Source organism: Streptomyces sp. NPDC060064 (genome assembly GCF_042736455.1).
Taxonomy (GTDB): Bacteria; Actinomycetota; Actinomycetes; order Streptomycetales; family Streptomycetaceae; genus Streptomyces.
Map to the genome: position 1 here is coordinate 17,298 of NZ_JBHWWF010000013.1, position 175,718 is coordinate 193,015.

The 175,718-nt window shown below is 70.2% G+C and carries 170 protein-coding genes, 5 pseudogenes and 1 riboswitch; of the genes and pseudogenes, 91 read left to right on the forward strand and 84 right to left on the reverse strand.

Annotation, left to right across the window (positions count from 1 at the left end; translation table 11 throughout):
* Positions 1-138 precede the first annotated feature (138 nt).
* The 4 genes from ACFWDI_RS17095 to ACFWDI_RS17110 form a co-directional block, all read right to left on the reverse strand.
* Positions 139-924: an electron transfer flavoprotein subunit beta/FixA family protein gene (locus ACFWDI_RS17095; protein WP_385304758.1), complete on the reverse strand. Its 786-nt coding sequence runs from the start codon at positions 922-924 to the stop codon at positions 139-141.
* A gap of 199 nt (positions 925-1,123) precedes the next feature.
* A complete protein-coding gene (locus tag ACFWDI_RS17100) occupies positions 1,124-1,630 on the reverse strand; it encodes a flavin reductase family protein (protein ID WP_385304759.1) in 507 nt (168 codons plus the stop codon).
* Positions 1,631-1,676: 46 nt separating this feature from the next.
* Positions 1,677-1,823 carry a putative leader peptide gene (locus ACFWDI_RS17105; RefSeq protein WP_385304761.1) on the reverse strand — a complete coding sequence of 49 codons (147 nt, stop codon included), beginning with the start codon at positions 1,821-1,823 and terminating at the stop codon, positions 1,677-1,679.
* Between the two features lie 6 nt (positions 1,824-1,829).
* The gene (locus tag ACFWDI_RS17110; protein WP_385304764.1) at positions 1,830-2,243 is read right to left on the reverse strand and encodes a TlpA family protein disulfide reductase; all 414 of its coding nucleotides are present in this window, start codon (positions 2,241-2,243) and stop codon (positions 1,830-1,832) included.
* Positions 2,244-2,319: 76 nt separating this feature from the next.
* On the opposite strand from ACFWDI_RS17110, the gene ACFWDI_RS17115 reads away from it, so the two are divergent.
* Together ACFWDI_RS17115 and ACFWDI_RS17120 are read left to right on the forward strand one after the other, a co-directional pair.
* Positions 2,320-2,736, forward strand: a complete 417-nt coding sequence (locus tag ACFWDI_RS17115) for a DUF4395 domain-containing protein (protein WP_385304765.1) — start codon at positions 2,320-2,322, stop codon at positions 2,734-2,736.
* 161 nt (positions 2,737-2,897) lie between these two features.
* On the forward strand, positions 2,898-3,620 hold the full coding sequence (locus tag ACFWDI_RS17120) for a lysophospholipid acyltransferase family protein (RefSeq protein WP_385304767.1): 723 nt from the start codon (positions 2,898-2,900) through the stop codon (positions 3,618-3,620).
* 14 nt (positions 3,621-3,634) lie between these two features.
* Here the strand turns inward: ACFWDI_RS17120 and ACFWDI_RS17125 are convergent, their stop codons facing one another.
* The 5 genes from ACFWDI_RS17125 to ACFWDI_RS17145 all read right to left on the reverse strand — a co-directional run bounded on the left by ACFWDI_RS17125 (position 3,635) and on the right by ACFWDI_RS17145 (position 8,244).
* Positions 3,635-4,327, reverse strand: a complete 693-nt coding sequence (locus ACFWDI_RS17125) for a B3/4 domain-containing protein (protein ID WP_385304768.1) — start codon at positions 4,325-4,327, stop codon at positions 3,635-3,637.
* A gap of 13 nt (positions 4,328-4,340) precedes the next feature.
* The gene (locus ACFWDI_RS17130) at positions 4,341-4,922 is read right to left on the reverse strand and encodes a transglutaminase family protein (protein ID WP_385304769.1); all 582 of its coding nucleotides are present in this window, start codon (positions 4,920-4,922) and stop codon (positions 4,341-4,343) included.
* Positions 4,923-4,997: 75 nt separating this feature from the next.
* Positions 4,998-6,086, reverse strand: a complete 1,089-nt coding sequence (locus tag ACFWDI_RS17135; protein ID WP_327321906.1) for a low specificity L-threonine aldolase — start codon at positions 6,084-6,086, stop codon at positions 4,998-5,000.
* Complete coding sequence (locus tag ACFWDI_RS17140; RefSeq protein WP_327328207.1) at positions 6,065-6,817, reverse strand: SDR family NAD(P)-dependent oxidoreductase; 753 nt, start codon at positions 6,815-6,817, stop codon at positions 6,065-6,067. Before ACFWDI_RS17140 ends, ACFWDI_RS17135 begins: the two co-directional genes overlap by 22 nt.
* A 29-nt stretch (positions 6,818-6,846) precedes the next feature.
* Positions 6,847-8,244: a DUF6421 family protein gene (locus ACFWDI_RS17145; RefSeq protein WP_385304770.1), complete on the reverse strand. Its 1,398-nt coding sequence runs from the start codon at positions 8,242-8,244 to the stop codon at positions 6,847-6,849.
* A 515-nt stretch (positions 8,245-8,759) separates the two neighbouring features.
* On the opposite strand from ACFWDI_RS17145, the gene ACFWDI_RS17150 reads away from it, so the two are divergent.
* Entirely contained in the window at positions 8,760-9,443 is a 684-nt protein-coding gene (locus tag ACFWDI_RS17150) for a glycerophosphodiester phosphodiesterase family protein (protein WP_327321909.1), read from the forward strand.
* Positions 9,444-9,473: 30 nt separating this feature from the next.
* On the opposite strand, the gene ACFWDI_RS17155 is transcribed toward ACFWDI_RS17150, so the two are convergent.
* Positions 9,474-10,025 carry a GNAT family N-acetyltransferase gene (locus ACFWDI_RS17155; protein ID WP_385304772.1) on the reverse strand — a complete coding sequence of 184 codons (552 nt, stop codon included), beginning with the start codon at positions 10,023-10,025 and terminating at the stop codon, positions 9,474-9,476.
* A gap of 75 nt (positions 10,026-10,100) precedes the next feature.
* On the opposite strand from ACFWDI_RS17155, the gene ACFWDI_RS17160 reads away from it, so the two are divergent.
* The 6 genes from ACFWDI_RS17160 to ACFWDI_RS17185 all read left to right on the forward strand — a co-directional run bounded on the left by ACFWDI_RS17160 (position 10,101) and on the right by ACFWDI_RS17185 (position 14,517).
* Positions 10,101-10,490: a VOC family protein gene (locus ACFWDI_RS17160; RefSeq protein WP_385304774.1), complete on the forward strand. Its 390-nt coding sequence runs from the start codon at positions 10,101-10,103 to the stop codon at positions 10,488-10,490.
* Between the two features lie 166 nt (positions 10,491-10,656).
* On the forward strand, positions 10,657-11,208 hold the full coding sequence (locus tag ACFWDI_RS17165; RefSeq protein ID WP_385304776.1) for a DUF5134 domain-containing protein: 552 nt from the start codon (positions 10,657-10,659) through the stop codon (positions 11,206-11,208).
* Between the two features lie 106 nt (positions 11,209-11,314).
* Positions 11,315-12,250: a M56 family metallopeptidase gene (locus ACFWDI_RS17170; RefSeq protein ID WP_385304779.1), complete on the forward strand. Its 936-nt coding sequence runs from the start codon at positions 11,315-11,317 to the stop codon at positions 12,248-12,250.
* 34 nt (positions 12,251-12,284) lie between these two features.
* Positions 12,285-12,971 (forward strand): phosphatase PAP2 family protein, encoded by a 687-nt coding sequence (locus ACFWDI_RS17175; RefSeq protein ID WP_385304781.1) that lies wholly within the window; start codon positions 12,285-12,287, stop codon positions 12,969-12,971.
* A gap of 19 nt (positions 12,972-12,990) precedes the next feature.
* On the forward strand, positions 12,991-13,686 hold the full coding sequence (locus ACFWDI_RS17180) for an HAD family hydrolase (RefSeq protein ID WP_385304784.1): 696 nt from the start codon (positions 12,991-12,993) through the stop codon (positions 13,684-13,686).
* Between the two features lie 177 nt (positions 13,687-13,863).
* Positions 13,864-14,517, forward strand: a complete 654-nt coding sequence (locus ACFWDI_RS17185) for a TetR/AcrR family transcriptional regulator (protein ID WP_385304786.1) — start codon at positions 13,864-13,866, stop codon at positions 14,515-14,517.
* Here ACFWDI_RS17185 and ACFWDI_RS17190 read toward each other — a convergent pair.
* On the reverse strand, positions 14,493-16,004 hold the full coding sequence (locus tag ACFWDI_RS17190; protein WP_385304789.1) for an LVIVD repeat-containing protein: 1,512 nt from the start codon (positions 16,002-16,004) through the stop codon (positions 14,493-14,495). The genes ACFWDI_RS17185 and ACFWDI_RS17190 overlap by 25 nt on opposite strands.
* Positions 16,005-16,181: 177 nt before the next feature.
* Between ACFWDI_RS17190 and ACFWDI_RS17195 the strand changes: the two genes are divergently transcribed.
* Positions 16,182-16,847 carry a DUF305 domain-containing protein gene (locus ACFWDI_RS17195; protein ID WP_385304791.1) on the forward strand — a complete coding sequence of 222 codons (666 nt, stop codon included), beginning with the start codon at positions 16,182-16,184 and terminating at the stop codon, positions 16,845-16,847.
* Here ACFWDI_RS17195 and ACFWDI_RS17200 read toward each other — a convergent pair.
* Positions 16,825-17,529, reverse strand: a complete 705-nt coding sequence (locus ACFWDI_RS17200) for a DUF6214 family protein (RefSeq protein ID WP_385304793.1) — start codon at positions 17,527-17,529, stop codon at positions 16,825-16,827. The two genes, ACFWDI_RS17195 and ACFWDI_RS17200, sit on opposite strands and share 23 nt — an antisense overlap.
* A 195-nt stretch (positions 17,530-17,724) precedes the next feature.
* On the opposite strand from ACFWDI_RS17200, the gene ACFWDI_RS17205 reads away from it, so the two are divergent.
* Positions 17,725-19,092, forward strand: coding sequence for an FAD-dependent oxidoreductase (locus ACFWDI_RS17205; RefSeq protein WP_385304795.1), 1,368 nt, complete (start codon positions 17,725-17,727; stop codon positions 19,090-19,092).
* A 239-nt stretch (positions 19,093-19,331) separates the two neighbouring features.
* Here ACFWDI_RS17205 and ACFWDI_RS17210 read toward each other — a convergent pair whose 3' ends face one another.
* On the reverse strand, positions 19,332-19,688 hold the full coding sequence (locus ACFWDI_RS17210; protein ID WP_385304796.1) for an ArsR/SmtB family transcription factor: 357 nt from the start codon (positions 19,686-19,688) through the stop codon (positions 19,332-19,334).
* A gap of 210 nt (positions 19,689-19,898) precedes the next feature.
* Between ACFWDI_RS17210 and ACFWDI_RS17215 the strand changes: the two genes are divergently transcribed.
* From ACFWDI_RS17215 to ACFWDI_RS17225, 3 genes are all read left to right on the forward strand, one after another.
* Positions 19,899-20,390 carry an Lrp/AsnC family transcriptional regulator gene (locus tag ACFWDI_RS17215; protein WP_327321921.1) on the forward strand — a complete coding sequence of 164 codons (492 nt, stop codon included), beginning with the start codon at positions 19,899-19,901 and terminating at the stop codon, positions 20,388-20,390.
* A gap of 130 nt (positions 20,391-20,520) precedes the next feature.
* Positions 20,521-21,333, forward strand: a complete 813-nt coding sequence (gene ddaH, locus ACFWDI_RS17220; RefSeq protein ID WP_385304798.1) for a dimethylargininase — start codon at positions 20,521-20,523, stop codon at positions 21,331-21,333.
* Positions 21,334-21,450: 117 nt separating this feature from the next.
* Positions 21,451-22,530, forward strand: a complete 1,080-nt coding sequence (locus tag ACFWDI_RS17225) for an NADH:flavin oxidoreductase/NADH oxidase (protein ID WP_385304801.1) — start codon at positions 21,451-21,453, stop codon at positions 22,528-22,530.
* Between the two features lie 26 nt (positions 22,531-22,556).
* Here the strand turns inward: ACFWDI_RS17225 and ACFWDI_RS17230 are convergent.
* Positions 22,557-22,698: pseudogene (locus ACFWDI_RS17230) on the reverse strand (NUDIX domain-containing protein); the annotation flags it as partial.
* A gap of 322 nt (positions 22,699-23,020) precedes the next feature.
* On the opposite strand from ACFWDI_RS17230, the gene ACFWDI_RS17235 reads away from it, so the two are divergent.
* From ACFWDI_RS17235 to ACFWDI_RS17250, 4 genes are all read left to right on the forward strand, one after another.
* Positions 23,021-24,106 carry a WD40/YVTN/BNR-like repeat-containing protein gene (locus ACFWDI_RS17235; RefSeq protein ID WP_385304802.1) on the forward strand — a complete coding sequence of 362 codons (1,086 nt, stop codon included), beginning with the start codon at positions 23,021-23,023 and terminating at the stop codon, positions 24,104-24,106.
* Between the two features lie 35 nt (positions 24,107-24,141).
* Positions 24,142-24,819, forward strand: coding sequence for a uracil-DNA glycosylase (locus ACFWDI_RS17240; RefSeq protein WP_385304804.1), 678 nt, complete (start codon positions 24,142-24,144; stop codon positions 24,817-24,819).
* Positions 24,816-25,808: an N-acetylglucosamine kinase gene (locus tag ACFWDI_RS17245; protein WP_385304806.1), complete on the forward strand. Its 993-nt coding sequence runs from the start codon at positions 24,816-24,818 to the stop codon at positions 25,806-25,808. Before ACFWDI_RS17240 ends, ACFWDI_RS17245 begins: the two co-directional genes overlap by 4 nt.
* A gap of 95 nt (positions 25,809-25,903) precedes the next feature.
* Positions 25,904-26,824 (forward strand): sirohydrochlorin chelatase, encoded by a 921-nt coding sequence (locus tag ACFWDI_RS17250; protein WP_385304807.1) that lies wholly within the window; start codon positions 25,904-25,906, stop codon positions 26,822-26,824.
* A gap of 76 nt (positions 26,825-26,900) precedes the next feature.
* Here ACFWDI_RS17250 and ACFWDI_RS17255 read toward each other — a convergent pair whose 3' ends face one another.
* From ACFWDI_RS17255 to ACFWDI_RS17280, 6 genes are all read right to left on the reverse strand, one after another.
* Positions 26,901-27,944, reverse strand: a complete 1,044-nt coding sequence (locus ACFWDI_RS17255) for a lactonase family protein (protein WP_385304810.1) — start codon at positions 27,942-27,944, stop codon at positions 26,901-26,903.
* A gap of 72 nt (positions 27,945-28,016) precedes the next feature.
* A complete protein-coding gene (locus ACFWDI_RS17260; RefSeq protein WP_385305036.1) occupies positions 28,017-29,168 on the reverse strand; it encodes a nitric oxide synthase oxygenase in 1,152 nt (383 codons plus the stop codon).
* A gap of 224 nt (positions 29,169-29,392) precedes the next feature.
* Positions 29,393-30,895, reverse strand: a complete 1,503-nt coding sequence (locus ACFWDI_RS17265) for an FUSC family protein (RefSeq protein WP_385305038.1) — start codon at positions 30,893-30,895, stop codon at positions 29,393-29,395.
* A gap of 485 nt (positions 30,896-31,380) precedes the next feature.
* Positions 31,381-31,854 carry an ATP-binding protein gene (locus tag ACFWDI_RS17270; RefSeq protein WP_385304811.1) on the reverse strand — a complete coding sequence of 158 codons (474 nt, stop codon included), beginning with the start codon at positions 31,852-31,854 and terminating at the stop codon, positions 31,381-31,383.
* A complete protein-coding gene (locus ACFWDI_RS17275) occupies positions 31,851-32,045 on the reverse strand; it encodes a DUF5999 family protein (RefSeq protein ID WP_385304812.1) in 195 nt (64 codons plus the stop codon). Before ACFWDI_RS17275 ends, ACFWDI_RS17270 begins: the two co-directional genes overlap by 4 nt.
* Before the next feature lie 228 nt (positions 32,046-32,273).
* Positions 32,274-34,427 carry an ATP-binding protein gene (locus tag ACFWDI_RS17280; RefSeq protein WP_385304814.1) on the reverse strand — a complete coding sequence of 718 codons (2,154 nt, stop codon included), beginning with the start codon at positions 34,425-34,427 and terminating at the stop codon, positions 32,274-32,276.
* Between the two features lie 251 nt (positions 34,428-34,678).
* Between ACFWDI_RS17280 and ACFWDI_RS17285 the strand changes: the two genes are divergently transcribed.
* Complete coding sequence (locus ACFWDI_RS17285; protein ID WP_385304815.1) at positions 34,679-36,982, forward strand: ATP-binding protein; 2,304 nt, start codon at positions 34,679-34,681, stop codon at positions 36,980-36,982.
* 131 nt (positions 36,983-37,113) lie between these two features.
* Here ACFWDI_RS17285 and ACFWDI_RS17290 read toward each other — a convergent pair whose 3' ends face one another.
* Entirely contained in the window at positions 37,114-37,848 is a 735-nt protein-coding gene (locus ACFWDI_RS17290; RefSeq protein ID WP_385304818.1) for a TetR/AcrR family transcriptional regulator, read from the reverse strand.
* A 153-nt stretch (positions 37,849-38,001) separates the two neighbouring features.
* On the opposite strand from ACFWDI_RS17290, the gene ACFWDI_RS17295 reads away from it, so the two are divergent.
* From ACFWDI_RS17295 to ACFWDI_RS17310, 4 genes are all read left to right on the forward strand, one after another.
* Positions 38,002-39,225, forward strand: a complete 1,224-nt coding sequence (locus tag ACFWDI_RS17295) for a saccharopine dehydrogenase family protein (RefSeq protein ID WP_385304821.1) — start codon at positions 38,002-38,004, stop codon at positions 39,223-39,225.
* 117 nt (positions 39,226-39,342) lie between these two features.
* Entirely contained in the window at positions 39,343-39,825 is a 483-nt protein-coding gene (locus ACFWDI_RS17300; RefSeq protein ID WP_327321968.1) for an Lrp/AsnC family transcriptional regulator, read from the forward strand.
* 67 nt (positions 39,826-39,892) lie between these two features.
* Entirely contained in the window at positions 39,893-40,588 is a 696-nt protein-coding gene (locus tag ACFWDI_RS17305; protein WP_385304823.1) for an HAD family hydrolase, read from the forward strand.
* A 125-nt stretch (positions 40,589-40,713) separates the two neighbouring features.
* Positions 40,714-40,977: a biotin carboxylase N-terminal domain-containing protein gene (locus tag ACFWDI_RS17310; protein ID WP_385304826.1), complete on the forward strand. Its 264-nt coding sequence runs from the start codon at positions 40,714-40,716 to the stop codon at positions 40,975-40,977.
* Here ACFWDI_RS17310 and ACFWDI_RS17315 read toward each other — a convergent pair.
* Complete coding sequence (locus tag ACFWDI_RS17315) at positions 40,955-41,794, reverse strand: SDR family oxidoreductase (RefSeq protein ID WP_385304827.1); 840 nt, start codon at positions 41,792-41,794, stop codon at positions 40,955-40,957. The two genes, ACFWDI_RS17310 and ACFWDI_RS17315, sit on opposite strands and share 23 nt — an antisense overlap.
* A gap of 96 nt (positions 41,795-41,890) precedes the next feature.
* Here ACFWDI_RS17315 and ACFWDI_RS17320 point away from each other — a divergent pair, with 96 nt between their 5' ends.
* Entirely contained in the window at positions 41,891-42,352 is a 462-nt protein-coding gene (locus ACFWDI_RS17320) for a MarR family winged helix-turn-helix transcriptional regulator (protein WP_385304828.1), read from the forward strand.
* A gap of 38 nt (positions 42,353-42,390) precedes the next feature.
* Here the strand turns inward: ACFWDI_RS17320 and ACFWDI_RS17325 are convergent, their stop codons facing one another.
* The 3 genes from ACFWDI_RS17325 to ACFWDI_RS17335 form a co-directional block, all read right to left on the reverse strand.
* Positions 42,391-42,906 (reverse strand): SixA phosphatase family protein, encoded by a 516-nt coding sequence (locus tag ACFWDI_RS17325; RefSeq protein ID WP_385304829.1) that lies wholly within the window; start codon positions 42,904-42,906, stop codon positions 42,391-42,393.
* 94 nt (positions 42,907-43,000) lie between these two features.
* A complete protein-coding gene (locus ACFWDI_RS17330) occupies positions 43,001-43,681 on the reverse strand; it encodes a class F sortase (protein ID WP_385304830.1) in 681 nt (226 codons plus the stop codon).
* Positions 43,682-43,826: 145 nt separating this feature from the next.
* On the reverse strand, positions 43,827-44,693 hold the full coding sequence (locus ACFWDI_RS17335) for a hypothetical protein (RefSeq protein WP_385304831.1): 867 nt from the start codon (positions 44,691-44,693) through the stop codon (positions 43,827-43,829).
* Between the two features lie 546 nt (positions 44,694-45,239).
* On the opposite strand from ACFWDI_RS17335, the gene ACFWDI_RS17340 reads away from it, so the two are divergent.
* From ACFWDI_RS17340 to ACFWDI_RS17350, 3 genes are all read left to right on the forward strand, one after another.
* On the forward strand, positions 45,240-46,940 hold the full coding sequence (locus tag ACFWDI_RS17340; protein WP_385304834.1) for a CocE/NonD family hydrolase: 1,701 nt from the start codon (positions 45,240-45,242) through the stop codon (positions 46,938-46,940).
* Positions 46,941-47,014: 74 nt separating this feature from the next.
* Positions 47,015-47,317, forward strand: coding sequence for a hypothetical protein (locus ACFWDI_RS17345; RefSeq protein ID WP_385304837.1), 303 nt, complete (start codon positions 47,015-47,017; stop codon positions 47,315-47,317).
* 313 nt (positions 47,318-47,630) lie between these two features.
* Positions 47,631-49,484 carry a protein kinase gene (locus ACFWDI_RS17350; protein WP_385304839.1) on the forward strand — a complete coding sequence of 618 codons (1,854 nt, stop codon included), beginning with the start codon at positions 47,631-47,633 and terminating at the stop codon, positions 49,482-49,484.
* An 83-nt stretch (positions 49,485-49,567) separates the two neighbouring features.
* Here ACFWDI_RS17350 and ACFWDI_RS17355 read toward each other — a convergent pair whose 3' ends face one another.
* Genes ACFWDI_RS17355 through ACFWDI_RS17365 form a run of 3 tightly spaced genes read right to left on the reverse strand, consistent with a single transcriptional unit; the run spans position 49,568 to position 54,293 of the window.
* Positions 49,568-50,914: an MFS transporter gene (locus ACFWDI_RS17355; protein WP_385304841.1), complete on the reverse strand. Its 1,347-nt coding sequence runs from the start codon at positions 50,912-50,914 to the stop codon at positions 49,568-49,570.
* Positions 50,911-52,923 (reverse strand): PEP/pyruvate-binding domain-containing protein, encoded by a 2,013-nt coding sequence (locus ACFWDI_RS17360; RefSeq protein ID WP_385304842.1) that lies wholly within the window; start codon positions 52,921-52,923, stop codon positions 50,911-50,913. Before ACFWDI_RS17360 ends, ACFWDI_RS17355 begins: the two co-directional genes overlap by 4 nt.
* Positions 52,920-54,293: an acetyl-CoA carboxylase biotin carboxylase subunit family protein gene (locus ACFWDI_RS17365; protein WP_385304843.1), complete on the reverse strand. Its 1,374-nt coding sequence runs from the start codon at positions 54,291-54,293 to the stop codon at positions 52,920-52,922. The genes ACFWDI_RS17360 and ACFWDI_RS17365 overlap by 4 nt, the downstream gene beginning before the upstream one ends.
* A 328-nt stretch (positions 54,294-54,621) precedes the next feature.
* On the opposite strand from ACFWDI_RS17365, the gene ACFWDI_RS17370 reads away from it, so the two are divergent.
* Positions 54,622-55,908 carry a PAS domain-containing protein gene (locus tag ACFWDI_RS17370; RefSeq protein WP_385304845.1) on the forward strand — a complete coding sequence of 429 codons (1,287 nt, stop codon included), beginning with the start codon at positions 54,622-54,624 and terminating at the stop codon, positions 55,906-55,908.
* A 158-nt stretch (positions 55,909-56,066) separates the two neighbouring features.
* Here the strand turns inward: ACFWDI_RS17370 and ACFWDI_RS17375 are convergent, their stop codons facing one another.
* The 6 genes and pseudogenes from ACFWDI_RS17375 to ACFWDI_RS17400 all read right to left on the reverse strand — a co-directional run bounded on the left by ACFWDI_RS17375 (position 56,067) and on the right by ACFWDI_RS17400 (position 59,971).
* Positions 56,067-56,333, reverse strand: a complete 267-nt coding sequence (locus ACFWDI_RS17375) for a phosphotransferase (RefSeq protein WP_385304847.1) — start codon at positions 56,331-56,333, stop codon at positions 56,067-56,069.
* Positions 56,326-56,598, reverse strand: coding sequence for an SDR family oxidoreductase (locus tag ACFWDI_RS17380; RefSeq protein ID WP_385305040.1), 273 nt, complete (start codon positions 56,596-56,598; stop codon positions 56,326-56,328). Before ACFWDI_RS17380 ends, ACFWDI_RS17375 begins: the two co-directional genes overlap by 8 nt.
* A gap of 67 nt (positions 56,599-56,665) precedes the next feature.
* Positions 56,666-56,869: pseudogene (locus ACFWDI_RS17385) on the reverse strand (hypothetical protein); the annotation flags it as partial.
* Positions 56,870-57,113: 244 nt separating this feature from the next.
* On the reverse strand, positions 57,114-57,806 hold the full coding sequence (locus tag ACFWDI_RS17390) for a TetR/AcrR family transcriptional regulator (RefSeq protein WP_385304848.1): 693 nt from the start codon (positions 57,804-57,806) through the stop codon (positions 57,114-57,116).
* 188 nt (positions 57,807-57,994) lie between these two features.
* Positions 57,995-58,714 carry an HAD family hydrolase gene (locus ACFWDI_RS17395; protein ID WP_385304849.1) on the reverse strand — a complete coding sequence of 240 codons (720 nt, stop codon included), beginning with the start codon at positions 58,712-58,714 and terminating at the stop codon, positions 57,995-57,997.
* Between the two features lie 57 nt (positions 58,715-58,771).
* Positions 58,772-59,971, reverse strand: coding sequence for an acetyl-CoA C-acyltransferase (locus tag ACFWDI_RS17400; protein ID WP_385304852.1), 1,200 nt, complete (start codon positions 59,969-59,971; stop codon positions 58,772-58,774).
* Positions 59,972-60,189: 218 nt separating this feature from the next.
* Between ACFWDI_RS17400 and ACFWDI_RS17405 the strand changes: the two genes are divergently transcribed.
* From ACFWDI_RS17405 to ACFWDI_RS17420, 4 genes are all read left to right on the forward strand, one after another.
* Positions 60,190-61,071: an alpha/beta fold hydrolase gene (locus tag ACFWDI_RS17405; RefSeq protein WP_385304854.1), complete on the forward strand. Its 882-nt coding sequence runs from the start codon at positions 60,190-60,192 to the stop codon at positions 61,069-61,071.
* A 4-nt stretch (positions 61,072-61,075) separates the two neighbouring features.
* The gene (locus ACFWDI_RS17410) at positions 61,076-61,897 is read left to right on the forward strand and encodes a hypothetical protein (RefSeq protein ID WP_385304856.1); all 822 of its coding nucleotides are present in this window, start codon (positions 61,076-61,078) and stop codon (positions 61,895-61,897) included.
* Positions 61,898-62,079: 182 nt separating this feature from the next.
* The gene (locus ACFWDI_RS17415) at positions 62,080-64,182 is read left to right on the forward strand and encodes a DUF4139 domain-containing protein (RefSeq protein ID WP_385304857.1); all 2,103 of its coding nucleotides are present in this window, start codon (positions 62,080-62,082) and stop codon (positions 64,180-64,182) included.
* Between the two features lie 8 nt (positions 64,183-64,190).
* Positions 64,191-65,753, forward strand: coding sequence for a DUF4139 domain-containing protein (locus tag ACFWDI_RS17420; RefSeq protein ID WP_385304859.1), 1,563 nt, complete (start codon positions 64,191-64,193; stop codon positions 65,751-65,753).
* A gap of 251 nt (positions 65,754-66,004) precedes the next feature.
* Here ACFWDI_RS17420 and dacB read toward each other — a convergent pair whose 3' ends face one another.
* From dacB to ACFWDI_RS17450, 6 genes are all read right to left on the reverse strand, one after another.
* Positions 66,005-67,624, reverse strand: a complete 1,620-nt coding sequence (dacB, locus tag ACFWDI_RS17425) for a D-alanyl-D-alanine carboxypeptidase/D-alanyl-D-alanine-endopeptidase (protein ID WP_385304860.1) — start codon at positions 67,622-67,624, stop codon at positions 66,005-66,007.
* Between the two features lie 218 nt (positions 67,625-67,842).
* Complete coding sequence (locus ACFWDI_RS17430; RefSeq protein WP_385304862.1) at positions 67,843-68,163, reverse strand: hypothetical protein; 321 nt, start codon at positions 68,161-68,163, stop codon at positions 67,843-67,845.
* 41 nt (positions 68,164-68,204) lie between these two features.
* Positions 68,205-69,200: a dihydroxyacetone kinase subunit DhaK gene (dhaK, locus tag ACFWDI_RS17435; RefSeq protein ID WP_385304864.1), complete on the reverse strand. Its 996-nt coding sequence runs from the start codon at positions 69,198-69,200 to the stop codon at positions 68,205-68,207.
* Between the two features lie 65 nt (positions 69,201-69,265).
* The gene (dhaL, locus tag ACFWDI_RS17440; protein ID WP_385304865.1) at positions 69,266-69,922 is read right to left on the reverse strand and encodes a dihydroxyacetone kinase subunit DhaL; all 657 of its coding nucleotides are present in this window, start codon (positions 69,920-69,922) and stop codon (positions 69,266-69,268) included.
* A gap of 22 nt (positions 69,923-69,944) precedes the next feature.
* Complete coding sequence (locus ACFWDI_RS17445) at positions 69,945-70,808, reverse strand: HAD-IA family hydrolase (protein WP_385304866.1); 864 nt, start codon at positions 70,806-70,808, stop codon at positions 69,945-69,947.
* 4 nt (positions 70,809-70,812) lie between these two features.
* Positions 70,813-71,673 (reverse strand): ketose-bisphosphate aldolase, encoded by an 861-nt coding sequence (locus ACFWDI_RS17450; protein ID WP_385304868.1) that lies wholly within the window; start codon positions 71,671-71,673, stop codon positions 70,813-70,815.
* Between the two features lie 914 nt (positions 71,674-72,587).
* On the opposite strand from ACFWDI_RS17450, the pseudogene ACFWDI_RS17455 reads away from it, so the two are divergent.
* Positions 72,588-72,758: pseudogene (locus tag ACFWDI_RS17455) on the forward strand (SDR family oxidoreductase); the annotation flags it as partial.
* A 7-nt stretch (positions 72,759-72,765) separates the two neighbouring features.
* Here ACFWDI_RS17455 and ACFWDI_RS17460 read toward each other — a convergent pair.
* From ACFWDI_RS17460 to ACFWDI_RS17470, 3 genes are all read right to left on the reverse strand, one after another.
* Positions 72,766-73,308, reverse strand: a complete 543-nt coding sequence (locus ACFWDI_RS17460; protein WP_351445970.1) for an FABP family protein — start codon at positions 73,306-73,308, stop codon at positions 72,766-72,768.
* A gap of 323 nt (positions 73,309-73,631) precedes the next feature.
* On the reverse strand, positions 73,632-74,282 hold the full coding sequence (locus tag ACFWDI_RS17465) for a hypothetical protein (protein ID WP_385304869.1): 651 nt from the start codon (positions 74,280-74,282) through the stop codon (positions 73,632-73,634).
* Positions 74,282-74,626 (reverse strand): hypothetical protein, encoded by a 345-nt coding sequence (locus ACFWDI_RS17470; RefSeq protein WP_385304871.1) that lies wholly within the window; start codon positions 74,624-74,626, stop codon positions 74,282-74,284. Before ACFWDI_RS17470 ends, ACFWDI_RS17465 begins: the two co-directional genes overlap by 1 nt.
* Before the next feature lie 478 nt (positions 74,627-75,104).
* Here ACFWDI_RS17470 and ACFWDI_RS17475 point away from each other — a divergent pair, with 478 nt between their 5' ends.
* From ACFWDI_RS17475 to ACFWDI_RS17485, 3 genes are read left to right on the forward strand one after another with little or no spacing between them, the layout of a single operon-like run.
* Positions 75,105-75,887, forward strand: coding sequence for a hypothetical protein (locus ACFWDI_RS17475; protein WP_385304873.1), 783 nt, complete (start codon positions 75,105-75,107; stop codon positions 75,885-75,887).
* Positions 75,887-78,163: a bifunctional serine/threonine-protein kinase/ABC transporter substrate-binding protein gene (locus ACFWDI_RS17480; RefSeq protein WP_385304875.1), complete on the forward strand. Its 2,277-nt coding sequence runs from the start codon at positions 75,887-75,889 to the stop codon at positions 78,161-78,163. Before ACFWDI_RS17475 ends, ACFWDI_RS17480 begins: the two co-directional genes overlap by 1 nt.
* 10 nt (positions 78,164-78,173) lie before the next feature.
* Positions 78,174-80,345: a bifunctional serine/threonine-protein kinase/ABC transporter substrate-binding protein gene (locus tag ACFWDI_RS17485; protein ID WP_385304877.1), complete on the forward strand. Its 2,172-nt coding sequence runs from the start codon at positions 78,174-78,176 to the stop codon at positions 80,343-80,345.
* A 33-nt stretch (positions 80,346-80,378) separates the two neighbouring features.
* On the opposite strand, the gene ACFWDI_RS17490 is transcribed toward ACFWDI_RS17485, so the two are convergent.
* Positions 80,379-83,279, reverse strand: coding sequence for an AAA family ATPase (locus ACFWDI_RS17490; RefSeq protein ID WP_385304879.1), 2,901 nt, complete (start codon positions 83,277-83,279; stop codon positions 80,379-80,381).
* A 384-nt stretch (positions 83,280-83,663) separates the two neighbouring features.
* On the opposite strand from ACFWDI_RS17490, the gene ACFWDI_RS17495 reads away from it, so the two are divergent.
* The 3 genes from ACFWDI_RS17495 (at position 83,664) to ACFWDI_RS17505 (ending at position 85,572) form a co-directional block, all read left to right on the forward strand.
* Entirely contained in the window at positions 83,664-83,942 is a 279-nt protein-coding gene (locus ACFWDI_RS17495; RefSeq protein ID WP_385305051.1) for a hypothetical protein, read from the forward strand.
* A gap of 111 nt (positions 83,943-84,053) precedes the next feature.
* Positions 84,054-84,692, forward strand: a complete 639-nt coding sequence (locus tag ACFWDI_RS17500) for a hypothetical protein (RefSeq protein WP_385304881.1) — start codon at positions 84,054-84,056, stop codon at positions 84,690-84,692.
* 460 nt (positions 84,693-85,152) lie between these two features.
* Complete coding sequence (locus ACFWDI_RS17505; protein WP_385304883.1) at positions 85,153-85,572, forward strand: hypothetical protein; 420 nt, start codon at positions 85,153-85,155, stop codon at positions 85,570-85,572.
* 262 nt (positions 85,573-85,834) lie between these two features.
* Here the strand turns inward: ACFWDI_RS17505 and ACFWDI_RS17510 are convergent.
* The 3 genes and pseudogenes from ACFWDI_RS17510 to ACFWDI_RS17520 all read right to left on the reverse strand — a co-directional run.
* Positions 85,835-86,095, reverse strand: a pseudogene (locus ACFWDI_RS17510) (transposase); the annotation flags it as partial.
* Positions 86,096-86,206: 111 nt separating this feature from the next.
* The gene (locus ACFWDI_RS17515) at positions 86,207-86,629 is read right to left on the reverse strand and encodes a secondary thiamine-phosphate synthase enzyme YjbQ (RefSeq protein ID WP_385304884.1); all 423 of its coding nucleotides are present in this window, start codon (positions 86,627-86,629) and stop codon (positions 86,207-86,209) included.
* A 123-nt stretch (positions 86,630-86,752) separates the two neighbouring features.
* Positions 86,753-87,658 (reverse strand): LysR family transcriptional regulator, encoded by a 906-nt coding sequence (locus tag ACFWDI_RS17520; RefSeq protein ID WP_385304885.1) that lies wholly within the window; start codon positions 87,656-87,658, stop codon positions 86,753-86,755.
* A gap of 142 nt (positions 87,659-87,800) precedes the next feature.
* On the opposite strand from ACFWDI_RS17520, the gene ACFWDI_RS17525 reads away from it, so the two are divergent.
* From ACFWDI_RS17525 to ACFWDI_RS17540, 4 genes are all read left to right on the forward strand, one after another.
* Complete coding sequence (locus ACFWDI_RS17525; RefSeq protein ID WP_385304886.1) at positions 87,801-88,955, forward strand: NAD(P)/FAD-dependent oxidoreductase; 1,155 nt, start codon at positions 87,801-87,803, stop codon at positions 88,953-88,955.
* Positions 88,956-88,988: 33 nt separating this feature from the next.
* A complete protein-coding gene (locus tag ACFWDI_RS17530) occupies positions 88,989-90,329 on the forward strand; it encodes a 2-oxoadipate dioxygenase/decarboxylase family protein (RefSeq protein WP_385304888.1) in 1,341 nt (446 codons plus the stop codon).
* A complete protein-coding gene (locus ACFWDI_RS17535; protein WP_385304890.1) occupies positions 90,326-91,864 on the forward strand; it encodes an aldehyde dehydrogenase family protein in 1,539 nt (512 codons plus the stop codon). The genes ACFWDI_RS17530 and ACFWDI_RS17535 overlap by 4 nt, the downstream gene beginning before the upstream one ends.
* A 76-nt stretch (positions 91,865-91,940) precedes the next feature.
* The gene (locus tag ACFWDI_RS17540) at positions 91,941-93,020 is read left to right on the forward strand and encodes an NAD(P)-binding domain-containing protein (RefSeq protein ID WP_385305042.1); all 1,080 of its coding nucleotides are present in this window, start codon (positions 91,941-91,943) and stop codon (positions 93,018-93,020) included.
* A 6-nt stretch (positions 93,021-93,026) separates the two neighbouring features.
* On the opposite strand, the gene mltG is transcribed toward ACFWDI_RS17540, so the two are convergent.
* The 3 genes from mltG to ACFWDI_RS17555 all read right to left on the reverse strand — a co-directional run bounded on the left by mltG (position 93,027) and on the right by ACFWDI_RS17555 (position 96,438).
* The gene (gene mltG, locus ACFWDI_RS17545) at positions 93,027-93,875 is read right to left on the reverse strand and encodes an endolytic transglycosylase MltG (RefSeq protein ID WP_385304892.1); all 849 of its coding nucleotides are present in this window, start codon (positions 93,873-93,875) and stop codon (positions 93,027-93,029) included.
* A 118-nt stretch (positions 93,876-93,993) separates the two neighbouring features.
* Positions 93,994-94,590 (reverse strand): hypothetical protein, encoded by a 597-nt coding sequence (locus ACFWDI_RS17550; protein ID WP_385304894.1) that lies wholly within the window; start codon positions 94,588-94,590, stop codon positions 93,994-93,996.
* A gap of 39 nt (positions 94,591-94,629) precedes the next feature.
* Positions 94,630-96,438 (reverse strand): ABC transporter ATP-binding protein, encoded by a 1,809-nt coding sequence (locus ACFWDI_RS17555; protein ID WP_385304897.1) that lies wholly within the window; start codon positions 96,436-96,438, stop codon positions 94,630-94,632.
* A gap of 119 nt (positions 96,439-96,557) precedes the next feature.
* On the opposite strand from ACFWDI_RS17555, the gene ACFWDI_RS17560 reads away from it, so the two are divergent.
* Positions 96,558-97,019 (forward strand): MarR family winged helix-turn-helix transcriptional regulator, encoded by a 462-nt coding sequence (locus ACFWDI_RS17560; protein ID WP_385304899.1) that lies wholly within the window; start codon positions 96,558-96,560, stop codon positions 97,017-97,019.
* Between the two features lie 153 nt (positions 97,020-97,172).
* On the opposite strand, the gene ACFWDI_RS17565 is transcribed toward ACFWDI_RS17560, so the two are convergent.
* On the reverse strand, positions 97,173-98,786 hold the full coding sequence (locus tag ACFWDI_RS17565) for a peptide-N4-asparagine amidase (protein WP_385304901.1): 1,614 nt from the start codon (positions 98,784-98,786) through the stop codon (positions 97,173-97,175).
* Between the two features lie 157 nt (positions 98,787-98,943).
* Here ACFWDI_RS17565 and ACFWDI_RS17570 point away from each other — a divergent pair, with 157 nt between their 5' ends.
* Positions 98,944-100,758, forward strand: coding sequence for an ABC transporter transmembrane domain-containing protein (locus tag ACFWDI_RS17570; protein WP_385305044.1), 1,815 nt, complete (start codon positions 98,944-98,946; stop codon positions 100,756-100,758).
* Complete coding sequence (locus tag ACFWDI_RS17575; RefSeq protein ID WP_385304904.1) at positions 100,755-102,536, forward strand: ABC transporter ATP-binding protein; 1,782 nt, start codon at positions 100,755-100,757, stop codon at positions 102,534-102,536. The genes ACFWDI_RS17570 and ACFWDI_RS17575 overlap by 4 nt, the downstream gene beginning before the upstream one ends.
* Before the next feature lie 139 nt (positions 102,537-102,675).
* On the opposite strand, the gene ACFWDI_RS17580 is transcribed toward ACFWDI_RS17575, so the two are convergent.
* Positions 102,676-103,467: a metal-dependent hydrolase gene (locus ACFWDI_RS17580; protein WP_385304906.1), complete on the reverse strand. Its 792-nt coding sequence runs from the start codon at positions 103,465-103,467 to the stop codon at positions 102,676-102,678.
* A 60-nt stretch (positions 103,468-103,527) separates the two neighbouring features.
* Here ACFWDI_RS17580 and ACFWDI_RS17585 point away from each other — a divergent pair, with 60 nt between their 5' ends.
* The 3 genes from ACFWDI_RS17585 to ACFWDI_RS17595 all read left to right on the forward strand — a co-directional run bounded on the left by ACFWDI_RS17585 (position 103,528) and on the right by ACFWDI_RS17595 (position 107,654).
* The gene (locus ACFWDI_RS17585; protein ID WP_385304908.1) at positions 103,528-106,101 is read left to right on the forward strand and encodes a DEAD/DEAH box helicase; all 2,574 of its coding nucleotides are present in this window, start codon (positions 103,528-103,530) and stop codon (positions 106,099-106,101) included.
* A gap of 25 nt (positions 106,102-106,126) precedes the next feature.
* Positions 106,127-106,999 carry an acyl-CoA thioesterase gene (locus tag ACFWDI_RS17590; RefSeq protein ID WP_385304910.1) on the forward strand — a complete coding sequence of 291 codons (873 nt, stop codon included), beginning with the start codon at positions 106,127-106,129 and terminating at the stop codon, positions 106,997-106,999.
* 166 nt (positions 107,000-107,165) lie between these two features.
* Positions 107,166-107,654, forward strand: coding sequence for a glutathione peroxidase (locus ACFWDI_RS17595; RefSeq protein ID WP_362685778.1), 489 nt, complete (start codon positions 107,166-107,168; stop codon positions 107,652-107,654).
* Between the two features lie 68 nt (positions 107,655-107,722).
* On the opposite strand, the gene ACFWDI_RS17600 is transcribed toward ACFWDI_RS17595, so the two are convergent.
* A complete protein-coding gene (locus ACFWDI_RS17600; protein ID WP_385305046.1) occupies positions 107,723-108,949 on the reverse strand; it encodes an acyl-CoA dehydrogenase family protein in 1,227 nt (408 codons plus the stop codon).
* A gap of 169 nt (positions 108,950-109,118) precedes the next feature.
* Here ACFWDI_RS17600 and ACFWDI_RS17605 point away from each other — a divergent pair, with 169 nt between their 5' ends.
* Entirely contained in the window at positions 109,119-109,766 is a 648-nt protein-coding gene (locus ACFWDI_RS17605) for a TetR family transcriptional regulator (protein ID WP_327322026.1), read from the forward strand.
* Positions 109,767-109,847: 81 nt separating this feature from the next.
* On the opposite strand, the gene def is transcribed toward ACFWDI_RS17605, so the two are convergent.
* Positions 109,848-110,393, reverse strand: a complete 546-nt coding sequence (gene def / locus ACFWDI_RS17610) for a peptide deformylase (protein ID WP_385304913.1) — start codon at positions 110,391-110,393, stop codon at positions 109,848-109,850.
* 115 nt (positions 110,394-110,508) lie between these two features.
* On the opposite strand from def, the gene ACFWDI_RS17615 reads away from it, so the two are divergent.
* From ACFWDI_RS17615 to ACFWDI_RS17635, 5 genes are all read left to right on the forward strand, one after another.
* Positions 110,509-111,747: a MurT ligase domain-containing protein gene (locus ACFWDI_RS17615; RefSeq protein ID WP_362685444.1), complete on the forward strand. Its 1,239-nt coding sequence runs from the start codon at positions 110,509-110,511 to the stop codon at positions 111,745-111,747.
* Positions 111,748-111,776: 29 nt separating this feature from the next.
* Positions 111,777-112,505 (forward strand): type 1 glutamine amidotransferase, encoded by a 729-nt coding sequence (locus ACFWDI_RS17620; protein ID WP_385304916.1) that lies wholly within the window; start codon positions 111,777-111,779, stop codon positions 112,503-112,505.
* Between the two features lie 138 nt (positions 112,506-112,643).
* A complete protein-coding gene (locus tag ACFWDI_RS17625) occupies positions 112,644-113,669 on the forward strand; it encodes a 6-phosphofructokinase (protein WP_327322030.1) in 1,026 nt (341 codons plus the stop codon).
* Positions 113,670-113,797: 128 nt separating this feature from the next.
* Positions 113,798-114,748, forward strand: coding sequence for a cytochrome c oxidase assembly protein (locus ACFWDI_RS17630; protein ID WP_385304919.1), 951 nt, complete (start codon positions 113,798-113,800; stop codon positions 114,746-114,748).
* A gap of 63 nt (positions 114,749-114,811) precedes the next feature.
* The gene (locus ACFWDI_RS17635) at positions 114,812-114,970 is read left to right on the forward strand and encodes a hypothetical protein (RefSeq protein WP_327322032.1); all 159 of its coding nucleotides are present in this window, start codon (positions 114,812-114,814) and stop codon (positions 114,968-114,970) included.
* A 10-nt stretch (positions 114,971-114,980) separates the two neighbouring features.
* Here the strand turns inward: ACFWDI_RS17635 and ACFWDI_RS17640 are convergent, their stop codons facing one another.
* A complete protein-coding gene (locus ACFWDI_RS17640; protein WP_385304921.1) occupies positions 114,981-115,388 on the reverse strand; it encodes an SSI family serine proteinase inhibitor in 408 nt (135 codons plus the stop codon).
* 491 nt (positions 115,389-115,879) lie between these two features.
* Between ACFWDI_RS17640 and ACFWDI_RS17645 the strand changes: the two genes are divergently transcribed.
* Positions 115,880-116,587, forward strand: coding sequence for a lysophospholipid acyltransferase family protein (locus tag ACFWDI_RS17645; RefSeq protein WP_385304923.1), 708 nt, complete (start codon positions 115,880-115,882; stop codon positions 116,585-116,587).
* Between the two features lie 65 nt (positions 116,588-116,652).
* Positions 116,653-117,684: an NAD-dependent epimerase/dehydratase family protein gene (locus ACFWDI_RS17650; RefSeq protein ID WP_385304926.1), complete on the forward strand. Its 1,032-nt coding sequence runs from the start codon at positions 116,653-116,655 to the stop codon at positions 117,682-117,684.
* Positions 117,685-117,732: 48 nt separating this feature from the next.
* On the opposite strand, the gene ACFWDI_RS17655 is transcribed toward ACFWDI_RS17650, so the two are convergent.
* From ACFWDI_RS17655 to ACFWDI_RS17695, 9 genes are all read right to left on the reverse strand, one after another.
* Positions 117,733-119,310: an alpha/beta hydrolase gene (locus ACFWDI_RS17655; protein WP_385304928.1), complete on the reverse strand. Its 1,578-nt coding sequence runs from the start codon at positions 119,308-119,310 to the stop codon at positions 117,733-117,735.
* A 158-nt stretch (positions 119,311-119,468) separates the two neighbouring features.
* Entirely contained in the window at positions 119,469-120,209 is a 741-nt protein-coding gene (locus tag ACFWDI_RS17660) for an urease accessory protein UreD (protein WP_385304930.1), read from the reverse strand.
* Positions 120,206-120,883: an urease accessory protein UreG gene (ureG, locus tag ACFWDI_RS17665; protein ID WP_385304932.1), complete on the reverse strand. Its 678-nt coding sequence runs from the start codon at positions 120,881-120,883 to the stop codon at positions 120,206-120,208. The genes ACFWDI_RS17660 and ureG overlap by 4 nt, the downstream gene beginning before the upstream one ends.
* Positions 120,884-120,902: 19 nt before the next feature.
* Positions 120,903-121,577 (reverse strand): urease accessory UreF family protein, encoded by a 675-nt coding sequence (locus tag ACFWDI_RS17670; protein ID WP_327322039.1) that lies wholly within the window; start codon positions 121,575-121,577, stop codon positions 120,903-120,905.
* A 10-nt stretch (positions 121,578-121,587) separates the two neighbouring features.
* Entirely contained in the window at positions 121,588-123,309 is a 1,722-nt protein-coding gene (locus ACFWDI_RS17675) for an urease subunit alpha (RefSeq protein ID WP_385304935.1), read from the reverse strand.
* Positions 123,302-123,613 (reverse strand): urease subunit beta, encoded by a 312-nt coding sequence (locus ACFWDI_RS17680; protein ID WP_385304938.1) that lies wholly within the window; start codon positions 123,611-123,613, stop codon positions 123,302-123,304. The genes ACFWDI_RS17675 and ACFWDI_RS17680 overlap by 8 nt, the downstream gene beginning before the upstream one ends.
* A 10-nt stretch (positions 123,614-123,623) precedes the next feature.
* On the reverse strand, positions 123,624-123,926 hold the full coding sequence (locus ACFWDI_RS17685) for an urease subunit gamma (RefSeq protein ID WP_385304940.1): 303 nt from the start codon (positions 123,924-123,926) through the stop codon (positions 123,624-123,626).
* A 131-nt stretch (positions 123,927-124,057) separates the two neighbouring features.
* Entirely contained in the window at positions 124,058-124,669 is a 612-nt protein-coding gene (locus tag ACFWDI_RS17690; RefSeq protein WP_385304943.1) for a TetR/AcrR family transcriptional regulator, read from the reverse strand.
* A 125-nt stretch (positions 124,670-124,794) separates the two neighbouring features.
* Entirely contained in the window at positions 124,795-125,076 is a 282-nt protein-coding gene (locus ACFWDI_RS17695) for a type II toxin-antitoxin system Phd/YefM family antitoxin (RefSeq protein WP_385304946.1), read from the reverse strand.
* Between the two features lie 70 nt (positions 125,077-125,146).
* On the opposite strand from ACFWDI_RS17695, the gene ACFWDI_RS17700 reads away from it, so the two are divergent.
* The 3 genes from ACFWDI_RS17700 to ACFWDI_RS17710 all read left to right on the forward strand — a co-directional run bounded on the left by ACFWDI_RS17700 (position 125,147) and on the right by ACFWDI_RS17710 (position 127,085).
* The gene (locus ACFWDI_RS17700) at positions 125,147-125,782 is read left to right on the forward strand and encodes an ATP-dependent Clp protease proteolytic subunit (protein ID WP_327322045.1); all 636 of its coding nucleotides are present in this window, start codon (positions 125,147-125,149) and stop codon (positions 125,780-125,782) included.
* Between the two features lie 7 nt (positions 125,783-125,789).
* Positions 125,790-126,098 (forward strand): hypothetical protein, encoded by a 309-nt coding sequence (locus ACFWDI_RS17705; RefSeq protein ID WP_327322046.1) that lies wholly within the window; start codon positions 125,790-125,792, stop codon positions 126,096-126,098.
* A 316-nt stretch (positions 126,099-126,414) separates the two neighbouring features.
* Positions 126,415-126,599: riboswitch (cyclic di-AMP (ydaO/yuaA leader) on the forward strand.
* A 3-nt stretch (positions 126,600-126,602) separates the two neighbouring features.
* On the forward strand, positions 126,603-127,085 hold the full coding sequence (locus ACFWDI_RS17710) for a C40 family peptidase (protein WP_327322047.1): 483 nt from the start codon (positions 126,603-126,605) through the stop codon (positions 127,083-127,085).
* Between the two features lie 119 nt (positions 127,086-127,204).
* On the opposite strand, the gene ACFWDI_RS17715 is transcribed toward ACFWDI_RS17710, so the two are convergent.
* A complete protein-coding gene (locus tag ACFWDI_RS17715) occupies positions 127,205-127,834 on the reverse strand; it encodes a LysE family translocator (RefSeq protein WP_385304950.1) in 630 nt (209 codons plus the stop codon).
* Positions 127,835-127,916: 82 nt separating this feature from the next.
* Here ACFWDI_RS17715 and ACFWDI_RS17720 point away from each other — a divergent pair, with 82 nt between their 5' ends.
* Entirely contained in the window at positions 127,917-128,828 is a 912-nt protein-coding gene (locus tag ACFWDI_RS17720) for a LysR family transcriptional regulator (RefSeq protein ID WP_385304953.1), read from the forward strand.
* A 17-nt stretch (positions 128,829-128,845) separates the two neighbouring features.
* Here ACFWDI_RS17720 and ACFWDI_RS17725 read toward each other — a convergent pair whose 3' ends face one another.
* Positions 128,846-129,277, reverse strand: a complete 432-nt coding sequence (locus ACFWDI_RS17725) for an ATP-binding protein (protein WP_327322050.1) — start codon at positions 129,275-129,277, stop codon at positions 128,846-128,848.
* A 278-nt stretch (positions 129,278-129,555) separates the two neighbouring features.
* Here ACFWDI_RS17725 and ACFWDI_RS17730 point away from each other — a divergent pair, with 278 nt between their 5' ends.
* Positions 129,556-130,413 carry a helix-turn-helix domain-containing protein gene (locus tag ACFWDI_RS17730; RefSeq protein WP_385304956.1) on the forward strand — a complete coding sequence of 286 codons (858 nt, stop codon included), beginning with the start codon at positions 129,556-129,558 and terminating at the stop codon, positions 130,411-130,413.
* A 13-nt stretch (positions 130,414-130,426) separates the two neighbouring features.
* Positions 130,427-130,633, forward strand: coding sequence for a DUF397 domain-containing protein (locus tag ACFWDI_RS17735; RefSeq protein ID WP_385304959.1), 207 nt, complete (start codon positions 130,427-130,429; stop codon positions 130,631-130,633).
* On the opposite strand, the gene ACFWDI_RS17740 is transcribed toward ACFWDI_RS17735, so the two are convergent.
* Positions 130,626-131,771, reverse strand: a complete 1,146-nt coding sequence (locus ACFWDI_RS17740; protein WP_327322053.1) for an 8-amino-7-oxononanoate synthase — start codon at positions 131,769-131,771, stop codon at positions 130,626-130,628. The genes ACFWDI_RS17735 and ACFWDI_RS17740 overlap by 8 nt on opposite strands.
* A gap of 145 nt (positions 131,772-131,916) precedes the next feature.
* Here ACFWDI_RS17740 and bioB point away from each other — a divergent pair, with 145 nt between their 5' ends.
* From bioB to ACFWDI_RS17765, 5 genes are all read left to right on the forward strand, one after another.
* Entirely contained in the window at positions 131,917-133,068 is a 1,152-nt protein-coding gene (gene bioB, locus ACFWDI_RS17745) for a biotin synthase BioB (protein WP_385304962.1), read from the forward strand.
* Entirely contained in the window at positions 133,061-134,356 is a 1,296-nt protein-coding gene (locus ACFWDI_RS17750) for an adenosylmethionine--8-amino-7-oxononanoate transaminase (protein WP_385304964.1), read from the forward strand. Before bioB ends, ACFWDI_RS17750 begins: the two co-directional genes overlap by 8 nt.
* A gap of 83 nt (positions 134,357-134,439) precedes the next feature.
* Positions 134,440-135,153, forward strand: coding sequence for a dethiobiotin synthase (bioD, locus tag ACFWDI_RS17755; RefSeq protein WP_385304966.1), 714 nt, complete (start codon positions 134,440-134,442; stop codon positions 135,151-135,153).
* 4 nt (positions 135,154-135,157) lie between these two features.
* Entirely contained in the window at positions 135,158-135,511 is a 354-nt protein-coding gene (locus ACFWDI_RS17760; RefSeq protein ID WP_385304970.1) for a VOC family protein, read from the forward strand.
* A gap of 62 nt (positions 135,512-135,573) precedes the next feature.
* Positions 135,574-136,248, forward strand: a complete 675-nt coding sequence (locus tag ACFWDI_RS17765; RefSeq protein WP_385304972.1) for a class I SAM-dependent methyltransferase — start codon at positions 135,574-135,576, stop codon at positions 136,246-136,248.
* A gap of 19 nt (positions 136,249-136,267) precedes the next feature.
* Here ACFWDI_RS17765 and ACFWDI_RS17770 read toward each other — a convergent pair whose 3' ends face one another.
* Positions 136,268-136,639 (reverse strand): fic family toxin-antitoxin system, toxin component, encoded by a 372-nt coding sequence (locus ACFWDI_RS17770; protein WP_385304974.1) that lies wholly within the window; start codon positions 136,637-136,639, stop codon positions 136,268-136,270.
* Positions 136,636-136,908 carry an antitoxin gene (locus tag ACFWDI_RS17775; RefSeq protein ID WP_385304976.1) on the reverse strand — a complete coding sequence of 91 codons (273 nt, stop codon included), beginning with the start codon at positions 136,906-136,908 and terminating at the stop codon, positions 136,636-136,638. The genes ACFWDI_RS17770 and ACFWDI_RS17775 overlap by 4 nt, the downstream gene beginning before the upstream one ends.
* 164 nt (positions 136,909-137,072) lie before the next feature.
* On the opposite strand from ACFWDI_RS17775, the gene ACFWDI_RS17780 reads away from it, so the two are divergent.
* The 5 genes from ACFWDI_RS17780 to ACFWDI_RS17800 all read left to right on the forward strand — a co-directional run bounded on the left by ACFWDI_RS17780 (position 137,073) and on the right by ACFWDI_RS17800 (position 143,497).
* Positions 137,073-137,885, forward strand: a complete 813-nt coding sequence (locus tag ACFWDI_RS17780) for an ABC transporter ATP-binding protein (RefSeq protein ID WP_385304978.1) — start codon at positions 137,073-137,075, stop codon at positions 137,883-137,885.
* 7 nt (positions 137,886-137,892) lie between these two features.
* Positions 137,893-140,457 (forward strand): ABC transporter permease, encoded by a 2,565-nt coding sequence (locus tag ACFWDI_RS17785; protein WP_385304980.1) that lies wholly within the window; start codon positions 137,893-137,895, stop codon positions 140,455-140,457.
* A 109-nt stretch (positions 140,458-140,566) separates the two neighbouring features.
* Positions 140,567-140,989 (forward strand): GNAT family N-acetyltransferase, encoded by a 423-nt coding sequence (locus ACFWDI_RS17790; RefSeq protein WP_385304981.1) that lies wholly within the window; start codon positions 140,567-140,569, stop codon positions 140,987-140,989.
* Between the two features lie 160 nt (positions 140,990-141,149).
* Positions 141,150-142,487, forward strand: a complete 1,338-nt coding sequence (locus tag ACFWDI_RS17795; protein WP_385304983.1) for a hemolysin family protein — start codon at positions 141,150-141,152, stop codon at positions 142,485-142,487.
* Positions 142,484-143,497 carry a hemolysin family protein gene (locus ACFWDI_RS17800; RefSeq protein ID WP_385304985.1) on the forward strand — a complete coding sequence of 338 codons (1,014 nt, stop codon included), beginning with the start codon at positions 142,484-142,486 and terminating at the stop codon, positions 143,495-143,497. Before ACFWDI_RS17795 ends, ACFWDI_RS17800 begins: the two co-directional genes overlap by 4 nt.
* Here ACFWDI_RS17800 and ACFWDI_RS17805 read toward each other — a convergent pair.
* Together ACFWDI_RS17805 and ACFWDI_RS17810 are read right to left on the reverse strand one after the other, a co-directional pair.
* Entirely contained in the window at positions 143,494-143,745 is a 252-nt protein-coding gene (locus ACFWDI_RS17805) for a holin (protein ID WP_385304987.1), read from the reverse strand. The two genes, ACFWDI_RS17800 and ACFWDI_RS17805, sit on opposite strands and share 4 nt — an antisense overlap.
* Positions 143,746-143,795: 50 nt before the next feature.
* Positions 143,796-144,800 carry a maleylpyruvate isomerase family mycothiol-dependent enzyme gene (locus tag ACFWDI_RS17810; protein ID WP_385304989.1) on the reverse strand — a complete coding sequence of 335 codons (1,005 nt, stop codon included), beginning with the start codon at positions 144,798-144,800 and terminating at the stop codon, positions 143,796-143,798.
* Positions 144,801-144,858: 58 nt separating this feature from the next.
* Here ACFWDI_RS17810 and ACFWDI_RS17815 point away from each other — a divergent pair, with 58 nt between their 5' ends.
* From ACFWDI_RS17815 to mug, 3 genes are read left to right on the forward strand one after another with little or no spacing between them, the layout of a single operon-like run.
* A complete protein-coding gene (locus ACFWDI_RS17815; protein WP_385304991.1) occupies positions 144,859-145,638 on the forward strand; it encodes an SGNH/GDSL hydrolase family protein in 780 nt (259 codons plus the stop codon).
* A 59-nt stretch (positions 145,639-145,697) separates the two neighbouring features.
* On the forward strand, positions 145,698-147,140 hold the full coding sequence (purB, locus tag ACFWDI_RS17820) for an adenylosuccinate lyase (protein ID WP_385304993.1): 1,443 nt from the start codon (positions 145,698-145,700) through the stop codon (positions 147,138-147,140).
* On the forward strand, positions 147,137-147,676 hold the full coding sequence (gene mug, locus ACFWDI_RS17825) for a G/U mismatch-specific DNA glycosylase (protein WP_385305048.1): 540 nt from the start codon (positions 147,137-147,139) through the stop codon (positions 147,674-147,676). The genes purB and mug overlap by 4 nt, the downstream gene beginning before the upstream one ends.
* Here mug and ACFWDI_RS17830 read toward each other — a convergent pair.
* Entirely contained in the window at positions 147,673-148,092 is a 420-nt protein-coding gene (locus tag ACFWDI_RS17830; protein WP_385304995.1) for a hypothetical protein, read from the reverse strand. The two genes, mug and ACFWDI_RS17830, sit on opposite strands and share 4 nt — an antisense overlap.
* 208 nt (positions 148,093-148,300) lie before the next feature.
* Between ACFWDI_RS17830 and ACFWDI_RS17835 the strand changes: the two genes are divergently transcribed.
* Both ACFWDI_RS17835 and ACFWDI_RS17840 read left to right on the forward strand, forming a co-directional pair.
* Positions 148,301-149,590 carry an ATP-binding protein gene (locus ACFWDI_RS17835; RefSeq protein WP_385304996.1) on the forward strand — a complete coding sequence of 430 codons (1,290 nt, stop codon included), beginning with the start codon at positions 148,301-148,303 and terminating at the stop codon, positions 149,588-149,590.
* 91 nt (positions 149,591-149,681) lie between these two features.
* Positions 149,682-150,839, forward strand: coding sequence for an ROK family transcriptional regulator (locus ACFWDI_RS17840; RefSeq protein WP_385304998.1), 1,158 nt, complete (start codon positions 149,682-149,684; stop codon positions 150,837-150,839).
* A gap of 39 nt (positions 150,840-150,878) precedes the next feature.
* Here ACFWDI_RS17840 and ACFWDI_RS17845 read toward each other — a convergent pair whose 3' ends face one another.
* The gene (locus ACFWDI_RS17845) at positions 150,879-151,643 is read right to left on the reverse strand and encodes a GntR family transcriptional regulator (protein WP_385305000.1); all 765 of its coding nucleotides are present in this window, start codon (positions 151,641-151,643) and stop codon (positions 150,879-150,881) included.
* A gap of 249 nt (positions 151,644-151,892) precedes the next feature.
* Positions 151,893-152,777, reverse strand: a complete 885-nt coding sequence (locus ACFWDI_RS17850) for an RNA polymerase sigma-70 factor (RefSeq protein ID WP_385305002.1) — start codon at positions 152,775-152,777, stop codon at positions 151,893-151,895.
* 171 nt (positions 152,778-152,948) lie between these two features.
* Between ACFWDI_RS17850 and ACFWDI_RS17855 the strand changes: the two genes are divergently transcribed.
* Entirely contained in the window at positions 152,949-153,779 is an 831-nt protein-coding gene (locus ACFWDI_RS17855; RefSeq protein WP_385305004.1) for an alpha/beta fold hydrolase, read from the forward strand.
* Between the two features lie 36 nt (positions 153,780-153,815).
* Here the strand turns inward: ACFWDI_RS17855 and ACFWDI_RS17860 are convergent.
* Positions 153,816-154,655: pseudogene (locus ACFWDI_RS17860) on the reverse strand (DMT family transporter); the annotation flags it as partial.
* A gap of 47 nt (positions 154,656-154,702) precedes the next feature.
* Between ACFWDI_RS17860 and ACFWDI_RS17865 the strand changes: the two are divergent.
* From ACFWDI_RS17865 to ACFWDI_RS17885, 5 genes are all read left to right on the forward strand, one after another.
* Positions 154,703-156,157: a PLP-dependent aminotransferase family protein gene (locus ACFWDI_RS17865; RefSeq protein ID WP_385305005.1), complete on the forward strand. Its 1,455-nt coding sequence runs from the start codon at positions 154,703-154,705 to the stop codon at positions 156,155-156,157.
* A 141-nt stretch (positions 156,158-156,298) separates the two neighbouring features.
* Positions 156,299-157,876, forward strand: coding sequence for an alkaline phosphatase D family protein (locus ACFWDI_RS17870; RefSeq protein ID WP_385305007.1), 1,578 nt, complete (start codon positions 156,299-156,301; stop codon positions 157,874-157,876).
* Positions 157,877-157,929: 53 nt separating this feature from the next.
* Complete coding sequence (locus ACFWDI_RS17875) at positions 157,930-158,352, forward strand: hypothetical protein (RefSeq protein ID WP_385305009.1); 423 nt, start codon at positions 157,930-157,932, stop codon at positions 158,350-158,352.
* Entirely contained in the window at positions 158,349-158,705 is a 357-nt protein-coding gene (locus tag ACFWDI_RS17880) for a winged helix-turn-helix domain-containing protein (protein WP_385305011.1), read from the forward strand. Before ACFWDI_RS17875 ends, ACFWDI_RS17880 begins: the two co-directional genes overlap by 4 nt.
* Positions 158,706-159,111: 406 nt before the next feature.
* Entirely contained in the window at positions 159,112-160,521 is a 1,410-nt protein-coding gene (locus ACFWDI_RS17885; RefSeq protein WP_385305012.1) for a GNAT family N-acetyltransferase, read from the forward strand.
* Here ACFWDI_RS17885 and ACFWDI_RS17890 read toward each other — a convergent pair.
* On the reverse strand, positions 160,457-161,656 hold the full coding sequence (locus tag ACFWDI_RS17890) for a trans-sulfuration enzyme family protein (protein ID WP_385305014.1): 1,200 nt from the start codon (positions 161,654-161,656) through the stop codon (positions 160,457-160,459). The genes ACFWDI_RS17885 and ACFWDI_RS17890 overlap by 65 nt on opposite strands.
* A 59-nt stretch (positions 161,657-161,715) precedes the next feature.
* On the opposite strand from ACFWDI_RS17890, the gene ACFWDI_RS17895 reads away from it, so the two are divergent.
* The 3 genes from ACFWDI_RS17895 (at position 161,716) to ACFWDI_RS17905 (ending at position 164,214) form a co-directional block, all read left to right on the forward strand.
* On the forward strand, positions 161,716-162,210 hold the full coding sequence (locus ACFWDI_RS17895) for an Lrp/AsnC family transcriptional regulator (RefSeq protein WP_385305015.1): 495 nt from the start codon (positions 161,716-161,718) through the stop codon (positions 162,208-162,210).
* Positions 162,211-162,280: 70 nt separating this feature from the next.
* Positions 162,281-163,963 carry a DUF885 domain-containing protein gene (locus ACFWDI_RS17900; protein ID WP_385305017.1) on the forward strand — a complete coding sequence of 561 codons (1,683 nt, stop codon included), beginning with the start codon at positions 162,281-162,283 and terminating at the stop codon, positions 163,961-163,963.
* A gap of 110 nt (positions 163,964-164,073) precedes the next feature.
* The gene (locus ACFWDI_RS17905; protein ID WP_385305019.1) at positions 164,074-164,214 is read left to right on the forward strand and encodes a hypothetical protein; all 141 of its coding nucleotides are present in this window, start codon (positions 164,074-164,076) and stop codon (positions 164,212-164,214) included.
* A 196-nt stretch (positions 164,215-164,410) separates the two neighbouring features.
* On the opposite strand, the gene ACFWDI_RS17910 is transcribed toward ACFWDI_RS17905, so the two are convergent.
* Positions 164,411-164,893, reverse strand: coding sequence for a rhodanese-like domain-containing protein (locus tag ACFWDI_RS17910; RefSeq protein ID WP_385305020.1), 483 nt, complete (start codon positions 164,891-164,893; stop codon positions 164,411-164,413).
* 94 nt (positions 164,894-164,987) lie between these two features.
* Here ACFWDI_RS17910 and ACFWDI_RS17915 point away from each other — a divergent pair, with 94 nt between their 5' ends.
* Positions 164,988-165,434, forward strand: coding sequence for an Lrp/AsnC family transcriptional regulator (locus ACFWDI_RS17915; protein WP_385305021.1), 447 nt, complete (start codon positions 164,988-164,990; stop codon positions 165,432-165,434).
* On the opposite strand, the gene ACFWDI_RS17920 is transcribed toward ACFWDI_RS17915, so the two are convergent.
* Genes ACFWDI_RS17920 through ACFWDI_RS17930 form a run of 3 tightly spaced genes read right to left on the reverse strand, consistent with a single transcriptional unit; the run spans position 165,424 to position 170,510 of the window.
* The gene (locus tag ACFWDI_RS17920; protein ID WP_385305023.1) at positions 165,424-168,678 is read right to left on the reverse strand and encodes an AAA family ATPase; all 3,255 of its coding nucleotides are present in this window, start codon (positions 168,676-168,678) and stop codon (positions 165,424-165,426) included. The genes ACFWDI_RS17915 and ACFWDI_RS17920 overlap by 11 nt on opposite strands.
* Entirely contained in the window at positions 168,675-169,841 is a 1,167-nt protein-coding gene (locus ACFWDI_RS17925) for an exonuclease SbcCD subunit D (protein ID WP_385305024.1), read from the reverse strand. The genes ACFWDI_RS17920 and ACFWDI_RS17925 overlap by 4 nt, the downstream gene beginning before the upstream one ends.
* A 42-nt stretch (positions 169,842-169,883) precedes the next feature.
* Complete coding sequence (locus ACFWDI_RS17930; RefSeq protein WP_385305025.1) at positions 169,884-170,510, reverse strand: YigZ family protein; 627 nt, start codon at positions 170,508-170,510, stop codon at positions 169,884-169,886.
* A gap of 62 nt (positions 170,511-170,572) precedes the next feature.
* On the opposite strand from ACFWDI_RS17930, the gene ACFWDI_RS17935 reads away from it, so the two are divergent.
* Complete coding sequence (locus ACFWDI_RS17935) at positions 170,573-170,980, forward strand: CoA-binding protein (RefSeq protein ID WP_327322087.1); 408 nt, start codon at positions 170,573-170,575, stop codon at positions 170,978-170,980.
* A 344-nt stretch (positions 170,981-171,324) separates the two neighbouring features.
* Here ACFWDI_RS17935 and ACFWDI_RS17940 read toward each other — a convergent pair whose 3' ends face one another.
* Positions 171,325-171,888 (reverse strand): YbaK/EbsC family protein, encoded by a 564-nt coding sequence (locus tag ACFWDI_RS17940; protein ID WP_385305027.1) that lies wholly within the window; start codon positions 171,886-171,888, stop codon positions 171,325-171,327.
* Between the two features lie 44 nt (positions 171,889-171,932).
* Complete coding sequence (locus ACFWDI_RS17945; RefSeq protein WP_385305028.1) at positions 171,933-172,505, reverse strand: helix-turn-helix domain-containing protein; 573 nt, start codon at positions 172,503-172,505, stop codon at positions 171,933-171,935.
* Positions 172,506-172,598: 93 nt separating this feature from the next.
* Here ACFWDI_RS17945 and ACFWDI_RS17950 point away from each other — a divergent pair, with 93 nt between their 5' ends.
* Positions 172,599-173,465 (forward strand): DMT family transporter, encoded by an 867-nt coding sequence (locus tag ACFWDI_RS17950; RefSeq protein WP_327322091.1) that lies wholly within the window; start codon positions 172,599-172,601, stop codon positions 173,463-173,465.
* A 7-nt stretch (positions 173,466-173,472) separates the two neighbouring features.
* Here the strand turns inward: ACFWDI_RS17950 and ACFWDI_RS17955 are convergent, their stop codons facing one another.
* Positions 173,473-174,213 carry an acyltransferase gene (locus tag ACFWDI_RS17955; RefSeq protein WP_385305029.1) on the reverse strand — a complete coding sequence of 247 codons (741 nt, stop codon included), beginning with the start codon at positions 174,211-174,213 and terminating at the stop codon, positions 173,473-173,475.
* Between the two features lie 221 nt (positions 174,214-174,434).
* Between ACFWDI_RS17955 and ACFWDI_RS17960 the strand changes: the two genes are divergently transcribed.
* Positions 174,435-174,965, forward strand: a complete 531-nt coding sequence (locus tag ACFWDI_RS17960) for a gamma carbonic anhydrase family protein (RefSeq protein WP_385305031.1) — start codon at positions 174,435-174,437, stop codon at positions 174,963-174,965.
* Between the two features lie 22 nt (positions 174,966-174,987).
* Here ACFWDI_RS17960 and ACFWDI_RS17965 read toward each other — a convergent pair whose 3' ends face one another.
* The gene (locus ACFWDI_RS17965; RefSeq protein WP_385305050.1) at positions 174,988-175,650 is read right to left on the reverse strand and encodes a DedA family protein; all 663 of its coding nucleotides are present in this window, start codon (positions 175,648-175,650) and stop codon (positions 174,988-174,990) included.
* Between the last annotated feature and the right edge of the window lie 68 nt (positions 175,651-175,718).

Consider the following 175,718-nt stretch of genomic DNA (forward strand, 5'->3'; position numbering starts at 1 on the left):
TTTGTGTTTTTCTCCTGTTGTTGCCTATTGGGGGGTTGTTGTCTCAAGATTTTTTGGGTGTGTGTCTGTTCGGTCACTCGCCTGTGTGCCTCCTGGGGGGGGGGGCCTTTTGTACCCCCCCCCCCCCGCCGCAGCTCCCTAGATGAACTTCTGGCTCGCAAGGAACTCGGCCAGCTGCTTGCCGCCCTCGCCCTCGTCCTTGACGATCGTGCCGGCGGTACGGGCCGGACGCTCGGCGGCCGAGTCGACCGCGGTCCAGGCGCCCTCGAGGCCGACCTCGTCGGCGTCGATCTCGAGGTCCTCCAGGTCCAGGGACTCCACCGGCTTCTTCTTGGCCGCCATGATGCCCTTGAAGGACGGGTAGCGGGCCTCGCCCGACTGGTCCGTCACGGAGACGACGGCCGGCAGGGACGCCTCGAGCTGCTCGCTCGCGGTGTCGCCGTCACGGCGGCCCTTGACGACGCCGTCCTCGACCGAGACCTCGGAGAGCAGCGTGACCTGCGGAACGCCCAGGCGCTCGGCGAGGATCGCCGGGAGCACGCCCATGGTGCCGTCCGTCGAGGCCATACCGGCGATGACCAGGTCGTAGCCGGTCTTCTCGATGGCCTTGGCGAGCACCAGCGAGGTGCCCATGACGTCGGTGCCGTGCAGATCGTCGTCCTCGACGTGGACGGCCTTGTCGGCGCCCATGGAGAGCGCCTTGCGCAGCGCGTCCTTGGCGTCCTCGGGGCCGACGGTCAGCACGGTGATCTCCGCGTCGTCCGCCTCGTCGGCGATCTGCAGCGCCTGCTCGACCGCGTACTCGTCGAGCTCCGACAGCAGGCCGTCGACGTCTTCGCGGTCCACGGTCAGGTCATCGGCGAAGTGCCGGTCGCCGGTGGCGTCGGGCACGTACTTCACACAGACAACGATCCTCAAGCTCACGCCGGCTCTCCTACTGCATCGTCTCTACTGAGCTGCCTTCTGTTGGCAGCATAGGCGCCTTACTGGGCGGATCCCGGTCGGGGCGGCCCGCGCTCCGAACGAAATATTACTCGTCAGTACACCCAGCTCTTTCCACATATGCAAGCGCTTAGAACTGTGACCTTGCCAACGCTCCGTAACCGGCAGGCTCCGGGAACTCTCAGTCCCGCAGAGTGTTGAAGCGTCCCTGGTGGTAGAGCAGCGGACGGCCGGCCCCCGCAGGGTCGCCGACGACGGCCTCGGCGATCACGATGCGATGGTCCCCGGCCTGGACGCGGCCGACGACACGGCACACCAGCCAGGCCAGTACGCCGTCGAGGACCGGGACACCCTCCGGACCGGTACTCCATCGGGTGGGCTGCCCGAAACGGTCGGCGCCGCTGCGCGCAAAAGTCGCGGCCAGCTCCTGCTGGTGCTCGCCGAGTATGTGTACGCCGATGTGCTCGGCCCTGGCGATGACCGGCCAGCTGGACGAGGACGTACCCACGCCGAACGAGATCAACGGAGGGTCGGCGGCCACGGAGTTGAGGGAGGTGGCGGTGAATCCGACGGGGTGGTCGCCCTGGGCGGTGATCACCGCGACGCCCGCGGCGTGCTGCCGGAAGACGGAGCGGAGCAGTTCGGGAGAGGCCAGCTGAGCGGTGCCGAGATCGGGCGAAGCCGTCATGGAGTTGTCCTTCTGCAGGGGATGCGAACGGGGCGGCCGTGGCTGCTCAGACAGCCGGACAGCGCGCACTCGCGTTTCGGACGAGGTCCACATGGGGCCGCCCGTAGAGAAGGAGTTCTTGAGGCACAGCGTCAGCGTGACGATGGATGGCGGGTGCAGTCAAGCGTGTTCCAGGATCTGCGACACGAGTCACGGGGCCTCACACCGCCTGTCCGAGCGCGGCGATCACATCCGCCTTGCGGGGCTGGCCGGAGGCCCTGGTGACGATGCGGCCGCTCGCGTCGAGCACCAGCACGGTGGGTGTCTTGAGGATGTTGAGGTCACGGACCAGAGCGAGCCGCTCCTCCGCGTCGATCTCCACATGCGACACGCCGTCAATCATGTCCGAGACTTCGGCGAGGGTGCGCCGCGTCGCCCGGCAGGGCTGGCAGAACGCGCTCGAGAACTGGACGAGTGTCGCCCGCCGGCCCAGCTCCACGCCCAACTCGGCCGCACCGAGCCGTCTCTCCGCGTCCCGCACGCGCACCTTCAGCCTCCCACCGCTCCGCCGCTGCCAGAGCCCAAAGACGCTCGCCGCCGCGAGCACCACCGCACACACCACGAGTCCTGTCATCCAACCGTGCAGCGTTCACAGGACCGCAAAGATTCCCGGCCCCGCACGGCGGATCTTCTGCGCGATGCTGTCGGGCATGGACATCGACGTCAGGGGCCCGCGCTTCGGGGCCGCCGTCACCACGCTCATACTCGCCGCGGTTCTCGTCACGGGCAGCGGCATCCTGCTCGCCTGGCAGGCTCTCTGCTTCGCCGCGGGAGCGGTGTTCGGCGTGCCGCGTTCTCCGTACGGATGGCTGTTCCGCACCGCGGTACGACCGCGCATCGGGCCGCCGGCCGAGTTCGAGTCGCCGGCTCCGCCGCGCTTCGCGCAGGCCGTAGGCCTGGCCTTCGCCCTGCTCGGCCTGGTCGGTTATTTCTGGGGTCCGTCGTGGCTCGCCCTCACCGCCACCGGATGCGCTCTGGCCGCGGCGTTCCTCAACGCCGTATTCGGGTACTGCTTGGGATGCGAGCTGTACCTGCTCTTCCGCCGCGCCACCACGGCACGGTCATGATGGGACAAGTAAGCACGTGACAAGAATCTCGCCCGCCCGAGCCGCCAGGACTGGTCAGTAGGCTGCGTATGGGGCACGATCTGCCCAATGCCGAAAACCTACGGCTGCGTAACTTCCGCTGGGAGAACCCTCCCCGGGCACAACAGAAGGGCCCTCTCCAGATGGCAGAGCTCGTCTATCGGCCGGTCGTCGGCGCCGCTCGAACCCTGTTCAAGGCGTGGGACCTGAAGATCGACACTCAGGGTTCGGAGAACATCCCGCGCTCGGGCGGCGCTGTGCTCGTCAGCAACCACATCAGCTACCTGGACTTCATCTTCACCGGACTCGCGGCGCTCCCCCAGAAGCGCCTGGTGCGCTTCATGGCGAAGGAATCCGTCTTCCGGCACAAGATCTCCGGCCCGCTGATGCGCGGAATGAAGCACATCCCGGTGGACCGCAAGCAGGGTGAGACGGCGTACGCGCACGCGCTCGAGTCGCTGCGCTCGGGCGAGATCATCGGGGTCTTCCCGGAGGCGACGATCTCGCAGTCGTTCACGCTCAAGAGCTTCAAGTCGGGTGCGGCCCGGCTGGCTCAGGAAGCCGGCGTGCCGCTGATCCCGATGGCCCTGTGGGGCACCCAGCGGATCTGGACCAAGGGCCGGCCGCGCAACTTCAGGCGCAGCCACATCCCCGTCACCATCCGCGTCGGCGAGCCGGTCGAGGCCCCCGCCGACCAGTACGCGGGCGCGATCACCCGGCGGCTGCGCGAGCGTTGCCAGGAGCTCCTGGAAGCGGCCCAGCGCGCCTATCCCGTACGCCCCAAGGACGCGAGCGACACCTGGTGGGTGCCCGCCCACCTCGGGGGTACGGCGCCGACTCCGGCCGAGGTCCGCGAGGCGGGCTGAGACCGCACGAGCCGTTATCGGGGCGGGCGGACGGTGATCCGCGCTCCGGGGCTCAGCTTCTCCAGTGACTCGGCGAGTTCGGCGGCTGCGGCCTCGAGCTCGCCGTTCGTCATGGGGGCCATGCCCTCCAGCAGGAAGAGCGCGTTCACCGACTCCTCGGTGAGCCGGGTGCGTACGCCCTGGCGCCAGTTCCAGCGCCGGCAGGTGACGCCTTCGTCGTCGCACCAGACGACCTCGCCGGCGTCCGGATGCTCGACCGTCTCCTCGCCCCCGGCGACGGTGACGAACGGCTCCTCGCCCGTGGCCCGTACGAGCCGCATCCCGCCCTGGATGTGGTCGGTGTCCTCACCGCCGACCGGTATCAGATGGGCCACGCTGATCGCGTTGTAGAGATCGACCAGCCGGTTGATGCGCGGCAGCCCGCCGTCGGCGAGCGCCCGCTTGGCCAGCGCCTCGGCGGAATTGCGCGTACGGGACGGCTTCGCACCGAAGGCGGAGTACGCCGCGCGCCAGGCCACCATGTGCGGGTCCTCGTGCGGGGCGCGCCCGTCCAGGCGCTCGGCGAGCCTCCGCGCGGCATCGTCCAGCAGGGCCGAACTGTCGGCATTGCTCTCTCCGTTGACCAGCCCGCGGGCCTCGACGGCCAGATGGATGAAGCCGGGCGTGAGGTCCAGGACCTCGTCGGAGACGGTGAGCGTGAGCGTCATGATTCGTCGTGCCTCACAGTTCGGCCGGGTACAGGGTCCAGAGGGTCTCCAGGTCGGGCGCCGCCCGGAGAGCGTCGAGCACGGCTGGATGAGGTACATCATAGAGCACTGGATAGTCCATCTCATTGGACTCCGGCCGCACCTCGTAAGCGAGGCGCTCCTTCGCGAGCGAGAACTGTGCGTTGATTCCGGACTTGTTGCCGCGCGGATCCAGCCGCGCCCACTCCCTGCTGCCACCGGGAAGCTTCAGCGCCGCCAGCCCATGGACGACATTGAGTCGCTGGTAACAGAAGGCGGCAGGGATGGATCCGGCGCGCAGCAGGGCGACAAGCGCGTGGGACTTGGCGCAGCAGATGCCGGTGCGCTGCGCGAGGACGTCGGAAGCACGCCAGGGGACCCGCACGTCCCCCGTGTCACTGGAGTGCGGGATGGTGTCGCGGACGAATTCAAAGGCCGCCTTGGCGTATGCGTATGCATCGACACCATCACTACGGAGACGAGCGGCCGTCTGCCGCACCAGCGGATGTTCATGGTCGATGACCTCGTCAGCGGCGAGATACGCAGACAGTTCAGGGTTCCGCTGGATCAGCTCCATGTCCGCCGACCCTAAGGAAGCGGCCGACCGGAAGTCAATCATTTTCCGGTCGGCCACATATTTATACAGCGATGTCTACTTCGCCATCTCTTCCTTCAGCGCCTGTACGAAGGCGTCGACGTCCTCTTCGGTGGTGTCGAAGGAGCACATCCAGCGGACGTCTCCCGCCGCCTCGTCCCAGAAGTAGAAGCGGAAACGCTTCTGCAGACGCGCGCTCACATCGTGCGGCAGACGCGCGAAGACCGCGTTGGCCTGTACGGGGTGGAGGATCTCCACCCCGTCGACCCCACCCACGCCCTGCGCCAGCCGCTGGGCCATGCTGTTGGCGTGCCTGGCGTTGCGCAGCCACAGATCGCGCGTCAGGAGCGCCTCCAACTGCACCGAAACGAAGCGCATCTTGGAGGCGAGCTGCATCGACAGCTTGCGCAGGTGCTTCATATGGCTGACGGCGTCCGGATTGAGGACGACGACGGCCTCGCCGAAGAGCATGCCGTTCTTGGTGCCACCGAAGGAGATGACATCGACGCCGACGGCGTTGGTGAACGTCCGCATCGGGACGTTCAGCGACGCGGCGGCGTTGGCTATCCGGGCCCCGTCGAGATAGACCTTCATCCCGCGCTCGTGCGAGTGCTCGCAGATGGCGCGGATCTCGTCGGGCGTGTAGACCGTGCCCAGCTCGGTGTTCTGAGTGATCGCGACGACCTGCGGCATCGCCCGGTGCTCGTCGTCCCAGCCGAACGCCTGGCGGTCGATGAGCTCGGGCGTCAGCTTGCCGTCCGGAGTCGGTACGGTCAGCAGCTTCAGCCCGCCCATCCGCTCCGGCGCGCCGCCCTCGTCGACGTTGATGTGCGCGGACTCGGCGCAGATCACCGCGCCCCAGCGGTCGGTGAGCGCCTGAAGAGCCGTCACATTGGCGCCGGTGCCGTTGAAGACCGGAAAGGCTTCCGCCGTCGGGCCGAAGTGACTGTGCATGACCCGCTGGAGGTGCTCGGTGTACTCGTCCTCGCCGTAGGCGATCTGGTGACCGCCGTTGGCGAGCGAGAGCGCCGCGAGGACCTCGGGGTGAGCGCCCGCGTAGTTGTCGCTCGCAAAGCCTCTTACGGACGGATCATGGTGGCGCCGAGCGTCGGTCTTCGTCGGTGTCACGGCTTGGGGGTCAGCCACAGGCGCTGTCCATTCGCTTCCCGGGCGGGCCGGTCCCAGACTCCGGCGATGGCTTCGGCCAGTTCCGTCACGTCCGTGAAGCCCGCGAATTTGGCATTCGGGCGCTCGGCACGCATGGCGTCGTGCACGAGTGCCTTGACCACCAGGATGGCAGCCGCGGTCTTCGGCCCCTCCTCGCCCCCTGCCTTGCGGAAGGCGTCGGCGAGCGCGAGTGTCCAGGCCTCGGCCGCGGCCTTGGAGGCGGCGTACGCGGCATTGCCCGCGGTCGGCTGGCTGGCGCCGGCCGCGCTGATCAGCACGTAGCGGCCGCGGTCGCTGCGCAGCAAGCCGTCGTGGAAGGCGAGCGAGGTGTGCTGGACGGTACGGATCAGCAGCTTCTCGAGAAGCTCCCAGTCGGCGAGGTTGGTCTCGGCGAAGGAGGCGCTGCCGCGCCAGCCGCCGACGAGATGGACCAGTCCGTCGATCCGGCCGAACTCCTTCTCGGTCCTGTCCGCCCACTCCCGCGTGGCGTTCAGGTCGAGGAGGTCGACGGTGTCCCCGGTGACCGTCGCACCGCCGTGCGCGTACCGGGCGGCATCGACCGCCTCGGCGAGACGCCCGGGGTCAGCGTCGGAGGCGACGACTGTCGCACCGGCCTCGGCCAGGCGCAGCAGGCAGGCCCGGCCGGCCGGGCCTGCCGCTCCGGCCACCGCGACCACAGCGCCTTCCAGCGAACCTCTGCCGTTTTCCATCATGGTCGTCGCCTCCTCCGTGCGAGCGTTCACGCGGCCACCCGCTCGGCGCTCGCGGCGGTGATCCCCTTGGTGGAGGCGATCACGGCCTTCAGCTTCTTCGACAGCGCCTCATAGAACATGCTGAGCGGAAACTCGTCCGGGAGCACGTCGTCGACAAGTTTACGGGGCGGCTGTGACAGATCGAGGGCATCGGGGCCCTTGGCCCAGCGGGAACCGGGGTGCGGTGCGAGATAGGTCGAGACCAGGTCGTACGCGGCGAACCAGTGGACCAGCTTGGGCCGGTCGATACCGTCGCGGTAGAGCTTCTCGATCTCGGCACAGAGATCATTGGTGACCTGCGGGGCCCGGTCCCAGTCGATCTTCAGAGTGTTGTCGGTCCAGCGCACCACATCGTGCTTGTGGAGGTACGAGAAGAGCAGCTGGCCGCCGAGCCCGTCGTAGTTGCGCACGCGGTCACCGCTGACCGGGAAGCGGAACATCCGGTCGAAGAGCACGGCGTACTGCACATCGCGGCCGTGCGCGTTGCCCTCGGCCTCGAGCTTCACGGCCTCCTTGAAGGCGGTGAGGTCGCAGCGCAGCTCCTCCAGGCCGTACATCCAGAACGGCTGGCGCTGCTTGATCATGAAGGGGTCGAAGGGCAGGTCGCCATGGCTGTGGGTGCGGTCGTGGACCATGTCCCAGAGCACGAAGGCCTGCTCGCAGCGGGCCTGGTCGCCGACCATCTCCTGGATGTCCTCGGGGAGTTCGAGGCCGAGGACGCGTACGGCCTCGTCGGTGACGCGGCGGAAGCGCGCGGCCTCGCGGTCGCAGAAGATGCCGCCCCAGGTGAAGCGCTCGGGAGCTTCACGCACGGCGATGGTCTCCGGGAAGAGCACCGCGGAGTTGGTGTCGTATCCGGCGGTGAAGTCCTCGAAGGTGATGCCGCAGAAGAGGGGGTTGTCGTAGCGGGTGCGCTCCAGCTCGGAGAGCCAGTCGGGCCAGACCATGCGCAGCACGACCGCTTCGAGATTGCGGTCCGGGTTGCCGTTCTGCGTGTACATCGGGAACACGACCAGGTGCTGCAGTCCGTCCATGCGGCCCGCGGCGGGCTGGAAGGCGAGCAGCGAGTCCAGGAAGTCGGGGACGTCGAAGGCGCTGTCGGCCCACTTGTGCAGATCGGCGACGAGCGCACGGTGGTACGCGGCGTCGTGCGGGAGGAGCGGCGAGAGCTCCTCCACGGCGTCGATCACCCGGTCGAGCGCGGCCTCGACGACAACACGGGTCGGGGCGCCCTCGGCGTCGAAATCGATCGAGCCGTCCTTGGACTGCCAGGGCCGGATCTGCTCGACGGCACTCTTGAGCGTCGGCCAGGCCGCGTGCTCGATCACCCGGGCAGCGGAGGATATGCCCCCTGCGGCAATGTCCTGCACAAGAATTTCCGTCATGTCACTTCCTCTACGGGAGAACCTCGCGTCAAGACACCGTATCCGTGCGAGGTTCCCCCGTACAAGTGGAGACTTGGGAAATTATCCTGCCCGACCCCATGGTCACCGAAAGTTTTGCGGTCTACCCAGGATTGATGCGATGGCTTCTATCAATCGCCTCGGAGCCTGCCGCGCCCCGGCCGGCTGGTCGCGCGCAGTACCGAGTCAAGCCACGGACAGACGCGCCCACGCGCGGGTGAAGCGGCTCGCGGCACACAGCCGGCTGCCGGCAGGACGGACGCCTCCGCCCGACCCGCCTCGCCCCCGGAGCCGTACCGCGTGAGCACCCGAGCCGTCCTTGTCGCAGCCCTCATCACCGGTTTCGTCCTGGGGATCGTTGAGCCCGGAGCGGCCCCTCCACTCCGCCGCGCGAGACCGGTTCCATCGCGCAGGCCGCCCGTTAGGCTGCGAACTTGCCGCGCCGGTGCCGGGATGCGTCGCGCGCGGGAGCCGCCGTCGACGGAAGCGAGAGAATCTTGACTTTCCTCACCATCGGTCATCGCGGGGTCATGGGCGTCGAGCCGGAGAACACCCTGCGCTCCTTCATCCGTGCCGAGCAGGCCGGTATGGACGCCATCGAACTGGATCTGCATCTCAGCAAGGACGGCGCCCTCGTCGTCATGCACGACGCCGACGTGGACCGTACGACCGGCGGAAACGGCCCGATCGCCGACAAGACCCTCGCCGAGCTGCGGGAGCTCGACGCGGGCGACGGCGAACGGGTACCGGTCTTCGAGGAGGTGCTCGACGCCGTACGGGCACCGCTCCAGGCGGAGATCAAGGACGTGGCCGCGGCCCGGGCACTCGCCGAGGTGATGCGCCGCCGCGATCTCGTCCAACGCGTCGAGGTGTCGTCCTTCCACGACGACGCGATCGCCGAGATCGCCACCCTGGTGCCGGGCGTACGGACCGTGCTCATCGCCAGCCGCTGGGGCGCCGACGTCGTGGACCGCGCGAAGGCGGTGGGCGCCGCCTCCCTCGCGCTGAACATCCGCAGGCTGACCCTGGAGACCGTCGAGCACGCCCACGGCGAAGGGCTTCAGGTGATCGGCTGGGTGGTGAACACCCAGGACCATCTGCGGCTGGTGCGCGCCCTCGAGCTGGACGGCGCGACCACCGACTTCCCCGAGATCCGGCGCACCGGCCGGTTCACGGCCTAGCGTTCCTGCGCCGGTCCCCCCAGGGCTGCCCTAGGACAGGTCCTTCACCAGCAGCTCGAACGCGAGATCGTCGCGCTGCGGGACGCCGACGTGCTCGTCGCCGTACGGGAAAGGGCTCAGCTTTCCCGTACGGCGGTAGCCCCGGCGCACGTACCAGTCGATCAGCTCGTGCCGGACCGAGATCACGGTCATCTGCATCTCGCGCACACTCCAGCGCTCGCGGGCGATGCGCTCCGCCTCGGCGATGATCTGGCGGCCGAGGCCCGCGCCCTGAAGCCCGGGACGGACCGCGAACATGCCGAAGTACGCGGCCTCACCGCGGTGTTCGAGCTGGCAGCAGGCGATCAGCTCGCCGTCGCGCTCCACAGCGAGGAGGGTGCCGCCAGGAGCGGTGACTATCTCGCGCACGGATTCCGGGTCGGTCCGCGGCCCGTCCAGGATGTCCGCCTCGGTGGTCCAGCCGCTCCGGCTCGAGTCGCCGCGGTAGGCGGACTCGATCAGTCGAACGAGTACCGGCACATCGGCCTCGACCGCGTCACGGTAGGTGAGCTCGCCCGAGTCCCGGGGTGGTGCGATGTCCATGGGCCGGCTGTTCCCTTCCGCTGCGTGCAGGTGTCCGACGAGACTAACCCGGCCGTTCGGCCTAGGGTCCGGGGCATGGTGCATGTGCTGAGCAGCCGGATCCTGCTTCGCCCGGCCGATCCCGAGCGGTCGCGCCGCTTCTACGGCGAGACGCTGGCCCTGCCGGTCTACCGGGAGTTCGGCACCGGCCCCGAGCGGGGCACGGTGTACTTCCTGGGCGGCGGCTATCTGGAGGTCTCGGGGCGTGCGGCGGCGGCGCCTTCTTCGCCCTCCGTACAGCTGTGGCTCCAGGTCGCGGACGTCACGGCGGCGTACGAAGAGCTGTCGGGGCGCGGTGTCGAGGTGCTGCGGCCGCCGCGGCGCGAGCCGTGGGGGCTGATCGAGATGTGGATCGCCGACCCGGACGGCCACCGCATCGCGCTGGTCGAGGTGCCGGCCGACCATCCGCTGCGGTACCGCCCGTGAGCGCGGTACCGCCCGTGAGCACCGCGGCCGGCAGTAGAGGCGTGTAGGGGCGCCGGAGGGGCGGGCGCGCTTTCCGGGTGTGCTCCCCGCGTACCCCCGTGCGCTCGCGTAGGTCACGCATGGCCGGGCATCGACCACTCGACACCGTCGAAGGGGGAGGTGCGCGGTGCACGGACCCGCGATGTCCGACTGGTTGCTCGTCGCGCTGTGCGGGGCGACCGGCGCGTACTGCCTTGCGCGGATGCGCAGTTGCTCCGGGGAGGCACGCAAGGCGGCCGGCGGCGAGGCCCTGATGGGCTTCGGGATGGCCGCGATGGCCGTGTCCGCCGCCGTGCTCACGGTGCCGGAGTGGGCCTGGACGGTGTACGCCGCGGTCTTCGGCGCGGCCGCGCTGCACGCCCTGTGGCCGGCCCGGCGCGGCACGCACCATCTGCACCATCGCGTCGGGTCGCTCGCGATGGTCTACATGGCGGTGGCGATGGCGCCGGGCGGCGGGCACACCGGTCATTCCTCCGCCGGTGTGCCGTTGCTGACCGGCGCGCTGCTCGTGTACTACACCGTGTACGTACTGCGCTCGGGCGTCCGGCTGATGCCCGTGCCGTCCCCTGCGGGCGGCGCGGCGACGGCGACCCTCACCTGGGGTGCCCGCCCCGAGCTGGCGCTCGCCTGCAGGCTCACCATGGGTATCGCCATGCTGGCGATGCTGCTCGCCCTCTGAACCGGCGGCGCGGTCCGCCGAACCGCGGGCGCCGAAACCGTGTCGTACATCACTTGGCTTGCGCGGCCATACCCGCAAGTAGCCGCTCGCTCATAGGCTGTCGCCCATGTTGGTCTCCCTCGTGCTGCTGCTGCTCGGCGCACTGGCCGCCGTCGTGGCCCCGCGACTTGTGTCGCGTGCCGACTGGCCGGAGCGCGAGCCCGTGGTGGCGCTGTGGGTGTGGCAGTGCGTGGTGGCGGCCGTGCTGCTGTGCTTCGCGCTCTCCATGACGTTCAGCGCGGCCGCGGCCTGGCAGTTCGTACGGGGTCAAGTCTTCGCGGGCGCACCGCACGGTGTGGTCGAGGCGTACGCCCTCGGCGCGAACGAACCGTGGTCCGCCCTGCTCGCCGTGGCCCTCGCCTGCGGTGGCCTCTGGACGGGCGCGATGCTCACCCGGGAGATCCACCGGACCCAGGTGCGGCGCAAGCGGCGGCGCATGGAACTTCTTGTGCGCTCCCCGCTGCTGCCGGGCGAGGAGCCGGGCAGTGAACCCCTGGTCGTCCTGGAGGGCGAACGGCCCGACGCCTGGTGGCTGCCCGGCACCGCGCCCCAACTGGTCATCACCACAGCGGCGTTGCGCCGACTGAAGGGCCGTCAGCTCGACGCCGTACTGGCGCACGAGCAGGGGCACGCGCAGGCGCGGCACGACTGGCTGCTGCACTGTTCGGCTGCGCTGGCCAACGGCTTTCCGCAGATCCCGGTGTTCGCGGCGTTCCGCGACGAGATGCACCGGCTGGTCGAACTGGCTGCCGACGATGTCGCGTCGAAGCGCTTCGGCCGTCTCACCATCGCGCTGGCCCTGGTCGAACTCAACGAGGACCGCGGAGTGTTCGGGCCCTGCCCCACGCCGGACGCCCAGCTGCCGCACCGCGTCAACCGGCTGCTGACGCCGGCGGCGCGGCTCACCGCCGGCCGCAAACTGCGGCTGACCGCGGCCGCCGCACTGGTGCCGCTGGTTCCGCTGCTGGTGGCATTCGTGCCGGCCCTCCGCGCGCTGGGTTAGCCCGAAGGGCCGGTCAGCCGCGAGGATCACCCCCATGTACTCCCGTCGCCCGGCGCCCTCGACTCCCCCGGCACACGACCCGGTCGCCGTACCGGCCCGTACGGGTGCAGTGCTCGCCGTCGTGTCCGTGGTGCTGGTGGTTCTGGTCGCGGTCTCCTGGGCGCCTCTCGTCTCCTTCGACCGCACCGTCGCCGACAGGCTGCACCACTGGGCGGTGACCGAGCCGGGGCTCACCAGGGTGAACCGGGTGCTCACCGACTGGGTGTGGGACCCGTGGGCGATGCGCGCCCTGATCGCCGCGGCCGCCGCGTGGCTGTGGTGGCGGGGAGAGCGGCTGTCGGCACTGTGGGTCGCGGTAACGAGCGCGGTGGGCACGTTCGTACAGCAGGGTCTGAAGTACGCCGTCGGACGGGAGCGGCCACAGTGGCCGGATCCGGTCGACTCGGCCCACTACGCGGCCTTCCCCTCCGGTCATGCGATGACGGCCATGGTCACCTGCGGTCTGCTGCTGTGGCTGCTCAGGCGGCACGGCGTGGACGGACCGCTGTGGCACTGGAGCGTCGCGGCCGCGGTCGTATCGGTCGCCGGAGTGGGCCTGACACGGCTCTATCTCGGCGTGCACTGGCCCTCGGACGTGCTGGGCGGCTGGCTGTTGGGGGCCTCTCTGGTAGCCCTCTCGGCCGCCGCGTACGAGCGTGTGGTCTTGTCCCGGAAGCGCTGAGGCGGAAAGGATCGCGGTCATGGCGATCAAAGGTGTGCTCTTCGACTTCTCCGGAACGCTCTTCCGTATCGAGTCCGCGCGGGACTGGCTGAGCGCGGTCCTCCAGGAGCGGGGCAGTACGGTCCCCGAGGCCGAACTCTCCCGGTACGCGGATGAGTTGGAGGCGGCCGGAGCACTCCCCGGCGGGTCCTTCCCAGAACGGCTGCCGCCGCATCTCACCAAGTTGTGGGCGACCCGCGACGAAAGCACGGAGCGGCACCGGGCCGCGTACACCGGTCTCGCCCGGCAGGTGGAGCTGCCGGACGCGGGCCTGTACGACGCGCTCTACGACCGCCATATGAAGCCCGCGGCCTGGCGCCCGTATCCGGACGCCGCCGAGGTGCTGCGCGCGCTGCGGGAGCGGGGCATGGGCGTCGCGGTGGTCAGCAATATCGGCTGGGACCTGCGACCGGTCTTCCGCGCCCACGGCCTGGACGTCTGGGTGGACGCCTACGTCCTGTCGTACGAGCACGGGGTGCAGAAGCCCGATGTGCGCCTGTTCCGCACCGCCTGCGAGGCGCTGGGCCAGGACCCGCGCGATGTACTGATGGTGGGCGACGACCCGGCAGCGGACGGCGGGGCCGCGGACCTGGGCTGCGCGGTCCACTTCGTGGACCACCTTCCGGTGGCGGAACGGCCGACGGGACTACGGCCGGTGATCGGGCTCATCGGCTGAGCCCTCGACTGAGCTTCACAGCGACGGAGGCACACTGAAAGCATGACAAAACCACCCGAACCGGACGATCCCCCGCGTCGCCCGGTTCGGGCAGCACCCTGCTGACCAGGCCCTGAGGCCTCGCAGTGGGACGCCCTGAGTATATTGGCTCGGAGCCAGTCAACGCAGGAGTCAAGCATGTCCCCGCGGAGCGCATCGGTCAATGAAGAGCTTCGTCGGCGTTCCCGGGAGCGGCTTCTGCAGGCGACGGTGGAGCTCGTCGGCGAGCGCGGATACGAGGCGACCAAGCTGGCCGACATCGCCGACCGGGCGGGCTCGGCTCGCGGACTGGTCTCGTACTACTTCCCCGGAAAGCGTCAGCTCCTGCAGGCGGCCGTGCACCGCTTGATGCACCTGACGCTCGAGGCTGCGCTCGAGCGCGAGCCGCGCACCGATGACGGGCGGGAGCGGCTGGCACGGGCGATCGACGCGATTCTGGGGCTGGCGGTCGACCATCCCCTTCTGATGCGGACCCATATGTCGGGGGTACTGCAGGCCGATGGTTTTGTGCAGGGCCCGGAGCAGCAACGCCTCGCGTTCCTGCTGCGGGACACGATGGAGAGGTACGGATCACCCGATGTCGACGCCGACTACCCGCTGCTGCGTGCCCTGCTGATGGGCGCGGTCTTCGCGGTGCTGCTGCCCGGCGCGCCGATGCCGCGGGCACGGCTGCGCGCGGAGCTGTTCCAGCGGTACGGGCTGGACTGGGAACTCGGCGTTCCGCCGGGCGGCAGGCCGCCCGGCGGAACGCGTCAGGAGACCCGGGATCAGTGGTCGAAGTCGTCGAAGTAGTCGGGCTGCGTCTGCACATTGAGCTCGTGCATCCGCACCCGCTTCGCCGGGTCCGTCCGCCGGTCGTCGAGCTTCAGCACATCGAAGCCCTTGGCGATGTCATTGGCGTAGATGTAGCCGTTGTAGTAGTACGCCGACCAGGCACCGCCGGTCGATATCGTGTCCGCGCTGAGCGGGCCGCGCTCGAAGTAGGCGATCTCCTTGGGCTTCGAGGAGTTGGTGAAGTCCCAGACCGAGACCCCGCCCTGGTACCAGGCCTGGACCATGATGTCGCGGCCCTTGACCGGGATGAGTGAGCCGTTGTGGGCCACGCAGTTCTCGGTGTCCGCCTGGTAGCGGCCGATCTTGTAGTAGCTGCGGAAGACCAGCTTGCGATGGTCGCCCCTGCCGACGATGTCGTAGATGCCGTCGGCGCCGCGGTTCGGCCCGATCTGGGCGTTGCAGGTGGCCGCGCCGCCGCCACCGAGCTCGTCGGTGAAGACGACCTTGTTGGCCCGCTGGTTGAAGGTCGCCGAGTGCCAGAACGCGAAGTTCACGTTGTCCTGGACGCGGTCGATGACCTTCGGGTGCTCCGGGTCCTCGATGTCGAACAGGATGCCGTCACCCATGCAGGCGCCGGCGGCCAGGTCCTTGGACGGCAGCACCGTGATGTCGTGGCAGCCGGTGGTCTTGGAGACGCCCGGGTTGGTGGGCGAGCCGGGGTTGCCGCCGCCGTCGGGGCCCTCGCCCGGGAAGAGCACCGGGAAGTTCACGATCGCCGACTTCTCGGGAGCCTTGCGCGGCACCTTGATGACGGAGATCCCGTCGTGCGGCGGCTGGCAGTCCGGGAAGGTCGCGCTCGGCGAGTACGAGGAGACGTAGATGTAGACGTTGCGACGCTCCGGCACGATGGTGTGCGTGTGCGATCCGCACGCGGTCTCGACGGCGGCGACGTACTTGGGGTTGGCCTTGTCGCTGATGTCGAAGATCTTCATGCCCTCCCAGGACGACTTCTCCGTCGCGGGCTGCGAAACGCTGTTGCAGGAGTTGTCGTTGCGCGAGGAGTCGGTGGAGAGGAAGAGCAGGTCACCGGAGACCGAGACGTCGTTCTGCGATCCGGGACACAGGACCTGCGCGACGGTCTTCGGGGCCCTGGGGTTGCTGATGTCGAAGATCCGGAAGCCGTCGTAGTTGCCCGCGAAGGCGTACTTGCCCTGGAAGGCCAGGTCTGAATTGGTGCCCTTGAGGGCGTCCTTGGGGATGTTGGTGAGGTGCTCGACATTGTCGCTGTGGACGACTGCGTCGACAGGGGGTATCTCGCCGCTTGCGATGGCCGATCTGGCTTCGGCGGCCTGCTCCGAGGAGACCTTCTCCTGGGCGGGTGCGTCCCCGGGGTCTGGTGTGGCGACCGCGGGTCCGGCCGCCAGCAGCGTGGCAAGCAGCCCGGCCGCGGCTGCCGCCACGCCCAGACGTCTGCACCGCACTCGGGTGGTGTGCAACAGGGTCACTGCGTCCTCCCTTGTATCCGTTCGCAGTTGAACGGTTCACGGACCCTCGGCAGTATCTTCCTTTCCATGTACATCTCAATAGATGGCAACAGAGACGTAATGAAAGTTCTTGATCAACGGCGTGCGGAAGCGTGCTAGGACGGTCCCCAAACACCCCAAGTGCCTCAGGAGGTCACCGTGTTGAACCGCCGCAGTACCGCGCGTGTCCGCAGGTCCGTCGTCGCGGCAGCGGTCACTGCCGCCGTACTCGCCCTGGGCGCCTGCGAGTCGGACTCCGACGCTCCCGCCAAGGCCAAGGGGGCAGCGGGGCCGTCCGTGGTGGCACCCGGGAAGCCGGGCGAGCCGGCCAGGACACTCTCGGCGGAGGAGGCCGCGAAGGCCGCCCCGGACGACACTCCCAACGCGGCGGACTTCTCCTACGCACAGATGATGATCACGCACCACGGCCAGGCACTGCAGATGACCGCAATGGCACCGGATCGCGCTGGATCGACGCAGGTCAAGCGGCTGGCGGAGCGCATAGCCGCCGCACAGAAGCCGGAACTGGCCGCGATGCAGGGGTGGCTCAAAAGCAACCCCGGGGCGAAGGGGAAGGGCGGTCATGACCACGGTCCGGGCGCAATGCCCGGAATGGCCACCCCGGCCCAACTGGCCCAGCTGCGCGCGGCGAAGGGCAAGGCGTTCGACGAACTCTTCCTGACGCTGATGATCACCCACCATCAGGGTGCGATCACGATGGCCACCGATGTCCTCTCGGGCGGGAACAACGTCCTCGTCGAGGAGATGGCGAACGATGTGATCGCGCAGCAGACGAGCGAGATCAACCGGATGCGTTCGATGTGAGGGGCACCTCGACCCCGTCGGGACCGTCCACCGCGTTGGGCCCGTCCACCGCGTCGGGCCCGTCCTCCGGGTCGGACACCCCCTGCGGGTCGGACACACGCACCGGGTCGGGCATGGGCGCCGGGTCGGCCCTGCGGCGGTTGTGGCGCGGCGCGAGATACCCCTCGTCCCGGGCGCCCGCGATGAGCCGGAGCGACCTACGGCGGCTTCGCCCGGTGGCGCCCATCACCGCGAGCACGGGGTCGCGCCCGTCCTGCTGCGCGGCGCGGTAGACGTCGGCCGCGATCCGTCGGAGGGCGCTGCCGCGCGGCACGGCGGAGCGGGCCCGACGGCGGTCGGGCGATGGCGCGTCAGCCCGCCCGGTGTCGCCGGGCGCGACCGGAGCCGCCTCCTCCGCCCCGGGTTGCTCCATGGCCACCCGACAGGCGTCCTCGAGTGGATCCCTGAGCCGGTCGGCGAGCACCGCGAAGCCCTCCAGCGGCAGGGGCGGGTCGGCCCGCCATTCTTCGATGGCGATCCGCCCGTCGGTGACGACGGCGAGAACATCGAGCCGGGCACCGTCGGCAAAGGTCAGCCGGACATTGAACCAGGGCGGGGCGACCTCGCACGCCTCGTGGAGCGAGTCCGTGCCACAGGTGACCGTGCCGCGCCCCTGCAGCTCCCACACCGGCGGGTACGGCAACGCCTCAATCGGTTCGCACCGATCACTAACGTTAAGAAACGTAGTTTCTTGCACAATTAGCACGCAACCAGGCAAATCATCACTCTTTGTGGCGGCACGCGCGCCACGGCGCCACAACACACCCCGTTAGCGCATCTCCCCCATCTCCGCCCACCGGTGCGATGCTGGAATCCCCCTGCGGGAAGGAGCGCAGCTGTGCTTCGCGTCGCCGTCGTCGGATCGGGACCCAGTGGGGTCTACGCCGCGCAGTCCCTTGTCCAGCAGAGTCGGGTGCCGGATGTGCGTGTGCACGTCCTGGACCGGCTCCCCTGCCCGTACGGACTCGTGCGCTACGGGGTCGCGCCCGACCACGAGAAGATCAAGTCCCTCCAGAAGAATCTGCGCACTGTGCTCGAACACGAGCGGATCGACTTCATCGGCAATGTGGAGGTGGGCACGCACGGACTGGACCCCGAGCGGCTGCTGGAGCTCTACCACGCTGTCGTGTACTGCGTCGGCGCCGCCAAGGACCGCCGGCTCGGCGTGCCGGGCGAGGATCTGCCCGGCAGCCACTCGGCCACCGAATTCGTCTCCTGGTACAGCGCACATCCCGATGCGTCGGGCAACGGCTTTGTGCTCGGTGCCCGTTCGGCCGTGGTGATCGGCGTCGGCAATGTGGCCGTCGACGTCGCCCGTATCCTCGCCCGGGGCGCGGAGGAGCTCCGCGCCACCGATGTGCCCCAGGCGGCGCTCGGCGCGCTCGCGGTCAGCCGGGTGCGCGAGGTGCACATGGTGGGCAGGCGCGGCCCCTCGCAGGCGAAGTTCACCACCAAGGAGCTGCGCGAGCTCGGCTCGCTGCCCGCTGCGGAAGTGGTGGTCGAGCCCGAGGACCTCGCGCTCGACCCGGCGTACGCCGATCCATCGGGCAGCGCACCCACCGCCCTGCCGGCGGTCAACCGCCGCAATCTCGACGTCGTACGCGGCTGGGCCGGGCAGCCGCCGCAAGGGCAGGACCGCCGGATCCATCTGCGGTTCTTCCTGCGTCCGGTGGAGCTGCTGGAGCACGGCGGGCGGGTGGCGGGCGTACGGTTCGAGCGCACCGTTCCGGACGGCGACGGAGGCGTTCGGGGCACCGGCAGGTACGAGGAGATCGAGGCGCAACTGGTGCTGCGGGCGGTCGGCTACCGCGGAGTGCCGCCGGCGGGTCTGCCGTTCGACGCCGAGCACGGCACGGTGCCGCACACCGGCGGACGGGTACTGCGGGACGGTGTGCCGTCGCCCGGGGAGTATGTGGCCGGGTGGATCAAACGCGGTCCGACCGGAGTGATCGGCACCAACCGGCCGTGCGCCAAGGAGACGGTGGCGTCACTGCTCGACGACGCCGCGATGCTCACGCTGCGCCCCGTCGCCGCCGACCCGCTGGCCGCACTGCGGGAGTCGGGGCACCAGCCGGTCCCATGGCCGGGCTGGATGGCGATCGAGGCGGCGGAGTCGGCACTGGGACTGACGCTCGGCCGGCGGTCCGTGAAAATCGCCGACTGGCCAGGTCTGTTGAGTGCGGCGGGTGGCGCCACGCACGTCTGAAGCCTGCCGCAGAAGGCTGTGTGCGGGGTCCCGCCCGGTCACCCGGTGCCCTTGGTCCAGCAGCTGCCGGGCTGTTGCCGCTCCATACCGCTGCCACCCCCCGTGATCAGAGTGACAGGAGAGTCGGAAGTGTCAGTCATGCCTACCCCCAGAGATCCGCGACCAGGGCCGCTGCCCTTGCCGTGGCGGGGAGTTCATCCCTTGGAGTGCGCTCGATGTCAACCCGCTCCGGACACGGCCTACTTGTCGCCGTCGCCGAGACGGTCCGCCTGGTGTGCCGCCGCGCCGAGGATGCAGTCGAGCAGTCCGGGGAAGAGCGCGTCCAGATCGTCGCGGCGCAGCTCGTTCATCTTTGAGGTGCCCTGGTAGGTCTGCTGGATCACGCCGCCCTCGCGCAGCACGCGGAAGTGGTGGGTGGTCGTGGACTTGGTGACGGGCAGATCGAAGTGCGAACACGACAGGCTCACCTCTGCCGTCGCAAGGTCACGTACCACGCGCATCCGCATCGGGTCGGAGAGCGCGTGGAGCACGTTCTCCAGGCGGATCTCCTCGCGCGTGGGGTGGGCGAGCACGCGGGGGCTTGTCGCGGTGGTCACGGCGGCTCCACTTCATCGAGGGAACTCCATTGTACGAGAACTCTCGTAGTTTGATACTCATCGTAATACGATGAATCTCGTACGAGTCGGGCGCAGGACGCCGCCCGACGCCGCGTCGAGCCACTCTCGCGCCCTGAGCTGCACCCACGGGTTACTGTGCGCTCTGCCGTGGCACGACGCGCGGTGCACCCCGAAGGAGGAGATGACTCCATGTCCCGGCGCGGAGCTGAGCTGGACGAACTCGACCGCAAGATCATCGCGGCGCTGATGGCGGATGCGCGGGCGAGCCTGAGGGAGATCGGCGTGTCGATCGGCCTGTCGGCGCCCGCCGTGAAGCGCCGCGTGGACCGGCTGCGGGAGCAAGAGGTGATCACGGGCTTCACCACGGTGGTGAAGCCCTCAGCGCTGGGCTGGCACACCGAGGCGTATGTGGAGGTGTTCTGCGACGACGCCGCCCCGCCGAGGAGGCTGGCGGAGGTCGTTCGCAACCATCCCGAGATCCAGTCGGCCGTGACCGTCACCGGGCGCGCCGACGCGATCCTGCACATCAGAGCACTCGATGTCGCGCACTTCGAAGACATCCTGGAGCGGATCCGCTCGGAGTCCTTCGTGAAGGCCACGAACAGCTTCATCGTGCTCAACCACCTCCTGCCGGGCAGCCCGGAGGCCGGATCGGGACGCCTCGCACCCGATACCGCTTAACAAGTGGTGGCTCAAAGCCTCGTACGCGCAACATAGTTGCGGATGCACGCAACTCATTCATCTTGTCACTGTCCGTCACAAATCAATAGCCTGGTCGGTGCCCCCGCAACACGGCGAAAGGAAATCGAGGATGCCGCCCATCCGTACAGCGACGAAGCGCCGATATCTTGTCTGCCCGCCGGAATACTTCGACGTCCGGTACGCCATCAACCCATGGATGACATCGGAGGAGCCGGTCGATGTCGGAATGGCCCGAAAGCAGTGGAACGCGCTGACATCCCTGTACCGCGAACTGGGCCACACCGTGGAGACGGTGGAACCGGTCGCCGACCTCCCCGACATGGTGTTCGCGGCCAATTCGGCACTCGTACTCGACGGCAAGGTGTTCGGCGCGCAGTTCCACGCACCCGAGCGGCAGCCGGAGGCCGCCCACTACCGGAAATGGTTCGAAAACGCCGGATTCGAGACGCGTGTCCCGTCCCACACCTGCGAAGGAGAAGGCGACTTCACCCCGGTCGGCGGATACATCCTCGCCGGCACCGGATTCCGCACCCTGCCTGCGTCCCATCACGAGGTACAGGAATTCTTCGGCACGCCGACGGTGAGTCTTCACCTTGTCGACCCGCATTTCTATCACCTGGACACAGCACTGTTCGCGCTTGACGCCGAGAATATCGCCTACTATCCGGCGGCTTTCTCGGAGGGAAGTCAGAAGGTACTCAAGGCTCTCTTCCCGCACGCGGTCATCTCCACGCGGGAGGACGCACTCGCCTTTGGGCTCAACTCCCTCTCCGACGGACGCAATGTGGTGATCGCCCAGGACGCGACGGGCCTGATGGAGAGCATCGCGGCGCGCGGCTACGTCCCCGTCCCGGTGGACCTCTCGGAGTTCCGCAAGGCGGGCGGTGGAGCGAAGTGCTGCACCCAGGAGATCCGCGAGTAGCGCCCCGTGCGCGACGGGACCGCACCTTGTACGACACCTCTCGTAGTTTGACACCCTCCGTACTACGATGGGTATCGTACGAGTCGTACACCGGTCCCGCCCCGAATGGAGTCCGCCGTGAGCGCGCTGTTCCAGCCCTACACCCTGCGATCGCTGACCATCCCCAACCGCGCCTGGATGGCGCCGATGTGCCAGTACTCGGCCGAGGTGTTCGGGCCGAACACCGGCGTGGCGAACGACTGGCACTTTGCCCACTACGCCGCCCGCGCCACCGGTGGCACGGGACTGATCCTGACCGAGGCGACCGCCGTCAGCCCCGAGGGCCGGATCAGCCCCGCCGACCTCGGCATCTGGAACGAGACCCAGGTCCACGCGTTCCGCCGGATCACCTCCTTCCTCAAGAGCCAGGGCACCGTTCCCGGAATCCAGTTGGCGCACGCCGGCCGCAAGGCGTCGACGGACCGCCCCTGGAAGGGCGGCGCGCCAGTGGGGGCCGATGAGCACGGCTGGCAGCCACTCGGACCCAGTCCGCTCCCGTTCGACGAGGGGCACCCCGTCCCCGACGAGCTGAGTATTGATCAGATACGCGAGATCTCCGGGCAGTTCGCTGACGCGGCCCGCCGCGCCCTGGACGCCGGGTTCGAGATCGCCGAGATCCATGGCGCACACGGCTATCTGATCGGCGAGTTCCTCTCCCCGCACAGCAATCACCGTGACGACGAGTACGGCGGCTCCTTCGAGAACCGAGTCCGCTTCGCGCTCGAGGTCGTCGACGCGGTGCGCGCCGTATGGCCCGAGGAGCTGCCGCTGTTCTTCCGTATCTCCGCCACCGACTGGCTGGAGGAGGCCGGCTGGACGGCAGACGACACGGTGCGCTTCGCCTCGCGGCTGAAAGAGCACGGCGTCGATCTGCTCGACGTCTCGACCGGCGGCAACGCCGCGCGGGTCCGCATCCCGACCGGCCCCGGTTACCAGGTGCCGTTCGCCGCGCGGGTCAAGAGGGAGGCCGGTCTCCCGGTCGCCGCCGTGGGCATGATCACCGAGGCCGAGCAGGCCGAGAAAATCCTGGCGAACGGCGAGGCGGACGCGGTCCTGCTCGGCCGCGAGCTGCTGCGCAACCCGTCCTGGGCCAGGCACGCCGCCCGGGAGCTCGGCGGCGACATCCGCGTCCCCGAGCAGTACCACCGGTCCGTCTGACGTGTGCACCCGAGAGCCGGCGGCCGCCCATTGGGGGCTTCGACCCCCCCAGGCGCCGTGGATGATGTGGGCGACCTTGAGGGACTCGGGCTTCACGGTGATGCCGGTCTCCTCGTAGAGCTCTCGGACTGCGGTCTCGGTAATCGGCTCGTTCGGTTGCCGGGAACCGGCTGACGGGCGCCGCGCTCAATGCCTCGCCGAAGGCGGGTCTGTCCGCGTTGCCCTGGCCGGCACTCCTCGCGCTCGGCCTCGCCTGCGCCGCCGCTCTGCGCGGACTGCACGGCTCCGGCAGATTCGCCCCGGCAGCACCGATGAGTTCCGGGGCCCCGGCCGGTCTGCACTGAGGACGTGAGTCGGTTCTGTCGTCGACCGAGCCGTCCCGAGCTTTCCCTCCGGGCCGACCTGCGCGAGAGCCGCCCACGGGCCACTGTCAGTGGGCGGGTGCAGACTGGCCCCTATCCGAGACAACGGCGTCCTGGAGGTATCGGCCATGACCGATGTACTTCTGACTGTAGGCACTCGAAAAGGGCTCTTCATCGGCCGCAGACGCGGTGGAACGTGGGAGTTCGACGGCCCGCACTTCAATGCGCAGGCCGTGTACTCGATCGGGATCGATACGCGACGATCCGTGCACCGGCTGCTGGTCGGCGGCGACAGCGCGCACTGGGGTCCTTCGGTGTTCCACTCCGACGACCTCGGCAAGACATGGATCGAGCCGACGAAGCCGGCGGTGAAGTTCCCCAAGGACACCGGAGCGTCCCTGGAACGGGTCTGGCAGCTGCATCCGGCCGGTCCCGCCACGCCTGACGTGGTGTACGCGGGGACGGAGCCCGCCGCGCTGTTCCGCTCGGACGACGCCGGCGAGACCTTCGAGCTCGTACGGCCCCTGTGGGAGCACCCGACCCGCTCGCAGTGGGTGCCGGGCGGCGGCGGTGAGGCGGTGCACACAGTGGTCACCGACCGCCGTGACCCGGAGGCCGTGACGGTCGCCGTGTCGACGGCCGGGGTGTTCCGCTCCAAGGACGGCGGTGGCAGCTGGGCGCCGTCCAACCAGGGAGTGTCGGCGGTCTTCCTGCCCGACCCCAATCCGGAGTTCGGGCAGTGCGTCCACAAGATCGCGCAGGACGCCGGCGATCTGGACCGCCTGTATCTGCAGAATCACTGGGGCGTGTACCGCAGCGACGACGCGGGTGCCAAGTGGACGGACATCGGCGCGGGTCTGCCGTCCGACTTCGGTTTCGCGGTCGCCGCGCATCCGCACCGTCCCGACACGGCCTATGTCTTCCCGATCACGGCGGACGCGGACCGGGTGCCTGCCGGGCGTCGCTGCCGCGTCTACCGTACGAACGACGCGGGCGGCAGCTGGGAGGCGCTGTCGGCCGGGCTGCCCGAAGGGGATCACTTCGGGACGGTGCTGCGGGACGCGCTGTGCACGGACGACGCGGATCCGGCGGGTGTCTACTTCGGCAATCGCAACGGCGAGGTGTACGCGAGCGCGGACGACGGCGACAGCTGGCAGCTGCTCGCCTCCCATCTGCCGGATGTGCTCTGTGTGCGGGCGGCGGCCATGGGGTGAAACGCACCGCCGCCGCACCAGTAGAGTGACGCCCCGTGGTAGCACGACCGTTGAAAGAAATCATCGAGCCCGGGTGGGCCGATGCGCTCGCTCCAGTGGCTGAACGCGTCGCCGCGATGGGCGACTTCCTGCGCGCGGAGATCGCCGCGGGGCGCACCTACTTGCCGGCCGGACCGAATGTGCTGCGCGCCTTCCAGCAGCCCTTCGACGAGGTGCGTGTCCTGATCGTGGGTCAGGATCCGTACCCCACGCCCGGGCATGCCGTGGGCCTGAGCTTCTCGGTGGCACCCGAGGTGCAGCCGGTGCCCGGCAGCCTGGACAACATCTTCCGGGAAATGCACGCGGACCTGGGGCACCCCCGTCCCTCCAACGGGGATCTCACACCGTGGACCCGGCAGGGGGTACTGCTGCTGAACCGGGCGCTCACCACCGCGCCCCGCAAGCCCGCCGCACACCGCGGCAAGGGCTGGGAGGAAGTGACCGAGCAGGCCATCCGGGCCCTTGCCGCACGCGGCAAGCCCCTGGTGTCCGTGCTGTGGGGGCGTGACGCCCGCAATCTGCGCCCGCTGCTCGGCGATCTTCCGGCGATCGAGTCCTCGCATCCCTCCCCGATGTCCGCGGACCGCGGCTTCTTCGGCTCGCGTCCGTTCAGCCGGACCAACGAGCTCCTTCAACGCCAGGGGGCGCAGCCGGTGGACTGGCAGCTTCCGTGAGCGTGAGCCGGGTACTCGGAGTCGACTCCGGGGGTTCCGGGCTGCGTGTCGCGCTGGCCGAAGCCGGGAACCCGGGGAAGGCCGAGACCGAGGTGTCGCGTGAGCCGGTGCGCACCGGTGCCGCGGGCATCGACGTGGAGCATCTGCTGGAGCAGCTGCTGCCGATGGCACGCACCCTGCTCGACCGTGCGGGGGGCTGCACCGTGTCCGCGGTCGCGATCGGCGCCGCCGGGATGGCGACGCTCGGTGACCGGCTGCGCGCCGAACTCCCGGCCGCACTGGCCGAGTCACTGGGTGTACGGCGCCTGGCGCTCGCGGCCGACGCGGTCACGGCCTACGCCGGTGCGCTCGGCCAGCGGCCCGGGGCGGTCGTCGCGGCGGGCACGGGCCTGATCGCGCTGGGCACCGACCTGTCCGACTGGCACCGGGCCGACGGCTGGGGTCATCTGCTGGGCGACTGCGGCGGCGGCGCATGGATCGGCCGGGCCGGGCTGGAGGCCGCGCTGCGCGCCCACGACGGACGGCGTGGCGGTTCCGCAGCCCTGCTGGCCAGGATGGAGTCGGTGTTCGGTCCGGCGCAGGAGCTGCCGGTTTCGCTGTACCCGCGCTCCGACCGTCCCGCGGTGCTCGCCTCCTTCGCGCCGGAGGTCGGCCGGTGCGCTGCGGACGGCGACGAGGTGTCGGCGGACATCCTCGCGGCGGCCGCCCGGCATATCGCCGAGTCGGCCGCAGCCGTCTGCCCGTCGGCCACCGATGTGCCCGGGGGATGCGAAGTCGCCCTCACCGGTGGGCTGTTCAGGATGGGTGCTCCTCTTCTCGTACCGCTGAGGGCGGAGCTTGCCGGACAACTGCCGTACGCACGGCCGCTGTCCGCGGCCGGCGATCCGCTCACCGGCTCGTTGCTCATCGCGTCCGCGCTCGCCACCGATTCGCTGCGGCTGCCGCGCCATCCGACTCTGCTGCACGTACCGACAGAGCAGGACAGCTGAGGCGTACACCATTCATCGGATAAATGGGGACAGATGACCCTTGACCGCCCCCTCCCCGAACAGTCGCGCCCCCAAAACCAGTAGCATGCGGCGCCATGAGCTCCCCCACTGGGCCTGCATCCGGCCTGCCTGTACGAATGCCGCGACCCCGACAGACCGGGCGGCACCGCCGCCCGGAGCCCGTAGCGGCTCCTGAGGGCGCGCCCGCGCTCGTGCTCGCCGTGCCCGGCGCTCCCGCGCCCGCCACGCGCAGCCTGGCCGAAGAGGTCATAAGCATCGCTCGCTCCGAGCTGCCCGGCCTCGAGGTCGGCATCGGTTATCTCGACGGGGACAACGCCGAGTACCCCACGCTCGAAGGCGTCCTCGCGCACACCGCCGCCCGGCGCACCGAGCGGTACGAGATCGCGCAGGCCGCCGGCCGTGAAGTGGCCGCGCCCGAGGGCCCCGCCGCCGTTGTGGTGCCCCTTCTCGCCGGCCCGGACAACGTCCTGATGCGCCGGATCCGCCAGGCCGTCATGGACAGCCGCGCGAGCGCCGAGCTGACCGATGTCCTCGGCCCGCACCCGCTGCTCGCCGAAGCCCTGCACGTCCGGCTCTCGGAGGCCGGTCTGGCGCGTGCCGACCGCGCCCGGCTGTTCACCGTGGCCACGGCGGCCGACGGCATCATCCTGGCCACGGTCGGCGGCGAGGAGGCCGTCCAGGCCGCCGGGATCACCGGCATGCTGCTGGCCGCGCGTCTCGCGGTACCGGTGATGGCCGCCGCGCTCGACCACGAGGGCGCGGTCGGCGCGATCGCCGAGCAGCTGCGCGGCTCCGGCTCGGTGCAGCTCGCCCTGGCGCCGTACCTCGTGGGCCCGGAGCTGCCCGAGGGCCTGCTCGACTCGGCCGTGAAGGAGGCGGGCTGCGCCGCCTCCGAGGCGCTCGGGGCCTACCCGGCGATCGGAAAGCTGGTGCTGTCGCAGTACGCGACCGCGTTGGGCATCGCGCCGCAGCCTCAGGGCTCGCCGAGTCTCTGACGGCTCCGCCGTACGTACGCAGAAGGGCCCGCACCATGCGAACGGTGCGGGCCCTTGCGCAACACCCCGGCGACGGTCAGGCGAAGATCACGCAGGAGGCGGCGGGGACGTCGAGGGAGCCCGACCTGCGCGGAACGCCCGTCTCCGGGTCGATGTCGAACCAGGTGACGTCTCCGGAACGCTCATTGGCGGCGTACAGCCTGCGTCCTGTGGGGTCCAGGGCCAGGTCGCGCGGCCAGTGCCCGCCGCACGGCACCGTCGTGATCAGCTCCGCCTTCTCGTGCGTCTCGTCGAGCGCGAGGACGGCGATGCTGTCATGGCCGCGGTTGGCCGCCCAGACATGGCGGCCGTCGTGCGAGACAACCACCGCGGACGGGTAGCTGGGCCCGGCCGCGCCGTCCGGCAGCACCGGTGTCTCTTCGAGCGGTTCGAGGACGCCCGAGTCCGCGTCCCAGCGGCAGACGGTGAGGGTCGGCTCGAGCTCGTTCAGCACATAGGCGTGGCCGCCGGCGGGGTGGAAGGCGAGATGGCGCGGTCCTGTGCCGGGGCGCAGCGCGGTTTCGCCGTGCTTCGTCAGCTCGCCCGACTCGGGGTCCAGCACGCATGTCCGTACGGAGTCGGTGCCGAGGTCGACGCTGAGCACCCAGCGCCCGGTCGGATCGGGCAGTACCTGGTGCGCGTGCGGGCCGCGTTGCCGGTCGGGGTGCGGCCCTGAGCCTTCGTGCTGCAGTACGCCGCTTGCGGCGACCGGTTCGCCGTCGGCCCCGACCGGGAGCACGCTGACGCTGCCGGAACCGTAGTTGGCGGTCACCAGATGGCCCGAGGCGATCGCGAGATGCGTGGGTCCCGCGCCGCACACCGGCACGCGCGCGCCGATCGGCCGCGGCGACGGCCCGTCCGCCTCGAAAGCCCCCACCGCGCCCTCGGCAGTCTCAGAGACGGCGTAGAGGACCGTACGGCCGGACGCGAGCGCGAGATACGACGGGTCCGCGACGGCGTCGCTCGCCCCCGTCTCCGTCAGGGCCCCGGTCTCCCCGTCCACGGCGGCCGTGATGATCCCGCGGCCCCCGGCCGAGGTGAACGACCCGATGAAAGCCCGTCCGGCGCTCTTGTCGCCCACAGCATTCCCCTCTCCGCCACTGATTCGCCTGCTGCCCGGCCGACGGTAGCAGGCGGTCTAGACCAACTCCGGCTACGCGTCCCCTTCGCCGCGGGCGCGCGCGGTCGCCTCCGGGTGGTGGACATAGGCGGGACGCCATTGGGTCGTGTCATACGTCCGGTGGAAGACGGGTGTCGCGGAGCCCGAGATCGGCGGCACGATCCACGACCAGTCCGCGCCCACAACACGGCCCCGGCTCTGCTCCCGGTCCAGGTGTGTGAGGAAGCGGCGCGACTCGGTGTGGTGGTCGGTGACCGTGACTCCCGCGAGGTCGAAGGAGTGCAGGACCGCGCGGTTCAGCTCGACCAGTGCGCGGTCCTTCCAGAGCGTGCGGTCGTTCGTCGTGTCCAGGCCCAACTGCTCGGCGATACGCGGCAGCAGGTCGTAGCGGTCGGTGTCCGCGAGGTTGCGGGCGCCGATCTCGGTGCCCATGTACCAGCCGTTGAAGGGAGCTGCGGGGTAGCAGATCCCGCCGATCTCCAGGCACATGTTCGCGATCGCGGGTACGGCGTGCCAGCGCAGGCCGAGGCCCGCGTACCAGCTCTGCTCCGGGTGGTGCAGCTCGACTTCGAGTACGGCGTCGCGCGGCAGCTCGAACCAGCGCGGTTTGCCGTCCCCGTCCTCGATCACCAGCGGCAGCAGATCGAAGTGTGTGCCCGGGCCTCCCTGCCAGCCGAGCCTGAGGGCGAGCTCGGTGATCCCGGCGTTGCGCGGGTCTCCGACGGCGGGCCCGTAGTCGCCGGCGTAGCCCGCGTACCGTACGAGCTGCTCGTTCCAGATCCGCGGTCCTGGACGGTCCGGCGCGTCCGGGGCGAAGACGGTGATGAGCGGGCGGATCCGGCCGCCGTTGTTGGCTTCGCGCAGATGGTCGGCCGCCTCGCGCGCCACGGAGTCGGCGTCGTCGATGTGCCGACGGTCGCGTATGCGCAGGGAGCGCCAGTAGAGCCGGCCGATGCAGCGGTTGCTGTTGCGCCAGGCGACGCGTGCGCCGTAGACGAGTTCGGCCGGGGTGTGGCGGTAGGTGCCGGTCGCCTCGATCTCCGCGCGTACGGCGGCGATCCGGCCCGCCGGGTCGCCGGCCGACGGCTCCTCGCGGTGATGGAGCCGGATGAACTCCTCGGCCTCTTCGACCAGCTCACCGCGGGTGGCGGGCGGGCCGCCCGCCGACTGCTCGGAGTGGCCCATCGGGCAGCGGACTTCCGGCGCCGGAGCGTCCGCCGATTCGTGCGCTGACACCCGTGCACCGGTCCGGCGCAGGGCTCTGAGCAGAGACTTCCGCATGGCGCGTACCCCCGGTCCTGGAGGGGACGTACGTGGATGCCGCTCTGGTTACCCCTTGAACAGACTGATCCACCCTGTGTGTGCCAGGTGAATTTGCCTCATTCCGCGGCTTGTGCCGTTGTGGCAGGTCAGGCAGGTACAAGGGGAGCGCGGGGAGAGGTGCGCAGGGGCGCGTCGAGCTCCGCGAGCGCCCGCTCCAGCCCGTGCAGATGGGTGAGGGCGGCCTCGGCCCCGGGGTGGTGCTGCGGCGCCCGCACGGAGTCGACGGAGGCCTTGGTCTGCCGGGTGGCAGGCGGCACCAGCGCGTGTACGGCGGCCTCGACGCGCCGGCAGGCGGCGGCCAGCCGGGCGTCGTGGGAGGCGTCCGGGTCGGCGGCGACGGTGGCGAGGCCGCGCACTTCGCGAGCGCAGTCGTCGAGCAGCGCGATCACCTGGCGGGCGCGCGCCTTGCGGGCACGCAACGGGCTGAGCGGATGGACGAGCGGGGCGAGCGAGAGCCGTACCCGGCCGAGCAGCAGCTCCAGTTCGGCGGCGAGCGGCGCCGGATCGGCCTCCTCCTCCCCGGCCAGTCGGCGCGCGGCCGCGGTGGTGCAGCCGTGGACGCAGTGCAGTGCGCGCCGGATCCACGCGTCGGTCGCGGCATGGGTGGTGACGGGCAGAATCAACGCGACACCGAGGGCGGCACCGAGCGCGCCGACCGCCGTCTCCTCGAAGCGCAGGAGCAGCAGCCCCGGGTGCAGGACGCCCAGCAGCCCGTACAGCAGACCGGCCATGACGGTGACGAAGAACATCATCCAGCTGTACGAGGGCGTGGCCGTGTAGAAGATGCCGAAGACGCAGACCGCGACCAGGGCGGCCGTCGGTGCCGGCGCGCCGCCGACCGGGACCGCGATCAGCAGTCCCGCGGCGATACCGGTGACGGTGCCGACGACGCGGCGGAAGCCACGGACCAGGGTCTCGCCGCGCGACGCGGTGTTGACGAAGATCCACCAGGCGGTGCCGACGGCCCAGTACCAGCGGTCCGGGGAGATCAGCAGCCCTGCAGCGAGCGCGACGCCGCAGGCGAAGGTCGCCTGGAAAGCCTGCCGGGTGGTGGGGCGGGCGAGCCCGCGGCCGGGGAGCGGCGCGGGCGCGGCGGGCGGCGGCGTACGCCGCTCGATGGACCACAGGCCGAAGCGGACGGCCGAGGAGGCGGTCAGGGCCAGCGCCACCGCCCCGTACAGCTCCGGCAGCTGTGCCGGTACCGCGTGCAGGAACTGGGTGACGAAGAACATCATGAACCCGAAGATGCCCAGCGCCTGCCCGCGCGGGCCCCAACGCCGGGCGTAGACGCCGCAGAAGACCACGCTGAGCCAGGCGGTGGCGCGCAGCAGCGGCAGCTCGTGCAGGGCGGTCGCGAGCGCGAGGATGGGGAAGCCGGCGGCGGGCAGCAGGGCAGTGGTGACGGCCTGGCGGCGCACGGTCGGGTCGCCGACGGTGAAGAGCCCGAGGAGCGCGGCGAGTCCGCCGGTGATGGAGGCGATCAGGGAGAGCCCGGCCAGCTCGGCTGCGGCGACGGCGAGGGCGACGCCGAGCACGGCGCGCGTCGAGACGCGCAGTCGCACGCGCCCCGGATCGGGGGCCACAAACATCCGCTGCAGGCCGGTCATGCTCTTCATGACGGTCGTCCCGCCCCCCTTGCTGTTCACACACCCTCTTCAGACATGGCAAAGGCGCTGCGGGTCCCGGTCCGGCTCCGTCACCGTTCCGGCGCTGCGCAGCGCCATCTCTCCGCAGAGGAAAGCATCACCGCACGCAGTGGCTCAACTCGACCGCGATGGACTGGTCCATTGGCACAGTCGAGGCCGGGAAGTGTGGGCCAGAGGGAGGCCAACGGACCGTGACGGTGAACACACTCGACACCCGCATCCTGCGGCTGCTGATCGAGCAGCCGCGCTCAGCCTCCGCGGGCAGAAGGCAGTCGGCCGCTCGGGGCGAGCGATCGTGAGGCCCAGGGGTGCGAGGCTGCGACGGAACTCGTCTCCCGGATCCCTGGGCCCGTTTCGATGACTATCGGGCTGTTTGCTTCTCTTTGGGTCGTCGACAGGTTCCTCCTTCCGCCGTAGGACGCGGCCCCCTATCCGGAGCCGACGCGGGTATGCAGCTCGAACCACACCACCTTCCCGGCGCTTGTCCGGTCGCTGCCCCAGGAGCGGGACAGCAGGGTCAGCATGTACAGCCCGCGCCCCTCCTCCTCGTGCTCGCGGGCCCGGCGCCTCGTGGGTCCGGAAGGATTCGCGTCCTCGATCTCGCAACGTATCCCGCGGTGCCGGGAAGGCCGGCAGAAGGTGAGCCGGACCGGACCCCACGCATGGCTCAGGGCGTTGGTGACCAGTTCGCTGACGAGCAGCTCCGTGTCGTCGATCTGCTCGTGGAGCGCCCATTGAGCCAGCTGGGTGCGGACGATTCGCCGTGCTTCTCGCACCGAGGACGGTTCGGGTGGCAGGAGCCAGGACCGTCTACGGGGGCTCTCGTCCGGAGGAACGCCGAGCCCGGCCTGCCGTGTCGGACCGGCCGCAAACTCAGGCATGGGCGCCGTGAACGGGTTCATGACGCCCCGATCTCCATGACCTGAGCGGTGGGAGCGGACCTGACGTCGGGCAGGAGCTCACCCATGTCCTCGAACACCGTCACACCGTTGCAGAGGAGGCCCCAACCCTGCTCAGGGTGGTGGGCCACGAGGCGGGCGGCGTCATGGTCGGGCGCGGTTGAGGATGGGCAGGATGGCTGGTGCTGGCACATTGCTCGGACCTTCGATTCTCCGCCCGACTGGGGCGGATCTCGGATGACGCGACCATCATGTGCCGACGACCAGCGTGTCGGAAGGGGATAAATCCCCGTATCGATACCTGAGCCGCCCGAAGCGGGCCTGGTGGGCATCGTAGGGTGACGGCGCAAACGCTCCGTGTGCGGCGCTACTGCGGTTCCCCGCGTTTCACCCGCCCCCTTCACTGACCGGCCGGCGCCTCTTCACTGGCCGGCCGCCACCTCCCGAGGGGGCCACGAAGCCGGGGCCGAGGAGCCGTACAGGGCCCATTCCGCCGCCCTGTCGCGTCCCATCCTCGCTCCGCGCCGGACTGCCGCGGTGTATCTGCGCTCGCCGAGCTCGGTGCGTAGACGGATTTCGGTCCTCTCGTGTCCCGCGGCCAGGTGCTGGAACCCCGATTGCGAGATCCCTACGGAACGCCCCACGACCTCCGCCGCGCCCAGCAGCCGGGCACCGTCTTCCGCCTCGCCGGCTGAGGCGGCGGCCCAGGCCAGCGCCTCCAGGCAGAGAGCGATCCCCCATCCGTCCCCTACGACCCGGCGGGTCTTGAGGGCGTCGCGCAGGAGTTCTGCCGCATGGCGTGGCTCACCCTGGCGCCAGCGGTAGAGGCCGAGCGCCCACAGGGCGTAGGAGCGGGACCAGGGCGCGTGTGCCTCATCGCACAGGGCAAGGCACTCCTTCCCGACATCCGCGGCACGAGGATCGCCGGACATGGCACATGCCACGGTGAGCTGATAGAGGGCGGTCATCAAGCCGTTGCGATCACCGGCCGCGCGGTGGCCTTCCACGGCTTTCTCCAGAAGGCCGATCGCCTGGCGGAAGTCGCCTTCGTAGAGCGCACAGCCGCCCAGGTACTGCTCGGCGTGGACCAGGGTGGTTGTATCGCGAAGCCGGAGCGCGAGGGCCCTGCACTCCTCCAGCTGCGGCAGCGCCGAGGACGTGTCGCCCCGGAGCACCGACAGCCAGCCGTCCACCCACAGCGCCTTGCCGCGGGCCACCGTGTCCTGGGGTGCGAGCGCCAGCGCCCTGCCGAGCCAGTGGCGGCCCTCGCTCAGGAACCCGCTGCACAGCCAGTGGAACCACAGCGAGGCGGCGATATCCAGCCCCTCCTGCACCTGGCCGGGCTCGCTGAGGCAGAACTCCAGGGCGGTGCGGAGGTTGGCGTGCTCACTCTGCAGCCGGGCGAGCCAGGTCTCCTGGCGCGGGCTCAGCCACTCCGCCTCCGCGCGGTCCACCAGCCGGTGGTACCAGTCCCGGTGGCGTTGCTGCAGGGCCGGCTTCTGCCCGGCCTCGGCCAGGCGCTCCGCGCCGTACTGCCGGATCGTTTCCAGCAGGCGGTAGCGCACCTGGGCACCCTGCTCCTCCCGGATCAGAACCGACTTGTCGACCAGCCCGGCCACCAGGTCGAGGATGCTCTCCTCGGGTATGCCGTCACCGGAGCAGACCGCTTCGACCGCGTCCAGCCCGCAGCTCCCGGCGAAGACCGATGTGCGCGCCCACAGCCACTGCTCACCGGGGGAACACAGATCAAAGCTCCAGTCGATCGAGGCGCGCAGCGTCTCGTGGCGGGGCAGGTCCGCCGCGGTGTTGTCCGGGGACAGTTCGAGGCGCTCGTCCAGCCGCCGGAGGATCTCTTGGGGCGTGAACGTCCTGAGTTGCGCCGCGGCCAGTTCGATGGCGAGCGGGATGCCGTCCAGACGCCGGCAGAGCCGGACGACCGTCTCCAGGTTTTCGGGGCCGAGGGTGAACTCCGGCGACGCCTCCGCCGCCCGCCGCTGGAACAGCCTGACCGCTGCATAGTGAGCGGCTGCCTCGGGGCGGAGCGTTCGATGGGGTTCCGGCACGGCCAGTGCGGGCACCGAGAGGACGGACTCGCCGTACACCCCCAGGGGCTGGCGGCTGGTGGCCAGCACGCGCAGCCGGGGAGCCGCGCGCAGCAGGCGGTCGGTGAGCGCCGCGCAGCCGTCCAGGATGTGCTCGCAGTTGTCCAGGACCAGCAGGGAACGCGTGTCACGAAGGCGGTCGCAGAGCAGGTCCGACGGGTGCCGGGCCGACTGGTCCCGCAGGCCGATCCCCGTCGCGACGGTCTGCGCGAGCAGCCCTTCGTCCTCCAGCGCGCCGAGCTCGACCAGCCAATCGCCGTCCGGGAACGCCCTTCGCACCTCGTCGGCAACTCCCGTTGCCAGCTTGGTCTTGCCCACGCCACCCACACCCGTGAGGGTCACCAGGCGGGAATGCCGCAGCATCTTTTTGGCCTCGGCGAGCTGCTGTCGGCGGCCGATCAGGGAGGACTCGTCGCCGAAGGAAGCGCCCCGCCGTAGGTGGGGACCGGTGCCATTGGCGCCGTGGGCGGACATAACACCATGGTTGCACCTGCGGCGGGAGGACCGGATTTCCTCTCCGGCCCTTCCGCCGGGCGGGGCGTCCGGAGCCGCCGGGCGGGGACGGCCGGAGCCGCAGAGGAATAGGCTGGATGACGTCGGCCCGGTTCACGAACGGCCTGTGGCGCCGTGGATCGGACCGATCCGAGGAATCGATGGCTGTCGTGGCACCAAGCGTCTCGACACGTCGGCAGGAGGGCAGGCTGCCTGCCGAGGTGACGAGCTTCGTGGGACGTCGGCACGAGGTGGCCGAGGTCCGCAACAGGCTGTCCGGATCGCGTCTGGTGACGCTCACGGGTGTGGGGGGAGTCGGCAAGACGCGGCTGGCGTCACATGTCGCAGCCGAGGTCCGGTCGGCGTTTGCGGACGGTGTGTGGCTCGTCGAACTCGCGGGCCTGGATAATTCCGAGCTGCTCGCCCAGACCGTCGCCGAAGCGCTGGAGATCCGTGACCATTCCTCCCGCGGGCCACTGGACATCCTCACCGAACATCTCCGGGACAAGCGCACACTGGTGATCCTGGACAACTGCGAGCACCTGCTGCCGCAGTGCGCGGTGCTGGCCGATTCTCTGCTTCGCTCCGCCCCCGATCTGAAGATCCTGGCCACCAGTCGGCAGGTGTTGGGCCTCCCTTACGAGCACACCCTTGCCGTGCCGACGCTGGGCCTGCCGAGCACCGGGAAACCCCGGCTGTCCCTCAAGTCGCTGGCCCGGTGCGACGCCGTACGGCTGTTCACCGAGAGGGCGGGCGCCGTCCTGCCCGGGTTCTCCGTCACCGAGGCCAACCGTGAAGCAGTGGAACGGATCTGCCGGCAGCTGGACGGCATCCCTCTGGGAATCGAGCTTGCCGTCGTCCGGCTGCGGGCCCTGTCCGTACAGCAGTTGCTGGAGCGGCTGGACGACCGGTTCCAGCTGCTGACCGCCGGTTCGCGGGCGGTGCTCCCGCGCCACCAGACACTGCGCGCGCTGATCGACTGGAGTCACGTTCTGTGCACCGGTCAAGAGCGGCTGCTCTGGGCTCGCGCCTCGGTGTTCACCGGCGGCTTCGATCTGGAGGCGGCCGAGGGGGTCTGCTCCGGCGACGGCATCCGCCGTGAAGAGATCCTCGATGTGGTGACCGGACTTGTCGACAAGTCGGTCCTTCTCAGGGAGGAGCCCCATTCGACGGTGCGCTACCGACTGCTGGACACACTGCGGCAGTACGGCCGGGAGCAGCTCGTCGCAGCCGGGCAGACGGCGCCTCTGCAACGGCGCCACCGTGACTACTACCGGCGGCTGGCGGCCGAAGCGCGTGCCGAGTTGTTCGGCCCGTCCCAAGTGGCCTGGTTCGCACGGCTCCACCTGGAGCACACCAATCTGCGCACTGCCCTGGAGTACAGCTTCGCCGAACACGGGGAGGCCGAGACCGGCCTGAGCATGGCCTCGGACCTGCTCTACCACTGGATCACCAGCTACTACCTCGGCGAGGGACGGCGCTGGCTGGACGAGGGGCTCGCCGTCTGCACCGAACCGAACCAGGTACGCGCCCGAGCGCTGTGGACCAACAGCTGGCTGGCCGTCATCCAGTCGGAGACCGCCGCTGCCGCGGCCATGCTCGAGGAGAGCGGGAAGCTCGGGAAACGGCTCGCGGACGATTCCGTTGTCGCCTACACCGCGCTGTACTCCGGCATGATCGCCATGTATCGGGGGGACGCCGAATCCGCGATCGGGCTCTACGAGGAGGCGGTGGCCCGGCACCAGGCCGTCAACGACCCCGTGGGACTCGCGCTGGCGCTGATCCGGCTCTCCCTCGTCCACTCGTTCCTCGGTGACTCGCCGCGCGCCATCGCCTTCGGCGAGGAGTCGCTGAGGGTGTGCGACACGTACGGAGAGGGCTGGCACAGGGCCTACACGACGATGGCGCTCGGAATCGAGGTCTGGCGCCAGGGCGACGCCCGTCGCGCCATCGAGCTCGAGAAGGCGAGCCTGATCTTCAACCGTTCGCTCGACGATCCGCTGGGGGTCGGCGTCAACCTTGAGGTGCTGGCCTGGATCGCCGCCACGGAGGAGCAGTACGAGCGCGCCGCCCGGCTCCTGGGCGTCCTGCAGACCGTCTGGCAGGCGATCGGCGCGCCGCTGTCCGGGTACGGACACCTCGTCAAATACCACGACGAGTGCGAGTCGCGCACCAGCCGGGCTCTTGGGGCCACGGCCTTCCGTGCTGCCGTCAGGAAGGGCTCCCGGCTCTCCTACGGCGAAGCGCTCGGCTACGCGCTCGAGGAGCACCTGGCGGCGGCGGAACCCGGCGGAGAGGATGAGCGGCCGTCACCGCTCACCCGTCGGGAGACCGAGATCGCCCATCTGGTCGCGCAGGGGCTGAGCAACAAGGAGATCGCGGCCACGCTGGTGATCGCCCAGCGCACGGCGGAGGGCCATATCGAGCACATACTGAGCAAACTCGGCTTCACCTCCCGTGCCCAGGTGGCTGTCTGGGTCTTCGAGCACGACCGCGCAGCCGACGGGGACGAGCGCGCTCCCCAGGGCGGGCCGTGACGGCCGAAGGCACGAAGGCACGAAGGCACGAAGGCACCGTGAACCGGCTCCGCGGCCAACTACCCTTTGAGCGCAGCGAGGTGAGCCCCTGGACGATGTGGCGGCCCGCGAAGGCGAAGAGCCGAGCAGGCTCAGCCGCTCCCGCTCCCGCCGCCGTCCCCGCGTTGTTCTTCGCGAAGCCGAGTTGATGCGCTGTCCAGCAGCATCTCCAGCGCGGTGGGATACGCACTGTGGTTCATCCGGGCGACCAGCAGATGCGCGGTCGCTGCGATGTGTGGATGAGTCGCGGCGGGCAGCCGGGCGTACGTGGCCTGCCAGACCTCCTCGTCCGCCGCGCGTGCTGCCGCCGGCAGCGCCAGCGAGGCCGCGTCCAGCGCGGCGAACGCCAGGCTCTGGTCGATGAACGCGTGATAGATCCGGACCGCCTCGGCGTCCGGGAAGCCGGCTGTGCGCAGCAGCCCCAGGATCGTCTCGTCAGCCGCCACTTCGTAACCCTTGCCCGTCACGCGGCTGGCGGTCAGCACTGCCGCCTGCGGATGCTCGAGATACGCGGCATGAATGCGCAGCCCCAGCTCCCGTAGGTCGGCGCGCCAGTCGCCGGTGCCCTCCCAGCACGCCAGGGCACGTCCGACGAGCATGTTCCCGATGGCCAGCGTCAGGTCGTCGATGCCGCTGAAGTACCGGTACAGCGTGCTGGGGTCCGCCCCCAGGGCGGTGCCGAGGCGGCGGACGGTCAGGCCCGCGCTCCCGTGCTCCCGCAGCATGCGCAGCGCCGTCTCCACGATCAGCTGCTCCGACAGCACCGCACCTTTCTTCGTGGGACGTCGCCGCCTCCGGGCCTCCTCCGGCACCACAGACTTGGGCACAGCACGCTCCCTCCATCACCAGCACCATGACCCGACCCACCTTATGCCAACACAGTTGACGTTAACAGCGGCGGGCGCGTTGGATCGGATCCGACAAGCGGCGCGCCCCACAATCGGCGCCTGCACACCGTGTCTGGGAAACGGAGTTTGGCCATGCGTGTTCTTCTCGTGGGAGCCGGCGGCGTCGGCACCGCCATTACCCGGATCGCCGCCCGCCGGTCCTTCTTCGACCACATGGTCGTTGCCGACTACGACCTCTCCCGCGCCCAGGCCGCGGTCGCGGCCCTGGAACCGGACGGCCGCTTCAGCGCCGAACGGATCGACGCGAGCGACGAGGCGGCCGTCACCTCGCTGCTGCACCGGCAGCGCTGCGACGTCCTGCTCAATGCCACCGACCCCCGCTTTGTGATGCCGCTGTTCCAGGCTGCCCTGGGCGCCGGGGCGCACTACCTGGACATGGCGATGTCGCTGTCCCGCCCGCACCCGGAGCGCCCCTACGAACTGACCGGCGTCAAGCTCGGCGACACCCAGTTCGAACGGGCCGCGGACTGGGAGAAGGCCGGACTGCTCGCCCTGGTCGGCATCGGTGTCGAGCCGGGACTGTCCGATGTCTTCGCCCGCCACGCCGCCGAGGAACTCTTCGACGAGATCGAGGAGATCGGCATCCGCGACGGAGCGAACCTCACGGTCGACGGCTACGATTTCGCACCCTCGTTCAGCATCTGGACCACCATCGAGGAATGCCTCAATGCGCCCGTCGTCTACGAGGCCGGCCGCGGCTGGTTCACCACCGCCCCCTTCAGCGAACCCGAGGTCTTCGACTTCCCCGAGGGGATCGGCCCCGTCGAGTGCGTCAACGTCGAGCACGAGGAGGTCCTGCTGGTCCCACGCTGGGTGGACGCGGGACGCGTCACCTTCAAGTACGGCCTCGGCGAGGACTTCATCCGTACGCTGCAGACGCTGCACCTGCTGGGCCTCGACCGCACCGATCCGGTGCCGGTGCCCGCGGCGGACGGATCGGGCACGGTCCACGTCTCCCCGCGGGACATGGTCGCCGCCTGTCTGCCGGACCCGGCGGCCCTCGGGGAGCGCATGCACGGCAAGACCTGCGCGGGCACCTGGGTCAAGGGCACCAAGGACGGCCGCCCGCGCGAGGTGTACCTGTACCACGTGGTCGACAATCAGTGGTCCATGCGTGAGTACGGCTGCCAGGCCGTCGTGTGGCAGACCGCCATCAACCCCGTCGTGGCCCTGGAACTGATCGCCGCCGACACCTGGTCCGGAAGTGGCGTCCTCGGCCCCGAAGCCCTACCGGCCCGGCCTTTCCTGGACCTGCTGACCGAGTACGGCTCACCGTGGGGCATGCGCGAGCAGTGACTCTCCTCTCCGCAGAGGAAGGCCTCACCGCACCCAGTGGCTCACCTCGATCGCGATAGACTGGGCCATTGGCGCTGTCCAGGGCGGAGCTCGGGCCGGAGGGAGGCCAACGGGCGCATGACGGTGGACACACTCGACACCCGCATCCTGCGGCTGCTGATCGAACAGCCGCGCACCAGCGTGCGTGAGTACGCCCGGATCCTCGGCATCGCGCGCGGCACCCTGCAGGCCAGGATCGACAGGCTGGAACGGGACGGCGTGATCACCGGCACGGGTCCGTACCTCTCCCCCGCCGCCCTTGGGCATCCGGTGCTCGCCTTCGTCCATATCGAGGTCACGCAGGGGCATCTGGACGAGGTCGGCGACGCGCTCGCGGCCGTGCCCGAGATCATCGAGGCGTTCTCGATCACCGGCGGCGGTGATCTGCTCACGCGCGTCGCAGCGCGGGACAACGGGCATCTCGAGGACGTCATCCAGCGGCTGATCCAGCTGCCGGGCGTGGTGCGTACGCGCACCGAGATGGCACTGCGCGAGCGCGTGCCGCACCGACTGCTGCCGCTGGTCGAGTCGGTGGGCCGGGCCGCCGGCACGTCACGCTGAGCATCGGCTCGGCAAGGACGAGCACCGGCTCGGCACGGTCGAACCGAGTCTTGGCATGCTGGTGCGCATGAGCACTTCGCACACCACTTCGGTCATCTTCGATCTCGACGGCACACTGGTGGACAGCGAACCGAACTACTACGAGGCGGGGCGCCGACTGCTCGCCCAGCACGGCGTGGCGGACTTCAGCTGGGAGCACCACACCCGGTTCATCGGGATCGGGACGCGGGAGACGCTGGAGATCCTGCGTGGGGAGTACGGGATCGAGGTGCCGGTCGAGGAGTTGCTCGCCGCGAAGAACCGCCACTATCTGGAGCTGGCGCGCGCTTCGACGGATGTCTTCCCGGAGATGTGGAAGTTCGTGGAGCGGCTCCACACGGAGGGTGTGCCGATGGCGGTGGCGTCCGGCTCGTCCCGCGCCGCCATCGAGGCGGTGCTCGCCGGCACCGGTCTCGACGCGTTCATCCCCACGATCGTCTCCGCCGAGGAGGTCGCACAGGGCAAGCCCGAGCCCGATGTCTTCCTGGAGGCCGCTCGCCGTCTCGGCGTCGGTCCTGCCGACTGTGTGGTGCTGGAGGACGCCGCGCCGGGTGCGGCGGCGGCGCACGCCGCAGGTATGCGCTGCATCGCCGTCCCCTATGTCCCGGCGACGGCCGGCGACCCGGCGTTCCAGTCCGCGGGGCTGCTCTTCGCGGGCGGACAGAGCGAGTTCACGGCGCAGGCCGCCTACAACTGGCTTGTTCCACAGGCTCCCTCTGTCTGATCTTGAACGTCGGGGACCTTGCGCCGGTGGAATCGGCCGATGAGCATGGCGGCGCCGCCTGCTCTGGAGGAACTCATGGGTTCTGCCGCCGTACTCGTCGCCAATCGCGGGGAGATCGCCGTACGGTGCTGCGCGCCGCCGCTGAGGCCGGAATGCGGACCGCGGCCGTGTACGCCGAGGACGACGCGGGATCACCGCATATCCAACTGGCCGACGAGGCGCTGCCGTTGCCCGGATCGGGACCTGCCCTCGCGGCGCTGGACGCCTGGCCGCCGGAGCCGGACGGCGCGGCGCGGCGCGGCGCGGCGGCCGTACGTCGACACACGGTAGCCTCCGCGTCCTGCGGTCGGCGTCCGTCGCGCAGGGTCAGCCCACCCAGCCGCCGGTGAGGCCGAGCACCGCCGAACCGTCCAGGTCGCTGAGCTTGGTGCCGGTGAAGGCGCGGGCCCAGTCGGACGTCTGGATACGGAACGCGGGCCGGTCCTCGGTCAGCGCCTGCAGTACCGACTCGGCAGCCTCGGCCGGGGTCTGTGCGCCGCTGAGGAACTGCGAGACGGTGCGTTCCACGTAGGACCGCAGCGCATCGGCGTACGGACCGGCCGTGGCAATCGCGGCCTCCGGGTCGACACCGATGTTGCTGACGAACTCGGTCGCCACAGCGCCGGGTTCGACGACGGAGACGGTCACACCGAGCTTGGCAGCCACCGGCGCCAGGCTCTCCATGTAGCCCTCGACGGCGAACTTCGCGGCGCAGTAAGCCTCATTGAACGGCTGCCCGATGACCCCACCGACGCTGGTGACGGTGATCAGACGGCCACCAGAGGCTCGAAGGTGGGGCAGGGCCGCCTTGGAGGCATGGAGCACTCCGAAGAAGTTGACCTCCATGACCTTGCGCACATCGCCAACCGTCTCGTTCTCGAGCGTCCCGAGGTGCCCGGCACCCGCATTGTTGATCACGGCGTCGAGGCGGCCGTGGTCACTGATGACGCCCTCGATCGCGGCGGCGACAGAGGCCTCGTCTGTGACGTCGAGCTGCCGGATGTCGAGCTCGACCCCGGCGTCCGCGGCCGCCTTGCGCAGCGCGTCGGCGCGGCTGGTGTCGCGCAGGGTCGCCACGGTCTGCCAGCCGGCCCGCGCGGCGGCGACGGCGGCGGCCAGGCCGATGCCCGAGGAGGTGCCGGTGATCAGAACAACCTTGGAAGACATGGTGTGCCTTTCGTGCATGGACACTGAGCAATTCAGTGCGTGTACACACACCATAACCATTCTGTGCGTGCACACGCAACAGGTAGGATCAGGGCCATGGCAAAAAGGAAGCTCACCCAGGCAGAGATGCCCGTGGCCGACCACGCCTTCTACGGACTGGTCTGGGCCGGAACCGTCCTGACCGAACGCGTGGACCGCGCCCTGAGCAAGGCCCACGACCTGCCGGTCTCCTGGTTCGAGGTAATGCTCTGGCTCGCCTCGAACCCGGATCCTGTTCCGGCCTCCGTACTCGGCAACAGCACCATGCTCAGCCGCAGCCAGGTGTCCCGCGTCATCGACGCCCTCCAGAGCCGAGGCCTTGTCACCCGCACCCCGTCCCCGCGTGACGCGCGCTCAGTCGAAGTGGCCCTGACGCCGGAGGGCCACCAGCTTTTCGAAGAGGCCGACGCCACGCGACGCTCCTGCCTGGCTCCGGTCTTCACCGACCTCCTCGACACGGAGGATCTCGAAGCGCTCAGCACGGTGTGGCACAAGCTCAAGACCGGCAAGGACGACTGACGCCTGCTCTCCGAGTGCCCAGCGGCTCCCCGTACCGGTCAAGTCCCCCGAGGGACAGCCATGTCGGTGAGCAGAGCCGCGCCGGGGGCGAGCTCGGACCAGTCGCCGTGCCAGGTGAGAACGGCGATGGCGCTGGTGGGGAACTTCTCGCGGGTACGCTTCAGGGCGTCGCCGAGCGCCTCGGCAGCCAGTGACAGCACCAGCTCCTGGACTCCAGGATTGTGACCGCACACCAGCAACGTGTCTACGGATGCGGGTGTTTCACGTACGACAGCGAGCAGTGTGTGGAGGTCCGCATCGTAGACGCGGGCCTCGTGCTGCACTGGTGGCTGGGTTTCAAGCTGTTCGGCCGCCAGTTCCCAGGTCTCTCGGGCACGGACAGCGGTCGAGCAGATCACAAGGTCCGGGGTGTAACGGGCGTCCCGCAGCCAGCGACCGGCAGCGGAGGCGTCCCTACGGCCCCGCCCGGTGAGCGGACGGTCGAAGTCCGCCATATCCGGTGGCCGGGCGGACTTGGCGTGCCGCAGGACGATCAGCCGACGCAGTGCTGTCACAAGAACTCCCGCCGTCGATGGTCCATGCCCGACCGCCAGTATCCTGCCGCTGCGCGTGCTGTGCGGCTGAGGTCTCGATTTTCCCGGCAGCGGTTCACGCGCGTTTGCTGGAATCGAGATGGGCGAACACGACCACGTTGTCCGTGTAGTCCTTCACCTTCCTGTCGTACTCGCCTCCGCAGGTGATCAGACGCAGCTGCGCGGAGGGGGTGTCGGCGTACACCCGCTCATTGGGGAAGTGCGCCTTGCTGAAGGTCTCGACGGAGTCGACCTTGAACGTGGCGACGGTGTCGTCTGCGCGGGTGATGTCGACCTTGCTTCCCGGTTTGAGGGAGCTGAGCTCCACAAATACGGCCGGGCCGGTCTTGGTGTCGACGTGGCCCGCGACGATTGAGGTGCCGCGCTCGCCGGGTGCGGGGCCCTCCTGGAACCAGCCGACCAGATTGTCGTCGTCTCCGGGTGGCGCGTTCAGTTGTCCCGAAGAACCGACGGACAGCGGCGTGAAGGGCGCGTCGACGGCGATCTCCGTGATCGAGAGCCGCTTCGGGGCGGAACGGGGCAGCGCCAGACCGGCACCAGGGGCCGCAGGGGCGGCAGGGGCAGGCCTGGAGGGAGCCGAAGCCACAGCGCGGGCCGGCGGAGCGACTTCTGCCGGGTTGGTGAAGGAGTTGTACACAAGGAGGAAGCCCAGCCCGACCGCCGCAGCGGGCCACATCAGGGCGCGGCCGAAGGGACGGGAGGCGGGGGCTGTGCCGGGCGGCTGCAGGGCGGCCATGCGAGCGGGCCTTTCGCGTACGGGGCCAGTGAGGCGCGGGCGGGCGACGGAAGAGTCCGGGGAGCGGAAAGGGCAATCGCCGCGGCCACCGCCCGGGAGGGACGGCGGCCGCGGCAGCCAGCGAACTACTAGTGGTTCGACCCCATCAGGCCGCAGCACCCGACGCGCTCCGGCGCAGCCGGTACGCCCCTGCGCCGAGACCAACGAGCATCAGCACCGAGCCGGCAGCCAGGCTGTTGCCGGACATGGCCAGAGCGCCACCACCGGCGTGGACACCACCGTTGGGCTTCTCCTTCTTCCAGGACCCGTGGTCGCCCTTGTCGTAGTCGCCCTTCTCGGACTTGTCGGAGTCGTCCTTGTCGCCCTTGTCCTGCCCCCAGTCCTCGGCCACGACCATGGCCAGAGCGCCACCACCGGTGTGAACGCCACCCTCCGGCTTGTCACCCTTCCCGTGGTCACCCTTGTCGTGGTCGCCCTTGTCGCCCTTGTCGTGGTCGCCCTTGTCGGAGTCGTCCTTGTCGCCCTTGTCGGAGTCGCCCTTCTCGGACTTGTCGGAGTCGTCCTTGTCGCCCTTGTCGGAGTCGCCCTTCTCGGACTTGTCGGAGTCGTCCTTGTCGGACTTGTCCTGCCCCCAGTCCTCGGCCACGACCATGGCCAGAGCGCCACCACCGGTGTGAACGCCACCCTCCGGCTTGTCACCCTTGTCGTGGTCACCCTTGTCGTGGTCACCCTTGTCGTGGTCACCCTTGTCGTGGTCACCCTTGCCGTGGTCACCCTTGTCGTAGTCGCCCTTGTCGGACTTCTCGTGGTCGCCCTTCTCGGACTTCTCGGAGTCACCCTTCTCGGACTTCTCGGAGTCACCCTTCTCAGACTTCTCCGAGTCACCCTTCTCGGACTTCTCGGAGTCACCCTTCTCAGACTTCTCCTGGCTGTCGCTACTGGAAGACGAGCCGCTGTCCTTGTCCCAGTCGTCGGCCGAGGTCACGGCAAACGCGGCAGGAACGGAGATCATGAGGACCGCAGTGGTAGCGGCTGACGCGAATAGTGTGCGGGCAGAGCGCATGGGGCACATTCCTTTCGCCGCGTCTGCGAAGACCGACACTTCATCGGTCACCGGATCGCAGGGGCGACTTGATTCACCGTCAGCCTCTTTTCCCCTCCGCACCAGCGGAGAGCGCCGCATTCGAGCTACACCATGGGCTCTTCGAGTGAGTGCAGGCCGATAATCACCCGTTGGACGGCACGCCACGCCGAGGTGAGGTTTCGCCCATCGCCGGCCCGCTCATCCACTGCCGGCGCCTCATTTCAGCTTGGTTCTCGGCCTCAACAGAGCCGCGAGCCGATCCACCGATTCCGACGGGGCGCCGCGCTGACTCAATGTCTCAGGTACCGCGCGTCGACGGCTGCGCACCTGGTCGGGCGTCGGCCCCCACCCTTACCCGTGGGTAATTTGGCTGATCATCGTCTCCCCGTGGCTGTTCCGCACCTCTACGCTCCGATCACCGTGCCGGTGGGCAGTGCCTCCGTGGCACAACGGTCCGAGCCAGATGGAGCACGAGTGAGACGAACGCAAGACCACGGCGGACACCGCGCCAGGGTCCGGACGACCAGTGCCGCCGTCGCCGCGGCACTCGCCCTCCTCGGCACAGTCGCCGCGGCACCCGCAGCACAGGCGGCATCCACCTCAGCGGTCCCGGGGCTGGCGCGCGCGGCAGCCCAAGCCACGGCGGGGCCCTCCTTCCGCCTCGCCGACATCCCGACGAAGGACGGTGTCGTCCTCAAGGCGAACGTGTTCACCCCCGCCCCCAGCACACCCGGCGCCGACGCACACGGCCGATACCCGGTGATCGTGCAGCCGGCCAGTTGGGGGCAGAACGACCTCGAGTACGTCCTCCAGGGCAGGAAACTCGCCGCGAGCGGCTATGTCGTGGTCACCTACACCGTCCGCGGCTTCTGGCTCTCCGGAGGCGAGGTCGATGTTGCGGGGCCCAAGGACGTGGCGGACATCTCGTCGGTCATCGACTGGGTCATCGCCCGGACTCCGGCCGATCCGCAGCGGATCGGGATGACCGGTCTGTCCCTGGGCGGCGGCCTGACCCTGATGGGAGCCGCCGCCGACCCGCGGATCAAAGCGGTGGCTGCGATGAGCGGTTGGGGGGACCTGGTCGACTCGCTCTACAGCGGCGAGACCCGGCACCTGCAGGCCGCCGCCGTGCTCGCCGCCGTTGGGGCGCCCGCCGGTCGCGAAAGCGCCGAGTTCCGGCGGATGCTGGCCAACCTCTTCGGCGACCGCAATACCCCCGAAGTCATCAAATGGGCGCGGACCAGGTCCCCGGGCGCTTATGTGGACCGCATCAATGCCAACGGCACAGCCGTCTTCCTCGCCAGTGCATGGGGGGAGAGCATCTTCAACTCCAGCCAGATCACTGCCTTCTATCAGAAGCTGACCGGCCCCAAGCGGATCGAGCTGCGCCCCGGCGACCATGCCACGCAGGAGGTCACCGGCCTGCTCGGGCTGGACAATGCCACCTGGGCGAGCGCGCTCAGCTGGTTCGACGAGCACCTCAAGGGCAGCGGCGGCACACCTCGGCCGCCGGTGGAGCTGGAAGTACGGCCCGGCGGCGCACACGAGACCTATCCGTCCTGGCAGGCCGTCAGTTCGCGGACCGAGCGGCTGCAGCTCGGCAGAGCGAACGTCTTCGGCACCGGCTCGCTCGACGGCGGCACGCCCGGGAGCAGCGGCACAGCTGGGACGGGATGGCGGACGACGGTCGTCGGCGGTACGAACTCGGGCGCCGACGGCGGCATCACCGAACTGTCCGGGCTGCTGGACCAGGTCCTCAAACTGCCTCCCGTCGTCGTGGTCCCGTTGCTGCCCCGCCGGGCCGGAGCCGTATGGCAGTCGGCGCCGTACACGGCCGCGCAGCACATCCGCGGAGCCGTCAAGCTGCACACGACCGTCACCGCCTCCGCGCCGGAGGGCACAGTGATCGGCTATCTCTACGACGTGAACGCCCTCGGCGTGGGGAAGCTGATCTCCCACGCCCCGCAGAGCTGGTCCGGCCGGATGCCGGGGCAGGCCTTCCCCCTCGACATCCCGCTCTTCGCCACCGCCTACGACCTGCCCGCAGGACACCGGCTGGCTCTGGTCCTCGATACCAAGGACCCGCTGTACGGCGGTCGCACACCGCTGAACAGCAAGGTGTCGTTCGGCTCGCCGGAGGACGACCCGTCCGAACTGGAGCTGCCCCTGCGCTGAGCGCCGACCCGTCCGACCGCGCCGGGTCGTGGAATCACCTTCCGTCAGGCGCCCTTGGCTGGCAGGATCTTCGAATGTCCAAGATCCCCAGGGATGTTCGAGCCTCGATCCGTCACTTCGCCTTCACTCTCGCCAACGGCACGTTGGACATCCCGCTCTTGGGAGACATCGATTACCGCCCGGACCTGGTCACCATGGGCTCGGAGCTGGAGATGGTCTTCACGATCTTCACCAACCTCCTCGAGGTGGACCAGGAGGGCAGGGTGACCAACTACGACCAGGCTGCGCATCGCGCCGCCGAGTGGATCCGGGGGTACTGCGACCCCAGCTACGAGGAGCAGCCGCCCTTCGCCGAATGGGAGACCGAACTCGCCTGACTGCGTGAAGTATGATCACCCCTCTGACGCACAGACGGGTGTGCGGACCGTCGATGACCATCAGTCATGGACTCGCCTGCTGACGAAGGCCGGTGCACCCGGGCAAACCAGCACCCCGGGGCGGGGGCCGCCCAGGGGGTGCCACCACTCGGCCGGGCGGAGTGGCACAGGCGACATGTGGCCTCTGCTGCTGAACTCCCGGAAGACCCGTGCGACTTCTGGGCTGCGGAGCTCAACACATCTGACATGGCCGGTCCTTGGCGGGTTCGGCGTCGCCGCGCGGGGGGTGCGCGGCCGGGGGAGGGCAAGGGCGATGGGCGTGGGGGAAAGCGGGCAGGCGTACGCGGGGGCGCCGATCCGTGCGGTGGGGCAGGGACGCTACGTTCTGCAGGCTCCGCTCGGCGAGGGCGGCATGGCATCCGTGCACCGCGCCCACGACTCTGTGCTGGGACGCACCGTCGCGGTGAAGACCCTGCATTCCGAACTGGCCCGTGATCCGTCCTTCCGCGAGCGGTTCCGCCGCGAGGCCCAGGCGGTCGCCGGGCTCAGTCACGCCAATATCGTGGCGGTCCACGACAGTGGTGAGGACGCGGGTGAAGCAGGCGTCGTGCAGTACATCGTCATGGAGTACGTTTCGGGCCGCTCGCTGCGCGAGCTGATCCGGGACAGTGCTGCCGCGGACGGTGCGATTCCGCTGACCACGGCACTGACGATGACCGCTGCCGTCCTGGACGCGCTGGCCAGCAGCCACGGGCGCGGACTGATTCACCGGGACATCAAGCCCGCCAACGTGATGGTGACCGACGACGGCACCGTCAAAGTGATGGACTTCGGTATTGCCCGCGCCCTGCAGTCGGATGCCACCTCGATGACCCGGACGGGCACCGTGCTGGGCACGCCGCAGTACCTCTCCCCCGAGCAGGCGCTGGGCAAGCCCGCCGACGCCCGGTCGGACCTCTACTCGGTCGGCTGCATGCTGTTCGAACTGGCCACCGGCACGCTGCCGTTCGACGGCGAGTCCACGATGAGCGTGCTCTACCAGCATGTGCAGCACCCCGCGCCGGTCCCGTCCTCGATCAATCCGTCACTGCCCCCGGCGGTGGACTCGGTCGTCGCCCGCGCCCTGAGCAAGGACCCCGAGCAGCGGTACCCGAGCGCCCGGGCCATGGCGGACGACATACGCAAGATCGCCGCCGGCGGGACACCCACTCGGCCGCTGCCCCCGCATGTGCCCCCCACCCTCACGGCCGACACCATCTCCGTGACCTTCCGGCAGGCCACGCACCTCCCCCGCATGTCACTGCGGACGAATGGCATGCGGAGGCTCATCTGGGTGACGGTAGCCATGGTCGTGGGTATGGGGCTCGCGGCCGCGTACGTCGCGCAGTACCTGATTTCAGGTATCTCACACACCGGGGATCCGGATCCCCGGGCCACCGGAGCATTCATTCTGTGCGACAGCCACTTCACGCCCCCTGACTTCACCGGTATGTCACCGGCGGAGGCGAAGAGGTGTGCCGAGATCGCCGGGCTGAAGCTTGAACAGAAAACCACCACGGGGAAGAAGTACGACAAGGACACCGTGGTGAAGCAGGAGCCCGCAACCAAGAAGGTGAAGTCCGGCAGCACCGTCACCATCTGGGTGTCGACGGGCGGTGATCCCCGGGCCAAGGGCGACCTCGCGGACTGCGAGGTGGAGGAGACCCATGGCAAGGTCTCCAACCCGTGGTTCAAGGGCAAGAGCCGGGCCAAGGCACGCGTCTGTGCGGACATTGCCCATCTGAAGCTGCAGGAAGCCGGGACCATCCAGGACAAGCTCACACCCGCCGGACAGGTCGCGAAGCAGGAGCCCGGATCGGAACAGATAACGACGGGCAGCACGGTCAAAATATGGATCTCGACCGGGGGAGATCCCCGCGCCACGGGAAAGCTGTCCAACTGCGACACGTACGCGACCAGCGACCAGCCCTACCCCCCGTCCCTCGAGCACATGACCACCGCCAACGCACGCGCTTGCGCGGCCATCGCCCATGTGAAGCTGGAAGAACACACCGTCCCCGACGAACTGTGGCCCGCAGGAGAAGTCGTCGAACAGGAACCGGGGAGCGGTACCCACATCGACCCGGGCAGCACCATCAAGATCTGGATCTCATCGGGCAAGCCGTGAACCGCATCGCAGACAACCCTGCGATGCGGCCGCCTGCCGACTGCCCGTCCCGCGCGGTCGTGCCGCCTCGGCGAGCGTGCGGATCAGCTCGCCGTCGTTGATCCGCGCCTGTTTCCCTGCGTGGCCACAGTCGGCGTCGAAGCGCGCCGTCCCACCGCATCGCTCCGCAAGACCAGTTGGACAGCGATCATCACCACGCAGGTCACGATCGCACTGTGCCACAGCAGCGCGTCCAGCCGGCCCGCCGACAGATAGGCTCCCGCAGCCACGGCTGCCAGCGCGCACACGCCTCGGTCCACAATGCTCTCGACCGAGAGGAGCGTGGCACGAGGGGCGTGCGCCGGGATGGCATCGTTGACCAACTTCCGCTGGATCGGGTAGGCGAAGCCGGTGACCGCGGCGAACAGGCACAGCAGTGCGACCACGGTCCAGGGCCCGCCGAGGGTGATGCTCGCCAGCGTGCCCGCCAGCGCCAGGCTGAGCAGGGACACCATGGCCACCGGTGACAGACGGCGGCCGAGCCATTGGGGACGCGCCGAGGCCACGGCCTCCGCCACGGTCATGGCCGCCAGCACCCCGCCGTGCGAGGTCTCGCCGATGCCGTGGGCCAACAGCATGGGCTGGAAAAGGTTGACCTGGCAGATACGGGAGAGGGTGAACACGGCCACGCCCTGCACCATGACCAGGGCAAGCCAAGGTGTGGCTCGTACGCAGCGCAGCGCGGCGCCCGCGTCGTGCAGGAACGCTCCACGGCTCCGGTTCGTCCCGCCTCTCCCTGGCGCCCGACCCGACCGGCCGTCCCCGCGGGGCGGGGCAAGTCGGGGCAGCGCGAGGGCACATGCCAGGGAGCCCGCCGCACTCGCGGCGCTCAGCACGTACGGCGCCGTGTGAGCGACGGCCATCAGGGGGCCGACCAGCGGCCAGCACATCACCTTCGCGGCCAGGCCGAGGGCGCGAGCCGTGCCCTCGGCCTTCAGATAGTGCTCGCCGCCCCCCTCGGCCCGCAGGCCGTCGTACAGGTAGGCGCTGGCTGCGCCCGATGTCAGGGAGCGGCCGGCGGCGATGGCCAGGAAGTGGACGAGGAAGCCCGCGTACGAGGGGGTGAGGACCGGGGCCAGGTTCGCGGCAGTCATCACGACTGCCCCGGCCCGCAGGCAGTTGCGTGCGCCGATGCGGTCGGCCACGATCCCGGTCGGGATCTCGAACAGGCAGAACGCGACGTAGTAGATGCTCTGGATCCCGAAGATCTGCCCGTCCGACAGTCCCGCCTCCCGCTGGTAGGCGTAGAACACCGGCATCCACCACAGCAGGTTGAACAGCAGTTGGAAGCCGTTGTTGAGTCGGATGATCCGGCGAGCCGCGGGTGTCGGGGGCGGGCCCGCCGGACGGGCCCGGGAGGTCGGCCGCGGCCGGTCAGGACGGCGGATCACAGGGCGTAGGGGCGGATCTGAACCAGTCGGAAGTCCCCCTGGTCGGTCATCAGCCACTCGATGTCGAGCGGATGGTCCGCGTCGCCCTCGCTGAAGTGGGACTGCAGCAGCCGACCGGTGAGGGCCAGGTCCATCAGCCGGCTCCTGGTCGCGGTGGGCAGGTCCTCGCCGGACGAGCCGAGAGCCACCGTACGGCCGCCGCCCTCAACGGTGTTGTAGAGGTACTGCTGCGGCAGGGTCGTCCCGTCGACCACCGTCTCGGGGGATCCCGGCGAGCAGTTGAGGTAGACGTTGCGGAAGTCCTCGCGCTTCGTCGGGTTGCAGGTCACCAGTACGCCTCCGAGATCCGCGGGGACGTACTGCTGGATGATCACTCCCATGTATGTGTCGTCCAGGGAGATGCCGACCTGATGGCGCAGGCGCACGCTGCGCGGCGACAGCAGGGAGGCCCACACCTGGCGCACCGCGTCGAGGAGTTCGCCGGCCCCGCGGACGGTGGTGACCGAGTCGTAGACCCCGGCCGCAGAGAACCCGGGAAGGTCTTCGGCATTGGAGGAGGAGCGCACCACCAGGCGGCTTCCTGCGGCGAGTGGGGCGGGGAACGCCTGGGTGATCTGCCGGGTCACCTCTTCCGGCATCGGGGTGTTCCGGACGACGTGTTGCAGGTGCAGACAGAGGGAGTCCAGCACCTCGACCGCGTCGAGTTCGAGCGCCATCTTGAGCTTTCCGATGCCCTGTTGCAGGGCTGGTGAGGAGGCGAGGAAGCGTTGCTGCAGGGCGAACGGGAGGGCGACTCCGTCGGGGGCCGCGACGGTACGTGCGGCGAATTCGGCCGCCGCCTGCCGCAGCCCGCCGGTGGTGGCATCCGTGACCCCGAGTCGGGCCGCGAGATGGCCGTACAGATCCGTGCGGGGCGGCCGCGACTGCCCGTAGAACGCGGTGAGATCGGCCGTGCGGCTGTCGAGAACGTGGTGAAGCTCTCCGAGGTTGGCCGCCTTGGTGCCGTAGCGGTCCCGGTCCGCGCGGCGCAGCCGGTGCAGAGCCAGGGCCGGTGCGTCCTCGAGCAGCGGCGGTTCCATCCGGATCCGCTGCTGGTGCCACGTCGGCGCTTCCAGGGCCGGGGCGGTCGCCAGCGGCACGAGGGTGATCTCGTCGTCCCGCACCAGGTAGCGGACCCAGGCACCGTTCAGGTCGTCCTTCTCGACGATCTGTTCCAGGTCGCGGACGATCGCATTGGGGATGCCCCAGCCGGAGGCGAGGACGTTGGTGTGCGAGAGCGGCGTGGTGGGCGCGGTGTTGAGGAATCCTGCGACGCGCGGCACGTCGTCCGGCAGGCAGGCCATGGCCACGATGTCCGACCAGCCGAGCCCGTCGGCGGCTGCCTCGTACTCCTCGGCCGTCCGGAAGTAGCGCAGCCTGCCGATGGCCTCGGCGGCGTTGAGCGGTGTCCGCGTCCGGTTGCCGAAGAGTTCGTGGCTGGGTATCCGCGGCACCCGGACCTCGCTGATCGCGGTCAGCTCCTGTTCCTGTCCATGGTTCGCCGGCTTCAGCAGCAGCGGCAGTCGGCCGTCGACCCGGCCGCGGACGAACGCGTAGAACGCGTCGAGCAAGGCGCCGTGCATGGTGTCGGATTCGGTCGTCTCCAGCACCAGGAACGGTCGCTCGCGGCCGTCGGAGTCCTCGTCAGTGTGCAGGGAGAGCACACCCAGGAGGAAGCGACGCTCGGGATCCCGGTACACCGAGGCGTTGAAGGCGTCCAGGCACGCGTCCAGGGCCTCCAGCTCCATGTCGAGGACGCGGGTGGCGACGTAGTTGACGTGGAAGGGGTGGACGGCCGTATCGAGCAGGTGCCAGGTGTCCTCTGCGCGGTCGACGACGACCTTCAGGTAGGGGTGACCGGCCAGCACGCCGGAGAGGGTGCGGAACAACGGCAGGGACAGATTCTCGCCGACGACCGTGCGGTCCACGGCAGGGTCCGGCGCGCCCGGGGGAAGGAGGTGGGTGGTCATGAGCGGGCCTCCTCGTCCGAAGCCAGCGGTAGGACGTGCGGCAGGACATCCACCAGGGTCCGGAAGTCACGGATGACGGTCTGCGGGTCGACGGCGGAGAGCAGGCAGAGTGCCGCCATGGTGTTCGCGCCGGCGGCCGGGTCGTAGACCGGCACCAAAACACCGTCGGGGAGTGAATTCTCGGCCACCACCGACAGCCGGCTGCCGTCGCTGACCGGGACGGCTTCCGTCACCGTCGGGAAGTCCCAGACGCGCCGGTCCGGCCAGGCGTCACCGGCACCGTCGACAGCAAGTACGACGAGCGAACCCGCCGCGCCTCGCGCCTCCCCCGGCGTACGGGCGCGCGTCGGCCAGGTGACCGGGCGTCCCAGGAGGTGGTCGACGAGCATCCCGATGAGGTCCAGGCCGAAGACCTCCTCGATCTGCGGGACGGTCATCGCGCCACCGAACCGGGCCGCGGTCTCGATCACCCACATCTGGCCTTCGGCCCCGAGCTTGATCTCGGTGTGCGTTCCGCAGTTCGCGAGACCCAGCGCGTCGACGGCATCCCGCGCGAGGGCCACCACGCGCTCCTGGGCGTCGTGCGACAGCGAGGCGGGGGTGATGCCGGCGCGCTCGGTGAACGGTTCCACCGTCGGCATGCGTCCGCTGAGACAGACGGGTCGGAAGTCGCCGTCGATGACGACACCTTCGACGCTCACGTAGTCGCCCCACCCCGGCTCGTCGAACCAGTCCTCGGCCGATCCCGCCACGATCTGCTCGACCACGAAGTCCGCGTTGGCGTCGGCCACGTGGAGTTCGGCGTATCCCAGTTGCGCGGATTCGGCCATCACTTCCCGCGACCGCTCCCAGGCCTCCGCCACCTCCCGCGAGGAGCGGATGACCTGGTGTGCGGTGGAACCGGCGCTCCAGGCCGCCTTCAGCAGCAGGGGTAAGGGAAGGGCCGCAGCCGCGTCATGCAGCTCCTGCTCCGAGGCGACCGGGCGGAACCGGGGCTGGGATATGCCGTGTTCCTGCCAGGTTCGCCGCATCATCCGCTTGTCGCGGGCGAGGGCGCAGGAGCTGCCCGCCCCGGCGAGGCCGAGCTTCTCGCAGGCTTCGGCGACAGCCACGACCGCGTACTCGGAGAATGTGACGACCGCGTCCGCACCGATGGCCTGGGCCCGGGCAACGATCAGGGACACCAGGTCGCGCCGCTCCGACTCGGTGGGGACCAGGACCGAGGCGCACAGGCGCTCGGCGGTCGCGGCCACGCTGGGAGGAAGTGCGCTGAGCGCCAGCAGGTGCACTGCCGACTTCGCGGCGACCCGTGTCAGGGCATAGCCGAGGGGCGGGCCGCCCTTGGCATGCACGAACAGCACCTTGCTCACAGAAATCCAACTCCTCTGGATGATGATGGTCCGTCAGAACGATGGAGGGCGAGGGACATGACGGGTGCCCACCACCGCTCCAGCAAATCAGCCGACAGGTACCCGAATCGCCGCATCGGGCGCCGGCCGATCAGGCAAATGCCTGAGTTGCAGGTGCCGTTGAACCGGCGGGGAGGCCCCGTGATGACGTATGGCGGAAGTGACGGCCGGCATCGCGGCCCGCCGCCGTCCAGGTCGGCCGAGAACCGAGCATGCGCGGAAACAGAGCGGGATACACATCGCGATGTCACACCGCGCAATCCGGTTGAAACTTGATGGAAAGGTCGTCGTGGACGAGACCACTCTCAAAGCGCTGCTCGAGCACCTGCCCGTGTACTGGTGGGAGGCCGACGGGCAGCTGCGCGTCATCGACAGCGGCGGTGGTGCCTTCATTGACTCGCGGACGCCACAGCGGTTCCTCGAGGCCATGCGGCAGGATTTCGCGGCGTCCTGGCACTCCCCCGAAGTCAGTCATTGGCAGGCACGGTTCGACGGGCGGGTCTTCGATGTGAGCTGGCCCCTCGACGAAGTGGCGTGCGGGGGGCGGGCCCGCGGACTGGCCGTGGAGGTCAGCGCCGGGACCGCCGCCGCGCGCCGCTTCGACGCATTCGCGGACTTCGCCCCCGCCGCAGCCTTCATCCGGGACGAGGACGGGCGCTACCTCTGGACCAACCACGCCTACGCGCACCTCTACGGCACCACGCCGGGGAACGTCATCGGGAAGCATGTGCAGGACTTCGACTCCCTCGCCGACGCCGCGCAGTTCCTCGCGCTCGACCGGGAGATCCTCTCCCACGGCAGATCGGTGCGGCACACCCTCACCTACCACCGGTCCGACGGCACCAGCGCATACGCGGCGGGCCACCGGTTCCCCGTCCTGGAGGGCTCACAGACCTGCGTGGCAGGGATCTACGTGGACATCACCGACTACACGCGCGCGCTGGACCAACGCCGGGAGGCGGAGGAAAGCCTGCACGCGCTGCGCGACCACAGCGGGCTGCCCTGCGCCCTGATCTCGGCGGGCGGACGGATCCAGCAGGCGAGCGCCGCGGCCGCCGAACTCCTGCAGACCCGGCCATCGGATCTCGTCGGCCGCCGTGCCCACACGGTGCTGGCTCCGGCGCCGGAACTCGACCTGCTGCACCGCAGATGGAACGACCTGATAGCCCGCCGTCGCAGGAGGTTCGAGACGTCCGCCGTGTTGGTCGACGCCCGCGGCCGGCAGCGCCGGGCCCGGCTGCATCTGACGACAGTGGGCCGTTCCTCGACCCGCGCCGCGGAGGTCTGGGCGGTCGTCACCCACCAGGGGCTCGCCCACGAGGCACATCCTCCGCTCACCGCCAGCCAGATCCGCATCCTGTCCCTGCTGGCCACGGGCAGCAGCAACGGGGAGATCGCCACCTCGCTGCGCCTGTCCCGGCAGACCGTCGACTACCACCTCAGCCGTCTGCGGGATCTACTGGGCGCCGCGACCAGACCCGCACTGGTCGCCCGGGCGTATGTCCTGGGCATCCTCTCTCCCCAGACCTGGCCACCGCGTTCCGCCACGGCCACCCATCCGCTCAGCTCCGCCTGAGGCCGGCGCGGCGGCGCCATCGGCCCGGAACAGGGACCGCTGGGTGCGGCCGGACTTCGAACCCGCGGTCTGGGCACGCCCGTGGGCCACCGCACCGCCGCGCCACCAACAGGTGCCACGCGGTCGAGCGTTCACCGCGTTCATCGCCTCCGGCCGGTTCAACGTGATGGGACGGCGGTGCCCTCCGGCGCGGTCAGAATGCGCGCCTCGCGAGCCACGTCGTGCGCCGACGCCAACAGGCGACCCAGCGGTGGGCGCCGCAGCACCCACCTGCGGCCGTCCTGGTCCCGTACCAAGCAGGTCAGATTCGACTGACCGAGCCCGATCCGGTCGAAGGTCAGTGGCTCGGTGAAGTCGACGCCGAGGGTCTCGAGCCGGCGGCTCACCGCCCCGGCGTCGACTCCGCCGCTGTCCGCGCTACACACCGATGCCGGCTCCTTGCCTGAACAAGAGCGCGTCACCGAGGAGTTGCCCGCCGTCGATCACCATGGTCTCGCCGGTGATCCAACTCGCGGCGTCCGAGACGAGAAAGGCGACCGCGGAGGCGATGTCGGCAGGCTCCCCTATGCGCCCGAGCGCCGTCGAGGCAGACAGGGCCTGCTCGTGCTCCTTCCACAGCGCCTCGGCCAGCTTTGTGCGCACCACACCCGGTGCCACCGCGTTGACGCGAACCTTCGGCGAGAGTTCCAGGTGAGCGCTGGTGCTCGCCGGGCGCCTGCAGCCGCTGGAGGTCGGCGCCGGCGCAGAATCCGCGTCCCGCGCCGGTGACCACGACGGCGCGTACGTCCGGGTCGTCCTCGGCGGCGTCGAGCAGTGTGAAGTAACGGTTTTCGAGCTCGTCGGTCCAGGCGTTCAGCTGGGCGGGCCGGTTGCACGTGAGGTCAGCGACGACGACCCGGGCACCCTCGCGAGCGAGCCGTGCGACCAGCGCGCCGCCGATGCCGCCTCCGCCACCGAACACGGCCCGGCCCGGCGGCCGTGTCGTCGCAACGGATGACGTTCGACGGCTGCGCAGCCTCGACGACGGCTACGGCCAGATGCCGTTCCCCGCCCCTGACCTGGCGGCTTACCCATCCGCGTGGTGAGTGAGGTGGCCGAGCGTGAAGGCTCACGCAACCTGATCCGTCGCCGCTGCGGGCGCCGGAGTCCAGGATCGTCGAACGGTCGTGGAGAGCGGGCCCGCCCCGGCCGGCGCTACTGCCGGATCAGCGGTGGCCGGGGAACCGCAGGGCGTTCGCCCAGAGCCGGGTGACCGTGGAGACGAGCTCCTCGAAGTCCGCCGGGGTACCTTCCTCTTGCCCTTCGCCGCGCACGAAGGCGCTGTACGCCATGACGCTGACCATGCCCGACAGTGCGCGGGAGGCCATCATCGGATCGACCTCACGGTCTGCGACACCCCGCGCCTGCAGGTCGGCGATGCCACGGGCGTTGCGGTGGATGAACGCATCCGCGCGCCGGCTTCGGAACTCACGGAACTCCGGCTCCACTTGTGCGACCTGCTCAAGCAGCGCCATCAGCTTCGCGTTCCGTTTATACGCCTCGAGATACGCGCGATTGCTCGCCTCGAGTACCGCATACGGATCGTCGGTATCCTGCACCCGGCCCATGCCGGGGTGCATCATGTCCTCCTGCGCCTCCAGCAGGACGGCGGCAAGCACCTCTTCCTTGTTGGCGAAGTAGGTGTAGAAGGATCCCGCCGCGCATTGGGCCTCTTTGGCGATGTCGGCCAGGCGGGTGTCGAGGTAGCCGTCCCGCTCGAACACCGTCCGCGCGGCCTTCACCAAAGCGGCGCGTGTCCGCGCTCCGCGCTTTGTCGTCGGCAGCTCGCGAAGTGACGAGAGGGGCGCCATCGGCGGTGCCTTCTCGCTGTAATTCTCCTCGGGCGCAGTGGTGTCCATCGCCGAAAGGGTACTTGAATCCGACGCCAGAGTCATGAATTGGCCAGGTACGCGCGGCGCTCCATGAGCACCGCACTGGGCGGGCGCGAGCGCCGCCGCTCGGCCCGCGGGCGGTGTCGATCCCGGGTATGACCGGTCCCCCGCGACCGGTCCCCCGTCGATCGGCCTCCCGTCGTTCGGTCGATCGGTCAGGCGGTGATCCTGAAGCGTTCGGCGAGTTGGCGGCGGGTGTCGGCGGCACCGGTGTGAAGCACACCCCCGATTCCGAGCCGCGCCGCTCCGTCGAGGTTCTGCCGCAGATCGTCGATCATGACTGCCTCCTCGGGGGAGACGCCGAGTCGCTCACATGCGATCGCGTAAATCCGCCGGGAAGGCTTGCGGATCCCGACCTCGGCGGAGATGACGACCGCGTCGGCCACAGCGGCGAGGTCGACGCCATCGTAGGTTCCGGTCCCGAAAGAATTGGATACCAGCGCAACGGGATACCCGGCGGCGCGAAGATCACCGAGCAGGGCGAGCATGTCCTGGTCGATCGACATTCCGGCTTGCATCCGGGCCGTGAGCCCCTCGGCCGGCACGTCGGCGCCGTGGGCACGGAGACGTTCGGCGAATCCTCGCTCGAAGGCTTCGGCGTCGATACGGCCGCACTCGTGGTCGGCCAGGAGGGCGCGTGATGACTGGTCCCGGCTGAGGAGGTGCAGCGGCAGGCGCGGGTCGCCACCGAGTGAGGCGCCGAAGTCGGTGAACGCCCGCAACACACTGGAGGTGATGACCCCGCCGAAGTCCACGAGGACGGCGGTTCGGGCCTTTTCCACCGTGCTCGACACAGTATCCACACCCTTTCTAGCGGCCGGCTTCCCACCGGCCGATTCGACCACGACCGGCTTCCCACCGGCCGATTCGACCACGACCGGCTTCCCACCGGCCGTTGCCAGGCAGCCATGGTCCGCCGATTCTCATGAGGACTAAGCGACCTCGAACAGCCCGGCTGCACCCATTCCGCCGCCGACACACATCGAGATCACTACATATCGGACGCCACGGCGCTTGCCCTCGATCAGGGCGTGCCCCACCAGGCGGGCACCGGTCATTCCGTACGGATGGCCGACCGATATTCCGCCGCCATTGACGTTGAACCGCTCCGGGTCGATGTTCAGTTCGTCACGGCAGTACAGCGCTTGGGAAGCGAACGCCTCGTTGAGTTCCCACAGACCGATGTCGTCGATGGTGAGGTCGTGCTGCTTCAGCAGTTTCGGAATGGCGAACACCGGACCGATCCCCATCTCGTCCGGCCCGCAACCGGCAACGGTCATACCCCGGTATACGCCCAGCGGCTCCAGTCCGCGGCGCTCGGCTTCCTTCGACTCCATCAACACCGACGCCGAAGCCCCGTCCGACAATTGCGAGGAGTTGCCCGCCGTCACGCTGGAATGCGCGGTCACCTGACCGTCCGGCAGCACGGGCGCCAACCCGGCCAGGCCCTCGAGTGTGGTCGACGCGCGGTTGCCCTCGTCCCGGGTCAGGGTCACGGCCTCGTCCCACACCTCCCCGGACTGCTTGTCCAGGACCTTCTTGACGCTGTCGAGCGCGACGATCTCCTGGTCGAACCGCCCGGCCTCTTGCGCCGCCGCAGTGCGCTGCTGTGACACCAGCGCAAACTCGTCCTGTCGTTCCCGGCTCACGCCGTAGCGTTCGGCGACGATCTCCGCCGTCTGCAACATCGGCATGTAGGCACTCGGCTTGTGCTCGACCAGCCAGGGATCCGTCATGCGGTGGGTGTTCATGTGCTCGTTCTGGACCAGGGAGATCGACTCGACACCGCCGCCGACAGCGACCTGCATGCCGTCGCCGACGATCTGCTTGGCGGCCGTCGCAATCGCCATCAGGCCCGACGAGCACTGCCGGTCGATCGTCATGCCCGACACGGAGTCCGGAAGTCCGGCACGGAGAGCGGCCTGGCGGGCGACGTTGCCACCGGATGACCCCTGCTGCACGGCGCAGCCGAAGATCGCATCCTCGACCTCGCCTCCCTCGAGCCCGGCGCGCCGCACCGCGTGCGAGAGGGCATGGGCGGCAAGTTCCTGCGCCTGGGTGTCATTGAACGCGCCGCGGTACGCCTTCCCGATCGGCGTCCGTGCCGTCGAAACGATGACTGCTTCCCTCATGTCGCCTCACTGCTTCCTGTCGGTCCGGTTCGTCCGGGCGGCCGCAGGGTGACGGGAGCCGGCCTCGCGACCGTTTATAGTTGAATTCGACGTCAAGTTCAACAACCCTGAGGAAGGCGACACGCGGCTGCCGTTGCGGGAGCTGGGCGTGTTCTCGACCTTGACAATCCCCTTCCACGGCTTAAGGTGACCGACCAGTCGGTATGAAGGGGCGAATCGTGACCGAGCTGAGCATCTCCACCGCTGCGGGCGTGTTCGACGCGACCGTGGCGGGTCCGCCCGAGGGCCGCCCGGTGCTGCTGCTCCACGGCTTCCCGCAGACGCGGCTGGTGTGGGAACGGCAGATCGCGGAGTTGGCCGCGCACGGCTACCGGGTGGTGGCACCCGACCAGCGTGGGTACTCTCCCGGGGCCCGCCCCGAGCGGCCCGCGGACTACCGCATGAACGTCCTGGTCGACGATGTGGTCGCGATCACGGAGGAACTGGGCTGGGGGTCGTTCGACCTGGTCGGCCATGACTGGGGAGGCGCGGTGGCGTGGTGGACCGCCCATGCCCGCCCCGACCGCGTACGTACCCTGACGGTGGTCTCGACCCCGCACCCCGGCGCTCTGGCACACGTCCTGCGTACCGACAAGGACCAGCGCGAACGATCGCAGTACATGATCGCCTGGCGTGAAACGCCCGCGACGGAAGAGCGCATGCTGGCAGGCGATGCCGAGGCGCTTCGCGCCACTTTCGCAGGAAAGGTCCCACAGGCCAGTGCTGAGGCCTACGTGCGTCACCTCTCCCAGCCGGGTGCTCTCACCGCGGCGCTGAACTGGTACCGGGCCGGCCGCCCCGACGGCGCGATCGGCGTCATCGAGGTGCCCACGCTGTACGTCTGGAGCACGCAGGACAGCGCGTTCGGCCCGGCGGCCGCGCGGGAGACCGGGCAGTGGGTCAACGGGCCGTACCGGTTCGAGGCCCTTCAGGGCGTCAGCCACTGGGTCCCCGAGGAGGCGCCCGAGACGCTGAGCCGCCTGCTGCTCGAACATCTGCGGGCGCACGGCGAGCCCGGAACCACAGCGAATACCCCCTCTGTCGACTCTCAGAAGAGGTGACCCCATGAAGGCAGCACGAGCAGCCTGGCGCCGACTCGAGCCCGTACACGGCATGATCTACTTCGCCCCCGAGGGACAGCGACGGTACGCGGACCTCGGACTGAGCGGACGCGCCGGGTACTTCGCCTCCCGGAGCGCCGCCTTCGGCCGAGCATCCGCTGAGCTGGTCATCTCGACCTTCTACAACTTCAACCCCGGTCTCGTACGGAAAGCGGTCGACGGGGTCTGGGACGCGGTGACGCCGCAGCAGGTGCTGGACGCGCGGCACGCCGCCGCGAGCGAGGCCCTGCGACGGGCCGACATCCACGAACTCCCCGCTTTCGACGAGGTCCTGGCGCTGACCCGCAGGGCCGCCGACGCGGCCTGCGAACACGCGCAGGGCCGCCCGCTGTTCGCCGCGCATGCTGCGCTGCCCTGGCCACAGGAACCGGTACTGCAGCTGTGGCACGCTCAGACGCTGCTCCGGGAGTTCCGTGGAGACGGCCATGTCGCGTGCTTGCTGAGCGAGGGCGTGGGGGGTTTGGAGGCCCTGGTTCTGCACGCCGCCACCGGTGAGGTTCCCGTCGACTTCCTCAAGGGAAGCCGCGCGTGGCCCGAGGAGGAGTGGGCCGACACCGAGGAGCGCCTGCGCACGCAAGGTCTCCTCGACGGCGACTCCCTGAGCCCGGAAGGCGTACGCCTGCGCCGGCACATCGAGGACCGCACCGACCGCCTGGCCCTTCCCGCCTACGCTGCCCTGGGTGACGCCGACTGCGAACGTCTCGCCGAACTCGCGAGCCCCTTCGGCCGCGCCGTCGTCGAAGCCGGCCTCCTCAAACTCGGCTGACCTCCGCACTTCACACCCCCTCCGCATCGCTTGATCTGCTCGAACCGGGCGGCCGTGGCCTCGGAGAGGGCCTTGGCCACTCCCGCGGTTGTCCTGGACGCCATCCTCCTGATGCGACGCGGAAGCGCAGACCGCCCGGGCGTAGGCTTCGCTCAGCATGGACGCGGCGGGGGGCGGAGCACATGACGGCTGAGTCAACGTCAACACAGAGGTGGGGGTCGACCCTCGATTCGGTCGTGGTGTACGCGCAGGGCGCGGTCTGCCGCCGCCTGGCCCGGGGCAGCGTGTCGCCCGACGGCCGGGTGCGGGTGACGGGACTGCCCCGCTCGCTGGACCCGGGCTCGCTGCGGGCTCGTGTCCTGGGGTCCCCCGGGGTGCGCGTCACCGAGGCCCGGGTGGAAATCGAGGCCGAGCCGCTCGGCACGGGCACGCCCGACGAGTTGCGGCGCGAGGTCGAGCGGCTGAGCGACGAGTGCGCGGCGGCGCAGGGACGCCGGGACCGACAGCTGAGCCTGATCGAGGAGGTCAGAGCTCTCCACCCGGTCCCACCTGCCCGCAGGCGCGAGGACCCGCACCGTCGCACCCCGGTCGACGCGTTGCTGGAGCTCGCCGACTTCGTCGACGAGCGGCTGACGGGACTGCACAACCGCCTCGTCGAGCTGGAGGAGGCGCTGCGCAACGTCGAGCACGAGGTCACCGTCGCCGCCGACAGGCTCGCCCGCGCCTCCACCGACGCGCCGTCAGCGCACGTGGAGACCACGGTCTGCGCCGTCCTGACCCTCGACGGCACCGGTGACGCGGAGGTGGAGCTGGAGCTGGAGCTGGAATACGGGGTGCCGGGCGCCGTCTGGGTGCCGGCCTACCGTCTCACTCACCGTCAGGGCGACGGCAGCGGCCGTCTGGTGCTGCGCGCCTCGGTCGCCCAGCGGACCGGCGAGGACTGGACCGGCGTGCGCATCGCCCTGGCCACCGCCGATCTTCGGCGCCGCACCGACCTGCCGAGGCTCCGCTCGATCCGGATCGGACGCAGTCAGCCCGCCCCCGCGCCTTCTGGCTGGCGCGAGCCCCCGGCCGGGCTCGTCGACCTGTTCTCCGGGTACGACGCGGCAGGCCCTGCCCCGGCCACGACCGCCGCACCCGCGGCTGTCGGGGCCGGCTCCGCGTCCGTGGGTGCCGCGGCCGGCTCCGCGTCCGGTCCCGTTCCGCCACCGCCGCCGGCACCGCAGGGCTACGGCGGTCCGCCGGCCGCAGTCCCGGTGCCCGGCGGCGCATACGGCGCTCCGCCGGAAGTCTTCGGCGGCGCGATGCCCGCCCTCGCGCAGCCGGCCGGGTCGCGACCGGGCGACATGCCGCGTAGCGCCGGCAGGTCTTTCGCGGGTGCCCCCGCCATGGCGCCCGCGGCTCCTGGCCGGGCTGCGCCGCCGCCCCCTCCGGCACCGGTAGCCGGTCCGCCGCAGCCGAGCGGCGCCGAGCTCGACTACGCCGCCCTCGTCCTGTGCGGCCCCGACGCGCAGGGCGGTCGCAGAGGCCGGCTGTTTCCCGACTCTCCCTTCGACCCGGTGGCGGCCGAGTACCGCCGCCGCGCCGAAGCCGTGGCCGCACTGCCGCTGCCCGGACAGGCCGTGCGGCCCCGCGAGTCGGCGGGTTCCTTCGACCACCGCTTCGATGCCACCGCCCGCGCCGACATCCCGTCGGACGGCACCTGGCACACCGTCACCGTCGGCGAGATCCCGGTCGGCCTGCGTACCGAGTACCTCTGCGTGCCGTCCGTGGAGCAGACCGTGTACGCGACGTTGGTGCTCTCCAACGCCACCGACCAGGCACTGCTGGCCGGCCCGGTGGAGGTCACCGTCGACGACGACTTCCTGCTGACCGCCGCACTGCCCACGCTCGCCCCCGGAGGTGTCCGCCGGGTGGGGCTCGGGCCGGCCGAGGGCATCCGGGTCACCCGCCGTACGAACCTGCACGAGTCGACCTCGGGCCTGCGCAGCAACACCACCGTGCTCGACCACCGCGTCCACGTGGAGCTGGCCAACCGGCTCGTGAGGCCCGTCACGGTCGAAGTCCGCGAGCGGGTGCCGGTCACCTCCGAACCGGACGTCCGGATCGAGGAACGGGCCGACTGGGCGGCACCCGAGGAGGGCACGGGGCCCGATCGACATGCGCCGGGCACCCGCGTCTGGCGACTGGACCTGCCCGCAGGCGCCACTGCCGTCCTCGACGGCGGCTACGAGATCCGCATCCCGACCGGCAAGGCCCTGGTCGGCGGCAACCGCAGGAGCTGACACACGCCATGTCCACGGCCCCCAAGCCGATCGCCCTCCCCGTCACCGCCGTCACGTGCCTTGAGGATCGCGCCCACATCGAGCGCGCCGTCGTGCTCGACCTGGAGGCCGGGGTCCAGCGGCTGCGTCTCGGGCCGGTCAGTGCGCTGGCCGTCGACCGGACCCTCCATGCCGAGCTGACCGCCGATCACCCCGCGACCGTGCTCGACGTGCGGATCGTCCGCAGCTGGACGCCGCGCGGGCCGCTGCCGTCCACCGACGACGACTCCGCCCTGCGCCACCGCGTACACGCCCTCGAAGAGGAGCGGCTCGCCCTGGGTCAGCGACGCGACCGGCTGCACGCCCGCCTTGACCTGCTCGGCCGCCTCGCTGGCGATCTGCTGCGGGAGATCGGCGAAGGCGCCGGCTCCGGGGAGACCGAACGGCCCCGCTGGGCCCGCGAACTGGACCGGGTGGACGACGAGCGCGACGCGCACGGCGAGCAACTCCGCACCGTGGAGGCCCGGCTGGCCGCCCTCGCTGCCGAACTCGGGGAAGCCCAGCGGGCCATGCATCTCTCCGAGCAGGAGCCCGCTGAGCTGGTCGGCCATATCGAGTTGACCGTGGAGGCCGCGGTCGCCGGGCCGGTCGGGCTGCGCCTGAGCCACCTCACCCCGTGTGCGCTGTGGCGGCCCGCCTACCGGGCCGCGCTCGACGGGTGCTCCCTGACACTGGAGACCGACGCGATGGTCTGGCAGCGCACCGGTGAGGACTGGTCGGACGTACGGCTGACATTGTCGACGGCCCGCTCGGCGCTGGCCACTGATCCGCCTCGGCTGGGCGAGGACCGGCTGACGCTCAAGGACCGCTCCGCAGCGGAGCGCCGCACGGTCGACGTCGAACTGCGCGAGGAGGAGATCGGGGCGCTCGGCCCGGCCCCGGTGCTCGGCCTGCCGGGGGTGGACGACGGCGGCGAGGCGCGGGTGTTGAGATCCCCCTCGCCGGTCTCGGTGCCCGGTGACGGCCGCGCCCACCGAGTGCAGCTCTCCACATTCACCACGGCCGCGCGCAGTGAGTACGCCTGCTCACCGGAGCTGTCCCCCCTGGTCACCCAGGTGGTGCGGTTCGACAACCTGTCCGGACACGCGCTGCTCGCCGGGCCCGTGGACCTGGTCCGCGGCAGCGGATTCAGCGGCCGCGGCACGCTGGACTTCACCGCCCCCGGCGCCCCCGTCGAGCTGGCCTTCGGCAGCTGCGACGACTACAGCGTGGTCCGGCATGCCGAGGAGTCCCGCGACTCCGCCGGAATCACCCAGCGGACCGTGGTCACCCGCACGGTCCGGCTGCACCTGTCCCGGTTCTCCGCCCCCGGGGAGCACGGCGAGCGGGTGGTCGTCCTTCGGGAGCGGATCCCGGTCTCCGAGGTCTCGGCGGTGGAGATACGCCTGCACAAGGATGCATGCTCCCCGGCGCCCGACGTGGTCGACGCCGAGGGCATCGCCCGCTGGGACGTCACCCTCCCGCCCGGCAGTCGCCGCACGGTCACCCTGGTCTACGAGCTGTCGGCGAGCGCCAAAGTCACCGGGCTCTGAGCTCGGTGGGCCGCTGCCCGCCTGCTGGTGCAGGCCTGATCCGGGCTCCCGCCCCCAGCCGGGGGGCGTCTCACAAAGCCGAAGGACATGAGGGCCGCAGGGGCCGCCGGTACGCGGCCTATGCCTGGAGCGCTCTCGATCGTGGCTCCTCAGGAACAACTGCAACGGTGGGAGGGCGAGAGGCCGTTGGCTGTTTCCCCGACAGCCGCACGGCGTGCGGATGCCCTCGATCGGCCGCGTTTCCGTCCTCTTCAGTCTCCCCGCCGCGCCGCCTCCTCCTGCAGATACGCGGAGATCATGGCGAGGTCGTTGGCAATGTCCAGTACGCCGTTGACGTCGGTCGTCGGGGTGGAGGCGCCGTTGACGCCGGCGTAGAAGACGTCGAAGTGGCCGTTGCCCTTGTCCAGGTAGCCGGCGAGCGTGATGGCGCCGACGCCCAGACGGTTGTTGAGCGCGTCCAGCCCGACGGCGGCGCCGGTCTTGGCGAACACCTTTCCGCGCGCGGGGCAGTCGCGGCAGTTGTTGGCCAGCAGGCCGTCGACGCCGAGGATGGGAAGCGAATTCCGGAAACGCTCCGCCTCGGGGGTGCGCAGCCAGTACGTCAGCATCTGCACCAGGGCCTTCGGCGTGGCCCGGTCGACGGGATTGCCGCCCCGTCCGTCCGCGAGCTGCACCTGCTTGCGGTCGACGCCCGCGCGGTCCAAGAAGCCGGCCAGGACCGGGAAGCCGTCCATGCAGTCCTGGCTGCCTGTCGTGACGGCCATCAGGCACAGGCCGAGGTTGGCGCCAAGGTTGTGGCTGACTTTGAAGATGAGCTTGGCGTACTGGGCGTAGGGCGGGGATGTGTATGTGGCCACGCGCGGCCGGCCCTCGTACGAGCTGGGGAGCCGGTCGGCCGGGTTGGGTCCCGTCGGGTTGGCGGTGACCTCCACCCCGGCTCGTTCGAGCGCCTCGATCAGCGCGGTGCGTCCGAAGGCCGCCGGGTCGGCGATGTCGGACACCTTCAGCGCCGGGTCGGCGTCGGCTGCGATGGTGCCGGACAGCTGGATCCGGGTGCCGTTGTCGGAGGTTGTCACCTCGATGTCGGTCGGCTCCCCCGCTGCGACGGTCTTCACTGTCGACGTGACGCGGTACGGGGCGACTTTCGGCCGCCAGTCCAGCTGCGCGGGCGCGCCGGGGCGGTCGCCGGGTGTGGTGAGCAGGTCGATGAGATTGTCGTTGATGATCAGCGGGGTCGGGGTGGGGTCGAAAACGGGCTCGGGCAGGAAGAGCCGCTCGTCGACGATCACATTCCCGTCGACCTGGGTGATGCCGGAGCGCCGTACCTGTTGCGCGATCAGGTCGATCCCGGCGAGTGGGTTCTCCGGGGTGAGCGTGGCGCCGGGGAAGCTGTTGGCGTACGTGTGGTCGAGGTCGGTATAGGCGACCGTGCCGTCGGGGCGGGTTCTGCCGCCCATGGTGAGGTCGCCCTGGGCGACCAGGTCGAGATTGCCCTCCAGGGTGCTCCCGCGCCGCTCGCCGACCGCGTAGAGCGGCGTCCTGAAGCGGTGGTCGCCGCCGAGGGTCGTCCATGTCCCGGACACGCTGAACAGCTTGGCCGTCGACCCGGGTATGAAGAACTGCTCGGCAAACCGGCTGTGGACCACCCGCCCGCTGTCCGGGTCGCGCTGGAGCAGGCCCCACTGGGCGTTGGGGTAGTCCGGCTTCCGCATGATCTCCGTAATCCGCGGGTCGAGCCGGTCGGAACCGCTGTCGTTGGGCGGCGACGTCGCCTGGGCTGCCGTGCTCGAAGCCAGGGCTCCGAGGAGCAGGGCGCAGCATCCGGCGACAGTGCGACGCCGAAAGGACCCTGGATGCTCTCCTCGCACCACAGCACGCCCCCGTTCGTCTCGGCGGTTTCCACCCCATGGGGTCAGGTATGCACCCCACGGGGCGCCGGATGCGCGCGGCGCAGACGGCCATCGCCAAATCGGCGCGGCACATTCGTCCGAAGCCCTGTGCCGCCCAGTCGTGACAGCCGTCCCGGGTTTTGGACCAGTCCTTCGTACAGACCTGCAGCCCCGGCGATGTCGTTGCTGCAGCCCCTGAGTCAACATTCTCCCCCGACGGTCCACGCGGTGCCATATGACAGGTTGACGCCGCAATAGAGCTGGTCCTTCTCGTCGGGATGTTCAAAGGACTTGGACTGAGCCCAGAGGATCAGTTCGCCGATGGGGCCGATGGACACGCTTTCCCCGAGCACGGGATTGTCGCTCGTGATGAACGCGTCCTTGAAGCGATATCGCTCGTCGTTGCAGCCGTGACAACCGCAGTTGGGATCGACGCATAGGCGCAGACGGCCGATGTCCTGTGCAGCCGGCAGTACTCCGGCACGGCCGGCTGCACGGAGAAACTGCCGGATCGGGGTCATCGCGGCGCCTGATTCTCCGGGCGAGGAGTGTCGTCGACCCGTCAGAACACGCGGATCGGGATCTCGGCGGGGTCGGCGAGCAGATCGGAGATCTCGTCGTCCAGTCGGACCAGTGTGACGGAGGCGCCGGCCATGTCGAGCGAGGTGCAGTACTCACCCACGTAGCTGCGCCCGATCTCGATGCCTCGCTCGGTCAGCTGCTTGTGGGCCCGTCCGTACACCAAGTACAGCTCTCCGATCGGTGTGCCGCCGAGGCCGTTGACCATCAGTGCGACGCGGTCACCGGAGGAGTACGGCAGGTCGTCCACAACCGCGCTGACGAGCTCGCGCACCATCGCGTCCGCCGACTGGAGCTTCTCCCGCTTCCTGCCCGGCTCGCCGTGGATGCCCACGCCCATCTCCACCGCGTCTTCGGGCAGGTCGAACAACGGCGAGCCCTTCGCGGGCGGCGTGCAAGCGGTAAGCGCCATGCCCATGGTTCGGGTGACTGAGTTGACCTTCTCTCCGATCCGGTGCACCTCGTCGAGGTCCGCTCCCCGCTCGGCGGCCGCGCCGACGGCCTTCATCACGAAGAAGTTGCCGGCCACCCCGCGCCGGCCGACGGTGTATGTCGAGTCCTGTACGGCCACATCGTCGTCGATGAAAAGAGTACGTACAGTCACCCCTTCGGCCTGGGACAGCTCCTCGGCCATCTCGAAGGCCATCCGGTCCCCGGTGTAGTTGTTGACCAGCAGCAGAACGCCCTTCGGGGAGGCGACCAGCTTGACCGTCTCGTAGACAGAGTCGGCCGGCGGCGCGGAGAACACGTCGCCGGGACAGGCCGCGTCGAGCATCCCCTTGCCGACGGTCATCACATGCGCCGGCTCGTGACCGGACCCGGAGCCCTGCACGATGGAGACCTTGTTCTCCTGCGGGGCGTCGGCGCGCATGATCAGGTTGTACTCGGGGACGTACTTCAGCGTGTCGGGGTTGGCCAGGGCGAGCCCCTCCAGCATCTCCGCAACGTAGTCCTTCGGGTCGTTGACGAACTTCTTCATCCCGCAACTCCTTCGTGGTGCCAGCCGCCGGGAGGCGGTCCGGGAGCCAGGCCCGCTGCCTGCCGTCAGTCGCGTGCGTCCCACTCGGCGGCGACGCGCTCCGCCATGACCGCGACCGCCACCGCGCCCGGGTCCGGCGAGCCGATACTGCGCTCACCGGTGTAGCTCTGACGGCCGCGTCGGGCCTGCATGGATGTCGTCGCGTCGGCCGCAGTACGGGCCGTCGCGGCGGCCAGCCCGGCGAGTTCCGCCGCGCCGGCCCCCGGTCCGCCATCGGCCAGCCGCTGCTCCAGGGCATCGGTCATCGGTATCAGCGCGTCCAGCAGCGTTTTGTCGCCGAGGTCGGACTTGCCTCGCGCCTTGATCCCCTCGGCCGCGGCCCGCAGCATGGCCACCGCATCCGCGGCGTCCGGCTCCGGTCGGTCCTTCACGGCCCCGGACGCCCGCAGAAAGGCTGTGCCCCAGAGCGGCCCCGACGTGCCGCCGACTCGCTTGGAGATCACCAGAGCGACCTTCTTCAGGAATTCGGCCGGCGAGTCTGCTGCGAGGGCGTCCCAGTCGGCGAGCACGATCTCGAAGCCTCGAGCGAGCGAGAACCCGAAGTCCCCGTCACCCGCGACGGCGTCGAGGTCACCAAATGCCTTTTCGTTGTCGACCGCCGCCCGGGCAATGGTCCGGACGACGAAGGCGAGGTCGCTGACGGGTGTCGATGGCGATGACATGACTCTCCTGACTGCCGCGACGTCAGTGCGAACGAGGATCCGGACCGGGCGGCGCGGAGCTGGGCGACCCTGCTGCGGGCGGCCCCGATGCGGTGGTGCCTGCGTCGCCGCCGGCGGTGAGCAGGACGGCCAGGTCCGCGAGCTCCACCCATGGCCCCGGGTGGGCGCCGAGCGGATCGCTCAGCACCCGGGTGACGATCTCCTCCGGCGGCGGATCGCCGAGCGAGGTGACCACCAGAGAGGCCCCGGTGAAGTCCTCCTGCGCGGTGTAGGCGCTGGTCGTGACGGCGCAGGCCAGCCCGGCGCCGAGCGCGGACAGCATTCCGTTGCTGCTGTCCTCGATCGCGACGACGCCCGCCGGATCGAGGCCCAGCCGGTGTACGGCGAAAGCGTAGATGTCCGGGGCGGGCTTCTTCCGCTGGACCACGTCCCCGGCGAACACGCTGAAGTGAGCGGCCAGTTCGGGACCCATGGCGAGTTCGAGCACGCTGCGGACGGACGCCTCGGCGGAGGTGGAGGCGACCGCGAGCGTCCATCCGGCCTCGTGCGCCTCGGCCGCGACGCGCCGCACGCCGGGCCTGGGCGGAATGCGTCCGCTGCGGATGATCCCGGTGTAGATCTCGGTCTTGCGCCGGTGCCAGCCGGCAACCTGCTCCTCAAGTGCGGCCGGGTCGGCAGGCAGACCGGCGGCAGCGACGAAGTCGGGGGTCAGCAGCGTCCGCATCCGCTCCTTGCCGCCGCCGACCTTCACCTTCTCCGCGTACTCCTCGTCGCTCCACCGCACGGGCAGACCGAATTCCTCGAACGTCTCATTGAATGCGGGCAGGTGTCCGTCGCGTTCGGTATCGGCGAGGACGCCGTCGCAGTCGAAGATGAGCGCGGGCATGTTCTCAGGCCGCCCGCCCGGCGCTGCCGAAAAGCCTCATCAGGGAACCGGACAACTCGATGACATCCTGGCGAACGGCCCGGAAGAGCGACGGCGGATCCCACTTCTGCCGCTCCTCCGCCGTTTTGAGGAACGCCAGATTCGACTTCATGAACGTCTCCTTGAGGGCGGTCGAGATGTTGACCTTCGCGCACCCCCGGGAGATCAGGTCGCGGAACTGCTCGTCGGACAGTCCACTACCGCCGTGCAGCGCGATCGGAACCGGATGGGCAGCCACGATGTCGGACACGCGCTGGGCATCGAGCACCGGCGCCTGCTTGTACGACCCGTGGGCGTTCCCGATCGCCGGTGCGAAGACGTCGACTTGCGTGGTCCGCAGGAACTCCAGCGCGACTGCGAGGTCCTGTTGCTCGGCGGCGATGTCGCTGCCGATGCCGTCCTCCACACCAGTGATCGATTCGATCTCGCCCTCGACCGCGGCCCCGTACGCGCGAGCTTCCGCGACGACCTCGACGGTCTGCCGCATGTTCTCCTCGACCGGCAGCTTGGAGGCGTCGAAGAGCACCGAGTTCCATCCCCGACGCAGGCACTCGGTGATGACCTCGCGTTCCGGGCAATGATCCAGGTGCAGGGCGACAGGTACCTCGATGCCGGCGGTCATCGAGGTCCACATGGCGTAAAGCACGTCGCTGCCGATGGACTTCACCGTCTTCACCGAGGTCTGCACGATCAGCGGCGACGCGTTCTCCACCGCGGCCGCCAGCACGGCCTCCAGCGTGAGGTCGTTGAACACGTTGATGGCCGGTACGGCGTAGCGCTCGTTGAAAGGCCCAGAGAGAATCTCGGTCAGCGGTGTCACACCCACGGCGCCTCCACTTTTCCGCCCCCGCCCCCTCCATTCCACGCCCGCGCATCGCACCCCGCCACTTGTAGCCTGGATTCAGGCGGCCCCAGCGGCCCGTCGGTACACGAGCGCGTGGCCGCGCCCGCGCCACATTTCCGGCGCGTGCTGGATCTGAATTGAGCCGATGTGGTCCTGAACGTACTGCTGACAGCAACGGACGCCTTGGCCTGACCGGCCGCGAGAGGCACGAGGAGTGGACGCCGCAATGGGCGTCCCACCCGGCCGACCACGATCACGCCCGCGGTCGGGCCTGGTCACCCCTGGCGGAGGCGTCATCTGGAACCAAGATCCGGACCATATGCGGGCCGGCGACCCGCCCGATCTCGACATCCGCTGTTCCAGCAGGTCAACGACGTGATAGGCCTGTACGACCAGCAGACGAAGGACTTGCCGGCAGGCTTCGCCGCCGATCTCACTGATTGCGGACGACAGACCCGAGACAGTCCCTCAGCCACGCTCCGCGGATCGTTTGGCGCGGCCGGACTTCGCATCTACAGACTCACCAAAGCGGCGCCCGAGGAAGGTCAAACGGACCCGACGGTCCGTGTTGCTCGTGTTCGTGTCCGCCAACCTCCGTCAGGACAACCGCCAAGGTACCCGAGCGCGGAAGCTCCACGTGATGCGTCATCGGAATCACGTCGGAGCGGGCGCGATCTAGGAAAACAGCAGGTCAGGTAGGGTTTCTCGACCCGTCGGGAGCGCTGGTGGGCGCCCGGAGCGTCACGGCCGATACACCGTGACCACTCGTCGCAGGTAAGCCACCTACGCCAACAACCGACCTCGGTGAGCCCAGGACCGGGTAGAGGAAGCCGTACGTGGGACGAGACCGGCCCCCCGCCGCCGCCTCGCTCCATCTTGGCCATCCACCCGCGGCCGGGCGTCCCGGTGAGCCGCGCGAGGTCGCCGAGGCCGTCGCCTGGCTGCTCTCCCCCGCCTCCTCCTTCGTCAACGGAGCCGTCCTCACCGTCGACGGCGGCGTGACCGCCCTCGACCCCGGCACGCTCGCCTGCGACTTCCGGATCGAACCGCGAGCACCACACGCCTGACGCCTGGTCAGGGGTTCCGTCGAAGCCGTGCCGAAAGGTGGTGCTGCAGGGGTTGACCGACCGCCGCGAGGTCATGGACGAAGGCGAGCGTGTCTTCGTCCGTCACGGTGTAGCGGCGGCGGGTGGCGTTCACCTCCTTGGCCGTGGGAGTGAGAGCCACCTCGTGGGTGGTGAGGTCGACCGTGCCGGCGTCGGCGCTGCCGACCAGGATCTCCGCGATGCCGGTGGGCTGGGTGATCAATGCCTCCACACGTCCATCGGGTTGGAGCCGCCACCAGCCGCTCTCCCGGGCCGACGGCCGCAGCGGGGTACCGTCCGCGCCGAGCAGCCAGGCGCGCGCCTCGTAGTGGAGAAAGGGCCGCCCGTCGTGGCTGAACGTGACCTCCTGCGCGTACGTGAACTCCTCGTCGAGCGTCGGATATCCGCCCCGGCCCCGGCCGGCCCAGGTACCCAGCAGCCCGATCACCGGCGCGAGCAGTGCGTGCGGTGCGGGTGCCTCGTCCGATCGCAGGGCGTCGGGGTACGGGGGCTTCTGGGCGGGGTCGTACATGATGCGCGCTCCTGGGTCGAGGCCGGTGCCGGACGGCAGCTTAGGCGGACGCGCGGACCGCCCGGGCGAAGGCTTCGCTCAGCATGAACACGGCGCGGGGGGCGGAGTACATGAAGGCTGAGCCGGCACGGAGATGGGGGTCGACTCTCCAAAGCCGTCTCGGAACGGCAACCGCGGACTCTGCGCCCAGCCGTACCGACCACGGGTCCGCGCGACTACGTGTGTGCACGGGCGAGTTCGGGAACGTCCTTCCACACGTGACCACCGCGTACAGTAGGTCGTCGTCGTATGGGTGCTCGGGCACGGCTGGGCGCGACCCGTTGTCAGCCGTTGACGTCGAACGCCAGCGCGGCCAGTAGTACCACCCAACTGAGCGTTCCGACCACGCAGATGTCGTAGATGCGGCGCCGCAGCCACCGCGGGCGCCGTTCGGGGTCCGGCCACACCATCTGCTGGAGGGTCAGCAGCAGCCCCAGCCCGAAGCCGCACAGGCCGAGGAGCGACACGGGACCCGGCACGAGCAGGCCGTTGCCGAACATCCACGCCTCGCCGCCGAGATAGCGCACCGCAACTGAAGTCGGCTGGTCACCCTTGCACCACCAGGGACGGTCCGGCGAGTTGCCGTAGCACCAGCTTCCCGGCCGCGGCGGCACGTACGCGTCGCCGCGGCCGCCCTTGAGCGTGACGTGCTCGATCTCCGGTCCGCCGTCGTCCGGTTGGAAGGTGCCGGAGCACCAGTACGTCCGGACGACGTCACCGTCGGACGAGGTCGACTCGTGGTCCACGCACCGCTCGACCGCGAGTCGGCCCGGGGTGCCGACCCACCCGGCACCGGCGAGGACCGTCGCGCCGAACAGCCACGCCACGTACAGCCCAGCGATGGCCAGCGACAGGGCGAAATGGGCGGAGATGCCGCGAAACGCCAGAGAGGTTCGGTCGATCGTGGTGCCGGACTCCCCGTCCTGCGTCGCCATCAGACCCGACCCCGGCGGGCGCGCAGGGTGCGCGTCACGCGCGTGATGCCGTAGCCGAGCAGCCACGGCAGCGCCGTTGTGCCCAGGACCAAAACGTAGAGCACGCCCAGAAAGTCGTCCCTCTGGATCGGATCGTCCAAGGCGTCCAGGGGCAGCATCGTGTGGGTGACCGGAAACCCCACCGGCTCCAGCGGCACCAGCACCGACCACAACCGTGGCCGCCAACCGGGTCTACGGGCGCACCACACCCCCAGGGTGCCCATGATGAAGGGCCCGAACGGCACCCACAGCACCACCGGGAAGAGCAGCAGCACCCACCAGTCGTCCGAAAACCCGCCCGTCATCGAAGCCCCCGTCGTCGTCCGTCGCGTGAGTCTCCTCCGCGGCGTCTCCTGGAGGCTTCAGGGGAACTACGTAATCGAGTACGTGGGTTCAGCGCCCGGACCGGGTCGTCCAAGCCGCCGAAGCCTCACGGCAGCGCGTGTACGTGCGGTCCCACCGCGCCCCGACCACGCATTGCCCGCCGCCGCTTCCCAGTTCGTCTGCGGGCTGCTGGGCCCGGTCGGCCGTAAGAAGGCCGGCGGCTGGTCAAATACACCGGACACCAAACCCCGACCACCTCCACCCGGCCTGGTGACCCGCGTTGGGCTGGGCGTCGCCCGAGCCTGCCCCGGGCGGCACACCTGCGGAATACGTAGCCGGATACGTGGTTCTACTGAGGTCCCTTCCCTCCCAGCCGTCTACGTTCGACGAGTCGGATGGCGCGAACGGTGTTGAGGGGACTGAGTGACAGACAACGCCCATGGAATGCGGGGAAGTTGGGTGACCTTGCTGGTGGCGGGGAGTCTGCTGGCCGGGTGTTCGGCCCAGACGGACGACGAGGCTTCCCGGCAGAGCGGTTCGCCCCCGGCCAGGACGTCGCCGAGCGCCGAGGCAACCCCGTCGGGCGGCTCGTCCGCCGGCACTTCCGTCGTCACGCCCGATGCCTCCATCGTCCCCCTGACCTCGAAGGACGGGCGCCGCATGGCCGAGTCCGTCGTGCTCGCCCCGCGCGGCTGGGGCCGGGGCTTCGTCGCCCAGGATCCGGGCGAGAGCACCCCGGGGACCTGGGCCGTGCTGAACGAGAGCTGTCGCTGGCAGCGTGAGAAGCTCCCGCACGGGGTGCTGGCGAGCGCGTCCCGCTACAGCAGGCTGCCTGTCGGCGGCGGCAAGGGCGCGGTCAAGGTGACGGCCGTGGCCACCGTGCACGCCTCCGTCCTCGGCGCCGACGAACAGCTGAGCACCACCCTCGAAGAGGTGCTGCGCTGCCCGGAACAGCGACCCCGGTCCGACGAGCGGATCACGGGTCTGATGTCGCTCGGCACCCCCTTCGGCGCCCGCGAGCAGGAGTACGCCGACGACTCCGTCCTCGAGGCCGGCGAGTACGTCGGGAACGGCGGTGCCGCACAGCCGTACCGGTGGATGGTCGCCCGGCTGGGCACGGTCGTCGTGGCCGTCTCCGTGACGGGCGCGAAGGGGAACACCGCGCAGGAACTCGAACAACTGGGCAGCAAGGCCCTGGCTCAGATGCTGACGCGCACAGAGCAGCGGCTGAAGGGGAAGTGATGGAGCCGCTGCGTACTTCCGACCCGGCCAAGCTGGCGGGCCACCGGCTGCTCGGACGGCTCGGCGCGGGTGGCATGGGTGTGGTGTACCTGGCCCGCTCGGCCGGCGGAACCCTGGTCGCTCTGAAGGTGATCCAGGCCGAGTACGCCGAGGACACCGATTTCCGGGAGCGGTTCCGGCGCGAGGCGGACACGGCCCGCCGGATGACCAGCCCGTGGGTGGCGTCCCTCGTGGACGCGGACCCCGAGGCGGCGCAGCCCTGGCTGGCGACCGCGTTCATCCCCGGCCCCTCGCTCGGCGAGGCCGTCGCCGCGCACGGGCCGCTGCCGGTGCGGAGCCTGCGGGTGCTGGGGGCGCGGCTCGCCGAGGCGCTGCGGGAGCTCCACGCGGCAGGTCTCGTGCATCGGGACGTCAAGCCCGGCAATGTGCTCCTGGCACTCGACGGACCACGGCTGATCGACTTCGGTGTGGCCCGTGATCCCGAGGACACCGCGCTCACCTCGACCGGTGTCGTAGTCGGCACGCCGGGGTTCCTGCCACCGGAACAGGCGCGGGGCGAGCGGGATCCGGGACCGGCCGGAGACGTCTTCTCGTTGGGCTGCGTGCTGGCCTTCGCGGCGACCGGCCGCCCTCCGTTCGGTACCGGGTCGCTCGACGCGCTGCTGTACCGCACCGTGCACGACGCGCCGGACGTGGAGGGTGTTCCGGCGGAGCTCGCCGAGGTGGTGGGCGGCTGTCTGGACAAGGACCCGGAGCTGCGGCCCACGGCCGAGGCGCTGTCCGAGGCCCTCACGAACGCCACGCCCTCGTCGCCCGCCTCGCTCCCCGACCCGCGGGAGGCCCTGCGGGCGGTACGTCCTCACGCGCCCGAGGATGAGGCTCCCGGCGAACAGGAGCGGGCCCCCGGCGACGAGGCCTGGCTCCCCGAGCCGTTGGTCCGGCTGATCGCGGAGCGGTCGGCGGCCGGGCTCGCGCTGCCCGCCGCCGACGACACCGAGGCCGACCCCGCGTCCGCCGGCACCGCGCCGACGGACACCACAGCCACTCAGCCTCCGGCCCGTGCCGTCGGCAGGCGCCGTTTCCTGCTCCTGACCGGGGGCGCGGCGGCTGTCACGGCCGGGGGCGGACTGGCCGCGTGGAGCGCGCTCTCCCGTGACGGCGCGAACGACGGCCCCACTCCGAAGGCGTCCGGTCCCGTGCACACCCTCGGTCTGCACGCTGACCTGACCGGCGATCAGAAAGCGGTCGGCCGGGCTCAGGAACGAGGGCTGCGTCTCGCGGTCGACGAGTTCAACTCCCGTGCGAACAGGCCCTTCACCCTCGCCGTGAAGACGGTGGACGACGGCGGCGATCCGGCTCGGGCGCCCGAGGCGGCCGAGAAGCTCGTCGCCGACCGTTCCGTGCTGGCCGTGATCGGTCCCACCACGGACGCCACCGCCCTGGCCTCGCTGGCGACGTACGACGCCGCCACACTGCCCCTGATCGCGGTGTCGCCCGGCGCTACAGTGCTGGCGGCGAGGGGCAGCCGGTCCTTCCTGCACGCCCGGGTGACGGACCCGATCCTGGCGCTCTACCTCGACGCGTACCTGCGGGGCACCGCGAAGTCGCGCACCGTCGGGATCGTCGACGACCGGGCGGCGGACGCCTATGCCTGGGCGATCAGCAGCACCCTCGCCAAGATCCTTCGGGACGAACGGCAGCCGGCCGTGCCGAAGGTGGTCAGCGCGTTGCGCACCGACTTCGGGCCGACCCTGGACGCCCTGCTGGACGGGGGCGCCGACTCGGTGGTCTTCGCCGGCTATCACGACCGCGCCGCGCTGCTGGCCCGGGAACTGAGCAACCGTGACTTCCCGGGGGCCAGGGCCGCCGCGCAGGGGGTGCTTGACGCCCGGTTCCTGTCCGCCGCGGGGGACGCGGCCGACGGCTGGGTGATCGTCGCCCCGGTCATGGACGCCACCGTGGCGCCCGGGGCGAAGGCGTTCACGGCCGCTTACCGCAAGCGTTTCGACGCGGAGCCGGAGCGGTACGCCGTCGAGACGTACGACGTGGCGCAGCTCGCCGTGAAGAGTCTGGGCTCGCTGACCGCCGGGCGCCGCACCCGGCAGAACCTGACGACGGCGCTGCGCTCGGCCACGTACAAGGGGATCACCAGGAACTTCGCGTTCGACAAGACGACCGGGACCCTGGTCATCGACGGCAGCGGGGTGTACCTGTGGAAGGTCGACGGCGGCCGGTTCGCGTACCAGGGCGTGGCGCCCTACCAGGTGTCCACCTGATGGGAGCCTGATGGAGCCGTTGCGCGGCGCCGACCCGGCCAGGATCGCGGACTACCGGTTGCTGCGTCGGCTGGGCGCGGGCGGCATGGGCGTGGTGTACCTGGCCCGCTCCCCCACAGGCGCGCTCGCCGCGGTGAAGGTGATCCGCGCGGCGCACGCGGACGACGCGGGATTCCGGGCCCGTTTCCGCCGGGAGGTGGAGACGGCGGGCAGGGTCACCAACCCCTGGGTGGTGCCCCTGCTCGACGCGGACCCGGACGCTGAGTCTCCGTGGCTCGCCGCGGCGTTCGTGCCGGGACCCTCACTGGCGGAGGCGGTGGAGGAGTGCGGCCCGCTGCCGTGCGGGACCGTCCGCGTCCTGGGGGCGCGGCTGGCCGACGCGCTGGACTCGGTGCACGGGGCGGGTCTTGTGCACCGGGACGTCAAGCCCGGCAATGTGCTGCTCGCGGTCGACGGACCCCGGATGATCGACTTCGGTATCGCCCGGATGCCGGAGGACACCGCGCTCACCGCCAGCGGGATGGTGGTCGGCTCCCCCGGATTCCTCTCCCCCGAACAGGCCCAAGGCAGGGGCCGGGAGATCGGGCCGGCCAGTGACATCTTCTCACTCGGCTGTCTGCTGGCGTACGCCGTGACGGGCGAGCGCCCTTTCGGGCGGGGCTCCGCGGCCGAGATGTTGATGCGCACGGTCCACGACGAGCCGGACCTGGACGGCGTACCGGAGCCGTTGCTGCCGCTGCTGCGGGGGTGCCTGGTGAAGGAGCCCGGCTCCCGGCCGGCCGTGGCCGAGGTACGGCGGGCCCTGGACGGTGCGGGCGAGGGCGGGGGCTGGTTGCCGGAGTCCCTGATCCAGCTGATCGCGCGCCGTTCGGCCGCCGTGCTCGCCCTGCCCGCCGTCGAGGCGACCGAGGTGTCCGGGGCGACGGCGGCCGACGCACCGCCCGGCGACGAGACGGCCGTCGGCCCGGGAGGCGCCACGCGCCGCCGCTTCCTGGTACTGGGCTCGGCCGCCGGGGTCCTGGCGGCCGGCGGAACGGCGGCCTGGTGGACGGCGAACCGCCCCGGCCGCGCCTCGGCAACGGACGGCGCCGAGTCGCGGCTGCCGCGGCTGGTGGTCGCCCTGCACGCCGACCTGAGCGGCAGCGGCCGTACGACGGGCCGCGCCCACGAGAACGGCGTACGCCTCGCCGTCGACCACCTCAACGCCCGCGCCGGCCGCGGCTTCGACCTGACACTCCAGGTGCACGACGACGAAGGCAGCGCGACCCGGGCGCGCCAGGTCGCCCGGCGACTGGCGGCCGACGAGCGGGTCCGCGCGGTGCTCGGGCCGACCACCGATGCCTGTGCGAAGGCCACCCTCGGCCTCTACCAGCAGGCACTGCTCCCGATGGTTTCCGTGTCGGTCGGACTCGACGATGTGTCCCCCACCACCTACCGGGTGTACACGGCCACCCGCCCCGACGACACGACCCTGGCGGCGCCGGTCGTCGCGTACCTCGTCCGCACCGCCGGGGCCCACAACACGGTGCTGATCGACGACGCCGCTGAGGGCGACTTCAGCTGGCGTCTGTGCGCGGGCGTCGACGAGGCCGTGCGATCCGGGCAGCGCACCACGGTTCGGCGCACCCTCGCCGCCGAGGACGACTCGGCCGACGGCTTCCGTATCCTCGCGGAGTCGGTGACGGATGCCGGAGCGGACGCGGTGGTGTTCGCCGGCGGGTACCCGCGGGCCGCGCGGCTGGCCCGCGCGCTGCGCTCCGCCGGCTACTCCGGTGCGCGGCTGGCCACCCAGCGCGCCCTCGACTCCCGCTTCCTGGCCTCGGCGGGCGACGCCGCCGAGGGCTGGGTGTTCGCCACCGCCTTCCTCGATCCGACCACGGTGACGGCCGCGAAGTCGTTCGTCACCGCCTACCGCGCACGCTTCGGCACCGCCCCGCCCTGGTACTCCGCCGAGGCCTACGACGCGACGCTCTTCGTGGCCCGCGCCATGACGGCGCTGGGTGCGTCGCGCGCGGAGCGGGGCGCGATCGTGGGCCGGTTGCGCGAGACCGACTACCGGGGGAACACCAAACGGCTGCGCTACGACTCTTCCACCTACCGCTACACGGACGCGATGTACCTGTTCCGGGCGTCCGGGGGCGCCTTCCGCTGCCTCGGCGACTACCGGGACGCCACGGCCTGAGCCATGCGTCGTTCCTCAACTGTGGTGCGTTGTTCACGCGCGACGGTCGAGGGCCGTACGCGTCATGAGGCCTGCCAGTGCCGAGCGGGACGGCACGGAGGTCTTCCGGTAGATGGCCGACAGGTGGGTTTCGACCGTGCGGCGGCTGAGGTACAGCTTCGTCGCGATGGCTTGGTTGCTCAGTCCTTCGGCAACGAGTTCGGCAATCTCCCGTTCACGTGTGGTCAGTTGGTCGAGCTCCGTGGGTGCGCGCAAGGTTTCCTCGGCCTGGGGGCGCACAATCGAGGCCAGGTCGGACAGCAGGCGCGCGCCGCCGTCGTCGGCGAGACGGCGGGCCCGCTCCCACATCGCGACGGCGCGCGGACCGTCGCCAGCGGCCTGCGCCTGGGCCGTCGCCAGCAGCAGGGAGTACGCCTCCCAGACCGTCGCACCGGACGGCGCGTACGCCTGCGCGGCGCGCTCGAAGAGATGTGCTGCGGCGCGGCTGTCACCGTGGTGCTGGGCGAGCGCCGCCTCGGCGCGCAGTGCCGCCCCGCGCTGACCGTGAAGACCCATCCGGTCGGCTTCCTCGACGGCTTGTGCGGCCCAGCGCGCGGCCTGCTCGGCGTCGCCGATGGCGATGGCGGTGCTGACGAGGGTGTCCAGCTGGCCGGGGCGTATGGAGGGCTGCAGCCCCAGCAGTTCGGGACCGCCGGCGTTCAGGATGGCGTCCTGCGCACGGTGCGGGTCGCCGCTCACGAGCGCCGTGTGACCGAGCACGCACCTGGCCAACGACGCCCACCAGTGTCTGCTTCCACCGGCCGCAGCCACGGCCTCCTCGGCGGTCGTCAAGGCTCTGGTGTCACCCAGGGGGCACCGCAGGAGGAGGATCAGCGCCTTGAAGCACAGGGTGAAGGCCAGGAGGTCGCTGCTGCCGATGGCTCGTGCGACGGCTTCCGCCTCCTCGGCCGACTCCAGGGCGGACGGCAGCCGACAGGTGTTGAGGTGCACGAAGGCCTTGCTGCTCAGCAGGTGTGGCAGGACGTGGACCTGACCGCTGCGGCGGGCGATGTCCAGACCCCGGTCGGCGTGGCGTTCCGCGTCGGCGTAGCGCTCGAGCAGGGCTTCCGCCCAGGCCAGCCACACCAGCGACTCGCACAGTTCCGTGAGGTTGGGGTCGGTGAGACCGTCTGCGAGCCCGGCGGCGACATCGGCGAGCCGGCGGGCCGCCGCCGTCTCCCCTTCGTATGCCTCTCCCAACGACCCCAGCGCCAAGGCTCCCAACTCTCCCATGAGGTCGCCGTGGGAGCGGGCCACCGAGAGCGTCCGCTCGATCTCGTCACGTACGTCGGGGTAGGAGACGGTGTTCAGGGCGGCCATGCCCAGCGCGAGTCCCAAGGAGACCGCCTGGCGGGGCTCGGGGCCGGGACTGCGGGCCAGTTCCCGCTGCAGCAGGGCCGTCGCTTCCGGGGAGTGTCCGAGATGCCGTTCCATCATGGCGCACAGCGCTATCGCATCCCTGCGCAGCGATGCGTCGTCCTGCCCGGACCTACTGATCAGCATGTGGAGCAGGTCGCGGCTTTCCCGCAGGCTGCCGCCCACAGCGAGTGCTCTGGCGCGCGCCAGCGTCAACTCTCCACGCTGCTGTGCGCAGGCGGGCGTGTCCGGCATGAGCCGGAGGACGACGTCCAGCAGATGAGCGGCCGTCGCGGGCGCCGTGTGGGCGCACTGGGCGGCCGCCTCAATCAACACGGCCGCCGACACGGGATCCCAGCCCACCAGCGACCGCTCGACGTGATGAGCACGCTCGGCGGCGGAGGCACCTGCCCGGGCCAGTTCGTCCGCCGCGCCGCGGTGGATCTCGGCACGGCGTGGTGCGGCGGTGTTCTCGTAGACCAGTGCCCGCAGCAGCGGGTGGCGCAGTGTCCAGCGGCCGTCGGACCCCACGCGCAGCAGATCGCGCCGCGCCAGTGCACCGATGCAGTCGTCGAGTACCTCCGGCGTGGTGTGTCCGGTCGTCAGGCTCAGCATTGTGTGCGTGGCATGGTCGCCGAGGACCGCCACTGCTTCGGCGGTACGGCGCTGCGTCGCGGTCAGCGCAGTCAGCTCGTCCAGGAGCAGGGATCCCAGTCCGCTCGGCACTGCGGACGCAGTGTCGTCGTGGGCCCGGACGGTGGTGCCGCGCGACGACGCGCCATGCCGGTAGGCGTGCAGAAGGCAGTGGAGGTACAGCGGGTTGCCCTCGCTGGATTCATAGATCTGCTTCGCGTCGCCCGGTGGCAGGTCGGAGGCGAGCGCCTCGATCGACGCCTGCTCGGGCAGTGGTCGCAGCGCCGTGCGCAGTACGGCCCCACTGTCGACGCCGCGTGTCAGAGCAGCGGCAAGGGAGTGCGGCGTCTGCCGTTCTCGTCGGGCCACGACCAGAAGCACCCGGCCGCCCACCGGGTGCCGGATCACATGGTCCAACAACTCCAAAGACGCGGGATCCGCCCAGTGCAGGTCGTCCAGGGCCATCACCAACCCGCTGTGCTCCCCGAGCCTGGTCAGCACTTCCGCGACGGCGCGATAGAGGCCGAACCGGTCACGGTTGCCCGAACCCGAATCCGAGCCCTGCACACTGTCGGCTCCGCGCAGCACCGTTGCCGCCACCTCGGGCACGGCATCCGAGTCGAGAAAGGCACGATCGACGTCGGCGAACGCGTCCCTGAACGTCTGGAACGGAGTGTGCTGCTCGTACTCCGTGGCCCTGCCGCGCAGCACGGTCAGCCCATCCTGCCGCGCCCGCGCACAGAGCTCGCTCAGCAGCCGGCTCTTCCCCATGCCGGCGTCTCCGGCGATGTCCACGACAGCGGGAACGCAGTCCTGCCCCAGACTGCCGATCACCGAGATGAGCCGCTTCAGTTCGTCAGCTCTGCCGACCAGCATCGTCGCCGTCTCGTCCCACGCCGGTTCCACCGCGTCTCCATTCCCCCCACGTCCGCGTGTGCATTCCCGAGTGGTCGCTCCTCCGCACCCTGCCTGCACAAGCAGCCGATACCTTCATAGAAACGTCATCATCCCCGGCGGGAGCCGGCTGCACAGTCCCTGGGGGCGCCATTCGACAGGTGGATTCCGGCCTGGCCTCCGTGTCCCACCGTAATGCCCGGCTGACGGTTCGCGGCAGGCGGCTGCTGGTCGGACGTGTCTGCGCGGGCCGCCCCATCGCACATGATCCACGCCCATGCCTCAGCCAGGTGCTCGGGCTGGAGGCCAGCGGCACGCGGTCGTACGGTGGCCGTATGACCGACCGTCCCCAAGACGCCGTCGAGGCCGCGTTCCGGCGCTACAGGTCGCAGGACCGTGCCGCGGCACGTCCCCCTCTACGCCGACGACTTCACCTTCACCAGCCCGCAGGACGACCAGTTTGACAAGGCGGCGTTCTTCGACCGGTGCTTCCCGACCGCCGACCGGATGACGGAGCAGCGGCTGCTGCCCGTCGTCCCGGCCGACGACGAACTCGTCTTCGTGCACTATGAGTACAGGCTCACGACGGGCGCCCGGCACCACAACGTCGAGGCGATCACCGTGCGGGACGGCCTCATCCGGGAGGTTCAGGTCCTCTTCGGCGGCAGGGTGTGAACACGCGGTCTCCGTAGCCCTTTACGTAGTTTCACCGATGCTTTGCGGCGACCCGGTGCTGAAGATGGGGGGCGAACGGACTTCCCGGGGTGGAGCGAAAGGACGTACGTGGTGGGCTGGATCATTGGTTTCGCCGTCATCTTGGCCCCGTCCCTGATCGGACTCAACTTCGCGGTCCGTACCGCTCGTCGGGTCGGCAAGGCGGAGCGGGCGATGCGCGTCCTGACCGCCCGTCCCGGCTGGCAGCGAATCGAGCGCGGCAAGGACGGAGAGGAGTGGGCCGGGTACGCGGGCCACTTCCCCTGGCTGTTGCGAACGTGGCACGGAATCACCGTTACCGGCCAACTCGGCGACCACCAGGTCACCGTCGCCAGGCGTTACGAGCAGATTTCGCGCAGGGACGACCAGCACTGGCTGATAGTGTGCTTCGACCTTCGGGGCAGCGGACCGAACCTACGTCTGGAGCGCCACTGGAGTGCGGCGGAGCTCAATCTCACCTTCTCCAAGGATCTGCCGTACCTGACGATGAGCGACGACTCCGCGGGGACGGCCGAGCGGTTCTACGCCTCGGATCTGCCGAAGCGCCTGGTGAGGTTGGCCGGACCGGCGGTCTCGTTCAGGGAGGACGGGGCGTGCTTCGTGTACCCGCTGCCCGAGGTCGTGGACATGCACAAGCTGCTGGAGGAACTGGCCGGGCTGCTTCCGGACCTCGCCGCGCTCGCCCGGGAGGACGAGGCGGACAACACATGACCGGTCGGCCCCCGCGACAGACCCTGGGGGTGTCAGGGGAGGGCGTGCCAGACCCCGCGACCCGGCAAGATCCACAAAACACCCCCTAGCTAGGCCCTCTCTTCCGGATCTTGCCTGACCACGCCACCCGCACCACCCAGCGGAGCCGTGGAACCCGCCGCCCACCGCGCGCCAGCCGGCTCCCAAGCCTGCCCACATTCAGCCTGAACAGCCGAAACGGCCCGCCGAACACCCGACGGACCGTCATGAAATACCGAGGTTAACGCGCGCTTACGTAGTCGAACTAAGTGGTTTCACCGATGCGCTCGGCCGTTACTCCGCGAGAGGGTGAGGGCGTTCTGGGAGGCGGGACAATTCCGAGGCTCTCGTCGTGTGTCGGCGGAGCCGGAGGCTTCGCGTTTCCCACGGAAGTCAATCTCACAAGATGAGTCTTCCTCAACTAGCTTCGTGGAGACGGATCATGCGCTTACCTGCCCTGTTTGTCACCGTCGCGGTCGTGGCCGCGACGATCGCGGGAGGAGCGGCTCCGGCCGCTGCCGATACCGCGGCCAGCAAGGTCAACCTGGAGGCCGGTGCCGGCCTCCACCACAATTCCGCGGCTGTGACCTATGAGCGCGTCGACGGCGCGGTGAACTCGGTCAAGATCATCTCGCTGCAGGCCTTCTCCGGCGAGCCCGACTGCGTCTGGGTGGAGTGGAACGACCCGAAGGACGTGGGGGACGGTTGGACCGCCCTCAACTCCGAGCCTCCGTGTTACGGCGGCAGCATGGGGGAGACGCTCAACCGGATCATCAAGGCACCCAAGGGCCATCAGCTCAAGGTGCGCTTGGCTGCGTACCACGGCTCCGAACTGGTCCACAAGGACATCGCAAAGCTCTAGGCCGTTTTTTCGGATCACCTCGCTGACCAGATGAAGTCGTAGCGGGTGGCCAGGCCGCGCCACTGTTTGAGCTTGTTGATGCAGCGTTCGACGGTGTTGCGTCGCTTGTATGCCTCGCGGTCGAAGGCTGGCGGACGGCCGTCGTGGCTGCCCAGACGTTTGCGGTTCGCAGCTTGGTCGGCGGGCTGCCCTCAGCCGTACAGCCGCAGGCCCTCCAGCTGATCCCGGGCGATCTGCTGGAGGGCTCCTCGGCCTCGTGCCGCACGCTGGTACGGGTGCGTTTGTACCGGAACCCGCCCCATGTGAGCAGGACGGAAAGCCGCGCTGAGTGGACGTTCACGCCGCGTTCTGCAGCCAGCCATGCTGCGAGCCGGGGCAGCGTCCAGGATGGGCCAGCCGCCTCCACGCTGTCGTCCAGCATGTGCTCCAGCGCGTCCAGGTCTGCCCGGTTGACCTTCGGTGGCCGTCCGCTACGGGGCGCATCCGCCATCGCAGCCCTGCCGCCGACCCGGAAGCGGTGCACCGCCCTGGTGTGGTTCCTGTACCACCAGCAGACGAAGAATCTGCTGAAACGGCAGACAAGAAGGCCACTTGGTGGGGCCGGGGATGCCGGGTACGGTCGCGCTCGCGACCGCTACCCAAGGAAAGTCAACCGCACCTGACGGTCCGGGTTGTCGCGGTTGGTATCCACCAGGCAGACCGACTGCCAGGTGCCGAGCTCCAGCCGGCCGCCGATCACCGGCAGCGTGGCGTGCGGCGGCACCAAGGCGGGCAGTACATGGTCCCTGCCATGGCCCGGGCTGCCGTGCCGGTGCTGCCAGCGGTCGTCTGCAGGCAGCAGGGTGTGCAGCGCGGCGAGCAGATCGTCGTCGCTGCCCGCGCCGGTCTCGATGACCGCGACGCCCGCCGTCGCATGCGGGACGAAGATGTTGAGCAGGCCGTCCCGGCCGCTCGCGGCCTCCTGGAGGAATTGTTCGCAGGCGTGGGTCAGATCGGTCACCGTCTCCACGGAGCCGGTGGTGATGGTCAGGATCCTGGTGGTGAACTGTCCGGGCATGTGTCCATCTTCTCGTCCATTCGGCAAGATCGCCCTTGCTCGGACCGAGGACGCACTCGCGCGGGACCTCGTCCGACAGCGCCCATACGAAGGCGCGGTGACCGGGTGTCGGCGCGCACGGCGTCAGGGCTCAGCCGTCGCCGCCCGCCGCAGTGCCTCGATGAGCACCTCCACCGACGGCCGCCCCCGCGAGGCGGCGCGTACGGCCACCACGACATGCCGCTCGACCAGGTCGTCGAGGGGCACCGAGGCGATGCCCTCCGAGCGCAGCCTCAGCATCAGCCCGGTCAGCGGCGCCACGCCGAGACCCGCCCCGACCATGGCCAGGGAGGTCGCGGTGTCGGTGACCTCATGGGCGACGCGGGGTTCGAATCCGGACCGGCGGCAGGCGGTACGCACGGCACGTCCGTAGTACGTATGGGACGCGGGCAGGATCCAGTCCCGGCCGGCCAGCTGGGTCAGCCGCCAGGACGTCGTGTCGGGCGGCGCCTGATCGGCCGGCACAGCCACTGTGAAGCGCTCCGAGTGGAGTCGTACCAGCTCAAAGGCCTCGTCCCGGGCGAGCGGAGCGTCCGGATAGTCGAGTCCGAGCGCCAGGTCCACCCGACCGGCGGAGACCTCCGCGTGGGCTTGGTCGACATCCACCTCCTGGCTCACCACCTCGACCCCCGGGTGGTGTTCGCCGAGCCGGCGCAGGGCGGGCGGAAGGAAGGCCGCTGCCGCTGTGCCGAACACGCCGAGCCGCAGCCGCGCCGAGATCTCCGTGCGGGTGCGCTCGATGGCGGCCGCCGCCTCGGCCTGGGCCCGCAGGATGCGGCCGGCGTGGACGACCAGCGTGTGCCCGGCGTCCGTGAGCTCGACCCGTCGACCGACTCTCCGTATCAGCTGCGCGCCCGCGGTCCGCTCCAGCTGAGCGATCTGCTGGGAGATCGCGCCAGGGGTGTAGCCGAGGGCCGCGGCGGCCGCCGTCATGGTGCCGCAGCGGTCGAGTTCGGCCAGTGCGCGCAGATGTACTCCACCCAGTTCCATGGAGAGGATCTAAAAGATCGACTGCTGAAACTGTCAATGGACGCGAAGAGTCGGTGGCGTCCACCATGGCTGTCACCGTACGGAACTCCGCCTCATGCCGCGATCCACCGCGATGTGTCGAGCAGACGGGACGGCTCTCTTCATGGTTCACAGCGCTGAGGTCGTCATCGTCGGCGGTGGCGTCGTCGGGGCGAGCATCGCCTTCCATCTGGCAGAGGCCGGGGTGCGGGACGTCCTGGTTCTGGAGCGCGACGAACCGGCGTCGGGCTCGTCGGGCAAGCCGATCGGCGGGATTCGCGCCCAGTTCTCGGATCCGCTCAACATCAGGCTGGGGCAGCGCAGTCTGGAGGCCTGGCGGGCCTTCATCACCCGCCCCGGGGCCGACATCGGCATCGAGAGCGTCGGCTATCTCTTCCTCCTCGGCAGCGAGGCAGAGGTGGCGACGTTCCAGCAGGCCGTCGACGTACAGAACGAGCTCGGTGTCCGCAGCAGGATCATCACGCCCCGCGAGGCGCACGAGCTGTGCCCCTACGTGGATCCGCATTCCGTCGTCGCCGCCGCGTACTCCCCCGACGACGGCTATGCGCTGCCGAAGGCGGCCGTGCACGGCTATCTGCGCGCCGCCCGGCGCCTCGGCGCGACCCTCCGTACGCACTGCACCGTCACCGGCATCGATGTCGGCGGCGGGCGGGTGCGGGCGGTGCGTACGACGTCGGGGACAGTACGCACCTCGACGGTGGTCTGCGCCGTGGGCCCCTGGTCCGCGGCCGTCGGCGCGATGGCCGGTGTGGAGCTGCCCGTCACCCCGCTGCGCCGGCAGATCGCGCTGACCGGGCCGCTGAGTCCCGCGCCGCCGAGGGTCCCCTTCACCCTCGACTTCGACTCCACGCTCTACTTCCACAACGACGGCGCGGGCGGGCTTGTCCTCGGGCTGTCCGACCCGCGCCAGGAGCCGGGATTCGGGCGCGAGTTCAGCCAGGAGTGGCTCGAGCCGTTCCGCGAGGCGGCGGCCCGGCGGGCACCTGCACTGGCCGGCCTTCAGGCCCGGAGCGGCTGGGCCGGGCTGTACGAGATGACTCCGGACCGCAATGCACTGATCGGCCGGGCGGGCGAGGTGAACGGCTTTCTGTATGCCACCGGATTCTCCGGGCACGGCTTTCTGCAGGCGCCCGCGGTCGGCGAGATCGTCCGTGACCTCTACCTCGACAGGACGCCGTTCATCGATGTCGGGCCGCTCGCCGCGACCCGCTTCGAGGGACACGCCGCGGCCGTCCGCCCCGAGGCCCACATCATCTGATCCTGCAGTACACCGGAGGGTAAGGAGGACCGCATGATTCCCGTCTGGCGGCTGCGCGCCGCGTTCGCCCGCCGTCTCTCCGACATGTACGGCATGGAGGTCCCCGCGTACACCACGCTTCTGGAGGTGTCGGCCCAGGTCAACGACGAGGTGATCAGCAAGGGCGGCGACACGGGAGGGCTCGGCGGCATCGAGCGGGTCACGGCGGAGCGGCACGGCGCCATCCGGGTCGGTACCGCGCGCGAGATGCGCCAGGCCGCCCAGGTCTTCGCCGCGCTGGGCATGGAGCCGGTGGGCTTCTACGATCTGCGCGAAGCCGCGGCCAGCGCCGTCCCGGTCGTGTCCACCGCCTTCAGGCCCATCGAGGCCGAGGAGCTGGAACGCAACCCCTTCCGGGTCTTCACCTCCATGCTCACCACGGCCGACCGGCGCTTCTTCGACGCCGGACTCGAGGCCCGGCTGGAGTCCTTCCTGGGCCGGCGCGAGCTGTTCCCGCCGGAGCTCCTCGACCTGGCCGCGCGGGCCGAGCGGGAGCAGGGCCTCGACGAGGCAGCCGCAGAGCAATTCCTGACTCTGGCGGTCGCCGCTTTCGAGCTGTCATCACAGCCCGTGGACCGCGCCTGGTACGCGGAACTGGAGCGGATCTCCGCCGTCGCCGCCGACATCGGCGGCGTCACCAGCACCCATATCAACCACCTCACCCCCCGCGTACTCGACATCGACGAGCTCTACCGGCGGATGGCGGACCGCGGCATCACGATGATCGACCGGATCCAGGGTCCGCCGCGCTGGGACGGCCCTGACGTGCTGCTGCGCCAGACATCGTTCCGGGCCCTGGCCGAGCCCCGCCGCTTCCGTGAACCCGACGGCAGTGTCGCCGCCGGATCCCTGCGGGTCAGGTTCGGCGAGGTCGAGGCGCGCGGCATCGCGCTCACCCGGTCGGGCCGCGCGCTCTACGACGAGCTGATCGGCGAACCGGCCGAGGTCTGGGCCGGCCGCTTCCCGCGTACCGAACACCAACTGGCCGTCCAGGACAAGGCGTTCTTCCGCTACGAGCCGGTAGCGGGCCGGCCCGGCGACGGCCGCCGCCCGCCGGAGGATCTCGCAGGCCTCCTCGACGGGGGCTGGGTGAGCGCCCACCCCATCGTCTACGAGGACTTCCTGCCCGCGTCTGCCGCCGGCATCTTCCAGTCGAACCTCACCGACGAGGGCACCCGGGACACCACCGCCACCGGCGCCCACTACGACCAGCAGTGGCTCTCCGGCGTGCTGGAGCGCCCCGTCCACGACCCCTTCGACCTCTACGCCGCTCAGCAGGACAGCTCACTTCGGCAGGCCCGCCGGGCCCTCGGACTCTCCAAGGACACGTCTTGACCACCAACAGCATCACGCTCCCCGACATCGACTCCCTGCGCACCCGGGCGAAGGAGAGCCTGCTCCGCTGCGGTGCGCAACTTCCCCCGGGCGGTGGCGATCTCGTCGCCCGCACACCGCTGACCGGCGAGGCTCTCTTCACGCTGCCCGCCACGCCGCCCGAGCAGGCCGACGCGGAGATCGGCGTGGCCGAGGAGGCGTTCAGGCAGTGGCGTACCGTTCCCGCGCCGCAGCGTGGCGCGCTGGTCAAGCGGCTGGGCGAGCTGCTGACCGAGCACAAGGAGCACCTGGCGGACCTCGTCACCATCGAGGCCGGCAAGATCCGTTCCGAGGCGCTCGGCGAAGTACAGGAAATGATCGACATCTGTGAGTTCGCGGTCGGGCTCTCGCGTCAGCTGTACGGCCGGACCATGGCCTCCGAACGGCCGGGTCACCGGCTCTCGGAGAACTGGCACCCGCTGGGTGTTGTCGGTGTGATCTCCGCCTTCAACTTCCCGGTCGCCGTCTGGTCGTGGAACACCACGCTCGCACTGGTCTGCGGCGACACGGTCGTCTGGAAGCCCTCGGAGCTGACCCCGCTGACCGCTCTCGCCTGCGACGCCCTGCTCGCCCGCGCCGCCGCCGACACCGGTGCGCCCGCGGGTGTGCACCGGCTGCTGCTCGGCGGGCGCGAGGCGGGTGAGCGGCTGGTCGACGACGCACGGGTGGCCCTGGTGAGCGCGACGGGATCGGTCCGTATGGGACGCGAGGTCGCCCCCCGTGTGGCCACCCGATTCGGCCGCTGTCTGCTCGAGCTGGGCGGGAACAACGCGGCGATCGTCACTCCGTCGGCCGATCTCGACCTCGCCGTGCGCGGGATCGTCTTCTCCGCCGCGGGCACCGCGGGCCAGCGCTGCACCAGCCTGCGCCGCCTGATCGTCCACGAGGACATCGCGGACCGGCTGGTGGAGAAGATCGTCCACGCCTACGGCCAGCTGCCGGTCGGCGACCCGTTCCAGGAGACCACCCTGGTGGGCCCGCTGATCTCCGGCACGGCGCACCGGGGTATGACCGAGGCGCTGGCGGCGGCCGAGGCCGACGGCGGGAAGATCCTGACCGGCGGCGACCGGCAGCTGGCGGAGCAGGCGCCGGAGGCGGCGTATGTACGGCCCGCGGTCGTGCGGATGCCCGCGCAGACCGCCGTGGTCCGCCGGGAGACCTTCGCCCCGATTCTGTATGTGCTCAGCTACCGGACGCTGGAGGAGGCGGTCGCGCTGCAGAACGGGGTCCCGCAGGGCCTGTCCTCCAGCATCTTCACGCAGGACCAGCGGGAGGCGGAGCGCTTCCTGGCCGCCGACGGCTCCGACTGCGGTATCGCCAATGTCAACATCGGCACGTCCGGTGCGGAAATCGGCGGAGCATTCGGCGGGGAGAAGGAGACCGGCGGCGGCCGCGAGTCCGGCTCGGACGCCTGGAAGGCGTATATGCGCCGGGCCACCAACACGGTGAACTACTCGGACAGCCTGCCGCTGGCCCAGGGGGTCAACTTCCTCTGACCCCTCCGATTCCGCTGAGCGGAGCGGGAAGATCCACGACCCCGGCGCGGTTGGTAGAACCGTGAACAACTTCGGGGTGCGAGACGTGGACGTGGTCGTCATCGGCGCCGGACAGGCGGGACTGTCCGGCGCCTACCATCTGCGACGCGCCGGACTGGAGCCGGACCGCGATTTCGTGGTGCTCGACCATGCCCCGCGGGCCGGTGGAGCCTGGCAGTTCCGCTGGCCCTCACTGACATACGGCAAGGTGCACGGCATGCATGCTCTGCCTGGCATGGAGCTGACCGGGGCCGATGACGGGCGGCCCTCCTCCGCGGTGATCGGCGAGTACTTCTCGGCGTACGAGGAGCGCTTCGACCTGAAGGTCCACCGGCCCGTCGATGTCACGGCGGTGCGCGAGGGCGAGGACGGGCGGCTGCTCGTCGAGACCTCGGAGGGGAGCTGGTCGGCGCGGGCGCTGATCAATGCGACGGGCACCTGGGACCGTCCGTTCTGGCCGCGCTACCCCGGCCAGGAGACCTTCCGCGGGCGGCAGTTGCACACCGTGAACTACCCGGGGCCCGAGGAGTTAACCGGGCAGCGCGTGATCGTGGTGGGCGGTGGCGCCTCGGGGACGCAGCATCTGATGGAGATCGCGGAGGTGGCAGCGGACACGACCTGGGTGACGCGCCGGCCGCCCGTCTTCCGCGAGGGGCCGTTCGACGAGGGTGCCGGCCGGGCGGCGGTGGCCATGGTGGAGGAGCGGGTTCGGCGCGGACTGCCGCCGATGAGCGTGGTCTCCGTCACCGGGCTGCCGGTCAACGACGCCGTACGCCGCGCCCGCGCGAACGGGGTTCTGGACCGGCTGCCGATGTTCGACCGGATCACCGGGACCGGGGCCGCCTGGGACGACGGGCGGACGGTGGAGGCGGATGTGATCCTCTGGGCGACCGGTTTCCGCGCGGCGATCGACCACCTCGCACCGCTGCGGCTGCGCGAGCCGGGCGGCGGCATTCAGGTGGAGGGCACCCGCGCCGTCCGGGACGCCCGCATCCATCTGGTCGGATACGGGCCTTCGGCCTCGACGATCGGCGCCAACCGGGCGGGCCGGGCGGCGGTCCGTGAGATCAAGCGGCTGCCGGCGCGCGAGGGCGAGATCGAACCGGCCCTGGTCTGAGCGCCGTCAGCCGCTGTTGCCCGCGCTCCTGCGCTTGGCGTTGAACTCCTCGACATTGCGCCGGTGATCCTCGTAACTGGCAGTGAAACGGGTGTCCCCGGGCGCCACTGTGACGAAGTAGAGCCACCTCCCGGGCGCCGGATTGACCGCCGCGTTCATCGCCTCTTCCCCCGGATTGTCGATCGGAGTGGGCGGCAGCCCCCGGCGTTCATAGCTGTTGTACGGACTGTCGAGCTTGATATCGCTCGCCGTGGTGTCCAGAGTGCTGCGGTTCAGCGCGTAGTTCAGCGTCGAGTCCATCTGCAGCGGCATCCCCTGGGCGAGCCGGTTGTAGATGACCCGCGCCACCTTCCCCATGTCCTGGGGCGTATCGGCCTCGGCCTGCACAATGCTGGCGATGTTCACGGTCTGATAGGCCGTCACTCCGCTGCGCTGGGCGCCGCTGCTGACGTGCATGGCCCCGAACCGCTGCCCGGCCGTGTTGACCATGTAACTGAGCAGGGTCGTGGGCGTGGTCCTGGAGTCGACCGGATACGTGGCGGGGAAGAGGTAACCCTCGGGATTGCCCCTGGCGTCGGCGGGCAGTTTCAGTTTCGCCGCGCCTGCCGCCTTCCGGGTGGTGCCGGATGCCACGTCGAGGGCCTTGTCGACCGCCGCGTACACCTGCGAGGCGCGCCAGCCCTCGGGCACGACCAGTGTCGCCTTCTTCTCCGTGGTCTCCTTCGGCAGCAGGAGCGGCACCAGTACCGCGGCAGCCGCGACGACGACCGCGCTCACCACGATCAGGACCAGCCGGCCACGGCGGGTCAGGCGGAGCCTGCGACCGGGCTGTGCCGACGACGGTTCGTTGCTCATACGGGCACGCTAACCCGGAGCCTGCGCCGATCACGGCACCCGGCGAGGCGCGAGACAGGCTCCGCCGGGTGCGCCGTACGTCGGGAGGTCGTGAGGTCGTGAGGTCTCCCGCGCGGGTCTACCGCACGAAGGGCGGCAGCGCGGCGAACTCCGGTACCACCTGGACCGCCTCGGCAAGGGTGTCGAGGGTGCGCCTGACCCTGGTCAGCAGGTGGTCGGGGAACTGCGCGTCCCACTGGGCATGGTCGGCGGCGTGGAAGGGCAGACCGCCCTGGACCTCCGGCGCGTACGGGTGCGGCCTGAAGTACTTGTCGGTGCCGACCTGGGCCATCACCATGGCCTCCCGCATTCCCGTCATGCCGCGCTCCGGCGCCTGGATCTTCACCACGGTGCTGCATGTCGCGCGCGGCACGGTGAAACTGCCGATGAACGCCTGGCCCGCGGGCTGTCCCGGCAGCGGCAGCTTGAGTATCTGCTTCAGCGCGGGCAGCTGTCCCAGACTCTTCACCGAGGCCTCGATCAGACCGCCGCCCGCGTCGGCCGTGAGGCGGGTGAGTGCGGCACGCAGCGCGGGACCGTCGTCGAGCGAGGCGGGCAGGTCCGGCGGCAGCCCGAAGAAGTGCAGCGACAGCACATCGCCCTGGTCGTTCGCCCATACGTCGTTGTCGACGGGCCGGTATCCGGGCAGTTCTTCCACCCCAAGAAGAGCTCTCACGGGCGGTGATCATGCCGTACCGGACGAGGGCGGTCCGTGTCAGGGTGCGACGGGGGCCAACTGCGCGTCCCTGCGCACCAGAGCGGCATAGCGGCCGTCCCGCTCGAGCAGCTCCTCATGGCTGCCGCGCTCGACTATGCGCCCCGCCTCGAGAACGACGATCTGGTCGGCGTCCCGGACCGTGGAGAGGCGGTGGGCGATGGTGATGGTCGTACGGCCTGCGGAGAGCGCGTCGATGGCCTGCTGCACGGCGTGCTCCGTACGGGTGTCGAGGGCGCTGGTCGCCTCGTCGAGGATGAGGACGGGCGGATCGCGCAGGATGGTGCGGGCGATGGCGAGCCGCTGCTTCTCACCGCCGGAGAAGCGGTAGCCGCGCTCGCCGACCAGGGTGTCGTAGCCGTCGGGCAGGGACGCGATGTGGTCGTGGATCTGCGCGGCGCGGGCGGCCGCCGCTATCTCCGCGTCGGTGGCGTCCGGTTTGGCGAAGCGCAGATTGTCGGCGACGGAGGCATGGAAGAGGTACGTCTCCTGGGAGACGACGCCCACGGCCCGGGCGAGGGTGTCGAAGTCGAGGTCGCGCACATCGACGCCGTCGACCGTGACCCGGCCGCCGGTGACGTCGTACAGCCGGGGCACCAGATAGCTGAGTGTGGACTTTCCGGAACCGGTGGGCCCGACGACGGCGAGGCTGCCACCCGCCGGCACCGTGACATCTATCCCGTCGAGGGTCGGCCGGGCCTGCTTCGCCTCGTAGGCGAAGTCGACGTCTTCGAAGCGCACTTCGCCACGGACCTTTTCGAGCCGGACCGGTTCGACAGGCTCGGTGATGTCGACCGGCAGGTCCAGATACTCGAAGATCCGCTGGAAGAGAGCGAGCGAGGTCTGCATCTGCACTCCGGTGGAGAGCAGGCTCACGGCGGGCCGGAACAGGCCCTGCTGGAGCGAGACAAAGGCGACGAGCGTGCCGATGGAGATCGCGGTTCCGCCGGACTGGAGCGCCAGGCCCGCGGCCCAGTAGATGAGGGCGGGCATGGCGGCCATGACGATGCCGATGGTCGACATCCGCCACCGGCCGGCCATGCTGGAGCGCACTTCGAGGTCCACGAGGCGCTCGGACTCCTCGGCGAAGGACCTGGTGAGCGAGTCGGCCCGGCCCATTGTGCGGCCGAGCAGGATGCCGCTGACGGAGAGCGACTCGGTGACGGTGGCGGCCATAGCGGCCATCTGCTTCTGCCGCTGCGTGGTGATCTTCTTGCGCTCGCGGCCGACCCGGCGGCTGATCCAGACGAACAGCGGCAGCAGGAGCAGCGAGACAGCGGTGAGCCGCCAGTCCAGCGCGAGCATCGCGACGACGGTGGCGACCACGGCCGTGAGGTTGGAGACCAGGGAGGTCGCGGTGGAGGTCACGGTCGCCTGCATCCCGCCGATGTCATTGGCGATGCGCGACTGGACCTCTCCGGTGCGGGTCCTGGTGAAGAAGGCGAGCGGCATGCGCTGCAGCTGGGCGTAGACGGCGGTGCGCAGGTCGTGCATGACGCGCTGGCCGACGGTGGTGGATATCAGCGTCTGGAGCACACCGAAGACGCTGTTCATCACCGCGGTGAGGATCATGCCGAGGGCGAGCAGGCTGAGCAGCCCGGTGCGGCCCTGCGGGATGGCGGTGTCGAGGATCTCGCGCAGCAGGAACGGCGAGGCGACCGAGACGAGCGACGCGGCTGCGACGAGCAGCCCGACGATCGCGAGCCGGCCGCGGTAGGGACGGAAGAGCCGGAGGATGCGCTGCACCTCGGCGGGTGGCTGCTCCGGGTCCTTGGGCGGGGGTGTCCAAGTGACGGCTTCGGGGTGCATGGGCTCCTTCGACAGGGGATGAGTCGGGGGTGGGACAGGGGTAGTTCAGCAGAGTTTTGGAGAGCTTAGCTCACTGTTACCTATATTCACAATGAGCCTGCTCCTGATATTGTTCCGGCATGCTGTACTCATCTTCCGGGGCATCCGACGCCGACGGCCTGCTGGCCGAGCAACTGCTGCGGCTGACGCGACGACTCCACCGCAGCCAGAAGCGGCAGCTGGAGTCGGCCGACATCGCGATCACGCCCGCGCAGTCCCGGCTGCTGCGCACCGTCGCGCATTACGACCAGCCGCCGCGCATGGCCGATCTCGCCGCGCGCCTGGAAGTGGTACCCCGCGCCGTGACCAGCCTGGTCGACGGCCTGGAGACGAGCGGCTGCGTCCGCCGCATCCCCGATCCGAGCAATCGCAGGGTGACCCGGATCGAGCTCACCGACACCGGCCGCGCCACGCTCCGGGCGCTGCGCAGCGCCCGCCGCGCGGCCGCGGAGGACATCCTGGCTCCGCTGACCGCCGAACAGCGCGAGGTGTTCGGCGGGCTGCTGTCCACCCTGGTCGACGGACCGGGACCACGCTGCTGAAGGACCGCGACGGGCCGCAGCTCCCACTCCGCACTGCTGGAGCGGGAGCATACGGCCCGTCGCGGTCCGCGCCGCCGGCCGCGGCAACTCACCTTCGGAGCCCTGCGGTCGGCGCGGTCGACGCGCGCCTGCGCCCCCGTGCCCGTGCCCGCTTCAGCAGCGCAGCCGGTCTTCGGTCACCGTCCCCTGGACGGTCCGCAGGCTGCGGTCGTAGCAGCCCCCGGAGCCGTACAGCCGGTAGCGCTCCGCCGTCGCCCCGACCGCGTGCCGCTGGTCGCGCGGCACATTGGCGGTGTAGGTCGCATCGCCGCTGTACGTGTCGTCGAGCCGCGACCAGGTCAGGCGCTTCCCGCCCTGTGCGACGACCGCGTCGGCCTTGTCCCCGAGGGTGAGGACGGTACGCAGGCGGCCGCCCGCGCCCAGCGTTGTGACTCCGTCCATGGTGTACGTCCGGTGCGTGGCCGAGATCCGGCGTCCGCTGGTCACCGTCCCGTCGTCCGTCCAGGTGCCCTTGAGCGCGTCCAGGTTCTCGCCCTCGGTCCAGCGGTGTACGGAGGTGTTGCCCAGCACTCGGGTCACGGTTGTCGCGACGCGACCGTGCGAGGTGTTGAGGTGACCGCCGACGGTGAGCCGGTGACCGCCCTTGGTGTCGAGCCGGTGCTCGGAACCGGGCGTGTACGTCACCGAGTTGACGGGCGTGCTCTCCTCGTGGCGGGTCAGCGCGCCGGTGACGACATCACTCCCGTTGTCCTGCCACACCAGCACATTGGTGGGCGTGCTCCAGCCGGTCCGGCCGGCCGGGACTCCGACGACGGACACCTCGACGCGGTGCGGCCGGCCGTCGTTGAGTTGCGCGGCGAAGGGCGTGAGGTCGTACTGGATCGGCTTGATGTCAAAGGCGCGCGGCCCCGGCGTCACGTACCAGAGGAAGGGGTTGGACCAGCCGCCCGTCCAGACCGTCGGGAACGGCGCGGCGATTCCCGCGAGCTGTCCGTCCACCGTGATCTGCACCTCGCGGTACGGACCACCCGCGGCTTTGCACGAGTAGGGGGCGGTGTCCGGGACGGTCAGATACCAGTACTCCTCGCAGCCGCCGCCCGATCCGGTGGCGTACACCTCGGCAAGGATCCGCTCGGAGTTGCGCGGAGTGGTGAGCGAAGTGCCGTCGAGGGCAAGCACCGTGTCCGGCACCCTGCCCGGCGCCTCGTCGGGCAGCGCTGCCGGCTTCGCGGCGCGCTCGGCCGCGTAGAAGGTCAGTGTCACCTTCACGTCGAAGACGCCGGTGTACGTCTCATTGACGACATTGCCGATGAGCATCTCGACCGGCTGGGTACGGCGCAGGATGTCGTTGTAGCGCGTGACGTCCTTCTCCACCGACCAGGCGATGCCGTCCGGCGAGGGCTGCGGCGTTGAGGTGCGCAGGATCTCCACGCCGCCGACGGCGAGATGCCCGAGCCGGTCGTACTGCCGCCCCTTGACGCTCCCGTCGAGCCGCAGCACCACCTTGCTCCAGCGGTCGCCGCATCCCTTCGGCGGTGCGTAACTTCCCTTGTACGGCGTGAAATCGCGGAACTGCGCCTCGGCGACGGTCACTTGGCAGGACTTCGCATGGGGGCGGGTGACGGGCGGTACGGCGGTGACCGGGTCGTGCCAGTCGGTGCCGAACTCCGCGGGCGGTGTATCGGCCGCCGCGGCGGGTCCCGCGCCGAGCAGCGACCCCGCGGCCAGCGCCAGTCCGGCGAGCATGGACATGATCTGTCTCTTCATGCGTCAGGAGTGAAGCGTGCGGCAGGTCAGGTGCGCCAGAGCGAGGTGTCAGATCTTGGCGCGTTCTGTGTCCCCCGCGCGAAATTCGATTGCCGCGGAGGGTCCCGAAAGGCGAACCTTGCACGGTTTGAGCCACACTTTCGAGCCCTGGGACATCATGCAGATTCGCGATCTTCCGTATCCCGATCCAGGTGATCCCGACGTCCGGTCCGGCACGCACTTTCTGCTGTGGCTCGGTCGGAATCAGCTGGGCGGTCAGTTCAAGGCCTTGTTCTGGGGGTTGATGCACCAGCTCGGCATCGCCGGGCTGCCGCTCGGCGTGGGCCTGGCCGTCCAGGCCGTGGTGGACCGCTCCGGCGAGCGGCTGGCGTACGCGGGCGGGCTGATCGTGCTGCTCGGCGCGGCCATCTCGCTGGGCGACACGATGCTGCACCGCGCCGCCGTCACCAACTGGATCACCGCAGCGGCCCGTGTCCAGCAGCTGCTGGCCCGCAGGACCGCGGAGCTCGGGGCGGTCCTGACCCGCCGGGTCGCCGCCGGCGAGGTCATCGCGGTCTCGACCGGTGACGTGGAGAAGATCGGCTGGTTCGTCGAAGCACTGTCGCGGTTCGCTGCGGCCGCCACCACGCTGGTCGTGGTCTGCGTCGGTCTGGTGATCTACGAGCCCACGCTCGGCTTCATGGTCGCGATCGGGGTACCGGTACTGGCCCTGGCCGTACTGCCGTTGCTGCCCCGCGCCACCCGGCGCGCGGACATCCAGCGCGAGAAGGCGGGCAAGGCCACCGAGCTGGCCTCCGACACGGTCGCCGGCCTGCGGGTGCTGCGCGGTATCGGCGGAGAGGAGCTGTTCCTCGGCCGCTACCGCCGGGCATCGCAGGAGGTGCGCCGGGCCGCCGTCCGCAGCGCCCGTATGTGGGCGCTGATCTCCGCGATCCAGGTGCTGCTGCCCGGTCTGCTGATGACCGCTGTGGTCGGGTACGGCGCGAAGCTCACGCTCGACGGCCGGATCGAGGTGGGCCAGCTCGTCACCGTCTACAGCGCGGTGCTGCTGACGCACTACCCATTGAGAAACGTCGAGGAGATCGCCATGGCCTTCTCCTTCTCCCGGCCCTCCGCGAAGCGGGCGGCACGCGTGCTGGCGCTGCGCCGCACGACGGAGCCGTCCGGGGTCGAGTACGGCCGCCCGAGCGGTGATCTGTACGACCCGGTCACCGGAGTTCTCGCTCCGGCAGGCCGGTTCACCGCCGTGGTGTGCGGCGACCCGGACGCTGCCGGACTGCTGGCCGAACGCCTCGGCGGGCATCCGGCAGCCGAGGCGGACAACCCCACGTCCGTACTGCTCGGCGGCGTGCCGCTGGACGAGCTGACGCTGGACGAGTCCCGTGCCGCCGTCCTCGTACAGGACAAGGATCCGGTGCTGCTCTCCGGCACACTGCGGGAGCTGCTCGACGTCCCCTCGTCCGGTCAGGTGTCCGCCGAGGACGCGCTCGATGCGGCGCAGTGCGGCGATGTGCTGGACGCGCTCGCCCAGGCGTCCGTGGACACCGACGGCGACCCGATGCGGACGCGGATCACCGAGCGCGGCCGGTCCCTGTCGGGTGGCCAGCGGCAGCGCCTCGCGCTGGCCCGTTCGCTGGTGACCGACCCCGAGGTGCTGGTCCTGGACGAGCCGACATCGGCCGTCGACTCGCACACGGAGGCGCGGGTCGCGGCGGGCGTCAAGCGCCTGCGCGCCGACCGTACGACCGTGGTCTTCGCCTCGTCGCCGCTCCTGCTGGACCTCGCGGACAGGGTGGTGCTGGTCGACAACCACGAGGTGGTGGCCGTCGGTGTACACCGCGAGCTGCTGCACACCGAGCCGCGCTACCGGGCCGTCATCACCCGTGAGACGGACGACGAGGCCGAGGAGCGGCTGAAGACAGCCGAAGCGGCTGAACTGGAAGCATTCGCAGAGATCGAGGAGTCGGCATGATCGGCATCGCGCCGCCGGAGTACGACCCGGCGGCACCGGAGTCGGCGACGACGCTGCCCGTCGGCAGTGCCGCGACCGTACGGTCCTATGTGCGCGAGCTGCTGCACCGGCACCGGCGCGCCTTTGTCGCGCTGATCGCCGTCAACGCGATCGCGGTGATCGCTTCCATGACGGGCCCGTATCTGCTCGGCTCGGTGGTGGAGCGGCTGACGGACGGGGCGCGCGAGCTCCATCTGGAGCGCACCATCGCGGTGTTCGCGCTCGCGCTCGTCCTTCAGACCGTGTTCGTACGGCTGGTGCGGCTGCGCGGCGCGATGCTCGGCGAGGAGATGCTGGCCGATCTGCGCGAGGACTTCCTCGTGCGGTCGGTCGGCCTGCCGCCGGGCGTGCTGGAGCGGGCCGGTACCGGCGATCTGCTCTCCCGTATCACCACCGACATCGACCGGCTGGCCAACGCCATGCGCGAGGCCGTGCCGCAGCTCGCCATCGGCGTGGTGTGGGCGGCGCTGCTGCTGGGCGGTCTCGCGGTGACGGCGCCGCCGCTCGCACTGGCGGTGCTGGTGGCCGCACCGCTGCTGGTGGCGGGCTGCCGCTGGTACTTCAAGCGGGCCCCTTCCGCGTACCGCTCGGAGGCGGCCGGGTATGCGGCGGTCGCTGCCGTCCTCGCCGAAACGGTCGACGCGGGCCGGACCATCGAGGCGCACCGCCTCGGCGATCGCCGCATCGCGCTCTCCGACCAGCGGGTCAAGGAGTGGACGTCGTGGGAGCGCTACACGCTCTACCTGCGCTCGGTCCTCTTCCCCGTCATCAACATCACGCATGTCACGGTGCTCGGCTCGGTGCTGATGATCGGCGGCTGGTTCGTCCTGCGGGGCTGGATCGACGTCGGTCAGCTGACAACGGGGGCGCTGCTGGCCCAGATGCTCGTCGACCCGGTCGGCATCATCCTTCGCTGGTACGACGAGCTGCAGGTGGCCCAGGTGTCGCTGGCCAGGCTGGTGGGCGTCCGGGAGATCGAGCCGGACGCGGGTGACGGCAAGGTCAGCCCGGACGGACGCGATGTGCGCGCGGACGGGGTGCACTTCGGCTACCGCGAGGGCGTGGACGTGCTGCACCAGGTGTCCCTGGCCGTGGCGCCGGGCACCCGGCTGGCCCTGGTCGGCCCGTCCGGTGCGGGCAAGTCGACGCTGGGCCGGCTGCTCGCGGGTATCTACGCGCCGCGGGCGGGACGGATCACCCTCGGCGAGGCCGAGCTGTCCCGGATGCCGGCGGAGCGCGTCCGCGAACATGTGGCGCTCGTCAACCAGGAGCACCACGTCTTCGTGGGCTCGCTGCGCGACAACCTGCTGCTGGCGCGTACCGGCGCGTCCGACGCGGAGCTGTGGGCGGCGCTCGGCGCGGTGGACGCGGACTCCTGGTCACGGAGTCTGGACGACGGCCTGGACACCGAGGTCGGCTCGGGCGGCCTCGCCCTGACCCCGGCCCAGGCCCAGCAGATCGCATTGGCGCGCCTGGTCCTCGCGGACCCGCACACCCTGGTCCTGGACGAGGCGACCTCGCTCCTCGACCCGCGGGCGGCACGGCATCTGGAACGCTCGCTGTCGCGGGTCCTGGACGGCCGCACGGTGGTGGCGATCGCTCACCGCCTGCACACCGCGCACGACGCGGATGTGATCGCGGTGGTGGAGGAGGGCCGGATCAGCGAGCTGGGCACCCACGACGAACTGGCGGCGGCGGACGGGGCGTACGCGGCACTGTGGCGTTCCTGGCACGGGTGAGCGCCGCGGGCCCGGGTCGGTAGCCGTGACCGGGCCCGCTGAGCACCGCGTACCGGGTCGGTAGCCGTAACCGGGCCCGCCGAGCGCCGCGTACGGCTGTCAGTAGCCGCAACCGGGGCCCGCTGAGCGCCGCGGAGCCCTAGATGTAGCCCAGCGCCGCCGCGCCGCCCACTCCCCCGAGCAGCATGAACACCGGCATCAGCACCTTCAGCTCCACCCAGCTGCCCGCCCTGAACCGCATCGCCTTCGGCGGGCCGATCGGGTACCAGCGCTTGCGGCCCACCGGTATCGGCCACAGGACCGGGCAGCCCGAAACAGTCAGCGCATCGCCGATGTCATGCACCAGGGCGCCCAGCACGATCGGCAGACCCAGCCACAGGTACTCCTGGCCCGGGGCCGTGAACAGCCAGTCCGAGCCGTTGCCCGGCTTGTCCAGCACTCCGGCCAGGATCCACGCGCTCGTCGCGCCCAGCAGCCACACCAGTACATCGCTGGAGACCCGCGCGGCCCGCCACAGCAGGCCCTCCACCGCGAGCACCAGGTGGATGAAGAGGATCGCGAGGACCGCCCACCGGCCCCCGGTGATCGCCAGCGCCGAGGTGCCGGCGCCGATCAGTACCGCCCACAGCCAGGTGTGGGTGAGTGTGCGGTGGCCGCCGGTCCTGCGCTTGTCGCCGGGCTTCTTCGTCGCCTTGTAGACGGCGTACGACAGCTTGTCGACGACCTCGCACAGTCCGCGCGAGACGGGCCCGAAGGCCCGCGAGATCGTCGCCGCCTTGTGGTCGAGGTCGGGCGCGAGTGCCGCGCCCGCGCAGATCAGCGCTCCGACGACGAGGACAGGCCACGGCATCGGGTGGCCGGCGGCGGCGGTCGCCGCGCCCACCCCCAGCCAGGCAGCCGCCCCGGAGAGAGAGTGCGCCGGTCCCATCATGTGCGTTCCCGCCCCATTGCTCTTGTGGTGAAGCCCAGTTGACAGAGCAGCGTATCGCCCGTGATCTTGTCGCCGTCGCCCGGTTCCCTGATCCGGGCGGAAGGCAGGCAAGATGGGGGCGTGACCCTTATTGATCAGCTGCCGCCGGATGCCGACCCCGATGCCCTCTTCGAAGCCTTCTCCTCGTGGGCCGAAGGCCAGGGCATCACGCTCTATCCGGCTCAGGAGGAGGCGCTGATCGAGGTGGTCTCCGGGGCCAATGTGATCCTTTCCACGCCCACCGGCTCGGGAAAGAGCCTGGTCGCGGCGGGTGCGCACTTCACAGCACTGGCTCAGGACAAGGTCACGTTCTACACGGCGCCGATCAAGGCGCTGGTCTCCGAGAAGTTCTTCGACCTCTGCAAGCTCTTCGGCACCGAGAACGTCGGGATGCTGACGGGCGACGCGTCCGTCAATGCCGACGCCCCTGTCATCTGCTGCACCGCCGAGGTGCTGGCCTCCATCGCGCTGCGCGACGGCAAGTACGCCGATATCGGCCAGGTCGTGATGGACGAGTTCCACTTCTACGCCGAGCCGGACCGCGGCTGGGCCTGGCAGATCCCGCTTCTCGAACTGCCGCAAGCGCAGTTCATCCTGATGTCGGCGACGCTCGGCGACGTCGCCATGTTCGAGAAGGACCTGACCCGCCGCACCGGACGCGAGACCTCGGTCGTGCGGTCCGCGACCCGGCCCGTCCCGCTCTCGTACGAGTACGTCACGACGCCCATCACGGAGACCCTGACCGAGCTGCTCGAAACCAGGCAGGCGCCGGTCTACATCGTGCACTTCACGCAGGCCCAAGCGGTCGAGCGCGCGCAGTCGCTGATGAGCATCAACATGTGCACGCGCGAGGAGAAGGACAAGATCGCCGAACTGATCGGCAGTTTCCGCTTCACCACCAAGTTCGGGCAGAACCTGTCCCGTTACGTGCGCCATGGCATCGGGGTGCACCACGCCGGCATGCTGCCCAAGTACCGCCGTCTTGTCGAAAAGCTGGCCCAGGCGGGCCTGTTGAAGGTCATCTGCGGTACCGACACGCTGGGGGTCGGTGTCAACGTCCCCATCCGCACGGTGCTGTTCACCGCTCTCACCAAGTACGACGGCAATCGCGTACGTACTCTCCGCGCCCGCGAGTTCCATCAGATCGCCGGTCGCGCCGGGCGGGCCGGGTTCGACACCGCCGGTTTTGTGGTCGCCCAGGCCCCCGAGCACGTCATCGAGAACGAGAAGGCGCTCGCGAAGGCCGGCGACGACCCGAAGAAGCGCCGCAAGGTGGTCAGGAAGAAGGCCCCCGAGGGCTTTGTCGCCTGGTCGGACACCACATTCGAGAAGCTGATCGGCTCCGAGCCGGAGCCGCTGACCTCGCGCTTCCGGGTCACCAACATCATGCTGCTCTCCGTGATCGCCCGGCCCGGGAACGCCTTCGCGGCGATGCGCCACCTCCTCGAGGACAACCACGAGCCGCGCAAGGCGCAGCTGCGCCATATCCGCCGGGCCATCGCCATCTACCGCTCGCTGCTCGACGGCGGGGTGGTGGAACAGCTGGACAAGCCCGATGCCGAGGGCCGCACCATCCGGCTCACCGTCGACCTCCAGCAGGACTTCGCGCTGAACCAGCCGCTGTCGACGTTCGCACTCGCCGCCTTCGACCTGCTCGACCCGGAGTCCCCGTCCTACGCCCTGGACATGGTCTCTGTCGTCGAGTCGACGCTCGACGACCCTCGCCAGATCCTCGCCGCCATGCAGAACAAGGCGCGCGGTGAGGCGGTCGGCCAGATGAAGGCGGACGGCGTCGAGTACGAGGAGCGCATGGAGCGGCTCCAGGACATCTCCTACCCCAAGCCGCTGGAAGAGCTGCTCTGGCACGCGTACAACGTCTACAAGAAGTCGCACCCGTGGGTCGGTGACCACCCGGTCTCGCCGAAGTCCGTCATCCGTGACATGTACGAACGGGCCCTCACCTTCACGGAGTTCACCTCCTGGTACGAGCTCGCGCGCACCGAGGGCATCGTGCTGCGCTATCTCGCGAGCGCGTACAAGGCTCTTGACCACACCATCCCCGACGACCTCAAGACCGAGGACCTTCAGGACCTGATCGCCTGGCTCGGCGAGATGGTGCGCCAGGTCGACTCCAGTCTGCTCGACGAGTGGGAGCAGCTCGCCAACCCGGAGATCGAGACGGCCGAGCAGGCCCAGGAGAAGGCCGACCAGGTCAAGCCGGTCACCGCGAACGCCCGCGCCTTCCGTGTGCTCGTACGCAACGCCATGTTCCGCCGGGTGGAACTGGCCGCGCTGGACCACGTCCGCGAGCTCGGCGAGCTGGACGCCGAGTCCGGCTGGGACGAGGACGCCTGGGGCGAGGCGATGGACAAGTACTGGGACGAGTACGAGGACCTGAGCACCGGACCCGACGCGCGCGGCCCCAAGCTGCTGCTGATCGAGGAGGATCCGGAGCACGGTCTGTGGCGGGTCCGGCAGATCTTCGCCGACCCGAACGGCGACCATGACTGGGGTATCAGCGCGGAGGTCGATCTGGCGGCCTCCGACGAGGAAGGCCGGGCCGTCGTGCGCGTCACATCCGTCGGCCAGCTCTGACACTGAGAACACAGGAGACCACCCGATGACGAATCCGGCCGAGCGCCTGGTCGATCTGCTCGACCTGGAGCAGATCGAGGTCAACATCTTCCGCGGCCTCAGCCCGAACGAGTCCCTGCAGCGGGTCTTCGGCGGGCAGGTGGCGGGCCAGGCACTGGTCGCGGCCGGCCGCACCACCGACGGCGAGCGGCCGGTCCACTCGCTGCACGCGTACTTCCTGCGGCCGGGAATCCCCGGCGTGCCGATCGTCTACCAGGTCGAACGGGTCAGGGACGGCCGCTCGTTCACCACCCGCCGGGTCACCGCGGTCCAGCAGGGCAAGACCATCTTCAATCTGACCGCCTCCTTCCACCGGCCGGAGGAGGGCAGCATCGAGCATCAGCTGCCGCCGCGGCTGGAGTTCCCGGACCCCGAGACCCTCCCCTCGGTCACCACGGAGATCCGCGAGCATCTGGGCGAACTCCCCGAGGCGCTGGAGCGGATGGCCCGCCGCCAGCCCTTCGACATCCGCTATACCGAACGGCTGCGCTGGACCCCGGAGGAAATCAAGGAGGCGGACCCGCGCAGCGCGGTGTGGATGCGCGCGGTGGGCCCGCTGGGCGACGACCCGCTGGTGCACACCTGCGCACTGACGTATGCGAGCGACATGACGCTTTTGGACGCGGTCCGTATCCCGGTGGAGCCGCTGTGGGGCCCGCGCGGCTTCGACATGGCCTCACTGGACCATGCGATGTGGTTCCACCGGCCGTTCCGCGCGGACGAGTGGTTCCTGTACGACCAGGAGTCGCCGATCTCGACCGGCGGCCGGGGACTGGCTCGTGGCCGTATCTACGACCGCGAGGGCAGGCTGCTGGTGTCGGTGGTGCAGGAGGGGCTCTTCAGGCCGCTCGGCGGCTGACAGCGGTCCATGGCCGCTGAGGCGGCGTCGGCGAGCAGCCGCGGCGTCCCTGGTTGTGCGCCGCACCGGAGTCACCGTCGACCGCTCCCCGAGGCGACCGGCTTCGTGGCAGCGCGTCCCCGGGGTCCACAATGAACATCGAATGCCTGCCACCGAGGAGAATCCGATGACCCTGTACGACATCCCGCTGCGCACGCTGACCGGCGAGCCCACCTCCCTGGCCGACTACCGTGGCCAGGCGGTCCTGCTGGTGAACGTCGCCTCCAAGTGCGGTCTGACCCCGCAGTACGCCGGCCTGGAGCGGCTGCAGAAGCAGTACGGCGAGCAGGGCTTCACGGTCCTCGGTGTGCCGTGCAACCAGTTCGCGGGCCAGGAGCCGGGCAGCGCGGAGGAGATCGAGTCCTTCTGCTCGGCGACTTACGGTGTGACCTTCCCCATGCTGGAGAAGACCGATGTGAACGGCGCGGACCGGCACCCGCTGTACGCGGAGCTGACGAAGGTCGCGGACGGCGAGGGCGAGTCCGGCGACGTGCAGTGGAACTTCGAGAAGTTCCTGATCGGCAAGGACGGCGCGGTCGTGTCCCGGATCCGCCCGCGCACCGAGCCCGAGGCCCCCGAGGTCGTCGCCGCGATCGAGGCGCTGCTCTCCGCCTGACGTCGGGCGGCCTCGATCGCCGGGGGCTTGACCAAGCCCGACCGGCGATCGAGGCCGAACCGGCCGCGCTAGCGGATCGGCATGCCCGAGAGGGTTCTGGCGATCACCAGGCGCTGGATCTCGCTCGTGCCCTCGAAAATCGTGTAGATCGCGGCGTCGCGGTGCATGCGCTCCACGGGGTACTCCCGGGTGAAGCCGTTGCCGCCCAGGATCTGGATGGCCTGCGCCGTGACCTTCTTGGCGGTCTCACTGGCGTACAGCTTGGACATGGAGCCCTCGGCGGAGAGGAAGGGCTTGCCCGTCACCGCCATCCAGGAGGCGCGCCACACCAGCAGCCGCGCCGCGTCGATCTGGGTGCGCATGTCGGCCAGCTGGAAGGCGATGCCCTGGTTGTCGATGATCGGGCGGCCGAACTGGCTGCGGGTCATGGCGTAGTCGAGTGCGACTTCGTACGCGGCTCGGGCAGTGCCCACCGCCATCGCGCCGACCGCAGGGCGGGACGCCTCGAAGGTGGCCATGGCCGCGTTCTTCACACGCTCGCCGCCGGACTTGGCGCGCTCACGCGCCCGGGCCAGGCGCTCGTCCAGCTTCTCCTTGCCGCCGAGCAGGCAGTGTCCGGGGACGCGTGCGTTCTCCAGCACCACCTCTGCGGTGTGGGAGGCGCGGATGCCGTGCTTCTTGAACTTCTGGCCCTGAGAGAGACCGGGGGTGTTCGGCGGCACGATGAACGAGGCGTGGCCCTTGGAGCCGATCTCCGGGTCGACGACCGCGACCACGACATGGACGTTGGCGATACCGCCGTTGGTCGCCCAGGTCTTGGTGCCGTTGAGTACCCACTCGTCCTTGGCCTCGTCGTACACCGCGCGCGTACGCATCGCGCCGACGTCGGAGCCTGCGTCCGGCTCGGAGGAGCAGAAGGCCGCGACCTTCACATCGTCCACGTCGCCGTACATCTGCGGTATCCAGGTGCCGATCTGTTCCTCGGTTCCGTTGGCGAGGACACCGACGGCCGCAAGTCCCGTACCGACAATGGAAAGGCCGATGCCGGCGTCGCCCCAGAAGAGCTCCTCCATCGCCATCGGGATGCCGAGACCGGTCGGGTCGAAGAATTGCTGGGCGTAGAAGTCGAGGGAGTAGATTCCCACCTTGGCCGCTTCCTGGATGACCGGCCAGGGGGTCTCCTCACGCTCGTCCCACTCGGCGGCGGCCGGGCGCATCACGTCCTTGGCGAAGCCGTTCAGCCAATCGCGGACCTGCTTCTGGTCGTCGTTGAGTTCGAGCGTGAACTCGGCCATGTTCCCCTCCAGCACTGCGGTGACTTCCTGCATGTTACTTGCGGTAACAACAGTCTGTTACCGGCAAGTAGCCCATGTCAACCGGCCACTGCCCGATCCCCTCTACGGGCGGGCATGGTGTTACGTTGCGCAGGCGTCACGCAATCGCTCGGGCGGGGAGAAACAAACCATGGAGACCACACAGCACGCAGCCGGCCAACAGCGGTCGGCCGACCAGCGGCGCCGGGAGCTGCTCGAAGCCGCGGACCGGGTGGTGCTCCGGGACGGCCCGCAGGCCTCCATGAACGCCATCGCCGCCGAGGCGGGCATCACCAAGCCCATCCTGTACCGGCACTTCGGCGACAAGGGCGGCCTCTACCGTGCGCTCGCCAAGCGCCACACCGACGCCCTGCTGGACGCGTTGCGGGCAGCGGTGGACGCTCCCGCCGACCGCCGTGAGCGGGTCGAGGCAACACTCGACACCTACCTCGCCGCGATCGAAGCACGGCCGCAGGTCTACCGCTTCCTGATGCATCCGGCCGAGGACACCCAGCCGTCGGAGGCGGGCTTCGACGTCGGCCGCCACTCGGCGCCACTGCTGCGCCGGCTCGGCGAGGAGCTGGCGAAGGTGATCTACGACCGGGTCGACCTGGGGCCCAACAGCGAACAGCTGGCCCGGGTGTGGGGCCATGGCATCGTCGGCATGATGCACGCGGCCGGGGACTGGTGGCTCGGTGAACGCCCGTGCTCCCGCGCCGAGTTGGTGCACAGCCTCGCCGATCTGCTCTGGGGCCGGCTGGCCGCGGCCGGCGACCGCGCGGGCGGTCCGGTCTTCTGACGGGCAGTGGGTCGTCGACGGCCGGTCATGGAGCGCCGGTCGTTGACGGCCGGTTGGTGACCGTTGGCCGTTGACGGCCGGTCAGGTCGTGGTTCCCCAGCTCGCCCGCCGCGCCGCGCGCAGCGCCTTGGCCCGGCGCCGGCCCTTGAGGCGGTCCGTGTAGACCATCCCCTCCAGGTGGTCGCACTCGTGCTGCAGGCACCGGGCGAAGAACCCGGTGCCCTCGACCCGTACCGGTTTCCCGTCCGCCGTCACGCCCTCCACCACCGCGCGGTCGAAACGCTCCGTACCGGCCTCGAGGCCCGGCAGCGACAGACAGCCCTCCGCGCCGCGCACCGTGACACCGTCCGCCTCCACCAGACGCGGGTTGACGATATGTCCGAGGTGACGGACGTCCTCGTCGTCGGGGCAGTCGTAGACGAACACCCGCAGCGGTATCCCCACCTGGTTCGCCGCGAGACCCACTCCCTGGGCCGCGTACATCGTCGCGAACATGTCCTCGATGAGCCTCGACAGCGCGGGAGAGAAGTCGGTGACGGACTCGCAGGGGGCGTGCAGCAGCGGATCTCCGAGCAGGCTCATGGCCTTCACGAGTCCGGAACTGCCGGGGATCGGCCGGTTTCGCATGTCCGTAAGCGTACGGTCCGCCTGGACCTCCACGTTTTCCGACGGTGCCGAGGTACGGGCGGCAGACCGGACCTCGATAGGCTGAGCCCGACCGATGCAAGGAGGATCAAGGACGATGTCAGGCAACTCGGAGCCCCTGACGCCGCGCGCCAAGCTGGCCGTGACGGCAGGCAAGGCCGCAGCAGCGGTGTCGCGCGCCGCCGGACGCGGCAGCGGATCGGTGATCGGCGGCCGGGTCGCGCTCAAGCTCGACCCCGATCTGCTGGGGCGGCTGGCGCAGCACCTGGACGTCGTCCTCGTGTCGGCGACCAACGGCAAGACCACCACGACCCGGCTGATTGCCGAGGCGCTGCGGGCCAGCGGCCCGGTCGTCTCCAACGCGCTCGGCGCCAATATGCCCGCGGGCATCACCTCGGCGCTGGCCGGCGGTTCGGACGCCAAATTCGGTGTGATCGAGGTCGACGAGAAGTACCTCGCCGGCGTCGCCCGCGATGTGACGCCCAAGGCGATCGCGCTGCTCAACCTCTCGCGCGACCAGCTGGACCGCGCGGCCGAGACCCGGATGCTCGCCGAGAAGTGGCGCGAGGGCCTGTCCGGTACGAAGGCCATGGTCATCGCCAACGCCGACGACCCGCTGATCGTATGGGCCGCGTCCTCCTCCCCCAACGTGGTGTGGGTGGCCGCCGGCCAGGAGTGGAAGGACGACGCCTGGTCCTGCCCGTCCTGCGGCGGTGTGATGCAGCGCCCCGGCGACGACTGGTTCTGCGGCGAGTGCGGCTTCCGCCGTCCCGCGCCGAGCTGGGTGCTCAGCGGCGACCATGTCCTGGACCCGCACGGCTCGGCCTGGCCGATCCACCTCCAGCTGCCCGGCCGCGCCAACAAGGCGAACGCCGCCACCTCCGCCGCGGTCGCCGCCTGCTTCGGCGTGCCGCCGCAGGTCGCGCTGGAGCGCATGTACTCCGTGCAGGCCGTCGCCGGCCGGTACGACGTCGTCAACTTCCTGGGCCGTGATCTGCGACTGCTGCTCGCGAAGAACCCGGCCGGTTGGCTGGAGACGTTCTCGCTGATCGACCCGCCGCCGACCCCGGTCATCCTCGCCGTGAACGCCCGCGGCGCCGACGGCACGGACACCTCGTGGCTCTGGGACGTCGACTACACCCGGCTCGCCGGCCATCCGATCTTCGTCATCGGCGACCGCAAGCTGGACCTCGCGGTGCGTCTGGAGGTGGCGGGCCTGGACTTCCGGGTGTGCGAGTCCGCAGACGAGGCGGTACAGCTGGCCCCGCCCGGACGGATCGAGGCGATCGCCAACTACACGGCCTTCCAGGACCTGCGCCGCCGCGTCGGCAACTGACCCGCGGACCCCGAAAAGGACTTATGAGCATGAGCGACAACAGCCTGCGTCTGGTCTGGGTCTACCCGGACCTGCTCAGCACCTACGGCGACCAGGGCAACGCCCTCGTGGTGGAGCGCCGGGCCCGCCAGCGCCGCCTGGACGTGATGCGTATCGACGTACGCAGCGACCAGCCGATCCCGACGTCCGGAGACATCTATCTCATCGGCGGCGGCGAGGACCGGCCGCAGCGGCTCGCCGCCGAGCGGCTGCGCCGCGACGGCGGACTCAGCAGGGCCGCCTCCAACGGCGCGATCATCTTCTCCGTCTGCGCCGGCTACCAGATCCTCGGCCATGAGTTCATCAACGACCTCGGTGAGCGCGAGGCGGGACTCGGCCTGATCGACGTGGTCTCCACGCGCGGCGAGGGCGAGCGGTGCGTCGGCGACGTACTGGCGGACATCGACCCGCGGCTGGGCCTGCCGCAGCTGACCGGCTTCGAGAACCACCAGGGCATCACCCACCTCGGCCCGACGGCCCGCCCGTTCGCCCGCACGATCCTCGGCCGGGGCAACGGCACGGGCGACGGAACCGAGGGCGCGTACAACGACACCGTCTTCGGCACCTATATGCACGGCCCGGTCATGGCCCGCAATCCGCAGATCGCGGACATGCTGCTGAAGCTTGCCCTCGATGTGAACGCGCTGCCGCCGCTCGACGAGCGGTGGTACGAGGCGCTGCGCGCCGAGCGCATCGCGTCCGCGACGCAGCCTGCCTGACGCCCGCCCGACAGCCGGCTGCCGTCCATCAGTCGGACGCCCGGTTCGGCCCCGCCACCTTGCGCCGGTAGGGTGGCGGGGATCCTGCCGGACGACGTGGTCCGGGAATCGGCCCACGTTGCAAAGGTATTTCGGGCTATGCGCATTGGTGTGCTCACCTCCGGCGGCGACTGCCCCGGTCTGAACGCCGTCATCCGTTCCGTCGTGCACCGCGCCGTCGTCGATCACGGCGACGAGGTCATCGGCTTCCACGACGGCTGGAAGGGCCTTCTGGAGTGCGACTACCGGAAGCTCGACCTTGACGCGGTGGGCGGCATCCTGGCCCGCGGCGGCACGATTCTCGGTTCGTCCCGGGTCCAGCCCGCGCATCTGCGCGACGGCGTGGAGCGGGCCAAGGGGCATGTTGCCGAGCTCGGCCTCGACGCGATCATTCCGATCGGCGGCGAAGGCACCCTCAAGGCGGCCAACCTCCTCTCCGAGAGCGGGCTCCCGATCGTCGGCGTGCCCAAGACCATCGACAACGACATCGCCTCGACCGATGTCACCTTCGGGTTCGACACCGCCGTCGGTGTGGCGACCGAGGCGCTGGACCGGCTGAAGACCACCGCCGAGTCGCATCAGCGAGTGCTGATCGTCGAGGTCATGGGCCGGCACACCGGCTGGATCGCGCTGCATTCCGGCATGGCGGCGGGCGCTCACGCCATCGTCGTCCCGGAGCGGCCTTTCGACATCGGCGAGCTGACCGAGCGGGTCGGCGACCGGTTCTCGGCGGGCAAGAAGTTCGCGATCGTCGTGGTCGCGGAGGGCGCCAAGCCGCGCGAGGGCTCGATGGAGTTCAACGAGGGCGGCAAGGACGTCTACGGTCACGAGCGCTTCGCGGGCGTGGCCCAGCAGCTCTCCGTCGAGCTGGAGCAGCGGCTCGGCAAGGAGGCCCGCGCGGTGATCCTCGGGCATGTGCAGCGCGGCGGCACCCCGACCGCGTACGACCGCGTGCTCGCGACCCGCTTCGGCTGGCATGCCGTGGAGGCGGCGCACCGCGGTGAGTTCGGCATGATGACCGCGCTGCGCGGCACGGACATCGCCATGGTGCCGCTGGCGCAGGCCGTGGAGACGCTGAAGACCGTCCCGGCCGAGCGGTACGCCGAGGCGGAGTGCGTGCTCTGATTCGGTACATATATGAATGAACTGCCCCCGGTCGCAGCTGCGTCCGGGGGCAGTTCTACTCTGGTGCGGACAACCGGTACGAAACAGGTCCGGTCGGCATCAAGGATCGTTCCGGCGGGAGTGCGCAGATGGATCACAGCGGGCACGGCATGACGATGGATCTGCCGCCGTTCACGCTGGGGCGAGGGCTCGAGTACTCACCGGATCCGTTCTTCCTGGCCGGCTGTCTGCTGGGGCTCGCCCTGTACGGCTGGGGTGTGCTGCGACTGCGCAGGCGCGGCGACAGCTGGCCGGTCAGCCGCACCGTCTTCTTCACCGTCGGCGTGCTGAGCGTGGCGCTGGTGATGTGCACCAAGCTCAATGACTACGGCATGGTCATGTTCAGCGTGCACATGGTGCAGCACATGGTGATCAGCATGCTCTCGCCGATCGTGCTGCTGCTGGGCGCGCCGGTGACGCTGGCCCTGCGCGCGCTGCCGGTCGCGGGCCGCGGCCGCAAGGGTCCGCGCGAGCTGCTGCTGGCCCTGCTGCACAGCCGTTACCTGCGGATCGTCACGCACCCCGCCTTCACCATCCCGCTCTTCATCGCGAGCCTGTACGCGCTCTATTTCACCCCCCTCTTCGACTTCCTGATGGAGTCCAGGACGGGGCATGCGGCGATGATGGTGCACTTCCTCGCCGTGGGCCTGGTCTTCTTCTGGCCGATCATGGGCGTGGACCCGGGGCCGCACCGGCCCGGCTATGTGATGCGGATGCTGGAGCTCTTCGCGGGCATGCCGTTCCACGCCTTCTTCGGCATCGCGCTGATGATGGCGACCGAGCCGATGATCAAGGCGTACAAGAATCCACCGGCCTCGCTCGGTATCGACGCGCTCAGTGACCAGAACGCGGCGGGCGGCATCGCCTGGGCGTTCAGCGAGATCCCCTCGGTACTGGTACTGATCGCGCTGGTCTTCCAGTGGTATCGCTCAGAGCAGCGGCAGGCCAAGCGGTCGGACCGCGCCGCGGACCGGAACGGGGACAAGGAGCTCGAGGCGTACAACGCGTATCTCGCTTCGCTCCAGGCGCGCGGGCAGTAGCGCGCGACCCCCCTCCCGGGTGACGATGATTCCGACGGCCGCGGCCGTCGGAGGAGGGCGCGCATGTCCGGATCCGCGAAGGCGATGGGAGTGCTCACCGTCGGGACTCTGGTGGTCGTGACGGCCTACACGGCGGCACTCGGAAGCAATGGCTGGCTCTGGTTCGGCTGGGTGGTGCTCGGTCTGGTGACGATCGGGGTGGTCACGTCGCGCACCAGCTGACCAGGGGGCCTCAGAAGCGGAAGACGACTCCGGTCGCCACGTCGAGCGCACACGCGTTCGGATAGGTCTTGTGCCAGGCGATGGGGAAGCCGCGCCAGGTACCGGTGGCACTGACCGTGACCGGGTCGTACTTTCTGTTGCACGGACGCGGGTCGCCGGGCAGCACATCCAGGTCGCCCTTGACCGCGGAGAGCGCCCTGCAGGCGGCGCGGGCGTGCGGATGCGGTGCGTCGGTCTGCGTCGGGCACTGCAGCAGGACCCCGCGAATCCAGGTGTTCTCGGAACCCGACACGGTCAGGAACAGGCCCCTGGCACGCGTGGGCACCTCACCGGCGGTGTGCGCGGGTGAAGCCGCTGCGGGGGCAGCGGCCGCGAGGGCGATCAGGGCGGCTGCGGCAAAGGTGGCACTGCGGCGCATCGGTACTCCAGGGGCTCGGGCCCGACGCACGGCGGGTCGGGGACAGGGCCAGAGCACCTTTCTGCGGCGGCGCGGGCAAGGGGCCGCGCCGCCGGGTAGCGCGTACGGGCGCGGCGAATCGCCCGCACGACAGATCTGGCACGGCGTCACAGGGCCGGGCCCGGGCTGCGGGGCGGCCCGCCCGGAGGCCAGGTACCGGCACTGAAACTCTCCGTCCACACCCCGCTGTGACGCCGGCGCCCCCGTACGTACCGCCGGACACCTCCCGAAGTGGATCACGCCAACCGCCCCGATGGGCTGTTTGCCGCCGTCAGCCACCGGACACGAGACCTGACAGATCGTCACGAAGGTCGGCAACGAGCCATCATGAGTCCGATCAGAGGTGGTTACAGCGGACGAGACATGCACATACACTGACCCCCGTCGAAATACCCCATGACCTGGCAGAACGCGGCCCCGGAGCCGAACCGGTACAGTTGGGAGCGACCCCCGTGTTCTACTACGTGCTCAAATACGTCATTCTGGGGCCGCTGTTGCGGTTGCTGTTCCGGCCCAGGATCGAAGGACTCGAGCACATCCCCGCGGAGGGCGCGGCGATCGTCGCGGGCAACCATCTGTCGTTCTCGGACCACTTTCTGATGCCGGCCATCATCAAGCGGCGTATCACCTTCCTCGCCAAGGCCGAGTACTTCACCGGGCCCGGCCTGAAGGGGCGACTGACCGCCGCGTTCTTCCGCAGCGCAGGGCAGATCCCGGTGGACCGCTCCGGCAAGGAGGCCGGCCAGGCGGCCATCCGCGAGGGGCTCGGAGTGCTGAGCAAGGGCGAGCTGCTGGGGATCTACCCCGAGGGCACCCGGTCGCACGACGGCAAGCTCTACAAGGGCAAGGTCGGTGTCGCGGTGATGGCGCTCAGGGCGCAGGCGCCGGTGGTGCCCTGCGCGATGGTGGGGACGTTCGAGATCCAGCCGCCCGGACAGGTCATGCCGAGGATCAAGCGGGTCACCGTCCGCTTCGGCGAGCCGATGGACTTCTCGCGGTACGCGGGCATGGAGAACGAGAAGGCGGCCATCCGCGCCATCACCGACGAGATCATGTACGCGATCCTCGAGCTGTCCGGCCAGGAGTATGTGGACCGCTACGCCGCCGAGGTGAAGGCGGAGTTGGAGCAGCCGAAGAAGTTCCCGCGGCGAAGAAGCTGAGAGCGAATCTGCGCTCGGCCAAGCAGCCTGGGCTCGGCGTCCACCGCACACCTAGCGTGCCTTCCATGACCAAAGGAAGAGTGTTCGTGCTCGGTGCGACAGGACAGGTGGGGCGGGCCGCGGTGGCCACGCTCGCCGCGGACGGATGGGAGATACGGGCGGCCTCGCGCGGCGGCGGCCGGGACGAGCGCTGGCCCGAGGACGTCCGGGCGATCCGGGTCGACCGGGAGGACGACGCGGCTCTGGCCGCCGCGCTCGGTGACGGCTGTGATGTGCTGGTGGACATGGTCGCTTACGGACGGGGCCACGCACGGCAGTTGAGGGCGCTCGCGGACCGGATCGGCTCGGCGGTCGTGATCTCCAGCGGCGCGGTGTACGAGGACGACAAGGGCCGCAACTTCGACACCCAGGACAAGCCCGGCGGCTTTCCGCGCTATCCGGTGCCGATCCCGGAGTCGCAGCGGACCGTGGCGCCCGGGGAGGCGACGTACGGCACTCGCAAGGTGGCGCTGGAGCGGGAACTGCTGGCGGCGGGCGACGAGTTGCCGGTGACCCTGCTGCGCGCGGGCGCGATCCACGGACTGCACTGCCGAGGTCCGCGCGAACTGTTCTTCGTGCGGCGGGCGCTGGACCGGCGGCCGGTGCGCATCCTCGCGTACAACGGGCAGTCCCGCTTCCACCCCGTCCATGTCGGCAATCTCGCCGAGTTGATCCGGCTGGCGGCGGCGAAGCCGGGCTCACGGGTGCTCAACGCCGGCGATCCGGACATTCCGACGGTCGCGGAGATCGGCGCGGGAGTGGACGCGGCGCTCGGCGTGACGAGCGAGACCGTCCTCATCGACGGACCGCCGCCGGTGGGCACGGTGGGTCTCACGCCGTGGGGGGCGGAACATCCGATCGTGTACGACATGACGGCGGCGGAGCGGGAGTTGGGCTACCGAGCCATCACGAGCTATGCCGATTCGCTGCCGGCGACCGTCGAGTGGCTCGCCCGGCAGCTCGACGGCCGCGACTGGCGCGAGATCTTCAGCAACCTCGTGAAGTACGAGGACGACTGGTTCGACTACGCGGCGGAGGACTCCTGGCTGGAGGGATGAAAGGAGGGGCGGCCGTGACCGGCCGCCCCTCCCCCGTACCACTGAGCCTTACGGCTTCGGCGTGGCGTGCGGAGTGCACGTCACATCGCTGCTGTCCAGCTTGCCGCTGAGCAGGTAGGCGTCCACCCGCTCGTTGATGCACGGGTTGACCAGGCCGGTCACACCGTGCGAGCCGGCGTCCTTCTCGATGATCAGACGCGAGCCCTTGAGCCGCTTGTGCAGCTCGACGGCGCCGTCGAAGGGAGTGGCGGCGTCACGCGTGGACTGCACGATGAGCACCTGCGGCAGGCCCTTGCCGGTCTTTACGTTGACCGGGGTCTGCTGCTTGGACGACCAGGTGGCGCACGGGAGGTTCATCCAGGCGTTGGCCCACGTCATGAAGGGGTAGTCCTTGTGGAGCCGGGTGTTGTCCCGGTCCCACTTCTTCCAGCTGGTCGGCCACTTGGCGTCCGCGCACTCGACGGCCGTGTAGACGGCGTTGCCGTTCTCCGAGGCGATGTTGCCCGCGGTGTCGGACAGGTCGGGCGCCGCGGCGTCGACCAGTGCCTGGGTGTCACCGGCGATGTACTTGCTCCAGGTCTGGGCGATGGGCGCCCAGGAGGAGTCGTAGTACGGCGCGCTCTGGAAGTAGCTGATGAGCTCCGCCGGTCCGAGGACCCCGCCGAGGGGGCTCTTCTTGGCGGTGGCCCGCAGCTTCAGCCACTGCTGCTCGACCTTCTCGGGAGTGTTCCCGATGTGGAAGGTCGCGTCGTTCTTGGCGACCCAGGCCTTCCAGTCGTTCCAGCGCATCTGAAAGGCGACGTCCTGGTCGAGGTTGGCCTCGTACCAGACCTTCTCGCGCGAGGGGTTGACCACGCTGTCGACGATCATCCGGCGCACATGGCCCGGGAAGAGCGTCGCGTAGACCGCGCCCATGTACGTGCCGTAGGAGACGCCCAGGAAGTTGAGCTTCTTCTCACCGAGGGCGGCCCGGATGACGTCCAGGTCGCGCACGGTGTTCGGCGTCGTCATGTACGGCAGCATCCAGCCGCTGCGCTCGGCGCACCCGTCCGCGTACTCCGCGGCGAGCTTGCGCTGGGCGCGCTTGTCGGCCTCGCTGTCCGGCACCGGGTCGGCCTTCGGCGCCTTGACGAACTCCTGCGGGTCGACACAGGAGATGGGCGTCGAGTGGCCGACACCCCGCGGGTCGAAGCCCACGAAGTCGTACGCCTTCGCGGCGTTGGCCCACAGCGGGTTCTTGTTCGTGACCCGGGTCGGGAAGCGCATGCCCGAGCCGCCGGGGCCGCCCGGGTTGTAGACCAGGGCGCCCTGGCGCTCCGCCTTGGTGCCGGTGTTGCCGATCCGGTCGACGGCTATCTTGATCTGCTTGCCGTTCGGCCGCGCGTAGTTGAGCGGCACGCTCACCCAGCCGCACTGGATGGGCTTGGCAAAACCCCAGTCCGCCGGGCAGTCCGCCCAGTCGATGCCCTGCTTGGCGGCCCGCTCCGCGGCCACCTGAACGCCGCGGGCCTCGGACCAACCGCTGTTGCGGGTCTCGGCGTTGGCCGCCGGAGCCGCGATCGCGCCCGTTATGAGGGTGCCCGCGATCAGAGTGCCGGCCGAGCCGAGCACTGCTGTGCGTCTCACGTAGAACTCCCCCTTCTCTAGTCGAGTTCTCCGGGGGATCCTTTCGTCTTCGGGGCTGCTGGGAACAGGTCGGACTGGTGTTTCTTTACCGAACCAATAACCGGTGAGTAGTGTCCCGCTGAGCGGTGCAGGGAATTGCCCGGGTTCGCCCCATTACCTCACTCGGGCAGTTCCGCCTGCAGCACCTCGTCGAGTACGCGGCGTAGTTGACGCGCGTCGGGCGCGACGGCATTGACCAGTACGGCAGGACCGGCGAGCGGTGTGAGAGCCGCGCTCGGGCCCAGTAGCCGGGGCTCCGCGGGCTTCTCCTCGAACGCGGGGTCCACGATGAGGAGTTGGCCCACGGCCCGGTGGCCGCCCAGCACCGCCCCGCCGTCCCAGCCGCCGGGCGCGCCGGGTCCGCAGCCGAGCTCCTGGTCCAGGAGAGGGCGTCCGGCCCGGTGGACGGTGAGGCGGCTCGCGAGGGTGCCCGGCTGCTCGCCGTACCGGCCGAGGATCTGCTCCTCGCGGAGCACCAGCCGTGCGGTGGCGGCGAGTTCGACACGGGTGCGCATGCGCAGATCGCTGCCGCGCGCGGAGATGAGGGGTTCCGGCAGCCAGCGCAGCTCGGCGTCGTCGCCCACCGTCAACCGGACGTCGTAGCGGGCTTGTTCGGGGATGCGTCCGGGCAGGGCGATGGTCGCTGCGGCGGAGTCGACGGCGAGCCGTGTGCCGTCCTCCACCTGCACGTCGATGGCGAGCCGGTCACCGCCGAGCGGTGCGCTCATCGCGCCGACGACAGTAACCCGGGTGTATGGACCGGTGGCCCGGGTGCGGCGCAGTGCGAGCGGCCCGTCGCTCTCCAGTACCGGCAGGCCGTCCCGGGTGGCGACGATACGGGCCGTGGCCTGGATGCTCATGCGGTCCAGTCGGCGAGCCGCGCGCGCACCCAGTCGGCGACCGGCGCCACCCCTTCCTCGCCCTTCAACGAGGTGAAGGCGACGGGAAGTTCACCGCGCTGCTGCTTGGCGTCGCGCGCCATCCGGCCGAGGTCGGAGCCGACATACGGCGCCAGGTCGGTCTTGTTGATCACGAGCAGATCGGCGGTGGTGACGCCCGGCCCGCCCTTGCGCGGGATGTCGTCGCCGCCTGCCACGTCGATGACGAAGACCTGGGCGTCGACGAGGCCCTTGGAGAAGGTCGCGGTGAGATTGTCGCCGCCGGACTCGACGAGGATCAGATCGAGCGGGCCGACGCTCTCCTCCAGGTCCTCGACTGCTTCGAGGTTGGCGGAGATGTCGTCGCGGATCGCGGTGTGCGGGCAGGCGCCGGTCTCGACGGCCTGGATGCGCTCGGGCGGCAGTACCGCGTTGCGGAGCAGGAATTCGGCGTCCTCGCGGGTGTAGATGTCGTTGGTGACGACGGCGATGGACAGCTGGTCGCGCAGGGCGCGGCAGAGTGCGGCGACGGTCGCGGTCTTGCCGGAACCGACGGGGCCGCCGAGACCGATGCGCAGGGCGCGCCGGGTGCCGTCGGGGCGTGCGGCGTCGGCACTGACAGCGGCCGGGCCGTGGTGGGAGTGGTCGAGGTGCATGGTGCGGCTCCTGTTGGTCCTACGAGGCGAAGAGGCGTACGGGCCAGGCTGCGTGTGCCTCCGCGGTGAGGTCGAGCAGCGGGGCGGAGGCGGCGGGCAGCGCGTCGAGTCCTTCGACGGCCGCCTCGGCCGCTGCCCGCGCGGCCTGCTGGGCGACCGCGTCGAGTTCGGGCGCCAGCCGGGCCAGTACCGCCGTCGCCTCGAAGGGGTCGAGGCTGAGGAGGCGTACGGCCGCGGTGGCCGGGCCGCTGACTGCCTCGTACACGGCGCAGTGTGCCGCGTCCTCGGGGCCGAGGGCTGCGGAGCGGGCGGCGAGCCCCAGCACGATCGGCTGGTGTGCGCCGCGCGGGCGGGCCGCGGCGAGCGCGTCGAGCTCCTGGCTCGGCCAGGTGGAACGGGCGGCCCGCATCATCTGCCGGCCGAGTTTGCGGGCGGTGGCCCGCAGGGCGGGCGAGGGGGTACGGGCGTCGGCGGCCTCGTCGAGCGCCAGCGCGTCGAGGCCCAGGGCGGCCGCGGCGGCGAGCGCCGCCGCGGTGAGGCCGGTGGTGTGCAGCCGGCCCCGGCAGAAGTCCGCCAGGTCCCGGGCATCGCGTATGCGTCCTGCCTTGACAGCCGGTTCGGCACCGCCGGAGTGGGCGTGGCCACCGGCGGGGAACCGGCCGTCGGCGAGGACGAGGAGTGCGGCGCGGCTCATCGCGTACTCATCAGAAAAGGAAGTAGCGCTGTGCCATGGGCAGTTCCGCCGCCGGTGCGGGCTCGACCACATCGCCGTCGATGGTCACCGTGAAGGTGTCGGCGTCGACCTCGACACGAGGCAGCGCGTCGTTCTCGCGCATGTCGGCCTTGGTGATCCGCCGGGTGTTCTTGATGGGCACGAACTGCTTGCCCAGGCCCAGGCGTTCGGGCAGTCCGTCCTCGATCGCGGCCTCGGCGACGAAGTTGAACGAGCTCACCGACGCCGCCCGGCCCAGCGCGCCGAACATCGGCCGCGGCAGCACCGGTTGCGGAGTGGGAATGGAGGCGTTGGCGTCGCCCATCTGCGCGTACGCGATCTGGCCGCCCTTGATGACCAGCTGCGGCTTGACGCCGAAGAACGCCGGCTCCCAGAGCACCAGGTCGGCGAGTTTTCCCGTCTCGACCGAGCCGATCTCGTGGTCGAGGCCCTGAGCGACCGCCGGGTTGATCGTGTATTTGGCGACATAGCGACGTGCGCGGTGGTTGTCGGCGCGGCCGTCGCCGGGCAGTGCTCCGCGGCGCTTCTTCATGACGTGCGCGGTCTGCCAGGTACGCATCACCACCTCGCCGATGCGCCCCATGGCCTGGGAGTCGGAGGAGATGATCGAGATGGCGCCGAGGTCGTGCAGGATGTCCTCGGCCGCGATGGTGGAGGGCCGGATCCGGGACTCGGCGAAGGCGAGGTCCTCGGGAACGGCCGCATTGAGGTGGTGGCAGACCATCAGCATGTCGAGGTGTTCCTCGATGGTGTTGACGGTGTGCGGCCGGGTGGGGTTGGTGGAGCTGGGCAGGACGTACGGCTCGGAGACCACGGTGATGATGTCCGGTGCATGCCCGCCGCCCGCACCTTCGGTGTGGTACGCGTGGATGGTGCGTCCGGCGATGGCGGCGAGTGTGTCCCCGACGAAGCCCGCCTCGTTCAGCGTGTCCGTGTGGATGGCGAGCTGCGCGCCGGTCTCCTCACACACGCTCAGACAGGCGTCGATGACAGCAGGGGTCGACCCCCAGTCCTCGTGGATTTTGAATCCCAGCGCTCCGCCGCGCAGTTGGGAGTGCATGGCCTCGCGGGACATCGTGTTGCCCTTGCCGAGCAGTCCGATGTTGACGGGGAGGGTGTCCAGCGCCTCGAACATCCGGGCAAGGTGCCAGGGGCCCGGGGTGATGGTGGTGGCCTTGGTGCCCTCGGCCGGTCCGGTGCCACCGCCGACGAGAGTGGTGACGCCGGTCGCCAGGGCCTGGTCGATGAGGGTCGGCGAGATGAAGTGGACGTGCGCGTCGATGGCGCCCGCTGTGACGATCTTCCCGTTGCCGGCGATGACTTCGGTCTCGGGACCGATGACGAGATCGGCGTGTACGCCGTCCATCGTGTCCGGGTTGCCGGCCTTGCCGATGCCGGTGATCCGGCCGTCGCGGATGCCGATGTCGGCCTTGACGATGCCCCAGTGGTCGATGATGACGACACCGGTGACGACCGTGTCGGGTGCGCCTTCGGCCCGTGTCGTACGGGACTGGCCCATCGACTCGCGGATCACCTTGCCGCCGCCGAACACGGCCTCGTCGCCCGCGAGTCCGGGCCCGCCGGAGCGGTCCTCCTCGATCTCGACGAGCAGGTCGGTGTCGGCGAGCCGGATACGGTCGCCGGTGGTGGGGCCGAAGAGATCGGTGTAGACGGCGCGGTTCAGCTCAGGCATCGAGGGGACCTCCGGTCTCGCCGCGCAGCCCCGGGACGACACGCGCTCCGGTGAAGGGGACGAGTTCGACGTCGACGGGGATGCCGGGCTCGAAGCGCACGGCGGTTCCCGCGGCGATGTTCAGCCGCTTGCCGCGGGCGGCCGCGCGGTCGAAGTCCAGACCGGGGTTCGCCTCGGCGAAGTGGTAGTGGGAGCCGACCTGGACGGGCCGGTCGGCAGTGTTGACGACAGCGAGGCGGGTGACCGCACGGCCCTTGTTGAGTGCGATGGAGCCGTCGGCGAAAAGGATCTCTCCCGGGATCATCTGCGTCCCCTCAGACGATCGGGTCGTGGACGGTGACGAGCTTGGTGCCATCCGGGAAGGTCGCCTCGACCTGGACGTCGTGGATCATCTCGGGGATGCCCTCCATGACGTCGGCGCGGGCGAGGACCTTGCGTCCCGAGGCCATGAGTTCGGCGACGGTACGGCCGTCCCTCGCGCCTTCGAGTATGTGCGAGGTGATCAGCGCGACGGACTCGGGATGGTTCAGCAGCACCCCCCGCGCGCGGCGCTTCTCCGCCACGTCGGCAGCCACATGAATGAGCAGTCGTTCCTGCTCGTGCGGGGAGAGTTGCATGGGCCCACCTCACTGTCGTCCGGCCCCGCCTGCACGCAGCGGGAACACAGCTCACTTCACACTCTGCTGAGCTGTGCGCGGGAGTCTCCCGACCTGGGGGTGAACGGTAAGGCGCAAGTTTTTCCGGCGCGTTAACTGATCTTGGGATCTCCCATGGACATCAGCGCCCGGAGTCCGTCCTCGAGGACCTCGACCTGCACATCGCCGAAGAGCGCCTGCTGGGCGATGAAGCCCTGGGCGGTGGCGATGAGGGTGCGGGCGACATGGTCGGCGGGTACATCTGCGACCATCAGGCCATTGTCGCGATAGGCGTCCACGAGCTTCGACCAGGCCTGGCGCATGCCGACGTACCCCTCGTCCAGCGTGGCGGCGAGCTGCTCGTTTCGCAGCGTCTCGGTCCACACCTGCACGATCAGCCGCGCAAACGCCTGCCGGTCGCCGCCGGGCACCTGCTCCTCCAGCATGACGCGCAGCACACGGCCGAGAAGTACGTCGGGGGTGGGCGGCGGAGTGGTCCTGGCGGCGTCGTCGAAGGCTCCGCGGATCGCGCTGAACGCCTCGTCGGCGATGGCCGCGATCAGCTCCTCCTTGCTGCGGAAGTAGCGGTAGACCGCGCCGGCCGACAGACCTGCCTCACGCAGGATGTCCTGCATCGATGTGGCGTGGAAGCCGCTCTCGCTCTGGGCCGCACTCGGACTGGCCGCGGTTCTGGCGAGCGGGCGCCATGGCGGACGACCGGTCACCGCCGCGGGAGACCGCGAGGCCGTACCGGTACCTGTCGGCTGAGCTCTTCGAGGCCCATCGACCGGCCGCGTGCCCCCGCTGTAGCGGACGGGGGCGCGCGGCCTCTTCGCGTGGTGACGTGCGGTCAGCCGCGCCGGTCGGGACGGCGGTGCTCGGCGCCCAGACCGAAGCGCCCCCGTTCGCCGGAAGCGGACGCGACCGAGCCGAGCGAGGAGACCGAGCTGATCACCTGCTCCTCGGCGGCCTCCTGGTCCTTTTCGAGTCGTTCCAGGTCAGCGGCGGACACCAGCGCCACGAGCGGCTTTCCGTGCCGGGTCACGACGACACGCTCCCCGCCGTAGACAACGCGGTTGATCAGTTCGGCGAGCTCTGCGCGGGCTTGCGTCACCGGAATCTCGTAGGCCATGCTCCCCATCATAACGGCCTGTACGTCCTGTACATTTTTTACAGAGGCCGCATCCGAGGAGAGGTACGCCATGAGCCGCCCTGCCGCCCGCTACGTCCTGCCCGAGTTCACCGAGCGCACCAGTGCGGGATCCCGCACCCGCGACCCGTACTCGAAGCTGCTCGAGGAGCGGATCATCTTCCTCGGGACCGCCGTCGACGACACCTCCGCCAACGACGTGATCGCGCAGTTCCTGCATCTCGAGTACGCCGCCCCGGACCGGGACATCAGCCTGTACATCAACTCCCCCGGCGGCTCGCTCAGCGCCATGTCCGCGATCTACGACACGATGCAGGTGGTCACCTGTGACGTGGAGACGACCTGCCTGGGCCAGGCCGCCTCAACCGCCGCACTGCTGCTCGCCGCCGGCGCCCCGGGCAAGCGGATGGCGCTGCCCGGCGCCCGGATCGTCGTCCAGCAGCCCGCCACCGAGGAGCAGTTGTGGGGCCGGCCGTCCGATCTGGAGATCCAGGCACAGGAGTTGCTGCGGCTGCGTGCCCAACTCGCGGAGATGCTCGTACGCCACACCGGCCAGACCCCGGAGCGGATCGCCGCCGATCTGGAGCGCGACAAGATCTTCGACGCCGAGGACGCCAAGGCGTACGGACTGGTGGACCACGTCATCAAGAACCGCAAGACCTCGCTCATCAACCCCGGTGCGCGGTGAGCCCCCGATGCTGCCACCCGAACTGCCGCCGCTGCCCGCACTGACCCGCGCCGAGGCCGACTTCATCGACAGCTATCTCGAGGTCGTCGATCTGCTGGGGCGGATCAACCCGGCCCGCGCGACGCACACCTACGGCGCACTGCGCGCGGCGCAGGCCCTGCTCGGCCGGGCCGCCGCGCTCAAGGACGCGCTGACGCTGATGCATATGCGCGGCGAGAGCGAAGTGCATGCGGCGACGCTCGCCGAAGCGCTCAGAGTGCTCGACGGCGAGCGCAGGGCGGGCCGGGTGACGATGCCGCCCGCTTCCATGAGTTGACGGATCCTCCACTCCCGTCTACCGCCATCGGGGTACCGCGCGGCCTCCCTCATTCGGTGTAGTCGCGATCCAAACGGCGGTACCGCACAACTTGCGCAACCCGACTACCGATCTAGCGGAATAAGCCGTTCCGCTGCTGGTAAGGCGTTCGTCAGGCGTCGCGGACCGATCACCGAAACGGCCCTGTCCACCCGAACAGGTCAGGGGTGACGAGACTCACATACCGTCGTTTCGCACGGAAATCCGGCATGGCATGAGTCAAGATCCCTGGGACGACAAGCCCCCGCCACCTCGGCGGGGCGGTCCGGGCGGACGCTGAGTCCTGCCGCCGCTCCGGATGTCTGGTCGACAGGAGTGCATCGGCAGGAGTGGAGGACCCAAGCAGGACGGGGTGGCCGGGCAGTCCGGTCGTCCCTAGGGGTGAAGCCGCATCAGCGGCCGGGCATCTTCGTCCGTCCGAACCCGACAGGTCATCCTTCACAGGCGGTTGACGAAGGGTTGCGCATGACTGCGCAGATTCATGTCCCGTCTCTGACCATGATGTCCCGGGCGGGTGCCGTATCGGCCCTGACTCTTGCCGCCGTCGGCGGCACACTGGTGGCGCCGGGCGCCACTACCGAAGCCAACGCGGCCACGGCCTATGCGAGCAAGGCACTCAAAGTGGCCGCATCGAAGAGGGGATCGCCGTACAGGTACGGCGCCTCGGGCCCGCACCGGTTCGACTGCTCGGGCCTGACGTTCTACTCGTACAAGAACGTCGGCAAGAAGCTGCCACGCACCGCCCAGCAGCAGTACAACAGGACCAAGCATGTCTCGGCCGCCTCCCGGCAGCGCGGGGACCTGGTCTTCTTCCACTCCGGAAGCTCCGTCTACCACGTGGGGATCTACGCCGGCGGCGGCAAGATCTGGCACTCGCCCAAGACCGGCAGCGTGGTGCGGCTGGAGAAGATCTGGACGAAGCGCGTCTGGTACGGCCGGGTGCGCTGACGACCGGCGGCTCACCGCTCACGTCTCACCGCTCACGTCCCGCCGCTCTCGGCTGATCGCTCACGGTCCGCCGGTCGTCGACGGTTGTCGGCGACCGGCGTACCGGGCCGGCCAAAGGCTCAGTGCGCCAGCGGCTCGGCCAGCAGCGTCACGCCCAGCGCAGTGAGGGCCCCACCGGTGACGCCTTCCACGGCCTGGGTCGTGCGCGGGCGGCGCAGCCATTGACCGAGGCGGTCCACCAGCAGTGCCACCAGCGGGAACCAGAGCAGAGCCAGTACGACGACGACGGCGGCGAGCAGGAAAGTGCGTGTCAGCACCGGAACGCCGTCCGGCACGAACTGCGGGAGCAGGCTGAGAAAGAGCACCGGCGCCTTTGGATTGAGGACGTTGGTGAGGAAGCCCTGCCGCAGACTGCGCCCCGTGCCGCCGGCCGGCCGGGCCTCCGGGTCCTGCACGGCGAGCTGCGGACGCAGTGCGCCGCGCACCGCCCGTACACCCAGGTAGAGCACATAGGCCCCGCCCGCGATCTGCAGCGTCCGGTACAGCACCGGCACGGCGACCAGCACAGCCGCGAGTCCCGCGACCGCCAGCGCGGTGTGCACCAGCAGTCCCCCCGCGACACCGACGGCGCAGGCCACACCCGCACGCCGGGAGGCGAGGGCGTTGCGTACGACGACGGTGAAATCCGCGCCCGGCATGGCGACCATGCCCGCGGCGACCCCGGTGAAAGCAACCAGTTGTGCGTCCATGCCCGCCATCCTGGACCCGCACAGGCCTTAACGTGTACTTGCAATCTTCATGGTCTGCCTAAAGCAATGCTTAAGAGGTGGCATGTACGACCCGACGCGGCTGGCGGCGCTGGTGGCGGTCGCGGAGGCCGGTTCGATCACCCGCGCCGCCGCCCGACTGGGCTACACCGCACCCGCGCTCTCCCAGCAGCTGGCCAAGCTGGAGCGGGAGGCGGGGGCGACCCTGCTGGTGCGGCACCATCGCGGGGCACGATTGACGGCCGCGGGCGAGCTGCTGGCAGCACGGGCCCGCCGAGTGCTGGACGAGATGGACCGAGCACGGCACGAGCTGGCGCGGCTGGCCGGTCTCTCCGGCGGACGCCTGCGCGTCGGCACCTTCACCACGGTCGGCATCCATCTGCTGCCGCCGGTTCTGAGCGCCTTCCGCCGGGCCCATCCGGATGTGGAACTGACCGTCGCGGAGTACGAGCCGCCGGGCGGCGTCCTGGCGGTGGCGGCCGGCGAGGTCGATCTTGCGCTGACGCATGCGTACGAACCGGCCGAGCCGGCTCCACCGCCGTCGGGGGTGGTTCTGGAACCACTGCTCGTGGAGGAGTTGGTGCTGGTGACGGCGCCCGGTCATGCGCTGGCGGGCGGCTCGAGCAGGCTGCCGGTGGCCGATCTCGCAGGACAGCCGCTGATCAGCAGCGCACCCTCGCATCCGCCGCGCAAGGGCGTGGAAGGAGCGTTGGCGCGGGCCGGGGCGACTCCCGCTGTGGTGGTCGAGTCACCCGGCTATGCGCTGGTGTGCGCACTGGTCAGTGCGGGGCTCGGCGTGGCGGTGGTGCCGGAGATGGTCGCCGCGATGGCCGCTACGCCGCTCGGTGTACGGCAGTTGGAACCGGCGGACTTCCGACGAACGATCTCGGTCGCGCACCGGGGCGAGGAATCGTCCCCGGCGGCCGATTCGCTGCGGGCCCTGCTGCGCGGCGCGTTCGGCCGCGCGGGGAGCTGACGACCGGACAGCGGTGGTCAGTTCTGGACCGGGACGATCCACGGCAGGGCGATCCACACGGTCTTGCCGCCCTCGGGGGTCGGTGCGACGGAGAGCTCTCCACCGCACTCGGCGGTCAGACTGCGGATGATCACCATGCCGCGGCCGTTGTCCTGGCGTACGGCTGCGGGCAGCCGCTGCGGCCAGCGCGGGTGGCTGTCGGTGACGCCGATGCGAAGCTGCTCGTCCCGATCGAGACGGAGGTCCACGGTGAAGGTCGGCGACTGGCCGAAGGTGTGCTGGACGGCATTGGTGGCGAGTTCGGACACGATCAGCCGCACCGTGTCGACGGCCTCGGTCTCGATGGGCAGACCCCATTCGGCGATGACGTCTGTGGCGTATTTCCGGGCGGCGGAGACCGAGGCTGGATCGCTCGGCAGGGTGACGGAGGCTTCCTGATGGTCTGCCATGGCGACGCTGTCCCTTTCCCACCGGGCCGGCTCCGACTCGTAGCGGATGAAATGCGAGGGCGGCCACGGATTGCGCTTCGCGCCAGAGTGCCACTGATCGTGCCGTCGAGGGCGGCGATCCACCAAGATATGCATATATCTGTCGCTCGAAGCAGTGAACTCTGCTACGCGAGACCGTATTTGGGCAGAGACTCGCACTTTGGTCCCGGCCGGAAGGTCAGTGCGACGGAAGTACAGCCGGAAGGACAGCAAGCCGGAAGGACGGGAAGGAGCGGGCGATGCAGCACGGTCCCGCGGTACGCCGCCGCAAGCTCGGCGAGGAGTTGCGGAGGCTGCGCCTGGCCGCGGGCCTCACCAGCCGGGACGCCGCACGGCTCGCCGGCTGGCACCAGTCGAAGGTGAGCCGGATCGAGACCGGTATCAGCGGGGTCAAGGCGTCGGATGTGACCCTGCTGCTGGATGTGTACACAGTGGCTGACCCTCAACTGCGCACGCTGCTCGAGACCTTGGCTGGTGCGGCCGACGGCATGGGCAGCGGCTGGTGGCATGCGTACCGCGGGCTGCTCCCGCCCGAGTACCGGGACTTCATCAGTTTGGAGGACCAGGCCTGCGCCGCACGGACGCTGGAGACCTCGGTGGTGCCCGGGCTGCTGCAGACCCCTGACTATGCGCGCGCGGTGACCCGGGCAGCGCTGGCGGATCTGCCCGCCACGACGGTGAACTCGCTGGTGGAGGTGAGGCTGACCCGCCAGTCGGTACTCCGCGCGGAGAAGCCGTTGGAGCTGAGCGCGGTGCTCGACGAGGCGGTGCTACGGCGCGAGGTGGGGGGCCGGCGGGTGATGCGCGAACAATTACGAGGGCTGGCGGAGACGGCACAACTGCCCCATGTGCGGCTGCAGGTACTGCCGTTCTCGGTCGGCGGCTATGCCGGCCTCACGGGCCCTTTCGTTATTTTCTCTTTTCCGAACACTTCTGATCTGGACGTGGTTGTTCTCGACCACTTGACGAGTAGCCTCTACCTCGAGCGGAAGGAAGACCTCGAGGTGTACTGCGCCGCCTTCCACGCGATGCAGGCGCGGGCCCTTGCACCCGAGGACTCATTGGATCTCATCGCCCGGATCAGTGACGGCTCGTAGGGAGGCACCCCCCATGTCCGACTGCCTCGCACAGGACGGCTCAACGTGGCGGCGCAGCAGCCGCAGCACGGGAATGAACAACTGCGTCGAGGCGGCCCGGCTGCCCGACGACACTCTCGCCGTACGGGACTCGAAGAACATCGCGCGTCAAGCGCTGCGCTTCTCCCCGGCGGCCTGGTCGCGCTTCCTCGGCGCGCTCCACGAAGGGAGCGTCAACTGACCGGCGCGGTCCCGGTGATCGTGGCGATCGCCGACTCGACCTGCTGATCCGTCAGATCCGCCCGTGCCGTGAGCCTGATCCGGGAGATGCCGTCGGGCACCGACGGCGGCCGGAAGCAGCCCACGACAAGTCCGGCGGTACGGCAGTCGGCGGCCCAGCGCAGAGCGGCCTCCGGTGACGGCGCCCGCACGGAGACCACGGCCGCGTCCGGACGTGCGGCGGTCAGACCGGCCTCCGTCAGCCTGCGGTGAAGCATCCCGGCGACCGCGCGGGCCCGGCCGGCCAGCTCGGGCTCGCGGCCCAGCAGCCGCAGGCTCGCCAGGGCGGCTCCCGCCGCGGCGGGAGCCAGGCCCGTGTCGAAGATAAAGGTGCGCGCGGTGTTGACCAGGTGGTCGATGACCCGCGCCGGGCCGAGGACCGCTCCGCCCTGGCTGCCGAGGGATTTGGACAGGGTCAGCGTGGCGACGACGCCGTCGTGACCCGCGATGCCCGCGGCGTCCAGCGCTCCGCGGCCGCCATCGCCGAGTACACCGAGACCGTGCGCGTCGTCGACGAGCAGCGCGGCGCCGTGCTCGCGGCAGGCGTCGGCGAGGCCGGGCAGGGGCGCGGCGTCGCCGTCCACCGAGAAGACCGAGTCGGTGACCGCGAGGGCCCGCTGCCCGGAGTGCGCGTCGAGTGTCTTGCGTACGGCATCGACATCGGCGTGCGTGACAACCGCGGTCTCCGCGCGCGAAAGCCGGCAGCCGTCGACGATCGAGGCGTGATTGCCCGCGTCGGAGACGATCAGTGAGCCGCGGCCGCTCAGCGCGGTCACGGCGGCGAGGTTGGCGGCATACCCGGACGACAGGACGAGGGCGGCCTCGAATCCGCAGAAGGCGGCCAGTTCCCGCTCGAGCTCGGCGTGGAGGGCGGTACTGCCCGTGACAAGCCGGGAGCCGGTGGCCCCCGCGCCCCAGCGGCGGGCCGCCTCGGCTGCCGCCTCGGTGACCTCCGGGCGGCGGGTCAGGCCCAGATAGTCATTGCTGGCGAGATCCAGCAGCTCGGAGTCCGCGGCGCGCGGCCGGAGCGTACGCACGAGGCCGGCGCGCTCACGGCGGCGCGACTCGTCGTCGATCCACTCGAAAGGATCCTGGGGCATGGTGGTCCGGTCCTTTTGTAGGCAGCGCACAGACCCTAGCCGGACCGGCTCGAGGAACGGATGTGGCCATGCACACACCTCAAACATGCTCTGTTGTGGAGTTCCTCCTTGGCCGCGGCATGTGCCATACGTCAGGATCTGGACCATGGACCTGCTGAACACGCTGGTGGAGAAGGGGTTGCGGCGCGAGCTGCCGACCCGTGAAGAAGCGCTCGCCGTGCTGGCGACCTCCGACGACGATCTGCTCGAAGTGGTGGCCGCGGCCGGCAAGGTGCGCCGACAGTGGTTCGGACGGCGGGTGAAGCTGAACTATCTCGTCAATCTGAAGTCGGGACTGTGCCCCGAGGACTGCTCGTACTGCTCCCAGCGGCTCGGGTCCAAGGCGGAGATCCTCAAGTACACCTGGCTGAAGCCCGATGAGGCCTCGCAGGCGGCGGCCGCCGGCGTGGCCGGGGGTGCGAAGCGGGTCTGCCTGGTCGCGAGCGGCCGTGGCCCGACGGACCGGGATGTCGACCGGGTCTCGAAGACCATCGAGGCGATCAAGGAGCAGAACGAGGGCGTCGAGGTCTGTGCCTGTCTCGGACTGCTCTCCGACGGGCAGGCGGAGCGGCTGCGGGACGCGGGCGCCGACGCGTACAACCACAACCTCAATACGTCCGAGGGGACATACGGGGACATCACCACCACCCACACCTACGCCGACCGGGTGGACACGGTGCACCAGGCGCAGGCCGCGGGTCTCTCCGCGTGCTCCGGGCTGATCGCGGGCATGGGTGAGAGCGACGCGGACCTGGTCGACGTCGTCTTCTCGCTCCGCGAGCTCGACCCGGACTCGGTGCCGGTGAACTTCCTGATCCCCTTCGAGGGCACGCCGCTGGCCAAGGAGTGGAATCTCACCCCGCAACGCTGCCTGCGGATTCTCGCGATGACGCGGTTCGTCTGCCCCGACGTCGAGGTACGGCTCGCGGGCGGCCGCGAGGTGCATCTGCGCTCGATGCAGCCCCTCGCGCTGAACCTGGTCAACTCGATCTTCCTCGGCGACTATCTGACCAGCGAGGGCCAGGCGGGCAAGGCCGACCTCGACATGATCGTGGACGCGGGCTTCGAGGTGGAGGGCACGGACACGACGACGCTGCCCGAGCACCGGGGCGGGGGCTGCGCGTCGGTGTGCGGTGGCGGTGACGCTGCTGCCGCCGAGACTCCGGCGGAGACCTCGTCCGAGGTCCCGGCAGCGCGTACGGACCTGGTGGCGGTACGCCGCCGGGGCGCCGGTACGGATCTCGCGCCCAATGCCTGAGTCCGGTTACGGCCCCCGCGAGCTGCTGGCGCTGGACCGGGCCCATGTCTGGCATCCGTACGGCCCCATGCCGGGCCGCACGGACCCGTTGATCGTGGAGTCCGCGTCCGGCGTACGGCTGCGGCTGGCCGAACCGGTGCACGGGCAGCGCGAGTTGATCGACGGCATGTCGTCCTGGTGGTCGGCGATCCACGGCTACAACCACCCGGTCCTCAACGAGGCGGCGCACGGCCAGCTGGAGCGGATGAGTCATGTGATGTTCGGCGGGCTCACCCATGAGCCCGCCGTGCGGCTGGCCACCCGGCTGGTCGAGATCACGCCCGAGCCGCTGCGGCATGTCTTCCTCTGCGACTCGGGCTCCGTGTCGGTCGAGGTCGCGGTCAAGATGTGTCTGCAGTACTGGCGCTCGGTGGGCCGTCCGGCCAAGCAGCGGCTGCTGACCTGGCGCGGCGGCTACCACGGGGACACCTGGCAGCCGATGTCCGTGTGCGACCCCGAGGGTGGGATGCACGGGCTGTGGTCGGGGGTGCTGCCGCGCCAGATCTTCGCGGAGGCGCCGCCGGCGGAGTTCGAGGAGTCGTACGCGGCGGGCCTTCGGGAGCTTGTCGCGCGGCACGCGGACGAACTCGCCGCGGTGATCGTGGAGCCGGTGGTGCAGGGCGCCGGCGGGATGCGGTTCCACTCCTCCGAGTATCTCAGGGTGCTGCGGGAGGCCTGCGACGAGCACGGAGTGCTGCTGATCTTCGACGAGATCGCGACCGGGTTCGGACGTACGGGTGCGCTCTTCGCGGCGGAGCACGCCGGTGTCTCGCCGGATGTGATGTGCCTGGGCAAGTCGCTGACCGGCGGCTACCTCACGATGGCGGCCACGCTGTGCACCGCACGGGTGGCCGAGGGCATCTCGCGCGGCGAGGTCCCGGTCCTGGCACACGGCCCGACGTTCATGGGGAACCCGCTGGCTTCGGCGGTCGCGTGCGCGTCGATCGACCTGTTGCTCGGCCAGGACTGGCAGCAGGAGGTCAAACGGCTTGAGGCGGGCCTGCGGGACGGGCTGGCCGGGGTCGAGGCGCTGCCGGGCGTGAAGGAAGTGCGTGTGCTGGGCGCGATCGGTGTCGTTCAGCTGGACCACGAGGTGGACATGGAGGCGGCGACGGAGGCGGCGGTACGGGAGGGCGTGTGGCTGCGGCCGTTCCGGGACCTCGTCTATGTGATGCCGCCGTATGTGACGGGGGACGAGGACTTGGCCCGCGTCTGCCGGGCCGTGACCGCGGCGGCGTCCGCGGGCTGACCGGAGCCGGGGCTCCGCCCCGGGCGCGGCGCGGGGCCCGAGCCGCAGGGCGTGCAGGTGAACAGAGAGACAGAGGCGTAGCAATGGCAGTCATCGTCGTCACCGGGACCGGGACCGAGATCGGTAAAACCGTCGTCACCGCCGCCGTTGCCGCGGTCGCGCGGGGGCGAGGCGCGTCCGTGGCCGTGGTGAAACCCGCGCAGACCGGGGTGGCTCCCGGCGAGGCGGGCGACGTGGACGAGGTGGTGCGGCTCGCCGGGCGTGTCAGCGGGGTTGAGATCGCGCGGTATCCCGAGCCTCTTGCTCCCGCGACCGCCGCGCTGCGCGCCGGGATGGACGCCGTCCGGCCGCGGGACATCGTCCAGGTCGTGGAGAAGCTGACCACGGAGCACGACCTGGTCCTGCTCGAAGGGGCCGGCGGCCTGCTCGTGCGGCTCGACGAGGAGGGGGCGACGCTCGCCGATGTCGCGGGGCTGCTCCGGGCGCCGCTGCTGGTCGTCGTACCCGCCGGGCTGGGGACGCTCAATACCACCACGCTGACCGGGGAGGCCCTGCGCGCACGGGAGTTGGAGCAGCTCGGGGTGGTCGTCGGCAGCTGGCCCGCCGAGCCGGATCTGGCCGCGCGATGCAATCTCGCGGAGCTGCCCGGGGCAGCCGGGGCGCCGCTCCTCGGGGCCGTGCCGCAAGGGGCCGCAGCGCTGGCTCCGGCCGAGTTCCGGGCGCGCGCCGCCAGTTGGCTCGCGCCCACGCTCGGCGGCGACTGGAACGCCGACGCGTTCACCGCCGCCGTACGCTGACCCCATGCGCGCACGGATCGACGAGATCGTCTTCGACTGCCACGACCCCGTACGGCTTGTCCGCTTCTGGCCGGAGCTCCTGGGCGGCGAACCGGTGGACCGCAGCGCCGACTGGTCGTACATCGAACCGCCCGGTTTCGTACGGGTCGCCTTCCAGCGCGTACCCGAGGGCAAGTCCGTCAAGAACCGGCTTCACCTGGATCTCGACGCGGGCGACGTCGACGCCGCGGCCGTCGAGGCGGTACGGCTCGGCGCCGTACGGGTGGGGGCGGTCGTGACCGACGACCAGGGACGGTTCCAGGTTCTGCGGGACCCGGAGGGAAACGAGTTCTGTTTCGTCGGCGGCTCGAGCGGCTGACTGGCGCCGTACGGGGGGAGAATGGCGGTGTGACCGGCTCGTCCGTCCCAAGGAGGCCCGCGATGCCTGTGCGCAGCACCAAAGTGCCCCGGGACGCCGTCCACCATCCCGTCTTCTCGCGCGTCTACGCCAAATTCAGTGGGCCGGCGGACGTCAGAGCGGGAATCGCGACCTACCGCCATGAGCTGCTGTCCGGTCTCTCGGGCCGGGTGATCGAGATCGGCGCGGGCAACGGTCTGAACTTCGCGCACTATCCGTCGGCGGTCTCCGAGGTGGTGGCGATCGAACCCGAGCGCACCCTGCGGAAGTTGGCGGTGGACGCCGCGCAGCGCTCCGATGTCCCGGTGGACGTGGTGCCGGGCGCGGCCGAGGCGCTGCCGGTCAAGAGCGAGGCGTTCGACGCGGCCGTGGTGTCCCTGGTGCTGTGCTCCGTACGGGATGTGCGGCGGGCGCTCTCCGAGATCAGACGAGTCCTGCGGCCCGGCGGTGAACTGCGGTTCTTCGAGCACGGGCTGGCCGATGGCCGGACCATGGCGAAGACCCAGCGCGTCCTGGACCGTACGGTCTGGCCGCTGCTCTTCGGCGGCTGTCACACCGCGCGGGACACCATCGCCGAGATCGAGGCCGCCGGCTTCGATCTCGGGATGTACCGCAGGCTGCGGGTGCCGGAGAAGGGGCCGAGGACGCCCGCGTCCTCCTGCGTCCTCGGCGTGGCACGGCGGCCCGTCGGTGATTGAGCCAGGCCTGGCCAGGCACTCACCCGCGCCACTGCCGCAGCTCGTCGGCGATGGCCCTGACGTCCGCCTTGCCCTGCTTGACCAGCCGTGCCAGGTCTCGCACCTGCACGGGCGAGGTGACCACCTTCAGCCCGCTGGCGACGAGATAGCCGTAGGCGACGGCCGAGGCGAACATGGCGTTGGAGTGCTCGAGCGCGGGCACATGGAGCAGCAGCTGGAGCAGCGCGGCGGCCCTGGCATACGGGTCGCTGTAGACGGCGATGCCGAATATCTCCGCCTCATGACGGCTGACGGCGGCGACGAGCGCGCCCCAGTCGGTGACCTGTGGATCGCCGGGGGTCTTGTGCTCGGCGACCATGAGCAGCCAGGCGAGGTCGATCGAGAGGTTCAACGCTTGCCTGCGCGGCCGGTGCCTGTGTCCTTGTCCTTGCCCGCGCCGTCACCCGCGCCGAACTCGCCGAACTCCTCCGCGAACACGGACTCGTACTGCTTCATGAAGTCGGACGCCGCCTCGACAAAGGTACGTCCCACCTCACCCGCGTCCTGCTTGACGAGTTCCTCGATGTAGCGGTTCACGCTCATCCCGCGCTGAAGGGCCCGCTGGCGCGCTGCCTCGGCGGTGGTCTCGTCCACGCGTACATTCAACTGAGTCTTCGCCACACCATCACGCTAGCGCCAGAACGCTAGCACCGGCAAGGGGTCCGTCAAGTGCCCCTTACATGGACCCCGAGGACCGAACCTCCGGGGGATACCGACACCCGCACACCCCCTCTACTCTCGCCTCCTGTACGGGAGTTGGAGCGGCCACGACCCGGGAGGCAGCCTTGTCCACACCTGCCACTGCACCCACCCACGACCACGCCGCGGATGTGCCGCTCGCCGCCCGGGCGCGTGCCCTGACCAAGGCGTACGGCACGGGCGAGACGACCGTGCGCGCCCTGGACGCGGTCGATGTCGACATCGCGCGCGGCCGGTTCACCGCGGTCATGGGCCCGTCCGGCTCGGGGAAGTCCACGCTGATGCACTGCCTCGCCGGCCTCGACACCGTCTCCGCCGGCCAGGTCTGGCTGGGCGACACGGAGATCACCGGCCTGAAGGAGCGTGAGCTCACCCGGCTGCGCAGGGACCGGATCGGCTTTATGTTCCAGGCGTTCAATCTGCTGCCCACACTCACCGCCGCTGAGAACATCACGCTCCCCATGGACATCGCCGGCCGTAAACCTGATCGACAGTGGGTGGATCAGGTCATCGACACCCTCGGGCTGCGGGACCGGCTCGAACACCGGCCGGCCGAGCTCTCCGGCGGGCAGCAGCAGCGGGTCGCCTGTGCCCGTGCGCTCGCCTCCCGCCCCGAGCTGATCTTCGCCGACGAACCGACCGGCAATCTCGACTCGCGCGCGGGCGCGGAGGTGCTCGCCTTCCTGCGCGAGGCCGTCGACCGGCTGGAGCAGACAGTGGTGATGGTGACGCACGACCCCGGCGCGGCCGCCCATTCGGATGTGGTGCTGTTCCTCGCGGACGGACGGATCGTGGATGTCATGCCGGACCCGACCGCCGAGGCCGTGCTGGAGCGCATGCGCCTCTTCTCCGGGGCATCGCCCCAGACCCCGGGCTCCGACGCCCCGCGCAAGAGCTGAGGCCACGATGCTGAAGGCGACGCTGCGGAGTTTCTTCGCGCACAAGGGACGGCTGCTGCTGTCGGCGCTGGCGGTGCTCCTGTCGGTGGCCTTCGTCAGCGGCAGCCTGATCTTCTCGGACACCGTCTCCCGCACCTTCGACCGGCTCTTCGCGTCCACATCGGCGGATGTGACCGTCGCGGCGAAGGAGGGCATCGACGAGCGTCTGCCGACCGGAGTCGTACGGACGGTCCCGGCCGGTCTCGCGGACCGTATCGGCTCGGTCGACGGGGTCAAGGCCACCCACGTCGACGCGGCCGTGGAGAACATCACCGTCGTCGACTCCACGAACAAGGCGGTCGGGCCGACGACCGGCGCACCCACCATCGCCACCAACTGGTATGTCACCGAACGCAGTCCGGTGAAGCTGACCAGCGGGCGCGAACCGAAGGGGCCTGGCGAGGCGCTGCTCGACAAGGACACCGCCGACAAGAAGAAGGTGCGCATCGGGGACACGCTCACCGTGCTCGCACAGCCCGGCTCGTTCAAGGTCGAGATCGTCGGCATCGCGACGTTCACCACCACCAACCCCGGTGCCGCGCTGGTCTTCCTGGACACTCCTACGGCCCAGACCAAGTTGCTGGGCCGGCCCGGCGTGGCCTCCTCGATCTCGGTGGACGCTGAGGAGGGCGTGAGCGACGCGACGCTCAAGCAGCGGATCGCCGCCGAGCTTGGTGATGCGTACGAGCTCAAGACCGCCGACGAGCAGGCCAAGTCGGCCGCCGCCCAACTCGGCGGATTCCTCGATGTCATCAAGTGGGTGATGCTCGGCTTCGCCGGTGTCGCGGTCCTCGTCGGCATCTTCCTGATCGTCAACACCTTCTCCATGCTGATCGCGCAGCGCACCCGTGAGCTGGGTCTGCTGCGTGCGCTCGGCGCCGACCGCCGCCAGGTGCGCAGGTCGGTCCTCACCGAGGCGCTGCTGCTCGGCCTGGTCGGCTCGACGCTCGGGCTGGCCGCCGGGATCGGGCTCGCGGCCGGGCTGATCGAGCTGATGGGTCTGCTCGGGATGAACCTGAGCGCCGCCGAGATGGTGGTCGGCGTGGGAACGCCGGTGACCGCGTACGCGGTCGGCGTGGGTGTCACCTTCGTGGCCGCGTATCTGCCGGCCCGGCGAGCGGCCCGGGTCTCCCCGATGGCCGCGCTCGCGGATGCCGAAGTCGCCGGTGTGGGGCGGCCGTTGAGGGTCCGTGCGATCGTGGGGGCGGTGGTAGCCGCGGCGGGCGCGGCCGCGCTCGCCGGATGCGCGGTGAGCGAGAGGACCGCCACCGCGTCCTCGCTGCTGGGTCTCGGCGTGGTGCTGACCCTGATCGCCACGGTGGTGGCGGGGCCGCTGCTGGTACGGCCGGTGATCCGGGTGCTGGGCGGGGCGTTCCCCAAGATCTTCGGATCGGTCGGCCGGATGAGCCAGCGCAACGCGCTGCGCAATCCGCGGCGCACCGGCGCCACCGCCGCCGCGCTGATGGTGGGCCTGGCGCTGGTGGGCGGGCTCTCGATCGCCAGCGCCTCGATGACCAAGTCCTTCGACGACCAGATCGACAAGACGCTGGGTGCCGACTTCGTCGTACAGAACAGCAACTTCATGCCGTTTCCGCAAGAGATCACGGAAAAGGTGCAGGGCGTCGAGAGCGCGGGCACAGTCGTGCGGCAGCGCTTCGCGCCGGTCGCGCTCAACCTTCCGGACGGGAAGCGGGTGGAGTCGACGGCTTCGGGCTACGACCCGCAGCTGGACGAGGCTGCCAGGATCACCTACGCGAGCGGGGACACGGCGGCGGCGCTGGCGCCGGACAGCATCGCCATGGACCGGAAGTACGCGGCGGACCACACGGTGCGGATCGGCTCCGTACTGCCGGCCGAGTTCCCCGGCGGGCAGAAGGCCCGGCTGACGGTCGGAGCGCTCACCGCCATGGACCAGAGCGGCGGCCCCGGGATGGAGGGCGGCCTGTTCATGGGGCTCTCCACCGTGGAGAGGTATCTGCCGGGCGGGCAGGACGCCGCGCTGTACGTCAACGCCGCGAGCGGCAGCGATGTGAAGGAGCTGCGCAAGGGCCTGGAAACGGCGCTCGACCGCTATCCGCAGGTGCAGGTCAGAGATCAGGCCGACTACAAGGAACTGATCCGGCAGCAGATCGCCGTGATGCTCTATCTGGTGTACGCGCTGCTGGGTCTGGCGATCGTCATCGCGGTGCTGGGTGTGGTCAACACCCTTGCTCTGTCGGTGGTGGAGCGGACCCGCGAGATCGGGCTGCTGCGCGCCATCGGGCTCTCCCGGGTCCAGCTGCGACGCATGATCCGGCTGGAGTCCGTCGTGATCGCGGTCTTCGGAGCACTGCTCGGGCTGGCGCTGGGCATGGTGTGGGGCGTGGCGGTGCAGCAAGTGCTGGCACTGGAAGGGCTGAAGGCGTTCGCCGTGCCGTGGGGCACGATCGTCGCGGTCGTGATCGGCTCGGTGGTGGTCGGGCTCGCGGCGGCGGTACTGCCGGCTCTGCGCGCCTCGCGGATGAATGTGCTGGCCGCCATCGCGCACGAATAGACAGCTGCGGGAGGGTGACCCGCGGCATCTGACCGGCGGCATCGCGCGGGGTGTCTCGAACGCTGAAAGTCGGTGACAGGCCCACCCCGGCCGTGCTTGGCTCCGGATCATGACCGACCTGTATATACGCACCGCGGCGACGGACGAGGCGGAGACCGTCCTCGCCTTCTGGAAGGAAGCGGCGGAGGGCACGAGCATCACGGACGACGTGGACGGGGTCACCCGGCTCATCGAGCGTGACCCGGAGGCGCTGATCCTCGCCGAGTCCGACGGCGTGGTGGTCGGCTCGGTGATCGCCGGGTACGACGGCTGGCGCTGTTCGCTGTACCGGCTGGCCGTACTGCCCTCCCACCGCCGCCGGGGGATCTCGACGGCACTGCTCGAAGCGGCCGAGAAGCGTTTTCTGGCCGTGGGCGGCAGGCGCGGCGACGCCATGGTGCTGGAGGCGAACGAGCGGGCCCAAGGTGCGTGGGCCGCGGCCGGCTACCACCGCGAGGACCACTGGCGCCGCTGGGTGAAGCCGTTCGCGTAGGCGGCCGCCGCCCCACCGACCCACTTTGCCGGTCCTTTACCATGGGTGAACCATTCACCCCGTACGAAAGGTGTGAGCGTCCGTCCATGGGCGAGCCTCCCAGTAGCCGACATCGCGCATTCCTCCTGCCCCTGCCCGATCATGGGACGGAGGTGAACCGATGACCGAAGTGCTCTTGCTCCTCGTGGCGGTACTGCTCTCGGTCGCCTGCGGAGCCTTCGTCGCGGCGGAGTTCTCCCTCACCACGGTCGAACGCGGCGACCTCGAACGGGCCGCCGAGCGCGGCGAGCGCGGGGCGGCGAGCGCGCTCAAGGCCGTACGCAGCCTCACCTTCCAGCTCTCCGGGGCCCAGCTCGGCATCACCGTGACCAACCTGGTCGTCGGCATGCTCTCCGAGCCGTCGATCGCCAAGCTGATCCGCGGACCGCTGGAGGCACTCGGCGTCTCCCCCTCCGTGGCCTCGTCGGCGGCCCTGGTCATCGGTACCGCGCTGTCCACCGTCGTACTGATGGTCGTCGGCGAGCTGGTCCCGAAGAACTGGGCCATCTCGTCGCCGCTCGCCGTCGCGAAGGTGGTGGCCCCTCCGCAGCGAGTCTTCACCGCCGCCTTCAAGCCCTTCATCAGCCATCTCAACAACACCGCCAACCGCATCCTGCGCCGGCTCGGCATGGAGCCGACCGAAGAGCTGGCCTCCGCCCGCAGCCCGCAGGAACTGGTCGCCCTGGCCCGCCACTCCGCGAAGGAGGGCGCGCTGGAGGCGGACACCGCCGAGCTGTTCGTACGCACCCTCAAGCTGGCCGAGCTGACCGCCGAGAACGTGATGACCCCCAGGGTCCAGGTCACGGCCCTCGAAGTGCAGGCCACCGCCGAGGACGTCGCCAACGCCACGCGCGCGACCGGGCTGTCCCGCTTCCCGGTCTACCGGGGCAACCTGGACACCGTCGTCGGCATAGCGCACATCAAGGACGTCCTTGTGGTGCCGGCCGAACGCCGTCCGCGTCACCCGGTCTCCAAGCTGATGCGCGAGCCGCTGCTGGTGCCCGAGACGCTGACGGTGGACCGGCTGCTGGACCGGCTTTCCGGCAAGAACACGATGGCCGTCGTCATCGACGAGTACGGCGGTACGGCCGGTGTCGTGACGCTGGAGGACATCGTGGAGGAGGTCGTCGGCGAGGTGCGCGACGAACACGATCCGCACGAGACTCCGGACCTGGTTCCGGCGGGCGAGGACGCGGACGGACGCTCCCTCTGGTCGGCGGACGGAGCGGCCCGGACCGACCAGCTGGAGCGGATCGGACTCCGGGTGCCGGAAGGACCGTACGAGACGCTCGCCGGTCTGATCGCCACCGAGCTGGGGCGCATCCCCGCCGAGGGCGACCGGATCGATCTGGAGGGCTGGCGGCTCGACGTCGTCGACGCCTCCGGGCGGCGGGCAGCACGCGTGCTGCTGCACGCGCCGCTCCCGACGGCCGACGAGACCGAGGAGGCCGGACGATGACCGCGATCCAACTCCTCATCGGCCTGCTGACCCTGGTGGTCAACGCCTTCTTCGTCGGCGCCGAGTTCGCCCTGATCTCGGTGCGCCGCAGCCAGATCGAGCCGGCGGCGGAGACCGGGGACCGGCGGGCGCGCAGCGTCATCTGGGGCCTGGAGCATGTCTCGGCGCTGCTGGCGGCGGCCCAGCTCGGCATCACGCTCTGCACCCTGGTGCTCGGCATCGTCGCCGAGCCCGCCATCGCGAATCTGCTGGAGCCGGTGTTCAACGCGGTGGGTGTGCCGCACGGCCTGGTCCACCCCATCTCGTTCGTGATCGCGCTGACCGTGGCGACGTATCTGCACATGCTCCTGGGCGAGATGGTGCCGAAGAACATCGCACTGGCCGAGCCCACGCGGTCCGCGCTGCTGCTCGGCCCGCCGCTGGTCACGCTGGCCCGGACACTGCGTCCGGTGATCTTCACCATCAACGCCTTCGCCAACGGTCTGCTGAAGCTGCTGCGGGTCGAGGCGAAGGGCGAGGTGGCCGCCACCTACTCGGACGCCGAGCTGGCACGGCTGGTGCGCGACGCCGGCGATGCCGGGCTGCTCGACGACCGCTCGGCCGAACGGCTGCGCGATGCGCTGGAGCTGGGACGCAGGCCGGTGCGGGACGTCGTGGTACCGGTGGAGCGGGTGGTGTACGCCCGGGTCGGGACCACGCCCGAGCAGTTGGAGCGGCTGGCAGCGGAGTCCGGGTTCTCCCGTTTCCCTGTGGTGGACTCGAACAGCCGGATCCTCGGCTATCTCCATGTGAAGGACGCGCTGGACGCGACTCCGCGCGACCAGCCGTTTCCGGTCACGGCGATGCGTCCGATCGCGCGGGTGCGGGCGACGACGCCGCTCGACGATGTGCTGACCGCGATGCGGCGCAGCCGTACCCACCTGGCCGCCGTCGTGGACGACAACGGCACACCCGTGGGGCTGGTGACGATGGAGGACGTACTGCGCGAGCTGGTCGGCCGGCCTCGCTAGCGCGCCTCTGTGGCCTTGACGGCCCGCTCCGTGGTCTCGGTGAGACCCGGGCCGGGCCGTCCTGCTGAGGCGGCGCCGATCGCGGTGAGGACAGCGAGGAGGGTGGCCAGGCCCGCGGTGGCGAGAGCGGCGAGCCAGTCGACGTCGAAGAGGTTCGTCGCACCGGCCGTCAGGACGGCGACAAGGGACTGGGCGAAGGTGCGGACGGCGCGTTCCGCCGTGGCCTTCCAGAAGTCAGCAGTGAACATGCTCTGGACATACTGCGGAACGCACCGTACCGACAGCCCTCGCGTCAGATCTAGAGCGCGGTCGCGCCCAGCCAGGCGTCCAGAACCGCTCGATCGCCCAGGACACCGAAACGCTCGTCGTCGGCGCGGAGGCGCCCGTATACGAGCAGCAGAAGATCGCCCGCCGCCGCCTCGACGCCGACGGCGGCCTCCCCCGCCCTCTTCGTCCAGCCGAAACCGGCCTGCCCGAAGGTGATCGTCCAGCTGGCGCCGGTGTCCGTGGCCGACAGCCGGACCGAGCCGTCCGCCAGGACCCCGACGGGCCCGGCGAGCCAGGAGAAGTACGGCAGATTCTCCAGGAACTCTTCTATGCCGTCGGCCGCCGTGCCCGCCGGGATGCGGGGTTCGAGACCCAGGGCCAGTTCGGCGTCGGCGAGATGGACGACGGCCTCGAAGTGCAGCCGGCGCGGGAAGAAGCGCACACGCTGGTCGGCGCCGTGGGACCACATCGGCGTCTCGGGATCGACGGTACGCAGGGTGCGCAGCGTGGCCTCGGCGCTGCGGGCCAGCCACTGCGGGTACGCCTTCGGGTCGTCGGGAAGCTCGAGTGGCACATCCCGCGACCAGACGCGCTCGGCGGCCCGGGTCCGTACGAGATGTTCCATCCAGCGGTGCGTGGTGCCGTGGTGCCTGACGAGGTCGGCGAAGGTCCAGCCGGGGCAGCTGGGCACGGGCGTGGCGGGGTCCACGTCCCGTACGGTCTCGACGAACCGGCGCGCCAGCTGTTCGACGGCGTCGCAGTACAGCTCGTGCTGATCGTCGTCGAGGCCGAATCCCTCGGGTATCCGCAGCAGATCCTCCCGCCAGGCCCCGTCGGGCTGCCGCGCGGCCGCGCGGCGCAGGAGTGCGGAGAGGGCACGGCGGTCGGCGGGCGAGAGCCGGTCGAGCAGATACCCGGTCGTCTCCAGCCATTTCACCGCGATGTCCGGGTCGAGCACATCCTCGTCGCAGGTGTCGATCGTGGTCACAACGTCGGCCAGCGCCTCGGCCAGCGCGTTCAGCAGCGCGTCACTCACGGGGCTCCCTCCTGGTACGGAACCGGGGGACCTTACCGCGCGGTAGGATCACTCCGCCATGGAGATGAATGCCAACTACACCAGTTTTGTCGCGGTAGGCGATTCCTTTACCGAGGGCATGTCCGACCTGTTGCCCGACGGCTCGTACCGTGGCTGGGCGGATCTCCTCGCGGGCCGGCTTGCGGCACGCGGCCCGGGTTTCCGCTACGCGAATCTCGCCGTGCGCGGAAAGCTCATCGGGCAGATCGTCGACGAGCAGGTCGACGTGGCGGCCGCGATGCAGGCGGACGTGGTCACGCTGGTCGGCGGGCTCAATGACACGCTGCGGCCCACGTACGACATGGGACGGGTGCACGGGCTCCTGGAGGAGGCCGTGGAGAAGCTCGCGCCGTCCTGCAAGCAGCTGGTGCTGATGCGCAGCCCCGGCCGCAACGGGCCGGTGATGGAACGGTTCCGCCCCCGCATGGAGGAGCTGTTCGCGTACGTCGACGAGCTGGCCGCCCGGCACGGTGCGCTGGTGGTGGATCTGTACGGGTCCGAGGTGCTCGGCGATCAGCGGCTGTGGGACGTGGACCGGCTGCACCTGACCGCCGAGGGGCACCGGCGGGTCGCCGAGGCCGTCTGGCAGAAGCTGGGCCTGGAGGCGGAGGACGACTGGCAGGCTCTGCTGCCGCCCGTGGTGCGGACCGGCTGGGCCTCGCGGCGGGTCGGCGATCTTCGGTTCGCGCGCCAGTACTTGGGGCCGTGGATCGGGCGGCGGCTGACAGGGCGCTCCTCGGGTGACGGCCGGCCGGCGAAGCGGCCCGAGCTGCTGCCGTACGAGGCGCCGCTCTCGTAGCAACCTACAACCGGGGCCGCGGCGCTGGCCTGCAGAAACCGCCAGTAGAATCTGGTTACGTGACTGCTGTGTCTGCGAAGCCTCGCATCCCCAATGTCCTGGCCGGCCGCTACGCCTCTGCGGAGCTGGCCGTCCTGTGGTCCCCCGAGCAGAAGGTGAAGCTGGAGCGTCAGCTCTGGCTCGCGGTGCTGCGCGCCCAGAAGGACCTCGGCATCGAGGTGCCCGAGGCCGCGCTCGCCGACTACGAGCGTGTGCTCGACCAGGTCGACCTGGCGTCCATCGCCGAGCGCGAGAAGATCACCCGCCACGATGTGAAGGCGCGGATCGAGGAGTTCAACGCGCTCGCGGGCCATGAGCAGGTCCACAAGGGCATGACCTCCCGCGATCTGACCGAGAACGTCGAGCAGCTGCAGATCCGGCTCTCGCTGGAGCTGATGCGCGACCGCACCGTCTCGGTGCTGGCGCGCCTGGGCAAGCTTGCCGGTGAGTACGCCGAGCTGGTCATGGCCGGGCGCTCGCACAATGTCGCCGCGCAGGCCACGACGCTCGGAAAGCGCTTCGCGACCGCGGCCGACGAGCTGCTGGTGGCGTACGGACGGCTCGAGGACCTGCTCGGCCGCTACCCGCTGCGCGGCATCAAGGGCCCGGTCGGCACCGCGCAGGACATGCTCGACCTGCTGGGCGGGGACGCCGCGAAGCTCGCGGAGCTGGAGCAGCGCATCGCCGGGCATCTGGGCTTCGCGCACGCCTTCACCTCGGTCGGCCAGGTCTACCCCCGCTCGCTCGACTACGACGTCGTCTCCGCACTGGTGCAGCTGGCCGCCGCGCCGTCCTCCGTCGCGAAGACGATCCGGCTGATGGCCGGGCACGAGCTGGTCACCGAGGGCTTCAAGCCCGGCCAGGTCGGCTCCTCCGCGATGCCGCACAAGATGAACACCCGCTCCTGCGAGCGCGTCAACGGCCTGATGGTCATCCTGCGCGGCTACGCGTCGATGACGGGCGAGCTGGCGGGCGACCAGTGGAACGAGGGCGACGTCTCCTGCTCGGTGGTGCGCCGGGTGGCGCTCCCCGACGCGTTCTTCGCCTTCGACGGGCTGCTGGAGACGTTCCTGACCGTGCTCGACGAGTTCGGCGCGTTCCCCGCCGTCGTCGCCCGTGAGCTGGACCGGTACCTCCCGTTCCTCGCCACGACCAAGGTCCTGATGGCCGCGGTGCGGGCCGGGGTGGGCCGCGAGGTGGCACACGAGGCCATCAAGGAGAACGCGGTCGCCTCGGCGCTGGCGATGCGCGAGCAGGGCGCCGAGCGCAACGAGCTGCTCGACAAGCTCGCCGCTGACGAGCGGATCCCGCTGGACCGCGCGCAGCTGGACGAGCTGATGGCCGACAAGCTCTCGTTCACCGGAGCGGCCGGCGATCAAGTGGCGGCGGTGGTCTCCCGTATCGAGGAGATCGTCAAGCAGCACCCGGAGGCCGCCGGTTACACCCCGGGGTCGATCCTCTGACCCCCGACGAGCTCGAGGCCGCCCGCGACCGCATCGTTCCGGATGTGGTCGCGGGCGGCCTTTCCGTGCTCTTCTGCGGCATCAACCCCGGCCTGATGACGGCGGCGACGGGCCATCACTTCGCCCGGCCCGGCAACCGGTTCTGGCCCGTGCTGCATCTGTCGGGGTTCACGCCGTATCAGTTCAGGCCCGCGGAGCAGGAGAAGCTGCTCGACCACCGTCTCGGCATCACCAATGTCGTCGCGCGGGCCACGGCGCGCGCCGACGAGCTGAGCGACGATGAGTTCCGCGAGGGCGGGCGGCTGCTCACCGCCAAGGTGGAGCGGCTGCGGCCGCGGTGGCTGGCGGTCGTCGGCGTCACGGCCTATCGGACGGCTTTCGGCGACAGGAAGGCACAGATCGGGCGGCAGGAGCGCACGATCGGTGAGACGAGGATCTGGGCGCTGCCGAACCCGAGCGGGCTCAATGCCCACTGGACCGCGCAGACGATGGCTGAGGAGTTCGGCAGGCTGCGGTCTGCCGCCGAGGCGCCCTAGCGCGGATCTGTCGCGGTCACGACCGCCAGCAGTTGTGTCTCGGAGGCGCCTATCGCGATCCAGCGGTCGTCGATCCGCCACAGATGCAGATACGACAGCAGCGCACTCAGCCGGAGCCACGGTTCCGGCACAGCCTCGTCCGCGTCGGCGCGCAACCCGGTACCGATGAGACTGAAGTAGTCGGGCTCGCCCCAGCGTTCCGTCAGCGCGTCCAGCAAGGCCTCGTGTTCGGCCGCGCGCTGCTCCGCGTCCGTCTCCCCATCCGCGTCGCTGTCCGCGCCGTGTCCGACATGCCCGTTCAGCTCCGCGATATGGAATCCCGGACCTTCGGTGCCGACGTCCGACGGGCCGGGCTCCGCGGGGAACCCCCGGGAGCGCAGCAAGTCGATCGTGTCGAGGTGCTGTGCCGTGGTCATGTCTCCAGTAAACCGGCAGGCACTGACAACTGGCAGTCCGTCAGCCGCCGCAACGGGCCCGCGGCGCAGGATCCGGCCACCAACGGGTGCGGCCCCGGCCAGAGACGGAACGTCGAGTTTCCCGCCCGGGTTTGTGCACAGTGGCGCAAGACCCGCCGCATCGTCGCCCCTAGCCTCACCGGAACAGCACGAACGAGGGGCGGTACCGATGAACTGGCTCATCCACGACTACCGCGAGAGCGATCTCGCGGCAGTGGTCCACCTGATCGACACCACGGCCGAACTCGGCCAGGAGTCCGTCTTCTCACTCGCCGAGTGCATCGGTGCGCTCACCTCCCGGCAGCCCGCCGTCGTCGCCGTTCACCAGGGCGTCCCCATCGGGGCGGCGCTCGCCTGTGTGGCCGGTGAGCGTGCCTGGGTGATGCGCATCGCCATTTCCTCGGCCTGGCGCGGCCGGGGACTGGCCAGCGCACTCCTGGTGGAGCTGGAGCGGCGGCTCGTCGCCGCCCGGGTGGGCCGTATCGCCTATGTGCTGCCCGAGGAGGAGCTCCTCGGCGAGGGGCTGCTCAACGCGGGCTACACGCGGCAGCCCGCCGTGGCCTACTTCGAGAAGGTGGAGCCGCTGCACGGCCCCGCTGCCAGTCTGCTGGAGGACCTCGGCGGACGGTTCCTGCCGAACGACCTCTGGGCCAAGGTGGCCGGCATGGAGGCGGAGAAGGACCTGATCGAGCGACGCGTCGTCCTGCCGCTGGCGGAGCCGGAGCGAGCCGCGCGGCACGGGGTGCGGCCGCCGCGGGCCATCGCGCTGTTCGGTCCGCCCGGGACCGGGAAGACCACGTTCGCCCGGGGCATCGCCTCCAAGCTCGGCTGGCCGTTCGTGGAACTGCTGCCTTCCCGGCTGGCCGACGAGGGCAATCTCGCGGCGGCGCTGCGCAGCGCGTTCGCACGGATCGCGGAGCTCGAGCGGGTGCTCGTCTTCATCGACGAGGTCGAGGAGATCGCACCGGTCCGCACGGAGCCCGCACAGCCCGGCGGGATGCACGGTGTGACCAATGAACTGCTCAAGCTCATACCGGGCTTCCGGGAACGGGACGAGCGGCTGCTGGTGTGCGCCACCAACTCCATCCGCTCGCTCGACCCGGCCTTCCTGCGGCCCGGCAGGTTCGACTATCTGATCCCGATCGGCACCCCGGACGAGGCGGCGCGGGCGGCGATCTGGTCCCGGTACACGGACGGCCGGTCCGACGTGGATGTGACGGTACTGGTGGCGGCGACCGACCTGTTCACTCCGGCGGATATCGAGCATGCGGCCCGGATCGCCGCCCAGTGCGCGTTCGAGCGGGATCTGGAGACGATCGGCAGAGGTACGGGCGATCAACGGGCGCTCGGCGCGAGCACAAAGGACTATCTGGCGGCCATCGCCCAGTGCCGGCCGACCGTGACACCCGCGATGATCGAGCAGTTCGGCGCCGACATCAGCGCCCACGCCCGGTTCTGAGGCGAGTCAGCCGCCCCGTACACCACTCGCCGCCTCTGCTGTCAACGAGTACGATCCGGCCAGACACGTGCTCGGGCTGGGAGGACACACGGTGGGGCGGCTGACCGGCGGAGATCCGTCGCTGCTGCGGCGAATCAACTCCGCGGTGGTACTCCATGCACTGCGGGGCGCTGACTCCCCCACGCTCACAGATCTGACCCGCATCACAGGCCTTTCCCGGCCAACGGTCGAAGGCGTCGTCGAGGGCCTCATGGAGACCGGACTGGTCGTCGAGAGCGTCCTCGAGGAGGGTGGCGCGCGCCGTCAGGGACGTCCGGCCCGGCGGTTCAGGTTCCGGGCCGAGGCCGGTCATCTGCTGGGCGTCGAAATCGGATCGCACCGGGTGGCGGCACTGCTGTCGGGTCTGGACGGGCGCGTCATCGGCGCCGGGTCCCGGGATGTGTCCGAGACGGCCTCCGAGGACGAACGGCTGGAACGGGTGCGGCTGGTCGTCGCCGATGTACTGCGGCGTGCCGGTGTCGCACGCAGCAGTCTGCGCGCGGTCGGGGTCGGTTCCCCGGGCATTGTGGAGGCCGACGGCACCGTACGGCTGGGGACCGCGCTGCCGGGCTGGACCGGCCTGGCGCTGGGCGAGCGGCTGCGCAGGTCGTTCCGCTGTCCGGTGCTGGTGGAGAACGACGCCAATGCCGCCGCGGTCGCCGAGCACTGGAAGGGAGCCGCGACCGAGTCCGACGACATCGTCTTCGTGCTGGCGGGGCTCAGCCCGGGCGCCGGTTCGCTGATCGGCGGACGGCTGCACCGCGGCTTCGGCGGCGCGGCCGGCGAGATCGGGGCGCTGCATCTGCTGGGCCGCGAAGTGACCCCGGAGAAGCTCCTGTCCACGACGGACGAGCCGCTGCATCCCCTCGACGAGCAGGCCGTGGCCGATGTCTTCGCTCTGGCCAAGCGGGGCGATTCCCGCGCGCAGGCCGCGGTCCAGCGGTTCATTCAGCGTCTGGTGCACGATGTGGCGGCGCTGGTGCTGGCGCTCGATCCGGAGCTGGTGGTGATCGGCGGCTGGGCGGCCGGACTCGACGGCGTACTCGATCCACTGCGCGACGAGCTGTCCCGCTACTGTCTGCGCCCGCCGCGGGTGACGCTCTCACTGCTCGGCGAGGCGGCCGTGGCGACCGGCGCGCTGCGCCTGGCGCTGGACCATGTGGAGGAGCAGCTCTTCGCCGTCGAGGGAACGGTGACGGCCCGCCGCTGAGCGCGAGCTCGGGCGACGGGCCGTATGCAGAGGCGGGACTCAGGAAGCGCGGCGTTCCTGCTCGTGGTCGCTGATCTCCAGATCGCCGGAGTCCCCGAAGGTGAGCCGGCAGGTGTCGGCCCGGTAAGTGGCCACCGAGACGGCCGCGGTCCTGCCCTCGGAGAAGTAGCGGGTGGTGACGACCAGGACGGGCGCGCCCGGCAGCCGGTCGAGCTCCTTGGCGTCGTCGGCGCGCGCCGAGCCCAGTTCCACCGCGCGGTCCTGGCCCTCGAGCTCGAGGCGCTGGAGTTCACGCAGTACGCCACGGGCGCGGGCGGGGCCGGACGGCGCGTCGATCGCCGAGAGCTCTGGCACGGACGAGACCGGCACATACAGCAGCTCGGCCGCGACGGACTGGCCACGGCTGACGCGCAGCCTGCGCACCGTGTACGTCTCTTCGCCGGTGTCCGTCTCGAGCAGACGCGCCACCGCCTGGGGCGGCACCACTGTCGTGCAGTCGACGGACTGCCAGGCGTCCTGGCCGGTGCTGGGCCAGGCGGGCTCGGTGGTGGAGACGTCGACGCCCATGCGCGGCGGTGCGACGGTCGTGCCGACGCCGCGGCGTCGCTGCAACCGGCCTTCCAGCTCGAGCTGTTCGAGCGCCTGCCGGAGTGTGGCGCGGGCGACTCCGAAGCGAGCGGCGAGATCACGCTCGTTCGGAAGGATCTCACCGACCTCGAAGTCCGAGTCGAGCGCTTCGCCGAGCACGGTCTTGAGGTGCCAGTACTTAGGCTCCGGCACTGTTTCCAGCTGCGTGGTCCCCACCCTGATCCTCCGCAATCGCTGTGTCAGCAGCGGCTATTCCGCGCCCTTGTTTATTAAAGGTTCCTGCACTATCCCTGCGACCATAGGACGGCGCACCCCCTTGGTCAAGACCAATCCTGCGCCGGTTACACAGTGGAACGAACCGGATTCGCAGAGCGTTCACAGGACGTTCGTCACCCTGTGAAACGCAGGCAGCACAAGACCCCGCGTCCGATAGGGACACGGGGTCCGACGTGCGACGCGACGGTTCTACGCAGAATCGAGCGAGACGAGTTTGTCAGGGTTGCGCTGGATGTAGACGCATTGAATCCGTCCGTCCAGAACTTCCAACTGGAGGACGGTGTCCGGCTTTCCGGCGGACAGGACGAGAAGCGCCGGGCCTCCGTTGAGCTCGACGAAGCGGAGCTCCATATCCTCGATCGGCTGCTGCGCGACGGCGAAGAGGAAGCGTCCGACCTTGTCCACGCTCTGCATGACACGCAGCGGTGCCTTGGACTTGCCGCCACTGTCGCCGACCAGCCGCACATCGGGCGCCAGCAGGGACAGCAGCGCCTTCAGGTCACCGCCCGACGCGGCGTCCAGGAAGCGCTCGGTGAGATCGCGGCGTTCGGTGGGGTCGACGTCGTAGCGGGGCTTGCGCTCCTCGACATGCTGACGCGCCCGGCCGGCGAGCTGCCGTACCGCCGCCTCGGTCCGGTCGAGGGTGGTCGCAATCTCGCCGTAAGGGAATCCGAAGGCCTCGCGCAGCACGAAGACGGCGCGCTCCAGCGGCGACAGCGCCTCCAGGACGACCAGGACGGCGAGTGATACGGATTCGGCGAGGACGGCCCGCTCGGCGGTGTCGGGGACTGTGTGCCCGAAGTCGGTGGCGATCGGCTCCGGCAGCCAGGGGCCGACGTACGCCTCCCGCCGCGACTGGAGGTGCCGCAGCCGGTCGATGGCGAGGCGGGTGGTGATCCTCACGAGATAGCCGCGTGGCTCCAGGACGCCGCCGCGCTCCTCGGCCGACCAGCGCAGCCAGGCCTCCTGCACCACATCCTCGGCGTCGGCCACCCGGCCGAGCATGCGGTACGCCACGCCGGTCAGAACGGGCCGGTGCTCTTCGAATACGTCAGTCACGATGTCTGCTGCCACCCGCCCATCCCAACCGACCTCGCACCGGCTGTCCAGGCGGTTTCGGGTGCGTCGCACGGCACAGTCCGCGGTCGGCCCAGCCTGCCCACTTGAACTCGAAGCTACTGAGCGGTAATTGTTACTGACGGGCTGTCTAAAACAGGCGACCGGGCGACAACAGGGAGCAGCAGCATGGCCGCAGAGATCTCATTCTCCATCAAGTCCCCGCGGGGCAGCCGCACGCTGTCCGTCGCGTACGAGCGCTCCGGGGCGGGTGAGCCGCTGCTGCTGCTCCACGGCATCGGGCACCACTGGCAGGCCTGGGAGCCGGTGCTGGGGATCCTGGCGGCCGAACGCGATGTCATCGCCGTCGACCTGCCCGGCTTCGGCACCTCGCCGGCGCTGCCCGACGGCGTGTCCTACGACCTCACCACCGTGGGCTCGGTGCTCGGCTCGCTCTGCGAGGAGCTGAAGATCGAGCGCCCGCATGTCGTGGGAAACTCCCTCGGCGGACTGCTCGCCCTGGAGTTGGGACGGGAGAAGCTCGTACGGTCGGTTACGGCGCTCTCGCCCGCCGGCTTCTGGACCGAGGCCGAGCGGCGCTACGCCTTCATGACGCTGCGCGCGATGCGGCTCGGCGCCCGGTCGATGCCGCTGCCGCTGATCGAGCGGCTGTCCCGGACGGCCGCCGGGCGGGCGGCGCTGACCAGCAGCATCTATGCCCGGCCCGGCCGGCGCTCACCCGAGGCGGCCGTCGCCGAGACTCTCGCGCTCCGCGACGCCACCGGCTTTCATCAGACACTCGCCGCCGGCCGCTACGTCCTGTTCACCGACGATGTGCCCGACGTGCCGGTCACCATCGGCTGGGGAACGAAGGACCGGCTGCTTCTGCGCCGCCAGGGCATCAGGGCCAAGCAGGCCATCCCGGGGGCGCGGCTCGTGCGGCTGCCCGGCTGCGGTCATGTGCCCATGAACGACGACCCCGCGCTCGTCGCGCGCGTCATCCTGGACGGCAGCCGCTGACCGCCCCCTGAACACTCCCGAGCCGAGCGCCGCGCCCGCTCCGACCAGCACACCGCCCGCCGCCTGGGCCGGGCCGAACGTCCCCGTACCGACCAGGGGCGCGGTCAGCGCGGCGGATACGGGGATCAGTCCGGAGAAGAGCGTGGCGCGTTCGGCGCCGATGCGCTGCACGCCCATGTACCACCAGACAAAACCGACGACGGTGACGACGGCCGCCTGCCACAGCAGCGCCAGGGTCTCCGCCTGAGTGGGCGTGCGCAGAAAGCCCGAGCCGTCGAGGACGAGGCCGAAGAGCGTGGACTCGACGGCAGCGATGCCACAGACGGTGGCGGTGAGCAGTTTGGGGCCGAGCGTTCGCAGCGCGGGTCCGGCCAGCACGGCGAAGCCGGCCTCGCCGGCCAGCGCACCTACCGACCAGGCGATTCCCGCCGGTCCTGTACGGCCCCACCCCTGGACGGCGAAGGCGCCGGCCGCGACGAACAGGGCTCCGTACAGCACGGGGCGAGCGGGCCGACGGCCGTCCAGGAGCGGTACGAGTACGGCGACGATGACGGGGGCGCAGCCGACGAACACACCGGGAACGGCGGGTTCCGAGGTGCGTTCCGCCGCCAGGATCGCCAGGTTGAAACCGACCATGCCGACGGCGGCGAGCAGAGCGAGCCGTCCCCACTGCGGCAGGCGGAGGGCACGCAGCGGCAACACGCCCGCCCGGCCGCCGAGCAACGGCAGCAGGAGCAGGCAGGCGAGGGCATAGCGCAGCGCCTGGCCGCCCGCGTAGGGATAGTCGCCGAGGACGCTGTTGGCGGTGAAGGAGGCGCCGACGAGGAGGTAGGCCAAGGTGACGAGCAGCGCCGCGCGCAGGGAGTTCACGTTCATAGGGGCGACGCTAGGGAGCGAGGCGGTCCGGTTTAAGGTCCACTTTTATGACGCCATCGGGGACCAATCCGGCGACGGGCGAGCCGTCCCGAGGTGACTCGTGGAACGCCGCCTGGGAACTGCTGCTGCCCGCGGCCGCCGCTCCGGCCCGGCAGCGCGGACGCGCGTTGCAGTCGGCGCTGCGCGAGGCGGTCAGGTCGGGACGGCTGGGCGCGGGAACGCGGCTGCCCTCCAGCCGTGAGCTCGCCACCGATCTGGGCGTCTCGCGCGGTCTGGTCACCGAGGCGTACGAGCAGCTGACGGCGGAGGGCTACCTGCGCAGCGGCCGGGGCGCCGGAACCTGGGTCGGGGGCGCGGCGCGGCCCGCCGTGCGCGGGGTGCGGGACCTGGCGCCACGCGCTCCCGGCGCGCGCGTGGACTTCCGCCCCGGGACGCCCGATCTCTCGCTCTTCCCGCGCGCCGCGTGGGCCGCCGCGCACAAGTCCGTGCTCGCGCGGCTGCCGCATCGTGCGCTGGGCTATCCCGATCCGCGCGGGCTGCCGGAGCTGCGCACCGCGCTGGCCTCGTTGCTCACCCGGCGGCGCGGCGTCGTGGCCGATCCGGAATGCCTGGTGGTGTGTTCGGGCGTGGCGCAGGCGATGACGCTGCTCGGTTTCGTACTGCATGGGCACGGACTGCGGACGGTGGGGGTCGAGGACCCCGGGAGCCACGAGCACGGAGCGCTGTTCTCGGCGGCCGGTCTGGACATGACCGCGTTGCCGCTCGACGGCGAGGGGCTGGCGACCGGGCCGCTCGAGGGCTCCGGTGTACGTGCGGTGGTGACGACACCTGCCCACCAGTTCCCGACCGGAATCGCCTACTCCGCGCAGCGTCGCACCGAACTCCTCGATTGGGCGCGCGCCGTGGACGGGCTGATCGTCGAGGACGACTACGACGGCGACTTCCGCTACGACCGGGCTCCCGTCGGCGCGCTGCAGGGTCTCGACCCGGAGCGCGTCGCGTACACCGGGTCGGTGAGCAAGTCGCTCGCACCGGGGCTGCGGCTGGGCTGGCTGCTCGTACCCTCCCGTCTGGCGGACGAGGTCGTCGAACGCAAACGCACCATGGATCTCGGCAATCCGGCCCTGGACCAGGCGCTCCTTGCCGACTTCATCGGCCACGGCGGTTACGACCGGCAGCTCCGTCGCTGCCAGCGTGCCTACCGGGAGCGGCGCGACGCGCTCGTCGGCGCCCTCACGGACCACTTCCCCGGCATCGAGGTCAGCGGTATCGCCGCCGGTCTGCACATCATCGCGCGGCTGCCCGAGCGGTACGGCCCCGAGCCGCGATTCCTGGACTTGGCGGCACGGTCCGGGGTGGCGGTACGCCCGCTGGCCGACTACATGGCGGCCGACGAGGGAGACGCCGGAGTGCGGCTGGTCCTCGGGTACGCGCATCTGGCGCCGACCGATATCGAGCGCGGCGTGCGGCTGATGGCGGAGGCGGTGCGGAAGGCGCTGTGAAGTTCCCCGGCCCTGCGGGCCGTTGGACGGCCCTCGTACGCCGCGCAGGGCCGGTTGTTCACCCGGGGTTCGCGTGGCGGCCGCAGCCGGGCAGTAGGCATGGCACGGCACACCGGCCCGAGCTGCCCTGGAGGCACAGCGATGTCACACAGCCCGCGGATACCCTCCCCCGACCGCCGTTCCGTTCTGCGCGGCGCGGTCGCCGCCTCGGCGGCACTGGCTCTGCCCGCGATGGGAGCGGCGCCCGCGCTCGCGCTGTCCGGCCGCCCGCGCGCCGCATGGGGTGTGCAGACCGGCGATGTGACCTCCTCGTCCGGTCTGGTGTGGGTGCGCTCCGACCGGCCCGCCCGGATGATCGTGGAGACGTCCGCGGCTGAGTCCTTCCGGCACACGCACAGATGGCACGGCCCGCTGGTCGGGGCCGGCACGGATTTCACGGGACGGACCGCGCTGTGCGGACTGCCCGCCGGTGAGCAGGTGCACTACCGGGTCACGCTCGCCGACCCGGAAGATCCCCGCCGCACCGGGGAGCCGGTCCACGGGACCTTCCGTACGGCGCCCGCCGAGCGCCGTGAAGGAGTGCGCTTTCTGTGGTCGGGCGATATCGCGGGGCAGGGCTGGGGCATCAACCCGGACATCGGCGGCTATCGCGCGTACGAGGAGATGCGCCGTCTCGACCCGGATTTCTTCCTCTGCAGCGGGGACACGATCTACGCGGACGGTGTGATCGAGCCGAGCGTGACGCTGCCGGACGGCCGGATCTGGCGGAACATCACCACCGAGGAGAAGTCCAAGGTGGCGCAGACGCTGGCGGATTTCCGCGGGAACTTCCGCTACAACCTGCTCGACGAGAACGTCCGGCGCTTCAACGCGCAGGTGCCCACGGTCGTGCAGTGGGACGACCACGAGGTGCGCAACAACTGGTACCCGGGCCAGATCCTCGACGACCCGCGCTACACCGAGAAGAACGTGGATGTGCTCGCGGAGCGCTCGAGCCGTGCCTTCAGCGAGTACTTCCCCGTCTCGACGCTCGCCGCCCCCGGGCGCGACGGCCGTGTGCACCGGGTGGTGCGCTACGGACCGCTGCTCGATGTGTTCGTCCTCGACATGCGCTCGTACCGCAATGCCAACTCCCCCGGCCGGCAGCCCGACGACGCGCAGGGCATCCTCGGCGCCGAGCAGCTCGCCTGGCTCAAGCGTGAGCTGTCGCGGTCGCGCGCGGTGTGGAAGGTGATCGCCTCGGACATGCCGCTCGGGCTGGTCGTGGCGGACGGGACGGCGAACTTCGAGGCCGTCGCACAGGGGGATCCGGGAGCGCCGCTCGGGCGTGAGCTGCAGATCGCCGAGCTGCTGCGGTACATCAAGCACCGCAGGATCACGGGCACTGTGTGGCTCACCGCGGATGTGCACTACACCTCGGCGCAGCACTACGACCCGTCGCGGGCGGCTTTCAAGGACTTCGCGCCCTTCTGGGAGTTCGTCTCGGGGCCGCTGGCCGCCGGCGGCTTCCCGGCCAACGCGCTCGACGCCACGTTCGGTCCTGAGCGGGTCTTCGTCCGGGCGCCGGAGCGCGCCAATGTCTCGCCGATGGAGTCGCCGCAGTACTTCGGCGAGGTCGACATCGACGGCGGCAGTGGTGAGTTGACGGTCCGACTGCGGGCAGAGGGCGGAACGGTCCTGTTCAGCAAGGTGCTTCAGCCCGGGCGTGTGGGGCAGTAGGACACGCGCCCACTTACTTGCCACTTTGGAAAGTAAGTGCCACTCTCACAAGTATGAGTGAACAGACGGATGCCGCGGCGGCGTTGAAGCGCGCGAACCTCGCGGAGAGCGCCACACGCCGCCGCGGCAGCGGTTGGTACGCGCGGTATCTCGTCGTCTTCGCCGCCGGTCAACTGGTACTGGTACCGATGGCGGTGCTGTGGCAAGGGCGGTCCGCGGCACTCGTCTTCGCGGTCATCAATGCCGTGCTCGTCGGGGGGCTCAGCATGTACGCAGCCCGGCAGCGCGTCATCCGCCGGGGGTTCGGCGCCCGGCACGGCGCGGTGATCGGCTCCTGGGCGGTGGCCTACTCCCTCACCGTCGCGCTCAGCGTCTCCGTCTTCGAGGGCAGCGTGGTCTTCGCGGTGATCGGAGCCCTGTGGTGCGCGCTCCCGCCCGCGGTCGGCGCCTGGCAGGAGACACGGCGGTCGGCATGACGAAGAGAACGCAGCAGACCGGGAACGACGGGAAGGCCGAGAACGCCGGGACAGAGACGGGTACGCATCCGCGCCACGCGCTCGCCCCGCTGCTCACCTCGCCCGTCCGGCTGTCGATCGTGGCGGCCCTGGCACCGCTGGACAAGGCCGAGTTCGGGTTTGTGCGCGACCTGGTCGAGGTCACCGACTCGGCGCTGTCCAAGCAGGTCGCGGCTCTCGAGGAAGCCGGCTGGGTCGGGGTGGACAAGGGCAGGGTGGGGCGGCGGGCGCGGACCTGGCTGTCTCTGACGCACGAGGGGCGCGCCGTATACCGGCGGCATCTGGACGCGCTACGGGCCATAGCCGGCTCCTGACCGATCGCCCGGCCCAAGGAGGTGGCCGAGCCGGTCCGGCTCGGCACGGTGAAGCCCAACCGGCCGGCCGAGCCATACGCCCGCCGGGGCACCCTCGCGCGGGTCGGCGGAGATACGTGCGGTGGCCGCAGACCGCGTCGAGCGCTGCGGCGCGGCGGTCACGACGACAGCGGGGCCGGCCGGCGGCGGAACGGCGGAGATACCTGGGCTCGCGGCCTCGCCGGTCGCGGTGGCTCATCCCAGCTGGCCACCGGCACATCCCGGCTGATGGCCGCGCTGCGACAGGGAAGCGATCACTCCACGCCAGGAACGGCGAAAATCGGCCTATAGCAGTCCAGATTGATGCTTAACCCGTCAGTCACAAAGCGTTCGTGATCACGCAACACCGTTCGGTCACAGTGATGGCATGACAGATGTGACTTCTGCGAAGAGTGCCCGCCGCCCACACCACTGGCGGCGGGATCTCGTCGAACTGGCAGCCATGTTCACCGCCGTCGCGGTCGCCGACGCCATCGCGAACATGATCGGGCACGGACCGGACGGCCCGTTCCTGCTCATCGCCTCAGCCGTGGCCCTCGTCGCCACGGCCGCTTTCCACACTTGGTGGGCACGACACCACAGTCATGCCCCTCCGGCGGACAGTACGGACCGCATCGACGTCACGGGAGACGCCGGGGTGTCCGTGTCCTCCGCGACCGGGGCCGCGGCACAGGGCGAGCTGTACGAGACGGCGCTGTGGCGGATGCGGACCACTGTGCGGGACACACCCGGCAGCCTGGCCGCGCTGTGCATCGCCCTCGCACAGCACCGGGTCGACATCCTCACCCTCCAGACCCATCCGCTGGCCGAGGGCACGGTGGACGAGTTCCTGCTGCGCGCTCCCGCGTCCCTGCAGGCGCAGCAGCTCACCCGGGAGATCTCCGGGGCGGGCGGCAGCAACACCTGGATCGAGCGGGCCGACGCCCACGATCTCGTCGACACCCCCACCCGGGTGCTGGGCCTCGCCACCCGTACCGCCCTTGACGCGGCCGAACTGCCGCTGGCACTACGCCAGTTGCTCGGCCGCTGCACGATCCACTCGCTGCCCCCGGTCTCGCTGACAGGCCGGCCCACCGGAGAGATCCCGCCGGTGGAAGGCGTGCTGGAGGAGACGGTAATGCGGCTGCGCGACCCGAACGGTGGAGCCATCACCGTCGAACGGCCCTATCTTCCGTTCACGCCCACCGAGTTCGCACGGGCCCGCGCCCTGGTGGAACTGGACGCGCGCCTCGGCCCCCGTATCCCGCGCAGCCAGGACGTCCTCACCCTCCCCGAGGGCAACGAGATCACCGTGCGCCGCGTCGACCAGGGCGACGTCGAAGCCGCCGTGGCCATGCACGACCGCTGCTCCGAGCGCACCCTGAGCATGCGCTACCACGGCCCGGTCGGCGACGCCGACCGCTACCTCAACCACCTGCTCAGCCCGCGTTTCGGCCGCACCCTCGCCGTCCAGACCGCCTCCGGCCGTCTCGTCGCCCTCGGACATCTCCTCTGGGACGGGGACGAGACCGAGGTCGCGCTGCTCGTCGAGGACGAATGGCAGGGCCGCGGCATCGGTTCGGAGCTGCTCGGCCGACTGGTCGCCCTCGCTGTCGAGGCGGGCTGCGGCAGCGTCTACGCCGTCACCCGTTCCTCCAACACCGCGATGGTGGCAGCCATGCGCGCCCTGAACCTGCCGCTCGACTACCAGATCGAGGAGGGCACGCTGGTCATCACCGCCCGACTTGACGCGACTCCCGTACGCGCGCTGTTTCCGTACGAACAGGCTGAGCGCTGAGGGCCTCGGTCAGATCACGCCATAGATCCTCCACGTCCTCAAGACCGACCGACATCCGCAGCAGCCGGTCGCTGACGCCCGCCGAGCGCCGGTCTCCCTCAGCCACGATGCGGTGGCTGATGGAGGCCGGGTGCTGGATCAGGCTGTCGACGCTGCCGAGACTGACCGCCGGCGTGATCAGCCGCACGGCCGAGATCACGCTCCGCGGGTCCCCGTACACCTCGAAGGAGACCATCGCCCCGCCCACGCTCGGATAGTGGACCCGGGCGATCCGCGGGTCGGCGGCCAGCCGGCGGGCCAGGTCGGCCGCCGTGGTGGAGGCGGCCCGTACCCGTACCGGCAGCGTGGACAGTCCACGCAGCAGCAGATATCCGGCCATCGGATGCAGAACACCGCCGGTCGCGAACCGCACCTGCCGGAGGCCGCGGGCGAACTCCTCGTCGCAGGCCACCACTCCGCCCATCACATCGCCGTGCCCGCCCAGGTACTTGGTCGCGCTGTGCAGCACGATCCGCGCCCCGTGCTCCACCGGCCGCTGCAGCACAGGCGTGGCGAAGGTGTTGTCGACGAGCAGCGGCACGGAGCCGCAGGCGTGCCGAACGGCTCGCAGATCGACCTCGGCGAGCGTCGGGTTGGCGGGCGTCTCCACCATCACAAGGCCGGTTTCCGGCCGGATTGCCTCCGCGATGCCCGCGGGGTCGGTCCAGGTCACCTCGGTCCCGAGCAGCCCTGCGTTCAGCAGATGGTCGCTGCACCCGTACAACGGCCGGACCGCGACCACGTGACGCAGCCCCATGCTCGCCCGTACCAGCAGTACGGCGGTGAGCGCGGCCATCCCGCTGGCGAATGCGACCGCGCTCTCGGCTCCCTCCAGCCTGGCGAGCGCTGTCTCGAAACGGGCCGTGGTCGGGTTGTCGAGCCGGGCGTAGACCGGCGGTCCCTCCAGTCGCGCGCCGGTGGCGGCGAAGCCGTCGATACGCTCGGCCTCACCTGCGGCGTCGTACGACGGGTAGGTGGTGGACAGGTCCAGCGGCGGGGCGTGCACGCCGAGCTCTGCGAGGTCCTCGCGTCCGGCGTGTACTGCTTCGGTGGCCAGGGCCCGGGGTGCGGGGGTGACCGAGACTGCGTTCTCCATGCCCGCACCCTGAACACCTACCGGGAGGTAATGGCCAAGGGTCGTGTTACGTTCGGCGAATGGCTGAATCTGTCGCACTCGACCCGGTGGATCTACACATACTCCGCCTGCTGCAGAACGACGCCCGGACCACCTATCGCGACCTGGCTGCGGAGGTCGGAGTGGCGCCGTCCACCTGCCTGGACCGGGTGACCAGGCTGCGCCGCTCCGGCGTGATCCTCGGACATCGGCTGGCCCTGGATCCCGCCCGGCTGGGGCGTGGGCTGCAGGCGCTCCTCTCCGTGCAGGTCCGGCCGCACCGGCGGGAACTGATCGGTCCGTTCGTTGAGCGGATCCGCGCGCTGCCCGAGTCCCGGGCGCTGTTCCATCTCACCGGTCCCGACGACTATCTGGTGCATGTGGCCGTGACGGACACCGCCGATCTGCAGCGTCTGGTGGTGGACGAGTTCACCTCACGGCGAGAAGTCGCCAGGGTCGAGACGCGACTGATCTTCCAGCAGTGGGACTGCGGCCCGCTGCTGCCTCCGATGCCGGTCGGCGCCCAGGATCATTGACAGGCCACCGACAGGCGACTGAGATCCAATGATGGTGACGCGGAGGCCTCAGTCGTATGAGGATGTGCGCATGCCAGTCACTTCCAGCAGCGCGCTGCCACGACAGGTCGCCGACTCCTACGTCGACGCACTCATCGAACTCGACCCGACCATCGGCACGTATCTGGGACTCAAGGAGAGCTCGGGCCTCCTCCCCGACTACTCACCAGCCGGTCAGGAGGCTTTCGCCGAACTCGCTCGCGAGACACTCGCCAGGCTGGACGATGCCGAGAAGCTGCCGGCCGCGGAGAGCGATGCGGAACGGCGCTGCGGCCGGCTGTTGCGAGAGCGGCTGACAGCGGAACTCGCCGTGCACGAAACCGATGAAGGTCTGCGCACGGTGAGCAATATGCGCTCGCCGGTGCACACGGTGCGCGAGGTGTTCACCGTGACGCCGACGCAGACCGACGAGGACTGGGCGGCCGTGGCACAGCGGCTGCGGGCGGTGCCGCACGCCCTGGAGGGCTACCGCGCCTCGCTGGCGCTGGGACTCGAGCGGAAGCTGCTGGGCGGCCCCCGCGCGACCCGGACCAATATCGACCAGATGACCGAGTGGCTCGGCACGGATCGCAGCTGGTTCGAGGAGTTCGCGGCGGGCGGCCCCCTCACGCTCCGCACCGAGCTCGACGAGGCGGCCCGCAGTGCGACCGGGGCACTTGCGCAACTGCGCGACTGGATGCGCGATGTCTACGCCCCCGCCGTGGCGGACGCGCCCGACACGGTGGGCCGCGAGCGCTACGCCCGCTGGTCGCGCTACTTCAACGGCACCGACCTCGACCTCGACGAGGCCTACGCATACGGCTGGTCCGAGTATCACCGGCTGCTGGCCGAGATGAAGACCGAGGCGGACAAGATCCTTCCGGGCGCGGGGCCCTGGGAGGCGCTTGCTCACCTCGACGAGCACGGTGAGCACATCGAGGGCGTCGAGGAGGTGCGGGCCTGGCTGCAGAAGATCATGGACGAGGCGATCGAGGCACTGGACGGCACGCACTTCGAACTGGCCGAGCGGGTACGGAAAGTGGAGTCCCGGATCGCTCCGTCGGGCGGCGCGGCGGCGCCGTACTACACCGGCCCGTCCGAAGACTTCAGCCGCCCCGGCTGTACCTGGCTGCCGACCATGGGCGCCACGCGTTTCCCGGTGTACGACCTGGTGTCGACCTGGTACCACGAGGGCGTTCCCGGCCACCATCTGCAGATCGCGCAGTGGGTGCATGTCGCGGACCAGCTCTCCCGCTACCAGGCGACGATCGGCGGGGTCAGCGCCAACGCCGAGGGCTGGGCGCTGTACGCGGAGCGGCTGATGGACGAACTGGGCTTCCTGCCCGACCCGGAGCGCAGGCTGGGCTATCTGGACGCGCAGATGATGCGGGCATGCCGGGTGATCGTGGACATCGGCATGCATCTGGAGCTGGAGATCCCGGCGGACTCGCCGTTCCACCCGGGCGAGCGCTGGACACCGGCCCTGGGGCAGGAGTTCTTCGGCAGCCACAGCGGACGGCCGGCGGACTTCGTGGAGAGCGAGCTGACGCGGTATCTGTCCGTTCCGGCACAGGCGATCGGCTACAAGCTGGGTGAGCGGGCATGGCTGCTGGGCCGGGAGAACGCGCGCAAGGCACACGGCGACGCGTTCGACGCGAAGGCCTGGCACATGGCGGCTCTGTCGCAGGGCTCGCTGGGCCTGGACGATCTGGTCGACGAGCTGTCGAAGCTCTGACAGCGGACGGCCGGAGTCGTGTACGGCCCGCCGCGTCGGCCGGGCTCAGCCGAATGGCATGAGCCCGGCCACCGTCGGCCCGTGCGGCGACGACGGGGAGCCTGTACGCGGTGGGTGCATCGCTGAACGTGGCGCCGTCGGCGGACGCCCCGCGCCGGGGCGAGGTGCTGGAGTTCGCCGCGCGTCTGGAGGCGGCGGACCTGCCGAGCGCGATCGCGGTCGACGTCGCGGGGCCGTGCGAGCGGCGGTGACGGTGGGCGGTCGTCGAGGGCGACAGGGCCCGGGCGAGCGGGCATTACGCGTGCGACAACGACGCCGTACTCGATGCCGTACTCGATGCCGTCCTGCGGGCGGCGCGTCCGTGCCGACTCCAGCGCATCGGACGCGCCGTTCCTGCGCCCGTACCCGTCCGTCGTGCGGTGGCGGATTGCGGGTCGCGGGTCCGGATCAGCAGCCGCAGTCGTCCGAGTCGAGAGGCGCGGTCAGCGGGTCGGCGTCGCGCTTGCGGCTGCCCTCCCAGGCCTCGAACTCGAAGCCCTCACGGGCCCAGTACTCGAAACCACCGAGCATCTCCTTCACCTGGTAGCCGAGTTCGGCGAGGGCCAGAGCCGCGCGCGACGCTCCATTGCAGCCGGGGCCCCAGCAGTACGTGACGACCGGCACCGACTTGTCCAGCAGCTGGTCGGCCTGTTCGGCGATCAGGGCGGTCGGCAGATGGACCGCACCGGGCACGTGCCCCTGGTCCCAGGACTCGGTGGAGCGGGAGTCGAGGACCACAAAACCCGGGTCGCCGCCGGCCGCCAGCGCCGAGGCGACATCGGAGACATCGGCGTGAAAGGCCAGGCCGGCCGCGAAGTAGGCGGCCGCTGCCGCGGGCGAGGCCGGCGGCACCCGGAGGACGGGGTTCGTGGCGAGCTGCGTCGTAGTCATGACCGAAAATCTACGGTCGGGGATCGTTTCCCTGAAGTGAGATTTCCCGGAACATGTCTTGATCGGCCGGGGATTTCCCTGCTATTTCTCGAGCATGACCGGATATTCGCCGGACGCCACGGATTGGCGCATCCTCAAAGCCCTGCAGAGCCGGGGCCGGGCCAGCTTCGCCGAGCTGGCCAGGGTCGTCTCGATGTCGTCGAGCGCCGTGACCGAGCGGATCCGCAGGCTGGAGGAGGCCGGGGTGATATCCGGATACACCGCGGTGGTGGAGCAGGAGCGGCTCGGACTCCCCATCCTCGCGTTCGTACGACTGCGCTATCCGAACGGCAATTACAAGCCGTTCCACGATCTGCTGGAGACCACACCCGAGATCCTCGAGGCCCACCATGTGACGGGCGACGACTGCTTCGTACTCAAGGTCGCCACCCGCTCGATGAGCCACCTCGAGGAGGTCTCCGGGAAGATCGGCGCGCTCGGCTCGGTGACGACGAGCGTCGTCTACTCCTCACCGCTGCCGCGCCGGGCGATCAGCCGCTGAGCGGCGCGGCACGCAGCCGCACCGTCGAGCCGTGCCGTTCCTTGACGACCTCCAGCTGGGCGGGGATCCGTCGGCGCAGATCGGCGACATGGCTGACGATGCCGACGCTGCGATCCCGTTCGCGCAGCGAGTCGAGCACGTCGAGCACCTCGTCCAGAGTCTGGTCGTCCAGGCTGCCGAAGCCCTCGTCGATGAAGAGGGTGTCCAGCTGTACGCCGCCGGCCTCGCCGGTGACGACGTCGGCGAGACCGAGCGCGAGCGCGAGCGAGGCGAAGAAAGTCTCGCCGCCGGAGAGGGTCGCCGTGTCACGCTCACTGCCGGTCCAGGCGTCGACGACATGCAGTCCGAGCCCGGAACGCTTGCCGCCGGCCCGGGCGTCGGAGTGCACCAGGGTGTAACGGCCGGACGACATGCGCTGCAGCCGTACGGTGGCGGCGGCCGCGACCTGTTCGAGGCGGGCCGCCAGGACGTACGACTCGAGGCGCATCTTGCGCTCATTGTCCGCGGAGGTGCCCGCGGTGAGTCCGGCGAGGCGGGCCACCCGGTCGTACTCCTCGCGCAGCGGGCCGAGCCTGCGGACTTCCAGCACGGCCTGCCGGGAGAGCCGGGCGAGCTCCGCGCACCGGTCGCGGGCCGCGGCGAGCCCGGACGCGGCGTCGCGCAGAGCACGCTCGGCGGCGTCATGGGCGGCCCGAGCGGCTTCGGGGTCGGCGGCGCCGTGCTCGGCGGCGCTCCGGGTGTCCGCTTCGGCCAGCCGGTCGGCGACCGCGGCGGCCTCGGTCTGCCAGGCGTCGATCCGATGCTGGAGGTCACGCTGCTGCGCGTCGCCGAGCAGCGCGGCGGCCGCGGCGCTCGGTGTGTCGAACCCGGCCCGGAACGCCGCGTCGGCCAGCCGGTCGTCGGCCTCCTTCAGTCGCTGCTCGGTGGCGTCGGCAGACCGTACGGCCTCGGCCGCCTCGACGAGCAGCCGCACCCGGCGCTCCAGCAGCGCGGAGTGTTCGGCGACGCTGCCCTCGCCGCCTCTGGCCCGCGCCAGTTCGCTTTCCAGCGCGGCCTGTTCGCGGTCGAGGGCTTCCCGCTGCGATGTCCGCGCGGCGGCGCGCCGCTCGGCCTGCTGCTGTGCGCCAAGCCGCTCCTCACGCTCCCGCTCGGCCCGGTCGAGCGCCTCGCGGGCGGCGTGCATACCGGAGGCGAGGCTGTGCGCGTCGGCGTGCTTGCGCTCCAACTGCTCGACGAACAAGCGCAGTTCACCGGCGTCGGGGTCGTCGCCATCGGCCGCCACGCCGGAACGCCGCACAGAGCTGCCGACCGTGTCCCGCCCATCAGCGGTCGCGGCCTCGGCACGCCCCACCCCACCGCTCGTCGCATCGAGCTCCACGTCGCCAGAGCTTGGTCCGGCCTTCGCCCGGTCGAGCGCGTCGCCGGACCTCGCTTCCGGGCCCTCCGGCTCCCCGGCCTCGGCAGCCCGGCTCCCCGCGTGGCCCCGCGTTCCAGCCCCCGTCGGCGTGAGCCGCGCCGCCTCCCGAGCCGTCGTGAACGCCTCGCGTATCACCGCCAGTTCACGCTCGGCGTCCGCCTTCGCCCCGTCCGCCCGTGCTGAGTCCTCGTACGCCGCTTCCTCCGCCGTACGGTCGACATGCCCGTCCCCGGCGCGGGCCGGCGCAGGGTGTTCCGCCGAGCCGCAGACCGCGCACGGCCGGCCCGTCACCAGCCCGGCTGCCAACTCCGCCGCGATGCCCCGCAGTCGGCGCTCCTTCAGGTCGAGCCAGCTCTCGCGCGCACTGTTCGCGCGGTCCCGGGCAGTACGCAGCTGCTCCTCGGCCTGCTCGGTGCGCGCCCTGAGCCGGTCCCGTTCACTTGCCGCCCGCAGCCTTCGGCGGGCCGGTTCCAGCTGTCCGGTCAGGTTCTCGGCGCGGGTGGCCGCCTCCTGCGACGCCACGATCCGCTCCTGGTGGCCTCGCCGGACGCCCTCCCAGCCGGACAGCCAGCCCGCCGCGTCCTGGATGATGTCGTCGTCCGCCCGGGCCTGGCGGTCCAGGTCCGCGCGTTCGCGGGCAATCTCCGCGCTGCGGCGCTCCGCGCGCCGGGCGGCTTCGAGGCCGCCCAGGTCCTGGCGCAGCTTTCGTTCGAGCGCCGCCAGCTGTTCCGCGCCGGCCTCCGCGAGGTCCGGCGGAAGTACGGACCGCGCACGCTCCCGTTCGGCGTCGGCGCTGCGGTGTTCCCGCTCGGCGTCGTCGCGCAGCCTCAGCGCGGGCCCCACCAGCTCCGCCTTGCGGGCCCGCTCGAGCCGGGCCCGCAGTTCTTCGCGTTCGGGGCGCCGCGCTTCGAGCGCCTCGGCCCGCTGCCGTGCGTCCTCGTACCGCTGCTGCAGCCGGGCGAGTTCACGCTCGGCGTCCAGGGCGTGCCGGGCGGCGGCCTGCCGGCTTTCCGTCGCGGCCAGCGCCCAGTCGGCGATGTCCAGCATTTCCCGCGCGCCCGCGCGGGCGACGGCCGCCCAGGCGAGGACGGCCGCGGCGAGCCCGGGGTCGCCCGGCTGCTGTTGCGGCGGCGGCCAGTCGCCGGCCGCCGCGCCCGCGGCCTGTTCCATCCGGTGGGCGATCGCGAGCAGCCGCTCGTCACCGGCGCGTACCTGCTGCTCGGCCACGCGGCGCTGTTCGGCGAGGCGTTCCTCGACGGCGGCGAAGCGGCGGGTGTCGAAGAGCCGTCCAAGTAGCTTGCCGCGCGCCTCGGCGTCGGCGCGCAGGAAGCGCGCGAAGTCTCCCTGGGGCAGCAGCACCACCTGGCAGAACTGGTCGCGGCTCATCCCGACCAGCTGGGTGATCTCCTCGCCGATCTCCTGGTGGGAGCGGCTCAGCGACTGCCACTCGCCGATCCCGGCGTCGTACTCGCGCAGCCAGCTCTGGGCCCGTTCGGTGGTGAAGCCCTTGCCGTTCTTCTTGCGACGCGGCTGGGCCGGACGGCGTTTGATCTCCAGTCGCCGTCCGCCCACGGTCAGTTCGACGCACACCTCGGTGGGGGTGCCGGCCGGGGCGTGGTCGCTGCGCAGCGAGGCACCAGGGCTCTGTCGTGCGCCCGGCACCGCCCCGTACAGCGCGAAGCAGACCGCGTCGAGGACGGAGGTCTTGCCGGCGCCGGTCGGTCCGTGCAGGAGGAAGATCCCGGCGGTGGACAGCGCGTCGAAGTCGATCTGCTGGCTGGAGCCGAAGGGGCCGAAGGCGGTGACAGTCAGCTGATGCAGTCTCACCGGGCCACCTCGCGCACACCCTCGTCCACCCGTACGTCGTCGAAGGCTCCGCGCAGCACGGTGCGTTCCCGGTCGTCGGGCCCGCTGCCGCCGCGCACATGAGCCACGAAGTCCTCCGCGATCTGCTGGTCGCTGCGTCCCTTCAGCCGCTGTGCGTACGAAGTGGCGGTGTCCTCGCCGGGGCGCTCCGGTTCGAAGACGAGGCTCAGGGTGTGCGGGAACCGCTCGGTGAGGCGCGCCATCGGTTCGGCCGGGCGCACCGGATCGGTGAGGGTCGCCTCGACGAACGACTGCTCGTGCCGGACCAGCGCCGGATCGTCGAGCAGTGCGTCGAGCGTGCCGCGCAGCCGGGCGAGGCCGCGCGGCACCGGGCAGTCGATGCGCTCGGCGGTGAGTTCGCCCCGTGCCCCGAGGTCGATGAGCCACATCGTCTTGCGGTGATGGGCCTCCGAGAAGGAGTAGGCGAGCGGTGATCCGGAGTAGCGCACGCGCTCCGTGATGGTCTGGCAGCCGTGCAGATGTCCGAGTGCGGCATAGTCGACACCGCGGAACACGGCGGAGGGCACGGCGGAGACTCCTCCGACGGTGATGTCCCGCTCGCTGTCGCTCTCTTCGCCGCCCGCGACGAACGCATGCGCGAGGACGACGGACCGGGTGCCCTCCTCACGCGTCGCGAGATCGGCCCGTACGCGCTCCATCGCCGCGCCGAGTACGGCTTCGTGGCGCGCCTTCTCCGTCTTGAACTCGCCCTTCACCAGGGAGGGTTCGAGATACGGCAGCCCGTAGCAGGCCACCGCGCCGTGCGCGTCGCTCAGCAGCACGGGCGTGCCGCACCCCGCCGGATCGGTGCGCAGATGTATGCCGGCGCGCTCGATCAGCCCCGCGCCGACGCCGAGCCTGCGCGCCGAGTCGTGGTTCCCGGAGATCATCACGGTCGGCACGCCCGCGGCGGCCAGCCGGTGCAGCGCCTCGTCGAAGAGCTCAACTGCCGCCAGCGGCGGCACGGCCCGGTCATAGACATCTCCTGCGACCAGCACCGCGTCCACGTCGCGCTCGCGCACCGTCGCCACCAGGCGGTCGAGGAACGCGGCCTGGGCGTCGAGCATGCTCACACGGTGGAACGACCGCCCCAGGTGCCAGTCCGACGTATGCAGGAATCTCATGATCCTCGAGAGTAACGGTGGGGTCGGACATCACAGGCGGCTTCAGGCATCTCCGTACGCTTCACCGCCGAGTTCCAGTCCCGCCGTCCCCGCCGTCGCGTCGGCCAGCCAGGAACGGAAGCCGTCGATGTCGGCGTCCGGGAGCCCGATCTCCATGGTGACGGACTCCGCGTACCGCACCTCGCGCACATCCCGCCCGGTCGCCCGCAGATCGTTCTCCAGCTTGCCCGCCCGCTGGTGGTCGACGGTGACGGTGGCCAGCCGGAAGCGCTGCCTGGTGAGAGTGCCGAGCGCGTCCAGGGCTTCGCCGACCGCTCCCCCGTACGCCCTGATCAGCCCGCCCGCACCGAGTTTCACACCGCCGTAGTAGCGGGTGACGACAGCGACGACATAACGGACTTCTCGCCGCATCAGCATCTGCAGCATGGGCACACCCGCCGTGCCGCCCGGTTCGCCGTCGTCGCTCGCCTTCTGCACGGCGGCGTCGGCACCGATGACGTACGCGAAACAGTTGTGGGTGGCGGTCGGGTGCTCCTTGCGGATGCGTGCGACGAAGGCCTGCGCCTCCTCCTCGGTGGCGGCGGGGGCGAGCGCGCAGATGAAGCGCGATCTGTTGATCTCGGTCTCGTGCACGCCCTCGCGGGCGACCGTCCGGTACTGCTCCTGCATTCCGCCACCCTATGCGCCGCCCGGAGGGGAATGCTCCGCGCCGGCCGCCCGTTGACCCGGGCATGTACGCAGACGCAGAGACGATCCGCAGGATCCTGACCTCGACGGGTGACACCTGGGCGGTGGTGGGCCTGTCCAGCAACGAGACGCGGGCCGCGCACGGCGTCGCCGATGTCCTCCAGCGCTATGGCAAGCGCATCGTGCCGGTGCACCCCAAGGCCGAGACGGTCCATGGTGAGCAGGGTTACGCCACGCTCGCCGACATCCCCTTCGAGGTCGATGTGGTCGATGTCTTCGTCAATTCCGGCCTGGCGGGTCCGGTCGCGGACGAGGCCGCCGCGATCGGCGCGAAGGCGGTCTGGTTCCAGCTGGGTGTGGTCGACGAGGATGCCTACGAGCGCACCCGCGCGGCCGGTCTCGACATGGTCATGGACCGCTGCCCGGCCATCGAGATCCCACGGCTCGGCTGAGTGCCCACCAGCGGGGTGGAGCCGCATTGAGCACGATCCACAGCGACCGGCAGCCGGCCGCGCAACTGGCCGGGCTGGGCCTCGAGCCCGGCGGCATCCTGATGGTGCACGCGTCGCTGCGCACGGTGAGTACGAGGACGTGATCTGGACGACAGCGATTTCGCCGCTCTCGGGGCGGACTTCGAACGCGGCGCGAGCGGCGGAGGTGTACGGACGGGTCCGGTGGGTTCGGCGCACAGCCGGGTGCTGGGGCTGGTCGACGGCGTCGACTTCGCGCAGGGGTGGCTGCGTTGAGCACCGGACGGCGCGGGCGGTGCCGGAGTGAACACTGCCGCGCCGGGGCATCAAGCGGGCCCGACTCCCAGTCCCTCGACAAGGACGGCGTTCGGCAGCCCGGCGAAGGCCTTGCCCGGAAGGATCAGTTTTCCGCGCCGTCGCCCACTGCCGATCAGGACCCACTCCGTGTCGACGACGGCGGAGTCCACCAGGAGCGGCCAGTCGGCCGGCAGCCCGATCGGCGTGATCCCGCCGTACTCCATACCGGTCTCGCCGGTCGCGGTGTCCATGGAGGCGAACGAGGCTTTGCGCGCGCCCAGTTGCCGGCGTACGACGCCGTTGACGTCGATCCGCGTGCTGGAGAGGACGACGCAGGCGGCCAGCGTGGACTCGCCTCCCCGCTTGCCCGCGACGACCACACAGTTCGCCGACTCGTCGAGCAGCTCCTGCCCGTAGTGCTCCACAAAGACCGCGGTGTCCGCGATCTCCGGGTCGGTGTCGACGTAGATCAGCTGCTCGACGGGGACATCGCCGCGCAGGCCGCAGACCGCGTCGGCGACCGGCGGGGGCAGGAGGCCGAGGCATTCGACGGCGGGCCGGGCGTCGTCGAAGTTCCCGATGGGGGCGCGCATGCGGGCAACGCTAACAGCCGTGCCCTCGCCCGCGATTGATCGTCTCAGCGTACGGGCGGGATGGAGACCGCCATGGTCATGTCGACCCTCTCGTCGCCGTCGTTGCGATAGGCGTGCGGGACGTTCGCCTCGAAGGTCGCGGAGGTCCCGGCCGGTACGGAGTGAGGCTCGCCGTCGACGACGAGGGTGAGCTCGCCCGCGGCGACATGGAGCAGCTCGACCGTCCCGTCGGGGTGCGGGTCGGAGGCGCTTTCGTCGCCCGGCATCAGCCGCCAGCCCCACAGTTCGAGCGGCCCACGGCGCTCGGTGCCGACCAGCAGAGTGGTGTAGCTGCCGGTCGAGGTGGACCACATGCGTACGGCCTGCTCCGGAGGTACGAGGCGGACCTGCGGCCCCTGCTCGTAGTCGAGGAGCGTGGTGATGCTGACGCCGAGAGCGTCGGCGAGTTTCACTGTCGTCCCGACACTCGGATTTGTACGCGCCTGCTCGATCTGAATGATCATGCCGCGACTGACCCCCGCCCGAGCGGCGAGAGCGTCGAGCGTGAACCCCCGCTCGCCGCGCCAGCGTTTGAGATTTCGGGCGAGCGACTGCGTGAGCTGGTCGAGGTCCGACACATTCCGTCCAATATTCTGAATGACAGAGTTCAATAGACTGTACTACCGTGTGGTGCACCCAAACGTTCACTGCACTGTACTGCGAGGCTCGTCATGACCGCACTGTTCGCCCTGGCCACCAGCTTCCTCTGGGGGCTGGCCGACTTCGGCGGCGGACTGCTGACGCGACGTACCCCGGCACTCACGGTCGTCGTCGCCTCGCAGTCGATCGCGGTCGTGGTGCTGGGTTCGATCGTCCTCGCGACCGGCGGCTGGCAGGAGGCAGGTCCACAGCTCTGGTACGCCGTCGCGGCGGGCACGGTCGGCCCGGTGGCGATGCTGAGCTTCTACAAGGCACTCGCGCTGGGCCCGATGGGCGTGGTCTCGCCGCTCGGATCGCTGGGCGTCGCCGTGCCCGTCAGCCTCGGGCTGATCATCGGCGAGCGGCCGGGGCTGCTCCAGTTCGCCGGTATCGCGGTGGCCGTGGCCGGCATCGTGCTGGCGGGCGGACCCCAGCTGCGCGGTGCGCCGGTGCAGCGGCAGGCGATCCTGCTGACGCTGCTCGCCGCCTTCGGTTTCGGCGCGGTGATGTCCCTGATCGCCGAGGCCTCGACCACCATCACCGGGCTCTTCCTCGCGCTCTTCGTCCAGCGCGTCACCAATGTGACGGTCGGCGGCGCGGCGCTGTACGTATCGGTGAAGCGCGGCGCCCGGGCGCTGCCGGAGGACGGCGGGATGCGGGTCATCCGGTCCTCGCTGCCCGCTCTCGCCTTTGTGGGACTCGCCGACGTCGCGGCCAACGGCACCTACTCCATCGCCGCGCAGCACGGCCCCGTCACCATCGCCGCCGTACTCGCGAACCTCTACCCGGTGGTCACGGTGCTCGCCGCACTTGTGATCCTCAAGGAGCGGCTGCGCCTGGTCCAGGCGACCGGCGCCGGTCTCGCACTGGTGGGCACGGTACTGCTCGCGAGCGGCTGAAAAGGCCCTAGGAGTCCGGCTCCATGTCCGCGAGCGCCACCAGCTGCTCCGGAGTGACGCCTTCCGGAATCGGTACGGGTGCGGGCGTACGCAGCGGAGGCTCCCAGCCGCGGACCGGATCCCAGCTCCTTACCACCCGGGCGGGGGCACCGGCCACCACCGAGTGGTCGGGCACCTCTCCTCGTACCACCGCGCCTGCGGCCACCACCACGTTGCGGCCGAGCCGCGCGCCGGGCAGGACCACCGCGCCGGTCCCCAGCCAACATCCGGGACCGATCTCCACCGGCTCGGTGCGGGGCCACTGCTTGCCGACCGGCTGGTGCGGGTCGTCGTAGCTGTGGTTGGTCGAGGTGATGTAGACGTACGGACCGCAGTACGTGTCCGAGCCGATGGTCACCCTGGTGTCGGCGATGACATGGCTGCCGCGGCCCAGGACCACACCGTTGCCCAGGGTCAGAATCGGGTCGGACCCCAGGTCCAGGCCCGGCATCATCCCGGCGGTGAGGGTGACCTGCTCGCCGATGATGCAGTGGTCGCCGAGTTCGATCCAGGCCTCACCGAAGACGGTGCCCTGCGGGAAGGCGAGCCGGGTGCCGGAGCCGAGCCGGCGGAAACGCAGCCGTCCGGGGTGCTCGGCGGTGACGGCGCCCGCCTCCTGCACCCAGCGCCAGCCTCGGTGGACGGCGGACGCGAGGACGCGCCTCCGCCAGGCGGTGAGCGATGAGAACGTGTTTCTGTTCTTCGGCACCCGCACACGGTAGTCGGCCGCACCTGGGTTGATCATCGCGGTGTGCTGTGATGTTCGCCCCACCCGTCGTCCGACGTGGCGGACGGCCCAATCGGGTGCCCTCGTGCCGAGGCGTACGCGGTGCTCGGCCGCGCACCGGCCGAGCACCCCTCCCGCGAGTCCCGCCCGGCCGGTCGCCTACGGTTCACCTACGCGCGACCGGTGAGCACCGAGGAGAAGGCATGGCGGAGCGGGCTTTGATTTCAGGCGTGGGCGGCAGGACCCCGAAGGTCGACCCGGGGTCGTTCACCGCGCCGACGTCCGTGGTCGTCGGCGATGTCACCCTGGCTGCCGGGTCGAGCGTCTGGTACCAGACCGTGCTCCGCGCCGACTGCGGGCCGATCGTCATCGGCGCCGACAGCAACATTCAGGACAACTGCACCGTGCATGTCGACCCTGGCTTCCCCGTCACCGTCGGCGAGCGCGTCTCGGTCGGCCACAACGCCGTACTGCACGGCTGCACCGTCGAGGACGACGTACTGGTCGGCATGGGCGCCACCGTCCTGAACGGCGCGCACATCGGTGCCGGTTCGCTTATCGCGGCTCAGGCGCTGGTGCCGCAGGGGATGCGTGTCCCACCAGGATCGCTGGTCGCGGGCGTACCGGCGAAGGTCAGGCGGGAGCTGACCGAGGAAGAGCTCGAGGGCATCAAACTCAACGCCGCGGTCTATGTGGATCTCGCCAAGGAGCACCGCGCGGCGCACGAGGCCTGAGCGGCCGGGCCGTGAGAGCAGCTCAGTCGGCAGTGGGTACGGGCTCCGGCTCGGTCCCCGCCGGCTGGGTCTGCGACTGCGCGGCGGCCTTCTTGGCGCGGCTCTTCAGGACGAGCATCGAAGTGAGCCCGATCAGGACCGCGAGGACCAGCCCCAGCCAGGAGAACCGCTTGAGCCAGGCTTCCGCGACGACGCCGACGGAGTAGATGACGGCGGTCGTGCCGCCGGCCCAGAGGATCCCGCCGAGGACGTTGGCGATGAGGAATTTCCAGTACGGCATGCGCAGTACGCCCGCGAGCGGCCCCGCGAAGATGCGCAGCAGCGCGACGAAGCGGCCGAAGAAGACGGCCCCCATGCCCCACTTCTCGAACGAGCGCTCCGCCATGGCGATCTGGGCCTCGCCGAAGTGCTTGGGGAACTTCCCGCCGAGCCAGGCCAGCAGGGGCCTTCCGCCCTTACGGCCGATGGCGTACCCGATGGAGTCACCGATGATCGCGCCGGCCGACGCGCAGGCGCCGAGGATGTACGGATTGATGTCGCCGTGCTGGGAGGCGAGCAGTGCCGAGCTGACAAGGACGATCTCGCCCGGCAGCGGGATGCCCAGGCTCTCGAGGCCGATGACCACCCCCACCAGGAGATAGACGCTCACCGCAGGGACGGTCTCCAGCCACTCCTGGACGTGCAACGCCGGTTCCTCCCGAGTTCGCGGGGCATCAGCTGCCCGGCGTGCGCCCCGTCGGCGCACGCCGGGCA

Bases quoted from the DNA above. Each gene is read 5' to 3' on its own strand.
- ACFWDI_RS17100 (WP_385304759.1), bottom strand. From the start codon at position 1,630: ATGACGGCTTCGCCCGATCTCGGCACCGCTCAGCTGGCCTCTCCCGAA.
- ACFWDI_RS17110 (WP_385304764.1), bottom strand. From the start codon at position 2,243: ATGACAGGACTCGTGGTGTGTGCGGTGGTGCTCGCGGCGGCGAGCGTC.
- ACFWDI_RS17115 (WP_385304765.1), top strand. From the start codon at position 2,320: ATGGACATCGACGTCAGGGGCCCGCGCTTCGGGGCCGCCGTCACCACG.
- ACFWDI_RS17120 (WP_385304767.1), top strand. From the start codon at position 2,898: ATGGCAGAGCTCGTCTATCGGCCGGTCGTCGGCGCCGCTCGAACCCTG.
- ACFWDI_RS17125 (WP_385304768.1), bottom strand. From the start codon at position 4,327: ATGACGCTCACGCTCACCGTCTCCGACGAGGTCCTGGACCTCACGCCC.
- ACFWDI_RS17130 (WP_385304769.1), bottom strand. From the start codon at position 4,922: ATGGAGCTGATCCAGCGGAACCCTGAACTGTCTGCGTATCTCGCCGCT.
- ACFWDI_RS17140 (WP_327328207.1), bottom strand. From the start codon at position 6,817: ATGGAAAACGGCAGAGGTTCGCTGGAAGGCGCTGTGGTCGCGGTGGCC.
- ACFWDI_RS17145 (WP_385304770.1), bottom strand. From the start codon at position 8,244: ATGACGGAAATTCTTGTGCAGGACATTGCCGCAGGGGGCATATCCTCC.
- ACFWDI_RS17155 (WP_385304772.1), bottom strand. From the start codon at position 10,025: ATGGACATCGCACCACCCCGGGACTCGGGCGAGCTCACCTACCGTGAC.
- ACFWDI_RS17160 (WP_385304774.1), top strand. From the start codon at position 10,101: ATGGTGCATGTGCTGAGCAGCCGGATCCTGCTTCGCCCGGCCGATCCC.
- ACFWDI_RS17170 (WP_385304779.1), top strand. From the start codon at position 11,315: ATGTTGGTCTCCCTCGTGCTGCTGCTGCTCGGCGCACTGGCCGCCGTC.
- ACFWDI_RS17175 (WP_385304781.1), top strand. From the start codon at position 12,285: ATGTACTCCCGTCGCCCGGCGCCCTCGACTCCCCCGGCACACGACCCG.
- ACFWDI_RS17180 (WP_385304784.1), top strand. From the start codon at position 12,991: ATGGCGATCAAAGGTGTGCTCTTCGACTTCTCCGGAACGCTCTTCCGT.
- ACFWDI_RS17185 (WP_385304786.1), top strand. From the start codon at position 13,864: ATGTCCCCGCGGAGCGCATCGGTCAATGAAGAGCTTCGTCGGCGTTCC.
- ACFWDI_RS17215 (WP_327321921.1), top strand. From the start codon at position 19,899: ATGTCCCGGCGCGGAGCTGAGCTGGACGAACTCGACCGCAAGATCATC.
- ddaH (WP_385304798.1), top strand. From the start codon at position 20,521: ATGCCGCCCATCCGTACAGCGACGAAGCGCCGATATCTTGTCTGCCCG.
- ACFWDI_RS17235 (WP_385304802.1), top strand. From the start codon at position 23,021: ATGACCGATGTACTTCTGACTGTAGGCACTCGAAAAGGGCTCTTCATC.
- ACFWDI_RS17250 (WP_385304807.1), top strand. From the start codon at position 25,904: ATGAGCTCCCCCACTGGGCCTGCATCCGGCCTGCCTGTACGAATGCCG.
- ACFWDI_RS17260 (WP_385305036.1), bottom strand. From the start codon at position 29,168: ATGGGCCACTCCGAGCAGTCGGCGGGCGGCCCGCCCGCCACCCGCGGT.
- ACFWDI_RS17265 (WP_385305038.1), bottom strand. From the start codon at position 30,895: ATGTTTGTGGCCCCCGATCCGGGGCGCGTGCGACTGCGCGTCTCGACG.
- ACFWDI_RS17270 (WP_385304811.1), bottom strand. From the start codon at position 31,854: ATGAACCCGTTCACGGCGCCCATGCCTGAGTTTGCGGCCGGTCCGACA.
- ACFWDI_RS17275 (WP_385304812.1), bottom strand. From the start codon at position 32,045: ATGTGCCAGCACCAGCCATCCTGCCCATCCTCAACCGCGCCCGACCAT.
- ACFWDI_RS17280 (WP_385304814.1), bottom strand. From the start codon at position 34,427: ATGTCCGCCCACGGCGCCAATGGCACCGGTCCCCACCTACGGCGGGGC.
- ACFWDI_RS17295 (WP_385304821.1), top strand. From the start codon at position 38,002: ATGCGTGTTCTTCTCGTGGGAGCCGGCGGCGTCGGCACCGCCATTACC.
- ACFWDI_RS17300 (WP_327321968.1), top strand. From the start codon at position 39,343: ATGACGGTGGACACACTCGACACCCGCATCCTGCGGCTGCTGATCGAA.
- ACFWDI_RS17305 (WP_385304823.1), top strand. From the start codon at position 39,893: ATGAGCACTTCGCACACCACTTCGGTCATCTTCGATCTCGACGGCACA.
- ACFWDI_RS17315 (WP_385304827.1), bottom strand. From the start codon at position 41,794: ATGTCTTCCAAGGTTGTTCTGATCACCGGCACCTCCTCGGGCATCGGC.
- ACFWDI_RS17320 (WP_385304828.1), top strand. From the start codon at position 41,891: ATGGCAAAAAGGAAGCTCACCCAGGCAGAGATGCCCGTGGCCGACCAC.
- ACFWDI_RS17330 (WP_385304830.1), bottom strand. From the start codon at position 43,681: ATGGCCGCCCTGCAGCCGCCCGGCACAGCCCCCGCCTCCCGTCCCTTC.
- ACFWDI_RS17335 (WP_385304831.1), bottom strand. From the start codon at position 44,693: ATGATCTCCGTTCCTGCCGCGTTTGCCGTGACCTCGGCCGACGACTGG.
- ACFWDI_RS17345 (WP_385304837.1), top strand. From the start codon at position 47,015: ATGTCCAAGATCCCCAGGGATGTTCGAGCCTCGATCCGTCACTTCGCC.
- ACFWDI_RS17350 (WP_385304839.1), top strand. From the start codon at position 47,631: ATGGGCGTGGGGGAAAGCGGGCAGGCGTACGCGGGGGCGCCGATCCGT.
- ACFWDI_RS17360 (WP_385304842.1), bottom strand. From the start codon at position 52,923: ATGACCACCCACCTCCTTCCCCCGGGCGCGCCGGACCCTGCCGTGGAC.
- ACFWDI_RS17390 (WP_385304848.1), bottom strand. From the start codon at position 57,806: ATGGACACCACTGCGCCCGAGGAGAATTACAGCGAGAAGGCACCGCCG.
- ACFWDI_RS17400 (WP_385304852.1), bottom strand. From the start codon at position 59,971: ATGAGGGAAGCAGTCATCGTTTCGACGGCACGGACGCCGATCGGGAAG.
- ACFWDI_RS17410 (WP_385304856.1), top strand. From the start codon at position 61,076: ATGAAGGCAGCACGAGCAGCCTGGCGCCGACTCGAGCCCGTACACGGC.
- ACFWDI_RS17415 (WP_385304857.1), top strand. From the start codon at position 62,080: ATGACGGCTGAGTCAACGTCAACACAGAGGTGGGGGTCGACCCTCGAT.
- ACFWDI_RS17420 (WP_385304859.1), top strand. From the start codon at position 64,191: ATGTCCACGGCCCCCAAGCCGATCGCCCTCCCCGTCACCGCCGTCACG.
- ACFWDI_RS17430 (WP_385304862.1), bottom strand. From the start codon at position 68,163: ATGACCCCGATCCGGCAGTTTCTCCGTGCAGCCGGCCGTGCCGGAGTA.
- dhaK (WP_385304864.1), bottom strand. From the start codon at position 69,200: ATGAAGAAGTTCGTCAACGACCCGAAGGACTACGTTGCGGAGATGCTG.
- dhaL (WP_385304865.1), bottom strand. From the start codon at position 69,922: ATGTCATCGCCATCGACACCCGTCAGCGACCTCGCCTTCGTCGTCCGG.
- ACFWDI_RS17445 (WP_385304866.1), bottom strand. From the start codon at position 70,808: ATGCCCGCGCTCATCTTCGACTGCGACGGCGTCCTCGCCGATACCGAA.
- ACFWDI_RS17460 (WP_351445970.1), bottom strand. From the start codon at position 73,308: ATGTACGACCCCGCCCAGAAGCCCCCGTACCCCGACGCCCTGCGATCG.
- ACFWDI_RS17465 (WP_385304869.1), bottom strand. From the start codon at position 74,282: ATGGCGACGCAGGACGGGGAGTCCGGCACCACGATCGACCGAACCTCT.
- ACFWDI_RS17470 (WP_385304871.1), bottom strand. From the start codon at position 74,626: ATGACGGGCGGGTTTTCGGACGACTGGTGGGTGCTGCTGCTCTTCCCG.
- ACFWDI_RS17480 (WP_385304875.1), top strand. From the start codon at position 75,887: ATGGAGCCGCTGCGTACTTCCGACCCGGCCAAGCTGGCGGGCCACCGG.
- ACFWDI_RS17485 (WP_385304877.1), top strand. From the start codon at position 78,174: ATGGAGCCGTTGCGCGGCGCCGACCCGGCCAGGATCGCGGACTACCGG.
- ACFWDI_RS17505 (WP_385304883.1), top strand. From the start codon at position 85,153: ATGCGCTTACCTGCCCTGTTTGTCACCGTCGCGGTCGTGGCCGCGACG.
- ACFWDI_RS17515 (WP_385304884.1), bottom strand. From the start codon at position 86,629: ATGCCCGGACAGTTCACCACCAGGATCCTGACCATCACCACCGGCTCC.
- ACFWDI_RS17520 (WP_385304885.1), bottom strand. From the start codon at position 87,658: ATGGAACTGGGTGGAGTACATCTGCGCGCACTGGCCGAACTCGACCGC.
- ACFWDI_RS17525 (WP_385304886.1), top strand. From the start codon at position 87,801: ATGGTTCACAGCGCTGAGGTCGTCATCGTCGGCGGTGGCGTCGTCGGG.
- ACFWDI_RS17530 (WP_385304888.1), top strand. From the start codon at position 88,989: ATGATTCCCGTCTGGCGGCTGCGCGCCGCGTTCGCCCGCCGTCTCTCC.
- mltG (WP_385304892.1), bottom strand. From the start codon at position 93,875: ATGAGCAACGAACCGTCGTCGGCACAGCCCGGTCGCAGGCTCCGCCTG.
- ACFWDI_RS17555 (WP_385304897.1), bottom strand. From the start codon at position 96,438: ATGCACCCCGAAGCCGTCACTTGGACACCCCCGCCCAAGGACCCGGAG.
- ACFWDI_RS17560 (WP_385304899.1), top strand. From the start codon at position 96,558: ATGCTGTACTCATCTTCCGGGGCATCCGACGCCGACGGCCTGCTGGCC.
- ACFWDI_RS17565 (WP_385304901.1), bottom strand. From the start codon at position 98,786: ATGAAGAGACAGATCATGTCCATGCTCGCCGGACTGGCGCTGGCCGCG.
- ACFWDI_RS17570 (WP_385305044.1), top strand. From the start codon at position 98,944: ATGCAGATTCGCGATCTTCCGTATCCCGATCCAGGTGATCCCGACGTC.
- ACFWDI_RS17575 (WP_385304904.1), top strand. From the start codon at position 100,755: ATGATCGGCATCGCGCCGCCGGAGTACGACCCGGCGGCACCGGAGTCG.
- ACFWDI_RS17580 (WP_385304906.1), bottom strand. From the start codon at position 103,467: ATGATGGGACCGGCGCACTCTCTCTCCGGGGCGGCTGCCTGGCTGGGG.
- ACFWDI_RS17590 (WP_385304910.1), top strand. From the start codon at position 106,127: ATGACGAATCCGGCCGAGCGCCTGGTCGATCTGCTCGACCTGGAGCAG.
- ACFWDI_RS17595 (WP_362685778.1), top strand. From the start codon at position 107,166: ATGACCCTGTACGACATCCCGCTGCGCACGCTGACCGGCGAGCCCACC.
- ACFWDI_RS17600 (WP_385305046.1), bottom strand. From the start codon at position 108,949: ATGGCCGAGTTCACGCTCGAACTCAACGACGACCAGAAGCAGGTCCGC.
- ACFWDI_RS17605 (WP_327322026.1), top strand. From the start codon at position 109,119: ATGGAGACCACACAGCACGCAGCCGGCCAACAGCGGTCGGCCGACCAG.
- def (WP_385304913.1), bottom strand. From the start codon at position 110,393: ATGCGAAACCGGCCGATCCCCGGCAGTTCCGGACTCGTGAAGGCCATG.
- ACFWDI_RS17615 (WP_362685444.1), top strand. From the start codon at position 110,509: ATGTCAGGCAACTCGGAGCCCCTGACGCCGCGCGCCAAGCTGGCCGTG.
- ACFWDI_RS17620 (WP_385304916.1), top strand. From the start codon at position 111,777: ATGAGCGACAACAGCCTGCGTCTGGTCTGGGTCTACCCGGACCTGCTC.
- ACFWDI_RS17625 (WP_327322030.1), top strand. From the start codon at position 112,644: ATGCGCATTGGTGTGCTCACCTCCGGCGGCGACTGCCCCGGTCTGAAC.
- ACFWDI_RS17630 (WP_385304919.1), top strand. From the start codon at position 113,798: ATGGATCACAGCGGGCACGGCATGACGATGGATCTGCCGCCGTTCACG.
- ACFWDI_RS17635 (WP_327322032.1), top strand. From the start codon at position 114,812: ATGTCCGGATCCGCGAAGGCGATGGGAGTGCTCACCGTCGGGACTCTG.
- ACFWDI_RS17640 (WP_385304921.1), bottom strand. From the start codon at position 115,388: ATGCGCCGCAGTGCCACCTTTGCCGCAGCCGCCCTGATCGCCCTCGCG.
- ACFWDI_RS17650 (WP_385304926.1), top strand. From the start codon at position 116,653: ATGACCAAAGGAAGAGTGTTCGTGCTCGGTGCGACAGGACAGGTGGGG.
- ACFWDI_RS17660 (WP_385304930.1), bottom strand. From the start codon at position 120,209: ATGAGCATCCAGGCCACGGCCCGTATCGTCGCCACCCGGGACGGCCTG.
- ureG (WP_385304932.1), bottom strand. From the start codon at position 120,883: ATGCACCTCGACCACTCCCACCACGGCCCGGCCGCTGTCAGTGCCGAC.
- ACFWDI_RS17670 (WP_327322039.1), bottom strand. From the start codon at position 121,577: ATGAGCCGCGCCGCACTCCTCGTCCTCGCCGACGGCCGGTTCCCCGCC.
- ACFWDI_RS17675 (WP_385304935.1), bottom strand. From the start codon at position 123,309: ATGCCTGAGCTGAACCGCGCCGTCTACACCGATCTCTTCGGCCCCACC.
- ACFWDI_RS17680 (WP_385304938.1), bottom strand. From the start codon at position 123,613: ATGATCCCGGGAGAGATCCTTTTCGCCGACGGCTCCATCGCACTCAAC.
- ACFWDI_RS17685 (WP_385304940.1), bottom strand. From the start codon at position 123,926: ATGCAACTCTCCCCGCACGAGCAGGAACGACTGCTCATTCATGTGGCT.
- ACFWDI_RS17695 (WP_385304946.1), bottom strand. From the start codon at position 125,076: ATGGCCTACGAGATTCCGGTGACGCAAGCCCGCGCAGAGCTCGCCGAA.
- ACFWDI_RS17700 (WP_327322045.1), top strand. From the start codon at position 125,147: ATGAGCCGCCCTGCCGCCCGCTACGTCCTGCCCGAGTTCACCGAGCGC.
- ACFWDI_RS17705 (WP_327322046.1), top strand. From the start codon at position 125,790: ATGCTGCCACCCGAACTGCCGCCGCTGCCCGCACTGACCCGCGCCGAG.
- ACFWDI_RS17710 (WP_327322047.1), top strand. From the start codon at position 126,603: ATGACTGCGCAGATTCATGTCCCGTCTCTGACCATGATGTCCCGGGCG.
- ACFWDI_RS17715 (WP_385304950.1), bottom strand. From the start codon at position 127,834: ATGGACGCACAACTGGTTGCTTTCACCGGGGTCGCCGCGGGCATGGTC.
- ACFWDI_RS17720 (WP_385304953.1), top strand. From the start codon at position 127,917: ATGTACGACCCGACGCGGCTGGCGGCGCTGGTGGCGGTCGCGGAGGCC.
- ACFWDI_RS17725 (WP_327322050.1), bottom strand. From the start codon at position 129,277: ATGGCAGACCATCAGGAAGCCTCCGTCACCCTGCCGAGCGATCCAGCC.
- ACFWDI_RS17730 (WP_385304956.1), top strand. From the start codon at position 129,556: ATGCAGCACGGTCCCGCGGTACGCCGCCGCAAGCTCGGCGAGGAGTTG.
- ACFWDI_RS17735 (WP_385304959.1), top strand. From the start codon at position 130,427: ATGTCCGACTGCCTCGCACAGGACGGCTCAACGTGGCGGCGCAGCAGC.
- ACFWDI_RS17740 (WP_327322053.1), bottom strand. From the start codon at position 131,771: ATGCCCCAGGATCCTTTCGAGTGGATCGACGACGAGTCGCGCCGCCGT.
- bioB (WP_385304962.1), top strand. From the start codon at position 131,917: ATGGACCTGCTGAACACGCTGGTGGAGAAGGGGTTGCGGCGCGAGCTG.
- ACFWDI_RS17750 (WP_385304964.1), top strand. From the start codon at position 133,061: ATGCCTGAGTCCGGTTACGGCCCCCGCGAGCTGCTGGCGCTGGACCGG.
- bioD (WP_385304966.1), top strand. From the start codon at position 134,440: ATGGCAGTCATCGTCGTCACCGGGACCGGGACCGAGATCGGTAAAACC.
- ACFWDI_RS17760 (WP_385304970.1), top strand. From the start codon at position 135,158: ATGCGCGCACGGATCGACGAGATCGTCTTCGACTGCCACGACCCCGTA.
- ACFWDI_RS17765 (WP_385304972.1), top strand. From the start codon at position 135,574: ATGCCTGTGCGCAGCACCAAAGTGCCCCGGGACGCCGTCCACCATCCC.
- ACFWDI_RS17785 (WP_385304980.1), top strand. From the start codon at position 137,893: ATGCTGAAGGCGACGCTGCGGAGTTTCTTCGCGCACAAGGGACGGCTG.
- ACFWDI_RS17790 (WP_385304981.1), top strand. From the start codon at position 140,567: ATGACCGACCTGTATATACGCACCGCGGCGACGGACGAGGCGGAGACC.
- ACFWDI_RS17795 (WP_385304983.1), top strand. From the start codon at position 141,150: ATGACCGAAGTGCTCTTGCTCCTCGTGGCGGTACTGCTCTCGGTCGCC.
- ACFWDI_RS17800 (WP_385304985.1), top strand. From the start codon at position 142,484: ATGACCGCGATCCAACTCCTCATCGGCCTGCTGACCCTGGTGGTCAAC.
- ACFWDI_RS17805 (WP_385304987.1), bottom strand. From the start codon at position 143,745: ATGTTCACTGCTGACTTCTGGAAGGCCACGGCGGAACGCGCCGTCCGC.
- ACFWDI_RS17815 (WP_385304991.1), top strand. From the start codon at position 144,859: ATGGAGATGAATGCCAACTACACCAGTTTTGTCGCGGTAGGCGATTCC.
- ACFWDI_RS17830 (WP_385304995.1), bottom strand. From the start codon at position 148,092: ATGACCACGGCACAGCACCTCGACACGATCGACTTGCTGCGCTCCCGG.
- ACFWDI_RS17835 (WP_385304996.1), top strand. From the start codon at position 148,301: ATGAACTGGCTCATCCACGACTACCGCGAGAGCGATCTCGCGGCAGTG.
- ACFWDI_RS17855 (WP_385305004.1), top strand. From the start codon at position 152,949: ATGGCCGCAGAGATCTCATTCTCCATCAAGTCCCCGCGGGGCAGCCGC.
- ACFWDI_RS17865 (WP_385305005.1), top strand. From the start codon at position 154,703: ATGACGCCATCGGGGACCAATCCGGCGACGGGCGAGCCGTCCCGAGGT.
- ACFWDI_RS17870 (WP_385305007.1), top strand. From the start codon at position 156,299: ATGTCACACAGCCCGCGGATACCCTCCCCCGACCGCCGTTCCGTTCTG.
- ACFWDI_RS17875 (WP_385305009.1), top strand. From the start codon at position 157,930: ATGAGTGAACAGACGGATGCCGCGGCGGCGTTGAAGCGCGCGAACCTC.
- ACFWDI_RS17880 (WP_385305011.1), top strand. From the start codon at position 158,349: ATGACGAAGAGAACGCAGCAGACCGGGAACGACGGGAAGGCCGAGAAC.
- ACFWDI_RS17885 (WP_385305012.1), top strand. From the start codon at position 159,112: ATGACAGATGTGACTTCTGCGAAGAGTGCCCGCCGCCCACACCACTGG.
- ACFWDI_RS17890 (WP_385305014.1), bottom strand. From the start codon at position 161,656: ATGGAGAACGCAGTCTCGGTCACCCCCGCACCCCGGGCCCTGGCCACC.
- ACFWDI_RS17895 (WP_385305015.1), top strand. From the start codon at position 161,716: ATGGCTGAATCTGTCGCACTCGACCCGGTGGATCTACACATACTCCGC.
- ACFWDI_RS17900 (WP_385305017.1), top strand. From the start codon at position 162,281: ATGCCAGTCACTTCCAGCAGCGCGCTGCCACGACAGGTCGCCGACTCC.
- ACFWDI_RS17910 (WP_385305020.1), bottom strand. From the start codon at position 164,893: ATGACTACGACGCAGCTCGCCACGAACCCCGTCCTCCGGGTGCCGCCG.
- ACFWDI_RS17915 (WP_385305021.1), top strand. From the start codon at position 164,988: ATGACCGGATATTCGCCGGACGCCACGGATTGGCGCATCCTCAAAGCC.
- ACFWDI_RS17925 (WP_385305024.1), bottom strand. From the start codon at position 169,841: ATGAGATTCCTGCATACGTCGGACTGGCACCTGGGGCGGTCGTTCCAC.
- ACFWDI_RS17930 (WP_385305025.1), bottom strand. From the start codon at position 170,510: ATGCAGGAGCAGTACCGGACGGTCGCCCGCGAGGGCGTGCACGAGACC.
- ACFWDI_RS17935 (WP_327322087.1), top strand. From the start codon at position 170,573: ATGTACGCAGACGCAGAGACGATCCGCAGGATCCTGACCTCGACGGGT.
- ACFWDI_RS17940 (WP_385305027.1), bottom strand. From the start codon at position 171,888: ATGCGCGCCCCCATCGGGAACTTCGACGACGCCCGGCCCGCCGTCGAA.
- ACFWDI_RS17950 (WP_327322091.1), top strand. From the start codon at position 172,599: ATGACCGCACTGTTCGCCCTGGCCACCAGCTTCCTCTGGGGGCTGGCC.
- ACFWDI_RS17960 (WP_385305031.1), top strand. From the start codon at position 174,435: ATGGCGGAGCGGGCTTTGATTTCAGGCGTGGGCGGCAGGACCCCGAAG.